Below are 230686 nucleotides of genomic sequence, written 5' to 3' on the forward strand. Positions count from 1 at the left end.
GTTCTACCACTTCCCCTGCTGCGATTTGATTCGCCGAATGGGAATCAAGGATATGAATTGCCGATGTCAACCTCAATCCTTCTTTCTCTGCCATACCTGATGTTGATTATGAAGCTGATTTTGCAGCAGGCCGCTGTGAATCTCTTGATGATGCTGCTGCACATATTCCCAGAGATCATAACCTGCCTGTTCACATTGGGGACAGGCCTCAAAAGGAATACGCACCAGTACTGACTTCGTCTTCGCATGTGATCGCTGACTTTCAATATATACCGTACCGGCACAATGGTTACACTTACGCACAAAATCCTGTCGTGTTTCTTGGAACCCTTCCGTATCATAGTAGACAGAACGAGGAATGTAAACCCATTCCCCTGGAGGGAAGAATTTTACATTGTGAATTGTAAAGTCAGGTTTTACCATTTGAGTTTGCTTTTTAAGGGTCTCTACGTAGGGTTTAAGGGTTGCTAAGGGTAAACTCGAACGCCCTATTTTCTGAGGTTCACGAACATGATGATAGTCTTCACCCGCCAAGGCCAATAAAATTGCCAAATTAACAAAGGGAAGCGCGCCTTCAATGGAATAGCCGCCTTCAAGAACAGCCAGGTCGGGCTGAAGAAGTTCGGTTATCCTGCCATACCCCGAAGCCGTAAGATTCATGGAAGCTAAAGGGTCCGTAAAATGATTATCCTGTCCTGCAGAATTAATGATCAATTCCGGTTTAAAGGCTTGAAGACGGGGCAAAACCCAGGTTTCCAAAACATAGTGATACCCTTCGTCCCCCGTTCCCGGAGGGAGCGGAATATTCAGAGTCTGACCCCAAGCGTTGGGACCGCCTTGTTCATCAATAAACCCGCTGCCTGGGTAAAGCGTTCGCCCATCTTGATGCAAAGATATAAAAAGAATATTGGGATCATGATAAAAGATATCTTGAGTCCCATCGCCATGGTGAACATCGGTATCGACGATGGCAATTTTCTTGATGCCATAACGTGCTCTCAACTGATTGATAAGAATTGCTTCATTATTTATTGTGCAAAATCCGCGATTTCCCCAAACCGTTGCTCCTGAATGATGTCCGGGGGGACGAACAAGAACAAAACCATTGGAGATCTCTCCCCGAATCCGTGCCTCTCCAAGTAAGATAGCACTTCCTGCAGCGATCAGATGAGGATCTAAGGTTTCCGGATACAATGATGGCGTAGGAAATAAGGCTTGAGCTTGAGCTACGTCTGCTAATGAGGCAACCCGAGGAGTAAATTGCTTCATTTGCGGCAAATCAAGAATTCCTTCTTCAAAGAGTTGTTCCTGAGTATAGAGTAGACGTTCCTCTCGCTCGGGATGGGAGTTGCCTAAAGACCAATCAAAAGCGGGGAAAAATAATATTCCTGTGCGCTTCATTTTACAACCCTCCCTATCACTCCAGGTCGAAGATGGGCAGCTCCACGAATAATTTGGCCTACCGTTTGATAGTTTTGAACGATAGGGAAGAAATCAAAAGGTTCTTTTTCGATCTCATGAATTTGAATTCCATACTGTTCTGCTTGTTTTTGGACAAGTTGATCTAAAAAGTCTTCAACTTCACGGTAAGGACGCGGGGAGCCCATCCATTTTCCTTGCTCACCCGTTTCCTGCACATGATAACGTTTCATGTAAGTATCCAGATGAAGAGTACAATCAAAGGTTGGCCGGGCCATTGCTGCCCCCAGAGCATTGGAGACTTCGGGATAAACGCCAAGTTGTACCGGTGTTCCCAGGCGTTTTCCCAAAGCCTTCGTAAGCCCTTGGGCTCCGCCTCCACTTAACAGCGTATTAAAGGTCTGAGCCTCATGAGGATGAAGAACTTCCCATACTTTGTAAGCAGGCTCGTCTTGCCATTCACGTTTTAAAGAATCAACAGCCTCTGCAATCCGGTTCACGACGGCCTCAATAATGTCACCAGCAAGCTGCTGATAATACTGAGGCGCCCTGAGATCAGGCGGGCAATGAGACGCCAAAGCTTCTTCGGCCAATTGGCGGTTGCCGTAATCGATCAGCCCAAGATAACGCATAGCATCCGTCGGGGTCAAAGCCTTACCGCCGAGGCAATAGGCCGAGCCGAGACGGTAGTTTTTTAACTCAAATCCCTGTTCACAGGTCTCGATGACTGAATCTCCGCCAACCGGGATTGAGCGAACAGCCAGGGAATGAACGAGAGTCGAATAAGGGCCAATTTGAGCCCCTCGCGAGCTGAGCAAAGGCGTTCCGGAAAGAATCAAACCTAGATCGGTGGTTGTTCCGCCGATATCGACAACGATTGTAGAAGCAGAGGTTTCACTCTGAGTCAGTGCTGCTAGAACGCTCGCTGCAGGTCCGGAATAAATTGACTCAATAGGCCTGAGTTTCCCGATTGGCAGGATGCCCCCATCTGCTTTTAAAATTGCAATTGGGGCCTGAATCTTAAGACCTGAGAGAGCCGTTTGTAATTGCTGAGCGAATAGCTGATAACATCCCGTAACACCCAAATTCAAATGGGTTGTGAGGCTGCGGCGATAAAAATTTGCTTGGCCCCATTCATGTCCCAAGGCTATCTGACATTTGGGGTAAGACTTCCTAAGATAATCCGCCAGCCGGTTCTCATGGGAATTATTTCTATGAGAAAATTTCCCCACAACTGCCACCAGTTCAGGACTCCCTGATCGTTCTTTCCAGCTCAGACGCTGCCATTCACTCGGATTAGAGGGGTTGACTTCCCGTCCCCGAAAGTCCATTTCCCCGCTGAGCACTTGATAGTCAACAGGCCAAGGGAGAGCATTCAGGCTCATACCATTTCCGGGAAATAATAAAAGGTTAACAGGCGGCAGACGTTTTTGCAGGATGGCATTGGTGACGAGTGTCGTACTTACTGTAATCTGATTTACTTGCCTGACATCAGGCAAGTTTAACGTTTCGAGAACATTCACGATAGTTTCGACTAAATTCTCTTCCTGAGTAGGAACTTTAGCTGTCCGTTGAATTTGGCCCTGTTCAAGATATACCGCGTCGGTATAAGTACCTCCAACATCAATACCCACGTGACAGGACAATATAATCCCCCCCAAAATCCATATTCGATAGTTTAACCACTGATTATTGTTATACAATTCTTATCATAGGCTATTTTCCTGAAATGCGCTCCATCGAAATTGGTAATTTGTGCATTAAAATCATTTGTCCTTCGGCACGATAAGATTTGTTATTGGCTAGGCGCTTTCGGGGAAACTGTCCACAGGACATTTTCGTCACCGAAGCATCGATGTTCAGCTTTAGCCGAACGAGTTCACTAAGAAGTTGATTGGATTCGATCTCTTAGATCATAGAGATACTGTAAGGCTTGACGTGAGGTCATATCTTCTAATGGCAGTTGAGCCAATTCCTCTAAAATTGGATGGGTCTGCGGAACATCAAAAAGGGAGAACTGGGTTACAGCTTGGGAAGAATCTATTGGACTAGGGACAGATTTGGACGCCTCTAGTTCCAACAGTAAGGTTTTAGCTCTCTTGAGGAGCTCATGGGGAAGACCGGCTAAACGGGCCACTTGAATACCATAACTTCGATCGGCACGGCCCGGTAATATCTTATGTAAAAAGACAATGTCGTCTCCGCGTTCTTTTACGCCGACATGAAGATTGAAAAGGCCATTAAAATTATCTTCAAGTTGGGTCAATTCATGATAATGCGTTGCAAAAAGGGTTTTAGGGTTGAAATCAGGATGTTGAACTAAGTATTCTGCGACAGCCCAAGCAATGCTTAAACCATCAAAGGTTGCCGTTCCTCGTCCAATCTCGTCCAAAATGATTAAGCTCTTCCTGGTAGCATATTTTAAAATATGTGCTACCTCATGCATTTCGACCATAAAGGTGCTTTGTCCTGCCGCTAAATCATCCGACGCCCCTACCCGGGTAAAAATTCGATCAACTAAACTAATTGTCGCTTGTTTGGCGGGCACAAAGGATCCAACGTGTGCCATCAAGACAATAAGCGCTACCTGTCTCATATAAGTAGACTTTCCTGCCATATTGGGCCCGGTAATGATCGCCAAATGTCGCTCCCTGGACAACTGCGTATCGTTCGGTACAAAGACACCCGCCTCTAACATATCTTCTACGACTGGATGCCGCCCCTCTGAAATTGAAAGCTCACCATCTATTGTTATTTGAGGACGAATGTAGCGTTTACGCACTGCAACTTCAGCCAAGCTTACGAAGACATCGATTTCTGCTAAATTATCGGCCGCCTTGAGGATAGCCTGAGTATAGGAACGAACATCTTCTCTAAGCTCCAGGAAAAGTTGAAACTCTAATTCCTTTAATCGTTCTTCAGCACCTAGGATTTTTTCTTCATACTCTTTTAGTTCCGGAGTTATGAATCGTTCCGCATTTGAAAGAGTCTGTTTCCTGATATAAGCCTCAGGTACAAGATGGGCATTGGAATGCGTGATTTCTATATAATAGCCAAAAACTTTGGTATAGCCAATTTTTAAGGATCGTATCCTAGTCCTTTCACGTTCGGCGTTTTCAAGCTTAGCGACCCACTCTTTTCCACCCGTTGCAATAGAGCGCAATTCATCCACCTCTTGGGAATATCCGGTTCTAATGATATTTCCATCCCGCAGAGATATAGGCGGAGAAGGATTGAGAGCATTAAGAAGTGTATTGACTAAAGGATCAAGTCCCTCCAATACAGGAATTTTCCTTTTCAAAATAGTTGCAGTGTTTGAGTTAAGAATCTCACGAATTGCCGGTAGAAGGGCCAAGGTTTGAGCCAGGGATAATAAGTCCTTAGCATTGGCCGTTCCGTAAGATACTCTTCCCATTAATCGTTCCAAATCATAGACTTTAGCCAAGATTTTCATCAAATCTTGACGTAAAAAGGAATCATGTGTTAACTCTTCAACAGTATTTAAACGCTGTTCAATATCAGCTTGCACGAGCAAAGGTTTATCGATCCAATGTCTCAGTAATCGTCCGCCTAAAGCAGTTTGAGTCAGATCGAGGACAGACAAGAGTGTCCCTTTTTTACCCTGATTTCTTAAGGATTCAGTAAGTTCAAGGTTTCGTCGAGTCCACTGGTCGAGAAACATCCATTGCTCTGAGCGATACGTTTTGATCTCGACAATATGCGAGGGATCAACGCCCGGCATCGTTTCCAGCAAATAGTCCCAGAGAGCGGATGCTGCTGAAGCCGCCACAGGGAATTCTTGAAGCAAAGGAGCCTGAGCAGAGAAGCGCAGTTTAAATACCGTACTCTCATAAGACTTAAGATCTCGAACACTGCAGTAGTATCCAGACCAAATTTTTGCTTTCTTTATAAGTTCAGGCGGCAGCAAAATTTCAGCAGGATTAATGCGGGAAAGCTCGGCGAGCAAGGCCTCAACTTCCGAGGTCTGAAAAATAGCAAACTCTCCTGTTGACAAATCTAAAAAGGACAAGCCCCACTGAACATTAAAAAAAACACTCGCCAAATAACGATTGCTGCGTTCAGAAATCGACTCAGTTAAAGTACCCGGAGAGACAATACGAATGATTTCTCGCTTAACAATACCCTTCGTAGCTTTCGGGTCTTCAACTTGCTCGCAAATGGCAACTTTATGCCCCGTACTTACGAGTTTTACCATATATGTCTCAACTGCGTGATAGGGAACACCGCACATAGGTATCCGTTTGCCTTCCCCCGCGTCTCGACTCGTTAGGGCAATTTGCAGGATCGGTGCTGCTAATTCAGCATCTTCACCAAACATTTCATAAAAATCACCAAGTCGATAAAAGAGTATCGCGTCAGGAACCGTTGCTTTTATTCCTTGATATTGTTTCATCATCGGGGTGGTCATCCCTAATATCTCCTCTTGAGTTCATTTTACGCCAGCAGCTAAATCTTAAAAGGGAAGAGCTATAGATTAGCTCTTCCCTTAGTGAATTTCATTCTTCCTCTTGAGGATTAGCCGCAACTGCAGCCTCCGCATCCAGAACTGGAACAGCCGCCGTCTCCACAGGAACAACTATCCGAAGAGTTAGCAATAGCGCCTGCCAAGATGGCATTTACACTGTCCAACATTTGGGTAAACTCATCCTGTGCTTTCATATAATCGGAAATAGCAGGATTAGCCTCTACCCGAGATTCAATTTCATCAACCGCTTTTTTATCCTCTTCAGAAAGCTCTTGATTATTTTGCTGCATCTCCATAAAACGTTCCTGAGCTTTCTGTAACTCAGCAATCAGTTTTTGTGCGGACTCATCAGCAGTCATAGCATCTTCTTTGCTATGTAATTCAGCAAGCTCCGGACTTCGAGCAATTGCATCTGCTAGAATCTGAGCCTTCTCAATTATTTCATTCGTCACTTATACACACCTCCATAATTGTTACATTCTACATCAAACAACTCAATTCCTGCTTAACTCCATCTGAGCAGTTAAAAAGTGTTTAATAATCACTTTGATTCAATCGTAAGACTCCCACTTCTATAAACGGGAGTGGGTCCTCCGTACTCTGCTTCAGTGGGGTAGAGTCCCCCACCGAAGTCTCGATGTTCAGCTTTAGATGAACGAGTTCACTCCACGAGTTCGCCTACGAGGGTCCATGACCCTGCCTCCAGAATTCGCAGAGATACTAAGGAACCGATGATTTCCTGAGGGCCATCAAAAACAACAAGAATATTTCCACGCGTCCGGCCAGTCAGGCGATCAGGATTGGTCTTACTTGGTCCTTCAACCAAAACCTCATAACATTTCCCGAGCATTCTTTGTCTTAGTTGATAACTTTCTTCGTTTTGCAGGCTCATCAATTTTTGCAATCGCTGCTTTTTGACAGGCAAAGGAATCTGCTCTTCCATACTCGCCGCCGGTGTGCCTGAGCGTTTTGAATACATAAAGGTAAAAGCCTGACTATAATGTCCTAAACCAATCATTAAAAGGGTTTGTTCGAAGTCTTCCTCAGTTTCGCCAGGAAAACCAACAATGATATCAGTTGTCAGTGTCGCCTGAGGAAGAAGCTCGCGAATTTTTTCGACGATACTCAAATAGTATTCCCGAGTATATTGCCGATTCATACAAGCTAAAATAGAATTACTGCCCGATTGAAGCGGCAGATGAAAGTGTTCGCATAGTTTACTTCCTTTGGCTATTGTCTGAATTAATTTATCCGACAAGTCTTTGGGGTGAGAGGTAATAAAACGCACACGCAAAAGCTCAGGTATTTGATCCACTTCCTGCAGTAAATCTGCGAAATCATAGGGAGGGTCGAAATCTTTTCCGTAGGAATTTACATTTTGCCCTAGTAAAGTAACTTCTTTACAACCACTGGCCACCAGATTCTTAATTTCTTGAATAATATCCTCCGGCTTGCGGCTTCTCTCTCTCCCCCGAACATGGGGAACAATACAATACGAACAAAAATTATCACAGCCGTACATAATATTCACATTGGCCTGAAGTTTTCCTTTTTCTGCCAAAGGTGTCGATTCTTTTGTTTCATGAGGTTCCTGCCAAACCTCAGCAACTTTTGCTCCAGTGTCAGAACGATGCAGCAGCTCAGAAAATTCGTGCAAGTTGTGAGTCCCCATCCAGATGTCTACGTGGGGAGCACGTTTTTGCAGCCGCTCTAAGGCACCAGGTTGTTGAACCATGCAACCGCTGATTGCAATTTTTAAGTTTGGATTCTTTTCCTTTAGTTTTTTAAGATCACCGATTTTGCCTAAGATTTTATTTTCAGCACTTTCTCTGACGCAGCATGTATTAACGATAATTAAGTCAGCATGTTCAAGGTCATCCGTTCTATTATATCCTTCTTGCCGTGTAATTTCTGTCAGAGTCTCAGCATCCCTTTCTGACATTTGACAGCCATATGTTAAAGTGACTACATTTTTTTCCTTACTCAAGTGGTTCAACTCCTAAATGGCTAATTCCTATACCTTATTTATTATTATAAATTATAAATCGATTTACCAAAATTAAAGATTGCGAAAAACGCCCGCCTTACTCAGTGCATGATAGGCAATGAGAATAAACGGTCCTAAAATCAAACCGACAATCCCCGTAGAAGCTAAACCGATGTACATGCTGATAAGAACAAAAAGGGGATCGAGTCCCACATTATCTCCCAAAATTTTAGGTTCGATAACGTGCCTGACAATAGTAATTATAATCGTGAGAAGAACAAGTTCCAGCGCCAACAAGTTATGCCCCCCAAGGAAAGCAATGAGGGCCCAAGGAACTAAAATGATTCCCACCCCTAACACGGGAAGTATACCAAAGATCCCTGTAATAGTTCCTAAAACGATAGCAAATTTAGTGTGAATAATCAGCAAGCCAACAATGGATAAAAAGAGGGTAACCAAAAAGACAATGAATTCTGCCCGCACAAATCCCGCAAAAGCACGTGAAAAATCATAGCCCAATTCTCGTAACTCTTCACGCCATTCCTGAGGAAAAATATTTACGAAGTCACTTAGATAGCGTTTGCTCCCCTTGGACATAAAAAATGTCGCCACCAAAGCAATGACTATGATAATAATAAATTCTGGAATTTTTGCAGCAAATGTCAAAACATTTGATAAAACGTTAGGCACTCTGCTTACAAATTCTTTAACAGTATTATTTATACTATCCTCAGTACCCGGGATATTTAGATAATACACTTCAAATTTCGTAAGCCAATGAGTTATAAAGTGTTGTAATAACCGATTATAGAATGGCCAATGAATATAAATTTCTTGAATTTCTCGAATCAGGCGGAGAACTAAAAGAGTAATTATGACGCCTACTCCCCCAATTTCCACAATCATAGCTGTCAGTACCGCTGGGACTTGGGGAAAACGGACTTTTCTGATAAGAAAATTCTTAAGCGGGCTTATGGCTGCAGTCATGATAAATGCCAAAATAAAAGGCAAAAAAAGATAACTAAAGTGACCTACTAAGTAAATTAAAATACCAATGGCTAACCAAAAAGCAATAAACTTCAAACTTCGAATAAAAAACGACTTGGTTACTTGGTTCACTAACTAGACTCCCTTCTTCTAGCAAGCAAAATTCGTTTCCGTGCCTGGCGTTTCGCCATGAGCTTATAACGATAGAGAAACAGCAAAAATACTCCTAGACTCATAATACCTAAAGGCCAAGGCAGACCATTAGGTTTTGGATCCTCTTGAGCTTTTGGGGGCAGGACAGTCCTCGAAGCATTAAGAGGAAGCGTATCTAAGAGGTTGCCGCCATCATAAACCTGCACTTGAGATACCGCCTGACCCTCCTCAACTGAGTTCAGGACCTTCGAAGGAGACAATATCTTTAAACTTAATACTGAAGAGGTTTGACCATTGACCCCTTGTGTTAAGTAGATTGGCTTCCCTAGCTTTAAATCAACCTTTTCATTGTTAACCGTTATTGCACCCAGCACCGAACCCGCAGGTTTATAAACCTGATCAGTATATTGGGTAAAACCATAATCGAGCATTGCCTGCATATCTGTATAAATTTCACGGCCTGGTGATTTAAGAATCACGCCAATTAATTGACGGCCATTTCTTGTCATCGAGGCGACAAGACAGTTTTCCGCTGCCGCCGTATAACCTGTTTTTATTCCATCGACGTCGGAATCTCGCCATAACAATTTGTTTTCATTCATCATTTGGGTTGGAACATCCGGCTTTGCTCTGGGAATAACATGAGATTTAGTACGTACATATTGAGCAAATACAGGGTTTTGATAAGCAACCCGAGCAATTAAGGCTAGATCATGAGCTGTGGTGACATGACCTTCTGCGGTTAAACCGCTGGGATTGACAAAATGCGTCCGAGTAGCACCGATCTCAAGAGCTCTTTGATTCATAAGAGCGACAAAATTACTGACATTTCCACCGATATATTCAGCTACAGTTACTGCAGCATCATTGGCGGAGTTTAACAACATTGCGTAAAGCAAATTCTGAAGTGACATTTGTTCACCAGGCCGTAAGTAAATCTGAGTCCCATAAACAAGCTTACTATTGAGTAAAGTAGAGGAGGCTGTCACAATATCATTCAAATTTCCCCGTTCGATTGCTAGAAGTCCGGTCATGATTTTTGTAGTACTGGCAGGTGCTAGTTGTTCGTCTGGATTTTTAGCAAACAGTGTCTGACCAGATTGAACATCAATCAAATAAGCACCCTCGCCGTGTATCTGAGGTAACGATTGATTAGTCGAAGGCATGTTCGAAGCATAAGTAACCGATATATTGCTTATTATCATCGATACCGTCAGTATTACAACCATTATAAATTTCAAAGAAGAGTAGCCTCCTATTCTTGCTATACTTTACGCTGATAAAAAAGTGCGAGAGTGCCTGGCCCTGTATGACTGCCGACAACACAGCCAATATCACTGATCCAAATATCTTTTACTACGACGCGCTCTTGGATTTCCCGTGCAAGAATCAATGCTTCTTCATAACACGCGGAATGAGAAATACCGATGATTTGTTCTTCCGGATGATCGATTTCCTCTTCTAACACCTCAGCTAACTTGCGGATTGCTGCTCGTCTGGAACGTACTTTGACAAAAGGTTCAATTTTCCCTTCCGAGGTCATTTGTAAAACGGGTTTGACATCGAGTAAACCGCCAAGGAATCCGGCAGTCTTACTCACTCTGCCCCCTTTAACCAAATACTCCAGGGTATCTAATGTAAAAATATATCGCATCTTGGCTCGAATATCAAGAATCTCCGCTTCCGCATCCTTCCAGGTCGTTGCCGAGGCAAGAACTTGCTGTGCCAAAATGGCCAGTAAACCGTAGCCAAAGGAAGCTCCCAGGCTATCAATAATATGAACTCGCTCAGGAGCCGATGTTGTTTCGGCAATCATTTGAGCCGTTGCAAAGGTAGAACTTAGACCTGATGAAAGATGAATCGCCACCACATCGCAGCCCTCAGATAGCCATCGTTCGTAATGCTCCAAAAGAGTATTGGGATTAGGCTGAGAAGTTTTCGGCAATTCTTTGTAGCGGCGATATTGAGTATAAAAATCCTGTATGTTAAGATTTACTCCTTCAAGATAAGTATTGCCATCAATAGTTACCGGCATCGGGACCGTTTCAATACCTGCTGCCTTAGCGCGATCTACAGGGATGTCTGAGGCACTATCGACGAGAATTTTAAAGGGCATAATGTTACCTCCCTAACGAAGACGATACATGTATTATAATTCGATGTGGGTCAATATTATCCCTGCAGGCCTAAAAAAATAAATGTCCATGCTTATAAGCAATGGACACTTAAGTCTATAATAATATATCAGTGAGTTATATCTTAACCGCAGACATACTTACTAAGATACCAATTTTTGAATAATTGCGTGCTGCCCGATAATGGCCATCAATTGCGGAAGTTCCTGCTTCTTAACCAACCGATAGTTTACTTCTTCGCCTTCAATCCATGTTACAAGAAACATAGAATCCCCTTCTCTCAATTGTATTATGGATTATGTATACATAATACCATAATACAAAATAGAAAACAAGTTTCTCGCGGGATCTGAGTCCATAAAAAATGTCAATTCATAACCTTAAGTCAGTTTTTGTTAACAAGCAATTAATCTGAGCCCATAAATCGGTATTTCGAATATCCGTATGGCGGCCCTCTTTATTGATGAAGAGGTGGGCTGTTTTTCCTTGGGCTAGAAGCGTATTATCACGATATATATCATATAAGAACGTTATTGAACGCGAAGTGATTTTCTCGATGGTCGTAATTATTTCTAGTTCATCATCATAATGAGCAGGTTTTCGGTATCGACAATTGGCCTCAATTACTGCTAACGAAAATCCTTGCTCCTCAAACTTTGTATACGGGAGTTCTAAATCTCGAAAAAATTCGGAACGGCCTACCTCAAACCAAATAAGATAGTTCGCGTGATAAACAATTCCCATTTGATCCGTTTCTGCGTAACGAACTCGCAGTCGACTTTTGCCTGATAACCCCATTTGTACGCCTCCTTAAACATATTCAAGCAAGTGAAATTCTTCTACATTTTTCACCTTCCTAATCTATAATAAACATAGTTTGATGAACAAAGGCAATTTTGGGTTTAATTATTAGCTCATTTGTGAATCTGTCATTATCCTATACAACATGTTATAATAAACTATTATAATGTCAGCAATCCTAACGGAAGGGGAACTATTTTTGAGCACTCCAATTAATATCCTAATTCAACGAATTAATGAACTTTCCAAGAAACAAAGGTCCGAAGGTCTTGAAGATTGGGAAAAAGCGGAACAGGAAGTCCTTCGGCAAGAATATTTGTCGTTTATCCGCGGTCAAGTTAAAGAGACATTAAGCAGAGTCAAGTTTGTCGATAACGAAACCCTCCAATAGTGGGCTAGGCGCTTTCGGCGAAAGCGTCCACAGGACACTTTCGTCACCGAGACCCCGATGTTCAGCTTTAGCTGAACGAGTTCACTTCAACGTTCTTTGAAGGTTATCCAGCCAATGACTCGACGCAGGAGTCGCCGGTCCATGTCCAGGGAGAATCCAGCGCAAGGGACGACTTGTTATTGTTCGGGCCGATTCTATTAATTTTTCTTTATCCCATGTAAAAAACTTCGGCGCCAAACGAAGTTCTCCTCCTTGAAAAAGGTCCCCGACAATTGCAACACCGTTCCGATAGAGAACGATATGTCCCGGAGTATGTCCAGGAGTTGGTATTATTTCCCATTCTCCAAATAGCTTTTGGTCCTTGAGGGAGCAAATGTTTTCCGGAATAGTTAATTTTCCGTAAATAGGACGAGTTAACAAGGGTAACCAACGTTTTATTCCATGACGTTTCAATTGTCCGTTAATAAAAGGTATCTCAAGGGAATGGGCATACAGCGGACATTTCATAGTTTTTTGCAGTATGACTGCACTTCCGACGTGATCGATATCATAATGCGTGAGAATTATTCCTTCCGCAGCCGTTGGATCAAGCCCAATAGAATTTAAATACTTAAGTATGCGATCTTCTTGTCCCGGCATACCTGAATCAACTAAAAAAGTATGTAAACCTGTCACGACGTAAACGTGGGCACCCTTAACTCCATCGATTAAATGAATGCCATCAGTTACTAACACTATGATTTTTCCTCCATCCAATGGTCAACGTGCTGTTTGTTCATTATAGGAACACAGCATGTTTTTTAATTTCTCCAGATTAGTTTGTTCGACGAAAAACTAAAAATACCTTTTTAGAAATAGAAGCAGGCAAAGATTCAAAGATGAAGAATAATAAACCTTTATGAACGTATTTTTAAAGTCATTCGGCAGATACTAATAGTGTTCAAACGTTTTAAAAAGGAGGAGGATCCTTTTGCCGGAACGAATTCTGAAATTTGGAGGCGTTAAAATCCGCAATCTCGTTCCCCCTGTAAAAATAAATCGTTTTGTCAATCAATTACCATTAGAAAAACGAGACTCCCTCTTCGAAATTGCCACTGAATTACAAAACGCGGGAATGATTGACGTATTAAATTCTCGTTCACAAAGTACGATGGATAAGGATACTATCGATGACCAAATGACCAATACAGGTAATTTTGCTCACGACTTATCAAGTTTTAAGCGACACATTAACGAGAAAGACTCTTTAAATCTTCCCAAGTGAACTCGTTCGGCTAATGCAAGTTCACAAAGGACCCACCCCCACTTCTAAAAGTGGGGGTCTTATTAATTATTTTTGGGGAAAAAATTGCATTTAAAATTCCGCACAAACTTAATGTTGTGCGGAATTTTTAGTGTTGGATTTTGCAACTTAGGCAAGAAGAACCTTAACTCCCATAGAATTCAATTTATCCCGAATTTCTTCCTCTAGACCGGAATCAGTTACTAACGTTTGGATACTGTCCCAGCGCGCAAAAGTATGAAAATAGATTTGGCCAATCTTGGCACTATGCGCAACAAGGATGACCTCTTTAGCAACTTTAAGCATTTCTTGTTTAACTTCCGATTCAAGCATATTAGCAGTTGATAAACCACGTTCAATAGCAACTCCGGTTGCTCCTAAAAATAGTTTATCGGCATTAAAGCCTTTCAGAACAGATCGTGTAAGTGGTCCAACAAGAGCAAAGTTTTTACCCTGAACTTCTCCTCCAGTTAGTAAAACGGTAATCTCATTTCGGTTTCCCAAAACACCTGCAATGGGTATTGAATTGGTAATCACGGTACATTTAGTCGTTAGAGCTTGAGCTACACCAAGCGTTGTAGTTCCTGCATCCAAGATAACCGAATCGCCTTCGGTGATAAGAGTTGCAGCTAAATGTCCGATCCTAGACTTCTCACGCTCTGCTTCTCCCATACTCATCATCAAAATTTCCGTTGGTAGAACTGGAGGATAGATCGCTCGTCCATGTTCGCGCTGAATCAGACCTAGAGCGGCTAAGTTCTTCAAGTCTCGTCGAATTGTCATTTCCGAAACATTAAACCGTTTGGCCAATTCAGTGACAGTTAAATTGCCATGCTCTTGGAGTAACCATTGAATTTCATCCTGCCTTTCAGAACTCACGATCTCCCTCCTTTCTGTTGTTAACGTTTTTAAAGAATGCTCATCGAACCTTCATATAAGATACCTGTAAGTGCATCAACGGTTACCAACTGCCCATTGGTTACTTTTGTAAAGGCCTCCCTTGCACCAACAATTGCGGGTATTCCATACTGCAAAGCAGCAATTGCCGCATGAGAAGTCAATCCTCCTTCTCCTACTACAAGTGCACCTGCACGAGCAATAAGAGGTACAAAGCTGGCATCAGTACTTTCGGCAATTAAAACGTCTCCCAGATTGAAATTATCCTGTTCAGGATTCTTGATTTTTTGCGCTAAACCGGAGAACGACTTACGTCCAATACCAGTTCCTTTGGAGAGAATATTTCCAATAATTTGGACTTTAATCATATTGGTCGAACCAACTTTACCGATTGGTACGCCCGCAGTAATAACAACTACATCTCCCGAAGAAATATAATTCATGGTTAAGGCACTATTCACAGCTACAGACAGCATTTCGTCAGTACCCGAACTTTCAGGAACGACAATAGGTTGAACTCCCCATTGGAGTGACAGCTTTCTTGCGGTAGTAGCAAGTGGTGCAGCCGCAACTATCAAAGCTTTAGGACGATATTTAGAAATCATTTTTGCCGTCAAACCAGAATGGGTTGGAGTTAGAATAGCTGCCGCATCAAGATCCTTGGCAATATTATATGTTGCATAACTAATCGCTTCAGCAACATTTAACTGCGGATGGCGATTAGCTTGACTTTCCAAAAATGTCCTTTCTGTTCGGCGTGCAATCTTATCCATCATTTGAACAGCTTGGATTGGAAACTGACCTGCAGCTGTTTCACCCGATAACATAATGGCATCAGTTCCGTCCCAAATAGCATTGGCAACATCACTTGCCTCTGCACGCGTTGGCCGAGGCTGCCGAATCATTGAGTCCAGCATTTGGGTTGCCACTATTACCGGTTTCCCCATGAAGTTACATTTAGAGATCATTTCTTTTTGATTAATAGGAACTTCCTCGACGGGGATTTCAACCCCTAAGTCTCCCCTGGCTACCATTAATCCATCTGCGACTTCTAGGATTGAATCCAAGTTAGCAATGCCTTCTTGGCTTTCAATTTTGGCAATAATATGAACTTCAGCACCCATATCTTCGACAATTCTGCGTACATCTAAAATATCCACAGCCTTTTGAGTGAACGATGCCGCGATGAAATCAATTCCTTGCGAAACACCAAAGCGAATGTCATCAATATCTTTTTCTGTTACTGCCGGCAAATCGACATGAATACCAGGGACATTAACGCCTTTTTGCGATTTTAGAATCCCACCGTTACGGACGACGGTCCGAATTATTCCTTGTTCTACAGTGCTTACTTCTAGATCGAGTTGACCGTCATCAATTAATACATGGGTCCCAGGATTAACACTTTGCCACAACGTTTTGTGAGTAATACCTACCCGTTCTTGATTCCCAAGGCTGAGATCCGTATCGAGGGTAAAGCTCATACCATTTTCTAATCTAATTCCCTCATTAGGAACCATTCCGGTACGAATTTCCGGGCCTTTTGTGTCGAGAAGAATTCCTAAATGCTTGCCGATTTTTGCTGCTTCTTCTTTTAAAACCGCAATTCGTCGTCCATGTTCCTCATGGGTTCCATGGGAGAAATTTAGTCGTGCAACATCCATTCCCGCAGCTAGAAGAGCTTGAACATTTTCTCTAGATTCACTTGCCGGGCCTATCGTGCAGACAATTTTAGTCCTTCTCATTATTAATTCCTCCTGATTACAAACCTTTCGCAACAATTAATTTTACCAAATCGACAACACGATTAGAATAGCCCCACTCATTGTCGTACCAAGATAACACTTTGACCATTCGATCCCCCATCATCATTGTCGATAAGCCATCAACAATCGAGCTTGCCGGGTTTCCATTAAAATCACGGGAGACGAGAGGAAGATCTGTGTAGTCAAGTATACCCTTCAACTCATTATTTGCGGCTTGGCGCAAAGCTGCATTGACATCTTCTTTCGTTGTCGGCCTGCTTAAATTAGCGACAAAATCTACTAAAGAAACATTTGGGGTTGGTACTCGAACAGCAAGTCCATTCATTTTACCTTCCAATTCAGGAAGAACAAGGGTTACCGCTTTAGCTGCCCCTGTTGTTGTCGGAATCATGGATTGATAGGCTGCTCTCGATCTACGCCAATCGGAATGTTCTAAATCTAAAATTCTTTGATCATTTGTTACTGAATGAGTAGTTGTCATCATTCCTTGCTCGATTCCAAAAGCGTTGAGTAATACTTTGGCTACCGGGGCAAGACAGTTAGTGGTGCATGATGCATTAGAGATAATATGATGATTTTTAGGATCGTATTTCTCCTCATTGACACCTAAAACAATTGTTATGTCTTCATTTTTTGCCGGCGCAGAGATGACGACTTTTTTAGCCCCTGCAGTAAGGTGTTGAGCTGCGGCATCACGTTTTGTAAAACGTCCTGTTGATTCAATGACAATATCAACACCGAGCTTCGCCCATGGCAAATCTAAAGGATTTCTTTCAGCTAAAATTTCAATGCGTTTTCCATCAATAATCATAGTATTTCCATCAAGGTCAACTGAATTAGGAATAATCCCGTGGTTAGAGTCATACTTGAATAAATGGGCTAATAAAGCCGGGCTTCCCAAGTCATTGATAGCGACTACCTCAAAAGGCAGTGATTGTTGTTTGAGTGCAGCGCGAAGTGTTAATCTGCCAATCCGACCAAACCCATTAATAGCTACTCTTAAACTCATTTGTTTTTACCTCCTCTTAATGCTCCAATGTTCATAGTTAGTAGAGTACTACTTTAACATATTAACATTAATTCTGTGCGAACAAACAAATTCCTGCTTAAATATATGTTTATTTAAACATTTTTTTATTTGTATATTTAGGGTTCCCTAAACACAATAAAAACTTGCAAACTATAGTTTACAAGTTTTTCAATCAAATAAGGAAATAAAAACGGCTTGTAACAATGGTAAGTTGTTAACAAGCCGTTTCATGTAATTTGATTAAGTTGTGGTAACCTCTGGCGTTAAATTCCTAATATAATTTACTCCTAACGTTCTACAATTAAAGCAATCCCTTGACCGCCGCCGATACAAAGGGTCGCTAAACCGCGTTTTGAATTTCTGCGTTTCATCTCATGAAGTAAGGTCACTAAAATTCTTGTCCCCGAAGCTCCCACAGGATGCCCCAAGGCTATGGCTCCACCATTGACATTGGTTTTATCCATATTGAGGTTTAATTCTTTTGCTACCTCTAAAGTTTGAGATGCAAAAGCCTCATTGGCCTCAACAAGGTCAATATCCTCTATCTTCAAGCCGCACTTTTCTAAGGCTTTCCGAGTCGCAGGAATCGGACCTGTGCCCATTATGCGCGGGTCTACCCCGGCCGAACCCCAAGATTTAATGGTTGCTATGGGTGTTAATCCCAGTTCTGAGGCCTTCTCCTTGGACATAACAACAACTGCTGCTGCACCATCATTGATGCCTGATGCGTTTGCAGCGGTTACAGTCCCTTCCTTTTTAAAGGCACCGCGCAATTTAGCTACAGACTCATAAGTTGCTCCGAAGCGAGGGAATTCATCCTGGGAAAATACAACCGGGTCTCCCTTACGCTGAGGAATACTTACAGGTACTATCTCTTCATTAAACTTCCCGGCTTTGATTGCCTCTTCCGCTCGGTTTTGACTCGATACAGCATAACGATCCTGTTCTTCACGTGAAATACCAAACTGCTCAGCAATATTTTCTGCCGTAATTCCCATGTGAATATTATGAAATGCATCAGTTAAACCATCATTAATCATAAGATCTACGACATTTGCATTTCCCATTCGATAACCTGTTCGTGCTTTTGGAAGAACATAGGGGGCCAGTGACATGCTCTCCATTCCGCCAGCAATAACTATATCTGCGTCTCCGGCAATAATTGCTTGGGCTGCACAAACGACAGATTTTATACCCGAACCACAAACTTTATTAAGAGTCCATGAAGGAACTTCTTGGGGAATTCCGGCATTCATTGCGGCTTGGCGAGCAGGATTTTGTCCTAATCCGCCTTGCAGAACGTTGCCTAAAATAACTTCGTCAACTTGATCAGGGGTGATTCCAGCCCTCTTGATGGCCTCTTTAATAACGATTGCCCCAAGTTCGGCGGCAGGAATTTGTCCTAAAGCCCCGCTAAAAGAACCCACTGGTGTACGGACTGCGCTAACGATAACAACGTCTTTCATTTAGTCATCTCCTACAACAATATTCGAATATTGAAGGACTAGTGTATTATCCTTTAAGGATATGGCTGCTGATAACTACACGTTGAATCTCATTCGTTCCTTCATAAATTTCCGTAATTTTGGCATCGCGCATCATACGCTCAGCAGGATACTCGCGTGTATAACCATATCCACCGTGGAGTTGAACACCCATGGTAGTTACAGCCATTGCAGTTTCAGAAGCAAACATTTTAGCCATTGCTGATAACTTGGAAACCGATACATGGGCATCAGCCATTTTGCATGCTTTGTAAACGAGCAAGCGAGCAGCTTCAATTTGGGTTGCCATATCAGCAAGTTTAAATTGGGTGTTTTGGAATTCTGAAATAGGTTTGCCGAATTGTACACGTTCTTTAACATACTTCATGCATTGTTCATAAGCTCCTTGAGCAATTCCTAAAGCTTGGGAAGCAATTCCGATTCGTCCGAAATCAAGGGTTTGCATCGCAATTTTAAATCCTTGGCCTTCTTCACCCAAGAGATTTTCAGCAGGTACATGAACATCTTCAAACACTAGCTCATAGGTTGCGGAAGAACGGATTCCCATCTTCTTCTCTTTTTTGCCAAAAGAGAAACCCGGCATTCCCTTTTCAAGAATGAAAGCAGCAATTCCGCGATTTCCTTTGCTCTTATCCATTTGAGCAGTGACAACATAAGTATCGGCATAATAGCCATTGGTAATAAAGATCTTGCTGCCATTTATGATGTACTCGTCACCTTGACGAACTGCTGTCGTTCTTGTTCCCGAAGCATCGGAACCAGCCATGGGTTCAGTTAAACCAAAGGCACCAAGTTTTTCACCTGTAGCCAATGGTACAAGATATTTTTTCTTTTGGGCTTCTGTACCAAATTTATAAATGGGGTTGGCACAAAGACTGGAGTGGGCAGAAATCGTAACACCTACTGAGGCATCAACCCGGGAAAGTTCCTCAACAGCAATAGCATAGGAAATATAGTCAGCACCTACACCGCCGTACTCTTCAGGGAAAGTGATACCGGCCAGGCCAAGCTCCCCTGCTTTTTTCCAAATTTCTACGGAAAATTCTTCAGTCTCATCACGATGTTCAGCCCCCGGAGCACATTCTTTCTCCGCAAAGTCACGAACCATTTTACGCATCATAACGTGGTCTTCAGTTAAATCGAAATTCATAATATTCAACCTCCAAATTTTTTGATTTTTAACGTCCTTCAAAGTTTGGTTTTCTTTTTTCCACAAATGCTGTACAACCCTCTGTTCGGTCCGAAGTACTCATGGTTAAACCGAAAACTTCTGCTTCATAAGCTTGGGCACTGTCTAAATCTAAATTAATTCCTCTTTGAATGGCGCTCTTTGTTAACTGAACGGCCACAGGAGCTCGTCCGGCAATCCGTTGGGCAAGTTTCAGCGCTTCTTCCATAAGAGACTCTAAAGGATAAACTTTATTGACGAGTCCTATTCGGTAAGCTTCCTGAGCATCAATAATATCGCCCGTAAATAATAATTCACTAGCAAGTCCTGTACCCACCAGACGCGGCAATCGTTGTGTACCTCCGAATCCGGCAGTCAGTCCTAAAGTCACTTCCGGCTGCCCAAATTTAGCATTTTCGCTGGCAATCCGGATGTCGCAGGCCATCGATAATTCGCATCCTCCGCCCAAGGCAAAACCATTAACGGCGGCAATTACCGGTTGAGGCAAAAGTTCAAGTTTGCGAAACGTTGCATGACCCAACTGAGCAAAACGGCGGCCTTCTAAAGGAGAAAAGTCTTTCATTTGCGAAATATCCGCTCCGGCGATAAATGCCTTTTCACCGCTGCCTGTGACAATGACTGCCTTGACACTGGAATCTCTCCCCAGTTCATCAAGCGCGGCGGACAGTTCCGACAAGGTGTCGCTGTTTAAGGCATTTAAAGCTTTTGGTCGATTGATCGTTAGAACGGCAATATTACCTTGATGTTGAAGTAATAGATTTGTGTACTCCACGCTTTGACCTCCTCGTTGTTACAAATCGAAAAATAGTCTTACTCATAAAGAGCAGATATCCCTCAAGACTTGTATTAGCCCGTTAGACGGCCCTATGATCACGACTCATATTGATAGAAGCCTCGGCCAGTCTTGCGTCCCAGCCAACCTGCTTTGACATATTTGCGGAGTAATGGGCATGGACGGTATTTATCTCCAAGTCCTTCATGAAGAACTTCCATGATTGACAAGACAGTATCCAAACCGATCAAATCAGCTAATGCCAAAGGACCCATAGGGTGGTTCATTCCTAGCTTCATAACGTTATCAATGGCTTCAACCGTTGCAATCCCTTCATTAAGTGTAAAAATAGCTTCATTGAGCATGGGAATTAAAATACGGTTAGCAACAAATCCTGGAGCGTCATTGACCTCTACCGGCGTTTTACCCATTTTTATACTAAGGTCTTCGATAGTACTATAAACCTCATTACTAGTTGCTAAACCACGAATAACCTCGACAAGTTTCATTACCGGAACAGGATTCATGAAGTGCATCCCTATCACTTTCTCTGGACGCTTGGTGCAGGCAGCGACTTCAGTGATTGGGAGAGATGATGTATTTGTCGCAAGAATCGTATGTTCAGGGCAAATAACATCAAGCTGAGAAAATATTTGTACCTTAATGGCCATATTTTCTACTGCAGCTTCAATAACCAAATCTGCTGAAACTGCATCTTGTAAAGATGTTGATTTTGTGATTCGGCTCAAAATCCCATCTTTTTCATCTGCCATTAGCTTACCTTTTTCAACAGATCGTTTTAAGTTTTTCTCTATGATTCCAAGACCGCGATTTACGAATTCTTCCTTAATGTCATTTAGAATAACTGAATAACCTGCTTGAGCTGCAACTTGGGCGATCCCGCCACCCATTTGTCCTGCCCCAATAACCATGATAGTTTTCACACATGCTCCTCCTTTTTTCTATTAAAATTTTTACGTTCCCGCAGAAATGGGTGATTCCCGAATCGTATGAATCTTATTGCAATTTCTGTGCCATTTTACTATTCAATAGATTCAGAATCTTAAACCTCAATGGTGACAAGCCTTCCAATTGTTAGCAATAAGATAATAATCGTAACCCGAAATTTTAACTGTATACTTTTGTTGACACATACTTAAGACGTTATAATGCTTTTGCGATTTATTGCGAAATAATTAACATGTTTATTTTAGTAGACATGTCTACATCTGTTTACATATATGTTTTGATTTTCTGATCTTTAAATCTAAAATAAGACATTAATGGAGAAAATATTTTGTCGATTCTAATTATTTATGAAGATTATGTTTAATTAATTTTTTGTACAAGCCTGCTCGCGATAGTCCTAAATTTTTTGCAGCTTGTACTTTATTCCCGTTCGCAGCATCTAAAGCATAAATTAAGGCTTCTTTTTCAACCGCATCTAAAATGCTCTCCAGTGATCCACCCGAAAAATGGCGAGTTTCATTGCCTGCTAAGATCTGCAAATAATTTGGTAAATGTTTTAATTGAATTTCCGAACCATCAAGCATATTAAAGGCCCTCTCAATAATGTTCTCAAGTTCTCGAACATTCCCAGGCCAGCGATAATTTATGAAGACATTTTTTGTTTCTTCAGAAATACCTGTAACGGACTGAGCAAACTGCAAATTAAACTTCTTTATAAATGTATCAATAAGAGCATCTAAATCTTCGATTCTATCTCTAAGGGGAGGAATAGTCAACGTCACCACATTTAAACGATAATATAAATCTTCACGAAACTGTTTCTCACGGATCATTGTTTCCAGATCGCGATTCGTCGCTGCTACTAGCCTAACATGTATTTTTCGAGGCTTATTGCTGCCTAGACGTTCGATTTCACGTTCTTGAAGAACACGCAGCAATTTTACCTGCATAGCCATTTCCATATCTCCGATCTCATCCAAGAACAGGGTACCGCCATCAGCTAGTTCAAATTTTCCAATTTTGCCTCCTTTGCGAGCACCCGTAAAAGCACCTTCTTCATAGCCGAATAATTCCGATTCAAGAAGGTTCCCTGGCACAGCCGCACAATTTACCTTTATAAAAGGGCCCTCTTTGTTTAGGCTTTCCATATGAAGCAATTGGGCAAACAATTCTTTTCCTGTGCCGCTTTCGCCCCTTAAAAGTACGGTTGACTCTGATTTTGCAACTCTGAGTGCTATCTGTACTAAGGAAACCATGCGGGGGTTTTTCCCCTTTAAAAGTTCCAAGGCAGAAAAGTTCTTTTCTAAAATAGTTTTCTTATAGTAATCAAGTTCCGAGCGTAAAGAATTTACTTTTTTAGTTAAAGCATAAAGTTCATTGACATCTTTAAATACAACTTTCCCCAAAGCACCTACTATCTTTCCTTCTTGATTGATAGGAATCCTGCTGGCAATAATTTCATGACCGTTTAAATCATGAATATATCCATGAACAGGTTGCCCCGTTACCAATACCTCCGTAAATTTTGGATTTTCATAAATGTCCTGAATATGCTTTCCAATCATTTCCTCAGGAGATTTATTAAAGAAATTGGTAAACGCTTGATTTGTCATGGTTACGATTCCCTTTTCATTCACAACAATTAAACCATCGTAAGCTGTATCCAGAACGACTTCAAGAGTCCGCTGAAGTTGTTTCGTTTTTTCATGTTCAATTACCATGTTGTCAATTAGATTTTGGAGGACTGTGATATCTTGAAAAACTGCAACAGCGCCTACCAATTCACCATGAATATAAATAGGAGTGCGATTGCTTAATAGAACCTTATTATTCATGGTCAGCTGCTGACCCAGCTCAGCGATTCCCTTCTCAAATACTCTCAATAGTCCTGTTCCAGGGAAATACGTAGTAATCGATTGCCCAACAAGGTCTCGATCCGGGGTTTGCAAAATATTATAGACAGCCCTATTAGCATATATTATTTGTCCTTCTAAATTAATTGCAATTATAGCATTATTCGTATTATCGAGTATCTTTTCTATTGGAATTGTGCCAGACAGTTCCTCCAGCATCGTTGAGAACCCCCCTGAGATTTCTGTATTATCAATTTTATTCGACAAAGAGCAAAGGAAATCCTTCCGCCATGATTTGAAGCCTAACTCAGAAGGAGCTTGATTTCTCCAACATCTTTAATGATCAAACCTGTAGATCCGAACTTAATCCCCTAAAAGAAGAATGAGGAGTGGCATTCACACACTCCTCATTCTTGTTAACCGTTATTGGGTATTGATCTTTGAATATTTCGTTCTTTTTGAGTATCATATTCGGTATAATGGGGATCAGATTTGGTAACAGGAGATTTCGGCCGTGAAACTTTTTTGTGCGTACCCATATCCATCCTCCCTTTTAATTAAAAATTATGGCCCTTTATAGTTTTTCCAAAAAACCAAGTCTTATCCTGACATCAAAAATTTCACTTACGAGTATTAAAAAGTTGACTTGCATAGGAATTCGATTTTAAATTATACTTCTTTTTAGGCTATAATGAAACTACTATTTTAGATTAATTCTAGGGGAGGTAAGACGTGTTAAACGAAACACAAATAAAAGAATTATTAACAAATACACCCTTTGCTGCCATGCCTGGCAACTTTGTCGATTTTTGCCTAACCCATGGGCGTACGCGGATTTATGGTCCAAAACAATATCTTTATTTTGCCGCTGACGAAGGAAATACTCTATATCTTCTTTTATCCGGAAGAATCAGGTTATATTTAATGGGAGAGTTCAATGAAAAAATCATTCGTGTCTTAAGCCCCCCAGTTTTCTTCCCTGAAATCGTTTTAGACGGAAGGCCATATCCTCATGCCGCACTCTCGATGGAAGAAACAGAAGTTTTAGCTTTGAATCGTGATACTTTAATACAATTCATTGAAAAGAACCCCGCTGCTCTTTGGGATTTTTACAAAATGTTAGCATTGGATTTACGTCGTTCCTACAGACAAATCAGAAATTTATCTATCGGCGATGCTCGCTTACGTTTAGGTGCCAAACTCTATGCCCTGGCCCATGTTCATGGTCAGCAGACTCCCAAGGGGGTATTAATTACAATTCCTTTATCTGCCACGGAACTCGCCGGAATGTGCAGCTTAGCCAGGGAATCCGTCAGTCGTATTTTAAGCGAATTAAAAGATTCGAATTTAATAGAAATTGATAAAAAGAGCATTACGGTTTCTGATCCTCAGAAATTAAGCCATTGGATACATGACCGCTCTGCACGTTCTCATTCTTCTTCAGAGTAAGATCAACAAATTCCAAGAAATGGGTCAATCGTTCTTGCTGCTGACCCTGAGTAATATATTGCTGCAATGCTTCTGAAATCCAAGACACTGCCTCGTCATCATTTTTGACTCGACCGGCCAATTTGGAAAATCGCGGGTGACGCCCAACCCGCCCGCCATAACGTATTGTCCATCCTTGTTCACCAGCGGACAGGGTACCAGTCGGACAAACTCTTAAACAATCTCCGCATGAAATGCAGCTTGACCAATCGATAATAATTTCTTGACTATTCCTTTGTAGTGCCTTCTCTAAACACGCATCGACACAAGCATTACACTCCGCACACTGCCTTTGAGTAATTTGGGGAACGACATACCCGGATATGCCAAAATCCTTTATATCCGGTTGGGAACACCCATTGGGGCAGCCAGCTATACTAATTTTCGGAAAGTGATGATAATGAATAGGATTTATTTTTTGAGAAAGCACTTGGAGAAGATTTAAGTCATTCAGTTTGTTAACCATTGTTTCATAAAGATTTTGCCAATTACAAGCAGATTTAGGACAATTTGACCGGCAATGTTCAACCTGAAACCCATTCTGCTGCACATTCTGTTCCATGAGATTTTCCTCCCAAGATAAGTAAGTCTTAAAGTTTATCTAAACCCGATATACAGATAGTTTAACAAATCAAGGTGTTTACTGATGTGGTTTTAATCACAATCCCGCATCATATTTAAAAATTTTTGCGATATCTTCGTAAGATTCCCCCATCTTGCAGGCTCTGGCGAAAGCGGCAGTTAAGCGGCATTCATGCTAGAAGAAAGTATGCAACTGAAGGTTATACTTTCTTCTAAATAAAATGGATGGAGATAAATCTCCATCCTAAAATTTTCTTCAAGTTGCTCAATTTGTGCGTATTTGTGCTCCCTTGTTCTGTTCTCTGATGTTAATCATTCAAATTTACGCGTTTTCCGGAGCAAAGATAGACAATTTCCTCTGAGACGTTTGTACAATAATCCCCCAGTCGTTCTAAAAACCTACAGGCAAAAAGAAGATAATTAGCTTGCTGTACCTGATGCGGTTTAGTCATCATAATAACTTTTAACTCTTCAAAAACTCGAGAATATATTTTATCCACATCGTCATCCATTATTGCCATAGAAGCTGCAGCGTCACAGTCTTCTTGGACATAGGCTTTAAGGCCAAGTTCAAGCATTTCTTTAACCGTATCACTCATTCGAGGAATATCTATTAACGGCTTGATCAATGATTCTTGACCTATTCTGTGGGTTAACTTTGCCAAATCAACAGACAAATCGCCCATTCTTTCAAGATACATAGAAATTTTTAAACCTGCCACAACCTTACGCAAATCGCGGGCAAACGGCTGTTGAGTCGCAATCAAGCGGATGCAGTTTTCTTCAATAATCGCTTGGAGATCATTAACTGCGGAATCGCCGGTTATTATAGTGTTAGCTAAATCTAAGTCTTGATTAATTAAAGACTTTATTGCTAAGCCAATTCGTTCATCCACCATCTTACCTAGATCAAGGATATTAAGGCGCAAATCTTCTAGATCTTGATCGAATTTTTGACGCGTCGGCATTTTCCAGCCCCCTCTCCCTCTAAAATTGCCTTACTATTATATGTCTAATCTCCAGATTTTAAAGTAGTTTAATGATATTTCTTTATCTTATCCAATCGTAAGACTCCCCGTTTGCCAAAACCTCCTTATGATTTTACGTTATTGAGATACTAAACTCTTTTCCAAGATTAGTTTATATACTAAGTTTAGCATCTCAATTTGTAATTGAAAAATCTGTCTTTCGGATTACAAACACTTTTCTTTTTTGTTTTTGTTCTATAATTTTTCACTAAATTTTCGGTTCTTCATTCTAAACCCAAGGCCTGAAGAAGCAAACGAAAAAATAATTCCAAGTGAAATAAAAAGCCACGATAGCCGTGGCCTTTCTCAGATATGCCGATGAACACATTTTAAATACCAGCTGTTAACCAGTCACTCCACTTTCCGTTGTAGCAATAATTTCGAACAATATTCAATCATCTCGCGTCGCCGCACGATTCCGATAAAGGTTTGTTGGTCATCAACAACAGGAACGAAATTTTGTACGACAGCTCGAGATATCAAATCCTCAATTTGGGCATCGATAGTGACAGGCAAATTTTGAACATGTTGCTCCACTTCACTTAAATGAATGTCTTCCGTATTATGAAAGGTTAAACCAGGAGTATTTTTAAGCTTCCAAAGCAAATCTCCTTCAGTAATGGTTCCGACATATTTTCCATCATTATCAATGAGAGGGACCGCCGAATAACTATGATATTCCATCCTTTCCAATGCTTGGCGCATTGTCGCATTTTCTTTCAAATAGACTATATCCTTTTTAGGTATAAGAAAAAAAGCTACATTCATACCTCTTCGCTCCGTTAATAAAATCATGGAAGGTTCACTTTATCCAATCGTAAGGTTCCCACTTCTTGTGGGAGTGGTTCACATTTCACGCGATAAGGAGTGAACTCGCTTACGCTAAAGCTGAACATCGGGGCTTCAGATACAATAATGTCCAGTGGACATTATTGCCGAGCCGCCTTCACCATAGGAAGGGACCCACCCCCACTATAGAAGTAGGGGGCATAAAAACTGGATAAAAATCCGTTTGTAAATCCTACATGATTATGAATCTACTTATTATTATAGATAAACCCTTTCCAAAAGAAAAGATAAACCCTGCAACTAATACATTATACTTCAAATGGTTCTAAATACAAAACTAAAAATGTTTACTGAAACGGTTTAATAAGTTCACCAAACCCTCCGGGGTAAATTGCAGAAGAGGTGGCTTACTGGAAGAGGATTCTTGCAAAGGTTTGGCTCCTGTAGTTTGGGGAGGCACTACAGCTCGAACAAAAATTGTTCCTAATAATTCTAAAATTAGCATCGGTAACGCTCCGCGCAATCCTGGAAAGGTAACGATCGGCAATATCAGAAAAACAGTAGGGCCATAAGGATTGGCTACAAAATCCCCCCAAACTGTCAAAGCGAAAATAACTGGGGCTTCAGGCGTTTCTAAAGTCCCGGAAGATACATCCCTTGGTAAGTTCATCGGTTGATTATTTAAGGGTTGACCCACTGAAGACTGAATAGAACTGCTAGTCACAGATGCCAGAAAATCTTGTAAATCACTGGTCGACATACGAACAGTTTGTTCTGGAGAGATAACCGTGCCAGGTTTAATTGTGCTTAATTCCAGTCCAAATAAACGATTAGCTAAAAACAGAAAAAGCTGAGCAGCAATTAAAATACCAAGTGATGCAAATACTTTTCCAGTTAATAATGGTTGAAGGAAAAAGAGAGAAGAAGTTCCCGGCAAGGAACTAACCGGAGAAAAAATAGAGATTCCAAAATTCAAGGGTTCTTTGGATGAATTTACAGCACTTACCAACGGATCACAAGCATTCGACATTGCTAAGGGTTTATCAAAGGTGGTCGCAATTGTTTTTTGAGTAATTTGATCTAAAGGAACCGTCGAATAATTGTCGCTCATAATCTTACTCCTCTCCTACCATAAATTATGAACGATCTATTAAAATGGTAACTTTATTGACTGAGAACTTTCAATCTCCAATTTATCAGGCATGAAATCAGTTAACGAAGGACCCACTCCCACTTATAGTCCTGACCCCTATATCCATCTTACAAGAAGTGAGGGCCTTAAAAACTAGATAAAACTGCCAATATAACTTAATTATGATGCAAGCCCAATCTTAATAGTGATATAGGTATTTGTTATGGATTAAAAGAATTATATTTACTGAATTTAAAGCAATAACCACCTCTAAACTCTTTAACTTCATTCTTCAAGAAAAATATCTGTTTTTCGGACTGTAAATCCTTTATTTAATTGTATGTAATAGTACAATTCGACATATAACATCCATATGTTAAATTAATATTCAGCATGTTGACATAATACGACCTCAATGATAGTCTTTGACTATAAGAAAAACGCGGGTGTATTATTAGTAATTTCTTAAATGAATTACTGAATAATTTCTAAACGTTTTTGAGGTATTTCACACGATTTAAGTGTAAAAATTCACAATAAAAGTGAATTATTTCACTTGATAGACTTTTCTAACTATTATTATTTTAAAGGAGTGGATAGCACAGGAGCATAGAAGAAGTTTGACACCAAATCCAGATCCTGGTCATCGGGCTACGAAAATTCTAAGTGTTGTAGTTTCCTAATCCTCGGCAATGCTGAGAGTATATTTGAAGTGGAGGGAGTTAAATGCGTTTAAGTTGGCTAATAGTTTTCTTAATCATGGCTGCCGTTGCAGTCGCAGCTTTTAGTACTGCCCTAAAGAAAAAGATTAATATTTTATCATTAGGGGCTAAAGTAAAGGAAGAAAGATTCGAGAACCCCCAAAAACGTTTTATGAATTTTGTATCCTTAGTCTTAGGTCAGAGTAAAATGATCAGTGAATCTTATGGATTTATTCATTTTTTCATTTTCTGGGGATTTATTTTTATTTGTTTAGGCGAATTACCATTAATATTTGAAGGAATTTTCCCTGCCTATTCTTTTCCCCTTCTAGGTACAAACCCATATTTTTATATGCTTAAAGATATCTTAACTTTGTTAGTGACCATCGGCTTAATCATTAGTTCTATTAGACGCTGGATCTTTAAGCCAGCTCAACTCTATCGTTCTAAAGAAGCAGCAATTATTGTTTTACTAGTTATCGGAGTCATAGTGACTGAATGGATTTCCAGCGGCGCTAAAGTTGCTCTTGAGCCCAAAAGCGCGTACGCTCTTGCTATTATGTATCATACCTTCGCCTACCTCTTTAAAGGCCTTAGTCCTGATACATTGGTCGGTATTCAAACATCATTTTGGTGGATTCATATGGTTGTCGTCTTTAGTTTTCTCGTTTATATTCCGAATTCCAAGCATATGCACCTATTAGCAGTTCATCCTAATGTTTATTTTTCATCCTTAAAGCCCCTTGGTGCTCAGATTGAGAAGATTGATCTTGAAGATGAAGAACTGACTGAGTTAGGCGTTGCCAGAATAGAAAGCTTTACTTGGAAACAACTATTGGATTGTTTTGCCTGCGGTGAATGCGGTCGCTGTATGGCCAACTGCCCTGCCAATATTTCCGGTAAACCTCTTAATCCAAAACATTTGTTAAGTCACCAGTTAAAAGAACATCTTATGGAAAAAGGTGCAATTCTGAGGGCTAACGGATTGACCTCCACTGGCGACGAAAATGCCGAAGCTTTGGCTGAGATCGCCGAAAAGGACCCGCAGGCTGCAGAAATTCTACAAAAGTCACTGATCGGTGACATTGTGACCGAAGAGGAAATCTGGGCTTGTACTACTTGCATGTCCTGCCAAGTCCAATGCCCTGTTGCCAATGAACATGTTAATAAGATCATTAATTTACGTCAATCCTTAGTTATGATGGATAGTAATTTTCCGCAGGAATTACAAACCGCTTTTCGTAATGTCGAAAATAATGCCAATCCTTGGGGCGTCGGCTATACTGAACGTGCTAATTGGGCCTCTGACTTAGACATCCCCCTGATTAGCGAAAAAGAAAATGTTGACTATCTCTTCTGGGTTGGATGTGCCGGTTCATTCGACAGTCGTGCTCAAAAAGTTACTGTTGCTATTGCTAAGATTCTGAAAGCTGCCGGAGTTAATTTCGCGATCTTGGGAACAGAAGAAAAATGCTGCGGCGACTTTGTTCGTCGATCCGGTAATGAATACCTGTTCCAAACAGCTGCTGCAGAAAATGTAGAGATCCTAAATAACTATAACGTTAAGAAAATCATCACAGCTTGCCCCCACTGCCTAAATACGTTAAAGAATGAGTATCCGGAGTTTGGCGGTAATTATGAGGTCATTCACCATACTCAATTCCTCAACCAATTAATTAAGGATGGGAAATTAGTACTGAACAAAAACGGCGCAGTCGAACCGCAAAAGATCGTTTACCATGATTCCTGCTATTTAGGCCGCTACCAACAAGAGTTTGATGCTCCTCGTTCTCTCTTCCGCATGGTTCCGGGGGTAGAGATCGTCGAGATGGATCGTAACCATAATAAGAGCTTCTGCTGCGGAGCCGGCGGTGGCCGTATGTGGCTGGAAGAAGAAAATCACCAACGAGTTAATAACTTAAGAGTTGAACAAGCCCTTGAGAAGAATGCGGAAGTCATCGGTGCCAACTGCCCCTTCTGTATTACGATGTTGGAAGACGGTATCAAAGATAAAGTCGATGCTGATAAGCAAACCGTACGAGTTGTTGATCCAGCAGAGCTTATCGCTAAGATGATTAGTTAAACTTTCCGAGACCTATTCGAATTCAAATTCAATTAAATAACAGGTTAAAATTAAATTTATATTAAACAGCCATGAACAGTAGCAGAATTAGTACAAGCAAATTATATCTTTAAGTTGTAACAATTTATGCACTATTTTTAAGCACTTGAGTAGATCTAATTTTAAGGAGGCTGCCCATGAAAGCGTGTGAAGGGACAATTCAAAGATTTACCTCAACAGGCCAAGATAGTGGTATAAAAGAACTTCAAGATCATGAGACCGCAGATTATAAATTAATCTACAATAATTTAATTGCTAAACACATTGAAGCTTGTGGAGAAATTCCAAAAGGAATGGACATTCAAGTCATTAACAAGATCTTTACCCCAAAGGACGAGAATATAACTCCACTCGGTCTTGTCAATGTAAGTTTAGAATATTTGGCAAGAATTCTGACCTTCGCAAAAAGGCAAGGGATACAATGGCAGATTGATAGCCGCGAACACACTGATACTCATTTTCAGAAACTGTCTCACTTCACGGTCAAGGTCGATTGTCCTCAAGAAGATTTTATGACAATGGCCAAAGGATGCGGATACAGGTATTAGATGATAACTTGAGACTATATGATCCCCTAAAATTCTGCGTATGACTAAAGGCGCCCTTTTGTGGCGCCTTTAGTTGCGCCACAAATAGGTGTATTGTCAATTCATAATTATCTCATTAGCAAATAGTCGCTGATTGACTCAATTGAGTATTCGCTTGTGCTTTTTCAAGCAATACTTGCAGAAGCTTCGAGATTGATCTTTTCGTTAAATTATCAACCAACTTTCCATCCTGATCAAATTTCTTTGCTGCATTCGTTATTAAAACTTTAGGAGTTCTTACTGTTTGCGAGTGAAGCTTAAAACAAACTTGCCGAAGATGATACTGGACACGCGCTCCCCCTAACATATCTAGAGAAGCGCTCATAATTGCCAATGGTTTATTGCTTAATGGCAGATCATTTCCTCTGGAAGCCCAATCCAAAGCATTTTTTAGAACCGGGGGAATGGAATAATTGTACTCAGGAGTTGATATTAGAATCGCATCTGCCTCAACAACTTTTCTTTTAAAATCCAATACTGCCTGAGGTACGCCTTCCGCTTCAAGGTCTTCATTAAAAAACGGGATTGGAGATAAATCCACTATTTCCAAAGTGGCCCATGCGGGAAGCAGCTCAGCTGCTGCATGTAAGGCTGCTAAATTATAGGACTTTTCTCGCAGGCTTCCAGTTAACCCAATAATCTTTAGCATTTTAGTCATTAAAAGCCCCCCTATTAGTATTACATAATATGTAGGCATTGTTTAAAAAGTCAGTATACTTTTAACATTCAACATTTTTAATATATTTCCTTCTTTTTCCCAAAATAATTTTGACAATTATAAATTTTAAAAATTAAAAAAAGTTAAGCCCAACTTAACCTGTCTGGCTTAACTTAGAAGAAACATCACCTATGTATTAAATAAGAATTAGATTGTTCTTGTTAAGAAGATATCCTTCTTTCCCAATCCACACCATGGTTATATTGTACAGATTGGGCTTTTATTTTGGATCTTGCTCGCTCTTCACCCACCCTCTCTCCTCTTTTATAGTTATAGCTGTGTCCCAGCCCCATTGTCTCCTGGGCTTTAAATGGAGCTTCCACTCTTAAAGTACTGAGATAAAAGACGAGAGATCCTATAACTGCTGAAAAGATCGTTAAAACATAATAAATCGTCGCAAGATATAAATTGAAACTATCATCATAGGTATAAATTTGTCCTGCATTAAACATCAAGTTTTTAGAATAGCCAAATCCATAGAACAATAAAGAAGCAATATAACAAACGACTGTAACTTTGGGCATTATTACACCTCCGCCTCAATAACTGGTCTTCGCTGATCAAGGAAGGAAATACAGCGACTACACTATTAAGAACCTTGTCATTTTTCAAGATAACCAAATTCCTTTTGGATTAGGATGCGTCTATGTATTAATTTAAGATATTAAGAAACTAAAAGAGACCTGCAATACATTACACCGTAACACAAAACACTAGTACATTTATTTGGTATTCGTTCGAACCTATGTTCCCATTATACCTCTATCTTATATGAATAGCAACAGTTTCTATCCATGTATCTCCATAAAACTATATTTATACAGCTATCCTCCTGCCTTTTTCTTGGAAAACGAAATGATTATACGGCACAATTATTCGGCGATAAAAAAACAAACGTCCAAAAAAACAAACGCTTGTTTTTAAACCTATGGGATTTCAAATGTGTAATCAGCACGGATTGGAAGGAACCGATCGAGTGAACTAAAAAAGATGCCCATGAAGAAACAATCCTCAGGGCACACTTTAACAATATGATAATTCATTGCAAAGAAAAAGCAGGTGTCTCAGTAATACCTGAAACACCTGCTCCATTTACTCTTGTAATTCAATTGGTGCGCCACCGCGGGATCGAACCGCGGACCTGCCGATTAAGAGTCGGATGCTCTACCAGCTGAGCTAGTGGCGCAATAACAACAATAATTAGTATACTCATGTTTCTAATGATAGTCAAGCTTTTTTTGTGAAATTAGTTTTTTTATTCTATGCCCACCATTTTTAATCCGCTTTTGCTTATTCTTAGCGATGCTCAGAATCACTTGCAATATTTAGGATTGCCTGGGCATAAACTTTTGTCGTTAACAGCACGTTATTGATAGAAATATATTCATCAGCACAATGTATCACTTCAGGTTCACCTGGAAAAACAGGGCCAAAAGCCACGCCCTGAGGGAGCGCTTTAGCATACGTTCCTCCGCCAATAGCAAAAGCGTAAGGTTCAAGGCCAGTTACATCTGCATAAGCTTTCAGCAGTGATTTCACCAGTTCGCTATCCTTGGGAACATGATGAGCTTTTTGGTGGTTAAGAACTTCTATACTAAATCCCTCATCCCGAATAATTTTTTCAATCGGCTGCAAAACATCTTCTTGCTTATAGGTTACTGGATAGCGAATATCAAGAACAAAGCGTAAGTGATCCGAAGACAATTCGAATATTCCTAGGTTAAGAGACAATTGACCAGAGGGTTCATCCTTGAGGGCAATACCAAATCCTTCTCCGAAGAAGCCTTTTCCCGGATACATTAAGATAAACTCAAGAATTTTTTGCTCCTCAGAAGTTAAAGGCAACTTCTGTAAATACTTTAAGGCAAAGAGAACTGCATTCTTTCCTTTCTGCGGAAGACTTCCATGGGCCCCTATCCCTTTAAAACTAATAATAACTTCCGAAGTTTCCTTTGGAGTCTTGATTTCTGCCCCTACTCCCTCAGGGAAAACGAAGGACCTTAAGGACCGAGCTATCAACTCTTGATCAAGCCCACGCAAAGTAACCTCACAAAGGTCGGGAACAACATTTGCTCGTTCCCCCCCACGGATACTGACAAGATGCGGTAAAGAAGCCTCAAATGCTTTTTTCAATTCCAGATGAAGTATTCCTTTTTCGGCGTGAATTAGAGGGAATTCAGCGTCCGGTGCAAAACCGAGATAGGGAACCTCTTCTTTTTTTAAATAGTAATCCATATCTGCCCAACCTGATTCCTCATCCGTACCTAAAATTAAACGAACTCGCTTATTCAAGGGGATATTAGCATCTTTAATGGCTTTCATAGCAAATAAAGCTGCTAAAGTCGGACCTTTATCATCCAGCGCACCACGACCGTAGATTTTTCCATCAACAATAGCTGCACTGTAAGGTGGAACCGACCAACCATCCCCTTCCGGTACAACGTCTAAATGCCCCAAAATTCCTAAGAGATCTCCACTACCCATTTCAATATGACCCGCATATCCATCAACATTTTTAACCTCAAAGCCAAGTTTCTTTCCCAATTTCAAAGTCCAATCCAAGGCTGCTTGAATTCCAGGTCCAAAGGGAGATCCTGGGGCCGCATGAGCTACATCCTTTACGCTCTTAATTTGAATACAATCCTGAATCGCTGAGATTATGTCTTCTTTCATTCCTTCGATTTGATGATCTAGACGCATGACTTACTATTCCTCCGTGTTCTTGTATATTTCTCAACTCTATCCTATTTTACCGAAGGATAGAGTCGAAATTACCATTAATAAGTAAAACTGCTCAATAACCGCAATGGATATGCACTCATTATCTAAAATAACATAAGCTATATAAAACTAAAAGGAGTTGTTATTATGAATAGCCCTCAAGAAATTGCAACTCGAATTACTGAGGCCTGGCTAAATGCCTTTGCCACAATTACTAAAGAATTAGGTCACGTCGAGCAACATATTCCTACTCCTCAAGAAGTGAGTGAATTCTTTACTGAGATTCATCGCACTGCACAAAAGACAAATACATAGGAATTAACTACATTGCCAACATTAAAGAGCTTACGCTGTCTTAACTAACGATGGCAATTAATTAAGCCACCTCGCTAAGAAACCGCAAGCTCTTGATTCTAGTTTGTCCTTAGATGGGTGGAAACTATGCTTGAAAGGTAAAGGTATTTTTATGAAAGTTTGGTACTCTTAGGCTTAGCAAAGGTTTTCCAGGAGAAAATGAGACCCATTAACATTCCAGTAAAAAGTCCACCTAAATGTGCAAAATTATCAATCCCCGGCTGCCAAAAGCCAAAGCCAAGGTTTACCAAAATTACGATCACAAGGTTCATTCCCAGACCGGTTTTCCAAAGATACGGCCGTTTGTAAATAAAAAGCAGCTGAGCTCCTAAGAGACCCATAATTGCTCCTGAAGCGCCCGCCGAAAGAGCCGGCGAAAACAAAAAGCTCGCTAACGATCCTCCCAGACCGCTTAACATATAAATTGCAAAATACTTTCCATGCCCATAACTTTGTTCCGTCACAGGTCCTAATGCCCATAAAGCATATAAATTGAAAGCTAGATGCAGAATACCAATATGAATAAACATAGATGTCAATAAGCGCCACACTTGACCCGCTTGAATTAGAGAATTAACTTTAGCGCCGAAGGTGATTAAGACATCTGGATTTGTTGACCCACCTGCTAAAGTCATAAGCAAAAAAACTATGACATTAATTCCTAGCAGAACATAAGTAAAATAAGGCGTCGATAGCTTTGGTAATTGAGGTTCAACATTCAGCGTAATTGGAGTTCCGCTGGCAATTTGCTGCAACATATTGGGAATATCCCGCTTTTTTGTCGGTGGAAAGGGAAATAAATTCCCCATTTCCAGGTCCCAGTACCATAATTGGATACCCGGAAAACGATGTTTCTTTAACTGCGCTGAATCAAACCCTGTAGGACAAAAAACAATTGCGTCCCAGATAGGAATATTAAATTCAGAGATCTTAGCCATTACATCATCGGACATCTCATTTAAATATCCAAAGATAAGACCTCGCGGCTGAGTGTCAGAGACAGCACAAAACCAGTTTCCCGCTAGGGTGCCGACATTCCAGCCTGAGCGTTTCAAACTATCAATAATTACTTCAACCATACTATCTCCTTAGGTTTTATACTTCTCCAATTACCCCCCGAAGCAGGCTTGGAATGCCATAATCATTTTTACCTGACCCATAACCCACGTTCTGAATAACCATTTCCGGGAAATTGCTCTGTTGAGCTAAAGCCTTCATAAGAGACGCTCCTGTTGGCGTAATAAGTTCACCCGTAATGCCGGACTCTCTGAATTTAAAGCCCCGCAGCAACATCAGAGTCGCGGGAGCCGGCAGGGGCAGCGTCCCATGAGCACATTGAACAAAGCCTTTTGACCAAGGAAGAGTAGAAACACGAATTTCCTCAATATCTAAAAGATCGAGAGCAATACAGGTCCCAACGATATCGACGAGAGAATCCACTGCTCCGACTTCATGAAAGTGAACTTTATCAAGAGTTGTCCCATGAACTTTAGCTTCTGCTTCAGCTAAGACATCAAACACCCGTAAAGCGTTTTTTTGAGAACGATCGGACAAGGATCCTGATAAGATCATCTTCTGAATATCAGGAAGAAACCGGTTATGATTATGACTATGATCATGCTTGTGACTATGATCGTGTTCATGACTATGTTCATGTTCATGCTTATGTTCATGCTCATGCTCGTGCTCATGTTCATGTTCATGTTCATGTTCATGTTCATGACTATGATCACTTTCAAGTTGGAGCTCATTTAGTAATACAACATCGATGTCTGTAGCCTGGATGCCTTGAACTTGACGCGAACGGACATCGAGTCGAAATTCGTTCAGACCAATAGAATGTAATTGTTCAATAATCTTCTCCGGGTCAGCACCCAAAGCTATTAAAGATCCCAAAGCCATATCTCCGCTAATACCAGCAAATGTATCCCAGTAGAGTATTTTCAAAATGAGGCTCCTCTCAATGATTTTTGTTTATTCTGCGAATAATTGTTGACGCTAATGAAGCTGCTCCAAAGCCATTATCAATATTTACAACGCCAACTCCCGAAGCACAGCTATTCAACATGCTGAGTAATGCTGCCAGCCCTTGAAAATGAGCACCATAACCAACACTTGTAGGCACCGCTATCACCGGCTGCTCGACTAAACCGCCGACGACACTCGCTAAAGCGCCTTCCATACCTGCCACAACAATCAAAACTTCTGCGCTATCCATAGTCTCTCGTTGAGCAAGAAGACGATGAAGCCCCGCAACACCAACATCAAAAATTGTTTCAACGTCATGACCCATATAGCGAGCTGTAATCCAAGCTTCCCGAGCAACAGGCAAATCAGCTGTTCCCGCAGTCATAATAAGAATTTTCCCAGGAATTGTTGGCTCCTCCAAGGGCAGCAACAGGAGGCAGCGTGCCAAAGGATCATACTGAGCATCGGGGAAATGATGAAGTATCATATCGGCATGTTCTGGGATAAGCCGAGTTGCCAGGACATTCCGAGATTTAGCGCCTAAATGTTTCAAGATGGATATGATTTGCTCCGGCTGCTTACCTTGGCAAAAAATAACTTCAGATTGTCCTGTCCTTAATGCTCGATGATGATCTAAGCGAGCAAACCCTAAATCCTCAAAGGGCAATTCCTTCAGTTGGCTTAAAGCCTGGTCTGGGGTACAATTTCCCGACTTAACGGCTTCAAGGAGACTTTTAAGTGTTTCTTCATCCATTTAAGCCCCCTCCTTCTGGTTATGATTTAAACTGCCCGAACGAAGTCCTTCTAAATCCAGCGTTACAAATTGAAAACCTAACTTTTTAATAGCCTCGGCAATTTCGGTATAATGTTGAAGAAATGGCGCAAATTCTTGGGTTGGAATCTCAATACGCCCTATGTCTTTATGGGCCCTTACGCGACATTCGTCAAAGCCAAAGCTGAACAGAACAGCCTCAGCCTGTGCAATTCTGGTTAATAATTCAACGGATATGGCATCACCGTAAGGAACTCTTGAAGCAAGACAGGCCATTGATGGCTTGTCCCAAGTCAGCAAATTTCGGCGACGAGATAGAGCCCGGATCTCTTCTTTTGTAAGGCCGACCTCCAGCAATGGGCTTTTTATCTTTAATTCTTTTAGAGCCTTTCTTCCCGGACGATAATCTTGGTCATCAGAAGCATTCGTTCCTTCAATTAAATTAGAATATCCTAATTTTTTGCTTAGCGATAGGAATGTCTCGAATAATTCCTTTTTACAAAAATAACACCGATCTGGTGGATTGTCTCGAAACGGTTGTAACTCCATAATGTCAATATCAATCACTTCGATGGGAAAGTGATATGTTTGAGCTAACAATAGAGCTGAGTTCTGCTCTTCGCTGGAAATCATCGGGCCACGTGCAAAAACTGCTTTACAGTTTTGCCCTAAAGCCTCCTGAGTTACAGCCATGAGATAGGTAGAATCGACGCCGCCCGAAAAGGCTGCAAGGACGCTATTATAGGATTTTATAAGGTTAATAAGCTTGGTCTCTTTGTTTAAAGTTTCTTCGCTGAGTGTTACTTCCATGGTTCTGCTCCCTTCCACTCTATTCTACTGATCGTTTAAATGACTGTCAAAGAAACTTTAAAGAAGCGAAATCTACGAAATTAAAGACATCTTTAGTAAAAATTCCTGGTAAAAAAGAACAGGGGGTAACCTCCCTGCTCTTGAAGCAACTATGTTTGAATTATTTAACCATTCTTCCAGGATACGCCAAAACCGCCTCTCGGATATTTCCAGATTATATTGCCATAAGGGCAGCCAATGAGACATGTCCCGCACTCAAGACATCCTTCATACCCCACAGAAATTCGCTTCTCCTCTTCGTCCCAATCATAAACATGAGCAGGGCAAAAGCGGGTACAAGGTTTATCTTGGCATTGGTTCAGGCAAACTTTTGGGTCGCTGATTTTAATATGATTTAATTTATCAGTATTAAATCGCACTAAATAAAGTTTATCATCTAGTTTCATAGTAATGCCCTCCATGCCCCATAGATATCTTTAATAATACCGCCTTTTGATCGTTGATTGAAGAGCATTTGCATTATTTCTTTCTGGCGTTGTTTCTTAGGTGTCCCGTCAGCCGTTAAATACATTTTGGCAGCTTTGGAAAACATTTTGGGATAAATCTTTAAAAGATGAGGGTTATTCTCAAAGAATTGACCCATATGGCGATAATGGTAAAGGTCTTTTAAAACGAAAGAATCACGCAATCGAGCTTCGTAAACCGCCATTGCTTGATCACTGACGTCCCCCGCTTTGATCGCTTGAGCTGCAACTTCGCCGGCGATTTTCCCTGATATCATGGCAAGATTTGACCCTTCACGGTTCAGCGAATTCATAAGCATAGCAGTGTCTCCTACCACCATAACTCCCTGACGATGAAGCCTTGGAACTTGAGTATAACCGCCCTCCGGGATTAGATGAGCGAGGTACTCCTTGGTTTCCCCGCCTTGTAAAAGACGCTTGACATAGGGCTTTGATTTGAGATTTTCCAAAAGGTCATTTGGTGTCCATTGTTCACGAATTACGGAGGCTAAAATTGCTCCAACTCCGATTGAGATGGAATCCTTATTCGTATAGATGAATCCCACACCCATCATACCTGCGGTTGAATCTCCGTAGAGTTCTATTGTAGCCCCTTGTCCTTCATCGAGACAGAATCGATCTTCAATCTTTTCTTTGGGCAGGGCAATTACTTCTTTAACAGTGACAGCTACTGAGGCCGGTTTCAAAGGTTTAGCCAGCCCAGTTTTAACTGCTAAAAAGTTATTTACTCCTTCAGCAATAATGACGACTTTTGCTCCCAAATCCCCCTCGGCTCGACCTGTCCGAACACCTACAACGTTTCCGTTTTGATATAATAGATCTTCGACTAATGTTTCTGTAATAATCATAACGCCGGCTTTTTCAGCTTGCTGAGCAAGCCACCGGTCAAATTTAACCCGTAATATCGAATGGGCGTTATAAGGTTCCTTCGCCCAATCCGGATCGCGATACCCTGCCAGGATCGATTCATCCCCACTTAACATAGCGATCCTCTGTTCTATAATGGGGCGTTCTAAGGGGGCCTCTTTCCAAAACTCCGACACTACCATATCCGTAGCCTTAGTATAAAGAATACCGCCCATTACATTTTTCGTGCCGGGATAATCCCCGCGTTCAATGACTAATGTTTTCATACCTCCATTAGCAGCACTAATTGCGGCAGATAGGCCAGCAGGACCGCCTCCGACGATAATTACATCAAAGTTTTCCATGGTTGCCCCTCCTTAATTAGCCACGCCATGCTGAAGGCGTTTTTTGAATTCTGCTGTCATTGCAGGCACGATCTGAAATAAATCTCCGACAATTCCGTAGTTTGCAACTTTTAATATGGGAGCTTCGGGATCATTATTGATGGCAATAATAAAATCTGATGTTTCCATTCCTACCAAATGCTGAATTGCACCAGAAATTCCAATGGCTATATATACTTTAGGGCGAACAGTAACGCCGGATTGCCCTACTTGTTGATCATGGCTGAGCCAACCCGCTTCCACAGCCCCGCGAGTTCCTGCCAAGGTAGCACCTAAAACCTCAGCCAATTCTTCTGCTAAAACTAAATTTCGCTTAGCAGCAATCCCCAAACCCACAGAAACAATAATTTCTGCCTTATCAAGAAAAGTGCTCTTGGCATCAGCTGGTATAAATTCCAGGACTTTTGTACGAATGTCGCTTTCAGTTAAAGTGAATTCTTCACGAATCAATTCTCCTTCGCGGCCAACAGCTCGCTCAGGCATTTCCATCACTCTCGGACGAACTGTAGCCATTTGCGGGCGTCTTGTGCGGCAAAGAATTGTCGCCATGATATTTCCTCCGAAAGCGGGCCGGGTTTGCTGCAGGAGTTTTGTCTCCGGATCGATTCCTAAGACAGTACAATCAGCAGTTAAACCGGTTTGCATCTTAGTAGCCACAGCCGGGAATACATCTCGTCCCATCGATGTCGCGCCCATCAAAATAATTTCTGGTTGGTATTTTCTTACGAGACTCGTAATTGCTTCGGCATAAGGTTCAGTTCTATAGTCTTTAAGAACTTCATGATCTATAACATAGAGTTTTTCAGCGCCATAGGCAAACGCTTCGGGGATAACATTGTCAACTTGATAACCGGTAATTACACCGCAAAGTTCAGACCCGAGGGAATCTGCGAGTTTTCGGCCCTCACCCAACAACTCCCAGGATACCGGAGCAACTCTCCCATTGTTATATTCAATGATAACCCAAACCCCGCTCCAGACCTCTCCCCCAGCAATTGGCGTCACTTGAGAACGAATAGTTTTCTTCTCATTTCCCTGAGCATAATCGCTGACCGATTCAGGCAAAGGCTCCTTTAGATTAAATTTCGAACCGATCTCAGAAGACAGTTCGCCTTTTGAGTCCTGGGGAATAGTAAGGGATAAAGCATTCGTAGGGCAAACTTTAACACAACTCCCCAAGTCCTTGCATTTATTAGGGTCCGGAGTAGCTAAACCATCAACTAAATCAATAGCTTCAAGGGAACATTCCATAACGCAGGCTCCGCAGCCGATACACTTTGTCTTATCAACAGCAACTGTCATTATCGTTTTCCTCCCTTCATAAGGGGATTAACCATGATGACATTTTGTTGGAAAAGTTTTTGAACAACCGAAGCAGCAGTACCCGCCGGATCGTTTAGCCCGTCAATGATCTCTCCGCCAGAACGTCCAGGGGGGGCAAAAATTCGTGAAACACTCGTAGGAGATCCCTTAAGACCCATTTGAGTCAGATCAAACGACAAAGCGTTTACGGTCCATATTTCGGGCTCATAGGCAGCGGCTTTCATCATGTGGGGTAATGTCGCATAGCGTATATCATTCAGTTCTTTTTCGACAGTAATTAAAGCAGGCAGCTGAGCTTGAACAATTTGTCGGCCACTTTCCGTTTTCCGTTCAACAGTTACGCTCGTGTCTGTCAGTTCCCTAATTCTGATGGCATAGGTCAACTGGGGAAAACCGAGGCGTTGGGCGATTCCGGGTCCGGTTTGAGCAGTATCGCCGTCAATTGCTTCTTTACCGGCAAACACCAGATCGACGGGTTCCGTCTCATGAATCTTTTTCAGAGCCGTTGATATGATATAAGCTGTTGCTAAGGAGTCTGAACCACCAAAAGCACGATCACTTAGAAGAATTGCTCGATCAGCACCAAAAGACATTGCTTTTTTCAAAGCTTCTTTCGCCTGAGGGGGACCCATACTGACGATAGTAACTTTCCCGCCAACTTTATCCTTTAAACGAATAGCTTCTTCTAGGCCATGGGCATCGTAGGGATTGATAATTGACGGTACTCCTTCACGCATGAGGGTATTAGTATGGGGATCTATTCGGACTTCTGAGGTATCTGGTACTTGTTTAAGGCAGACGACAAAGTGCACAGCGCATTCCACCCTTATTTTTAATAATTTTTAATTGATTAGAGTTATAAACTCTCGTCCAATTACAGCATATTACAACCCCCAAAAATTATCAAGTTTTGACACGTTCTTAATTAGCTATTAGAATCATAAATAATTAATATTAACTTTAATGTTCCGCGAGATATTTCTCAACTTCAACGGCAGCAAGAGCTCCGTCCCCGACGGCTGTTGCTACTTGACGTAATGGTGTATCGCGAATATCACCTACTGCATACACACCTTCAATATTTGTCTGCAGATATTGATTAGTATATATATACCCTCGTTCATTAGTTTTTATCTCACCGTTCAAAAATTGGTCATTGGGATCGGTTCCAACATAAATAAATACTCCATCAGCCTGGATTTCCTTCGTTGTTGAATCAAGGACATTACGTAGGCGTACTCCTGCGACCTGCTCCGAGCCAAGAATCTCCTCAACAACATAATTTAATTCAAAGCGCATTTTGGGGTTGCCTTTTGCCCGGCCAATGATGATTTGCGAAGCCCGAAAACCCTCACGCCGATGAATAAGAATAACTTCTTCCGCGAATTTTGTCAGGTAAACGCCTTCTTCAAGGGCTGCATCTCCTCCGCCTACAACGACAACTTTTTTACCTCGAAAAAAAGCACCGTCACATGTTGCACAATAAGACACACCTCTGCCTCTGAATAGGTCTTCCCCCGGAACATTCAACAATCTTGGTTTTGAACCTGCGGCGATAATTACCGACTTTGTTTCAAGAACAGAACTATCTGTATGGATTTTTTTCACCGTTTCTTTGAGGTCAAGAGTTTTGACTTCTTCATAAATAAACTCAACGCCGAAGGACAAGGCTTGCTGATGGAATGAATTCATCAACTCATAACCATTAACCCCCTCCGGAAATCCCGGATAGTTTTCAATTTTCTCTGTTGAAGCCGCTTGTCCGCCAGGCATTGCTAATTCAACGATGGCAGTCTTAAGACCTCCTCGGGAAGCATAAATTCCTGCGGTCAGTCCCGCAGGGCCGGCTCCAACGATTATTACGTCATACATTATTGAACAACTCCTCTTAATGCTCTCTAATATACCCCTTACGGGTATTATATGTTTAGTATACCATAACAAGACTAAATTTAGAAAGACTCTAATCGCAATTTATAAAAATTTTGGAAGGGATTTTTATTTCTTGGGAAGAATATATGAAATACTGGCTATAGATTTAAAACAATGATAGGTTTTAGCCATAGTATTAAAGGAGGAATCTTTGTTGCGACGTTTCATCAAAATCCTTGTGGGGATTATCTTTATTGCAGTTTTACTAAAGGCTTCAAGCGGCTTATATGAAGATTGGTTATGGTTTAAGGATCTCGGTTATTCACAGCTTTTTTGGACACCTCTCTTAAGCAAGATTATTTTCCAAGCTGTTAACGGAACGATTCTCTTCCTTTTTATAGCTGGGACATTATTCTCCATACGCCATGCCATCATGACATTTGTAAATGAACGTCTGCGTTTGCGTTTGCGTTTGGTACAAGATATGAATCGGCCGGTATTAAGCTTATCCCAACGCAGAGTAACAATTTGGCTTCTTATTATTTCAGCCGTTATAAGTTTCGGAGTAAGTTTTATTGCTGGGTTTACCGGATGGTTAGATGTTTTATCCTTTATCCATGCCACACCTTTTGGACAAACCGATCCTATATTTGGTAAGGATTTAGCATTTTATTTTTTTCAATTACCCTTTTTAAGAACCTTGTTCAATGCCTTCTTTGCTCCCCTATTTCTTCTGACCTTATTTACCACGCTATTCTATATTGTAACAAGAGTTCTCAAACTCCATTCCCTCAAATTTTGGCGTAAGGGAACAGTAGAAATTACGCCTGGAGCACGCAGACATCTTGCTTTATTAATATGTATTCTTTTCGCCTTAAAAGGCTTCGGTTATTATCTTGACATTTTTCAGCTGCTTTATTCTATCCACGGCCATGTTGTTGGTGCAGGCTATACAGATTTAACGGCTACTCTGCCTGCTCTTAAGATCCTAATTGTGATCAGCATAATAGGCTTTATTTTAGCCATTTTTGCCCAAAGAATCAAAGACACTCGCTTATTAACATTCCCGGTCGCAGGGGTCATTGCTGTTGGAATTCTAATTTACGGCATATTTCCGAATCTATTGCAGTCCTTTGTGGTAATTCCCAATGAGTTGACTAAAGAACAGCCTTACATCCAAAATGAAATTGCCATGACTCGATTTGGTTATGGATTAAATCATATTTCTGAGGTTAATTATCCTGGAAATACGCCTATTACTTTGAGCAGTTTAAAGGCCGATCAAGGCACTTTGAACAATATTAGACTAAATGATACCCGCCCCTTGCTGCAAACATTTACCCAAAAGCAAGGTATTCGCCTCTACTATAAATTTAACGATATTGATGTCGATCGCTACAACGTTAATGGTGAGTATCGCCAAGTTATGTTAGGCCCCAGGGAAATATCCACACCGGACTTAGATCCCAAGGCTCAAACCTTCGTTAACTTGCGCTTCAAATATACTCACGGTTACGGTGTTGCCGCTTCTTTTGCGAATGCCGTTGGGCCTGAGGGATTGCCGTCCTTTGCGGTTAGCGATATCCCCCCTGTTACTGATTTCCCTGAACTAAAAATAAAAGAACCTCGCATCTATTACGGTGAACTCACTAATGATTGGGTTGTTGCCGATACTTCAATTAAAGAGTTTGATTATCCTCAAGGAGATACAAACTCCGATACCTCTTATACCGGAAAAACAGGAATTCCCTTTACCCCAATTAATAAGTTTATGCTTTCTCTCAGCCATGGAACATTACGATTCTATCTAGCCAATGAGGTAACATCAAACAGCAAAATGCTGATTTACCGCAATATTAAAGAACGGGTTCAAAAATTAGCTCCCTTTTTAACTTATGATTCTGATCCCTATATGGTAATCGATAATGGCCGACTTAAGTGGATTATTGATGCTTATACCACCTCGGATGCCTTACCGTATTCAAATAAATACTCCGATCAAGGATTTAACTACATCCGTAACTCTGTAAAAGTCGTCATCGATGCCAACGATGGAACCGTAGATTTTTACGCTATTGATCCTCAAGATCCTATTCTAAAAACATACATGAGCATTTTCCCTGGAGTATTTAAAGATTTTGCCAGTTTTCCGGCATCGTTAAAAAGCCATCTGCGTTATCCTGAAACCTTATTCACAATTCAAAGCAATATGCTTAAAACATTTCATATGACCGATCCCTCTGTCTTCTATAATAAAGAAGATGCTTGGGATATTGCTAAAGAACTTTACCAAGGAAAGCCTCAAAATGTTGCTCCTTATTATACGATTATGACAATTCCAGGAGAAACGAAACCTGAGTTTGTACTTATGCTGCCCTTTACCCCGGCTTCCAGCGAATCCAATTCGCGTTATAACATGGTTTCTTGGATGGCTGCACGAATGGATGGCTCACATTATGGCCAGCTCTTGCTCTTTGATCTCCCCAAAAGTATCGAAATTGACGGACCTATGCAGATTGAATCACGCATCGATCAAGATCCTGATATATCAAAACAGTTGTCCCTTTGGGATCAAAAAGGATCCAGCGTCATCCGTGGAAACCTCTTAGCTCTTCCTATCGGCGGTAACTTCCTCTATGTTGAACCGATTTATCTCCAATCAGATAAAGGCGGAAGCATCCCTGAAATGAAACGAGTTGTGCTCGCTTACGGAGATCAGTTAGTAATGACTGATAATGTCGGTTCGGCGTTAACTCAAATCTTCGGAGATGGAGCACCTCAGCCAACCACTCCTGGGCAACAGACTACTCCTCCGCCGACTACACCGTCAGGGACAGAAACTCCAAACAGTCAATCTCAATCCATTTCCTCAATACTTGATCAAATGAACCAGATCCGTGACTTACTTGACAACTTAGAAACTCAACTTAAAGACTTACAAAGTTCATCAAGCCCTAAGCAGTGAGCTGGGCGTCTTACGATCGATAAAACATAGACCTAACATATAAAAACATCGTTTTAGAATTACTTAAAGAATTTAATAAAAAGGAGCGCTCACGGGCGCTCCTTTTATATGATTACTAAATTATGGACTTCCCAAAGAAAGTTTTCTTCGCCCATGAAAGTCGTTTCAGAGATATTTGCTCACTCTTTAGATTTTAGCGGCTGCAATTCGGCCTGGGTAGAATCTCCGTTCTTGGTAAGCTGGATTAATTCCGCCCCATCAACAGAAACGTAATTTTCGTCTCCTTGCAATTTAACTTGCGAGAGATTCCCTTTAGTAATAATATAGGCCGTTTGATTACTATATACAATAACCTGCCCGTCTGCTCCAATTAGTGTCCGTACAGAATCGTCATAAGGAATATTCCCTTCCCAAAGAGTATCAAGCGAAGGATTGCTCGTAACTTGGTTAAGGTCATCGGTAGTTTTGATTTTGACAAGTCGATTATTTTTTATTTCACTGATATAAACACTGCCATCTCTTATACCTAAAATTTGATCAGAATTATTATTGGAAATCACAACACGTTTTGAACCATTTAAGGCAATGACTTCATGTTTGGAACCAACTTTACTATCAAGGTATAGAGTTCCATATCGATCTGAAGCCGCCATATTATCAATAGTTTCACCTGATTTACTCAGTGTTCTAACATTTTTCATAACATCAATTTCCAGAAGCAATTCAGACTGTTCACTTTTTACTGTCAGATACATCAAATTTGTGAAGGTTGAAACGACGCATTCTTCAATCTTTCCACCTGCAGGAAAATTATTAATCGTTTGATTGAATCGATCGTCCGGTGCCGTCGAATCATCATCACTGTCCGGAAGATCAAGAGAATATAACTCCGTTAATTGGGGATTATTGTAATGTTTCACGACGTACGGCTTAGCGGGCTGCTCTTTTGTTGTTTCTTTTGTAGAGCTATTGGTATTAGTTTTATTATTACTTGTTTTGTCGCCTGACTTATCCGCAGTTTTGGAATTAGCTCTTTCATTGGGATCTTCAGTTTTAGGCTCTGTCGTCGATGGTGTCTGTACCTTTGATGACGAAGTCTTGGACTGAGTTTGAGTAGGATAAACAGTTTCTAGTGTATAGGGGTTCGGGTTTGCCTTAGCATAAAAATAGAGCAGCGTATTTCTATCCGGCAGCCACTGATAGCTTAAAACTCCAAATGATTTGCTGTTTCCGGAAGGGGGAGCCTTCTCGAACACAACCTTCTTCTTTTTAAGATTAAAAACTTTGAGAGTTCCATCTTCGGAATAAGCGATATAGTCCTTAGCGTAGGAAACCTGAACATCCTGGAGATTTGATCCAGGGATAGTAGCTTTAAGTTGAGTAGTAATAACTTTGGGACTTTGAACTGGAGCAATTACTTGCTGAACTTTATGATTTAAATAAGAATATCCCCCATATTGCACTAATAAGGAAATCAATGTCCAAACGGCAACAGTACGTAGCTTCTTCATGAAATTTCTCCTTTACACCAGGATTGCTTATTAAGGGGTTACAACAAAAGCTGTCGGAATATACCGTTCGCCAAAAATATCCCACAACTTGTTTTGGACTTTCCCATCATAGACGAGTTCAGAAGAAGAACCGCCATCCAAGTTAACAGCATTAACAGCATGATAATCATTAAAAACATTCATGAGATCCCGCAACGTTGCTCCAATACTCCAAGTTGGCTGTCGACCGTCAATTACTACGAAAATTACAGTTCCATCGGCCGTTTGGCCTATCCCTGTCCTAGGCGCTATCCCCCATCCTCCATCGCCTTGAATCACGGACTTGCCGTTGACAATCAGGTTCGGTCCAAAGGAAACAGCTTCTTGAATATGTTTTTCTTCCAATTGACTCGCAGTCATATCTCCAATGACTAATTTACCTTGATCATTGAAGCCTACAATATTTACTTTCTGATTACCGACATTATTATGGACTAATTTGCCATTTTGAACAGTCAGTCCATCAGGAAAAGCTCCATTACCTTTACCATTGGGATCATAAAATCCTCCCGCATTAATTCCGGCAATTGCTCCCATATCATGAACCAAGTCACTGACTCGTTCTCCCGTTGTGCCAATTTGCTTTGTCACTGCCAGCTTAATTCGCTTGGGATCTTTAATCAACATAACTTTCCCTTTAAAACTCGGGCCTTGAATATCTTCTATGGTAATTCCTGAGTTTGCATCATTAACCACGCTGCTGCGTGAAATATCTTGACTTGTTAAAACCCCTTTGCCATAGCCACTGTCCATGATTTTATTTATTTCATCTTGTGACAAAAAGGCTTTAACAAACTGTGGATGACGTGAGGTATAAACAGAACCTACTGCTACAGTCTTAAGGGCCTGAAATGGTCCCCAGAACAAAACAAAGGGCGCAAGAATTACAGCAAGAATAAGATTATAGACTAAAAAGGCTAAAATCTTCTTGATTCTAATTGTTCGCTTTTTCTTCATAAGAATTGTTTTCCCCTTCTCCGTTGATCTAAAATTAAAAGATTTTCTAAAAAACAAAGCCGCATTTTTTTGCGGCCTCGAAACCTTATTTGACCTTTATTACTTCATTTACCCCGCTTTTTCAATTCAGATATCAACTTCCATATAGAATAAAGAATTAATGCTAAATAAAAGTATGCACTGATCTGAATTGAAGACCATTGAGAAGTCCCTTGATAAACCTCTATGAACTGAATGAGTAACCCAGAAGACATACCAACAATGATAATCGTCCACAAATAGATTGTAACACCATATTTTTTGCGCTTTGAAAAATAGTACAAATAAAGCACTACGCAAAGAACAAATATACTTCTTAAAACCATCAATAATATTGACATTCTTCAGCCTCATTCGTCATTAAATTATACCCATAACGCCGACTTAAGTATAACAAATCATATTAATTCAATCAAGGATTGTCTCAAAGATATCTTAATCATTGTGATAACTCAAATCCTCAAACACTGTCTGACTTGCTCCATTGCGTGGCACACACAAAAAAGGAGCCGAATTAAACGACTCTTAAAAGTTTATCCCTGTATTTCTTACTCAGGATTCACTTCAATCCTGTACGTTAAATCTGCTGCTTTATCAATCATATTGGCAACACTGCAGTACTTTTCCATAGAAAGCTGAACAGCTCGACGAAGCTTATCCTCAGGAAGAGATTTACCCCAAAATTTATAAACAACTTCGATATCTTTAAATACTTTTGGATGATCGCTAGCCCTTTCTCCTTCTACCGTTAGCTCAAATCGCTGCGGCTTAACTTGCATTTTATCAAGGATAGATACGATATCCATTCCGCTGCAGCCTGCTATAGCCATTAAAAGGAGCTCCATCGGATTAGAACCAAGTCCTGAACCGCCGGCAGTAACAGCTGAATCAATATGGGTAATTGTTTTTGAACTTCCTTCACCTTGAAAGTGCGTACCCTTAATATGTTTGACGGTTACTTTCATAAAAAAACTCCTTTCGACTTTTATAATCCTAAGGCTCTCGTTTTTTCCCTAAGAGGGTATTATTTCTTCAGTTTTAGCCGAACGAGTTACTCGAAATTTAGAAATTCGAACGAGTTCTGTGATCTAAAACGTAGGTGACCAGACACCTTTAATAACTTCCTGGGCAACTTTCCTCAGAGACTTACGCGTTGTCATCGCATGATCACGAAGAGCTTTATAAGCATCTTGTTCGGAAATACCCTGCTGCTGAATGATCGATAACATAGCTTGGAATAATAGTTTCCGCGTCTTGAGATCTTCTTCCAAACGCTGCAGTTGTTGATAGTGTTCTGTTTCACGTTGATAACGATGTTCTGCCATTTGAATACCCGCAACTATTTCTAAAACACGCCAGGGATAAACAGCTACATGATGGGCATCAGCTTCAATGACTTCAGGAAGTACATAATGCTCTTCCTGAGTTAAGACAACCACTATAGGGCATAAATGCTGTAACACAAGATTTTGGAGAACTTCCGATGAACTTAAGCCGCGAAGATTCCATCCCATAATTACAAGATCAGGTTCAAAGCGATGTATAAAACGCAAGGCCTCCATACCGTTATCGGTTGTAGCTAAAAGTTGATAATTAGCTAAGGGCAGCATTGATTTTATTTCTTGATTTAAAGTAGACTTACCTGATACTAATATAGCCCTTTTCATTCGAATTTCACTCATTTCAATTCCGAAAATAATTACCAATAATACCGTGATATACAAAATATTCAAGACTGTTTAATGGTTCTTCGACATGAATATCTAATTACCTTCTAATGAAAAAACGCTCGAAGGGAGCGTTTTTTATTTTTATTTAGCTACAGCACCAATATGATCATCGGCAGCACAGAACTCTGGATCTTGCTGGGTTGCAGGCGAATTGTATTTAACGGAATTAATTCTCAGCGGGAATACAAGGACAAATAGAGCAATACCCCCAAAAGCAAAAGCCAAATGCTGTATAGTTAACAACGTAAAAACAAACGGAATCTTGTTAGGAGGAGTCCCTATAGCATAGCTAAAGGGCTGAATTAGTCTTAAATTAGCATTTTGAAGTTCATCCGGAGTTGCGTCGGAAATAGGTTTTTTATCCGCCGGAATCCAGACCGGCTTATCCGTATTTTTAACAGATTGAATAATTTTCTCTCCGACTCTATAAAAGGGATCAGCTGAGGAAAAATAAACAAATCCTTTTGTGGTATAAATTTTATCTAGTTCAACAGGCGTACCCGTAATGCTTGCTTTCGTATTAGTTGTTTCTATACGTAAAATATCGCTTTTATTAATATTTACAGGTCCTTGGTCGGTTATCACAGTATACAAATCACCGTCAACTAATTCAATATTGGATACTTTAACATTCAGGAGCCTTATGCCAACCATTGACAGGAAGATCACTAATAAGCTCACTATGATCATAGCTCCCGCAATGCGTTCGCGATCGAACTGTCTTTCTTTATTTAACAACTTTGACACGTCCTTTTCTTATCTTCTAGAAGCACTTCTAGTTTTACCACAAATCTCATTTTACTATAAATTATTTTCTGAAACAAACTTTTTATAAATTCATCCATAAGATCAATCTATGAAAAAAGAAGGCATACTAGCCTTCTTTTTGAAAATCCTATCATTATCACAGGCTCAGGAGCCCTAAGAAACAAATTAAACTTCCGGAACATAAACTTATTAAATGGTTGTAAAACGCCTTCTGCGTCGATCTTGTAAATAATCAAGCACCCGTTGAGGTGAAATATTGAGAATCTGATCTTCCAAGATCCCTGCATCTTCAACTAATTGCAGAGATCGATCGAAGACGCCCACCCTATCCCAAAAGTGAGCATCACTGCCTATGATAATGGGGCCCTTATATTTTGCCATATAACTTGCAAAGCGATGACAATTCTCCTGAGTCTCCTTTTTCCCGGCTGCAAGAGAGCTGTTATTAATTTCAACCGGAACTTGTAATTGAGCTGACATATAAGCGATCTTCTCTAAGTCTAATTCAAATTCCGGTCGGCCTGGATGAACCATCATATCGGTAAAAGGATTTTCCATGGCTTTAATATACGCTTGGGTGTTTTGTTCAATTGTTCCACCTGGATAACATTGAACATGAAGGCCGGCTAAAACTAGTTTCATTCGGGTTAAATAGTTTATGGGTAAATCTAGTTCGCCTTCATGGCTGATAATATTGGCCTCGACTCCCGGCAGGATCCTTACCCCGTAAAGTTCTTCAGGCATAATTGCTAAATTTCCGAAATGATATAAAGAAGGTGCCCCTAACATACTGGGGCCATGATCCGTCATCCCTAATAATTGTAATCCTTTCCGAGAAGCAGCTAAAGCGTTTTCAGAAATAGTGCTATAGGCATGTCCACTAGAAATTGTATGCGTATGTAAATCCACTAACATTTTCATCTGATTCACCTCGGGTTTATTATACCTCCCAAATTACTCTTAAGCAAAATTTGGGAAATGCAGAAAGAGGACTATATTCACGCATATAGCCCCCAACTTTTCTTGCTGAGTTGTAAGTTGTTAGTTCCAGATTGTTATAGATTTATCTAGTTTTTAACCCCCCACTTCTGTAAGTGGGGGTAGGTCCTTCGTTAACTTCAGGCAGGGTAGAGTCCTACTTCGCCGCTAAGTATTCCTATTGGGAAAGGCGGCTCGGCAATAATGTCCACCGGACATTATTGTATCTGAAGCTCCGATGTTCAGCTTTAGCGTAAGCGAGTTCACTGCTTGTTCCCTGCAGCTGGAGCTTTAACGGTTGAATCGACAATGAAACGAAAACTGGCTTCCGTAGCTTGATCTACCCCGCCGGCTGGATTGGGTTTAATTCTTACAATCATCAGATGCTGCCCGGAAGTCGCGCTTTTTCCAAGAGCATCACCTAAACATTTTATCTGGCGAAAAGCAATTCGAGCTTTAGCACCTGGTTCCAAAGAAGGCAATACACCGGGAGAAATTACTTTTTTAGTTTCATCGCCTGCCAGAGAGACTTGCAATTCTACGGGTATGTTTGTCATTTTTTTAGCAGTCGTATTCTGAACTGTTACAATTAGATCAAAAGTTTTACTAGCAATTACTTGCGCACCTTTTAAAGTTACATTGCCGTAATTTAGGTCTTTCACAACTGAGGCCGGTTCCACATTTACCCCCAACATTTGAATTTCAGGCGTGACGGTTACGCTAGATCCGCTCGTTTGTTTCGTCTGCCAGAATGAATACCCGGCAAGTCCAATTAAACAAATTAATAAGCCACTGGTTAGCATTACGAGATATTTACGATTAAGAGCTATAATTTTAGTCAAAGCTGACAACCTCCTATAATTCAGATTTATTCTATAAAAAAAGTATGCATGTCCTTTTAAAGACATGCATACTTTGAAAAAATTTTTATGAATATGCACGGTTACTTTTTAGCTTCACGTTCCTGATAGATCTGATGGCGAATATCTCTCTCCACAGTTAAGCGAAAGATGCGCGATGACTGAATAATTCTTGAAGTAGTACGTATCCCTAAATATTCTTCCATCTCCTCAAGGGTTAGGTTCGAAGTGAAGATCGTAGGAAGTTGATCGTTCATACGATAGTTAATTATGGAATAAAGCCGATTTCTTGTCCAATCAGTATAATTATGTGCACCTAAGTCGTCAAGAATTAAAATTGGTATCGTTCTCGCCGTATCAAGCAAATCCAATTCATTGACATCCGATTTGTACGTTGCTCTCAACTCATCTAAAAGATCAGGTACAACTAAAAATAAAACCTGTTTTTTTGCTTCCATAAGTTCATTGGCAATTGCAGCGGCTAGAAACGTTTTACCAGACCCTACCGGACCTGTAAACATTATCCCAAGTGCATGAGAGCCGGCCCTGCATTCTTCCACGAAACTTTGAGAAGCACGTAAGGCTTTTATAGCGCTTTCATGGTGACTTTGATCGCCAACATTTGAACGATAATAATCAAACTTAAAGTTTTCAAAACGGCATTTTTTTAATTCTCGAGATATGCGGGCGATTCGAAATTGATTATCCAATTTCTTTAATGTCATACAACTGCAAGGAAAGGCGACATCTCCTTCCAGCAAAATTCCTCTATCTTGGCAAAGAGGGCATTTATATGTTTCAGAAGGTTGATGACATTCCTCCGGCTCAATACTATGAGTTCCTAAAGAAGTGTGTTTGACCTGTGAGTTCTCAAATAAGTTTATTGCCGTATTAGTTTCTGTCGATAGTCCCTTATTGGCCAAGATATCACTGATACGTTTCATACAATTAATACCCTCCCAACTGGCCCTATTCTCTTAAAGATAAAAGTTGTCATATTTGTTCGAAGAAGTTTTAGGTCCCTGTTTTTTGGGCCTTGAAACCTTTTTCTCTTGCCGAGCTTGAAAATATGCATCCTCAGCTTCTACTTCCATCTTAGTTCGTAATCCTTTTTTCTCCCATTCTCGAAGTATCGAATCTAAATACCTAAAGTTTCGGATTCCTGCGCTAACTCCTCGTCTTAATGCCTCGATGATAAGTTCTTCAGAAAAATGAGTGGCTAGCCAACGATCTAAGTTCTCGCATTCAATACTTGTTAGAGGTCTTCCAAGTTCTTGTTCAAAAACACGAACTAAATTTTCCATTGGCGATTTTACAGGAGTCGGGGCAGACGTTGATTGAGTTTGCCGTAAAGTTCGTTCTTCTTCTAATTGTTGAGAACGTTCAATAGCCCACAATTCCGCAAGCTCATCAATTAAAGCAACAAAACAATAACTATTTAGCCACTTTTGTTCTGCAGAATTCCAGTATCGTTCGATTGCCAGTAAATTTCGCTCCACCAAATGGCCGACACTTTCTTCGATTTCCGTTAAAGTAGCACTCATACGAGCAGCTAAGGTAGCTAAGGAAGGATAAGGATTGGTCTCAGCTTCACAGAGAATCTGAATTAAGACCATTACTTCACGATCTGTTATACCCATCGTTTTATAGTGAGTTAATAGATATTTAGGAACTGAAACGACTCCAGAAAAGAAAAGAGCTTGTGTAAAGCTCCCATAAACACTTGTCTTATTGCTCATGTGCAAAATCACTCCCTGTTTACATCCATGAAAAACCATACAAAACCATTATAAATATTCCTAGATTATTCTCGCTTTTAAACAATATTCCTGCTCAAAAGCCAAAGACTTGACTCCATAATAATCGAATCAAAAGATATCTAAGAGTCATTAGTAATAAAGTATTTCCATATTTTAGGAGGATTTTTTCTTCCTATGGCGTATATAGTTTCAAAAGAAGCTAAGGAGGCCAACTATATGAAGTTCCGCCAAGAACTTATTCAGATCGTCGAAAAATCAGGTGCTCATCCTGCCTGGGGAATCAAACATTGTTTTAGGGTATACCATTTGGCAAAGGAACTATCCTCCCATCTAATGCTTGATGATGAGGTGTTATTTGCTGCAGCAATGCTTCATGATACGGGGAAATACCCTATTTATGCTATTAAAAATGTTGACCATGCATTACGCTCAAAAGGAGTGGCTGCTAACCTTTTACAACAAATGATGTTCTCTCCCGATAAGATACCTTTGATTTTAGACGCTGTTGAAAATCACATGTATTATTCCGAACCGGGTCGCAGTGACGAGGCTGTATATTTACGCGAGTCTGACATACTGGATAACCTGGGAAATATCGGTTTAATGAGATTATTTAGCTGCGTAGGGCAAGACGAATTAATTCAAACACCTGAGCAAGCTGTTGAACGGGCTCGACTTTTCGCTGACGCTTTGCCTGACAAAGTATCCACCAAATCCGGGAAACGATTGGCTATTAAGCGACGTGAAGAAACCCTCCGCTTCCTTGCCGGAATCAAACGCCAAACGGCAGAGTTTGCCTGGATCTAATAACAATTACCTTGGATAGCAGCGCATTAATTCATTCTATTTGCGCCGATTGACCTTCTCTTGATCTTCGAGCCATCGGGTCAAGCCGTCAAGCAGTTCAATAACCCGGTCATAATTGCGAGAGCGATTACCTTCATCAAGTATCTTTTTAAGACGATGTCGAAGTCTAATGTAAGCTCTGTTAACTTGGGCTCGTGAATGATGAGATTCAAGACGACTTGTCCGCTTCGTTGGCAAGGATACAGACTTTGGTCTTGATTCTTTAACAGGGGGCTCTGCAGAAAGAGCTTGATTCGCCTCTCCAGTCCTCGCTGCAGTATCCTCCAATATCCATGGCTTGTCAGGAGCATGCCGAACAAACTGATCAGATATATATTCAAATACTTCTCCTAATTGAGGGATAACTGGTGTCGTTCCGAATATATCCTTAATCTTTTCAGAAAACGTAGTTTGAGCCTCTAACTCTCCGTGAATAAGAACAATCTGCTCTGCCTTTTTCCCTAAAAGCGACAGCCACTGAAGAAGTTCGGCTTGATCAGCGTGAGCAGATAAGCCATCCATATGCTTTATACGGGCTTTGACTGCTACTTTTTCGCCGTGAATAGTTACTGTTTCAGCGCCTTCAGAAAGAAGTCTGCCTAGAGTTCCTTGGGCCTGGTAGCCAACAAACAACACAGTAGCATTACTGCGCCATAAATTATGCTTTAAATGATGTTTAATCCTACCGGCATCAGCCATTCCACTAGCAGCAATTATAATAGCGCCGCCTTCTATTTCATTAAGAGCCATGGATTCTTCAGCAGTTTGGCTGAAATGTACATTTGCCAGTGTAAGGGGACTGCTTCCCTGTTTAATGAGCTCACGAGTTTCTAAATCAAAGTGTTCTGTATTTTCCTGAAATATCTTAGTTGCAGCAATTGCTAAGGGGCTGTCTATATACACAGGCAGAATTGGTATTCGATGTTCGTCCTGTAGTTTACGAAGATAATAAAGAAGATCTTGCGTACGCTCTATAGCAAAAGCCGGAATAATTAAATTTCCTCCAGCTTCGTAGGCAGAGCGAATCGTTTCGGCAAGTTGTTCCGCACGATCCGTCATCTTGCCAAGTTCGTCATGAAGACGGTCCCCATAGGTCGTTTCCATAATCACGATTTCTGCATCACTTAAAATACTTGGGTCTTCAAGATAGGGTTGATTAACATTACCAATATCGCCAGAGAAAACTATGGATTTAATAAAGTCTGCTTCTTTGACATGAAGTACGACATGTGCAGAACCTAAAATATGTCCCGCATCATATAGTTCAAAAGATATGGTTGGAACCAAATTAACGAGTTCATGATAGGATATAGGCTGAAAATATGGCAGGGTGTCCAAAGCATCCTGAACGGTATAAATCGGATCTAACGGTTTAAGTCCGGCCCTTTCTCGTTTTCTGTTTTTTCGTTCGATCTCCATTTCTTGAATGTGACCGCTGTCAGGCAACATGATAGAACATAACTTAATCGTCTCAGGTGTTGCCCATATTTTGCCTTTAAATCCATGTTTCACCAGTTTTGGGAGCATACCTGAATGATCTGTATGAGCATGGGTCAAGATAACAGCATCCAGACTGGAAGGATTATAGGGAAAGTCTCCGTAATTCAACTCTTTAAGTGCCTTTGATCCCTGAAACATCCCACAATCAATTAAAATTCGCGCTTTATCGGATTCCACGAGATACGATGATCCAGTTACAACTTGAGCTGCACCAAAAAAACTAATCTTCATGAATAATCCTCCACTTATAAAAGTCTGAAAACCGAAACGGCCCTTAATTATTCGAGTTTATTTCATCTTACCTTCTAGAGGCTTATTTAGCAATAGATTATTATTTTATTACATTTTAATCCAGTTGAATCAGTTTAAGTTTAACAGCCTTCAGTGCTGCTTGAGTCCGATCTTCCACTTCCAATTTCCTGTAAATACTGGACAAATGATTTTTTACTGTCTTTTCACTTATAAACAAAGCAATACCAATTTCTCGATTTGAAGATCCTTGAACCACATAATGTAGGATCTCTAATTCTCGATCACTAAGGCCACATGTATTCTTAACCGGTGGTTGGGACAGTTGTCCCATTAATTTTCCGGTAACAGCCGGCGACAAAATCGGTTCACCGTTATATACCTTGTATATCGACTCTATCAGTGTCTTCGAGTCCACATCTTTGAGTAAATACCCGGCAACACCAATTTGCAGTACTTGAAAAACTTTATCGTCAGAATCATCAACTGTAAGAACTAAAATACCAATGTTAGGTTTTTCGCGACGAATAACCCGCCCCGCTTCCAGTCCATTAACCCCTGGCATATTTAGATCCATTAACAAAATATCGAATTCCAAAGTCCGTGCAATATTTATGGCACCTTGTCCATCTCCAACTTCTGCCACGACTTTAATGCCATCTTCAAATTCCAAAATACGCCGTAACCCCTCTCGCAAAAGAGGGTGATCATCGGCGATAACTATTTGTATCATGGTTTGTCCCCCCCCTCAAGCCTTGATGGAATTGAAAATTCGATAATTGTACCTTCCCCACAACAAGATTGAAGCGAAAAACGTCCATAAAACATTTCTACTCGTTCCCTCATACCTATAAGACCGAAATGCTCTCCCGGCGTCTGCATTGTTGAATCAATATCAAAGCCTTTTCCATAATCCTGAATTCGAGCTGAAGTCCAATCGTCTTGAAAATTAAGAACAATCTTAACTTTAGATGAATGTGCATGTTTGGCCACATTTGTGATGCCTTCTTGGATTAGTCGAAAAAGTGCCACTTCCATTGTTGGAAAAAGCCTTTTTTCAGATCCTTCAATAAGCAATTCACATTCAATCCCATAGGTTTCACTAAAATTATCCAGATATTTGGAAATTGCTGCAATCAGTCCCAAGTCGTCCAGCGCCATAGGACGTAAATCAAAAATAATTCGTCGGATGTCTTGAAGGTTTGCCCGAACCAAATTTTTCAGATCCATCAGTTCTGCCTTTACACGACTGGGATCATACTCTAACAACTTTCCAGCGATCTCTAAGCGTAAAACAATATTAGCGAGAGTTTGAGCCGGTCCATCATGTATTTCTCTGGCAACACGTCGTCTTTCGTCTTCCTGCGCCTTTATAACTCGCAACCCCAGCTCTTGACGTTGTTCATGGCATTGGAAATTAAGTGCTCCCTCAATCCCGCCTTGTAATAGACTAATCGCCATGCTTACCTGGGTCATTAAGTTTTGAGCTCGTTCAATAGTTGCTCGCATCTGATTTAAGGATCGTTCCAGCTCATCCCTTCGCTTACGTAATTGCGCTTCTCTTGATTGCAGAAGCTGCAATGTTACCTGGGCATCTTTTGCTTCTGCATAAGCTTCAATCATTTCCTTTTGAGTATATTTTTGAAAGGATCTATTAACTTCCATTAACATCATGCGTTTTTGTCTATCAACTTTTTCTTGAGCATCCACCTGAGATATAATCTCAGAAATATCTGACTTTAGCTGAGAGAGCTCGTTTGTTAATCGAAGGGTCTCATTGCGCGATGTTTCCGCTATAAAAAAAATCTCCTCTTTCCCCGATTCAATCGCGGCCAAAGTATTTTTTATAATTTCCCCCAACTTATCAGACAAAAAATAAACCTCTTTTCATCGTCTTTTCATCGTAATGTCGTATTACAAAATAATATATAAATTATTCGACAAAGAAATAGTATTTCCTACTACCAGGTAATAAAAAACCATTATTTCACGAGTGCTCTTCCTTTCTGACGTAAAATCTGTCGAATCCCTCTTTCCACTCTACGTGGGTATAATAGGTCTTCATAACTGCAAATCAACGCCTTCCATCCTTGTCGATTTAATAGTTTAGTATTGCAAAAATTAGAGGGATCATCCAAACAAATCAGCAAATCTTCTATTTTGGCGAAGACTGGCTGATTAGCGACTTTCATATTCCATTGAATTGATTTGCCAGGATAGATTGTTTTTAACACATACTCTAACCGCTCTTTTGCTTCGTCACTATGAGATTGGCAATCCAGACCCTTTTCATCATCATCCTTATGCTGTAAGTTCATAGGAACTTGTGCAAATTCTATGGCTTCTAGAGGCGGCTCCTGATAATCCTTAATTGTTTCATTTACTAAAGATAGAGCTGGTCCTATGTTTTCTGAGCATTCTTCAAAGTCCACATCCTTGTGAATAGATAATTCCTCTTCGCTTTCAAAATCTTGATTTAAAGATATTATTTTATCGAAATTATTATAAGCTTCTTCAATTGGAATCTTGGGCACCACCGGTTCAGAAATCTCCTCGTTCCTTGCAATATTTATCGCCTGAGAGACCCCTTCAGCTAGCATTCGACTCTTTATATCAGCAAAAGAAGGAAAGTTATTTATAATCTTCTTAGCTGGGAGCTGTTGTTCGATAAGTTGCTCAACACCCTCCTTAAGGTATTCCGGTGGAAATATTGCGATACTTTGCAGTAATATTGTAAGCTTGACAACAATTCGACATCCTTTGTTAAACTCCGTTTCAGCATCTACGCCTTTTAAGAGGCAAACTGTGAAAATCTTTTCGGTAATTTGCTCAATCCATTCATGAATTCGAGGATCATTATGGAAATACGTTTCCAAAAAATCCACCTCCAGATTTAGTTTCTGTAGATAGCTATGCTTGTATCTTCTTAAGTATGAATAGAAATTCGTTTAAGTAAATAAAAAACTCCTCAGATTTTCTGAGGAGTTTTATTTGAATAGCCAATTGTTTTTTCGCTGCTAAGTATTCCTATTGGGAAAGGCGGCTCGGCAATAATGTCCGCTGGACATTATTGGATCTGAAGCCCCGATGTTCTGCTTTAGCGTAAGCGAGTTCACTTTGTAACTTATTGAGAAGGAAAGTGTTATCGGGAGCGAAAAACTTTCAAATAAGAATCGGCATAAATACTCTTATTCAGCAGGATTTGAGCCGTTGCAGCCACATCAACCAAATCATCATCATTAGCGTCCATAATGGCTGCATCCAGTCCACAAGCAATAGCCATTGCAAGGTAGGTTCTATTGATCAAATTGCGATCTGGTGACTTTTGGGATACATTTGATAAGCCAAGAACAGTACGGGGAGCTGGATCGGCCAACATTTTAACTTGACGCAGACTCTCTAAAACCTCAGGAGCATGTTCCTGGGCAACATTAACCGGTAGAATCAAGGGGTCTATGAAAAGATCTTCCATTCTCAGTCCGTATTCATCAGCTGCTGCCACTAATTCCATGGCAAAAGCCACCCGGTTTTCCGAATCTTTGGGGATGCCCTTTTTATCCATGGTTAAGCCAATAACACCGGCATTATACTGAATAGCCATTGGAAATACACGTTCAATTTTGACTTGCTCAGCAGGGCATGAATTGATAATTGCAGGACGTTTACAGACCTTCAAGCCCGCTTCAATAGCATTATAATTCGTGGAATCAAGAACCAAGGGCAAATCTGATACTTCTTGGATAACATTGACCATCCACTCATAAGCTTCAACACGTTCCTCTGTCGGAATGGCGGGGCCGGAGTTAACGTCCAGATAATGAGCTCCGCCTTCTTGTTGTTTTACAGCCCAGTGCTGAATTGGTTTAGGGTCTTTACTACGAAGGGCATTTCCAATGTCAGTAAACATTCCATTGATACGTTCTCCAAAAATAAGCATTAAATCACGACCTTTCATTATTATCAAACTGATATTAGAGAAAGTCAAAATTATGAGCAAACGTTGAAAAAGGTTATTTACTCATCATATCTGCTATGTTTTTCTGGACTAAACGCACTGCAGCAGGATTACGCATAATAAGAATGCTGGCACCAGCTTGGAGCATAGCCGAAGCCGTCATGGCTTCCCAAAGAACGCCTCTGTCTTGGAGATCTCCCCATCCTGGAAACTCATCAGCTGAAGCGTTAGCTTCTTTGCATCGGTTTGACTCATAGCCAACAGTACAAATCATAGGCATCGAGAGCATTTTGTCGTTAGCCAAAGAACCTAAGCGAGCACGCTCCATAATTGAATAAGCATATTCGATTCCAAAGCCGAGTCCGCCAATCATTGGATCAATGACAATTTTGTTGAGTGCTAAACCCATTTCATTGATTAAAATATTAAGCTGTTTGCAGATATTAATATCGAGTGGAGAACGGGCAATAATCGTATGCTTATGAACCATTGCCGCAGCTGTAATCGATTTATAGTTATCTTGCTCCGCAAGTCCGATAAGAAGATTCTCTCCTGCAGCCGCTTCAGCAATTACAGCCATAATTTCATTATTCTTATCGTCATTATCACACCCGACAACAATAAGAGGAACTCCAACAGCCGCCAAAACCTCTTTAACAATCCGGGCACAATCTTCAGGAGATCGATTTTCCCCATCAGGATCAGCGCCGTTTAACTTTAAGTAAATTAAATCAGCTTTAAATTCTTCAACACATTTTTTAGCCCAGGCAGCCGGATTATTAAGAACATCCCCAAATTGGTTCATTATTGCCTCGTTCCACGTCGGTACTATGTCATTGACTTCCATAGCAATGACTGGACGGTTTTTCAGTTCTCCTTCAAAGTGAAGATACGGTAAAGCACTATCTCCACCCACAGTGACGGTTGAAGTTCGAGTTCCTCCTTGTTCAGAAGTTGCACCGAGAACAACCTCTCCGACTTTACTTGAATATCTCTCTTTTACTAATGCAACGGACATGAACTTCTCTCCTTTCTAGTTAAAGATTCCGGCACGATTCAAAATGCTTTGCACAGCCTTGACCGAGACGGCATCATCTGGTAAATCGAATAATGGCTTTCCTGCCAAGTCATATTCCGCAACCATTGGATCAAGCGGAATATCCCCTAATAAGGTGAGACCTGTTTGCGCAATTTCTTCTTTGAGCAATTCCAAACTGTCGGTATTTGTCTTAGTGACAATTAAATATAATGTCCCAACTGCAGATTTTAGGCCTTGAATAAGCTCATAGACCCTTCGAGCAGAACGGATTCCTCGTGCTGACGAATCACTAATGACAAACATGACATCAATATGAGGAATTGTTCGACGACTAATATGTTCAAGGCCCGCTTCGGAATCAACGACTACATAATTATAGCCTTCTCCGATAGTCTCAAGATGTTTGCGCAGGATATCATTTGGATAACAGTAGCATCCTGCTCCCTGTGGTCCACCCATGACAAGAAGGTCTATATCCTTAGTCTCCACCAGAGCCTGTTGAAGTTTATACTCGATAAAGATATTTTTAGGCATTCCTGTGGGAATGGCTTTAGGATCTTTACTTTGCTCAAGCACATCTGAAATTGTTCCAGTAACTTCTAAACCTAAAGCCTCATCCAGATTTGCATTAGGGTCGGCATCAACGGCAAGAATAGAAATTTCTTTTCTTTGTTGAACCATTTGTTTTAATAATAATGCAGTAAATGTCGTTTTCCCTACCCCGCCTTTACCTGCAACTGCTATATATTTTGCCATTTAAAAGACCTCCATTTTAACCTTAATGACAAGATGGAAATAGGGATAAGTCGGTATGCGGCAAAAACAGAGCGGATACATACTCGTCCATAAATGTTGCCCCAACCGATAGTTCAACATAAGTCATCTTACGTCCTAACTCTTCCGCTTCCCGCCAGGCAGCTTGGGATAATAAGGCTAGTCTTGCACCTTTTACGGAAGAATTCCCAATAAATTCAAACCGTTCCGGTTCAAGATCGGGCAGCAAACCTATTTGAATGGAATCATGAACATTGAGGTAATTACCAAAACCGCCGGCGATCACGATACGGCTGATCATTTCGATGTCTACGGCAACCATATTAAGCAAGGAACGAATCCCGGCATAAACAGCGCCTTTAGCACGAATAATATTTTTCACATCATTTTCAGTAATGACAACGTCTTTTTTGCCGCCTGCTTGGTGTGCCCAGGCTAAGACAAATTCTTTATCATCAGCGGTCGCACGTAAGCGCTCAGATCCTGAGGAATGGCCTAATTGAAAGTTCCCGGCCCGGTCGATTATGCCGACAATAAGTAATTTGGCCACACAATCAACGAGCCCTGAACCGCAGATTCCAACCGGCAAACATTTTCCAATTACTTTAAGGGATACATCCAGAGTATCCGGATCTATAACGACTCGCTCGATAGCCCCAGGCATGGCTCTCATGCCAAAGGTTATCCCGCCCCCTTCAAAGCTTGGACCTGCAGAACATGCACAAGATACAAGCCAATCTTGATTGCCGAGAACAATTTCACCGTTAGTGCCAATATCGATAAATAATGTAATGTCTTCTTCGTTGGCTAAATCTGTAACTAACGTTCCTGCAACAATGTCACCGCCAACATAACTTGCAACCGAAGGATAGCAATGAACCAATGCCTCGGGTAACATGTGCATACCGGCATCACGGGCCGTAACAAAAGGTACAGTCGACATAGTAGGAATATAGGGTTCCAATCGAATGTACTTTGGATCAACACCTAAAAACAACTGGGTCATCGTTGTGTTTCCGGCCACCACGGCACTAGCAATATCCTTTGGGCTGTTCGAATGACGACTTAGAAGTTTATCCAGAAGATCATTGATAGTTTCTAAAACAGCTTGACGTATTTCTTGTAAGTTTTCTGCATTTTCAACCGCAAAAACGATCCGAGAAATAACATCGTCTCCATAGCGTGCCTGCTTATTGTAGGATCCCTGCTGATCAACAATCTGACCACTGGAAAGTTCTATTAAATAAACTACGACAGTAGTTGTACCAATATCAATCGCCAGCCCAAAAAGAGGGTTATCATTACCTGCTTCAACATTTGTCACCATAAAACCAGATTCGAGATCTGTTAAAGTAACTGAGACATCCCAATTGGCTTTGCGCAGTATCTCAGGCAAATGCTGAAGAACTGATAAGGGAATGTGGATAGGTTTATCTCCAGCTTTGAGAACACGTCGAAGTTCCATATGAAGTCGAGCCCAATCATTGGTATTTTCCGTCAAAGTTGGAGCCGAAAGTACTATTCTTTGTTTTGTTGCCAGAGGGTGATGCCCAAACTTTTCAAGCAAATCATGTTCGCTTTCCCGTAAAAGTCCTTTTTGTGAATCTCCTAATAAGACCTGGTGTTCTTGGAGCCTGGATTCAGGAGGCACCTCGATGGTCAGGTCTCCTTGAACAATCGTTTGGCAGGCTAACCGAACTCCCTTGGCAAGTTGTTCGGGCGTGAGGTTTCCAGTCCCTATTACTTGAGGTTCCCCATTCAGAACGACTACTTTACAGGCACCGCATGTTCCTTTACCTCCGCACCCTGATTTAATGAATATTTCAGCTTGAGCTGCTGCGGTGAGCAACGATGTTCCTATTTCTACTTGAATAATGCGGTCATCGGGCATGAATTTGATTTCGGGCATCTTGTTCACATCCTTAATCTACTGAAAAATCACTTTTGCAAATCGAGTACAAACTCTAAAACAGTGCTCTCCAGATCAACTGAACTATTAATAATAAATTAGACTATTGTGCCAATTGTTTATAAGATTACATGAGTTGTGATTTGGCAAAAGAAATGATGCCGCTGGATTCACGAGGACCAACAACTACTTTCCAGCCGGTTAATTCTCCCAGTTTGCCGGATATCACGGCGACATAACCTGGAATAATTAAATTTCGATGCTTTACTTTATCGGCAATACCACTGGCTTCCATGGCCTGAGCAATTTTGTCAGGTTCAAACTTTCCTGCTGCATAAGCTGTAAGCACTGAAGTTCCATCCGTATCAATAGGAAGTATATAACTCGGAATCTTCGTTGCTTCGACCTCACCTTCTACGCTGTAATAAGTTAAGGAGAAGTTCGTCGTAACATAGAATGGAGAGTTTTCATTCACTTCTCCCACAGAATGAAGCTTTGGTTCAACCTGAATGGGTTTTTGGGGATCTGTGTAAAGGTTTTGCCGTAAAGTCATTAGTGGTAAAATATGAGCTTTGGCACTTGTATTTAAAACAATAGCGCTGGCATATTTAGCCACATAAACAGAAGCTTCCAATATTTCATCCAGGGGTTCTGGGTGACTGGTATAAGCAACCACCGGATAACCAAAGGGCCGAAATTTTTTCTTAATCGCTAAACGACGAAGATGGGTCAAATTCGCCAACGTTTCTACCGGTTTTCTCGAACCTGGATCTAAAACAAACTCTTTATAACCTAAAGCCTGAGCTTTCTCGACAAGGTCATTCAAAGCATCAAGACCATCAGCTTTTAATATGACAGGAACTGAATTCTCTTTAGCAAGATTAACCATAGCTTCGTAGTTTTCTGCTGTTGCCTCACCGACTAAAGGTTTGCGGGCAGCTAAAGGTACAAGAGCCGCTTTCAACGCTTCAGGATTGCTGCTTAACAAAAGCAACGATTTATCAGTACCTGCAGCCACCATACTGGCTACTTTTTCAAAACGTGCTGCATCTCCTGATTCATTGACAACAGCAACTCCATCGATAGAATAGTGAAGGCCGACACGATCGAACTCTAAAATGTTTATTTCTTGAACCTTCGCTTCTACGTCAGCATCACTTAATGCATCTGAGACTCGGATCAGCAACGTCGTGGGATGATAAAAGGTCTTGTCATGACGAAAAAGAACATTTTCGTCCCCAAGGACTGAATCTTTCCCAAATTTTATTGCTTTAATTGGAGGGGCAGAGGCAGAATCCAGGGCCTCTTTAGCTGCTGCCGTGACATACGGGCAGGTGTCTAATGCCGCTTTGCCAGAAGCTAAAGCCATGGCAAACGCCAGACAAGTTGGTACTCCACACTCTCCGCAGTTTTTCTTTGGTAATTGCTTATAAATTTCTAAACCTGTTAGTGCCATATTTAAACCCCTTTCTTATTGAGAATAGTAAAGAAGCAGACTCTAAGGCCCCTGAGTGATGACAACGGGGCCTTGAGTCGTTAGAGCTTTTTATTACATGAGTGGATCAAGACCGAAGCAGGGATGTCCGTTTTCCTCTAGGAAAGGTAATATTTCCTCAGCAGTAGTTCCGATGGACTCGTCCGCAATTTTATCGATAAAGTCTGCGCCTATTCCTTCATCAAGTGAACGCTGAACAAAATCTTCGCGTATGAATTCCTTCAGTTCTTTAGGCATCCAGATAATACGAGCAATTCCGCCGTCTGCGGGAATGAACTTTTTACTGAGAATATATGAGCGTCCAATACCCATAAAGCCGGGAGTCTGCATTCCTCCGCCGCAAGTTCCGGCTAATGTTGAAAATGTCATTCCGCAAGGAGTCATTCCGGAGTGTTCACGAGTTGTAATCATAAGACCATTTGCCTCCGGAACAATAGCCATAATGGCTTCAAAGCAACCACAGGAAGTCATTGGCCGATCCATTAAGGTATAAAGATTAACCTCTTCCAGAGTATTATTCGAAGCTTTATACAGGTAATCATTGCAGGACTGCCACATACCCTTTAAGTCGTCAATGGCCAGTCCCTTAGGAATTGGCTGATTAGGACCATTAGGAGCAATTTCATGAGAGGCTTTAGCATCCAGCCAACTCACAGCACCGCAGAGACCAACCCGTTCTGGGGTAACAATGCATACGTGATTGGGTGCAAAAGACTGGCAAAGCAAACATGAATAAAAGTCTTCGACAGATTCATCGGTCAGACTCCTCATGCGGTCATCGCGGGCCTTATAACGTTCGCGGGCAAGAACAATACCCTCATCAACGGCTGCTTGATCGAGCATGATGGTGACTTCGACCCGGTCAATAATAGCTGGGAATTCTTCTTTTAATTTAGCAATCAAAAGTTCTCCAAAGTGTTTCATCAAGAAACCTTTTGCCCGAGCATCTTTGGAAATACGTACCCAACACAAATCACGCTGTGCCACGTGCCAAACGCCTTCGCCATAATTTGCGAAATAGTGAATTCTGCGTTCAAAAACACCTTCGAAATCAGCTTGCATCTTACGTCCATAGATATCTACTTTTATTCCTAAAGGAAGTTTAGATCCCTCAGGAACAGTATCAATATCCGGACCTATCACAGTGACTCGTCCGTCTTCAATATTATCAGGACCTACCATTTGAACAAGTTCGAAAGCGGTTGTTCGTCCGCCGCCGAATTCAACGTAGGTATCTCCTTTGCGAATGGTCTCACCTTCAAAGGCCGGGCCAAAGTTAACCGGAATGGGCAGCTCGATATTCGTTAATTTTATGCCCCGAACTTCCAAGGCTAAAGGAACTAATTTCTCATAATCAGGCTCGGAAATATACCAATCAGGGATTTGCATATCTTCGCCCAGAGTCTGATCTGTCAGAACTGGGAAGCCCATAAAAATTGCGCCCATTTCTGCGGCCACTTTTACATCATCAAGTTCTCCAAGATGCAGAACGAAAGCCCGAACCCTGCGACGCTGGTAATCACGATGATTTTCTCGTTCCCCTGCAGGAATACCACCAAAAGCAAGACCTGCTCTGAAAGCGTAATTTACCGCATGAATTACCTGTGTAAAGTTTCCTAAAGGGAAAGCGATATAATCCTCACCAATTTTAACGTTCTCTTCAAGTAATTGCTCAATAACCTCATCGCAAAGGAAGATCATAAATCCTTTGCCCATTAAATTATCTATAATTTTCTTAGCAGCTTTTGAATCTTTAGCTCGCCCAAGAACAACCGCTACGCCCGGAATAGTCCAGTCAACCATCTTAATACCGTGTTTCCGAACAACAGGGTCACCTAAGAATCCTGTCCACGGTTTAACTTTAGGTTCATCACCTCTGAGATAATGAATCGTTTCAATAACTTCAGCGGCATAAAGAACTGACTCACCCCAAAGTCTGGCATTTTCAAATGTAAGTTCCGTACGAACCTGATTACGCAAGCGGTTAAGAATTGGAACTAATTCACCCAGCTTGGTCACCTTTTCACCGGAAAGACATGTGATGACTGGGAGATAATAAGCAGTATCAGGATAACCAATCGTCTGAGCTTCACCGTAATCTTTAATAGCACGATTAAGCAGAATTTCGGCATAGGTCATGGCAATTACGGTTCCATCATAAGCTTTGCGCAATAATTTTTTGGGTTGATTATTTGGGTCCTTAATAGCTTCTTCATATATTTGTTCCATTGACATCAGACATTCCTCCTTTCTTACCAGCCTTGAGCTATTGGGGTCTCATTTTTCTCTGCAGTTTTCTTATGGATATTAAGCTTCCACGTCCGATACTCCAAAGCATTAAGAAGTTTTTGGGCACCAATAAGCGGATCCACTTCAAAAATAAAGTTTCCTCCGAAAACATCATGAGCAATTTGAGTGGTAATACCGTAGACCAGATCGCTTCCTTCAACAGGCGGCAAACTTCCTACATGTGTCGGCAATCCTAAGGTGACACACCATGTCCCAATAGCAACCGCTTTTTCATGCATAGCTTCTGGAGCTGAGGCCACAAAGGGCACTTTTGGTATATCAACTCCGAGTTCATCGGCCATGGCAACCGCTAAATCTGAAGCTCTGCTATTGTCTACACACGAACCTACGTGGAAAACTAAAGGCAAGCCAGTCGTCAGCTGAGGATTGGCATTTTCCAGCATTTTCAGGAAAGATTTAAGTCCTTCTCCTGCATAGGCTTCTACTGCCAGGGGTGACATTAGACCGAACTTCGCGAAGGCTCCAGCCGAACAACCTGTTGCAATGACAAAAACATCATTTTTCACAAGCTCTTTTAAAATTGCAATGTGAGACTCGTCCTGTGATCGCTTCAAGTTGTTACATCCGGCCATTAAGGCAACTCCCTTAATTTGTCCGCTCAGAATTGCATCGGTGAGAACAGAGATCGGTCGTTCGGGACATACTTTTGAGAAAATATCTGTGAGAGCTTCAATGCTGAAACCGGCAACCAGTTTATGTCGTTCATTAGGAATGGAAATCTTATTTGGATCTCGCTGTTTATAAGCTTCAATAGCGATGGTTACAAGTTTCTGAGCATCTTCCATAGCTGTTTCTGGTTTAAAGGCAAGATGTTGAGCCCCTGGAGTTTTCATAATACCTTCTGTGGTAATAATTTTAGTATGGAAACATTCCGCAGCTGTTTGGACTGACGGATAAATACATTGGATATCAACCACCATGGCGTCTAAAGCACCGGTCATAATAGCCATTTCTTGCGAAGCGGAAGAAGTTGCTAAATAGACTCCTTCTCTCATGAGCAATTCATTTCCTGTACAGCAAATCCCGACAACGTTAATTCCTTCAGCACCAACTTTTTGTGCTTCTGCTTTCATTTTTCGAGCTGCTGCTACAACCATCTCACTGAGGACTGGATTATGGCCGTGAACTGCAATATTCACCATTTTAGGATCGATTACCCCGAGATTCGCTTCAGAAACAATAGGTTCGGGAATTCCAAACAAAACATCGCTGAGAGTAGTTCCCACATATTCTCCGGCTAAATCAGCCAGAGCAGTTTTAATTCCGCCGAAAATAATATTTACCGGGTCGTTATCAACACCCATTGCCGTTTGTGCAATTAATTCAGTAACGGTACCATCAATTGCTTTGGGCATAACATTGGTATGCTGAAATTTATTACGACGTCCCTGGGTCATGAAGGAATCGAGAAAAGCTAAAGGACGATCTTGGTAGCGGCCAAAATCTGCATATCCCAGTTCAACAACATCTTTCAAAATTTCCTTATCTTCACGGTCAAGAGTTGAAATTCCTAACCTTTGAGCTAATTTATGCAGTTTAGCTGTTGATTTTATTTCATAATCCGGGGCGTGACCTTCTACTAAAGCATGGGCGGTATGAAGAACATGACGTGCGTGCTCCGAGTGAGATGCTGCTCCTCCGGCAATCAGACGTACAAGATTACGAGAAACAATGGTATAGGCAGATGCCCCGCAAATTCCGCGGCTGCCAGGACCGTCTTCCTTTTTAACCCTACAAGGACCAGCGATACAAATTCGGCAGCATACACCTTTGTAACCAAATGTGCACTGCGGTTGTTGAGCTACTACGCGGTCAAAAACTGTTTCGATGTTTTTACCTTCCAGCATTTTTAACATTTGCAAGGCACCTGGATCTGACGTACGAACAGGATTTTTCGGATCTACAACTCTTGGTGCATCCGATGGCCGGGCAGTATGGGTTAAATCCCGATATCTAGGCATGTTACAACCTCCTCTTTAATAAGATCCTCTTCTCATACTCTTATTGCTGCTAATGAAAACTCCTGTCATCTCCCTTCATCGATAATTTTTTCATAAATTGTATTGAGCTGAACTCCCAGAGACCCTTCAGGCATTGGAATACTGCCTGTATTGATGGACATTTCCAACAGTTCGTCGCTGTAAGGGATGATGCCGATAAGTTGCTCTGTAGAAAAGTGGTCTCTAAGAAACTTTTCATCGTTCACATTACGAATTTTGTTGCCTATAACAACGATACGAGGAATACCTAGCTCATTGGCAAGTTGTTGAATTACATGAACAGTTTGTACACTCACCTTGGAAGGTTCTGTAACAATTACCAGAACATCAACACCTAAGGCTGTTCCTCGTGTTAATTGTTCTATTCCTGCACCCATATCAAGAATTACTGTATCTTTTTCTCCAAGAATAAGAGAATTGACCAAAGCTTGCAGAAAACTGTTTTCCTTACAATAGCAAGAAGTTCCGCCGCCTTTTATATTCCCCATTCGAAAAAAGCGAAGTTGTCCAAGAGAGACACTGTAATCATCTAGGATATCGTCAACATTAGGATTTAGCGGATAAAAGGCGCCAGTCCCCCCCATGCGCTCTTCTATAAGTTCCTTCATATCAACAATAGCTTTTAAATTTGCCAGTACCTCATCGGGAAATCCCAATACCGTCCCCAAGCTTGCATCGGGGTCTGCGTCAACTGCTAATACGGTAATACCCTTTTCCACTAACCAACGGGCAAAATTTGCAGTAAAGGTGGTTTTCCCAACTCCACCTTTACCGGAGATTGCGATTTTCATCTGTCTACCACTCCTTTAGCTGCTATATGCAACCATTTCCTGGAACAAGCTTTGGGTATATAGTTATATTCTTTTTTTCTTTGGTTAATCCTGCAAACATTCTGAATTTATTTTAATATTTTTACTTTTTTTATAGAGAAAATTATCGTTATTTATTATAATATTCTGTATATTGTATAAAATTATGTTAACGCCACCTGTTTATTATTTGTGAAATTAGTTTTATATTTCAGTTTGCATGTTCTTGAGTAATAGCGATCATTATTTACTGGTTGGAGTTCCTACTGTAATTATGATGACTTATGTTTAAAGCAAACATAATTTCCTTGAAATCTATGTGAGCTGGAATTTCCAGCTCATTCTATTGGCCAAGGATGAAATACCAAGCCAAAGGCACCTGTTCCGACATGAGTTGCAATGACAGCACCTGCTTCAAACAATCTTACTTCATGTTCAGGATAGCGCGATTTAAGTTCCTCCATAAGCTCCTCCCCTTCTTTTGGAATATTGACATGCATAACACATATTCGAAAGCGTCTTCCGCTCAACATCGCTCTCGTTAATTCATCGAGAACCCGCTGCCAAGCCCTTGACCGGGAACGAACTTTATCAAAAACATCGATCTGGCCCTGTTGATTGAAATAGAGAATAGGTTTGATCTGAAGCAAAGTACCGATCAAGGCAGCTGCACCCCCGATTCGTCCGCCTCGCCGCAGATTCTCCAGTGTATTAACAATAAAATAAAGCTCCGTTTGTTCTTTTAGTGACTTAAGGTTTTGCATAATTTCCGCAGCATCTAATCCATTCTCTGCCCATTCCGCTGCCGCCCATGCCAAAGCTCCGAGCCCTAAGGCCGAAGACTGGCAATCAAAAAGATATATTTTTTTGTTGGAAGCAAGCTCAATTGCCATTTGAGCAGATCTTAAAGTTCCGCTTATGGCACTCGAAAGATGAAGACTAATTATTTTTTCTACGCCTTGTGAATACAAGGATTCATAGGCTTCAAGAAAAGCTCCAACCGATGGTTGGGAAGTTGTTGATAAACTATTAATATGATTAAGCTTTTCGAAATATTGCTCATTCGATAATTCTGTTTCCGAAAAAGTCTCTGTGCCGATGATCACTGAAAGGGGAACGATTGTTATCTGGAATTGCTTCACTATATCATTCGTTAAATATCCTGTTGAATCCATCACAATTCCTGTTTTTCTCAAGTTTCTTCTCTCCCTATAATATCTTGATATTTTCTTTAGATATCTCGTATTTTCATAGAATTCCTAGCTAACCAAATTAGCTCACCACGGATAGAATTCGCATAAAATGTCTAATTCGGAGAAATTGGATATGGCAAAGCCAACGTCTACTATTTGTGGATATGTTGGCCGTTGTAAACCCATGATTCTCACGGTGGTAAACCTCCCATGTCTAACAGGGTCAAGATTATAAATCTGCCCTAAATTCCTTCGTTCCACCTATCCATGATTGGGTGTCAGTTATGCTCCTCTACCGAGTCCTTGCTCTAATGGAAAAATATGCGACTGACTACCAGCTCTTTTGTTTTGCTAGGTTACCTGGATTGCTCGCTTCTGTGGTGACGCTTTAACCCACAGATCGTTTGTTTCTTATGGTTTCGCTGCTATTCTAATTACGCTGCTAAATGCTCAACTGGACGATGAATGTCCTTAATTAGCTTTTCTGGATCGTATTCTGTACCTTTTGTTAATATTGCATAGAACACCCGAATTAGTTTACAGCTTAAGGCAATTAGTGATTGTTTCTTCTTCAGGGGATTCTTGATCCTTGTTGTGTAGTAGTTGTGTATCTCTGCAAACTCTGCGTTTTTTGCGACTAGCGGCATCACTGCTTGAAATAGGATTGCCCTCAGTCGTGCGCGGCCGCGCTTACTGATCGTGGTCTGTCCCTTGTGCTTACCTGAGCTGCTTTCTCGTAAGGCTAAGCCCGCAAGCTTTTGGATCTGCTTTGGAGAATTAAAGCGTCTAATATCTCCAACTTCGGAGAGAAAGCCTGCCACGGTAACAAGGCCAACACCTTTAATTTCAAGTAACTTCGCTACTTCTGGTATCTGACGGCACAACTCATCGATGGTTTCTATGACTGCCTGATATTGTGCTGTTTTAGTGTGATAGTCTTGGAGTAATAGCTGAATTTCCATTCGGGAACAAGACTCTCCTTCGGTGCAACCAATGCTCTTCTGAGCAGCTTCATACAGGCTCTTAGCCCTTTTCATTCCGACTGCTCTCAACTTGTTGTCTCTCCAAATTCGGTTTATTCCTTCTACTCCAAGTCTTTTGATATCCCTAGGTTGCGGGGCAACTTGCAGAACCAGCATGCTACTTGTCGCATCAAACTTTCCAAACACCGTTTCATGCTCGGGAAAGTAGATTTTCAGCCACCTCTGAATGCGATTTTTTATACTGCTCATTTCCTTTTGGATGCGCATTCTGCAAGCCATCGCTATTCGCAGTTCTGCATAGATCCCCTCCGGGATATAGGGCTCATTGTATCTCCCCTCGATGACCAGCTTAGCAATTGTTTTGGGGTCCTTAGCATCCGTTTTGCTGGGGTGGTTGTCATCAAGCTCCTTACTACGCTTTACATGGAATGGGTTTACGAGGACTAGCTTAATGCTTTGCTCTTTTAGATATGATGCCAGGCCGAACCAGTAATGGCCGGTTGGCTCTGCGCCTACCACTATGCAGTCCTTTTGTGCTTGACCTTTTAAACGTTCAATCCATGCATAGAAATCCCTGAATCCTTCAGCACTGTTTTCAAACTTGAATACTTTGCCCAGCTCTACTCCTCGCCAGTCGAAAGCCCTGGCGTAATGAAGCTCGCTGGCGATGTCCACTCCGATAACAATACTTCTTTCAGAAAGTTGCTTTAGTTTCTCGTTTTGTGTAAAATTCATTTGGGATGACCTCCGTTATTTTGATTGGATTCTGTTGGCCAACAGTCCTTTCAAATTGTAACGTGAGGTCTTCTTTTTGACAAAGCTCATTTTTTCCTACTACAGGAATGCTCCTCAAGATTTATGACCGGTTTATCCCATCAGAACTGACTTTTTATCTCCTTACGAAATTAATATTTCTAACTCTGTACAAATAATGTTGACAGGATCAAAAGGGTTTGTTATTATAGTATTCGTTCTGATAAACGAATTGCGGGGCGTAGCGCAGTTTGGTAGCGCGCTTGGTTCGGGACCAAGAGGCCGTGGGTTCGAATCCCGTCGCCCCGACCATCTAGTATTTGCGGATCTCCAGTTTTGGAGATCTTTTTATTTTTTGGTCATCTGATCCCATTTTGAACTCTTATTTTTTGAAGAGAAAAAATCCATATCTTTAGCAATTATTTTAATCCCTAATGGTTAATTATGTAAACACCAATTTCCTTTATTATGAAATAAAGGAAATTGGTCTATTACTATCTCGTCCAATAGTGAACTCGTTCAGCTAAAGCTGAACACTTAAATATTTTTTATTGTTTCGATTAGGTGCTACAATAGGTTATAAATCAGATGCACTATAATCTAAAGATAAAGCGCTGAGAAGGAGCCTAGCATGTTAGAAGGAAATAAAATAAAGATTCGCCCTATTGAAGAGGATGACATTGATATTATCTGCCAATGGTTAAACGATGAGGAAATTAATTATTGGTCAAGTGGAGCTTGGCCGCTAAATACTCTTTATTCCAAAGATCAAATCATGGAAAAGTATCTCGACGGCCCTTCTGACGTTTACCGGTACGCAATATTGAATGAGAAGAACTTGATAATTGGTACCATTGGTTTTAAAGAAGTCAATGTTCCAGGTCGTTCGGCAACCCTGTTTATTGTTATTGGTGATAAATCATATTGGGGTAAAGGCTACGGAACAGATGCTATTATAACCTTTGTTCGTTTTCTCTTTACTCAATGGAACTTTCATAGGATTTCATTGGATACCTGGGACGAAAACCTTCGGGCAATCAGAGCCTACGAAAAAGTTGGCTTTAAAATCGAAGGATGCCAGCGAGAGGCACGCTATGTACTGGGAACTTATCATGATGCTGTCCTTATGGGATTATTACGTGATGAATTTTTGATCCTTCACGGAAAATAATAGGTTGCCAAATTGCTGGACCTGGAGTACACTATAATCAAATTTAATAATAAACTATCCTCTGGGGTTGGGTGAAATTCCCTATCGGCGGTACAGCCCGCGAGCCTTTTTGGCAGATCCGGTTTAATTCCGGAGCCGACAGTAAAGTCTGGATGAGAAGAGGAATAGATTAAAATGCGTCTTTTTATACGCTTTTTTACTATGACTTTTAGCTCAACACTCGAGGATAGCGAGTGTTTTTTTATTTCCTAATTATTGGCTTTGCTCCTTTATGGTATTTACGATTTTTGGGGGAAACTATCTTAAAAAAGTTTCAGAAAGGAATTATATGCAGCGGGAAACTTTTCAAAAATCAACGGACGAAACTTTTATGTCTGAAGCCATTAAACTGGCGGGTCAGGCCTTGGGGAGAACTAGTCCGAACCCAATGGTCGGGTGTATTCTCGTCAAAAATAATCAAATCATCGGGCGCGGTTACCATCAAAAAGCCGGAACTCCTCATGCTGAAGTCCATGCCTTGTCAGAAGCTCAAGATCAAGCCAAGGATGCAACAGCTTATGTTACTTTAGAACCTTGCTCACATTTCGGCCGAACCCCGCCCTGCTCTGACGCTCTAATTAAGGCAGGCGTCAAACGTGTTGTTGTAGCTATGCAAGACCCCAATCCTCTCGTTGCAGGCCGCGGAATTCAACGATTACGTAAAGCCGGGATTCAAGTTGACGTGGGAGTATTGCAGCATGAGGCTGCATCCTTAAATGAAGCATTTTGCAAAGCAATAACCACAACTATGCCTTTCATCCTATACAAGACAGCCTTAACTCTAGACGGAAAAATTGCCACCGAAACCGGAGATTCTCGCTGGGTGAGCAGCGTGCTCTCTCGCCAATACGTCCATCAATTACGTAATCAATACGATGTTATTCTTGTTGGCAGTGAAACAATCCTTCATGACAACCCAGCACTAACCTGCCGCTTACCAGGCGGACGAGATCCTATTCGGCTTGTTGTTGACGGCCGATGCCGTTTAGCTGAAAACTCTCAGGTTCTCACCTCCTCCGCCGAAAGTCCTTGTATTATTGCTACAACAAAGGCAGCGCCGGTCGATAAGCTCAGTCGATTGCAAAAGCTTAAGAACGTTGAAATCTGGCAATACGATACGTCACGTTATGTCCCTCTTAAGCAAATGCTTAAAGATCTTGTTTGCCGAGGATGGATCAGTGTCTTACTTGAAGGCGGCGGTCGTTTAGCAGGTGCTCTTATTGAAAACGAGTGTGTCGACAAATTAGAATGTTTTATCGCTCCTAAATTAGTAGGAGGAAATGGGCCTTCTCCCCTTTCAGGCTTGAACATTCAATTGATGAAAGATGCCATAGAGCTCTATGACCTCCAGGCAGATATGAATTTTAGAGATATTCATGTAACAGGATATTTTAGGCCACATGAAATTATCCAGTAACGGCCTTTAAAGGAGGATACAAGTGTTTACCGGAATTGTTGAAGAACTTGGTATAGTACGTGATCTTCGCCTCTTACCAGACTCCGGAAAACTAACGCTGCAGGGAAAGAAAGTCCTTGAGAGAACCCAATTGGGAGACAGCATTGCTGTCAATGGGGTCTGCCTGACAGTGATTCAGCAAAACAGTGACGAATTTACCGTCGATGTAATGGCTGAAACTCTAGCGAAAACGAATCTTGGCGATTTGAAGAGCGGCAGCCGGGTAAATTTAGAGCGGGCCCTCCAACTCCAAACCCGCTTGGGAGGACATCTGGTGAGCGGGCATGTTGACGGCGTTGGTTCAATTCGTAAGATAACGCCCTGGGGTATTGCCAAACTTCTCGAAATCACTGCCCCTTCCACTCTTCTTTCCTTCGTTTTGCCCAAAGGATCCATTGCTATTGACGGAATTTCACTTACCGTTGTCGATGTAGAACATGATTACTTTTCAGTTTCTCTTATTCCTCACACTTTCCAAGAAACCACTTTAGGCTTAAAACAAATCGGCTCAAGGGTTAATTTAGAAACTGACCTGATAGGAAAATATGTTGCCCGTTTTATGGGGCTCAACCGAACTGCAGATTCCAAGGAAGATATTAGCATGACATTTTTGTCAGAAAATGGTTTTGCTTAGAGCCTGAGAATAATGGATAAAATTAAAAAGGAGTTGACCGTCATGCAATTTAATACCATTGAAGAAGCCATAGAAGATATCCTTCAAGGAAAAATGATCGTCATGGTCGACGATGAAGATCGGGAAAACGAAGGAGACTTAGTTATGGCCGCTGAGTTAGCAACTCCCGAAGCCATCAATTTTATGGCAACCTTCGGACGAGGTCTGATTTGTGTTCCTATGACAAAGACGCGTATTCAAGCCTTAAAGCTTGAACCCATGGTTACTCATAATACTGACCCTCATGGAACTGCTTTTACAGTCAGTGTGGACGCCTCGGATAGTTCAACGGGAATTTCCGCCTTTGAACGTGCTCATACGGTAAAAGTTCTTATGAATCCCGCCAGTACCCCAGAGGATTTGCATCGTCCCGGCCACATCTTCCCCCTTCAAGCTCAGGAAGGCGGAGTATTGGTACGGGCAGGCCATACCGAAGGTGCTGTAGATTTAGCTCGTCTTGCCGGATTAAAGCCTGCAGGGGTTATCTGTGAGATCATGAACGAAAATGGAACGATGGCTCGAATCCCTGATTTACAACTTTTTGTAGAGAAACACAACCTAAAAATTGTTACTCTTAAAGACCTTATCGCATATCGACGTCAATCCGAGAAACTTATTGAAAGAGGAGAAACTATCCACCTCCCCACAGACTTTGGTGACTTTCGTGCCGTCGGTTACTTGAGTGTCATCGATAAAAAAGAACATATAGCTCTCGTTAAAGGGAACGTTGATGACGGAAATCCTGTTCTTGTCAGGGTACATTCGGAATGTCTTACGGGTGATGTATTCCATTCCCGCCGTTGCGACTGCGGCGATCAACTTGCAGCGGCATTAGAAGAAATTGAACGCGAAGGCCGCGGCGTTTTGCTTTATATGAGGCAGGAAGGCCGTGGGATTGGTCTTCTTAACAAGCTCAAGGCCTATAAGCTTCAAGAGGAAGGCAAAGACACCGTTGAAGCAAATCTAGCTTTAGGATTCCCTGAAGACTTGCGCGATTATGGAGTAGGCGCCCAAATATTAGCAGATCTCGGTATTTCCAAGGTCCGTTTAATGACGAACAATCCAAGAAAAATAGTTGGCCTTGAAGGTTACGGTTTAAAGGTCGCCGAACGGGTTCCCGTTGAAATACCTTCCAAACCTGAAAATCTAAAGTATCTCTGTACTAAGAAAACAAAATTAGGTCATTATTTATCAGCCATTCACTAACATCTATGGTTCTAAAAACTGCTCAAAAAGAAAGGGTGTTTAATAACATTATGAAAACCTTCGAAGGAAAACTGCTAGCTCAAGAATTGAAAGTCGGAATTGTGGCAGCTCGATTTAATGAATTTATTACGAGCAAGCTGGTCAGCGGTGCCTTAGATGCTTTAAAACGTCACGGTGCTCTTGAAGAGAATATAGAATTAGCCTGGGTTCCGGGAGCCTTTGAAATTCCACTTGTCGCCCAAACAATGGCCAATTCTAAACAATACGATGCTGTTATCTGCCTTGGTGCAGTTATTCGCGGGGCTACTCCCCATTTTGATCTAGTCAGTAACGAAGTTAGCAAAGGAATTGCACAAGTCGGATTACAAAGCGGAATTCCGGTTATTTTTGGAGTTTTGTCAACAGACAGCATAGAACAAGCTATTGAACGTGCAGGAACAAAAGCCGGCAACAAAGGTTTTGATGCTGCGATGACAGCCATAGAAACTGCCAATCTTCTGAAGTCTTTTAAGTGAACCAGTTCAGCTAAAGCTGAACATCGGGGCTTCGTTGACGAAAGTGTCCTGTAGACACTTTCGCCGAAAGCGCCAAGTCCATAACAAATACTATCGCGCTGAAGGATGGAGAAGTAAGAGCCATCCGCATGGGAAAACGCCGGCAAGTTATCCTTAGTAAGATATGGATGATTGTCCACTAAAAATTCCTTGTCAAATATGTCATTCTTAATTAAACTCAAAAAGAAGCATCATGACTAGTTTTGACAAGGAGTTGAGTGCCATGTCTTTAAAAGACAACGCTATTATAGATGAAACGTCAATGCTTGAGGCAGCGCGCTCAGGAAATAAAGAAGCATTAAATCAAATCATTGAGTACTACGAACCGGAAGTTCGAATTATTGCCTGTAAATATTTTCTGCCCAGGGCAGATTATGATGATCTTATCCAAGAGGGACGGATAGCGATATACAGAGCGGTTTTATCATATGACGACCATTTAAATATTCCTTTCCTTCATTTCTTAAGGATGGTCATAAAGCGCAAATTAATTGATAGTATTCGAAAATATACTCGTAATAAACATGTCAATCTGAACAATGCTTATTCCCTCAACAACGCTATTTCTGAATCTGAGGAAACGAGTTTTATCTCCCTTCTGCCTAATGCCGAAGACCCAGCCACAACCGTTATTGCTAACGAAGAAGCTCGTTCAATTATTAACGATATAAATCGTGATCTCTCCAATCTTGAGCGAATTGTCTTTGAACATTACTTTCTTCAAGGATTTAAGCAGCGAGAATTGTCCGAACAGCTGGGGCTTCATCCCAAATCTTTGGACAATGCTATCCAACGTATTAGACGAAAAACAGTCCTCTATCGTTCTCGGCAAATAGCTGGTTAAATTTCAACCATGCGGAGGAGTTTCTTGATGCTTTCCTTTTCCAGTTTCGTTTTCTCCTGTCGAATGCGCCTTTCAAAATTTAAAGATCATAAATTAGCTGTTAGTTTAAGTATTTTAATCTTAATTTCAGCAGTTATCTTAGGGCCGCCTCTTTATGAGGAGAGTTGGCTCGACCCTTTTTCCACACTCGGTCTGTCTAATCGCGAGCTTCACCCACATGCAATCACAATGCTTGGCATGCTTTATGCAAACGATCCATATCATCCCTATTATTACACGAACCAAAAGGAGATAAGTGTTTTTATACACGAACTGCAACAAGCCACTCCCATTACCGTATCTCAGATTCCTAAGGATTTGAAGAAACAGCCGGTAGAGTTTTTCGCCTTACATCGTTCTTCTTCTAAATTTCATTCAGAAGAGGATTATGCACTGCAATACTACCCTCAAAAAGGAATTGTTCGTTTTGAGAATCAATTATTTAAAATTAATGATGCCGCAATCAATTTGCTAACGCAATTTGTCAAGGACAAGACTCCCGGCTGGTGGAAATCCTAAAGTGACATGACAAACAAACTCTTGAAATACTCTCTAATTCATAATAAAATTGGGCTGTAACAAACTGGTAAGTTTTGTTACAGCCCTTCTTATACTGTCAGAAAGTATAACTTCGTTGCATACTTTCCTCCTGCAAAAGTGCAACTAACCTGCTGCCTGCGCCAGAGGCTTGGCGCCAGCCAAGTTTTCTTTACATACGCTCGTTTAGGCAATGCCACCATTTTGATTAATTAATTTGCTCGCCTTACTATGTGCATTGGTGGCTTCGTTCGCTAAACGTAAGTAGATATTTCTTAGATCGCCGTGATGAGCCCGAGTTGCTAAGGTCATATAACCCATGGCAGCACTTGCGGCATCTTTTTCATAATCATAAAGCATATCTAAATCAGTAAAGTCGCTCATTCTAATTCCCCCTTTCTATTGAATTTCGTTAAGTCCCTTCTTAAAGTATCCTATAACGTCTTCCAAACCTTTGGCCTGCTCTTTAAAAAATCCTTTTACAGCAGGATCTTTGGCCATTTCATGGTACATTAGGCACTTTTTCATGGCTGTTTCGTTTTCGATGATACTTCGAGTCAGCATTCCTTGATCTAGAAGTTTTTTTGTTTCCATCTCATTGAGTTGCATTTTTGGTCCCTCCTTTTTGGAACTTAATCCATATAACAGTTTCATGATTTGTAAAATCGCTAAAAATTATTCACAAAATCAAAACTTCTTCTTTAAATAACTGGGTGAACACCCATGACGCTGTACTTTTTCTTGAAGAGATGTTTTAGTTCACTATCTAAATAGAAGGGTGGCTTCAAAATTTGGAAATGCCGGACTTTAAACGTGTAATCCGCGGCTATGAACCGGAAGCTGTCGATCAAGCCTGGGCCGAAACAGATCGTCAATTATCCGAAGCAAATGCCGCTAATAAAGAACTTCGTTTGCAAATTAATAACCTGCGGGAGCAAAATACAGAATGGGGAAATCGCCTTAAAAGCTACGAAACGATGGAAAGCGACTTAAGAGACGCTTTACTGAGTGCCCAAAGAGCAGCTAATCAGATTCGCGAAGAAGCCAATCAAAAGGCTGAAACTTTGAGTAAATCGGCACGAGATGAAAGTGACGCCATCATCGCCGAAGCGAACCGTCTTGCAGAAGAAAGGAAAACAGAAATAGAGGCAGACCTCATCGAAAAAAAACAAGAGATTTTTAAACTGCAAGAAGAAATTCAAGTATTAATCATTAAAAGAGATAAACTCCGAAATCTTGTTGAAAAAAGCCTTCAACATTTCGAAATTATTCAAAACTTATTAGGTGATCCTTCCAAAATTCAAACTTTATTGCAGCAGGAGAAAGGCTCTTGAACCAGTTCAAGAGCCTTTTCTCGTACTATCAGTATAATCCTATCCTTCGGTTAAATGCTTTCGATAGAATAAGTATAGTTGTTACAACCGTAATCCATACTTATTCCAACGCTCATCAACTAATTTGATTGTAGCCTCATTGGGAAGGACTTCACCAGGATAATCCGGCTTCATTCGAGCATCTACTAAAATGGGACCATGATAAATAAGACGATGTTGCCTTATTTCTGTTGCAGCATAAATATCGTGAGCCGGATCAAAACGAGTAAAAACTTGCCATAAAAATCCTGTAACGTCGAGAGCTAAATCAAGGTCATCAACTAAGACTATGAAGGGCCAGTTCTTAAAAGGTTCATCTTCGAGATGAGCCAAAACATCCTTAGCCAATTCTGGTGTATCTTTAAACGACAGCGACTCTAAAATTAAGCAACCGGCACAAAATGGTCTTATGCGGGACACTCCAGGCAGCTTTCCGGCGTCAAATTGTCGAGGCAAATCTCGTTTTGCATTCCCTACACCAAGCATAATTGCTTTACTGCCATGGTTTAGTCTACGCCCAGTATAATCTAGAGTATCCATGGAAGTTTCACTTAAAATCATAAGATCAGATTCCGGTTCAAAGCGAGCAAGGACGGTTTCAAATAAAAATTTAAAATTCTGCAGATCCAGTTGAACATCTGTTAAGATCAGGAATTTCGTTAAGGTTAACTGCCCTTCTCCAAGAATTCTAAAGGCGTGAGCCAACGCTTCACGGCGATAACTTTCTCGAACAATAGCAGCAGCCAAAGCATGGAAACCTGTCTCTGCATAAGTCCAAAGTGCCTTTACTCCAGTCATTACCATCGGAAACATTGGGGATAAGAGAGACTGTAGATATTCTCCAATGAAATAATCTTCTTGACGGGGTTTACCAACTACAGTTGCGGGATAAATGGCATCTCGTCTATGATAGATTGTCTGAACACTGAAAACGGGAAAATCGTGTGTTAACGAATAATATCCATAATGATCTCCGAAAGGTCCCTCAGGCCTGCGTACAAAGGGAGAAACCTTACCGCAAATGGCAAACTCTGCTTCTGCGATAAGCGGGTGAGGATGAGAAGGAATATTAACTCGAGAGAGTTTTTCTCCCATTAAAAAAGAGGCAAAAATTAACTCAGGCAGCATTTCAGGAAGCGGCGCTATAGCAGCAAGGATCAAAGCCGGCGGGCCTCCTAAAAAAAGAGTTGTAGGAAGGTCTTGTTCAAGCCGTTCTGCTTCATAGTAATGAAACCCTCCTCCTTTATGTATTTGCCAGTGGATCCCTGTCTCTTGATGATTGTATATCTGGATTCGATACATACCAAGATTATGTTCTTTCGTCACAGGATGCTCAGTATAAACCAAAGGCAAGGTCACAAAAGGACCGCCATCTTCGGGCCAGCTCGTCAATACAGGAAGACGAGTTAAATCAACGGACTTCTCCTGAATTTCAAGAACAGGTGCTTTCCCTGGGGTTATAGAACGCAGACCACTTTTGACCAGGGACATAATCCACTCTTTTTCCTGCCAAAGCAGCGACGGTTTTGGCGGAAGCAGGCGATCTAGAGCAGCCACCGCTCTCTGAACAGTTTCTTCCGGCTTTGGGCCAACAGCTAAATCAACTCTCTGACGTGTACCAAATAAATTAGTCACAACAGGAAATTGGCTGCCTTTAACTCGCTTGAATAATAAGGCTGGCCCTTCCGCTTGAATAACTCGGCGGTGAATTTCAGCGAGCTCGAGGTATGGGTCAACTTCAGCTTCAATTTCTATGATTTGCTTTTCCTGTTTAAGAGTCGTGATAAACTCACGCAAATTGGTATGCATAAAACACCTTCTTCAATAGTATCATTGGAGCTATGGTTTAGTTACAACGAGAAATCTCGGAAATTCTATTTATTTTCAGGAAATTTAAAACAGTTTGAGTGAGGTTGTTACAATTTTGTAAAATTTGGCCTAATTCTTGAGAATTTAAGTGATCCGAATGAATACCTGAAGTGATGGTCACAGGAAACAAAATTTCCTGTGCAAGTGCTTCTGCCATAGTTCGGGCAACTTCTACATCTTTATGCCCAGGTACCGGTATAATATAGACATCCGAACTCCACCCCTCTCCTTGCAAACTTGGACGAGGCAGAGCCAGTACAACCCCACCAACATGAGGTTTTTCTCCTCCTGTTAAAAGGCCTTGCAGACCGTTGCCTGTATCAATAAGAGTTAGCCGTACTTGACAGCGTCCCACTCCTTCTTGCCACTGATATGACATTAACTCTGAATGTTGATCGAGCATTATCGAACATCCCCACCTTTCTGTTTAACACCTATTCCGCTTTATTATACATTTTGGACTTAATTATAGACAAGTTTTTAAAAGTAAGTCCGAAGGCCATAAACATCAGTCGATTCTTTTTAGCCTCGCCTGAAAGGTATAAAGAAACCTTCAGCTTCCGCTTTTTTGACGAAGCGGAAACCAAAGGTTTATCGATATCTAAATAGAGTGGTTAAGGTTTAAGTTTATAAAACTCGAAAGATATAATCCCCTGAGCCATCAATATCAACTACTATTTTTTGTCCATCTTTAATCTCGGCTTGTAATAATTTAAGGGCCAGGGGATTCTGGAGACGTTGCTGAATCACTCGTTTTAGCGGCCTTGCTCCATATATAGGATCATAACCTTCGTTGGCTAGTTGCTGCAATGCCTGATCTGTTAATTCTAAGGATATATTACGTTCATACAAACGTTTGCGTAAAAGGCCCAGTTGAATCTCAATAATTTTCCCGATGTGTGATCGATCAAGAGGATGAAAAACGATGACTTCGTCAAGACGGTTGAGGAATTCAGGGCGAAAATGCTGCCGTAATTCTTCGTTGATGGCCGAACGGACTTCTTCCTGAGGAGCATTTCTGCGGGATAGTTCTTGAATTATAGGGCTGGCAATATTACTCGTTAAAATAACTACGGTATTTTTAAAATTGACACTTCTCCCTTGACCATCGGTAAGCCGTCCGTCATCCAAGAGTTGTAACAAAACATTGGTTACATCACTATGGGCCTTCTCCATTTCATCAAATAAAATGACACTATAAGGTTTACGACGTACGGCTTCCGTCAATTGACCGCCTTCCTCATAACCAACATAGCCGGGGGGAGCTCCGATCAGACGAGCTACCGTGTGCTTCTCCATATACTCCGACATGTCGATCCGCACTAAAGCTTGATCGTCATCAAAAAGGAACTCCGCGAGGGCTCGTGCCAGTTCTGTTTTACCCACGCCGGTAGGTCCTAAGAAAAGGAAAGAGCCTAAGGGGCGATTAGGATCCTGCAGACCGGCGCGGGCTCGCCGAACGGCATCTGAAACAGCGCGTACAGCCTCATCCTGTCCAATCACTCGTTGATGGATTCGTTCTTCCATCTGGACAAGTTTCTCCATCTCGCTTTCCATCAATTTGGAAACGGGAACATGGGTCCAAGTAGCTACAATTTCGGCAATATCCTGTTCCACTACTTCTTGCTTTAAGAGAGAATCTTGTTTACTCTGGAGCTTTTCTTCTTCATTCTTTAAGTTTTTCTCCAGGTTAGGAATTATCCCGTATTGTAATTCTGCGGCTTTATTATAGTCTAATTGTTGTTGAGCTTGTTCCATGAGATTTCGAGAACGATCCACTTCTTCTTTGAGCTGTTGAATCTTCGTCAAGATTTCCCGTTCACCCTGCAGTTGTGCTTCAAGAGCTGACCGTTCTTCTTTAAGATTTGCAAGTTCTTTTTCAATTTTGCCTAAACGCTCTTTGCTGGCTTCATCTTTCTCCTTCTTGAGGGCTTCACGTTCAATTTCCAGCTGCATAATTCGGCGTTTAATTTGGTCTAACTCGTAAGGATCACTCGTGATTTCCATCCGCATCCGCGCGGCAGCCTCATCAATTAAATCAATGGCCTTGTCAGGCAGAAAACGATCACTGATATAACGATCCGACAGTACTGCAGCAGCAATAATCGCCCCATCGGTTATGCGAACCCCGTGATGCGTTTCATAACGTTCTTTTAAACCTCTTAAAATAGAAATAGTATCTTCCACACTGGGAGCATCAACGATAATCGGCTGAAAACGACGCTCCAGAGCAGCATCTTTCTCGATATGCTTACGATATTCTGCGAGAGTAGTAGCGCCAAGCATGCTTAGTTCTCCGCGAGCTAACATAGGCTTCAGCATATTGCTGGCATCCATGGCTCCTTCAGCTGCCCCCGCTCCCACGACTGTGTGCAATTCATCAATAAATAAAATTACATCGTCACGATTCTGAATTTCTTTCAGGACCGCTTTTAGACGTTCTTCAAATTCCCCGCGATATTTAGCCCCAGCAATCATCGTTCCAAGATCAAGAGCGATGACTTGTTTATCCTTAATTGCCTTGGGGACGTCACCGCGAACAATTCTTTGAGCCAGCCCCTCAACAATCGCCGTCTTTCCGACTCCTGGCTCTCCAATCAACACCGGATTGTTTTTAGTTCGTCGAGATAGAGTCTGGATCACCCGACGAATTACCTCATCTCGTCCGATGACAGGATCTAAACGGCCGCGTTTAGCTTGCTCGACTAAATTCAAGCCGTATTGTTCCAAAGCCGCATAGGTCCCTTCTGGGTTTGGGCTTGTTACCCGCTGCGTTCCTCTCACTTCCCGCAACGCTTGAAGGAGATTTTCCCGGGTTAACCCAGCCTCTTTAAGAACCTTCTCAGCGGCTCCTCCGGCCTTTTCCAAAATGGATAAAAGGATATGCTCAGTGCTTACGTATTCATCGCCGAAGGTTGACATTTCGTCGTGAGCCGCAACCAATACTGTCCGTAAGCGCGGAGATATTGTAATTTGAAGGTTCCCGCCGCTTATGCGCGAAAATCGGTTTATTTCTTGACGCAGGGATTGAACAAGAACCCCAACTGCCAGATTCAGTTTTGCTAAGACTTGCGGAACAACACCGTCTCCCTGTTCCAGAAGTGAAAGCAGTAAATGTTCCGGTTCAATCTGACTGTTTCCGTTCCGCTCTGTCAATGCTTGCGCCTGAGCAATTGCTTCTTGGGATTTCTGAGTAAATCGATTTGTATCAAATGCCATAGTTACACTCTCCTCTCCAAATTAAAATTAAATAAGGATGTTTATCCACTAGGTTATACCCCGTTTTTGAGCTAATTCACGGAGGGCAGCAAGTTCTTGGGGATTCAAATTATCTGGAAGTACGATTGATAATTCCGCTAATAAGGCTCCGTATTGGCGGGGTTGTTCTAGTTTTGGCATTCCTTTTCCCTTCAAGCGAAACTTTTTCCCACTTTGAGATAAGGGTGGGATTTTAAGAAGGACTTCCCCGCCAAAGGTCGGAACGCGAACTTCTCCTCCAAGGATCGCCTTATAAAAATCGACGGACAACATAATTTTTAAGTCGTCTCCATCTCTGCTGAAACGCGAATCGTCGCTGACCTTAATATTCAGATAAAGGTTTCCTGCAGGACCCCCAGCAATCCCCGGACTGCCTTGGCCGGCCAAGCGAACCTTTGAACCCGTTCTTACACCTTTGGGAATCTTGGCTTCGATTTGCTTTTCACCAGTTCGTATTACTCTTTTAGTGCCATGATAAGCTTCTTCCAGGGTTACTTGGACATCAACGTCAAGATCTTGTCCGCCGCGAGATCTAACTCCAGTCGAACTGCCTCCAAAGCCAAAGGATTGTCCCCCTCCGAAAAGAGTCGAGAAGAAATCCGAAAAGCCATCGCTTCCATAAAAGCCCCCAGATCGGGCTGACCCACCGAACATTTCGGCAAACTCCTCAGGGGACATGGTATGAGTCTGATAACCGCCATCGCCGGGATGGGCCTGCCATCGGCCCCAATCGAAATCACCGCGCCCGCCGCGCTTCTGCCATTGTTGATAATCCTGCTTCAATTCGTCATACTTTCGCCGTTTCTCGGGATCACTAATTGCTTGATAAGCCTCACTGACCTCTTTAAATTTACCTTCTGCCGATTTATCTCCCGGATTTACGTCAGGATGATACTTCTTAGCGAGCTTTTGGTAGGCCTTTTTAATCGTTTTATCATCTGCATCAGGAGAAACCCCCAGAATCTCGTAATAATTTTTAAAATCCATAGTACCACCTCAAATAATTAAACTCTACATATTGTTGATTTATGAGAACTTCCCGTATACTGTCTAAACTTAAGCTGCAGGTCATGGGATATATTGGTTTTATTTTTCCTTGACACTTAGATTATATTCTCTTTTTTGGCGAAGGTCAATAATGGTCAGATATTATTATAATAATTATTCTTTAATAGCCAACATTATTAATAGAAAAAGGTATGCCTTGAGTAATTACTCAAATACATACCTATAATCGCTAAACTTCCTATCTTTAACTAACAATTCTTTGCTATTTAATTTAATCATCCCCAAAAGATCATAATTCAGATAAATTGAGAAATGATCCCAAACTATTTTGAGCGTATTAGAGCGATGCGGTTCATCACATCATCTTTGACCATACGCAGTGACTCCTCTGCAACCGATTGCGAATCTGCTTTTACAGAGAAATAGAACTTGATCTTAGGTTCTGTTCCGGATGGCCGAACCATAACAAACCCACCTCCTGAAAAGGAAAATCTTAAAACATTGGAACGCGGAAGTGTTAGGGAATAGGATTGCCCTGTTACAAGATTTTTACCAATTTGTTGCTCATAATCATCAATTTTTACGATCTGAATACCGCATAATTCACGAATTTCCTCCTGACGAAGTGAGTCCATAATACGAACCATCTCTTCTTGGCCCTGATGGCCTTCTAAGGTCAAAGATTCTTGAGAGTCAAGGTAATACCCAAACATTTGATAAATACTTTCTAAAACTTCAAAAAGACTGCGATGTTCCGTATTTCTATAATAGAGGGCAGCTTCTGCTAAAAGGATTGAAGCAATAATTCCATCCTTGTCTCGAACGAAGTCTCCCGCGAGATAACCATAGCTTTCTTCGAAACCGAATTGAAATTTACCCCAACCACCATCTTCCATCTCCTTTTCCTTCTCGGCAATGAATTTAAAGCCGGTGAGCACATTTTCCACTGCGACTTTAAAATATCGAGCAACCTCATCAGCCAAATCTGTCGAAGCAATTGTTTTGATAATGGCCGCCTTTTCAGGAAGAATGCCTAAATTCTTTTTCTGTGAAAGCACATAATAGGTTAATAAGACCCCGATCTGATTGCCAGAAAGCTGACGATAATCGCCATTTGGAGCCCTTAATACCACACCTAAACGATCAGAATCAGGATCAGTAGCTAACAACAATTCTGCCTCGACGTTCTTCCCGTACTCTCGAGCTAAATCAAAGGTCGAGGGAATTTCCGGATTAGGATAAGGAATCGTCGTAAAATTGGGATCGGGTTGTTCTTGCTCTTTAACAACAGTCACAGAGCTAAACCCCAGCTCGGCCAAAGCACTCCGCACAAGTTTATTTCCTGCTCCATGAAACGGTGTGTAGACAATTGAAAGCTCCTTCCCTTGCTGGGCATCCAGCTCAGGGTGAAGAGCGAGTTCCTTCACTCGAGAGAGGTAGACATGATCAATTTCTGAGCCGATCATCTGAAGAAGCCCCTCTCTTTTTGCTGCTTCTTTGGACATAGGCTCGATTCCCAGCCAGCTTTCACGGGCCTCGATGCGAGCAAGAATTTCATCCGCTTGTGCAGGCGGTACTTGCCCGCCATCTTCCCAATAGACTTTGTACCCATTATAGGCCTTGGGATTGTGGCTCGCCGTAACAACGATTCCGGCAATCGTTTTAAGTTCTCGAACGGCAAAGGATAATTCAGGCGTAGGACGCAACTCATCAAATAGATAAGCTTTAACACCGTTTTGAGCGAGAATCAAAGCAGCTTCAAGGGCAAAGTCCGCCGAAAACCATCGTGAATCATAAGCTATGACTACACCCCGTTTCATTCCCTCAGGTCCGTGATCACAGATGTATTCTGCCAAACCTTGGGTAACCTTCCTGATAACATACTTGTTCATTCGATTCGTTCCTGCGGCCATAATCCCTCTTAAACCACCCGTACCGAATTCTAAGTCCTTATAAAAACGATCCTCAATTTCTTGCTGATCGTTAAGCTGCTTTAATTCTTCTCGTATTTCTTCATCAAAATAGGAATTTTTCAACCACATTTGATATCGCTCTTGGAAGCTCATCTCGATAATTCCTCCTTACAATTGGCTTCTGACTTGGAATATGTTCCCTTTTAAGTGAGTATAGCATACTCTAATCCGTAAGAACAGCTTGAACGAAACAACCCAAGTTTAAAAGCGAGCTCCTTATATCAATTTGATAATATAAGAAACTCGCTTTTAGATTCGGATTTGAAATGATTCAAGGCTTTTTACGTTACAATTTAGGATTAGAATCCGGGTCAAAATACCGCTCCCTTTCGTAACTGCTTATCCCTCTTTGTAAACTGGCCTTCGAGTCTGACCGGACTTAAGGGATTCTAGTCCTACTGACTCTAAGATAGCATTGATCATTAACTGCTCTTTTTGCGTCATAAAAATCTCCTTCCTGATAGAATATTAAATATTTTCTAATTATATACCTATCTTTGTAATATTTCAAGAGACCATAGGTATAGCTTGACGGTAATTTTTGGCAATGACCCTAATTCGCAAAAGACCTTATTAATATATGCTTCAAGAGCCCATATTATTCCAGTTCCAAACACATTTCATATTGCCTGGCATGAGCATATACTCCATTGATTTGAAGAAAGGCAACTATCCAATCTTCCGGTTGATTTAATAAAATAAATCCCTGCTTACGTAAATTTACGATCATTGAGGTAATTCCCTCTGCTCCTGCTGTATTTGAACTCCAAACATCGAGAATAGGGCCACTATTCTGCCTAAGGGTTAAGATTCCTGCACTGCCATCAGCATTCATTAAAGCCTGAATATTCCGATAGCGTTCTAAATATCCTTGCCGGCGCTGCCAGGCAGGAATAAAATTGGCCTGTAGTCGTTTTGCAAAATATTGTGTCAAGGGAATTTCTTTAAAAGGCTTTGTAGTTAAGGCGGATAAAGGTACATTCTCCTGGGAAACGGTTCGATAAACATAAAGTTGACGAAGCACCGAAAAGCCGATAGAACGATAGACCTTTTGGGCATGATTTTGAACAAGAACTTCTAAATAGACTCTTTCTAGGCCAAGACGTTGGGCCAACTCTATCTGTGCTTTCATTAACGGTTTAAAAAGGCCCTTTCCTCGATATTTTGGATCAATGCTTGTTCCAGCAATCCAGCCATCCAAATCATTTACGGCTAACAAGGAAAACCCCACAATCTGATTATGTGCCCAAATGGCGATAGAGTTAGCTAACTCAACTTGCCCAAGTTCCAGCCAAAATTTCATATGTTCCGGAGTATAGGCCATATTATAATAATAACCCTGCCAGCAGCGATTCCATACTTCCACCATTTCAGGCAGTTGAATCCGTTCTAGTGTGGACATTCGCAAAGATTCCATAATTTTTAACTCACTTTGTTTTGTTAGTATAACAACTTTTATTCAGTTATCGCTAAATAGGTTCGATAAAAATTACAGGGCGGCGATTCATCTCACCGCCTATAGAGGATGGGAGTCTTCTCGCCGCATGGGATAAATAGTAAAATAAGAATGTATTATAATTGATAGTAATCGTTTTAGAGAAAAATATCAACGACAAATATTCACTCTTTGTGAAGTAAGAAAGGCGGTCCCAGAAATGCAAGTGTCAACGATTAGTGACGAAGAACTTAAATTCGCCAATGGTCTTCTTCAATTTATTGAGGAAAGTCCCTCTCCCTTTCATGCAGTGGAAAGTGTTAAACAGATGTTAATGCCTCATGGCTTTAGCAGTTTAAATCTCTCCGACAAATGGTCACTCGTACCTGGCGGTAAATATTTTGTCACACGTAACAATTCAGCAATTATTGCTTTTATAATTGGTGAAGGAGATCTGGAATCGACAGGTTTTCATTTAATCGGAACTCATACAGACAGCCCCAGTTTTCGTATTAAACCTATGCCTGAAATCCCCACTGAAGGATACCTTAAACTTAATGTTGAAACTTACGGCGGACCGATTCTAAATACGTGGTTAGACCGCCCTCTTTCTATAGCAGGACGAGTAATCCTGCGCGGAACCTCTAATTTCCACCCTCAAAGTAACCTGTTTCGCAGCACACAACCCTTTCTTGTTATTCCTAATGTTGCTATTCATTTAAATCGAAAAGTGAACGAAGGCTTTGAATTAAATAAGCAAAAAGATTTACTCCCACTGTTGGCTCAAATTAAAGAAAAGTTGCAGCAAGAAGGAATACTTGTTGAACATCTGGCAAATACTTTCCACTGCTCAAAAAACGATATCTTAGATTTTGATCTGTTCCTACATGATCATCAAAAGGGATGTTTTGTCGGTTTACAACAGGAGTTTATTTCCAGTGGACGACTGGACGATTTAGCAATGGTACATGCAGGCGTTTCGGCCCTAATCAAGGCTAAAACAGGTTTACCAACTCAGGTTTTAGCCTGTTTTGATCATGAGGAATGTGGAAGCACGTCAAAACAAGGCGCGGCTTCACCTTTTTTAGCACATGTTCTTGAGCGAATTCTCTTAGCACAGAAAAAAGACCGGGAGGCTTTTTTCCGAGCCTTGGAACATTCCTTTTATCTTTCAGCGGACATGACTCACGCACTTCACCCTAACGCTGGAGAACGACATGACCCTATACACCATCCCCTTCTCAATAACGGACCTGTGATAAAATATAGCGCTAACCAAAGCTACGCTACGGATGCTGAGTCGGCAGCGATCTTTTCTTCACTTTGCCATAGTATTAATGTCCCCGTCCAAAAATTCGTTAATAGGTCTGATGAACGAGGCGGATCAACGATTGGGCCTATTACCAGCACTCACCTTGACATTCGATCTGTAGATATTGGTAACCCAATCCTAGCCATGCATTCAGTGCGAGAGCTTGCAGGAACAAAGGACCACCTAGCAATCAGAAACGTCTTTATTCAATTTTATGAGACTTGTTAATTTCTTTCAACGCGAATGAAAGGTGACTCTGCAAAAACTCAACCGCATAGTCCTGATGAACAACCATCACTTGATCCTTCGTGGCACTCAGAGGAATAAAAACAGCAGCGACCTGCTCAAAATCGTATATTATAGTTCCAGTTGCTTGACAAATCAAATACCCTTTGTGATTAAATAAATCTTCCAATCGTTGAATCCCCAGAATGCGCTCCGGAACTATCTCGAGATCATGGTCTTCCACATAAATCCCTCCTCAGCACCTAATATCCGATAGACTAAATTTTATGCAGTGTCGTTAAATTTTAAGACATCTATACGAACTAAGATGGCCTTAAATTTTGGATTATGTTCTATATATATCCATTTTTTCCTAACTTGAATAATTTGCGGCTAATATTGGTTGATTATTGTAAGTCTTTTAGATATAATAGAAGTGCTCGAAGTACTTGTGGATTTACACAGACCTTCTCGATTGCCTCAGGCTATGGGAAGACCTTTCTGAACTTCCCATGTCGCGGGTAATAAAATTAATGGAGGTCTATTATGTTTAACGACAAAATCCTAACTTGTAAAGAATGTGGTCGTGATTTCGAATTTACTGCATCTGAACAAGAGTTCTATGCTGAGAAAGGATTTACGAATGAGCCTGGCCGTTGTCCGGAATGCCGTGCTGCTCGTAAAGCCCAAAATAGGAACAATGGAGGATTCTCTCGACAACCTCGCGAAATGTTTCCAGCTATCTGTTCTTCATGTGGTAAAGAAACTACGGTTCCTTTTCAGCCGTCAGGTGATAAACCAGTTTATTGCCGAGATTGCTACCAATCACGTTCACGTAACAATTGGTAATTATTAATCCTCAAAAAACCTTTCTAAGCAATGCTTAGAAAGGTTTTTTGATTTATTCATAAATATATATTTTAAAACTACAAATATTAACATCAAATCCTAACGGTTTCTCCGTCGATTTTGGAATCCAATTAGGTTACCGTTGAACGTCCAGTTCAAGAAGTTCATGATAAAGTTCTTTACGTCTGTCCGCAAGGAAAAAGCTATCCTTCATTGAAACTCGGTCAAAACGTCGAATTCTATTAATTCGTTCTGCAGAAAGTGTCGAGATAAATATACGTTCTTCTAATACTTCTGTGTGAAGAATTACTTCACCTTTAGGACCGATAGTTAAAGTACCACCGCTGAACTCTTTGCCTTTACCGTTACTCCCGATCAAATTACAGGCACCCAGATAAACTGAATTATCGTAGGCTCTCGTGCCTAGATAACGCAGCCAGATCTCTTTTCGATCCCCCGCTATGACAGGAGAAGCATGCGGAGCAAAAATGATCTCTGCGCCTTTCAAAGAATAGATAGCAGCCACCTCCGGAAAATGCCAATCCCAGCAGATCCCAACTGCAAAAGTTGTTCCATGTGAGGAGAATACCGGAAATTGATTACCAGGGGTAAAGTAGTCCTGCTCACTTCTCCCTAAATGAACTTTGCGATAAACCATACCCTCTTTTCCCGGAGACAAAATAACATGTGAAATATAGGGCTTTTCAGCCCTATTATCATGCTCAACTAGACCAACCAGCAAGGTAATTCCCAAATCTTCTGCGCATTCTTTCAAACGGCTTGTTGCTGAACTACGAATTGTATCACCAAGCTCTGAGGCATGCTGCGGTGAATATCCGTCCAAAGCACATTCAGGAAAACACAAGAAGGAAATTTTCTTCTTACTTGCTACTTCAGCAAGATGTGTGATTCTCCTAAAATTAGCTTCTCTTTCGCCAATATGAGATTCCATTTGAACTAAGCCTATTTGACAGTCATGTTGCATAGTTTCCCAGCACTTCCCACTCGTGACATTAGAATATAAAAAAACACTCAAACTTGTTCTCTTATTATTCTATGCTGTCCAATTCATTATAATCTTTACTAAGGATTTCCGATAACAATCTGTGATCGTGAAGCAAATCAATTAATAGACGCTCATCTTTTGACTGTGTCGCCTGGGAATTTTGATGTGCATTTGTAAGAATACTTAAAGGCCGATAGACCGGAGCATCCTGAATTTTTAAGGACTTAAAAATCTTTTGATCACATTCCCGGCGTACAGTAAGGGACGAAATAATTGTTATTCCCAAACCTGCTGCAACGACTTCTTTGATTGCCTGAGTGCTTCCTAACTCCATACTAATATTTAACTGTTCTGGTTCGAGGCCTCGCTCTTTAAGAGCCATTTCCATAACCTTACGTGTTCCTGAACCATCTTCACGCGTTACTAAGCGCTCATGCGGTAATTCCGCAAGAGTTATACTCTCTCTAGCCGCCCAGGGATGAAAATAAGGAAGTACGACAACTAATTCGTCTTCCCAAAACTTTTCGACGTTTAGATCCTTATGGCGAGGTACAGGCCCTTCGATTAAACCAATATGAATCTTTTTCTCCAGAACATCCTGCGATATAGAATCAGTATTCGCGATTTTCGCCTTAAAATCAACGTCAGGATGATTTCTATAATAAATAGGCCAAAATATTAGGTAGAATATACTCTCCTATTGTCAGCGTTGCCCCTAAATAAATAAGACCTCTCCGTCCTTTTGACAAGGCACTAATCTGTTCTTTGGCATTCATAAGAATATCGAGAACACTTCGAACATGAGTATAAAATATTTCCCCCTCTTTTGTCAGCGTTACTCCTTTATTCGTTCTATCGAAAAAACGAGCACCGTATTGATTCTCTAAGTTCTGAATCTGCAAACTAATACTAGGTTGGCTCATATGGAGTTTTTTCGCAGAGAGCGTAATGTTTTTAGTTTCTGCCACTTCTTTAAAAACAAGAAAGTGTTGTTCCATGATGGTAAATCTCCCTCCTAGATTTATATCCATAAAATATTTTGCCAATTGCTTTGGTTAGCGTCAGTCATAAAAAAATTAGGTTTGGTATCGTATATATTTATAATACCATTAGCAGAAAGATTATTCCAGATGAGCAAACGTTCTTTTTCTTAAATAATAGAAATTTAAGAACTCCGCATTAAATTATGGTCTTGCGGAGTTCTTTTTCATCATACCCGAGATTAAATCAATCAGGTGATAATGATTAATATTGCCTGCCAAAATGATTTATCCAGGTTCGAACATATATAATATAATATCATAATCTTAGAAATTATATTTAATTTTGGCCGGCAGCTTTCTCAAGCAACAGCCATTTTCTTCGTTTATTATGCTTATATTGTATAGCGAGATCGACCATACGTTCAGCCCAAACTGGGCATCCCACAGCATGAAGATGATTATAAGAAGCAAATACGTTCTTATAATAAATCCCATCATGCTGTCCGTCAATTCCATGTCCACGTTTAACTTCAAAACCGAATTTTACTTCAGAAGATAAATTAATGATACGAGAATTATGAAATTCGTGTCCTTTAACTTCTATATCATCATCAAACCAAGGTTGCCCCTGGTTAACTTTCATCAGTGTATACCCATGCCCTTGGGGTTTTCGTTCCATTTGAGTATCAAAGGGGAGCAATCCCACCATATTATAACTATTATTCGAAATAGATATGGATCGACCTAAAAACATTAATCCCCCACATTCAGCGTAGATTGGGAGACCTTTTTCGGCATAGAATTTAATATCTTCCCGGATTGATTTGTTCTTTTCAAGTTCGGCAGCGAAAATCTCCGGAAAGCCTCCCCCAATATATAAACCATCGAGGTCATCAGGAAGTTTACTATCACTTAGCGCTTTAATTGGAATAAGATTAGCACCAAGTCGTTGTAAGGCCTCGATATTTTCAGGATAATAAAAACTAAAAGCTGCATCCTTAATTATTCCAATATTAGGCGAACTATTCTTTGTTTTCAGATTATCATCTGAATTAATTAGAGTTTTCCCCTGGATATTGGGAACTTCCGGGGCAGTTCGGGCTAACTCTAACACAAGTTCCAAATTAACATGCTTAGAAATAATCTCTGCAAAATAATCCAATAATTGATTTGTTTCATTGAATTCATCACTCGTGACTAAGCCAAGGTGGCGATCAGGAATGGTTAAATTAAGATCTTTAGGAATTGCCCCAACGACAGGAATCTTGCAAAATTCCTCGATAGACTCACGTGCAACTTTCTCATGCCGATTACGAGCTACTTTGTTAAGAACAACACCAAGTATTTGTACTTCCGGGTCAAAATGCTGATACCCCATGACCATTGCTGCAATGCTTCGAGTCATACGGGTCGCATCAACAACCAAAAGTACTGGTGTTCGTGTTATCTTAGCTATTTCAGCTGTTGAACTGCTTCCTCGCAGGTCAGATCCATCATATAATCCCATAGCTCCTTCAATAATTGTAACATCTTTGTCGCTTGAATGATTATAAACGGACTCACAAAGTTCTTGATGTGTCATAAAATAAGCATCTAAATTGCGGCTTGTTGTACGAGCAGCTACAGTATGCCAACTGGTATCAATATAATCAGGGCCCTTTTTAAAAGGTTGAACCCTAACACCCTGCCGCACAAAAGCCCTTAATAATCCTAAGGTAAAGGTGGTTTTGCCACTTCTACCTTGAGGTGCTCCAATGACGATGCGTGGGACGCTTAGGTTACTTTGATCAAGATTCACAGTCATATTTTCTGATATAGGCAACACATCATCCACACCTTTCTTGGAGCTTTTGCTTTTGACTTACGCACCTCATAACAAAATTGACCACCCAACTTCCGATCCCGGGTAATGCTTGATCGAATAATCAGCAGAAACAGGATCAGAGAAGTCGGGATGGTCAACGATTTAAAACTGATGATTAAGAGTGATCGCGTCGATCAATAATTATGAATTTGGTGTTTTTACTTTACCTTTTAGGCAAATATAAGTTGTCGTAATATAGAGGTATTCAACAAGGTCCTCAGCAGTAAGTTCTTTTACGGCATCATCAACATCGCTTTTCTTCTCGCCGATGGCAACCGCAACGTCTCTACTTTTAGCTTTTTCAACCTTAGCCAAGTACTCAAGAACTTTCTTCTTGACTTCTGGGTTCGCTGGTCCTCTACCCATTTGTCTATACCCCCTAAATTTTTAATTAGTATTTAAATCCAGCAGCCGTACGGAAAGTCTCCCGTGCAAAGATATAATCGTCAATAAGCATTTCAGAGAACGGCAATCCACTTAGGCTAAAGAATTTTTCCCAGCCAATACGCTCAATCCATTCACCAAGACGCTCACCTTTGTGTGCATTGGCAATCCAGAGTTCAATAATACTGCGGATAGCTTCTGTAACTTCAGGCCAACGCGGCGGATTGTTCGGCAGGAACGGAATTACCATGCGAGAAAAGCTCGGTGCAGTACGGGCATTGGAAACTTTACCACCGATGAGAATAGCAATACCGTCATTTCTCGGATCATAAATTTCCATAGCCGGAGACATGGTGTAGCAGTTTCCGCAGTACATGCATTTATCTTCATTTACGACAACGCTCTTGTTCTTCGGATCTGGACGAATAGCACCAGTCGGGCAGCTTGCTACCAGCGTCGGGATTTCAGTTGTTTTACGGAGTTTTTCATGATCAATACGAGGAGGAGTACGGTGAACACCAACAATTCCGATGTCACTGCAGTGTGTTGATCCACACATATTTAAGCAGCAGGCTAAGCCCATTTTTAATTTAGCCGGGAGCTTCATGGATTCAAAATACTCATATAAGTCATCCATAACAGCCTTAACGACGCCTGAAGCATCTGTTGCAGGTGTATGGCAGTGAACCCAGCCTTGAGTGTGGATGATGTTACTAATGGATGCACCTGTTCCGCCAACAGCATAACCTTGAGCTGATAATGTCTCAAGAAGTTCTTTAAGTTTAGCTTCATCAGACACTAAGAATTCTACGTTGTTACGTGTTGTGAAACGCAGATGTCCATCGCAATATTGGTCAGCAAGGTTGCAAATATCACGAATGAAATCAATACTTACTAAACGAGGAGAACCTACACGCACACTATAAAGAGCTGCACCGCTCTCAGCAACGTGTTTGAGTACACCCGGTTGTGGGATCTCATGATATTGCCATTTGCCATAGTTTTCCTTAATTATTGGAGGAAGCATCTCCTTATAATTAGGAGGTCCTTGGTCTAATTTTGCCATGATTATCCACCTCTCGTTAAACTATCTATTTTATTAGAGTTTCGAACCATCAAGAGCAGTACCTGACTTGTCAAGGTCATCTTGCTGCCAGAATACATATGGGTTAGCACGCGGACGGAAGACTTGCTGTGGTACAGCAGGAATTTCACATTCACGGAGGAATTTACCCATTCCTACGCGATAAATTAATTCTCCAAGACGCTCACGAGACTTACCGTTCTCATCCCACCAATCCCAAATGCGTCTTACGAGATCTTTAAATTCTTCAAAGTCGCTTTCCACTTCCATCTTCATGAAAGGTACAACCACTGAAGACATAAACGCTGATTGAACGATTGTTGATTTACCACCGATCAAAATGGAAGCGCCTTTTTCTTTACCAGCTTTAATTGCTTTAGGCATCATGTTGATGCAGTGCATACAACGCGTGCAATCTTCAGCAACTACGGAAAGCTCTTGAGCTTGGCTATTATAAGTCAGGCACTTAGTCGGACATTTGTCACAAACCAGACCTTGAATATCAAAGTTCTTCGCTGCATATTCTTTAACAGCTGCTTGATCAAATTGGATGGAATCACGCCAAGTACCAATGACTGAGATATCTGAACGGGCAATTGCACCAGTGCAGTCGTTAGCACAGCCTGAGAACTTAATTTTGCTCTTATAAGGCCACATTGGACGATGAAGCTCATCCATAAATTCATTGGTAATGTTATAGCATGCTTCAAGAGTATCGTAGCAGGCAAACTCACAACGGCCAGGTCCTACGCAGCAGTTGGTTGTTCTAAGGCAGGATCCAGATCCGCCCAAGTCAAAACCAGCTTCGCTATACTCATCAAAGATAGGTTGGATATCCTCTGTTTTACAGCCTAGCAAAATGACGTCCCCAGTAGAGCCATGCATGTTTGTTAAGCGGCTGCCGTATTTCTCCCAAATATCACAAATTGTGCGAAGTGTTTTCGTGTTGTAGAAGAATCCTGATGGTTGATTGATACGGACTGTATGGAATTCAGCAACATTTGGATAGGTTTCAGGCTCATCAACATAACGACCGATAACTCCACCGCCGTAACCTCTAACCCCAACAATTCCACCATGTTTCCAGTGTCCTCTGTGCTCAACATAAGATCTCTCCAAAACTTGGAGCAACTCGCCGGCAGATTCACTCTTAACTGCAGCGCGTTTCATTTCCGTCACAAAACTGGGCCATTTTCCTTTTTCCAGTTCGTCCAGTAGCGGCGTTTTCTTTTCCGTCATTGCACACCCTCCATCTATTATTTTATGGGGTTTCTACATTTCAGTAATAGTGACTGCACCAGTCGGGCAAACAGAAATACAGCTTTCACAACCCATACATTCTGATTCGTCGCCGATTACATGTGCTTTGTCATCACTAAAGCCAAGCAGGTGAGCTGGGCATCCTTCAGTACATGAGTTGCAGCCAGAGCACTGATCCTCGTCAATTGATACGATAAACACTAATTACACCTCCTTAACCTTAAAAGAGAAGTATTAAAAAATGAACATTGTGAGAAATTAGGAGAAAATCTTCTTGTGTAAATTAACACTAGTTCATATTCTTAATTTAACACCTTGTATTCTCTACGTACAATATATAATTACGATTGTACAATATACAAAACTAATTATTATATTTATCGTTCAAATTTAACCCTTAATTACATTTTGGTTTAGTCTTAAACTTCTATAGTTCTTGATTTTAGAGTCTACCTTGAAGATGCTGCTCACCAAAAATAATTGCTAATATTGTTTATATCGTGAGTACAAAGGGCATTAGATAATGCTTTTGAGGGAAATTTATCCAGTTTAAGATCCTCACTTCTATAAGTGGGGGTGGTTCTCGAATAATTACAAGAACACATGTTCTTGTAATTTGCACAAATACGTACTAGTCGATATCAAAGTAAACTTTTCTTTGTATCTGCATTGATATGGACCATTTCAGATACTGAAATGGTCCATTAACAAATTCTATCACTCTAAACTATTCCAAGAATTCAAAGAAAGGCTTTTTCATGCTTACGAGGGCGTTAACCATAAGTTCAACGAGTCCGCCATATTGAAGGTTAAACTTCTCTGTAGCTTCATAATGCTCCAGAATTGCCCGCATAGCTCCCTTACAGTTCGAACAAGGGGCACAGATATATTTAACCTGAGAGGCATCTTCCATTTTACCTTGAAAGGCGCCCAGAATTTGGTTGAACTTCATCCGGGAAGCAACGTTATCTCTAAATGACGGGAAGTTTTGGGAATTCATAATAGCAAAGCCACTGCCACCACCACAGCAATAGTTATCAACACCATGGGGTGTCATTTCTCTAAACTGAGGGCATATTTCCCTTAAGACATTTCTCTGTGGCTCAACAATTCCCATCTGACGAACAACATTACACGGATCATGGAGAGTCACCGGGAAATTATTACGGCTGGGATCCATTTTTAAACGCTTACTCTGTACTAAATCCCAGAGAAGAGGCAAGCAGCTTTCGACATTAACTTTGGTATCGCCATAAGCCATACGATCACCTGCAACAATAGATGCCTTATGTGCATGGCCGCATTCACCGACAATAATACGATTAACGCCGAGTTCCTTGGCAGCTTTCATCTGTGCTAAAGCAATCTTCTTAGCTTGAACGTCATCATACCACAATCCGTAGTTAACACTATCATAACCCATCATTTCACTGCTTAGTGTCCAATTAAGTCCTGCTTCGTTCATTAAAATTGCAAAGGCAACTGGATTTTCCGGCCAGGCAATGAATTCACCTGCATTATGCAAAACGAGTATATCTGCACCTTTTTTGTCAATAGGGAACTTCAATTTGATGCCAAACTTCTCTTCTGTATCCTCTTCCAGAAATTCCAGGGTATCCAAGAAAGCGGGTTTAGTTAAACCGGTTGAGGAACCCGTTTTGAGTTGCAGCATAGTTCCTTTATTATGCAGAGGTGTCGGAGCAATTCCGATTTCCTGACTAAAGATTTTACGAATTTCTTTTGAGAGAATTGAATTATCTAAGCCCAACGGGCAAGTTTGTGCACATCGCCGGCAGAGATTACAACGGTAAGCCAACTCGCCTAAACGAGCAATTGTTTCCCAATTGACATCAATGTCTGCTCCGACAAAGCCGCCTAATAGTTTACCACTCTTCGTAAAATACTTTTTCACAATTTTGCGCAGGACTTCCGAGCGAAAAATTGGACGATACAGTTCATTGTCTCCAGCTGCTTTATAGATATGGCAAGCTTCAGAACAGGTGTTGCACTTGGCACAATATTCAAAAGACAATAATAAAGGTTCCAATATTCCATTATTGGCATCCGAGAAAATTTTCTCTAAGCCACTGAGAAACTTACGGACAAATTCGTCTTCTTCTTCTTTAGTTTGAGGACGAGTCAAAGTATCAAGCGCAATAAAACCATCTAAAGAAGCACAGTATTTTTCTCTCCACGCAGGCTTGGGCTCGGTAATGGGGGGCTGCATACCAGGTTTATCATAGGGAGGCAATAATGGCATTAGATTATAGGTTTCGAGTTTAATCAACTGTTCATCCTGACGCCCCAAATCCTTCGGGCGCAAATCTTTTTGATCTAACATTTAGTTCTCCTCTTTCCAAAAAGTTCACTTAGGAATTTCATGCTATTTCTTCGTGGAGCTAGGCGCCTGAATATGAGGAGCTGACCAAGTGGTAGTTGGACGATAAGAAGTAGCCGCCTTCACTTTTTGCTCAACAGCACTCCCTCTAAGATTAGGGCTATTGTCCCACAGAACCGTATGGAAGGTAAAGTACTTTCCTACATAGTGGCTCATTTTGCTCAGAGGGATATAGATTAACATAATTCCGACCAGAATAACATGTAAAACCAGGAGTCCATTAGCAGCAAAAGGTGTAAAGGTAATAATGCCCGCAGTAACTTCGCGAGCTGTACCAAATGTAAAGTCGCTGCTCCAGGTTATGATTCCAGTAACAACTGCTGCAAAGAGCAGCAAAAGGTTAAAGTATTCTTGAGGTGTCGTATATTTTTTAAGAGTAGAGTCAAACATACGACGAAGAACTAACAGCCCAGAACCTAACGCTACTAAAACAAGTCCAATAATCCCAGTGATATAAGTTAGATAAAATAATAAAAGTCCCCAAATGCTCGTTGTATTCGCTGCCACCACAATTCCATTAAGCATTGAAACGGCTCCGGCAACTAACAAGAATGTCCAAACAAAAATAAAATAAATTCCTAGATGAAGGGCATAAGAAAGCCACCAAAATGGGCGCTGATTTTCGAATAATGTTTTTATGAAGACTATTTCCTTAAACATTTCGACAATTTCCCGAACATGTGAAACTTCTCGAGGTTTTTTCCACCAAGAAATCTCCTCGTAGAATGAGCCTCCGTGCTCAAATCCTTTTTCTTTCGGTACGGGATATAGTTCCATTCGCCCGTGTAATGGTAATTTTGAAAACTGATAGGCCTTATAAGCGGACAAACCAAGAAAAAGGAGTATGGCCGCATAAGCAATTAAACTTAGAAACAAAACCCTCTACCTCCTTTGTTATTATTATCACGTTTAGTGTATTTGAGTTATTTAAGCTTGTAAAATTATCATTTTTTATCCTACCATATCATTATCTAATTGTATCTTTATGGTGTACATATCTATTTTTTTATTCAAAAAAGGCTTAATGGTCTGATATTTCTTAATTATAATTACTGTCCGAAAAAATATTGTCGTTTTTTTATAGACTCCAAATTAAAACACAATATTTTAGCTTTTATAAATTATTGTTTTCGTATAACATAATTACATCATTAATAAAAAACTGCAAGGAGGTTCTTGAATGAAAGCTTTAATAACGTTAACTGCCAGTGAATCTAAACGTCTAATTGCCAGAGGAGTTAGGGGATTGTCCTGTGTTCAGAATGCTTTAAACAAACATGCTGTAATTATTGCCGGAGGTACAACAAATGCTTTTGTGGCTGAAGAATTGCTGGGGGTAACCATTGAAGATAAGACAGGCTACACCATGGGCATTGTTTCTAAAGGAGAGTTAGGAATCAGCCGCTCTACGAAGAGAACTGCTCCTTATGTCATTGTTGAGGGAAAGGTTATTGAGACCCCATGGAAAGAATATCTTCCTAAGTTAAAATCCGGCGATATCTTTATCAAAGGAGGAAATGCCATCGATTACACCGGCTTAACCGCTGTGATGGTTTCAGATGCTTCAGGCGGAACTATTGGAGCTGCACAGGGAATACTCTATGCCCGCGGAGTAAAGCTAATCGTTCCTATCGGTCTTGAAAAAATGGTGCCTGATGTCCGTCAGGCCGTGGAATTTATGACCAAATCTACTGTAGATGATTCGATTGGGCAGAAAGTTGGTCTTATCCCAATGTTGGGGGCAATTCCTGTCACAGAGTTAACTGCACTGGAAACGTTATATGACGTGGAAGCTCGGTGCATTGCCGCCGGAGGTGTCGATGGTTCGGAAGGAGCCGTCATCATAGCCATTGAAGGCCTCGATGAGGAGGTTCAACGAGCTTTGCGAGATCTTCAAACCGTAAAAGGAGAGCCTCCAGTTTCTGCGAGTTAGATATCCGAAAAACCGTACATGATAAACTTAGGATATAATATTGAAAGAGGATTATTCGCCCGGCGACGGGGAATAATCCTCTTTTGCATTTCTTGTTTACGTTCGACTAGTTTCTCTCGGCGGACGTGGTCCAAAAAATTGATAATAATGACACTCTAGTCGTCCATTATAAAGTTTTCTGCTTTTGTCCCAGCGCCTCCCCATCAAGCGTTCGGGATATTGTTGATTCGTAATAACATGGAGAGACCAGTTTTCTAAACGGTTAAAGGTCTCACCAAGTTCAAGATAAAGCTGTTCAATTTCTTCCTTTTGACCTAGTCGCTCACCATAGGGTGGATTCGTAATAATATGACCATAATTAAATCTTGATCTAACCTCTGCCACCGGCAAACGCTGAAAATGAATTAGATCACTGACACCGGCCTCCTGAGCATGTGTCCTTGCTAAAGACAGAGCCTTAGGGTCAATATCTGAGCCATATATATGAAGGTCTTTACTATGTCCTTGAAGATCAAGGGCCTCTTGAAAAGCTTCCTGCCAAAACTCTTTAGGAATACATGGCCACTTTTCGGCATCAAAGCTTCGCCTGAGACCAGGCGCCCGATTAAGGGCAATCAAGGCTGCTTCAATTAGAATCGTTCCCGTCCCGCAGAAAGGGTCTAATAAAGCTCGTTCTTTATGCCAATGACTTAATTGAACCATTGCTGCAGCTAGAGTCTCTTTCAGAGGTGCTTGACCCGCAAGTTTACGGTAACCGCGTTTATGCAGACCAAGTCCGGAAGTATCGATTGTCAAAGTAGCCTCGTTATTCAGAAGGGCAACCTCAATTTGATAGCGGGGCCCTGTTTCTTCGAACCAACTACGGCCATATTTCTCCTTTAACCGTTCTACAATTGCCTTTTTAACAATAGCTTGACAATCGGAAACACTGAATAGCTTTGATTTAATTGATTTTCCTTGGACGGGAAAGTTCGCATCCTCAGGAAGCCATTCTTCCCAAGGTAATTTTTTCGTCTCTTGAAAAAGCTCTTCAAAGGTCATAGCCTTAAAAGAACCAATTTTTAAGAGGACGCGATCCGAACTGCGCAGCCAAATGTTTGAGCGGCAAATTCCCAGCTCATCAGCGACAAAAGTGACCTTTCCATTTTCAACAACTTGATCGAAATACCCCAGTTCCTTCAACTCTCGGGCGACAATAGATTCTAAACCAAAGGCAGCCGTTGCTATTAACTGTAATTTAGCCATTTTGGATTCAACCCCTTAAATATTTACGACTAACCTCTTCAACTCTGGAAAAGGTCCTTGTCAACTATACGTTTTAGAGATAATAATAGCAAGTAGAAATTCGTCGCAATTTTCTGCATCAAGCAGAATACGTCAGGAACATGCGTTCTTAATTTAGAAATATTAACCAATTAACCAAACTTTGCATTATTGAATCAATAGGTTCTAGGATAAGCTTTTCCAATTTTTAAGTGCTATCATTTTGCAGTATAAATCTCAACAATTTTTAAAATAACGTCTACTGCTTTTTCCATAGCAAAGATGGGAATAAATTCAAATTTTCCATGAAAGTTGTGTCCACCGGTAAAAATATTTGGCGTAGGCAGCCCCATAAATGATAGTCTAGCCCCATCAGTTCCGCCTCTGATCGGACGGATATCCGGGACCACGCCAACTGCCTCCATGGCCTTTTCCGCATTTTCAAGGATATGCTTTACAGGTTCAATCTTTTCTTTCATATTGAAATATTGATCCTTAATCTCTATGGAAAACCTTTCGGGTCCATATTTTTCATTAAGATCAATTATAATCTGCTGCAACTTTTCTTTTCGTTGTTGAAAAGAATTTATCTCAAAATCACGGACGATATAATTAAGAATTGTCTCTTCTACGTTTCCATGAATATCAGTCAAGTGATAAAATCCTTCATACCCTTCAGTATTGACAGGGGTTTCATCCTTTGGCAGCTTCATAATAAATTCTTGAGCCAGCAAAATGGCATTAATCATTTTACCCTTAGCCGATCCTGGATGAACGTTTCTTCCTTGAACTTTAACTTTTACCCCGGCCGCATTAAAATTTTCATATTCTAATTCACCAATTGCACCACCATCAACGGTATAAGCAAACTCCGCACCAAATCTCTGAACGTCGAAATGGTCCGCTCCCCTGCCCACTTCCTCGTTAGGGGTAAAAGCAATGCATATCTTCCCATGTGAAATATCCTTATGACACTGCAGGTAATCAATGGCCGTCATCACCTCAGCAATTCCTGCCTTGTCATCTGCGCCAAGTAAGGTTGTTCCATCGGTGGTAATTAGAGTTTTCCCACGGTAATTTAATAATTCCGGAAAGTCCTTAGGTGATAAAACAATATTTTTATCTCCATTGAGGACAATATCACTGCCATCATAATTTTCGATAAGCTGAGGTTTTACATCCTTGCCAAGCATATCGGGACTTGTATCCAGATGGGCGATAAAGCCAATTGGCGGAATGTGTTTGCTGGTATTTGCCGGTAAATGAGCAAGGACATATCCCTTTTCATCGACGGAAGCATCGTCTAAACCTAAAGCTTTAAGTTCTTCAACAAGAGCATTAGCCAATTCAAATTGCCCGGGAGTTGTAAGAACTACGGTTTCTTCACTCGATTGTGTATCAAATTTTACATAATGTAAGAATCGTTCAATTACAGTTGTCATCTTAAAACCTCCATCTTTAGCAAAACTATTTTTACAACACATAGGTTTTTAAGCTCGGTTAACGACTAATTATACCATCAACATACTATAAACCGCATTTACTGAATTCAAGCCTCAGCCTGGGGCTGAGGCTTGAAAACTAGAGCTCACTGTTAGGGTTCTCTTTAAGATCTTTACCTTTCTTTTGATGCTGTTTGAATTCTGCTCGCCGCGAATCATATTTGGCGCTGGCAAGACCTTTGGGGTGTTTTTGGATTTCACCTGACTTTTTCATAGTTACCTCCATACTTTCGCAAGTGAATTTCAACGTTAGTATGTTACACAGGAGAATATATCATGTAGTCAAATTCTTTAGTCACCTTTTGCTTAAACAATAATATGATGCTGAAGAAACATATTTTTAACTGAAAGAGATGATTACATGAACTATAAACTTTCAGAATCAATTTATAGGCATCTTGTTATGGGGACAGACATGAAAATTCCCTTATACAACGGCGAATGGGTAACGGGCATTAATTTTGATAATGCCGCGTCAACCCCCCCTTTAGTTTCTGTTATGGAGGAAATAAATCGTTTCGCACCAATGTATTCTTCAGTACATCGCGGAACTGGGTACAAATCTCAATATTCTTCCCAGATCTACGAAGAAGCGAGATCAATCGTTCTGAATTTCGTTAATGCTGACCCCAATAACGATACGGTGATTTTTGTTAAAAACACGACTGAAGCCATTAATAAATTGTCTTATCGCCTTTGCGAAGACAATAAGAAAGGTATCATTATATCTACATGGATGGAGCATCATTCCAACGATTTGCCATGGAGAAACAAATTTCAGGTGGATTATGTAGATATAAACTCCCAGGGAAAACTAAACCTCACGGATCTGGAAAACAAACTAATACGCCATAAGGGGAAAGTAAAATTAGTTACAGTTACCGGAGCATCAAACGTAACCGGCTACATTAATCCCATACATAAAATAGCCGAATTGGCACATCGTTATCGAGCTCAAATCCTTGTCGATGGTGCTCAAATGGTACCCCATACCATTGTCAACATGAGGCCGGAAAACCCACTTCAGCGTATCGATTATCTAGCATTTTCGGCTCACAAAATGTACGCACCCTTTGGCAGCGGAGTCCTGATTGGTCCTCAGGAAACCTTCCAAAAAGGTGTCTCAGAAATGGTGGGAGGAGGAACCGCCGAGATCGTAACCCATGATTGGGTTATTTGGAATGACCCTCCAATGAAAGATGAGGCCGGCTCTCCAAATGTCATAGGAGTTGTCGCTCTTGTCGCTGCGATAAAAACGTTGTCTGCTCTAAACATGAAGAAAATTGACCATTATGAATATCAGCTTGCCGAATATGCTTATACAGGACTAAGATCAATTCCGGGCATTACACTATATACTCAGTTAAGCCCGGGAGAACCCCATATAGGCGTCATCCCTTTCAATATTAAAGGTATGCACCACGAACGGGTTGGTTCAATTCTCTCTCAGGAAGCCGGGATCGCCGTTCGGACAGGATGCTTCTGTACTCAACCCTATATCCAGAAATTATTATCAATTTCTCCGAAACAAATGGAGTATTACAAAAAGAGCCGGAATTCTTCTCGCCCAGGTGTCGTCCGTATAAGTTTTGGCCTCTATAATAATTTTAACGAAATAAATATTCTCCTGCAAACCCTGGAGCAAATTGTCAGACACCCCACCATGAGCATCTCCTAAGTTATACTATTCTAATTTTTACTTATACTAGCTTTAGAAAACAAATTCTAAGGGGTGTAATAACTATTGGAGAAAAAGATGAATATTCTCATGTTCAGCGGTGACTATGATAAAGCCTTAGCAGCCCTCATACTCGCCAATACTGCAAAAGAATTAGGGGTTAATGTGAGCATGTTTTTTGCTTTTTGGGGATTATTTTTGGTAAGAGATCCAGCCAAGTTATCAGCAGACGACAAAACTGCTTTTGAAAAAATCTTCGGTTTAATGACACCCAAAGGGCCGGAAGAATTACCCCTTTCTCGCATGAATATGGCAGGTTTAGGAAAACAAATGCTCCTTGAGATGATGAATGATGACGAGACCCCCACACTCACCGATTTCCTTAATGGGGCCCGAAAAAAAGGAGTAACCTTTTTTGGCTGTAAGCTCTCTGTTGAGGTCATGGGCTTTAAGGAGGATGAATTACTGCCGGAAGTCCAAATTATTACGGCTAAAGAATACTTAAAAGATGCCTTAGAGTCCGATATGCAGCTCTTTATTTAATCACTTACTATTAATTCCCAACGCCTCCTTGGCAAGCCGGTCCACGTAATCGTTAAACCGATTACCACTGTGACCGGCTACTTTTTCAAAAGTGTAGAGGCCTTGGTACTCTTTCATAAATGTTACATAGGCTTGTGTAAATTTATTCTTTGCTTTCCAGGCACCAGTAACCCAGTGGGCAATTCCTGAATAGTCATGATAAATTCTTATCTTGGCATTCAGACTCTTAGCCTTTTTCACAGCATGTATTACCGCTGCGATTTCTCCGGCAACATTCCTCATTACGGCAGCTTCATGATTTTCTCCCGCTCCATTCGCTTCAAAAACAACTTGTCCCTCTTTGACAAAGACATAACCAAAAGAATACTTCCCATTTCGATAACTGCCATCTGTATAAACATCATAGTCATACTCCCAGTTTGCTTCACATACTTTATCTTCAGAGGAGTTTGTCTTGACCCCACCCTTTTGATCTTCTCCATCATCTTTCCAGGCAAGGGCTTCGGCTTTCGTTTCGAATCCTTTAAAAACTGCCCCCTTATACCCTTTAACTGCTGCCTGACAATCAGGCCAATTATCAAAAAGCCCCTTCTTGTAGCCCTCTTTCACAACATAAAAATTCTTTTTTCCCAAAGCTGCAAAACCCCTTTGACTAAAATTTGGAGCTTTTTTCCCACGTACTATTATAGTATAAGTCTTGTTATCTCGAAACAAAACCGAATAAGATATTATTATGTGCAGAATAGTCTAAATATTATTTATAGGTCGGGAGGATTTACCCAATTATTGGTCGAACTCATAAAGATACCTATGGTGTCTAACAGTATAACCTAAGTTCAAACCCAAAAAGACATGAACTACGAGGGGGAAAAACAATGGAAACTTACCGGGTAAAGATCGGAGCAGAAGGAGAAATCTCATTACCCTTAGAATTGAGAAATCTCTTTGGATTAGCTCCAGGAGACACTTTAGATTTATGTGTTGATTCTGAGGGCAAAGTTTTCGTAAGAACTGCCGAGCGTTCAGTCGAACCTCTTTCCGATTTTTTTGAAGACCTGATTATCGGCGATTTACATAGCGCCGGATTTACAGGCGACGAGCTTAAGAATAGATTGCTGGAACAAAAATTAAAGTTAAGCACAGTCCTTGACCGAATGGCTGAAGAAGGTTACCGGGCTCATAAAAATTTCCAATCCGTGAAATGGCGCGCCATCCAAAGCATAAAATCATTGGAGAGCATGAAATCATCTCCAACGCCTTATCAAGTTGTCGTAACCACCCGGGGAATTCATGATTTGGCTGTCCTCCAAGCGGCAGAGCTTAAGGAAATACCAGCAGTGTTAAGCCAACTCGAAGAAGATCCCTTAGGATTTAAAAGACTGAAAGGACCTTATTATGAAACATACCGGGTTTCTTTCCGCTGCGGCCACAAGGAATACCGAGTCGTTTACACCATATTTGCCCCTGAAAATTTAGTCGTCGTGTTAACCATCGGGAAAAGAAAAGCAATCTTTGAAAAGCTGAACGGCATTGCCTAAAGGAGCAAGTTAGGTGATCGAAGGTTACAACTCCAGCTATTTTAAAGACTCTCCCAAATACCGATGGTTTATTTTAGCAACGGTTTCCATTGGAACCTTTATGTCAACGTTGGACAGCAGTATTATCAGTGTAGCTTTACCGACAATCTCAGGACAATTACAGGCAAATCTATCGACACTGCAATGGGTAGTTACCGCCTATTTATTAACCATCTCCAGTTTACTCCCTGTTTTTGGCCGCTTAGCAGATCTTATTGGGAGAAAAAGAGTCTACTCTTCTGGATTTATTGTTTTTACTCTTGGTTCTGCACTTTGCGGCCTCGCGACAAATATCTGGTTTCTTATTGGAATGCGTGTCCTTCAGGCAATTGGGGCATCGATCCTCATGGCAAATAGCCCGGCCATTATTACTGCGAATTTTCCTCCAAAAGAACGCGGAAAGGCTTTAGGGCTAACCGGAACTGTTGTTGCTTTGGGAAGCCTTACCGGTCCCGCGCTCGGCGGCATATTAGTTGGGCTGTTAAACTGGCGTACCATATTTTACATCAATTTACCTATTGGAATTTTAGGATACATCGCCGCCCTCGTAATTCTTCCCTTAGACACACCCCTGCCAAACAGCGAAACTTTCGACTTTCTGGGCGCCTTTCTTTTTACCGGCGGCATGCTGTGCCTTTTATTTTCCCTCAGTAATGGCCAAGATTGGGGATGGAAATCCTATCTGATTATAGGCGGCTTAATCCTCGGCCTCATCTTATTAATAACATTTTTCTTAGCCGAAATTCGTGTTTCAAGCCCTATGATTGATCTGTCCCTGTTCCAAATCCGACCCTTTTTAGTGGGAAATATGACTGGGTTTCTTTCCTTTGTAGCGATGTTTGCCAATACCATGCTGATGCCTTTTTACTTACAGCATGTTTTAAATTATGATCCCACCCAAGTTGGGTTAATAATGACCTCTTTTCCCCTGACGTTGGCAATTTCTGCGCCAATCAGCGGACACATCTCTGATATAATCGGCCCACGCGTCCTGACCACAAGCGGATTGATCGTCTTCGCCTCAGGCTTTTTATATTTGTCCAGTCTAACGGCCTGCTCACTATCTTGGCAAATCGTACCTGGTCTTTTGCTGATAGGTTTAGGTTGTGGTCTTTTCCAATCTCCCAATAACAGCAGCGTCATGAGTTCAGTTCCAGCAATAAAATTAGGTATTGCCGGTGGAATTAACGCCCTGCTTCGAAATGTTGGCATGGTTATTGGAATCTCTTATTCCATATCCTTATTTGAAAACCGACAGGCAGTCCTGCTGGAAGGTGTCATCTCTCCAACAGCAGCACAAAAAGCAAATGCTTTTGCAGGGGCTTATCAGATTGTCATGTTAACCTCAATGGGAATTGCAATTGTCGCTGGTTTACTCTCTCTTTACCGCAAAGGCTATTATCAACCTGAAGCTTAAACTCTTAATACAAAATCCTAAAGATTAATTTCTTAACACTACCGTACCTGACCTTCAAGGAGAAAAAAAGCCTTCTGTCGTAGAATCATAACTACGAAAGAAGGCTTTTTGTGTCTGGAAGCTGCCCAAAATTATGTGGTATGGAGTCTCTCAAACCATTATTACTAAGATGAACTGTAAGGTTATTACATAGTTAAATGTACGGTGTGAACCTGACTGTCATCCTTGAGTAAAATGATCGGTTCCTCTAAAAGTACATCGTCACAGGTAATCTGTTCAGCTCCGGTCATCTTCCCTTGAGGGTTCTCAACGACGATTTCATACCGTGATGAACAGTACGTATAGGTTAAACGGAAGCCCTTCCAATGGCTGGGTATACACGGTTTCAGAATTAACCTGTCCCCTTGTCGTTTAAAACCTAATATCCCTTCCAACCCGGCCTGATATAACCACCCCGCCGCTCCAGTATACCAGCTCCAGCCGCCGCGGCCTACATGAGGGTGAATGGCATATACATCCGCAGCAACGACATACGGCTCGACTTTATAGCGATTGGCCTCATTCTCCGTTCGAGCATGATTGACAGGATTTAACATATGAAACAATTCCAGGGCTTTATCTCCTTCACCCAGGGTTGTGTAGGCCAATACGGCCCAAATTGCCCCGTGAGTATATTGTCCTCCATTTTCCCGAACCCCCGGAACATAGCCTTTAATATAACCCGGATCAGGCAGAGACTTGTCAAAAGGCGGTGTCAGCAGCAAAAGAATTCCTTCATCTTTGCGCCACAAATAGTGTTCCAAGGCCAACATCGCATCTAAAGCGCGACTAGGTTTAGCTGCACCGGAAATTACCGACCAAGACTGAGCAATAGCATCAATCTGACATTCTGTATTTCGGGTTGACCCTAAGGGAGTGCCGTCATCAAAATAAGCACGACGATACCAGCCGCCATCCCAACCATGCTTTTCTAAAGATTGTTGAAGCTCTTCGGCAATTCTGCGATAGTCCTCTCCCCGTTCCTTGTCTTGACGACCCAAGCAAATAGTGGAGAAACGCTGCAAGGTTAAATACAAAAACCATCCTAACCAAACACTTTCTCCGCGACCCTTGGGACCGATTTGACTAAATCCATCATTCCAGTCTCCGGAACCAATCAGCGGCAAGCCATGTTCACCAAAACGCATACCCCGTTCAAGAGCTCGCAGACAATGTTCGTAAACAGTCCCAGTCTCTGCGGAAATGTTAGGAACCGAATAACGTTCATCTTCCCCCTCTTTCAACGGTTCATCATCAAGGAAAGACGTGACTTCTTCCAGTACCCCTATATCCCCGGTACGTTCAATATAATGAGCAGTCACAAAAGGAAGCCACAGCAAATCATCCGCAAACCTTGTTCGTATACCTTTACTTTTTCCTTCATGCCACCAATGCTGCACATCGCCTTCTCTAAATTGGTGGGCACAATGAAGAATAATTTGCCTCCGAGTAATCTCAGGGGACGTGTAGACCAGCGCCATAACATCCTGAAGTTGATCTCTAAAGCCATAAGCTCCCCCGGACTGGTAAAATGCCGATCTTGCCCATACCCGACAAACTATAGTTTGATAGAGCAGCCAGCGATTTAAGAGCAAATTCATCGATGAATCAGGTGTTTCAACTTGAATTTTACCCAGCAAGCCATCCCAAAAGCTTTTGACATGTTCCAGTTCTTCGTTTACCTTCTTGGGGTCTCGATACTTCTCACGAATTCCTTCAGCCTCTTCTCGATTCAGAGTATCCCCTAATAAAAAGGTCACTGTCTTTTCTTCTCCCGGCGCAAGCGATACGTTTATTTGCATAGCCGTACAAGGGTCAAAACCTGCACCTACGGAATCCGAGAATTTTCCCGTCTTTAAGCCGGTGGGATCAGCCAGGCTTCCGTTTCGCCCGATAAATTCTGCTCGATCTCCGGTATAACTATCAATGTCCCCGCCGATTACTGTCAGAAACCCTTGCCTACCGGCAAATTCTTCTTGATAGGTGTTCCGCACTAAGAAAAGTTGATTCTCCTTATCAAATTCAGTCACCAAATAAGGAGCCGTCTGTTCCCGGGCCACTCCCAAGACCCACTCAGCGTAATAGACCAGACTTAAATGTATCGTCTGTTCCGACATGTTGCTAAGTATTAATTCGGTGACTTTGACAGGTTCCTCAACAGGCACGAAGAGTCTTAATGTTTGTTTTATGCCATGACTGCAGTGTTCAAAGACAGAATATCCCTGACCATGGCGTACTGTATAAGTTCCTTTCTCACGCCTAGGTCTGGCAGTCACAGACCAAAATTCGCCTGTATCTACATTTTTTAAGTAGAGCACTTCCCCAGGAGGATCAAGAACCGGGTCATTGGACCAAGGAGTCAGTTTATACTCTCGGCTGTTCATTGACCAAGAATAACCCGCACCTGCCTCGGAGACCTGAAAACCAAACCTTGGGTTGGCAATAACGTTAATCCAGGGAAGCGGGGTATTCCTGCCTTCCTGAAGTTGAATGATATATTCGTTGCCATCGTCACTAAAGCCTCCATAGCCATTTGGGAATGTTAATGAATTTAAGATCTCATCGATGGATTCAGGAGGTTTATATTCTGAGGAAGCTTCCAGGGAGACCTCATCTGCTTCGCGAGGACTATGAGTACCGGCATCGATCTCTTCCTCAGTAATTAATTTGCTCTTCTTACGAACTTGAAGTGTACAAGACCCACCTTCTCCAGTAAACATTATTCTTGCTACAGTATAAAGCAACCTTAAATCATCAGGATGAACATGGCCTTTTTGCAGGATAAAAACGCCACCCGGCTGATTTAAGCGATCCCGTGCGTGTCCCATCGAAACTAAATCCCGCAAATTATCCTGAAAAGCCTGGACATAACCGCTCTCGTCCTCGTTGAGAATTACTAAATCAGCATATAACCCTTTTAGACTCCAGTATTCATGGATCGTGAGCAAGCGGCGGACTAAATCCAGATGTTCTTCGCGATCAACGCGAACGAGTACAATTGGCAAATCACCTGAAATGGCATAGGGCCATAAAGCGGACTGCCCTTTACAATTCTTTGCGATGCATTCCGCCACATCTCTGCGGCACGGGCTGAGATAGAACAGGTGGCCTCCAAGACTGAGTGCTTCATTAGCCTGCCCGGCCGTCAAATTCAGATGACGAAGTTCCATATTGCAATGCGTCCAAGCCAATTCAAAAGCTCGATTGACCGAGAGCGGATCGCGGTATTTTTCAGAAATGCGAAGTATTTCCTCTTGATTATCTGCATAACCCACTGAAAAAGAAACCCTGGCTGTCTGCCCCGGACCTATTCTGACTCGCTGTCGCAGGCTCATAATCGGATCAAGAACTGCGCCTACCGTATTCGACAAGGGACGATTGGCATCAACGGCTTGCGGCTTGGCAAGGCTTCTCCCCCTTCCGACAAATCGTGCTCGGTCTGTCTCATATTGCAGGGTTCCCACCTTATCTCCTTCTGTCGCCACAGTATGCATCAGCCACAAACGCCGCTGATTTTCTTTACGAGGCCGCCGTGACGCAAAAAGCACTTCATTCCGATATTCCGTTTGGATAAATAGATTACCAAAGGCAGGATGGGCCAAATCATCATTTGCCCGTGCTAAAACGACCTCGAAATAACTGGTGATCTCTACAACACGCTCAAATTTGCTGTGATTCGTCAGGGAAATACGTCTTATTTCCGTTTGGTCCTCGGGCGAAACAACGATTTCTGTTTTAGTCGTAAGGTTACCGTCCTGGCGACGATATTCCACGCGATCCGGAGCGAAGGTTACTTTGTAGTCCTCCCCGCCGAAACCACAAGGCTGAAAAGCGGCTGACCAAACATCGCCGGAATTTAAATTTTGAATGTAAAAATACATGCCCCAAGCATCACGGGTTACATCTTCTCGCCAGCGTGAAATACTGATTTCGCGAAAGCGGCTGAATCCGGCCCCTGAATTTGTTAACATCACTGAATACTGTCCATTGGAAATACAGTGAGTAACCGGAATGGGGCTCATGGCAGTATTGATGAAAATAGAATGGTTTTTTTCCGGAAGAGTGTTTTTACTGTACCGTTCCGCAACAACCTGTTCGCTCTCCGGCTGAGATACAAGAGATACTGCTGAGGGCAGCCTTTCTTGAAGAAGAAGCTCCGAAGCTTGAATAAAAGGCTCCTTATGCAGTCGACTTTGCATCCTGTTATCAAACAAAACATTATCCAGTGCCAGAAAGCTCATTCCCTGATGATGAGCCATGAAACTCTTAATTAACTTATGAGATCGTCCTACAGGAATGCGATCCGCCGTATAATCGGCGGCTTCATAAAGGCCGTATCGGCCGCTGAAACCCTGTTGATCCATATGGGAGATATTGGCTAACCCTTCCTGCGGAGCAACCATAAGCGCCAAAAAACTGGCATAGGGTGCAATTACTAAATCTTGAATCAACCCTCGTTTCAGGCCCAATCCCGGAACCCCGAAGGCTTTATATTGATAGTTCAGCTGGGGATCGAAGGCGTAGAAGCCCGATTCGGATATTCCCCAAGGCAAATTATGTTCAGCAGCATACTTGCGTTGAACTTCAACGACTGAATTATAGGTTTCATCCAATAACGTCCCTTCATAATTCCTCATGACCAATAGAGGCATTAAAAACTCAAACATCGTTCCGCTCCAAGAAACGAGGCTGCGTTTTCTCATAGCCAAAGTTAAGGTCCGTCCAAGTCTAAACCAATGACTATGGGACACATCCCCTTTGGCGATGGCAATAAAACTTGCCTGACGGGCCTCAGAGGCCAATAAATCATAATAGGACTTATCAAGCATACTGTCCCCAACGCGATAACCGATGGAGAAAAGTTGACGTTTCTCATCAAATAAGGGCCGAAAATCCGTAACCAAAACCATCGCTTCGAGCTCATGCTGTAATTCTCTGGACTTAAGTAATACGTGCTGAGCTTTTTCTAAGGCAGGTTTGATCTTTTCTCCAACCTCTGCAGAAAACTTCCCATGTTCTAAGCCCTGAGAATAGTCCAATGCCAGGCGCTCTAGAGGTGCAAACTGAAGGTCATCGGCAACCTGTTGGTCAATTTGGTTTTTGAGTGCCGGATCATTAACCCAGGGGAAAAAGTCTTGAATCTCCTGCTCAAAGGAAGCAATCATTTTCTGTATTTGTCCAGCCCAATATCTTCCTTCTTCAGACCATTCTTGATTCGAGGAAACATCGGGCCAAAACGATAATAACTGTCGCCAGGTTTCAAGACTCCAGCTCTTGTCAGAGGTCTCTAGAAGTTTCTTAAGACTCCTTTCGAATTCGGAAAAATCGTTTGCTGCCTCTTCGCCGACAGCCTGTTTGAAGAGGATTAACGTATCTTGCAAGGCAGAGAGATAACCCAAATTGAGAAGTGGACTTTCCAGCAATTCGCTAAGTCCGGATTTCAACGTCACCAAATACATCACGAAATTACCGCTATCCACAGTGGATATATATCGTGGCTCTAAAGGTTCCAAACTAAGCGTATCATACCAATTGTAAAGATGCCCTTGCCAATGTTCTAGCTCCTTAATCGTCTGCAGTGTTCTTTCAATTCTGTTAACGGCCGTCCCTAAGGAAATATAACCAAAGTCTCTTGCTGCTAAATTTGCCAGTAAGGCTAAACCAATGTTTGTTGGCGACGTTCTATGGGCAACTCCATTGGGCGGATCAATTTGGACATTGTCAGGAGGCAGCCAATGCTCAGCATCACTCACAAACTCTTCAAAAAAGGCCCAAATTTTTCTGGCCCAGAGACGTAGAGACTGCTGTTCGGAAACAGAAAGCAATTCCTTCTTATGTTGTTTTGGCAGACTTACTCGATAGGAATACCAAATGGAAAAAAGCCATAGAACCGCTATAAGAGTAAACCCTATCAGCTTAGCCGGAAACAGAAGCCCGATCAGAAAAAATACAAGGATACAATAGACGATGACAGGCCGCATTGCTCCTAAAGTTGCTTTAAAACTCAGGTCGATTCGTTTTTCCGTATCCGCAGCCGTCTCCCATTCCAACATATTTCGGTGAGAAATAAACTGCCGATATAAGCTTCTGAAAATGGCGTCAAGCATAATGTACGATTGATAGGGAAGCAACGAGAATTGCAGAGCAAATTGTTCGGCAAGAGTTAAAAAATCCTGAACAGCGTTAGTTTCTTCTCGTCCTTGGCATAAAAGCATATTAAAGATGCTCAAGATCATGGGCCAGAGAATACCTAAAGCAGCCAGTCCGGTCCATACCCAAGGACTCCCAGGAAGAATCATGAATCCTAAAGTCAATAGCAATAATTGGGCTGGATTTTCCAAACTTCGTCTTAAGTTATCAAAGATCTTCCATTTGGATATAAATGGAATAGTCTTAAACAACCAGGGAATGAGCTGCCAGTCTCCTCTCACCCAGCGATGTTGGCGCCGCAGAAAAGCGCGGTAGGTCGAAGGATAACCATCGATCAATTCAATATCTGTGACAAGGCCCGCTCGGGCATAAATACCTTCGATGAGATCGTGACTGAGAATGGTGTTTTCCGGAAAGGTCTTGTGGGTTACTTGTTGAAATACTTCAACATCGTAAATCCCCTTTCCTGTAAATATCCCTTCGTCAAATAGATCCTGATAAAGATCCGAGATGGCGTTTGTATACGGATCTACTCCAACTCTGCCCGAATAGATCCAGGAAAATTCGGTGGCACCGGCGCTTAAAATAGAAACTCCTACCCGAGGCTGTAGTATCCCGTAACCTTGGACGACTCTGGTTTTATCCTCATTTAACTGCGGAGAGTGCAGCGGATGGGCAAGAGTTCCAATTAACTTTTTGGCTGTTCCCTGAGGTAATTGAGTATCGGCATCAAGAGTTATTACATAGCGGATACTCGGAAGGATAGCTAAGTTTCCAATTTGGATATCATAACTAGTCTCTCCGGCTTGACGCAACAGTGAATTAAACTCCAAAAGCTTTCCTCGTTTACGCTCCCAACCCATCCAGACTCCTTCAACAGAATTAAATATGCGGTGGCGATGAAAAAAGAAAAATAGGCCTTGCTGGTACTTTTGATTAAGATTTTCTATTCCTTCTTTCGCAGCGATGATAATTTCCTTATCACCCGGAACCGTCTGGGAGGGGGCATCTGCAAAATCCCCCAGCAAGGCAAAATATAGGTTATCATCTCTGTTTGCCAGAAAATATACTTCCATTTCAGCGATGAGCTCTTTGACTCGATCCACACTCGTTAGCAGAGTGGGAACAACAACCATTGTCTTATATGCTTCAGGAATCCCCTCTCTAAGCTCCAATTTCGGTAAAAAGGCAGGCGTAAACAGTTTGCAGACTAACCAGTTAAGGGTAGGTATTATTAAACCGCTGGCCCAGACAAGGAGTGTTAAAATTAAGATGACATAGCCAAGAGAGGGCGGCATGCTGCGGGCGTATGATAAAATCCAAAGCGTCAGCAAACATATCCCAAGCATTAGACTACCAAAGTAATATGTTAAAGGGTTTTTCCTTACGACTTGACGAAGTTTATAGAGAACACTGAAATTTGAACCAAAGTCCTGTTCCAGCTCCTGTTCCAAACTGCTTCGGCCCGGGCCCAATAAATCAAACCCTATATGGGAGACCAGTGTATTCCCTTCTTCTTCTGCCTTTTCTGCCCTAGCGAGTACCCTTCGTGCTACAACAAGTTCCGAGGTTTTAAAATTTTTAGCAATTATTTCTACCTCATGGCGATAGGCATCCCGTGAGTCGAAATCCATTTGTCCATAAATATGGCTGGGATCCTTAGCAAAAACACTCTCGACTAAACTTACTTCTTCGAAAAACCTGGGCCAATTTTCTGCGGCAATAAAATGCATGCTCGTAATGGCATGCCCCATTGATACTTGATACATTGTCTGTCGTTGACGTTCGAGTTTTGCTAATTCCTCAATGGTCGTATCCTGTTTGGCAACAGCGCGATCAATCCAGTGCAGTAAAGGGGCCCCTTCCACGCCATGTTCGCGCATCCGTCTTAAAATTTGTTCGGCGTAAGCTGACGAATATTCTTCCTCCATACTTAAGGTTTTTAACACGTTATCCCAGTTCGTTTTATCGTGTTCGCTTTCTAAAAGAGGCAGAAGCCATTGGTCTGCCCGTTCCCTTTCGGTTTGGGTGAAGATAATAAGCTCCGCTAATCTCCTAATATTCTCGAGGATTACAATTCTTAGCATTGTGGGGATTGCCCATAATTCACCGCTCGTTAAAGGAACTTGAACCTGATACGCATTGATAAACGCTTTTAAAGTATCGCGTTGTAATTGACTATCTGTATGCTCGATTAGTTCGACGAGCAAAGCGTATACTCTGGGATATCCCATAAAGTCCCCGCTGGAAATGCGGGGCAGCTGCCGTTCAAATTTCAAAGAAATGCTTTTGGGGATCTCCTCTTTCAATCCTCTGAGACTATAATAATTGTCTAATAACCATTCCGTTGCTGGGATGGAATCTTTTGTTCGAGCAGCATAATCCGTAATTTCATGATAAGCCCGTTCTAAGAACTTAATATTTTGTCTGACCCTTGGCAAGAGAGTTCGCTTCGGATGATGAGCGCTCTGATTCGCAGTGAAACGGGCAATTTCTTCCGCATGCTTCAGCAAATCTTCCCCATGAAGGGCAATGTCCTTATATGGCTCTTCTTTAATCATTGACCGTGCGAAAAACTTCATTGTTCGTCTCCGTTTGTCATTTTTTGAGCATCATTATTGCATTATTCCCAATCTCTCCCACTTCATTCATAAAAACAAACACCCTAGCCATTTTTCACAGCTAGGGTGCCGAAATTATTTATTAATTTAATTGTTAAGTATTAACCGAACCGCTCTTGAAATTCATCCATAGTAATAAGTACCTGTCTGGGTTTACTTCCTTCATAAGGTCCCACAACTCCTTGATCTTCAAGCATATCCATCAAGCGCGCAGCCCGGGTATATCCGAGTTTTAATCGTCGTTGTAAGAAAGAGGTCGATGCGATACCGCTTTTAAGACAAAGTTTTCCCGCTTCAAAAAACAGCGCATCATCCGGCCCGTTACCTTCATCGTTCTTTTCCGGAGTTTCTGCAAACAACCGTTCCGGATCAAGATATTCGGGTTTGCCAAGGCTCTTCCAATGGGCAATGATCTTTTGAACTTCTTCATCGGTCACTAAACAGCCTTGTACGCGTAACGCCTTATTAACTCCCAGGGGAGAATAAAGCATGTCGCCTTTGCCCAAAAGTTTTTCGGCTCCAGTAGCATCAAGTATCGTGCGTGAATCGATTTGAGACGATACCGCGAAGGAAATTCGGCTGGGAATATTGGCCTTAATGACCCCTGTTATCACGTCAACAGATGGACGCTGGGTTGCAATTACAAGATGAATGCCTGCTGCCCTCGCCATTTGCGCCAAACGGCAGATGGCCTCCTCAACTTCCCCGGGAGCTACAAGCATGAGATCTGCCAATTCATCGATGATAACTACGATGTAAGGCAGCTTCACGGACGAATCAGCTTCAGACTTAAGTTTATTATAGCGGACAACGTCTCGAACTCCAGCAGCGGCAAAAAGTTCATATCTATTTTCCATTTCTTTAACAATCCATTTAAGAGCACTGGCAGCCTTCTTAGGATCAACAACTACGGGAGCAAGAAGATGAGGAATTCCGTTATATTGACTCAGTTCAACCATTTTGGGATCCACGAGTAAGAATTTCACTTCTGCCGGCGTTGCATTAAATAAGATTGAATTTATGATTGAGGTAATACAAACACTCTTTCCGGAACCTGTAGCTCCGGCTACCAAAAGATGGGGCATTTTAATCAAATCTGCGACGATGGGCTGATCTGCTATATCTTTTCCTAATGCTACTTTAAGTTTCGAAGGATAGTCATGAAAACTGGGGGTCTCCAGTACTTCTCGAAAAGGTACCGAACGCGCCTGTTTATTGGGAACTTCGATGCCAATAGCCGCTTTTCCTGGAATAGGAGCCTCAATACGTACATCACGAGCCGCCAGACCTAAAGCAATATCATCCGCCAGATTGACAATCTTACTGATTTTCACTCCCGGTGCCGGTGCCAATTCGTAACGAGTGATCACAGGTCCACTGGTAACCCGAATTACCTTTGCTTTAACTCCGAAATCTAAGAGAACTTTTTCTAATAACCTGGAAGTCTCGGGATCTTGGACAGGGGAATGTTTTAAAATGGGGTCAAGTAAAGAAAAGTCAGGAGATTCCCAAAGAGTATAATCTTGAGCTTTATCTTCAGGAATATCTTCATGAATATTTTTTGAAACTTCTTCAGGAATATCTTCGAAAGTAATAGGAACATGAGTTTCGGGTGAAGGCTCCAAGGTAGATTCTAAGATCGGTTCTGTCTTTATTTCTGAATCTGATATTTGAGCCGATATGGGTTCTTGGATTGATTCGGCCTCTAATTCCATTTTAGATTCAGTGTTAAATTCCGGCTTCTTCTCCACTTCCGCAGAATCAACAATTGTGTGCGGTCCATTATGGGAAATCCCCGAATTAACGCCTGAAGGATCACTGGGCCTTTCGTCTTTTAAGATGCATTCCTTTACAGCCGTAACAGTATTAATCTCATGGTTGATCCGCAGATCAGGCTTATCCTCAGGTTTAAGGCCTTCATCCTGAGGATCTGTACAACATTGTTTATCTGATGATACCTTAAAGTTCTCTTCCAAATCCCTGTGAGTTGGATTGTTATCGAGTTTAAACTGTGCCAAAAACTCTGCTTGATCTGCTTGTGATTTAAAGATAGGTTTAACCAGAATAGGTTTCTCTTTCAAATCATCCTGTACCAATGGCTGGTTATTTTCCGACTTAGGAATTTCGTTCTCCATTGTCTCTTCTTGATCTACGTCCTCAAAATACGTTTCGATTCCCCTTAACAGAGTCAATTTCGGAGTCTTTTTCGGCAAAAACGACTCACCGGCTGCAAAATATGAAGGAAAATCTTCGCCCAGTTCGTTCATTTCCATCGCTTGTTCCTGATCAATATCTTTAATTTCTACCCAATCCGGCGAGGAAAAGTAATGATTAAAGCCTTGCAAATTAACAAGTTTTCCACCGGGCAAGGGTATTCCCTCTTCATTTAGTTTAGGACTTGTTAACCACGTTTTCGTGGGCTTCGCTTCAGTTTGTCTTCTGCTTTGAGCTTTAGCGATTGCTTTAGAATGAACACTCCTTGTGGTCGTTTGAACTTGAGTTTGAGACCGAGACCGAGATTGGAAAGACTGGACTTTATCCGAATAAATCCATAAAACGATAGCAATAATCATACATAAAAAAAACGCAATCCAAGCAAAAGAAGCCCCAAAAATCGCTGAAATCCCCGAAAAAATCTGTCTTCCCATAAAAAATCCCCGACCACCCATAAGGCTTATTAGAGAAAACAGGAACAATAAAATACTTATTATTTTTAATGGTATTATTTTTAAATCAAACATCTCTAAATTCTTTCTATTGCCTCGCACCTTTTCACCCCCATGCTATATTACTCATTATGGTTGATACGCTATGAGAATGTCAAAAGGTTTTTTAGTCTAATCTCCTTAGTAACTTAAAAGCACACCCTCTTGATTAGGGAAATGATTAAAAATTTCATAGGATATTTCACCGTTTTCGTTCAAGTAAACATTGCCGGTATAGAGAAAATCACCTTTCGTCCAATAACGCAGATCGACGAATTCCACCAAACATTCTCCTGAATCAGAGTTATGAGCCACCACATGATAATACGGGGTAAATTGACAAAACATTTCCGCCAGATTTCCCTCAAGAGCATTAGAAACTGAAGGATTGTCTTTATCGAATTTCGGCAAAACTCTGCAAATTGAAGGCATCTGATTACGGACAATACCAAACCGCACCGAATCTCCCTGGAAGAGAATAAAATTCCAGGCAAAAGGATGATACATGGCTGGAAGGACTTTAACCTCATCACGTGATTTAATTGAATACACTTTCATAAGTTTACTACGTGTTTTCAAACGGCCGATTTGACGGTACCCTAAATATAATAAACTAAAAAATATGGCAAACGAAGCAGAAGGCCTGGAAAAATCAGCAGAACGCAATGAGGCCATGAAAGATCCCAGAAACAAGCATGATATGATGGGATCAGTAAGCATTATCATATCAACTGTAATTTTTTTACGCGAAAACGGCCATAACAATTCCGCTCCAAAAGAATTTAATAAGTCCATAATACTATGGGATAATGTTCCAATAAGTGTCCATAATACCACAGTCCACCAAGATGTCGTGGGATAAATCAAATATAAGGCTGTTCCGAGTCCCAGAGACATTCCAGTTAGGGCAATCAAAGAATGGCTTGCTCCCCGGTGGTTCAACAAATAATTTAGCCGACCTTTGAGATGAGCTAAAATATCGAGATCAGGAAGCATAGCGCCCAGAGTACAACCCAAAAAAACGGGATCATTTAATTGCATCGTATGACCTGAGAAAGCACTTAAGGCAATTCCGACGAGTCCATGAGTTATGGGATCCATTATTGCCCTCCTTCACATAATTGTCACGACCCTAACAGTTTTTATTATAGCATAAAGTTGTTGAAGCAACCCGAATTTCATACTCAGAAATGCATTTCCTGATTTTTCATCTGCTAACATATAATTAGAAAACTCCGCATTACCATGCGGAGTAAAATTCAAGACACAGATAGCAAAGTATCTAAACCTAAGTCAATTACCCTTTGCTGGAATGTGCGGCAACTTTAATTGAATTATTAACAGTATGAATCTCAGGGATGCCTTTAATCATTTCTTCAGGCAGATCCCGTTCCTCTTCGGTGTAAACTTCTCCAGTCAGAAAAGCAATACCATTCTGTACAAAAGCGCGAATTTGGCCTGAATTTAAACCATGCTGTCCTAACTTTGACACAAGCTGCTCCGTCAGCCACAAGTCGTCACCTTGCGACCGATGGCGAGTCATGATCTCACTGACAACAGCCTTCACACCGGGAACTTGATATGCGGTTTCAACGGCCCATTCCATCTCTTCCTGAGTGTCGACAAGACCACTTAACGTTATCAAGCCATTACGCGCACCCGTCTGAATTTCATGTGCATTAACCCAAGGCGATGCAACCAAGGCATTTTCCACACGATTTACTATGGTCGCGTCATCAACAGCCTTTTCTAAAAATTGGATTTCGCTGCGGATTTCTTTTACACCGCGTACCTGAGAAGCAAGGCGCTTAGCTAACCGTTCAGTGCTTTGGGTTTCGACATGTCCAAGCAAGGTGGCAATTCCGCGGCTAACCCGACACCCCAAATGAGTAATATCCTCAAAATTAGACCTCTTAAACCGTTCAATAATCCCCTCTTCTATATCCTTATCCAGGATATTTCCGTCGTTAGCAACCGTCAGAGAGTTATCTAATTCACGAACACCATCGATGCGACCCACACGACTCCCGAAAAAATCCTTTTCCACCAAACTATCAACCGTTCCCCAGATTATTGCCCTGTCTCCTTTGACCTCCACGTGAATTCCCTGTCCGCTTTCTCCGAAATGTGTATGAATAAGTTTTTTGATATCACTAAGAATGTCTTTTTCGGATCGTGAATTATGCATAAAATCTCCCTCCAAAATGAAACTGTGTTTTCATACTCAGAGGGTATTTTATCCCAAGACTTCCTCTTTTAATCTATCCTATTTCAGCAGGCTTTAATTTTGTCAGATTCGCTGCCACTTCTTCCAAAAGATGCAATTGTTCTCTTAACCCCAACACTATGAGAAGATCACCTTCTATGATTTCCTCTTGAGCGCTAGGATTACTGATAACACGATCATTACGCAAAATTGCTAAAATCATAGCACCAGTTTGCTGCTTAATACCACTTGTGGACAAGGTTCTTCCGATCAGGCAAGACCCTTGATCAACTTTAAGTTCCATAATTTCCATTCCAATATTTTGATCGTGAATAACAGTTTCGAGATACTCAATACTAATAGGTTTTAAAATTGACATAGCCATTCTCCAGCCGCCTAATATGGCTGGAGAAATCACCTTGTCAGCCCCGGCACGCAACAGTTTATTCTCGGATTCCAACCGATCCATGCGGGCAACCACCTGAATATTCGGGTTTAGCCCTTTTGCTGTCAGGGTTACAAACACGTTTAGGGAATCTTCAGGAAGTGCCGTAATTAATCCCTTTGCTCGCTCAATTCCTGCCTTTTTTAATACCTCATCTTCAGTAGCATCATTATTAATGACCAGATATCCTTCCTCAACAAACTCATGGGCCAAGTCCTCTTCTTGTTCAATAACGACACAAGGATGGCCTTCTTTCCTCAGACGATAAATCACTTGTTTTCCAACGCGCCCTGCTCCGCAGACAATAATATGGTCTTGAAGTTCTTCGATCTTTTTATTCATCTTTCTTCTCCCATACGCCCCGGCCAGTTGGCCCTCAATTAAAAACGCCATCATTAATCCAACGAAATAGAGCATTACTCCAGCTCCGCCAATCATGAGAATGATGATAAAAACATGGCCGGAATCTGATTTAACTTCATAATCTCCGTAACCCACCGTCGTAATGGTCTCAACAGTAAAATAAAAGGCTTGGGCCAAAGTGAGGTGTTCCGTAGTCATTAACCCAACTGTTCCAAAAAACAGCGTAAACAAAAGGGCTGAAAAGGCTAGTCCAATGCGTCTGCCCAAAAAATCACTTCTTTCGTTAGAACAACCTTTGGCTTTAGGTCAGTAGGTTTCGCAGCTTATAAACTCCTTCAAGGGGAACATCCAACTGACCCATTTGGATCCGGCCAAATGGCCCATGATAATCACTTCCACCTGTAGCCAAAAGAGCAAATTGAGCAGCAACTTCAGCGTAATAAGAGATTAAACTCTGCTGTTGTTCCCAATATCCATAATACACTTCAAGCCCAATTGGCCGATAGGCTAGGAGATCAAAGACCATATCCGGTTCAGACAATAAACCGGGATGAGCCACAACAGGGAAACCTCCGGAATTAAAAATCAAATCAACAGCATCTTCAAATCTATGTTTTAGATAGGGAAGATAGGCGATTCCACCGGGGCGAAAATATGTGGCGATATCTTGCCAGCTTTTTGGATTTAAGCTGCTATATCGATGATGTATAGCCCTCATAATATGGCCCTTACTAACAGCTCCAATCGAACCGACCTCACGCTCAACATCCTTCCACTCAATGGAAAGTCCACCTTTCTGAAGACATTTAACCATATCGTAGGCCAGAGATGTACGCTGCTTTCGAATCTCACTTAAACGAGTTTGCAAAACTGAATTGTGAATATCTTTAAAGTAGCCTAGTAGATGAACTTCCTCTCCCTGAAAATTTGTTAATAATTCAACACCGGGGATAATTTCAATATTTAGATATTTGGCCAATTCTTCCGCCCTTGTGATACCCTCAGTACTTTCATGATCTGTGATAGCAAGTATTTTAACGTCATTTGAATGGGCGAGATTTAAGACCTCTTCGACAGTCTGCGAACCGTCAGATTCTTGAGTATGAACGTGTAAATCAATCCTCAAGGTACCCACTCCCTCCCACTGACTTATTTTATAATGCCTATTCTGGTTTTTCTTGAAAAATCCTGCCGCCTTTATTATATTTCATTTAAATTAGTTCCATAATCATAGTTGACACATATCTTATTTTAAGCTATAATTCAATTCGTCGCTAAAACTAAAGGGGATTAGTTTAATGGTAGAACAGCGGTCTCCAAAACCGTCAGTGCGAGTTCGACTCTTGCATCCCCTGCCAAGATCATAAACGCTGAAACGCGCATGAATAAAGGAAATGGAGGGTTTAATACCCTCCATTTTCAATTACTCCCTCTTTTCCTTGTACGGTTATCTATTGGCTAATTTTATCCGTATGCGGTTATTTTACAGGCACGTACTGGGCACACTAGGCACGTTTTAGGCACGTTCTTGGAGGGAAATTCTTATCATAATCGGACTCAAGACCTATGAAAACTTGCTCAAGCTTAATATGAAATAATCGTTTCATTTTTTTTGCTACAGTAAAAGGGATACATCTTGTATCCGATTCATATTTTTTAACATCTTCCTCTGTAATGGCACAATATACAGCAACCTCTTTTATTGAAAATCCTCTTAATTCCCTTGCTGATCTTAAAGTTATCGTAAACATTTTTATCTCCTTCGTTTTACCTCTTGCCGAAGAAGGGGGATTGAAAGTATAATTGAATAACAAATATTCCCTTCTTCGGAAGTGAGTATTTTATAAGGAAGTCCGGACTCTGTCAGGGGTGCACGGGCTTCCTACTTTTATTATTGTTTAGAAGTTTTCTTCCTATCTAACGGCTCAATAGTTAATCCAAAGTCTCCGGATATAACCTTGTATTTCTCTCCATTAAGTTGAAAAATCTCTCCTTCGCTTAACCCGGATTCGTCAATTTCGCCGCCAAGATCAATATCTCTTCTAGTCCATGTTTCTCCATCATCACTGCTGACTTTTACCTCCACAATTGATATTGGTTCCTCGGTACGCTCATAAACCTCTTTTCCGATGTAGTCTACGTATTGATCCGCAATTGATTCGTTTTCGCTCAAATCCTTAGCCCCCTTCTTACAGAATGTGTATTCTTTTATATTAGAACACCTGTTCTTTGTTTCTTCAAGGGGTAAATTGTCGAATGCTCAATATTTCACATTTCCTTAATTAATAATTCTAACTCAACGCCTAGACATTTTGCGATAAGTGCCAATGTTTTTATCTTAGGCCGAATTCTCCCCTCCTCTATTGCTGCAATGTATCCCCGGCTCAATCTGACCGCTTTGGCCAGATCATCTTGAGTCCATCTTTTTTCATGGCGAAGATACGCAATTTTTTCCCCTATCATGTCGTTCCTTGTTGCTATTAAAAGTTTATACCTTAAGTAGTGTCGAATTTAGTCGCAATAACTTGCTTATTAACTACATAGTTTACGATAAATTTTCTATAAATTCGACACAATTTTTTTACTTAAGTATAAACTTATCCATAAGCTTCCTTTTTCAAAGGAAGCTGGCTGTTTATGTTGAACATAAGCTCTCGGTGATAATTATGAAGCAACACAAGCATTGTAGGGCTTATGACGTTATGATTAAAAAAGGTATGAGATTAAAAGACTTAGAGGGAATAACAGGCTATTCCAAATCTCATTTATCTCAGATACTTAATGGAAAAGATTGTTATTTATCAACCGCCCAGGATATAGCTCTTGCCCTGGGTGAAAAAGTAGATTATCTTTGGCCTGATTACTTTCATAATGATAGACCTTGGCGACCAAGCTAGTGTCTATCATTATGATGGGTTGGACATTTTTCACACTCCTCCTTTTTGAAAAAACTAAAAAGCCAGCAAGAGCTCTCAATCATATAAGAGCTTTTTGCTGGCTTCCGTCTTCTGCGGTATTGCCTATTGTTATTTTAATTATGCTTAGTTTAATCTCTGATTGGTCCTTCGTCAAGTACAAGTGATTGAATTTTTGCTGAAAAGCAGGAAGATCATAAAAAGGACGGAAAATTAGATCAAAGGGAGTTGAGAATGATGTTTGATAAATTGGCCAAGCTTTTTATTGGCGACCGGCCTGCCGGAACTAGCGCGAAAAAGAAAGAAGAAATATTTCTAATAGACTTCATAAGTAAAAGGTCCTCTGGTGAAACTATCGAAAAAGCAATAGTAAATTTTCCTCTAGATAGCCTAGCCATAATAATAAATGGTGAAGAAAAGCCTTTTGATGCTTATTACGTCAGAAATGAAGGCTTAAGCAGCGACGAGCTTTATTTTCGTATAGCAACTCCCAAATATAAATTCTGGATTTTGCCAAAAGATCTGTCTAGATTTATGAAAATCGCCGAGAAGAAAAGAGCAATGCAAATCGAGAACAGAAAGAAACAGAACAAAGAATTTAATGCCAATCTTAATACTCCAGTTAATTATGATTCTATAACAGACGAAATATACAAATGCTTTATTACCGGCAAATCAGGAACAAATGAAATCTGCACTCCTGAAAAATTCGAGGAAATTGAAAGCCAAATATCAGCCATATGCAAATCAAAAAACGGAAGATATTATAAATCAAAATCCAAGTCTGCTAAATATGCAATAATTTTTAGCCCATATAGCAGACTAAACTCAAATATAGGGCGATTAAGGGAAGAAGGATATAAGGTGACAACACTTGAAAGAGCCCTTCAACATTTTGGCCTTTATCATTTGTTGGATTATGAGTTAATGGTTCAAAAAGAAAAGGAAGCTATAGATTATTTAAAATCAAGATACTGTTAAACGAAATATCTTTGCATGAAATGTCAATCATGGTGGATCGGGTAACAAAAAAGAGAGCTTAAGCTCTCTTTTTCATGTGGGGATATTACGGGAAGTAACCGCGGTATTCTATACAGTATTAGAAAATACGTTACATCTTCCACAACAACCACTTGCAAGTATTCAATTCGTATTTTAGCTCAAAGCGTTTCAGCTCTCTGTTAATCTCACTTTGGCACTTAAACAGCAACATCCAGTTCCCTGCGATCTTCTCTTCTTCCATGGAGATGACCTGCTCGATCTTGACCTCTTTGTCATCGAGTTTCATGCGGATTGGTTGAGGACGGCCGTTAAGTTCGAACCAAGCTAGGACAGAGATAGGCGTAGCATAAATTTTCATTTGTCTATCTCTATCTCATAATTACTTATGAATAATTCCTTGGCAAAGCTGCTTTTATCGGTTTTGCAAACTGAATATCTTACTTCTATCTCCTTAATGTTAAAGTCGGAATACAGCGCTCGAATCTCCGGATGGTCATTAATACTTAGCAAAAACTTTCCCTTTATTTTAGCCAGACATTCCTTCAATCTAATATGATCATCTTTAGAAAATGGTTTGCTCCCCTGACTTGTATAATCAGCCAATCCATAATATGGCGGATCACAATAGAAAAACGTTGAAGAACGATCGTAACTTAATATAATCTTCTCGACATCCCTGTTCTCTATAATGGTATTTATCAGCCTGTCCCTCACAGAGGTTATGCTTTCCCTTACTCGTTCAAGAGTCATCGGTGGCTTCCTTAAAGGACTAATCATAAAATCCTTCATTAAAGATCCAAAGCTAAAATGTAATAGGTAATAAAACCTGACTGCCCTTTTTACATCTGAGGTTCCGCTGAGACTTAGAGCCTTGTATTTCTGGAATATTTCTCTTGAAATAAGTAGATAATCCAACGCCTGTATGAATTCTTCGGGCTTTTCCTTTACTACTCGAAAAAAGTTAATTAGTTCAGAGTTTATATCGTTGTAGACTTCTACTTTAGAAGGAACCTTTTCAAAGAGGACCCAGCCAGCGCCTCCGAAGGGCTCACAGTAGCATACATGCTCTGGTATCATCTTTACGATGGTTTTCCTTAGTCTATATTTGCCACCCATCCATTTGATTGGACTATTCAAGTCTTCACCACCAAACATTTGTATTATTTTGTTAGATCATTTGTTCTAATTATATAACTATAGTTCATGGATGACTAGCCCCAAAAAGCAAAAAATCCCCTCATTAAGAGGGGACATCAAGAAAAGTAGTACATCCGTTGATTTCGAATCAGACAAGAACGGAGATGGGGGTGGCGATGATTTTTATATTACATTCCTTCCTAATGTAATTATCTCAAACTGCATTCAATCTGAAGCTCATTAAGTAAGGTTGGATAAAATAAGTTATTGTCCAGAATATTAAACAAATGATTAGAATTTCGCAAACCTCCACAAAAATCCGGTTCTAAGGCTATAGTCATACCCTTAAGTTTCGGTAAAATCAATTGCATTAGGGGCGAGTGAGGCGAAATCGTTTTTACCACCTCTTCATCATTGACTAACTTCACATCTACACCCCCACCACAAGCATCCTTACTTTCGGTAAAATAATCCAAATCGATATCAAAGTATATCGAGTTAATGTCATCTTTTTTTAGACAATCTATCAATTCATCAATTGTATAAAACACCTTTCCGTTATGTTTTTTGCCAAGATAATCTGTAAAAGGAAATATATCATCATACTCTCTCTGCTTGCACAACACGTAGATTTTTGACACTAGATTTAAATATGCCGCCGCTAATATTTGCCCATCATTACATGGATTGAGTTTATATGCAGTGAAAATACCTACTTCATTAAAATCATCTCGATTTAGTGCTGTTAAATCATCACATTCCATCTCACTCAATGGGGCCAAATCTTGATGCCAATCCAGCGATACTAACGTTGAGGGAACATTCTCTGCTTGTAAACTTGCCCATTTAGTCCAATAATAAAAGGCAAAACGGTGTTCATTTAGTACAGAAACGTTAACAACTTTATCATTATAATCATTATGAAGTATATAATTAAAGGTCCCGGGCATTGTTCTATCTTCATAATTCCAATTCACTTTATCCCCCCTAATAATGAATCAAATGATTTCTTCATTATTAATTAATTGACATCCAACAATTATTTATTAGCCTTTTATTTTTTCTAGCAAAACAAAAGTATTTAGAATCTCACACCTTCCCCGCAAGTAAGGGGAAACTTGTCTAATCAAATAAAAGGCTCCCATCATCTCCCATCATTTAGATGAAAGGTCTTAAGTACTTAAAACAAATACATTACAGTTTTTATAAGAGTAGCTTCTTTCTTATCCAAACTATTGCTTTCAAAAGATAGCTTTAATTCTAGTATCCAATTTGTCATATAGGTCATTTTCAGTTACCCAAACTATATGATTATACTGCCGAGTATCAAAGTGAAGATCTTTAACGTGATCCTCTCTACATGTCCAAATTACCGGTTTCCCTAAACCAATCGCAAAACCAGCCTCGTAATAAACACCACCACGATTAAAGGTGAAATCTGCTACAACATATTTACATCTCCTTATATCGGCAATGATACGATCAGAAATTTGTTCAATATGTTCCTCGTAATCTACTCGAATAGGATTATATCCATTGTCACTAATAGCCTTTGCAATACTATTCTCGTAGACAGTAATTAAAGAAGGATCAAAAGACATAGCTATAAAGACACTTTTATTATCTTTTTGATCTCCTAGTTCCAATTCTGCGACTTTGCCCCAACCTTTTGGCGTTAACCGAACCTCATTGGGCAACGATAGACCATTATCTTTTAGCTCAATGAGGTTTTCATCAATCAACTGTTTCATAATATAAAATTGCGCTGTTGTATTATTCTTATCAGCATAAAAAAGAGAATAGTCATTAGCCGTTACCTTGATAAAATCACCTGAATATGCAGACAATTTGGCAAGATTTAAAAGAACCAAATCCAGTCGATCAAAAATCAACCTCGGAAATTGTTCGATAATTTGATCAAGGCCTATACCAGATGGCACTGATAAAGCAGACGTTCTATTAAGACAGATGATGGGTAGAGATGAGCCTTGAATATATCTATTTCTTAAATATGCAGATATCTTTGCTGAATGTTCATTTCGAGTTGCGTTACCTTTAAAATTTAATAAAGATAAAGCTTCATGATGTATAGCGTATTCACCACAAACTGGACAAGAGAAACTAAGAATCGCACCATTAGTTAATGATTGCTGCGAAGCTGATGTATTATCACAAATTGCGCAAGCCATAATTATTACCTCCGTTGAGAAAATCTTTCTTATATGATTAACATCATCTCATAACTTTTTCGCGAAGTAAGGTGAAAATTGTCCTATAAACGCAAAAATTCCCTCCCACCATTTTCTGGCGAGGGCGGAGATGGGGGTGGCTAGGATTTTCATAGGGTTAGCTCGTAGTTATATAAGTAAGGTGCTTCCACCATGAATCAAAAAACTATCGCCTTTTTGGTCCTCTTCGTGCAACAAAGTTTACTACGACAGCCAAAACGAATAAGCCCCATAACCATAACGGAATATTTGTAACTAAGATTTTTATTGTCCATAGTGCGTAGTGTAATATCGCCAACTGATCAACTTTAAAACTAATAGTAAACACCCCTATTTCACTAGATTAGTATTTTTCTATAATCTCACAACCTTTTCGCGAAGTAAGGGGAAACTTGTCTAAAACGAAAAGACGCCAAAGAATTAACCTTCGGCGTCTTTTTATGCTCCAATATATCTTCCACATTGCAGTCGAGTAAATTGCAAAGCCGGTCAATTACTGACAATGCCACATATTCATCATCCCATAGCTTAGAAGCTAGGTATCATTTATGATTGCTCAATAGGGATAACCTGAAAGAATCTTTTTCTTATATTTGAAACCGTTTCGGAGAAAATTTCAGTGTTTATGCTGTATTTGAGGGCAGAACGATAACCGCAGTAATAGAAATTGATAAATAACCCCGCCTGACGAGGGCAGCCTGGGTAGCTGTCGAAACCTAACCGGGACAAGCTCCGGGGAGGTCGCGAGATCCCGCACCGAGGGAGTAGTACAGCTTCCCTTTACATCTATTTTGATCTTTGAGAAATAGAAAAGCCCCCATCGTTCAGTGAGGGCCTTAAGGAAAAACTTTATTGGACAATCCGACATAATATGTATTGCAGTAATGGACATTAGAGCTGTAGTCTTAGTCCTATAAATTCAGATTTAAATATACATTATCTATTATTTCCTGTCTTTTCTTTTTATCGTATATTTCTATTTTTTTTGTTCCAAAATCACCAAGTACTTCTACTCCTTTATTAAAGACGCTCTGGAATTCTTCCATATTTTCAATAATTAAGTATAAATACCTCTCGCTTGCGTCTATAGAATATATTCCATAATCCGCATTAATTATTTTTTTCATAATAACATCTAGATCCCATCCAAGACCCCGAAAATCGCGTGCTGTATTTAGATAGATTTCGTCCACAGAAATAGTCATTAAACCTCTCTCCTTTGATTTACTTATCCAATTTACATAATATTATTACATACCCTTATGCTAAAAAATGTCGAAATTAGACTAAAATCTTTGCGTTTAATAAAGTGTGTAAAACATAAAAATCCCTCCCCCGCACTAAGCGAGAGAGAAATTTGATATCGATGTCGGAGTTTACTCTCCGGCATCTTTTTATGCTCCAACAGCTCCCCCACACTCACATTGAGATAAGTGCAGAGCTTGTCAATCAGGTCTTGCGGGTAATGCTACATATCATTGTTATACATATGAGATATTTCATGTGTTTGGGTAGTGTATTGCTGTCTCATAGATGACATAATGTCTAAAGCAATCGGATAATTAACATACAAATAATATGCACCGGCAATTTCAGCTAGGATGGCACAAACAATTACATAAGCGACAATCGTTGGTTTAATCAATTCCCTCCACACGCTATATACAGTCATTTGCTTTCACCTCAGCGTATAGCCTGCCCCTAGCTCCTACCTCTTAAACAATTATCATACTCAGATAAAATCAATATTACTATTCTGCATAAATTGCAATTATTTGGCAAGATATCTTCCTTTACTCAGAACAATAGTTTTGGTAAAATCAGAACATATATTCTATGTGGGGTGAAGGAAATGGGCAAGAGAATCATTTTTCACGTCGATGTTAATTCAGCCTATCTCTCCTGGGAGGCTGTTTACAGGCTTCAGCATGGCGATTCACTTGATTTAAGAACCATTCCCTCAATTGTTGGCGGCAATCCTGAGACTCGACACGGCATTGTTTTAACGAAGTCAATTCCGGCCAAAAAATATGGCATTCAAACAGGTGAAACCCTTCATACTGCTTTGGCTAAATGCCCGGAGTTAGTGATTATTCCGCCAAACTATGGATTATATATGCAATGTAGTAAGGCTTTTGGTGATATACTCCGCGAGTATTCTCCCCTAGTTGAGCAGTATAGCATCGACGAGTATTTCATGGATTTTTCAAATATGGAACGTCTGTTTAAAGACCCTGTTGTGGCTGCCTACATGCTAAAGGATCGAATTAAAAGCGAGTTAGGATTCACCGTTAATATAGGAGTTTCTACTAATAAAATCCTTGCTAAAATGGCGTCTGAGCTTCAAAAGCCTGACAAGGTCCATACAATTTTCCCGGATGAAATCGCAGAGAAAATGTGGGTCCTTCCTATCGAAGAGCTATTTATGGTCGGTCGTGCTACTTCCAAAAAGTTAAGAAGCCGGGGAATCAGAACAATTGGAGATTTGGCACATTATGACCCTAAACTAATCAAACCCTTTCTACACAGCCATGGGCTACTCGTTTGGAATTATGCTAACGGGATCGAATGCAACCCAGTTAGAGAAAATAGGCGACCCATAATTAAAGGGATGGGTAACTCAACAACGATCGCATTTGACATTGACGATAGAAAAACCGCACACTTGGTTTTGTTGTCTTTGACCGAGACTGTGGCTACAAGGCTACGGCAATCCGGTTATTGCGCAAGGCTGGTATCTGTCTCGTTTAGGACAAATGAGTTTTTTGATTGTTCTCACCAAAGAAAGATTTTCTCGGCTATTGACTGCACAAATGCGATATACGAGGTGGCTCGTGAGCTGTTCGACGAGCTATGGAAGTGTGAACCAATCCGTCATTTAGGCATTAGAGTTTCCGAGCTATGTCAGAATGATTTTCAGCAGATGACCTTTTTTGAGAAGGATTATGCAAAGCAACGCGCCGTAGATCGGGCAATTGATTCCATACGAGAGAGGTTTGGAAATGGATCGGTATTTAGATCGGCTTTTTTAAATAGTGGGGTACGCTTTTCTAGTGGTGGAACGATGGATGATGAGGAGTACCCGATGATGTCGAGTCAATTATAGACATTAAAAAATCCCGACTTCGAAAGTTCGGGATTTTTTGTCCGGGCGAGGGCGGCCATTAGTTCAAACCAGACGAGGAAAGAGATGGGGGTAAAGCCAATTTTAAGACTCATTTCCATTTCAATTTAATTAATTCTAGAACAACAAACAATTTCTATTAGCCATATAAATTTTCGTATTCTTTGATTGCAAAGGAATCTGTCATACCAGCAATATAGTCGCAAATAACTCGCAAAAGTGATGCCTTAAAATCCATTGATCCTTGTTCTTCGTCAATGGCAAAATTATGTTTTTTCTTTGTCTCAAGTATATTTCTCAAATCGCTAATATTATGGGTATTATTCGTTTCCTTACATTCTCTAAATAAGGATTGTATTGTCTTATCGGGTAACTGTTGAGGATTTGCTAAATAAGCTTTATATAGTCTTCTAATAATATATTGAGCTTTTCCATCCATACGATGTACGTTATAAGAGTTCAATACAATATCTTTCAGTTGGTCTTGGAACTTCTTATGAGCTTTGTCCAAGTCATCATTAAGATTACTTAAATCCATAAGTCCTATAACCCTATTCGCATCATTTATATCTAAAGATAAATACTTTTTGTCAAAATCCTCCATAGTCTTTATGGAATTTTTTTGTGCAAAGTTAATAATATTTTGAGTACTTATTTCAAGTAATTTACTTACGAGAAAATTTACAATTAGCCGTGATAATTTGGGCAAAAAAAACTCAGTTTCTTTATTTATCCTGGCATCTTCAAAGTTTCTAAGATCTATCTTGGAAAAAAATTTTTCAAAATTACTTTGAACTAGATTTAAAGCTGCACTATGACTCAGCAATTTTCCTTCGATGGCATCTTCTATATCATGATGTCTCTGAGATATTTCATCTGCCCATGCAACAGAGAATGCCTCAAAAGACCAAGCTTCCCGATCACTATTTTTGGCAAGATAAAATTTTTTATATTTGTCAAAATAACCAAGCGAAAACTCAGAATCAAGGCATTCTGCGAACTTACTAAATTCAAAGCAGTATTTCTTATCGTCATCATTTTCTTTTGACCATTTCTTACACTCCGACCATTTTGTTTTACTATGGCTCTTTATTCCGTATAAAGTAAAATTAGTTAAATTCAAACCTCTATCATTTATTCCCGTGCTGGGAGATTCTAAATCCATCGCAATCCTAACACTTTGTAAATTATGCTTAAATCCCTTGTCAACATCCGTTAGAAGAATACATGCGCCAGGTAAGCTAAAGTAATCTCTAACTAATGGATCACATCCATTCATAATTAGATTAAGAGTCCTTTCACCAACATGTCCAAATGGAGTATGTCCAAGGTCGTGAGCAAGAGCAATGGCCTCAGTTAGGTCTTGATCCAATTTTAAATTCTGAGAAATTGTTCGTGCGATTTGCGAGACTTCGAGAGTATGTGTGAGCCGATTCCTCATATGATCATCAAATCCTGATACAAAGACTTGTGTTTTTGATGACAGACGCCTGAATGCCTTGCAATATAAAATTCTATCCCTATCACGAGTAAAATCACTTCTATATTTATGCCGAGTTTCATTTTCTTTTCGACTTACATATTTTCCAGGAGCTCTTAAGGAAAAATTCAGTTTAGTCATTTTTTTCACCTCAATTTTACTCTTTTATATCATTAATTCCACAATATCCAAGAAAACGTCACTAAAAAACAATTCGTATTAAATTATCGCATATCTCTCTCGCGAAGTAAGGGGAAACATGTCTTTGTTCTAAAAGCAAAAAGACCCTATGTGGGTCTTTTTGTTTGAAATTTTGTCGTAATACCATTATTCTTGTCGCGTGATAGGAATATGAATTAAACTATAGAAAGTCTAAATATTCTGTTTTGCTGAGAAGTTTTTGTTAAGGAGGTTATTCACAATGACTAAATTAGATCCCAAATGCTATGTACCGATCTTAAAATGGAAGAAAGGCGAACAAGAAGCCCTCAGGCATCTTGAACCTGTTAAAAAACAGTTAATTACACCTATTATTGAAGTCGTTGATCCAGTTGACCCGAGGAAAATTGTAGATGACCTTGACTATTGTTTTCAATATCCTATTTTTCTTGATACCTTCAATGTTGAACAGTACGACATAAGTCTCCTGAAACAGATAACTGACGAATTCACAAGCCGCGGAAGGAATAGTTACCCAATTTTATACTTTGATAACTTGAGTGATAATTTCTCCATAATTTCCAGCTGCGCAAATAGGATAGCTATAAGAATTCCCGTCCCTGAGTGCGTAGATGGCCCAACTTATCAAGAAATTATAAAGGAAATTAAAAGGGTAAAATTGAAAAATCAATCGACTTATATTGATTTAATTTTAGATTTAGGAGTAATCGATACCAGTACAGCTTCAATTTATCTTCACGCCACAATATCTCTCCTGGAGGACTATCTGATTAATGAGGACTTTTATGACAGGATCATCATTGCCGTAACTTCATTCCCTGAGGATTTACAATCAGTACCAAAGTCGGGATCTGAAGAATATAGCAGAATTGACTTCTCTCTCTTTGTTAAATTAATAAGTCTCAATAATCTGAAAAATATTCGTGAACGTATGATCTATTCAGACTATGGTGTTACAAAATTCTCCGATTCGGATATTGACTTCAGTAAATTGCGGTATGGTATTTTGCCCAAAGTAAGATATACTACCGATAAGACATATTGGGTCCTTAAAGGAGAAAAGGACATTGTTACTCGCGTAATGATTAAAAGTTATGTTGATTTAGCAAAGGAAATTTCTCTTTCTCCTAAATATTACGGAGAGACATTCTCATTCGGAGATTTGGATATTAAGGAAAGAGCTTTTGGTTTAAATAAAAAAGGTCCTGGTGGAAACAAAGATTGGGTTACGATATCGGCAAATCACCATATAGTTGTTTTAATTCAACAGCTTTCCACTCTTCTCGGGATTTAATGGATTTTCGGACAAAATCTTTGATAACTGTACAATCTATCTTTTCGACAGCAACTCTACCAAGTTGCTGTCGTGTTTTACTCTTTATTCCTTTACAAATACCATTTATCATCAAAAGACTAATCAATTCTTCCTTCCACAATAGCTGAGATACTGAGAAAATATCAACTGAAGGGTTTATTTTGGCCTGTCTTTTCCTTACAAGACGAGCTTCATTTTTGTTTTTCTCAACGGAATAAATTCCCCAGAACTCAGGGATCAATGTATTGACTTTTTCTAAATGGTCGTTTGCTGCAACTATAGAAACTGTGTCAAAAATCATATTATATGCCTTGATTTGATATGGAAGTCTTTCAAGTGAATCTCTTTCGCTCTTTATTTCGTATCCATGCATTTTTCCATTAACAACCGCAACATCCACCCTTGAAGATCCATAACAAATGTCCATTTCATAAATCAATTTGGTAGAAGGATCTGAGGTAAAATGTTTCATGTTAAGAAACTTTTCAACTAAAAGTTTTCGAATATCCTTATCATAAACTTTCACCGACATCACCTCCACTCCCATGCTAGTACTATTATTATCTTCAAGCTTGTTACTGTCAATGGTTACTGTATGCCCAGATTCTTAAACTATAGACATAATCCTATTTTATCCCTAGCGCTTCTTCAAACTAAGTAGGTTCAAAACCAGAAAAATTCCTCCCTCGCATAATCGAGAGAGGAATTCATTCACTTAGCGTCGGCCGGCACCGACGCTTCTATTATGCAGGTTGTTGGGCTTGGGCTTGCGAATCTGACTGAGCAACTTGAGTGTCAGAAGTGTCCTGAGCTGGTTGGGCAGCCTGCGGGGTCACGGCACCCGAGAAAGCTTGAGCCGTCTGATTAATCGCTTGTTGAACTGCATCATTCGCGGCTTGCGTCGCAATAGGAGTAACAACCTGCTTGACCTTAGTAGCAATGGCCTGGCTAACTGCTTGATCGGGTGCAGTTTGGCCTGCTTCTTCAGAAGATGCACTCGAATTCATATCAAAGACACCGGTTTCTATCATATCCTTAACGGCTTTTTGAATTTCAAGAGTTGGTTCGTATCCGGCAATCTTAAGCATATTCATAGCAGCATCATAGGCGTTTTGATTTCGTTGATCTTTCGTGATCTGGCTACTATTGTATTTCTGCTCAGCAGAATGAACGCATACCTGGGCAAATTGGATAATCTTATCGGCGGCAGACTCGACAGGGGCCGGAAGAACGAGTTTACCAATGTCATCATTAACGACCTTCGCTTCACTGATAACGGTTTCGGCAGTTGAAAGAATTGCCTGGGGATCTTTACCGGACTTCTTAAGGTATCCCAATCCTAAACCTACTCCAGCGCCAACGACTAAACTTCCGACAGAAATTAATAACATAATAAGTGTTGAATTCATAATGATAAAACCTCCTAAAATTTAATTATGGCAATAGGAAAGCAGGCCATCTCTGACCTGCTCGTTTTAAATCCTGCCTGCCGGGACAGGAAGAATTACTTTACTTTATAACGAAAATATAGATTTTGCTTGACTAAAAAAGTCAAGCATTTCCCATTAATCAAGGGTATAAGTCAAGTTCGCTTGATAAAATTAACTAAATATGCTGCTCTACTTGAAGGGTTAGCGTTATCAAGTGGACATATTTTTTGGCATATTTTACTTAATATCTGACAAGGTGCACTCCCAAGCTATTGATATAAGCCTAACCAAGCCTTTTTATTTCATTGAAAATTCCTGGCCAAATCGCAAGCGCTTGCGAATTTAGCCTAGATATTTTTTCACAGCAGCTGCCGTGCCAAACTTATCATCGCCGCTCAGCAGCGTTTCGTTCGGATGCCCTGTCGTTGCTCCGCCAACTGTGATCAGATGTTTAGCTTTCATGGCATCGGCAGGCGGTGTAGCATTATGTGACGGCCGCACGAATAAAGCACAGTTGCCATTACTCCGTGAAACGTCAATGGCTGACCAAAAATCTTCCTCGGTATCCATCAAAACTGCTACTTCTAAATTCATGTTCTCGCTCCCTTTCTCTACAGCTGTATTCGCTGTTGTTTCGACGATCCATAGCCCAGCATCGTCATTGACATAATCTTTGTCGCAGGCCACCCCGGCAACAGTTACATTGTTACTGTATTGGTAGATATGGTTAGGTGCCTGTTTACCATAGCTCCAAGCGTAAGTTTGAAAATATCGATCCGGCGGGTAATCTGCACTCTTAGCGGCTACCATGACCGCGTAAGAGCCATAAATCCCAACTAAGTATTTGCCGGTTAACACAGTATGGACACCACGTAAATACTCCTTAATGGCGGGCATGTCTTCCGGCTGGGCCTCATAATCGACGGTAAAATATATCGCTATGCCCTTAGGAGCACCGAGATATTCAGCTTCAGCCAGGGCAAACTGAGCGTCTGATATTCCTCTTAGGTAATTAAAGTAACTCGACTTCGTTGGCGATAACTCAAGGATTAGAAACAACGCCAAGCCAGCGTCTAAGATTGCCTTGGCTTCTGTTACGGTTAAGCCGTTCCAGAGGTTGCGGCCTAAGTAACGCCCGACCGCTTTTATTCCCGCGCTCTTTAGAGCTTGTACATTCGCTGGGGTTAACTTGGTCGCGCAATCTATACCATTCATTTTTCTTCTCCTTTCTCTTGTAGTTGCTGAAAAATACTTTTAAATTTTGGCGGCATTCTAAGACCAATCTTTCCAACGTTCTCAATCATTGAAATCCCTTCGCGCCCGGCATAGTAGTACATCGCCAGCGTTCTTAAGACCGGACCTGTGTTGCCAAAAAGCTTATCCAAAAGAACTGCTAAGGCGACAAGAGAAAGAATAACAATCTTTCTAATGCCGCCCCAAAACATGACTTCGGAATTTACTTTTTTCTGTCTTACCGCCCCCAAGAAGCCGGTAATATAGTCTAAGACCATAAGGTAAACAAGAACCTTTAACGCGATATCCCACCCACCGCACCAAGCCGTAATGGCCGTCCCTATCGCGGCAAACGTTGTTTTGAAAATGAATTCCTTTTCGTTCATATCTGCCTCCATGTATTGAAATTCTAGGGCATAAGAAAAACGCCCTTATTCAGAGCGTTTGCTGGGCATAATGAGTCTTTATCGAAGGTTTATTTGCATCTAAAATGCTCCCTTTCATAAATTAACGAATTTAAATAATTTGGATCCATTAATTTACTCCTAATAAAGGAAAAAATGTTTCTTTGTAGAAGAATTATTCCAGAACCTAGTGCGTGTCAAATAGGTCTATAAAATATTCATGGAGGGAGAAGCTGTATAATGATAATACAATGGATTGTAAAAAACCAAACAATAGCTTTTTTCGTTATTTTGTGTAGTATCGCTGGAATAATCTTTCCAATAATAAGCCATAAAAGGGAATGGTTAAAAAGAGTCATACTAGGTATGTTTGTTATCTTTATTATCATTATATCTATAGATAAAATAATAGACGTTAAGGCAGCTATAAATATTACGGAAGCAAATACGGTAGCGTCAACACAACCACAGGCACAAGCTCCGACTCCAACTCAGACCCAAACACAAGCTCCAACTCAGACCCAAACACAGTCCCCAACTCAGACCCAAACACAGTCCCCAACTCAGACTCAAACACAGTCCCCAACTCAGACTCAAACACAGTCCCCAACTCAGACTCAAACACAGTCCCCAACTCAAACTCAAACACAGTCCCCAACTCAAACTCAAACTCAGTCCCCAACTCAGACTCAAACACAGTCCCCAACTCAAACTCAAACACAGTCCCCAACTCAAACTCAAACTCAGTCCCCAACTCAGACTCAAACACAGTCCCCAACTCAAACTCAAACACAGTCCATAACGATTAGCCCTTCCAGAATAAATAAGCAAACAGATAACTATGATTCTATTGTAATCACAGGTTACAATACACACTTCTCACAAGACCGAACACATTTACAAATTTTATATTACGGAATAGAAGACGCTATTGGTGGATCAAAACTTAATGTTCTTAGCCCGACTAAAGCGGAATTACTCAATTTCGGGGGTGGTAGATCTACGGGGGAATACCAAATAACCTTGTCTACTGATGGAGAATCCCAGAATACAACGCTTTTAATAGTTACAAACCTCCCTACAGGTGCGATTAGAGGCACGGTCGTGGATGCGAACAACAAACCTGTTGCTAATGCTACTATTGAAGTTATACTTAATAATAGTACAATGCGGACATCAACCAATCAAAATGGCCAATTTGAAATGGGTGATTTGCCAGTGGGTAGTTTGACCATTTTTGCCCAAGGAAATAGTGCTCAGGGGGAAACTATTGTCCAAGTAAATGAAAATAGTTTAGGATCTTGCACCATTCAATTGCGATAATATCAATGTTTAAATTATATATTCCATAAAAAAACGAAAATTTTTAAAAGTTTTCTTTTATTACTATATATGTTTTTAACAACTGATACATGAAGATTATTGCGATTTCCGAAACAGCTACCGTTCATGTTCTAAATTCGATTTTCCTCAAAAGTAAAACTAAAAGTAGTAGTATTCTTCACAAGGTTTCCGTAATAACAGGAAGCCTTGTTTTGCAATGGTTTAGGCAACTCAAATGATATCGGTATAGCTAACTTTTCGGGAAACATAGTGATGCTAACTCTTGACTAATTTTTGAAATCCTTTTGTATCATAACTATATTAAAGGAAAGAAAAGCCGCTTTAATAGAGACTCTACAGGTTGTTACATGTATGCTACTTCTCATTAAAACCATAAGGAAACGGCTGACAGGGTAAAGACGCTCGTTGCAAGCCAAAAGGAACATTTTTGCTCAGCGGGCGAAATGGTGGGTACGTGAGTATTTCCAGATTCGCTAAACTCCCAACTATAGAACGCCTTAATCGAAGGACGCCCTTCGATTAAGGCGTTCTTTGCACATAATGCGTCTACTGCCTAGGAAAAGACCTACTTGGTTTTTATACCAAGTACAGGTCTTTCCACAAATAGGATCAGAAGTAAGTGTAATAAAGTTATGCTCAAACCCCTATCAAAGTTTTTCGCTATTATATAATAAATGAATACATTAACTCTCTTGCAATTTCTGATGTTTTCGGATATTGCCTTACCCCATCGTCCTTCACTAAGGTTAATCCAATTTTCCCCATAACTTTACATGAGGCAGCGTTCCTAAAATCGCAATGTGCCACTAAATTAGAAACTTTTAGTTCATTTACTGCAAAGTCCTTTACTGCCATAGCCGCCTCAGTTGCATAACCATTACCCCAATTATTTTTTATTAATTATCCAGCCTAATTCGGCATAAGTTCGCTGTTCATTCAAATAAACAGAAACAGCACCAATTTGTTTTTCTTCAATGGCAAATTCATAAAATTTTAACTGGTCTTTCTTCCACTCATTTGTGATACGCGTTAAAAAATGCGATGTTTCTTCTATTGTATCATTTGGCAAATGTATCATATATTTAGTGTTTTCAACATCTGATGCATATTCATGAACAGTGTCTAGATCTTCAATATCTAATGGTCGTAAAACTAACCTTTCAGTTTTTAGTACAAAAGACATTTCTATCTCCTTTGTTAGTAAAAAAGCCTTTATTACAGGACATAAAAATAGTTTATTTTTTCAATTTTCATGATATAATTTCTCCTATACATATACGTTTTTTTCAAGCTTCCGTTGACACGGGGGCTTCTTTTTTTTGTGTGATTATGAAGAAAATAGGCTGTCCAATGGTTGACGCAACAGGCAAAGCAGTTGAAGAAACCGCAAGTAATATTAAGATATAAAGAGAGGATGGTATATGATGGAGGACAATAAAAGATTTGTGATATCGATTTTACTTATCACTATGATTATCATTTTTGTCGTTATAGATAAGGGAATAGTAATCGCATCTACCACAGCAGTGGGTATATTAAATTATTGGTTCAAGTCCAACTACCGAAATCGTTGAACTTTTCGCATTTTACGTCTTGTACTAAACCGCTGCGCGGTGGCTTTTTAGGCCCAAATAATAAATGAGGCATGATATCATTCTTTTGCAAACCCAATTTACTTTGGAAAGGATGATAATCATGCCTCAAACTTCTCGTACTCTTTCACCACATTTTCAAAAAATGCAGATCGAAATGGAACTTCGTGGTTTATCCCCTCAAACCCTACAACAATATTTTATCCCTTTAAGGCTCCTAGAAAAACATTTTGATAAACCTGCCTTTGAAGTCTCACCTGATGAACTCAAACAATATCTTTATCATCGCATCAAATCTGGTATTAGTAACAGCAGTCTCAACATTTCCTGCAGTGCATTTAAGCTCTTTTTTAACAAGGTTCTCAACTACAACTGGTCAGATGATGTTATTATTCGCCCAAAACGCCCTAAAAAACTTCCTTATGTGCTTTCTCAAAACGAGATTCTAGCAATTATAGATCAATTGAGTAATATTAAACACAAAGCCATTCTCCTAACCACGTATTCTTCTGGCTTGAGAATTAGTGAAACTCTGAGTCTCCGGGTCTCCGATATTGATTCTGAGAACATGCTGATTAGAATCAATGATGGCAAAGGTAGTAAAGATCGTCTAACTGTTCTTTCTATTAAAAACCTTAAACTATTAAGGCGTTATTGGAAACTTTATCGACCAACTGATTTACTTTTTCCAGGTCCTATTGAGGGCAAACCTCTTTCCGCGCGCAATATTCAATATGTTTTTTCAAGTGCTAAACAAAAAGCAGGTATTTCGAAACCCGCTACAGTCCATACCCTTCGGCACAGTTTCGCGACTCATTTGCTTGAGAATCGTACTGATCTCAGAACCATTCAGATGCTGATGGGGCATAGTAATATTTCCACGACTTCTAAATATATTCACCTCTCTACTGCCCATATTGCCTCAGTTAGAAGCCCTCTTGATGGTCGTGATCCAAATGCCTGAACTTCAGGATATTTTTGCTCAGGTTTATCTGAATTCTATGTCATCTGATCAAGCGAAAGCATTCAATATGATTCGCCATTGCAGAACAGCTTCCCTTGGATCTCATTCTGACGTTTGTACTGAATGTGGTGCAGTTGACGTTTCTTATAATTCCTGTCGAAACAGACATTGTCCTAAATGCCAACATTCTGTCCAAGAGCATTGGGTTGAGGCTCAGATGCCCAAACTTTTGCCTGTCGGTTACTTTCACATTGTTTTTACGATTCCTCAAGAATTGAACACCCTTGTCTTGCAAAATCAGGAACTTCTATATTCCCTGCTTATTCGATCAGCTGGTCATACTTTAACCGAACTTGCTAAAGACCCAAAATACCTTGGAGCAACAACCGGAGTAACCTCCGTTCTCCATACATGGGGTCAGAACTTATCCTTTCATCCTCATGTTCACTGTATAGTTCCCGGTGGAGGGCTTTCCAATGATGGTCTCCGTTTTGTTCGTTCGAGTAAGAAATTTTTTATTCCGGTTAAGGTAATTTCAAAAAAATTTAAGGGTAAGTTCCTTTATCTTTTGAAACAGGTTTTTAATGAGGGGAAGATAAGCTTCTTTAACAATGCTGTCAGTCTTTCGTCCAGAAGCAATTTCCTTTCCTTAGTCGATAGTTTGTATCTTAAAGACTGGGTTGTTTTCTGTAAAAAACCATTTAAATCTCCAGCTCATGTTGTTAGATATCTTGGTCGTTATACCCACAGAGTCGCAATTAGCAACTCTAGGATTCAGGCATTTGACGGTAAATCGGTGAGTTTTTCGTGGAAGGATTATAGGGATGGTAATAAGTCTAAGGTGATGACTCTTGATGCTAAAGAATTTGCTAGAAGATTTCTTCTGCATGTACTTCCCACTCGTTTTGTAAAGATCCGACATTATGGCATAATGTGCAGCCGTAATATTAGTACTAAGCTTTCAAAATGTATGAAGCTTATTGGAAAGAAACCTTTAAAAATTATTACCCCGAAACCAAACCAAAACAAGATCTGTCGGTATTGTGGAAATCAAAATATCATTTTATTTTTCCCTAAACACTCGTGTGCAGGTCCATAATCATACAGAAATTTAATATTTTTAAAAAAGCGACCCATTTGGGGAGGGGGGACGTCTGTCCATTTTGAGAGTTTTAACAGATATTAATAGCAATAAAAGCAATAATCCCGTTCATTAATATCCCTGTAAATTGAACTTTAACCCTGATGAGAAAGATTGAATTCCCATATAGCCCAAGTGCCGTCGGCAGCGGTTCAGTACAAGAAGAGATTTATGATGTTCTATGCGCTTTTAACTCAAATAATATAATTTAAGCCATTGATTCTAATCACTGGCTTTTTCTTTGTCTACGAACATCATAAATCTCTAGTTACTTTAGCGAAGGTCAATCGGTGGCCATTTTTATTAGAGTCCGATAAGAGCGATGTAAATTGCAGCAGCGTTTAACGTTCCATGCATTCCCGACGCGTCACAACCACCTTCATCTTTGCCAGTGTTGAGAATGACGTGTTATTCGATGCCACGGCAGAAGCACGCTCGCAAATCTCTAAGATCATGTAAATCCTGAACCAAATTACATTCATACGTTCAAGCCCTGAGTGGATTATTTCGTGATGCGGCTATCCTTATTTTAATCTTCCGCCGTTAAATGAATTATCTCAACCCAAGGTGCTAGTAGAAACCAATCAAAATCTATACGATAATCCCGACCGAAAACTACCCGTTTTATCCCGGACGAAATAATTAACTTTGAGCATTCGGCACATGGACGATCGGAAATATATATTGTTGCGCCATTTCGTACGTCAGGAGTACATTCTAATAACGCATTTACCTCTGCATGTATTGTTCTGACACAATGATCGTTGACAATTAGACATCCCTCATCTATACAATGTGGTAGGCCAGCCGCGCTTCCGTTGTAGCCAGTTCCCTTAATTCTCCTATCTTTAACAATTACTGCACCTACACTGCGTCTCGGACAGGTGCTTCTGCTGGCTACCTGAGACGCAATATCTAAGAAATAAGAATCCCAATCTTTACGCAATCTTTTTCCTCCCTATAATATCTTGATATTTTCTTTAGATATCTCGTGTTTTCATAGAATTCCTAGCTAACCAAATTAGCTCACCACGGATAGAATTCGCATAAAATGTCTAATTCGGAGAAATTGGATATGGCAAAGCCAACGTCTACTATTTGTGGATATGTTGGCCGTTGTAAACCCATGATTCTCACGGTGGTAAACCTCCCATGTCTAACAGGGTCAAGATTATAAATCTGCCCTAAATTCCTTCGTTCCACCTATCCATGATTGGGTGTCAGTTATGCTCCTCTACCGAGTCCTTGCTCTAATGGAAAAATATGCGACTGACTACCAGCTCTTTTGTCTTGCTAGGTTACCTGGATTGCTCGCTTCTGTGGTGACGCTTTAACCCACAGATCGTTTGTTTCTTATGGTTTCGCTGCTATTCTAATTACGCTGCTAAATGCTCAACTGGACGATGAATGTCCTTAATTAGCTTTTCTGGATCGTATTCTGTACCTTTTGTTAATATTGCATAGAACACCCGAATTAGTTTACAGCTTAAGGCAATTAGTGATTGTTTCTTCTTCAGGGGATTCTTGATCCTTGTTGTGTAGTAGTTGTGTATCTCTGCAAACTCTGCGTTTTTTCGCGACTAGCGGTCATCACTGCTTGAAATAGGATTGCCCTCAGTCGTGCGCGGCCGCGCTTACTGATCGTGGTCTGTCCCTTGTGCTTACCTGAGCTGCTTTCTCGTAAGGCTAAGCCCGCAAGCTTTTGGATCTGCTTTGGAGAATTAAAGCGTCTAATATCTCCAACTTCGGAGAGAAAGCCTGCCACGGTAACAAGGCCAACACCTTTAATTTCAAGTAACTTCGCTACTTCTGGTATCTGACGGCACAACTCATCGATGGTTTCTATGACTGCCTGATATTGTGCTGTTTTAGTGTGATAGTCTTGGAGTAATAGCTGAATTTCCATTCGGGAACAAGACTCTCCTTCGGTGCAACCAATGCTCTTCTGAGCAGCTTCATACAGGCTCTTAGCCCTTTTCATTCCGACTGCTCTCAACTTGTTGTCTCTCCAAATTCGGTTTATTCCTTCTACTCCAAGTCTTTTGATATCCCTAGGTTGCGGGGCAACTTGCAGAACCAGCATGCTACTTGTCGCATCAAACTTTCCAAACACCGTTTCATGCTCGGGAAAGTAGATTTTCAGCCACCTCTGAATGCGATTTTTTATACTGCTCATTTCCTTTTGGATGCGCATTCTGCAAGCCATCGCTATTCGCAGTTCTGCATAGATCCCCTCCGGGATATAGGGCTCATTGTATCTCCCCTCGATGACCAGCTTAGCAATTGTTTTGGGGTCCTTAGCATCCGTTTTGCTGGGGTGGTTGTCATCAAGCTCCTTACTACGCTTTACATGGAATGGGTTTACGAGGACTAGCTTAATGCTTTGCTCTTTTAGATATGATGCCAGGCCGAACCAGTAATGGCCGGTTGGCTCTGCGCCTACCACTATGCAGTCCTTTTGTGCTTGACCTTTTAAACGTTCAATCCATGCATAGAAATCCCTGAATCCTTCAGCACTGTTTTCAAACTTGAATACTTTGCCCAGCTCTACTCCTCGCCAGTCGAAAGCCCTAGTGTAATGAAGCTCGCTGGCGATGTCCACTCCGATAACAATACTTCTTTCAGAAAGTTGCTTTAGTTTCTCGTTTTGTGTAAAATTCATTTGGGATGACCTCCGTTATTTTGATTGGATTCTGTTGGCCAACAGTCCTTTCAAATTGTAACGTGAGGTCTTCTTTTTGACAAAGCTCATTTTTTCCTACTACAGGAATGCTCCTCACAGATAAACCCCAGTAACTCTGTCATTAGACTTAGTGGTTTCGGATAACGTTATATTAACAAACGTAGTTCGTATAACCTCAAAATCAAGAGGTATTACCGAACTAGGTTCGTAATATTTTAACTCTATATGTCTTCGCCTTATTGGAATAAATATCCTTCTGCGCCTGATAAACAACATTTTGACAAGTTCATAGAAACCTAATTCATCGTTTTATGGTAAATTCCTCCCCCTTATTTTTACACTTTGAAATTCTATTCTATTTTATTTTTGCGCACGTAGCATTGTTCTTCCACACGTCTCGCTCTCCCAATAACGTCACAACCGAATATAAAAACCTTTACGATTCCTGCATGGTTAAACACTATCGCTGAGGAGAGTAATATTAATTTCTCGCAAGTCCTACAAAATGCCTTAAAGGACCAACTTGGTATTGCCAACAGCTGATTAGATATAATGAATTCGCAGCATGAACAAATAAATAATATATTAAGCAGCCTTAACCGGCTTATCGCGCTCATATGTTTTTCGCCTTGCTTCGTGAGTTATTTACAGGGTTTTAATCTTTTGTGTCGAAAATATGAGATTGACCATATCAACAGAATAGAAAAAGACAGGAGTTGTTTACTTGAAAGATTTTAAAGAATTCGTAGGGCAAGTAAGAGAAGAACATTATGCAAATGCTGTGGATGCCATTGACCAACTTGGAATTCAGATCCCATTTCCTTTGACTCAAGAGAATTCAAATGACTTGGCTGGCATAATAACAGTCATGAGCACTATTTGCGCTTTTGAACTTCTCGAGAAATATCACAATTGGTTAAATAGCCCTGAGTAGTTTAAGCAAACTCCTTAATCAGCACTAATTACCCACGCCGAACTGAAACTTGCTCTTTCAGCTCGGCTTTTTTGTGATCATTAACCGTCGCATCAACAGCTGCCCAAAAGCCAAGACTGCGTTTTACTTGACTAACACGAGGAGTAATGGCTTTCTTTTGCTCTGCCTCTATCATGAAGCGCAGACTTTTACTCAATGGTTTCACCTTCATTTCGCTAAATACTCACAGGAATATTCCTTTTTTGCGTCGAAGTTGATAGTTGATAATTGTTTAGACAAACCAATCCATACAGGAAGGAGATGAAATCAATGAGTTTGATAGGCAACAATCTGTCCGATCCAATTGAGCAAGATGAAAAAGGAAAACATGTTTATAAACAGGATTGTCATAATATCAATATCTGCAAGTCCTATGGGGAAATCAGCTTTGCATGTTTAGCAGGGGCTATCGCGAATACTAGGTGCTCATTAGGGGAAAAGATGCGGATAAGAGTATTGAATGACTCTAACCCAAACGCTACTTACAAACCCAAGAAACCGATACCCGAGAAACCAGATTAAGTTGTGAATCTAGACTGCTTGATAAGTTCAGCACTTTTCAATATCGAGATTGCTTCGTTAACTGTAAGTCTTTCTTTGCGGAGAACGCTCACAAAATCTGAAGCAATCTCTTTTTTTCTGTTTTATTTCCTGCAAAATCGTCATACACCTTTCGGGCGTATCCTTCGCAGTGAATTTTCCCATCTCTCCCACCTCCCCTCAACACCAACGTTTTCACAAACTATCAAGGAGTCCAACTTTCTTAAAAACTGGATAAACCGAAACGCCTTCGATAGATCGGACCATTTCAGATCCCGGTAGCTCGGAATAGCAAACTGCCGTTTGAAAGCAGAACCGTCTCGAGATATGAGCAACTGCTTCAACGTATCGATGATTTTCTTCAAGACGATTTTGTTGAGGACATAATGAATTGTAAGCATAAACAAGTGAACCGCCCCTACCTACACTTCATTAAGAACGAAAACACTGTTTTCGCCGTAGGATAGGGGCTTCCGGCAAACCCAGAATGCATGTCTCAGAGGATCTCGTTAGAGAGATACTTCACCCAATGGCTTGAGTACATCATTTCGGTATGGCCGGCAACTACATGCCTTTGCTTCATACGGGCCAGGTTCATGACTTCTACTACTTCTCACCTTAGACGATCCGCAGATGCTTTTGCTCTTCCAGATTGATTGTTTGAAATTTGCCATATTTGTATTGTAGGTAAGTGGTCATTTTGTGAAGGGCATCCGTTAACTGGGCATCGCTCTTGCGAGTCTCTATCTTTGTGAGGCGGAAAAATTGAATCAGCACCCAGCGTTGATACCAACGTCGCCGTCGTTGCTCCAAAAATTACATGGTCCAAATAGCTTAAAAGCGCAGCTATCGGTTTATTACTTTTTCGCACTTGAGCTTGAGTGCTTATACCGTATATTCCAAGCCATGCCATAGATGATATTCCTATGCCCTTTAGCATTGCATGATCTCGACCTGTTTTTGAAAGAACATATGCAGTAGTAATTCCATTTGCCGATGTCAATAAACCATTAGCTATTTTCCCGACGCCATTCCCCATAATCTTATGTGCATCTCTTCTGCTTACAAAAAGCATAGATGCCATTTCTTCATAACGAGAGTCTGTGATACCAAGCTTAAATTCCAGCTTATTTAATAGTCTACCAGGAATTGCTCCAATCATCCCTGCGATAAAGCCAAGAAAGATTCTGTCTTTTATTTTTTCCATCATCTACCCTCCTCTATGTAATGACCATTTAAATAAGGTCATCTATGGCCTTGATATAAGCCATAAAAAACCAAATTGCAAGATCGCTCTATTACTATTCCCATAAGTTCCTAAACACTTACTAGTATTTTTTTCTATAATAGGCTCAGAACGTCTTCAAACATGGAAGCTATTTTATTCTTTGCGAAGCCTCCGGATGTATGGGAACCATTTTCACTTGCGGAAGTGGGGTTCTTACGATTGGATAAAAAAAAAAGCCCCTCTCAAGGGAGGGGTATATAAAGGTATAATAGGTATTTGGGTATTTGGGTATTTGGGTATATAGGTAAATGGACATATAGGTAAATGGGCATATGGCTGTATTGACATACGTAATAATAATACTTACTGACCGAAAAGACAAATCACATCTTTTAAAGTTTAGTATAAGAAATACTTATGCAAGAAAATCCACCTCCAATCCAAGGAAGTGGGCTTTCGTCATGCCCAGCGTCCAGCAACGCTGCTTATTTTATCTGGCTCTTGGTCTCTGATTAATCGCTTGGGATTTTTTATGGTTTTTGCCAATACCCAATCTTTATTGTGTTATACTAACAAATGACTAATTTCACTTGGGGGGGTAATAACGTGTCTGGCATAACGTTTAAAAGAAATCTTTTAGCTGCAATCACTATCCTATTTTGGTTTGCGCAATATGTCTACATACCATTCCTTACACCCTACCTGCTATCTCTTTCGATATCGGCAACAGTTGTGGGAGTTATTGTTGGGGCATACGGAGTCACCCAACTGCTATTAAGGATTCCGTTGGGAATTATTACCGATATCGTCGGAAATCACAAAATTTTTATCATTATAGGTGCTTTCTTAGCCGGCACTTCTTCCATCATGATCATACTTTTTGGTTCACCTATTATGCTGTTTGTAGCTAATGCCCTATCGGGAGTTGCTTCTTCAACATGGATTTCTTTTACTTTGCTTTATTCTTCATACTATGACAAATCAGAAGGTACGAAAGCAATTGGCCTTATCACTTCCCTTATGAACCTCGGTATTTTAGCTGCATTTTTACTCGGTGGAGTTTTTGAACAATTAGGCATCCGCTCACTGTTCATTTTAAGTTTTATATTCGGTATGACCGGCTTCATTCTTTCATTCTTTATCAATTCTGAGACTGCAGGCCGAACAAATGTTACTACCGCTAGTCTTATAAAAGTTATGAAGAATAAGAAACTACTAATAGTCTCTCTTTTGGGTGGTTTTGTTTGGTTTTTAATGTTTGGAACTGTGTACTCCTTCACAACGAGTACTGCAAAAGAGCTTGGTGCAACAGGCCTCCAACTTGGTGTTATTTATGTTTTATTTAGCGTTATGAATATTATAGGCGCCTATTTCGTCAGTACAAAGGCTTCGAATAAACTTGGCGAAAAAAATATTATAACGTTAGGCTTTATCTTACTGGCGGCATATTGTGCAGGCATAGCCGTCGCCCCTAAGCCTATCTGGTTCTTCCCGCTCCAAATGATCGGCGGGTTTGGAGCAGGCATCCTCACAGCAATTCTTATGGCAATTGCAGTAAGAGGCTTTGATGCAGATAAAAAATCCACGGCTATGGGTTTTTATCAATCGATATATTCACTCGGTATAACCTTTGGACCAATAGTAATGGGGATCTTGATCGACCATTCGTCTAAAGTCTTTTCGTTTTCTGTCATGGCTGTAATTGCCTTAGCCTGTTCCGTTTTCGTGTTAGCAATGTATAAGCTTAGTCCTCTATTTAAACAAGCTTAACGGAGGAGTCAAGAATCTTATCGCCATGCATGGCGCACACCAAAGGGCGCTTATCAGTTTTCATGATAAGCGCCCTTTGGAATTCAGCTTGTAAGAATTTTACTGAATAATGGTGTCTGAATTAAACAGCTTGAAACTTAGTTCCGCATTTGGGACATTCCGTCATCCCACTGAAATAATCCCATATTGAGTGACACATTTTGCACTCTTTTATAAAAGGAACAAATGGAGCAATATTCTCCGTTATGTTATTCTCGATTTGATTTGGTTCTCCAGTATATTGTTCCCCAGAATTTTCAACCTCAGACTTGCTAACAGCAATAGACACAAGACAACGTCCTTTCCTCCATAATCGAATATTCTTATAGATAATTATAAGAAAATCTCGACAACTCCGTCAATTAAGAACCCCCATCGTAATTCGCACTATATTTCACTTATTTAAAGGAAATTATGCGTTTTCGGGAAAAAATTGCTTCCCTTCCTCCAAAGGTAGCTCAGACTCTTTTTCAGGGTACGATCTGTTAATTATTGTAAAATAAATAGTTTCTGTTCTTCGAGAACAGATTCTAATTCGAGCATATATATGCTTGTAACTTCTCTATTGTCCGAACTCATTTCTGCTAGTTCATTAAAGCTTATTTCATTCTGGCACTTTAATAACGTCCGCAGTATCCCTCGGCTGGCTAAGGGGATCATCCAAAAAGTATTGGGATGTTGCAGCGTTTCAAACCAAGATTCAATTTTAGTTCTATTGGCAAATATTTTAGCAAGAATTCCATTTTCTCTCGAATCAATCATTTCTTAAGCTTCCTCCCTGTTGACAAAATGCATATTGACAATATATTCAACACAAAAACACATAAACCTTCTAAACTTAAAAATTAGCTTCCCTTTAATTCACCTTAAGACAAATAGAATGAAAATTTTGTATTTGCAAAAAAGACTCTCATCATTTAATGACGAGAGTTGACGGAGGGTAAATCAAACGCCGCTAAACATTATGCCCAAAGGCTTGGGCAAATACCTTCAAATGTTTACCAAATACAACTCTGCCTTGGCCACTCTTACGAAATGAGGAAAATCGAAAGGAAGTCAAACAAAAACCTCCGCGTCCGGAGGTTCAAAGCGCAATGCCCCATTGTATATCCCGCTAAAAGATTCTGAGGGACACAGTTTTAAGAAATCTTCTTCATTTTAAAAAATCATGAGACTAAGAAAACTAAGTGGTCTAAATATTTTTCTTACGACATATTATACTATATATTTACATATTTGTGTTAAAAAAGTATCTTGGTAATTTATCACATTAGAACCTGTATAAATTAATAGCTAAATAGGTTAGGTTGGATACTCCTAAACTGCAAAGTTTGTTACGTAAGAAAAAGCCCTCTCTAGGAGGGCTAGTGAAGGAGTGTTAATTACTTTTTTGTTCCATTTTTAACAAATCTGTCATATTAAAGGAGTTTGCCGCGTTAACTTCCGGAATTTGAATTTCTATTGGAGAGTTTGTGCCGGAAATATCAGAATTATAATTAAGAATCATTTCCAAACTACCTTTTGGAGTATCTGAAGCAGATGATTTGTTGTCAATTGTACTCATGAATTGATTCAATTGATTTAAATCAATTTTAAGGTCAATGGTTCCACTCTCTTTTATTACATAACCATTATCGATATAATACTTTAGATCGATCCCCTTATCCCCTAAAAGAGTGACATTCTTCAGCTTATCCATTTGAGAATTAAATGTTGCCAAAAAAACAGTTTTACTAGCATCAAATTGTTCAAAAGCCTGATCAAAAGCTTGGATGCTTTTTTCCTTGTCCGGTGCTTGACTCATTTGCAGCGTGGAATGAACTAAATCTTTCACAAAATCCATAGCTTCTTTATCTTGGCTAAAATTATTAACGGTATACCGGATTAAATCTTTAAATTGCTGATCATTAAGTCTAATTTCATAGCATCGGACTAACTTATAGCCATCATCAGTTGATATTGATTCAGTTGAGTTAGCGACGGTGCTAAAATTCGGGTTAAATCGACTTGCATAACTTTTTAAGAAGTCAATTTCCTTTTCTTGAAATGTTTTGCTGAATTCTAGAAGCTGCTTTAGGCTTTCATTATCCAAACCAGAATCTTTCGTATCCAAAGGGTTCATGACTAAATAATCTTTGTTTGCAGCCAGTTGAGGCAAAGAGCTTTTGGCAATTAAAGGAAGTTTTACAATTTCCTTAATTGATGGAGTATCCCCTGTTAAATCCGAGTCTACCCAAACGGGGATATTAATTTTCATTCCTGGAGTAACTACGTCCACAATAGCTTTGCTCTTACCGACTGTTTTTTGATCATTATATGTAGATTCTACATCAAAATTGAGCGAAGCATTATTTAAGAGCGCAGCAACAGAATCGATTTGTTGTTGAACCTGCGGATCAAACCCCTGGCCACTAACGTGAAGATTCATCGTTGTTTGAATATGTGATGAATTAATCGTTTGCATGTTCAAAGCAGCGTTAAAAATTTCCTGCTCATTACTGCTGCAACCTGTTAAGACTAAAAGCAACATCATAGCTAAAGCAAACCAGATAACTATTTTTTTCCTTTTCATTCATTTCCTCCTTCTTAACTATCTTAAATTGACTCTGTTATATTATAATATACTTCCTACTACATTGTATATCGGCAAATTAGAAATAATTATCAGGTCAAATTATTATTCTTATTTAGGCAAAGTGAATTCGGACCCACCCCCACTTATAAAAGTGGGTGACTTAAAACTGATCAAACAGAGGGCTATTGCTCTACGAGTCCTAGGTTTATGTTTTTATTTTTTATTCTGTAACCGAAAAACTTCTCAAGATAGTAAATATAAAGCCACATGTAAGCAAGGTAATAATTAATTTCATAATCAGCATCTCTTTCAATTCGTTAATATGGGTAAGTTACCCTTGCTTTTAAGATTACACTAGAATTCTTATAATTCCATGAACATTATATTAATAATTTATTAAATTTTTTGCAGACATCTCCTTAATGCGTCACCCCTAAAAACAGAAGTCCCGGCGTTCAGCATAACTGTTCCGAGTGAACTCATTCAGCTAAAGCTGAACATCGGGGCTTCAGATTGGGACTCTACCCCACCTGAAATTTACGAAGGCCCCCCCACTTATAGAAGTGGGGGGCTTAAAAACTGAATAAATTAATAGCATTATGTTTAATTAAAACATCAGAGTTTTCCTTATTACTTAACCGTTTGCTGGACACTTTTAACATCAAGGGATATCCTCTAGAGAATATTAGTTCAGGATCAGATTAAACGATTGAAACTCAAAATACCCAACATTTATTATGCCAACTTAGGAAATACTGTATAGGGAATCAGTAAACTACAAGGAGGGTTCATAATGAGTAAAGATAAGGATAGAAGAGAAGAATTAGCCGCAAAATATCCTGAAGTAGAACAACATTTTCAAAATATCAAGCAAGAAATGTATGAGCCTCAAATCGAGAGATTAGGAGAAACGAAAAAGGAACAAAAGCAGCGTACAGAAGGTCATTAAGGTATTGTCTTTAAACAAAGCACCAAAAGAAGGACTGATATTCAGAGAGGTATCAGTCCTTCTTCTTCCCGTTCTATCTTACATCAAGTACTAATGATTATGGGCTACCTTAAGCTGATTTACGATGGTTCCGCTGATTCTATCCGGAACCTCTTCGTACTGAAGGAATTTAAGAGTAAATGACCCTCTTCCTTGAGTAAGAGCCCTTAAATCAATAGCATAACGCATCATTTCAGCCTGAGGCACGTGAGCCTTAATAACTTGATATTTTCCAATGGCCTCCATCCCTAATACTTTTCCCCGTTTAGTATTAAGATCCCCGATGACATCACCCATGAAGATTTCAGGTACTTTGACTTCAACTTCCACCACCGGCTCGAGCAACGTTGGTTTTGCCAATTCCACTCCCTTGCGAAAGGCAATCATAGCGGCTAGTTTGAACGCCATTTCCGACGAATCAACGGAGTGATAAGAACCATCACAGAGAGTGACCTTAATATCGGTCACAGGATATCCAACCATAGCCCCTTCTGCCATGGCTTCACGGATTCCTTTTTCCACAGCGGGAATATACTGTTTGGGGACTGACCCTCCGAAAATCTCCTCGGAAAATTCAAAGTCTTTGCCATCTAATGGTTCCAGATTAATCCAAACATGGCCATATTGTCCATGCCCGCCCGTTTGTTTTTTATGCTTGCCTTCAACTTTCACGGCTTTACGAATCGTCTCACGATATGGGACGCGCGGAACCTTGATAGCTACAGCAACTCCAAACTTACGAGCTAATTTTTCCTGAATAATATCGAGGTGCATTTCACCTAAGCCCATCAACAATAATTCTTTCGTTTCTATGTTTTTGCTAAGTTTAATAGTAGGGTCTTCTTCAGCTAATCTTGCTAAAGAGTTACCCAATTTATCTTCATCGCCCTTGCTCTTTGGTTCAATTGCCATCGATAAAGTTGGAATTGGAAAATCTATATCCTCTAATTGGAGCGGATGTTCTTTAGTGCATAAGGTATCCCCAGTTTTTACACTTTGCAATTTTGCAGCCACCGCTATATCTCCCGCTGGAACAGATGTAATGGGCTCCTGGGTTTTGCCTTTCAAGTAAAAGGGTTGGCCAATTTTTTCTTCGACGTCGCGATTAACATTATAGACCATGGTTTCTGAAAAAAAAGTCCCTCCATATACTCGAAAAAAAGACATTTTTCCAACATAAGGATCAGCAAGGGTTTTAAAAACTAATGCAGACTTTTGTGGTAAAACCTCAGGTGAAGGAACTATATCGACAATGAAATTAAGAAGGTTGTTAATGCCTATATTCTTATACGCTGAACCGCAAAGTACGGGGACCAGGAGATTTTGCTTCAATGCTAAACGTAAAGTAGTTTGCAAATCATGGCACGTTAAAGATTCGCCATCAAGATATTTCGTCAGGATTTCATCATCAGCTTCAGCAACCGCTTCTGTCAGTTGCTCTTGCAGAAGGTTTAATTCATCTTGATAGTCTTCAGGAACTTCTTGAATTACATACTTGCCGCTTCCATTTGTCTCATAAGCATACATTTTATTTTCGAGAATATCGATAACTCCATGAAAATCTGCTTCAAGTCCAACTGGAATTTGTAAGGGAGCAAAGCGGGCATCAGGATATACATCTTTCAACTGTTCAATAATCTTATTAAAATTAGCATTCTCACGATCTAGTTTGTTGATAAATACAACTCTCGGCAGCTTCTTTTCTTCCATAAGTTCCATAGTAATTTCAGCCTGCACTTCCAGACCTGATACACCATTGAGGACAATTATGCCGCACTCCGCAATCCTCAACGCACTTATGACTTCCCCAATGAAGTCTGAATATCCTGGAGTATCGAGAACATTGACCTTAACTCCTTGCCATTCAACAGGAATAAGACTCGTACTAATCGACACTTTGTGCTTAATTTCTTCTGGCAAAAAATCGGAGACTGTGTTTCCTTCAGTGATTTTGCCGATTCGGTTGATCACACCTGAATTGAAGAGAAAAGCTTCCGAAAGAGAAGTCTTTCCTACTCCACCATGGCCGACCAGACAGATATTACGAAGATTTTTCGTGTCATAGTTCTTCAAGACGATCCCTCCTAGTATGTTATTAAGAAAAGGTCTTAGCCTTTTACTTGCAACAGTAATTGGGAGCTTTCATTAAAGTCTGAAGATAATAGTTTTGATTAGTTTATTGAGCCGAGCAGGTCAAGTATTCTCATTATAAATTATTTCTTTTCGTAAGTACCCCTTATGAGGGGTGTTTTATTCCTCACCATATAGTTTCCTTTGGCCCAGACATCTCGAACCTGTAAAGACTCATCGAGAACTACCAGGTCAGCATCGTAACCTACTCGTATCATGCCTTTATTTTTAAGAGACAGTACTCTGGCCACATTAGATGTTATGGTACTCAAAGCCTTTTCTAAGGCTACTCCATGGTGATGAACAGCTTCTCTGACATCACGCCATAAAACTTCGACAGAGCCAACACCCATGCCAACTAAAACGCCCTCTTCGTTATATTGGGGCATACTTCCATTTCCATCCGAAGTTACGGTAATTCGTTCATTGAGAAGATTGCGTTGTTCTAACATTGAAAGGACGGCCGGTACCTGAAGTTCCGCGGAAAAATCGTCACACCCTGCCGTTAAATCAATGTGTCCTCCTGCTTGCAAGAATTGAATTCCCTGTTCTAACAAGGAATGTGTCCGATTAATATGTGTGGGCATAAATTGAGTAATAGGAATCTCAGTTTGTTCAAGAATCTTCCATATATAATCGAGCCCACGCTTACCCTCCCCAAGATGGAGATGAACAACACCTGCTTTGCTCCCGAGCATTCCGCCGACTCGGGCTTCTGAAGCTAAACGTTCAAGCTCGGCAATTTGAGGTTGAGCAGAACGGTGATCTGAAATTGCGATTTCTCCTGCACCGATTACTTTTTCAATCAGGGCCAAGTCTTGCTGCAGAGTTGGCAAAAGGGTCCTTACTGGTACTTGATAGGCCCCGCTGTAGATAAAGGTGCTTATTCCCTCATCTTCAAGGGCATGAGCTTTCGTAAGAAGTTCGGAAATTGAGCGAGAAACCGAATCTGTCCCTAAGCAGCCGACAACGGTGGTTGTTCCGCTTAAAGTGAGCTGAGACAGTTGAATTTCTGGAGTTCTGGAAGCCGGACCCGCTTCCCCGCCGCCGCCGCAGATATGTACATGAGCATCTATAAAACCGGGAGTCAAGATCATACCCTGAAGATCAATCTCTTCTCCCTCAACAAAGTCAGGCAGATGTAGATTCTTCCCGATTACTGCAATGCTTGAACCAACAATGAGGACATCTGTTTCCTCAATATAGTTCGGACTGTATATCTTTGCGTTCTTGAGCAGTTGCCACATTATGATTCCCCCCTTGAGGTAGAATGCCCCATTTTAAGAACCATATTCCTCCATGGAAAACTTTTCTCTATCCAACATTAAAATCCTTTTGTTTTTCGCAGCTCGGTAAAAAATTTCTTAAGCATTTCCTTATTTCCCTGTGCATATGGTTAGAAGTAACGATATTGCCATAGTTGTGGAGGAAAGAGATGCCAAGAAGGACCTTTGTCTACGGCGCAACAATTCTCTTAGGCGCTAATTTATTGAACCGTGTATTAGGCTTTACTTATCAATATTTAATCATGGCCCATATAGGCGGAGAAGCCTACGGACTCTTTAATATGGTCTTTCCCCTATACATGCTGGCCCTAGTTTTTACGACAGCAGGAATCCCCCTTGCCATTGCCAAAATGGTTGCCGAAGAGGTTTCCTTAGGAAGAGGTTATCAAGCTCGTTCCATCTTTCGCCTTGCCTTTTGGCTTCTTACAGTGTCGGGGGCCTTAGTTTCATCAGGCCTCTATTTCCTGACACCCTACATCGCCCACAGGCTTTTTCCTGACCCCAGAGTCCTGACGATTTTTCAGATTTGTACACCTGCTATCTTCATAGTCTCTATCTCCTCAGTCTTTCGAGGATATTTTCAAGGCTTACAAAATATGGTCCCTACAGCAGTAAGCCAAATTTGTGAGCAAATCGTCCGCGTTGCTGTAGGCTACACAACAGCCATTTACCTTCTCAAAACCGGTGTTGAATGGGCCGCGGCGGGATTAGCCTTCGGAATGCTGGCCGGTGAAGCCGTTGGCCTTTTGGTAATTATCATCCATTATCAAAGGTCGCGAATACCCTTAGAAAAAGATCCGGCCTCCCATACTTCTTCGGGCTATATTTTACGGCAATTATGGCATCTTGCTTCTCCTGTAACCGTCGGAAGATTATTTTCTACCGGATTGTCTGCTTTAGACGCTATGCTTATCCCCCAACGTCTGCACGCTGCAGGTTACAGTGCTCGGGAAGCAACTACCTTGTTCGGGCAATTAGGGGGATCTGCCTTTACCTTACTTACCTTTCCCAGTGTCTTTACCTTTGCCTTAGCCACATCACTAGTTCCATCTATTTCTGAAGCAGCAGCTCAACATCAGTTTCATATTGTCCGTGCTCGAAGCGTTGAAGCAATACGTTTAACGATCTTGATTGGTATTCCCTGTCTGATCACTCTCTTCTATTTTTCTCGTCCACTAACCATTTTTTTTAAAAGTCCTGAAATCTCACCTATTTTACGAATCTTAGCTTTAGGTGGTATTTTTTCGTACATTCAACAAACAACAACAGGAATTCTGCAAGGACTCGGAAAAGTTCAGCTTCCGGTTCTTCATTCTATTATTGCAGCCATGCTGCGGATCCCCATTTTGATCTACCTTACCGGTCTTCCCCAATGGGGTCTTAGGGGAACTGCCTGGGCTTATGTGATTGGTTTTATTATAATGGCTGCCTTGAACCTTCTAGCTATCACACGAAGCAGCGGCATGCCTATTGACCTTCAGCGGTTTCTCCTCCAACCCTTTAGCGGAGGTATCGCCATGATTCTTGCTTTTAGCCTCTTAGACCCTATCATAGGCGGACATTTAGTGGGGTATAGTTTAGAATTTTCCTGCGGAGTTTTGCTTTACGGCATAGTGCTAGTCTTCAATGGCGGCATTACTTTCTCAGATTTAAGACGGCTGCCTTGGCTCGGAAAATTTTTAAAGCCTTAAAAGAATTATCTCCACCAACGTCTAAACTGCCCCCCCCATTGCCAATAGGATAACAAAATCAGCACACTAATAAAAAGAATAATCAGAAACTTATATACAAAGTAGACTTTTATTATTTTTAATATCACGACTAAAGCCCCTAAGAAAATAGGGATAACTAATAGTTTAACTATTGAACTTGAACGCTTTTTATTTCTGAAACTCGGAAATGATAAAAGCAAAGAAAAAACAATAACGTATACTATAAAAGATGCAAATATCATGAAACTTCCTTCCTTAACAAAAAGAAATAAGATATCCATAATTTTAGTGCCATAAAGCTTTAAAAAATGTTAATACTATCATTGTACGGATAAAGATAAGAGGGAGGAGATTTATATATGAGTCGTCGAAATAGAAACGCCGGTATTTTACCACAACCAGTTTTAGAACAATTCAAATGGGAAGTCGCTGAAGAATTAGGTCTTAGTTCTAAGATCCAAACTCAGGGCTGGGAAAACATGACCTCCCGTGAATGTGGACATGTTGGCGGCAGAATCGGCGGAAGTATGGTAAAAACAATGATCCGACGAGCAAAAGAATCTCTTAATACCCCCGTCTAAACCGTATTCGACGATAAAAGGAGTACAGAAATTTCTGTACTCCTTTATTTTAACTTAGCCAGCTCTTCAGTCCAAAGCGACAAATTCGCATAATCCGTTAAGTTACTGTGAACCGGAGTCACAGAAACAAACCCCTCCTGAATTGCCCATAAATCCGTATCGCTTTCATTATCTGGAGTCATAGTGCCACTTTGCCAATAATAAAGCCTTCCTCTGGGATCAGTTCGCTGTTCAAAAATATTTTCATAAACTGCCTTACCTAATCTTGTTACTTTCAGTCCCCGCCACTCATTGCGAGGTTTTCCGGGAAGGTTCAAATTGATTAATCCCTTATAATCCAACTTGCGAAAAAGCTTCAAATTCTCAGCGACATAGGCTGCAGCAGGTTCAAACTCCTGATATTCAAAGCTGGCTAAAGACACAGCAATAGAGGGAACACCCAATAAAACTCCTTCCATCGCTGCTGAAACCGTTCCAGAATAAAAAATATCAGTCCCTAAATTAGGACCTTGATTAATCCCTGAAATCAAAAGATCAGGTCTAGGAACAAGTTCACCTTGAATTGCAAGTTTTACACAATCGGAAGGAGTTCCGCTTATGGCAAATCCTTTTAAGGATTCCTTCAACAAATGTTCGCTCACAAATAAAGGATTAAATAACGTAATGGAGTGGCCTGTTGCTGAGCGCTGACCTTCTGGGGCTACAATGCTGACATCATATCCGGTATTGCTAAGAACCTTGTAAAGCATTTGAATTCCTGGAGCAAAATAGCCGTCATCATTGGTCAATAAAATATGCATATTTTTCCTCCTATTTACTCTACTTCATAAATCGACACAACCATTTTATCCTCTTTTTTCGTTAACCCAAACATTAGTCGATAATCTTTCAAGTTTTTATTGAGAAAATCTACTACTTTATAAAGTTCTCGATTAGGGCTAACTTTCTGTGTCGCAATAAGTTCGAGTTTTCCCGACCGTTCCGGCATAGGAGAAGTAGGTCTCTCATCCATAGGATACCTCTTTCTTAGCTTTTATGACCTTGAATTAAGGAGAAAGCCTCCGATCTCGTTATAGGATTCGTTTTAAAAATTCCACGTACTGCAGAAGTGAGGGTTCTAGAACCTGCCTTTTTTACACCTCGCATGGTCATACACATATGCTCAGCTTCAATAACAACAAGCACTCCTAAAGGTGTAAGTTCAGCCATAATTGCATCAGCAATCTCAGATGTCAAGCGTTCCTGAAGCTGAGGTCTGCGGGCAAAGCCCTCCACTACACGGGCGAATTTCGATAAACCAGTGATTTTCCCCTTCCTGGGAATATAGGCGACATGAGCCTTACCATAAAAAGGAACAAGGTGATGTTCGCACATAGAATAGACTGGGATGTCCTTAACAATCACCATTTCTTCATGTTCCTCGGAAAACTGTACTTTTAAATGTCTACTGGGGTCTTCATGCAGACCTGCAAATACCTCTGCATACATCCTGGCAACACGTTTTGGTGTGTCCTGAAGTCCCTCTCTTTTAGGATCCTCCCCTATTGCTTCTAAAATCATATAGACTGCCTGCTCAATTTTTTCCAAATCCATCCCCATAATCATTTCTCCTTTACACGATGATCCCTCACCAGTTTTCTATAACTGCCCCATAAAGACATGTGTTTGAGGAATAACTCGGACATTCATAAGCTTTTCCAGAAAGAACCGCTGCCAATCTAAAAGTTGGCCGGGCTTGGGACTCTCGCAACCGTTGACTTTAGTAACAGGCTGCAAAATAGTTAGCAATGACGGGTTAATGCCCGCAATTAAATCCCGAGCCTTTTGAAGATCGTCTAATTTGCTTTTCTCAGTCACGACAATTTTGATAAATACTTCTTTAGCAAGACTTTTACGCAGAAAGTCTTCGTGAACATCCCAAAAGATCTCTTCTCCGAAAGGTAACTTGATATCCATACTGATAATATCAATAAGTGACAATATTTTGAGAAGTTGGGACGGGAGTGTTCCATTCGTTTCCAGATAAATCGGAAGATTCTTCTTCTTGATTAAGGGTAGAAACGACGAAAGTTCATCAGCCCAAAGAAGAGGTTCTCCGCCAGTGATGCTTAGGGAGTGATGGAGAGAAAAATCGTAAGACTGAAGCAACTCCACTAGTTCGAAAATATCAATAGGATTTTCGAATTCCCGAAAACTTCGCGAACCTGGGTTGATTTCTATGCGAAATTGTTTCGGAACTATAGTCTCTGTATCACAATATGGACATTTTAAATTGCAGCGAGGAAACCTTAAGAAAATTTGACGTGTGCCGACGTACGGGCCTTCCCCTTGAATCGATGAAAAAATTTCAGTTACCGGTAACTTAATCATCACATAACCCCTCGGACTTTACAACGAGCATGGCGCATCGACAAGACCTCGGCACAATAACGTTTGGCAACGTTCTCTCCGAATTCCAAAACATTACAGACTTGAAGATCATTTAAGCCAGTCGTCGGAATAGGAGTATTATGGCTAGAAACGTTTAAGCCGCAGTGGATAAGCGTGGAGACAGGCGAAAGAGTTGCAATACTTACAGAAAGCTTTCGGTCTCCATCATAAAGGTCGTCTCCAGTTCGTCTCAGAGAGGATGCTCCTAATTTTTCCAGTTCTTCTTTTATAGTTGCTATTAGCAAGCGCTGCCGAACAATCGTCTTCTCTAAATCCATTTCAAAATGTTCAACGATAAAATGCAGCATGTCCTCACTATAGATCCAATCCTGTGCTGCCACATCTTCCATGTCCACCATCTCATTTTGTTCAACGCGGCATGCTCCTCGAAACACACACATACTATCCCCCATTAAACCAAAGTTTTTGTAGGTAAACAGGGATTGAAGCTGACTCCCATCATAGTTGAGAGGATTTTGACAAATATGATATTTCAAGACTATTCCCTCTTTTCGCGGCCTTTGAGTCTTTTAACATTCAAATATTTAAGATACTATTAAGGAGTGTCGAACAGTTCACTTACCAAAGCTTCAGCCTCATTTACGATTAAAGCTCGTTTCATTCTCAAACAACTCTCGCAATGTCCACAAGGGCGCTGCCCATTTTCATAACAGCTCCATACCTTTTCAAATGGAATATTGAGTCTTAAGCCTTCTCGGACGATTTCAGATTTTGATAACGCTGCAGTAGGGCTATCAACCGTCACCGTATTTTGAGTCGAGTATTTGAAGCAATCATTCATTGCGGTCATGAATTCTAAAGAATTATCCGGAAATGTTGCGGCCTCTTCCCGATTGAAGCCCGTAATCAGAGTTACCGCTTCACCCATATTTTCGGCAAATACAGCGGCAATGTTCATAAACAAGCCATTGCGATTAGGCACCCAAACCTGATGAGCGCTTTTAAGAGCTTCTTCTTCAATATTATCAAGTTGTTTAAACTCTAATTGAGGTAAATCTGTTGAACGATTAACCAAGGCAGTACGAGTCTGCTCTTGAAGAAAAGGCAAAGCAATAATCGTATGGCGGATATTAAAATGGTCGGCAATCTGACGAGATGCAGATATTTCCTTCTCCTTTGCCCGTTGACCATAATCAAAGGTTATAGCTAAATCTAAGGTTGTTTTCTCGAGAAATAGGGCCATAGCCACAGTTGAATCTAAACCGCCTGATAGTAAAACAATACCAGCCAAAAGTCAGTCCTCCTTATAAATTGCCCAGGCATCTGGAGCTTCGAAAACTTTCACCCATACTAAGCGATTTTCACCTAATACTAAATTCTGCTTAAATTCACAGAATAAAAATTGGGCTATAAGCTCTGCTGTAGGATTGACTCCTGCGGGTCCAAACGCCGGCAAATCATTGAGCAGGCTGTGATCTAACAAATCAAGAGTCTTTCTAATCGCCTGTTTTACTTCACTAAAATCCACCAGCATTCCCAAATTATCTAATTGTTTACCTTCAATACAAACGACAACATTCCAACGATGCCCATGCAAATTGGAACACTTACCCTTGTAATTGCGGATAAAATGAGCGGCATCAAAATGCGCCTGAACACATACCTGATACATAGTTAACTCCTTATTTGAGATATTACTATTTATATTAACATTTTTAGATACAAAATAAAAATGAAATTTAAACAAAAGAAGAAGGGTTTTCCCTTCTTCTTAGGCTAATTTGAGTGCTTTATTATAGCAATCAATGGCCGTATCATACTGATTCATTTGATCGTAGACATTTCCAAGCAAAGCCCATCCCGCTGAATGATTGGGGTCTATTTCTATAAGTTTATTTAGAGATTCTATACACTCCTGCCAATTACCTTTACGAGTAAGACATACACTAAGGTTATAAAGAATCAACGGGTGATCGGGGCTTAGCTCTAAAGCCTTTTTATAGTATTCCACCGCCCTTCTTGATCTTCCTTGATGAACAAGGGTAAAGGCGAGGTTGTTCAGTAGAATTGGATCTTGGGGATAAATCTTTATAGCCCGATCCAAGAGGTTTAATGCTTCCTGAGTTCGTCCCTGATTTTGATAGACCGCGGCAAGATTACTTAAAGAATCGTAATGATCCGGCTCATATTTAAGGGTGAATTTGTAGTATTGGATTCCCTTTTTTATTTGACCGATTTGAATATAACAATAGGCTAATCTTGCCGCTAAATCAGGCGTTCCGCCATAACGAAGGGCCCGATCAAAACTCAGGCAGGCATCAGCCAATTGCTCCAACTTCAAGTGCATTTCTCCCTTTTCTTCCCAATATCGTGATTCACGCGGTGATAGTTGACAACACCCTTGAAAACAGCGCAAGGCTTCTTGATATTCTTCATGATAAGCATAAATAATCCCTAGCCGATAATAGGTTTCCGCATTTTTAGGTTCTGCTCGACAGGAATTGTCAAGAGCCTTAACTCCCTCCTGCCAATTTCCTTGTTCCAAATGACAATCTGCAAGAATCCCCCAGAACTTGGAACTTTGCGGTTTTAATTTAAGCGCATCTTCAATCATAGTTTTCGCTTGCAGAATGAGGCCTTGTCCAAGATAACATTGCGCTAAGAGACCACATATCATCCCCGATTCGTCATAGCCCTTTCGTTCCAGAGTTTCTAAATAATCCCTTGCTTCTTGAAATGCCTGAACTTCAATTAAATGTTCAACTTCATTTAGCCGAAGTTTACCTTTGCTTTGCTTCAATAAATCTACCCATTCCTGGATAGCTAAATCCGTTTTTCCCAGCCAAAAGTGCCATTTTGCTTGCAAAGAATTCCACAGATATGTTTTCCTGAGAGTCGGCCTTTTTTGTTTGACGTTTGAGGCCAAAGGTACAACCATTGTCTCAGCCCCTTTTTTACTTATTTTTCCATTATTTCATTCTCCTTTTTTTCTTTTAATCCTCCTGGGACACTCGAGAATCGAACGCCAAAAGCCTTGGATATACGCGATTATTCATTATACTTGAGCTGCTTTTCCTACACTCTCGTCAGATTATTATAATTACTACTTAATTTATGTCATAATAAGTTTTTATTCCTATAAATCAGCAGTGAACTCGTTCAGCTAAAGCTGAACATCGGGGCTTAACTGGATAAATGGTTTAACAGTGTCCTCGAAATTTCATTCTGACAGCAAAAAACTCAGCTAAATCGCCGAGTTTTTGTAAACAGAGGTTTTATTTCTCTAATGTTCCATCAAGAAAGAAGATTTGACCTATTATTTCTTCTTAAGGCGAATTAAGGCAAAGAGGCGCATTACTGCGCCCCTTCACATTTAGAACAATAGCCATAAAATTTTAAATCGTGGTCGGAAACTTTAAAATGATTTCGTTTCATAATGACGGCTTCTAAGGACTCTAATAAATCATCATCAAATTCCGAAACATTTCCACAGCGTAAACAAATAAGGTGATGGTGGTGATGATGTTCATCCTTACGACTAAATTCATAACGAGTGCGGCCATCTCCAAAATCGTTCTTAATAAGAACTCCAATTTCCGCCAATATATCTAAAGTTCGATAAACGGTAGCAAGACCTATCTCTGGGTTTTCATTTTTAACGAGCATATATACTTCTTCGGCACTTAAATGCCGATCCACATGCTCCACAAACATGTGGAGAATCGTCTGTCTTTGAGGAGTTACTTTATAGGAGTGATTACGCAGCAAGTTGCAGATATTCTCAAACGTTCTAAAGTTCTCCATCAATGCCCCTCCTCCATATATTTCCTATTATAAGACATTATTTTCACTTTGCAAAGTGATTTTAAGAAATATTAACGATTAAAGACTTCATAAATCGCGAACTTTAGATAATCTGTTTCTTCACTTCCTAAAAGAACTGGATGATCTTTACCGGCACGACGGAATTCTACTAGGCGCAAGATTTTATGAGCATCTGCTGCAGCTTCTTGCAGCATTTTTTGAAATCGTGCTGAACTTAAATGGTATGAGCATGATGCTGTTATTAAAACGCCACCATCTCGAACTAACTTCATTCCTTGAAGATTTATTTCCTTATAGCCTCGCAGCGCTCCTTCCAGAACCTGACGACTTTTAGCAAAGGCCGGAGGATCTAAAATGACTACATCCCAAGTCTTCTTCTCGTTTACTTGGTTTCTTAAAAAATCAAAAGCATTTTCCGCAACAAATTGAGTACGATGCAGAAATCCATTAAGCAATGCATTCCTCTTAGCCATTTCAATAGCTTTCTCTGAGATATCAACACAAGTAACCTTTTTAGCCCCATACAGACACGCGTGCAGCATAAACGATCCTGTATGGGAAAAGCAATCTAAGACCTCAGCACCATCCCAAAACGGATTTTTAATTTCTTTTCCCTTTTTATCTTGAGGACGTCCTTCAGGATCTCGGTAAATCCCATGACTCGCTCCCCATCCAGTCATAATGGGCTTTAAGGAAGCACGATTTTCACGTTGATCAAAGAAATACCCAGTCTTCTGTCCTTCAGCTACATCGACCATGATCTTTAACTCATTTTCCTGGAGGGTTATTTGAGTATCAAAAGGAGTATCCACGAAGCCGACTCTCTCTTCCAGACCTTCCAAGCGCCGAACAGAAACATCGCTTCGTTCATAAATTCCTCGTGGATTGAAGATTTTTTTTAAGGCCTGAAATATCCATTGTCGTCGGACTTCCATGCCAAGGGCAAGAATTTGAACCACAAGAACGTCTTCATATTTATCAATAATCAGGCCTGGCAAGAAATCCGCTTCACCGTGGACAACCCGACAGGAGGTTATATTAGATAATAGCCATTGTCGCCGCTTCCAAGCACTTTGAATTTTGTTTAAAAAAAACTCTTCATCAATGGGGTTTTCCGAATAGGATATCACTCGCAGAATCAGCTGCGATACAGGGTTATAAAATCCTTGGGCCAAGAAATGTCCATCGTGATTTAAAATATGTACAATATCTCCTCCTGAGGGATTCCCTTCGATTCTGCCAATTTCTCCGGGATAGATCCAGGGATGCCCCTGTTCAAGCCTTCTTTTGCGATTTCTTATAAGAAACACTCTTGGTATAGACATAACAGATCCTCGCTTTCAAAAACGTAAAGATTCATATCTTTAAAATATACCGTGAAATCAAAGGAAAGGAAAGCTTTCATTTTTCTTTGATTTCATAGTTACATCCATACAATCGTTTCTACCATCTGATAGACGATATGCTAAAAAACCATCCTTTTTCGGATGGTTTAAGAAGTGGGAGTGGCTCGAGTTCATTCTATTAGGAAAAACGATCCCTAAGAACCTCAACGACTTCTTCTGCACTACGACCGGAGGCATTAATAACTGGCAGCTTGACCGGCCAATCCGCCGATAAATTATGAGTTCCATCACCCTTAACGACAACTGCCCGAATATTATACAATGCCTTTCCTTCTAAAGGAGCGGTCTTAAATCCTGAAGCATGTAATGCTTGTACGACATTGCTGAGTCCATCTTCTACTGCTATCATTTTATACATTTATTTCACCCTCTCCTTGAATTATACTTAGTTTCCCACCAATAAATCATCTTATCCAGAGAGAAATTTCCTTAAAAAGAATAGTTTTCTTTAAATAAGCGTAGATAGTCTATCGATAATTGCTTGTTATGTATTTGCAGCTGAGGCTCCGAACAAGGAAATATTCCTTCGATTGAACATGTTAGCAATCCCTGAGTTTCTACGCTTAAATGAATGGTGTTCTTCTGAGGCGGGGTTCTTTGCAAGAGCAGCGAATACTTGCCCGTTGGCTGCCGAAATCCTATTAATTGTATTTGTTTAGGCAGTTTGGTCATTGGAAGGAACTCATCCGTTTTAGCTTCAAAAGGATGATCACTTTCCAATTCTAGTTGAACCAAATAGGGTTCTTGAAGATAATTCAATTTTATGGTTAGATCCAAAAGTCTTTGAGCATTTAAACTTTTCTCCTCAACTGTCGTCGCCACACTTAAAGGAGCTTTCTCATTCACTAGAGGTACCTCGACGCTTTTTCCTTCTTTGACGCCTAAATCCTTCACTAATTGACTCGGTAAACGTTCATCCGAATAAATATGAATTTTCCCCTCCTTGTTCCCGATCCATTCTTCTTGAACTGTAACTTGCTGTGGGTACTTCGCGTTGAAGGAGGGTACCAAACCTAAACAGAGTACCAGCAGACCAAGCCCAATCAAGGCCGGCATTTTTACATAGACCAAAATTTTTTTGGCAAGAGCGGATCTCTTCAGGGCGACATGACAGCAGGCAAGCAAAAAGGGAACTAAAAGTAAGGCATACGTCACGAGGAAAATGACAGGGTATTTATGGATAGCTTCATTAAAACTCAACCATTGTTCAGAAGTCAAAAGCTCATAATGGATCGAATATAAGAAATAGGGACCTATTAGCACGAACACGATATTAGGAAAAAAGAACTGAATATCTAGACAAAAGAGCCAGAAAACAAAAGGAAAGGCAAGATCAATGCGTATAAGAGCTAAGCTTAGACTCACAATCAAGAGCGGAAGTCCGGCAGCTAAACAGTAGAGATTCGCATCCCGGATCATCGGCAGCTTTTTTAACCAACCGGCAAGAAGTATAATAAGACCAACAGAAATCCCCACACGAGCAATAAGGTATACTTCAGGATGAGCATAATATACCTTTTGAGTATGTTTTAAGCTTTGCCAGAGGAGTTCTCCAATTCCACCAGTTCCTATAATAATTATACTCAGCAAGGTAATAATGCCAGTACTTACAAAGACATCCTTCCAGGGTATTTTATCTCTACGTTGTTTCAGGTAATTGAAGTAGATAATAACTGTTAAAAGCAAAATGAGAATAATAAGTCCTCTCAGGGCAAAACTAGGCAGTACAAAAACATTTCCGCCAATCTGAAACGAAAGATACAACTCATCCCAGTTCTGGGGTCCAAGTCTGTCTAGTTTTACGTTATTCACTAATAAATGAACAAGATTACCAACGTTTTGCAAAGTTTCCAATGATACATGGTCCAACTGATCTTCTGGTCTATGAAAATATCCTTCCGGCCTCCCGTAAATCCCTAAGCCCAAGGCAGGAATCCCCTGATCTAAAAAAGAGCTAAAATCACTTGAACCGCCCTGCGAATTATCCCGAGTCATAACGGTAAAATCTCGGCTGAGATGAAAAGGAATATGGCTCTCTTTAGCCAAAGCCGAAACTTGTTTAAGCAGATCCGGCGGGGCAGATTTATTGCCTGCAACATCAATTTCCAGAGGAGTTCCGACCATATCAACATTGATCATCCATTGTACAGCTGATAAATCGGCTTGTGAGATATAATAGTTTGAACCGACTAGTCCATTTTCTTCAGCGCCGAAGAAAACCAATTGATAAGTTTTTTCATGAGGTTCCTTGCTTAAGACTCGTGCAAGTTCAAGCAATACTCCTACCCCTGAACCATTATCTACAGCTCCAGGTACATTCATTGCTGCCGTATCATAATGGGCACCGAGTACAACAGTATCTGGAAGCGTTCCAGGCAGCTCAGCGATGATATTTTGACTATTTATCAATTCAACACGTTTTTGAGGATCATTGAGGGATGGATTGCGAAGGATCACTTTACTAAATGGCTGTTCACGAACTTTCCAGCCATTTTGACTTAAAACATAAGCAATATACTGGGCTGCCTTTAGCTCTCCTTTGCTCCCGGCCGGGCGAGGTCCAATCTTATCTGTAAGGTATTTTACATGGTCGAAGGCTAAGGCTGCAGAGAAATTTAAACCTGATCCCTGGGCAGGCAGTACAGCTTCGGCCTTGCTGTTCATATATCCGAGAATTACTAAAACGCTAAAAATAATCGATATAAAAATAGTCCAACGAGTTTTCATCACCCTCATAACCCCATGCCCTTTCAAAGCTTTAAACTCACCCTGCCCAATTCTTATGAAAAACTTCTTGATGTTATGCCTTTCCAATCTTTTAACCTTTTGGACACATATGTTATAATGTAGACAAATTTTGACCTTGGGAGAAGTAAGTATTATGCCTAAGCGACATATCCCCTTAGTTACAATAGTTATTCTTTTATTCTGCCTTCTGTTTTTAAGTGGATGTACCATGAAAGTTCCTAAAATTTTTGCTAAGAAGGCCCCAATTTCCAATCTTTCCGCCGAAGCACTTTTGATTGATCAAGAGGCTATCTATCAACGCACCATCAGTCTGATTCAATCAGCACAATCCTCAATTTATGTGGAACAAGCCGAGTTTGACGACCCTCAGCTCATTAATCTTTTGCTGTCTAAATCCCGTTCAGGTATTGAAGTCCATATTCTCTTAGACCAATGGCAGAAGCAAAATTGGGCTACTCTCGACCAGTTGAAAAATCAAAATGTATCGATTCAGTACTATCCTGCTCAGAAAGGACAAAATGACCATACCAAGTGGTTAATTGTTGACCAAAACAAAGCTTTAGTTTACGGACCATCATGGACAAGTAAAAGCTTCAAAGCTCATGATTTAGCCGTGGAACTTTCTGGAAGTTCTGCCTGGAAAATCGCAGCACTCTTCTCCAAGGATTGGGAATTCACCACAACTTTTCCCCTAGATGTACCCAAACCAACTACTCTTAATAACGATAATATTACATTGGCTGTCAACGCTAACGTCAAGGAACAACTGCTGGAGTATATATCCAGCAGTGCAAAATCCATCTGGATTGAAAACACAGAAATCACCGAGCCTGATATTGTTCAAGCCTTATTTGACGCTGCTGGAAAGGGCCGAAATATCCGCATTATATTAGACTCCAGTGCTGCCAGCAAGACACCGGTAACTCTGGAAAAACTAAAAGCCGCCGGCATCTCCATACGTTATTTTCCTAAGCAGTCACCTCTCGGACTTCACCTAGCAATTTTTGACCAGAACTCCTTTCTGGCAAGCGGCTCCGATTGGACACGTTATAACTTTGTTGCAGATCATGAGTTTTCTATTACTGTCCCCTCACCTGCTGCAACCTCAAAATTAGACCAGATGTTTCAAGAGGACTGGAAGAAAAGCTCACCCTAAGCAATAATCCCGGATTCACATAAAAACCACCCAAAGCATTTTGCCTTGGGTGGTTTTTATGTGAATCAAGAGTTTAGTTTCTTTGGTCAACTTTTTCTAAATGCTGACAATCCCCGACCAACTCAGGCTTCCATTCATCACCGTCAACTTCAAAAATATTTAGGGCAGTATTATTCTGCCAAGGCGTTTTAGTCCAATCATGAATCTCAAAGCCTAAAGCTTTGGTTACTAATAGTTTCAGAGTTAGCCCATGAGTTACCACACAAATAGTCTCTCCTGGATGGTTAACAAGAATCTTTTGTACAAAATCCCAGGAGCGTAATAGTACCATTGCCATATTTTCTCCGCCGGGAGCCGTAACCAAATGGGGGGAAGCATCCCATATTTTAAACAAATCCGGGTATGCTTTCCTTAATTCTCCCCAAATATGCCCTTCCCAATCACCAAAGGAAAATTCTCGCAAGGCGGGATTGATGATTAATTGATCCAATCCGATTTCTCGCCGAATCTCTTCAGCAGTTCCCCGAGCCCTAGGAGCGTCACTGGTATATATATATTGAATCCCCTCGTCCTTAAGTCTATTGGCCAAAGATCGAGCCTGAAGCAGCCCAGTTTCGGAAAGAGGGGAATCCAGACGACCCTGTACACGCCCCTCAATATTCCACAAGGTTTGGCCATGACGAGTTAAAATTATCCTTGTCATTAGTACACCTCTTAAAAAAACTTATCCAGCGAAAAAGCATCTGGAGTTAAAAGATCTCCCTTTTCGCGGACATAAAATACAACAAGGGTAGGAAATTCTCCCTACCCTCCCCAACTTGCCGTAAGATTTCAGGTTTCTGACCCCGCTTTCGCAGGTGGGCACCTAGTCCATGCTTTCCAACTTCCCTGTTTCCACAAAGAAAGGGCATGTTGTAATCACATGACATTTAGTTCCCGTGTCATTAATAGGATCAAAACCATGAAAATCTCTACGCACAAGTCAGGCTATGTTTTTATTATATCACCATAATTAAAAAAAATCTCTAGCAAATGCTTGGAAATTATCGTTTTCGCAGTTTATCCTCAATTTCCGCCATTCGATCCTGCAATAAGGCAATGGACATCTCTTGAGTACGTACGCGTCGACGAAGATGATCGACTAGCTGAAGAAGTTCTTGGAGATTTTCGTTAATGGTATCATTATTTTGTGGTTCGTCGGCCATAGAATTTTCATCGTTCTCTTTTTCACTAGACAAAGATTCCATAGCGTCAACTGATTGGGCTGCTAGTAAGTAACGAAACCGAGCGTATCTTGAATTTCTGCCAGGCTGAACATCAAGTACTCCATCTTCTGCCAATGCTTGAATGGCTCGTTTTAAGGTGACACTTGCTGCTCCTGTTTCACGTTGAATATCTGAATATGCTAATTCAAAATCTTGTCCTTGATACATATTAGAAATCTTCTCAAAAAAATCGACAAATTTCCGATGAGTTTTTTCCTTTAATCTCAAAGCTAGTCCATCCTTCCACAACACTAATTAAAACACTGAAGAATAATTAATATTATAGCAAATTTTAAGCAAAAATCCATACTAAGAATTACTTTTAATATGAAGTTTGAAATACAATTTTAAAATAACCTTTCTATCTCCATAAAGTTTTTGAATTACTCCATCTGATAAACTTAAAGTATGTTCTTCGGCTGGTTCTCCGGAAATATATTTTTATCTTTATAGCAAGGTGTTGTCATACTCTTTGAAAAAGAGGCATAGGTAGTTAACAATTAAAAGGAGGGATACCATGACAAAATCCTTTCAGTTAACGATGATTTTAAAAGGAATTCTTCTAGCAACCGTGTTAGCCTTATTGTTATCGGTAGTTTTCGGGATCGTACTTTCCTACACATCTGTTCCTGAATCAGACTTGTTCCTCAATATTATTTTTGGCTTTAGTGTTTTTGCAGCATCCTTTATTACCGCACATCAAGCAGGCACTAAAGGTTTATACTACGGACTTGCCATCGGATTGGGCTTTTCACTCATCGTTCTTATCTTATCCGCTGTTCTGTGGTCGGATGCGCCTTCATGGCTCAGAATGGGTGAAAAAGCCGTTATTGCTCTTGTGTCCGGTGGAATAGGCGGAATTATAGGAGTACTTTTTCCTAACACTTAGAACAATTGAGCTCAAACTCTTCAAATTAAGTTATTTATGAGAGGAAAATCCCCTAAGAGATTTTCCTCTCATTTCTATTTACATTAAAATATTACGATATCTATTAATGTGATCATAACTCTTTTCTTTTGATCCCCTAAGTTATACAATATCCTCAAAGCAAACGAAAGGGGAATAATCTATGTGTATTGAAAAAACTCCTTGGGAACAAGTGATTGATTTTCACGGTCATACTTGCCCGGAAATAGCTTTAGGTTACAGGGTTGCCCAAATAGCTATGCGCGAATTGGGTATTAAGCCAACGCCCAGCACTGAGCTTGTGGTGACAGCCCAAACCCATTCTTGTGCTTTAGACGCCTTTCAAATATTAAACCATGCAACCTTCGGCCGAGGAGCACTAAAGGTCGATGAGAATAAACAGCACAAATACCTCTTTGAATATTCGGACACCTCTGTCCGTGTGACCATTACGGTACTCCCGAAAATTCTCGAGCATTTGGTTATTCCTGAAAATTTAGCCACCCGCCGCGAAATCCAAAATGCAACTTTGGAAGCAATCCAGTTTATTCTTAGTTCTGAGGAGAACATGTTTTGCACAATTCAAAAAGACGATCACCAGTAATGCACGTTCAAAAGTACCGGGAACTATGAAGAATGATAGCTCTCCTTAAATAGAATCTTGAGGAGTATTGTCTAAATCCTTATGTTGACGATCTTTCCATATTCTCCATGCCAACAAACATAAGGCGATAATGACAGCTACTGAGCTGCTCCATTGTGCCGCTGTCCAATGGAACAAGAACCTTGGACTATCACCCCTCAGCCCTTCGAGAAAAAACCTTGAGGTGTTATAGAAGATCAAATAAAGAAGGAAAATCGTCCCTGAAGGCCATTTCTTCAGCTTAAGAATGACGAGAATTGCAAAGATAATAACGTCAGCTTGTCCTTCCCATACTTCAGCTGGCCAAAGGGGTTGGTTGCCAAAAGTATCCCGGGCAATTGTCCCTACCGGATAGAGGATGCCAAAGTTTCCTCCTGTTGGACCCCCAAAAGCATCGCCATTCATTAGATTAGCGTCTCTGCCTATTGATTGAGCAAGCATCAAGCCGGGAGCAATTAAATCGGCAAGCTCCCAGAAAGGAAGCTTTTTACGCCAGACATATAGTCCCCCTCCTAATAAAGCCCCGACGACTCCGCCTTGAATAGAAAGTCCCCCATGCCAGATAGCAATAATTTCACCAGGATATTTGCTATAGTAAGACCAATCGAAAAAAAACACCTGCCAAATCCTTGCACCCAGCAAACCACAAAGAAGTAATATAGGCGCTAAATCAAGCATGGTCTCCATATATTCTTCTCGTTTTTCAGCTTTCGCAAAGTATAAGGTGACTCCTACTCCCAGAACAAAGGCGAGCGCAAAAAGCGTGCCATAAGCACGTATTGGAAAACTCCCAATAAAAAACCAAAACTGATGCATTAATTTTTCCTCCACTCAAATATAGCTGCCCGTTTTTTTCAAGTTTCCAGTATTATAGCCAAACTTCCTATGATTATATCCAACTATATCCAAAATTGCAATTCAGACTACGCCTAAAACACATCTAAATATTGAGGATAAAGAAAACTTAGCTGGCGAAAGCGGCAGGTTAGCTGCACTTATACTATCAGACGAAGACACTGTCTGATAGTATAAAAAATAACGACAGATCCGATGCAATGTCCATCGGATCTGTTGTGTTTTATAGAGTATTCAGTTTAGAAAAGAAACGATTATGCCGGTCCGAATCAGGAATAGAAGCCTCTCGTTCTTTTTTTCCCAACGGTTTTTGAACTGTTTGGAAATAGGTAGAATGTTTCTTTTTACCAGTTAAAGCATCTGAATAAACAGTAACTACTAAAATAGCGACAGCAATAAGAGCTACTAACCATTGAAAGAGCATAATATTTTACACCTCCATCACCATTTTATGGCCTCTGGGAAGAATGTCAAGTGTTCTTTTGCTCAATCTTTTAGCAATGTCACTCGAAACTAGCCGACACACGATCTCCGGGATGCAGGACCGTCGTAAATTCAGCCTCCTGCCCGTTTACACGTAATTTTAAAGAAGCCCCTTTCGGCATCTCATCTGGGAACTTAACGAAAGGCAATAAGTCTGAAAGAATCGGCATCTCTTTATAACCGTTGACTCTTAAATCCATTCCATCTTCGAGTAATTCATCATCTGAGACGGGTTTTCCATGAAATATGATTTCAGCAACTTGGGGAGGGTATTCAAATTCTTGTCCGTTAATCGTAAAAATCAGCGGCTTTGGTTGGAGACTCAATTCACCAACCCTTTTCTGTTCCTGACGAACCTCTATAGAATCACCATCTTGGATCGGACAGTTTCCTTCAACAAGACAACCATTAACCAATAGCTGCCGTTCCAAAACAATTTTTCGCACTTCCCCATTAACTTTAATGGTTAAGGTTACTGGAGCTAAAATTGGCTCTTTAAACAGAGTTTTCTTTTGCTCTAATAAATTTTGCAGATTATCGTTAAAAATACAGGTTAACTTATAGCCATCTTGAATTTTATCGTTAATATTTAACACCTGATCATTATGAAAAACATGAGGTGAAAAGTCTTCTCGCCTCCCATTCCAGAAAATCCATTTCTTTTCATAGGGAGGCAGAATTTCGCCGATGGTCATCTCAGCATCTTTGCCGGGGAGACCGGGAATAAACTCAATCTGGTCTCCACTGTTCAACGTCTGATCAAATCGGCCCGGTCGTGAGTTAACCGTCAATTGGGCCGACCGCCCCATGGTACCCTTGATTATCTGCACTTCTTGATTCCATTCGAAGGTAAGAGCTGCCCCCGGTTTCCCGACAAAGGAACGAGGAGATATTCCCGCAGCAAGCAGAGCCTCTGCGACCGTTGTCAATTGCACCTCAAAAATTGGTATCGGTATATTGTTGACAGTTACTGTGTAGTATTGAAGTCCGGTTCCTTCAAGCGCGGATATACCAATTCCTATAGGAGTTATACTCTCCGGCCCTTTAAGATCATTTTCACCCTGAACGTCCTCTAAACGTTCTCGAATTTGAATACCAACGCGTTTCGGGGAAATTCCCAAAACTTCTGATAACATCTTGGGGAGCATGGGCGTTAGACTTCCTCCGCCAATGAGAATAATTCCTTGGGGAACATTTTCATTTAGTTTTGTGATTTCTTTGGCTACATCTTGAGCCAGTTTATTAACGACAGGTTCAATTACCGTTAGTACCTCTTCTTTAGAAACAGTTACCTTGTTACCGAGAAAATCTACGAATTTTAGTCGAGATTTAGTATTCACCTCTCGCTTTATCTTTTCACCCACTTTAAAATCAAGGAGATAATGTTCACAAATGGCTTCTGTGACCTCATCCCCGGCCATCGGCACCATCCCGTAAGCAAAAAAAGATCCTTCTCGAGTCAGGGCTATATCTGCTGTTCCCGCCCCCACATCAACAAGTGCCAGGTTTAGACGCCGCATATTCTGAGGTATCGCTGCCTGCCCTGCCGCAATAGGTTCTAAAGTTAAGCTCATCATTTCTAAACCAACTTGCCCCAGAACCGATACTAAACCATCGACAACGGTTCTGGGCAAAAACGTAGCAATCACTTTAACTTTGGCCTTTTTTCCCCGCTGCCCAATGAGGTTGGAAATCTCTTCGTCTTCGTTCCAGCAGGCAATAGTGCTGTATCCGACACAATGATATTGATTTGAGTTATGTTCGCCGGATGATATTAATTGGTGCAGAGCTTGATGGACTGCTTCTAACTCCAAAGCCAAGATCGTTTCTTGTTCCCACCGCACAGGCAACAATTCCCGACGTTCGGCGCTGGCTATTTCCGTTCGCAGGGCTCTGCCGGCTGCGGCAACAGCGACTTGTTTAAGACTTACATCTAACGTTTTCTCCAAAGTCTCTTTAACAGCGCTGACGGCTCGTGCCACTTCATTAACATCATGAACTTGCCCGTCATACATAGCACGCTGACGGTGTTCGATACAGGCACTTGCCAAAATTTCACACCCTTGATCTTGGGTTTTAGCCATCACTAATCCCATGACCATTCGAGTTCCAATATCCAAGGCAAAAATAGGTTCCATTGTTTCACCTCTTTTGGAATAAATTCGACTTTAATTGGTAAAATCCTTCTAAAAATAGACATAAAGAAACCCCCATATACCTTTTCCTCGACTAAGTACACGAGAGTTTAGCAGAGCGTTAAGATTTACGTTAAGATATGCCGTTCGCTGCCATAGGCCTCGATGGCTAACTTTTCAGCTTCATAGCCGGGGCGTCCCATTAAACCATAAGTACCATTTTTGCCTTCCTCTACGCCTGGCTGATCAAAGGCGTTGATATTGAGCAGTTCACCCATATAGGCAGTTTCCCATTCCAGAAGAAGAAGTAATTGTCCAATATTATAGGGAGTTAAAGCAGAAAGGATAATTTTCAGATGCTGCCGGCCTGCCTTGGTTAAGGCGTATTCGGTAGCTTTTTGCTCAGCAAATAAAAGCTCCTCTAAGGTTTTCCCTCCTAAAAATCGAATATCTTCCGGTAAGGTTAAATCCTCAGGAATTTCTTGAGTTACCCGGAATTCCTTCAAAGTTAGGAAGGTAATAACCTTATCGTCCGGTCCTTCCGTATATAATTGAATCTGAGAGTGTTGATCCGTCACTCCCAGAGCTTTTACCGGAGTCTGCCCTAAAGTAACCTCTTTCCCTAATCGATCATAACGTTTGCCCAAACTTTCCGCCCATAACTGAGCATACCAATCGGCCATTGTTTTCAAGCCGTCCACATAAGGCATAAATACTGAAATGTTTTTTCCTTTTTGCCAAGACAAATAAGATAAGGCAGTCTTCAATTGGGCAGGGTTACCAAAAACTCCCTTCGTTTCTCTAATTCGCCTGTCCATCTCTATAGCCCCTGCTAAGAGTTGTTCGACGTCAATTCCGCAGATTGCCGCCGCCAGAAGACCAACTGGGGTCAATTCGGAAAATCTTCCTCCAATACCTGAGGGAATTACAAAACGTTTGAATCCTTCCTTTAGGGCTATGGGCAAAAGGTTGCCTTTTTGTTGGTCTGTAGTAACAACCAGATGATCGGCATAGCTTTCTCCACAGAAATGACGCAAGTAATCGCGAACTATGAGGAATTGTGCCATGGTCTCTGACGTATTTCCAGATTTGGAAATAACATTGTAGAGAGTTTTTTGCGGATCAAGAATTTGACCCAGCTCTCGAAAACGAAGCGGATCAATATTATCCAGGACATAGAATCGAGATCGGCCAAACCTCTTCTCCGGTGCTAATTCGTTGTAGTAATAATGATTTAACGCTTGCTGAACCGCTAAAGGGCCAAGTGCTGACCCTCCTATGCCCAGGACAACAAAGTTCTCGAATCTTGAGGCGGCTTGATCAGCATATTCACACAATTCAGGAAGTTGACTGAGCATAGACGGCAAAAGCAGGGAAAAATCCAAATTTCCCGATTCCCTCCGAGCATGCAAGGAATTTTGAGCCTCGTCCAATTTCGCCTGCAATCCTTGTAAATCTTCCTTGGAAAAGCCTTTAGGATTTTGAGACGAACACATCATTCCTGTGTAATCGATGCAAAGTTTAGATATTTCATTAACCATTGCAAAACCTCTTCTCCACAAAAAATTCATCCAATCGTAAGACTCCGAACGTTCAGCTTTAGCTGAACGCATTCACTCCTTCCGTTAAATTGATAACTGATTAGCTAAATCATAAAGTTCGCGATTTAGAGGACGACGAGGACCATAAGCATCATCAAGAGGCCTGGAAACTACACCTTGATTAATGTAAGCTGTCATACGATTCGTTTCATTGGCCATAAGGATTTCAACGGCTTTCCCCCCCATAGCTGCAGCAATTACGACATCAAGAGCACTGGGATTACCTCCGCGCTGCAAGTGCCCAAGAACTGTGATACGAGTTTCAAAGCCTGAGCGGACATGCAATTCTTCTCCGATTTTGTAGGCGCTTCCAACACCCTCAGCAACAAGGATAATACTATGATTCTTACCCCGTTGATGACCTCTGAGTAATTTATTGCTGATTTCATCCAAATCATAGGGAATCTCCGGCACCAGAATCGATTCTGCGCCACAGGCCAAACCTGCCTGGAGGGCAATATTCCCACAGTTTCGTCCCATAACTTCAACAATAAATGTCCGGTCATGAGATGACGCCGTATCACGAATTTTGCTTACAGCATCAACAACCGTATTAACCGCAGTATCAAAGCCAATGGTTAGGTCTGTTCCGGCAATATCATTGTCAATGGTTCCGGGAATACCAGCGACCTTGACCCCTTGAGCCACAAGGGTTTGCGCGCCTCGAAAAGACCCATCCCCACCTATTACAACAAGGGCATCAATCTTTCGTTCCTGCAATTGAGCGAGAGCCTTTTGCTGTCCGGCAGGAGTCTTCATTTCTTCCGAACGGGCAGTTTTCAGGACTGTACCTCCCCGCAGAACGATATCCGCTACGGAACCGATACTCATTTCCTGGATTTCGCCGTGAATGAGTCCTTCATACCCTCGATGAACGCCAAAAATAGTCAGCCCGTGGAAAATACCTTTACGAACAACTGCTCGAACAGCAGCATTCATTCCGGGAGCATCTCCTCCGCTTGTGAGCACCCCTATTCTCTTAATCGAGTCTGACATCGGATCACTCCTTCGTAATATCTTTAAACTTATTTTTTATTTCTTGATAACGGTTAAGTAATTCCTGATTCTGAAACAACTTTTCTTCCATTTTTTTATAGGCGGTGATAATGGTAGAATGTCGGCGATTAAAATATGAGGCTATGGCCGGATATGAGAGATTGCAAAGGGTTCGAACCGCATAAATTGCTAATTGTCTGGCTTCGTTGACAGAAGGTTTTTGAGTAGAACCAACAATTTCCTCGAGAGTAAAACCCATAACTTGAGACGCAGCCTGAAGGATGTTCATTGGGCTTATCTCCTGACTCTGTTTTCTAACCTCCTCTTGCCAATAGGACAAAAAGCATTGCTTACTAAGTTCATCGTTATGAAGTTCCGCATATTTCAAAAAACCGTGAAGGATTTTTTGCGCCCCGGTGAGACTTTCTGTTCGCTGGGCAATCATTTCCGGAATTGCGAGATCCATTGAAAGTAATAAGCGATGTGAGTATTCTTCCACAAAGCCTTCTAACTCATAGCCCTGAGGCTTATTGATGGGGATGACAATTCCGCCTAGCAAACGCGACGTCAAACGGTCTCCTAAATAGTTCAGATTCAGAACATCGGTTTCCAGAATCGCTACCATTTTACCTCCTCTTTGCACGATATTTTCATAAGTAAAAAGAATTTCTTCAATCGTTTGCTTTTTTCCAGCTAAACATTGCAGATCATCCAGAAGCAGCAAGGATGCAGCGCGATAGTATTGGCGAAACCGGGGGAGATTATTTTCCTGTGCAGCAAAAGCATATTGACGGGAAAAGGATGGAGAATCGATTAAAATACTCCCCTCTTTTTTCCTCTGTTGATTAAGAAAGTTTAAAAGAGAAGACTTTCCAACACCCGGTGGTCCGTAAACAAGCGTCATGCTTGGCGCTGTTTCGAATTCGTAATGCTTCATGAAACGCCACGCCCTTATATTAAAATCGCTTAAAAACCAGTTCAAGCGATCCTCTCCTTTTTGTCATCGATATAAAAATGCATTGTTAGCCTATGCTGAAAATTCAATGTCCATTCCCAAGTTATTTAAGGTCTGATCTCTGAAGGGAAAGGTAACGATAACACTCTTCGGCGATATATGATAGGGATTTATTACGGCGAGTTAAAAGATAAAAACCTCGTTCCAGATTCAAATCTTTAACCGCCAATTCGGCCAAACCTGATTTTTCACCTTGTTCAATAGCATGTCTTGATAAAAATGAATAGCCCAATCCAGATCGAACAGAGTTTTTAACGCCTTCTGTGCTGCCAACTTCTAAAACGATATTGAAATCATGTAAATCAAAACTGTGTTTAGCGAGAGCCTCTTCAAAAGCACGTCGATGTCCTGATCCATTCTCTCGAATCACCATTGGATAAGACTTGAGCGTTTGAAGATCAACACTTTTCTTGGCCTGTAACGGATGATCCTCTTGAACAAGTATGACCAGTTCATCTTTAAGCCAATATTCAGACGTTAATTTTTCAGTATCGAAGACCGCACCTACAACAGCAAAGTCTACCTCATGGTTTAAAACTTTTTCAGCAACCTCCAAACTGTCTCCAATCGTCAATTTAAAGCTTATATCGGGAAAGGACTTACGAAAATTTGCTAAGTACATTGGCAATAAATACTCACCTGGGACATTGGAAGCTCCGATATGTATTTTCCCACTCATAACCCGATCCGAATTTCCAATTTGTTCTATTATTTCTGTCCAGGAATCCAGCATATGCTTTGAATGGCGATAAAATATTTCTCCCTCTTGAGTTAGGACAAAGCCTTTCCCTTTGCGATTAATGAGTTTGACACCGCCTAATTTCTCTTCTAGAGCACGCATTTGATTTGAAACTGCAGGCTGACTAATCTCTAATTTCCGAGCAACAACCGTGAAGCTCTCCTCTTCAACGACTTGAACAAATAAACGCATTAAATCGAACATAGCTATCTCCTCTTAGAGGGAAAAAGAGGGCATAGCCCTCCTATTCCGCGTTATTGGTCACTTTCTTCATCCGTTGGTCTTCAAGAGGTTTATCGGCACGGTCTCTCGGCACATTTACAATTCGGTCAACTTCCTCCATGCCCTCAATAACCTTTCCAAACGAAGCATATTGTCCGTCTAAGTGACTTGAGGGTTTAACGACAATAAAGAACTGAGAACTTGCTGAATTAGGATTAGCAGTTCGAGCCATGGATATAACACCACGTTCATGCTTTAGATCATTCCTAAAGCCATTGGCCGTAAACTCCCCTCGAATTGTCTGTTTACTTCCGCCCATACCTGTACCATTGGGGTCTCCGCCTTGAATCATAAAACCGGGAATAACTCTATGGAAAATAAGGCCATCGTAAAATCCTTGCTCTGCAAGAGTTATAAAGTTCTTGACCGTTTCCGGTGCTATTTCCGGATAAAGTTCAATCTTAATACTATTACCGTTTTCCATTTCAATTGTCACAATTGGATTTTTAGTCGTACTTTCATTTGCCACAAGTGCAGCCTCCTTTAAGTTTATCCTTTAAATTATACCACTTGAGTTAATTTTAGCCTAATCCTCAAAGAAATAACCTTAAGAGATCGATAATAATTGACATTTCTAAGATCTTATATTAAACTCCTTATTGAAACAATATTACATTAAGGAGTGTGTCCTATGTCTCACAAACCCATTTACGTTTTTTGGGCTATTGTACTTGTTTCCTTTCTACTAGTCAGTGGCTGCAGTACACAAGCTCCTGCGGTTTCGGTCCAGCCCAAAACCGTAGTTACTAGTATCTCTCCCATTGCAGATCTTATCAAGCAAGTGGCTGGCGACAAAGTTAAAGTGATTAATTTAGTGCCTGCCGGGAGCGATCCTCATGAATTCGAGCCTAAACCATCAGACGTGCGTCAAGTTGCTGCTTCCAGCATTTTCTTCGCTAATGGTGTCGGTGAAGAAGTGTATTTAAATAAAGTGATTTCCAATGCCGCCAATCCCAACCTCCGTACAGTTGTTCTGTCAGATGGTCTAACCATATTAGGCAAAGATCAGGGGGGAGAAGGCAATCCTCATCTCTGGCTCGATGTGCAAAATGCCAAACATTACGTTGAAACAATTCGTGATCAACTATCTCAGACATATCCGGAAGATAAACAGTATTTTAATCAAAACGCTGCTGCGTATCTTACAAAATTGACAGAGCTTGATCAATGGATTCGCTCCCAAATTTCCAGCCTTCCGCCAGAATCACGAAAGATGGTCGTCTTGCACGATGCCTGGAGTTATTATGCCAAACAATACGGTTTAACTTTCGTTCAGCCTTTGCTTCATACTGGTGAAGCCGAACCTTCGGCTAAAGAGTACGCTGATTTGATCCAACTTATCCATGAACAAAAGATTCATGCCGTATTCAGCGAAGCAGGTTTTAATCCGAAGTTAGCTCAGCAGTTGGCCTCGGAAACCGGTGTAAAATTTATCGACAATCTTCACGATGATACATTAGGCGATACACCGGACTCTAATTCCTACATTGCGATGATGAAAACGAATACCACTGTCATCGTTTCTGCTTTAAAATAACATAGAGAGTAGGACTAAAACCATGTCAGATAGTTTTGTCATAGAATTTGATCATTTTAGTCTCAAGTACGGCGACCGGCAGGTCCTTAAGGATATTCATCTGCGCATTCCTAAAGGATCCTGTATCGGAATCATTGGGCCTAACGGATCTGGAAAAACGTCTCTCATCCGCAGTATTGTAGGCCTCAACAAACCGTATCAGGGAATAGTCCGCGTCTTTGGCGAACAACCCCGGCGCTCCTGGCGCCGCCGGCACCAAATCGGCTATGTACCTCAGCTCAAATCTATCAACAAAGAATTTCCTATTTCCGTCTATGAAGTGGTCATGTTAGGCCGTGTCGGACGTCTCGGACCTTTACACTTTCCCAGAAAAGAAGACCATCAAGTTGTTCAGGAATCTCTCAAACGCGTTAAAATGTTGGACATTGCTGATCGTCCAATCGGTCAGCTCTCGGGAGGACAACAACAACGAGTATTTATAGCCCGTGCTCTGGCCCAAGAATCAAAACTTTTGTTATTGGACGAACCTGCAACAGGTCTGGATATTCCGACCCAGCAAAGTATTTACGAGCTGCTCGAACAGCTTCACGAGGATGGAATAACGACCTTAACTACCACCCATGATCTCTTAGCTTTGGATTTTCACCACTTCGGCCGAATTTTATGTTTAAACGAGCAAGTTATTGCCTTCGGGCCACCTGAGAAAGTCCTCACACCTGCGATATTAACCCAAACGTTTTCGGGACTTCCTTGGCCCCATCATCTCGTCGATGAGGATTCTCGTCTTTCGATTAAGGAGGATTCTATTTCATGCACTTGCTCTTAGACCCCCTTCATTATGCTTTTATGCAAAACGCTTTTATTGGAACTGTGGCAATTGGTATATTATGTGCAGTTATCGGAAGTTTTGTTGTCTTACTCCGCTTAGCATTTATTGGCGAAGGATTAGCTCACGGCTCTCTTGCGGGCTTGGCCATAGGTTACCTTTTGAATTGGGATCTCTACCTCACTGCCAATTTTTATACGATTGGCCTGGCGCTGCTCATCGGATTTGTCCATGAAAAAGCTAAAGTCACGTTAGATACAGCCATCGGTATTATTTTCTCAACCTCAATGGCTTTAGGAATTGCTTTAATAAGCAGTATGAAATTTTACACAACGGATCTTACAGGATATCTCTTTGGTTCTGTCTTGGCTATTACCCCTTTTGACTTGAGAATAATATTGGGGGCATCCATTCTTATCCTTTTAATTATTATTCTTTTCTTTAAGGAATTTGTCTTCTATGCCTTTGATCCCGAAATGGCAGAAGTAGCAGGCTTATCGCGAGGATTCCTTCATTATTCAATGCTCATTATGATCGCAATTACCGTCGTCGTTGCCTCACAGACAGTAGGGATTATTTTAGTTACTGCTCTCTTAATCATTCCTGCTGCCTCAGCTCAACAATGGACTCGTTCCTTAAAAAGCCTCCTCCTGCTTGCTATTTTCTTTGGCCTGGCCAGTGCTGTAATTGGCCTATATATTTCTTACTACTTCAATGTTGCCTCGGGTGCAAGTATTGCTATAACTGCTGCTGTAGTTTTCCTTCTTAGTCTTATTTTTTCAAGGGAACGCCAACCGCTTAGGCGAAGCTTTGGGCTCAAAGAAACTACAAAGAAACTATGAGAAAACTATGTAACCGAAGGTTATACTTTCCGACAGTAAAAAAAAAGCGGCCTTAACCGCCCAAAATAGGAGATAACGTTATGAACTATGGAGAAATTCTTGAATATATCCAGCAACAAGGATATCGCCTTACCTCAGCTCGGAAGCACATTGTTGAAGTTCTTTGTCACAATTCCGATTACCTAGGAGCCTATGACATTCACCACATTCTTGAAGAGAACAACAAACATATTGCAGTCGTTTCTATTTATCGTGTTTTGGAAATGTTGAACAGTATCGGTTTGCTGGAAAAGGAGGAATTCGGAAGCGGCGGAGAACGATATTGTTTGAAAAACGCCGCCGAACAACATGGCCATCAGCTTATTTGTACCAAATGCGGCCAAAGTAAAGAGTTAGGTGACTGTCCCATAAGGCATCTTGCTCAATCTATTGAGGCTCAAAGCGGTTATCGCATTCAAAATCATTGGCTGCGCTTTTTCGGTTTATGTCCTCACTGTCAATCAGAAGAAGATTTAAAGCCGCCGCAATCAATCCTCTAAACTCGCTTTTCCTCGTTTAATACTATAGAGATAGATTAAGAAGACTATCAGGGCAAGAACGATTCCCCCTCTAACAAGATAACGATGCAAGATGAAGGTAATCTTCTCCCAATGCGCGCCTAAGATTCGGCCTAGAGTAATAAAGGTAAGCGCCCAAAGAAAGGCCCCGGTTGCAGCTAACAAAGCATAGCGACCGTAATGCAGTTTGCTCATACCTGAGAAATATGCAGTAAAATGCCGAAATCCCGGGAAGAAGTATCCAATAACAATTAAACGATCACCAAAGCGCTGAAACCAATGTTCAGCGCTTTTAATCTTTTTTTCGTTAAAATGCAGAAAAGGTCCAACTTTCTCTAGAAAAGGAATTCCTAACCTTCGGCCAATCCAATAGCTTAAATTCATTCCCATAAAGCTGCCGAAAGCTGCAACCAAAAGCGTCTTGGCAAAGTTCATTCGGCCTAAGATCGTTTGAAAACCACTGAAGGTCATTAAAAACTCGTCAGGAACGGGGATGCCAATCATACCACCCATAAGCATGATAAACAAGCCGGCATAACGATAATGAAAAATTATGCTCATTACATAGTGTTCTAATTCGTGCATGCCTAGCTCCTTCCCCAGATTATCTTAATTCTTAAGTATTGATCAATAGCCTGCAGCAAGTATTTAAAGCTTACCGTTTTTTTAGGTGTTTCCAGACCAGCAAAATAAGGATAACGACGATTGCCCCTCCCACGACGACATCAGCACGATGAAAATAGGGCTTAAGGGCATTCCAATTTTCGCCTAATTTTTGGCCAATATATATCAATAACGTACACCAAAGAAACGCTCCAATTGTCGTATAGGTCGCCATTTTTAAAGGATTCATACGTGCAATTCCCGCCGGTAAGGAAATAAATGTCCGAACAATAGGCAATACACGACCAATAAAGACTGTAATTTCACCGTTGCGTTCAAAGATCCTCTCGGTCCAGGCTAATTCTTTAGCATTAATGAAGAAGTATTTGCCATACCGTTTTAAAAAGGGACGGCCACCCCATACACCAACATAATAGGCAGCTAAGGCTCCAAAAAGATTTCCCAGGGTAGCGGCAATAGTCGCTTGCCAAAAGCCAAAATGACCGCTAAAAACCATATATCCAGTGAAAGGAAGAATAATTTCGCTTGGCAAAGGTATACAGGCGCTTTCAATCGCCATTGCCAAAAACACTCCTAAATAGCCAAAGGAAGAAATGATATGTATGACGAACTGTCCCAGTTGAGTTATAATCGCTTCCAAATTATATCCTCCTCCTTTACTATTAAATAAACACACCGTGGGTATTTTATCACAGACTCGAAATCTTTACCAGTTTCCTTAGAAATCATTTCTAAAAATTGGCCAAAGCAGACTTACTTAGGTTTCATCTGCTTTGGCCAGAGTGTCATGATAATTGTCATTTTGCATTTCTAATTATTATCAGTTTTGATCCAGTTTTTAGACCCCCACTTCTATAAGTGGGGTAGAGTCCCCATCTGAAGCCCCGATGTTCAGCTTTAGCTGAACGAGTTCACTTTTTGCCGCCGGCTGACAAGCCCATCACTAAATTCGAAAATATGGGGTTTTCCATCAACAACTGTTTCCAGAGCAGCAGATTTTCCCCAAAGAGACTGAACTAAAGAAAGGGTCTTTTCAAGATAAACGATATCAAGATCCACGCCTTCATGGCAATGTTTGAGATAAAGTCCTCCTTTGCCCTCATAATCTCCTTCTTGCACGACTATGCGCGGATTGCCGCCATTAACAAGCTGTTGAACTAAATTGTCCCGTACTTTCTCCCAATCAATTTCCGTGACTTGCCAGTGGGCTCCTACTTTGCGGAAATTAAACAAATTTAGTTCTTCCACTAATTCTTTGCTCAGATGATTGCGAATAAAGGAAAGATCGTTTTCCGTCTCCCGCAGTTCGAAGAGTTCTTCCAGCGATTTCTTTTTAGCAAGGCTTTCCCATAGTTTCACTCCTAAATAATAGGGATTAAGCCCCATGCGTGAAGGCTGAACAACTTGACTATGCATCAAGGAAAATTCCAAAGCTTCATTCTCAGTAAGCTCGAGTTCGCGCATTATTTTGGCATGCCAAAAGGTTGCCCATCCTTCGTTGATAATTTTAGTTTCGATTTGAGGGAAAAAGTAGAGTGACTCTTCGCGGACAATGCTTACAATATCCCTTTGCCATTCTTCCAAACCCGGAGAAAATTCAATGAGATAATACAAAAGGTCCTCATAATCCTGTTTTGCCTGTGTCCCATGTTCTTTGTCAGATAAATCCTCCCACAAATCTTCATAGGGAGTAGAGTTCCGCGATTTTCTGCCCGCAGCCTTATTAGGCTCTCTCGTTGGAATTTTCGACTGTTGACAATTACCGCAACTTCCGCAAGTTCGCTTTGTCGAGCAGCCTTGACCTTGGCAGTTCGACCCCTGGCAAGAATTTTCTCCTCCTGTCTTCTTATTTTTCAGAGGATGTTTTGGGGTCTTGTCTGTTTTATAATCCGGCCCGATATGAGAGCGAAAGTCAACGTGTTCTTGGATCGCCAGAACTGCATCTAAAGTAGATTCCACCTTTTCCCGGCCATACAAACATTCATAATCACGAATTTTTTCCGCATGGGCAGCCATTCTTTCCACCATGTCTTTAGGTGTATGGGAAAAATAATGGTTATTTTTAAAAAAGTCTACATGAGCATAGACATGACCTATTACAAGCTTGTTCTGGGTTAAATGATTACCCTCCAGTAGGAATGCATAGGCGGGATTTGTATTAATTACCAGTTCATAAATCCTACTTAAGTTCAAATCATACTGAGTTTTCATACGATAAAATGCCTTACCAAAACTCCAGTGAGCAAAACGCACCGGCATGCCGTAAGCTCCGAAGGTATACAAGGCCTCGGCAGGAACAATTTCAAAATTTACCGGATAGAAATCAAGTCCCATGCCTCGTGCCACCTGAGCGATGTTCTGGGCTATGGTCGTTAACCTAACCATCTCTGTATCCATGCCTTCCCCCCTTATGGTAACTCTTCCGAGGCCTAAGAAAAAACGGTCTTTAAAGCATCATAAACTTCGTTGCGATCACGAATCGTTACTAATCTGAGCTTTGGATCAGTAATACGTTTTAATGTCGACATCAACGTACTGGAATAATGGGTTCTCAGAATTTCGCCATATCCAACCACCCGACTTACCTCGACGAGATTTTTCATCAAGGTTAAAGCCCGAGAATTATCCGACCCTATATTATCTCCGTCCGTAAAATGAACCGGATAGATATTAAAATGCGCTGGTGGATAGTCGCTTTCAATTAAATCCAACGCGTATTTATATACTGAAGAACAACGTGTTCCGCCGCTTTCTCCCCGAGTAAAGAATTCTTCTTCGGTAACTTCTTTGGCCTCCGTATGATGAGCTAGAAATCGGATTTCCACATTTTCATATTTTAGACGTAAAAACCTGACCATCCAAAAGAAGAAAGTTCGTGAAATATACTTTTCAAACTGTCCCATAGAACCTGACGTATCCATCATCGCTAAAATAACGGCATTCGTCTCGAAATTCGGCCGGGTCTCCCAGGTCTTAAACCGCAAATCCTCAGGAGTAATCTTAAGTCGTTTGTCTTTATCCTTGTTTTCTTGCAAGGCCTGTCTTTTAATGCTTTCCAGCAGCGTACGTTTTTTATCAACATTGGCCATAAGCCCTTTTTTGCGGACATCATTAAATTCAGGTCGATCATGAGCAATCAACGGGCGTTTCTTATCATCTAAATTTGGCAGTTTTAATTCAGCAAAAAGGATATTGGCTAAATCTTCATAAGTGACTTCAGCTTCATAAATATCTTCCCCAGGATTTTCCCCAGCTCCACTTCCCGAGGAACCTTTTCCTTTACCTAGTTCGCGACCCAGGATATCACCCGGGGACATTTTTTTATTTCCCTGACCCGTATGATTTTTTTTATTAAGATCATATTTAAAGCGAAATTCTTCTAAAGATCGCATAGGAATCTTTGTGCTTTTTTTACCATCAGATAAAATGATACTTTCATCAACAATTAAATCGCCAAGTTGTTGTTTGATGACTTCTTCAACTTTTTCTTTGTGTCGCCTTTGATCCAAATACCCTTTACGATGCAAACCCCAGTCATCATGGTTTACAATAATGTCCTCAGCCATGTTATCCCTCCTCTGATTTATTTCTAGCGGTTAAGGAGGGCCCCGACATATTTTACAATTTGATTAGCACAAATCGGACAGTATCCATGCTCATTGATAAGACGATCCATGACATTATTAATTCTTTTCAACTGTTCCTGATCAGGATGTTCTACTGAGGTTGTGATTTTTACAATATCCTTTAGATCAGCAAACAGTTTCTTTTCGATGGCCTCTTTTAAACGCTCATGAGACTCATAGTTAAAAGGTTTTCCTTTACGGGCGTACATGGAAATTCGAATTAAGATTTCTTCGCGGAAGGTCTTCTTCGCATTTTCTGTGACACCAATTTGCTCTTCAATGCTTCGCATTAACTGCTCATCAGGAGGTAATTCCTCACCTGTTATGGGATCCATCAATTTCGTAGAATTACAAAAGGCTTCTACATTATCAAGATAATTGTTGAGAAGGGATTTAGCCGATTCCTCATAGGCAAAGACGAAGGCTTTCTGAACCTCTTTCTTAGCCATTTCGTCATATTCACGTCGGGCTACAGAGATTAAGTTCAGGAGATTTTCTCTTTCTTCTTTCATAATTGACGTATGCTGGGATAACCCATCCTTTAATGCTCTGAGAATGTCCAAAGCATTGATACAGGCACGTTCATCTCGAATCAGGGCCGTTGAGATGCGATTAATGACATAACGTGGATCCACCCCGCTCATTCCTTCGCCTTGTTCCTCTCCTTCCAGCATGAGTTCCTTAATGTCCTTTTGATTGAATCCCTCAACATCTTCGCCATCATAGATTTTCATTTTTTTCACGAGATCCATTCCTTGTTTTTTCGATGGCTTCAGTCGGGAAAGAACTCCGAAGACAGAGGTGGCCCAGAGACTATGGGGGGCAATGTGAACATTTTTAATATCGCTCTGGCTAATTAATTTTTCATATATTTTGATTTCATCGCTTACTCGGAGGTTATAAGGAATTTGCATAACGATGATTCTCGATTGTAAGGCTTCATTTTTCTTATTAGCGACAAACGTTCGATACTCATTCTCATTAGTATGAGCAACTACCAGCTCATCAGCTGATATTAGGGCAAACCTCCCGGCTTTGAAATTCCCTTCCTGGGATAAACTCAAAAGATTCCAAAGAAACTTCTCGTCCGATTTCAGCATCTCCTGGAATTCCATTAAACCCCTGTTGGCTTTATTCAATTCTCCGTCAAAACGGTAGGCTCGAGGATCGGATTCCGATCCATATTCTGTAATCGAAGAAAAATCAATACTGCCGGTTAAATCAGCAATGTCTTGCGACTTGGGGTCTGAAGGAGTAAAAGTGCCAATTCCCACTCTCTGTTCTTCTGAAAAGAGAATCCGCTTGACAGGAAAACGTTCCACTTCTCCCTTAAATTCTTCATCCAAACGCAAACGACAAACGGGACAGAGATTTCCTTCAATCCGGATGCCATACTTCTCTTCAAATTGAGATCTTAATGATAAGGGCAACAAATGCAGAGGGTCTTCGTGCATAGGGCAGCCATCAATGGCGTAAACTGCACCCTCTTCACTTCTCGTGAATTCTTCAATGCCCCGTTTCAATAAACTTACAATCGTTGACTTGCCACCACTTACAGGGCCCATAAGCAATAAAATCCGTTTCCGTACGTCCAAACGTTTAGCAGCACTATGAAAATATTCCTCAATCAGGCGTTCCAATGTCTTATCTAACCCAAAGAGTTCTTTGTCAAAAAAATGATATTTCTTTAGATCACCCTTTGTTTCCACACCTGCGGCTTTGATCATCGCATATATTCGCGCATGCGCATGCATCGCTAAATTTGGATTTTTAACAACCATTTGCAAGTAATCCGCAAAGGTTCCCTTCCATTCCAATGAAGCCTCTATCTCTCGATATTCACGTAACCAGTTAATAACTTCCATTATTTGCCCTCCCTTCTCCAATCAATCAGTGACGGATATATATAAGTATATGCCTTGTCGCCCTAGATAAGGCATATACTTTTAAACTTCTTTTCTAAGGAAAAATTAAGAACACCCAAAAAGTGGTGTTCTCCATTCATCGGGCAAGTATAAACTATTAATTAATTTTCTCCAAATCCCAAGGATCATAAGCAAACTCACCCGGCAGAATATCTAACCGCGCTACTACATACTCTCCGATCTCATCACGATCAATCCGTACAACGGTCCCTAGGCAGCGATTACTTGTTGTAACTCTGTCCCCAACTTTAAACTTACGTTGAGTTCGAAAGGAAGAGCGGGATACCGAATCATTATTTATCGAAAACACATCATTGTCCTCCTTCTTAAATCGCACTATGTTACTTAATATTATCAAGTGAAGAGTGTAAATTCCAGATAATATTTAGAATATTTTAAATTGTACATTGTGATTTTTTTAATAAAGTATATGCTCATACGTTAAGTCATTTTCATGACACTAATATTTTATTTCTGAATTAAGAAGGCCTCTCTCAAGACGGAAGGTTAGCTGCGCTAAGAGGAAAGTATAACCGAAGGCAAACTTTGCGGATTGCATAAAAAGATCCGCAGCAAGTGCGGATCTTTTTATGCAATCATTTCTTAGTATAAGGCTAAATATCGATCTAATTCCCATTGTGAGACTGTTACTCGAAAACTGTCCCATTCTTCCATCTTCGCTTCGTAAAAACGGTGATAGATATGATTTCCTAAAGCTTCTTGCATAACCGGCGCTTGAGCTAATTCATCTAAAGCCTCTTTCAAACTGCCTGGCAAGGAACCAATATTCACATTGGCGCGTTCTTCATTAGTCATGGCAAAAATATTCATATCAACAGCCGGAGGTGGAGTAAGTTTATTTTTAATTCCGTCCAGTCCGGCTTTTAATTGAACAGCGAGTGCTAAGTAAGGGTTGCAGGAAGGGTCAGGACTTCTTAATTCAATGCGGGTCGAAGCCCCTCTTTTCGCCGGGATCCGTATCAAAGGACTTCTGTTTCGCCCGGACCAAGCTATGTAGCAAGGGGCTTCATAACCGGGAACAAGTCGCTTATACGAGTTAATAGTCGGGTTCGTAATGGCTGTAAAGGAACGAGCATGTTTCATTAGACCGGCAACATATTGATAGGCAATTTCGGAAAGTTCAAGGGGATCATTTGGATCATAAAAAGCATTTTTTCCGTCTTTGAATAAAGATTGATTACTGTGCATCCCCGAACCATTGATACCGAAAATGGGTTTGGGCATAAAGGTAGCATGTAGGCCATGGTGTTGGGCTATTGTACGAACTACAAAGCGAAAGGTCGCAATCTTGTCAGCAATATCCAAAGCATCCGCATACTTAAAGTCAATTTCATGTTGTCCGGGGGCGACTTCATGATGAGAAGCTTCAATTTCATAACCCATCTGTTCTAAGGTCAGAACCATATCCCGCCGAGCATTTTCTCCTAAATCGACAGGTGTTAAGTCAAAATATCCTGCCTTGTCATGGGTTACCGTTGTCGGCCGCCCTTCCGGATCTGTATGGAAAAGAAAAAACTCTAATTCCGGACCCACATTTAAGGTATAGCCAAGATCTGCCGCCTCTTTTAAAGCCTTTTTCAGAGCGCTTCTCGGGCAGCCTCCGAAAGAAGTTCCGTCCGGATTATAGACGTCGCAGATAAGACGAGCCACTGCTCCTTCTTTAGGGCGCCAAGGAAATACGACAAAGGTATTAGGATCCGGCCGTAAATACATATCAGATTCTTCAATCCGTGCAAAACCTTCAATCGAAGATCCATCAAACATCAGTTGACCATCCAGCGCTTTCTCCAATTGTTCTATGGTAATGGCCACATTTTTCAGGATTCCAAAGATATCCGTAAATTGTAAGCGAATAAACTTGACTCCTTTTTCCTGAGCTTCACGAAGGACATCATCATTAGTCATGATCACAGTGAATCTCTCCTTTCAAGTTTCCCAAACGATAAACGTCCATGCTCTAACCCTATTCGGTTTTGCATGGACGACTTTGTCCGACACTTATTTTCTAGTATACTCAGTGTTTCCTTTATTTACAATGCCCGGACAACTTTAATATTCAATCCCCTTGCGAGCCATTATTCCGTGGTCAAACGGATGCTTCTTTTGAACCATTTCAGTTACCAGGTCCGCCCTGGCAATTAAAGATTCTGAGGCATTACGGCCTGTCAATACTAACTCTACATGATCAGGTTTAGATTTTAAAACGTTGAAGACGTCCTGTTCCGCTAAAAGGTCAAACCAGATAGCATTAATGATCTCATCGAGAATAACAATATCCCACTCCCCTGAAGAAACAACTTCCTGGGCTCGCTTAAAAGCTCTTTGGGCTTCTTGTACATGTTCTTCCCCGGGAGTATCTTTGTATACCCACCCCTTTCCGCCAAAGTGTTCCAGTTTACATTCAGGATATAGACGACTTAGTCCTTGCAATTCTCCGTAGTCATCGTTTCCTTTCATAAACTGAATAATGTACACGTTGAAGCCGTGTCCCACTGCTCGGACTGCCAGTCCAAAAGCAGCTGTCGTTTTTCCCTTGCCGTTTCCAGTGTATATTTGAATTAATCCTTTTTCTATAGCTGGCATCATTATTGCACCTTCCGAATCCATTGTTCTAGTTGAGGATGTACGTAAACAACATTGGGCGACCTCAAGATTTCCGGAAATCTTTCCAAGGTTTGCTGGTTGAACGGGATAGAAAAAAACAGTTTAATCGCTGATTTTTCATCATTCGCCCTTAACTCTACTTTATCAGGGTAAAGATAGTACGAATAGTTCCCATCGCGCCATCGAACCTCAAGTTCCCCAAGCTTCAATCGAATTATACCAAACTCCTCAATTTTCACAGACTCTACGCTAGAAAAGGGCTGTCGTAAATATTCTGCTTCTAAAGCGACTTGTCCAACTTTAAATTGCAATTCCAAAAGTTGTTCAATGATCAATCGTGCTGGTATGGATATATCTTCAAAGGCCCTGCGCTCGCTAAGCAACTCCTCAAGAAGAAGCTCAAATTTTCGCACATGGACAGACCGTACTTTTTGTACTTTCTTTAACGCTCTTTCAAAGCTATGATAAACATCTTCAATACACTCAAGGAGCATTGTATCTTCCTCACGCATAGATTCCCCTCCTATCCATATCACTATACCAGAATGTGTCTATCTTTATTTTAGCTGAATTGGCTTAAATTATAAAGCTCTTTTGGAAATTTTGGAAGGCTTAAATCGTTCGTCTGCGACGAATTTTCTTTGATACTTTTTGAACTCTAGTTTCAATCCAGCCTGTGGCGATTTCAGCATTACGTCCCATTTCCAAGGCCTTCCAATAACATTCTAATGCTTCTCTGTAGCTGCGCCTCTCTTCATAAAATTCCGCTAGTCGAATCATTGCATCTAAGGGGAAACCTCCTTGCATTTTAGTCTTAGCATCAGGGGCCTCGAGTTTACCGCTATGCTCTTCTCCCTGTTGCAGAGTTTCTTTTAGAAGTGTCAGTGATTCACAAACCTCTCCGATATGTGATTGCTCTCCCAAAGTTTCGAAGAGGCTTAAAGATTTCAAATAGTATTGTTCTGCCATCGAATAATCCATGGTTAAATGGAGCAAATTGGCCAAATTTTGATAGCGAAGGGCCATCTCAAAGTCTTGCTCCGGATAATAGCGGATAGAAAGATCCAGATAATATTTTGCCTCCTCCACTAAATTTATGGATTGTTCAATTTTACTTAAGAAAAAACAGCTTTCACTAAAAATCTGTTTCGTATCAAATTTTAAGCATAGAGCAACAGCTCTTTGTTGACATTCAAAAGCGGAGCGCATTTCATTTTGTTCGAAATATAATAACGCTAAATATTGAAGGGCGTTCGTTAAAGCAACCACGTCGAGAATTTGAATAAAGACCCAACAAGCATGCTTTAAATTTTGAGTTGCTTCCTCCCGTTTCTTTTGGCGGAAACATAATTCTCCAATCAAAACATCTAATTCGCCTTCACCTTTAAGAAAGCCATTAGCACGACAAATCTCTTGAGCCTGCTCATAAGCCTTCTTCGCTTTATGCCAATCGGCAAGTGCAGCGTAAACTTGACCAAGGTCAGCGTACAGCATCCCAAGCCTCAAAGGCGGCGAAGTCGTTGGATAAACCGCTATAGCCTTTTCATAGTCTTGACAAGCAGCCTGAAACTTTCCCCTTTTAACAGCAACGCTGGCCAAACCGGCCCAAGCTTCAGAGATCCCCTTGGCATTTTGTATTTCTTGGCAAATACGGAGTGCAGATTGAAACCCTTCTTCGGCTAGTTCATAAAAGCCCAAACGAACTCTTGCCGTCGCTAAGAGTCGCAATGTGAAGGCAACAATCTCAGGAACTGACAATTGATCCGCCAGCATGAGCGCTTGGGAATAATAGTTTTCCGCTTTTGCATATTGTTCTTCACCTAAACACTGAGTACCATCCTCCATTAAGTTCCTCCAGACTGTTAATTCCACTTCGTACATATTATCCCCTCCATGTATGTTTCATAATATGCACGATTAAATTTATTGGGTATTATAAAATCATAAGATTTAAGAGAGCTAAGGAACATTAGAGAGAACAAGCATGCAACCTAGACATAAAAGTCGAAATATGATAATCTTTTTCTAGAAGGGGGGTTTAGACCTTGAATACTTATCACCCATCTCAATCCTCTAATATTTGGATGATTGCAATCAAACTACTTATACTCATTCTAGGTCTTTATGTTTCAGCTGTAGTATTGGGTAAAGTTTTTACCTGGCTATTCGCCATCACTTTCTTCCTGATACACCTTATAGTGATTGTAGCAGCCTCTTTTTTAGTTCTTCACTTATTACTAAAGTTATTATTTAAAGTTGATTTAATTAAACAGGTGTTTGGCCGACAAATTTTTAAACATTTTTAAGAAAATCAATTCTCAATAAATCAACGCCCTTAAAGGGCGTTTTTTTGTTTTCACCTCATGATCTGCTGTTTAAACGAATATCTTTATTCCAAAGGAGGAATGCCAAAGTGAGATTTATCATTTTTAAAAAACCATCCTGGCGTAACCTTGCTCTTTGGGGAATCTTATTGCTCGTTTTGATCACTTACCGAGAGAATGTGACTGCAGTTTTTTCCGGAAAACTGAAACCCATCTATTCGGCAACAGTCAATACCCCGTCTATAGGTCTAACCTTTGATATCAGTTGGGGAGAAAAAACCCCAGGGCCAATTCTTGATATTTTGAAACGGGAAGGAGTTCACGCTACATTTTTCCTTTCTAGTCCTTGGGCCGAAAAGCATCAAGCCTTAGTCCAGCGCATAGTTGCGGATGGCCACGAAATTGGGTCCCATGGAAACCGCCATATTGATCTTAACACCTTAGGATCTGGTGAAATTGAACAGGAGATATCCTCCGCTCAAGAAGTTCTAGAACGAATATCCGGTCAAAAAGTGCGGCTTATCCGCGCTCCGAATGGAGCTTATGATAATAAAGTAATTGCTGTCGCCCATAAGCTTGGCTACCGAGTTATTCAATGGAGCGTTGACTCACTTGACTGGAAACGACCCGGACCATCGGCAGTCGTTAACAACGTTCTTAATGGGATACGCTCAGGTGGAGGAGCTAAAGCAGGCGACATTATTTTATTTCATGCTTCAGACTCTGCGCCTGATACGATTCAAGCCTTGCCTACAGTCATAGAACAGCTGAAAAATAAAGGCTACACCCTTATGCCCGTGGGAAAACTATTGTCAGAAGCAAGTGGAACTTGGCCTCCTGAAAGTAAATTAGATAATGAATCATCCCCAAAGTAAGTGTCATTGCGATTCTCTGGTTAAAAATTTTAAGAGCGAATCAACCTCTTGCCGTTTAGATGCTTGATCTCTCCTCAATCGGTGGTGGATTATCAGTGTCCCTTCCATGATGAAAAGCCTTCGCCCACGACTTCAGGAACCTCAGAAATGGCCACAAAAGACATCGGATCTTGTTCGCGAACAATCTCTTTTAATTGAGACAACTCCGTACGATTAATAACACAATAGACAACCTGCTTAGATTCTCCCGAAAAAGCGCCTGTCGCTTGAAATAGGGTTACCCCGCGTTCCAGCTTGGACATTATTTCATTCGCAATCTCTTGGGGGCAAGAGGTTACCACCATTACTGACTTAGAATAACTGAGACCTTCCTGAACTAAGTCAACTACCCGGGTCGCAATGAACATATATATCATGGCATACATGGCCATTTCTGGTTTAAATAAAATAGCCGCCATCATAAAAATTACCGCATCAATTGCCAGTAAAATCTGACCTACACTGAAAGGCGTCGTTCTCGCAAATAAAACAGCCAAAATATCTGTCCCGCCCAGAGAACCTCGCGAACGAAAAATAATTCCCATGCCGATCCCTGAAACAACCCCGCCAGAAATTGCGGCCAACAGCGTATCATGAGTTAAAGGGGGTAATTGGGTCGTCATAGAGAGAGTCATTGACAAAACAGCAACACCCAACACACTTAAAAGTAAGAATCTGCGTCCAACTAATTTAAGCCCTACGATAAAAAGAGGTATATTTAAAGCCAATATAATCCAACTCACAGGCCATTTAAACAAATAATGCAAAATAATCGCAATCCCTGTAACCCCGCCATCCGCTATGCGGTTAGGAATGATCAAAGTATTAATACTTACACTCACTATTGTGGCACCGAGAATTATTCCTAAGAGGTGCTTTAATAATTGCCAAGAAAAGGTCTCTTTTATCTGCTTCCAGTGCAATGAAATTCCTCATTTCTTGAATCAGCTCAGTTATTTTCCTTGTAGCATTATACAGCAGACTCCTTTAGGAGACAACTTCCAGACCAAATCATGAGATTTCAATCTTGACAAATCGGGACAAATTGGGTAAAGTAAAGAAGTGTCCTCTTATGCGCTCGTAGCTCAGTGGATAGAGTGACGGTTTCCGAAGCCGGAGGTCGCAGGTTCAAATCCCGCCGGGCGCACCATAATGTATTTAAAGCCACAACCTGAGAGTTGTGGCTTTGTTTTTTTCTAATCTAGCAACTGTTTGACAGTTATGTATATATCGTTGTGAATTTCTTCAATACTTCTCAGTTTATCGTTTGAAACACAATCAATCCTCTTCCATTCGTAATCAGCACCTATTTCACAGGCAGTATTATATGAATGTACCAAATATTCGTAATTACTCTCATGGATATCCTTATTCTCATCGCCAAATTTATTTTGGCGATTATTCATTAAGGTTTGACTAAAATGAGGAGGCATGTCGAGGAAAATTACACAATCCGGAACAGGCAGTTTGAATTTTTGAAACTCCAAATCTTCTAACCAATCAAGATAAACTTTTCTTTCTCCTTTATCCAATAATTTAGAGGCCTGATGAACCATATTCGAGGTGGTATAGCGATCAGCTAATATAATGCCGCCTCCTAAGTAGAACTCTTCCCATTCTTTCTTATAGGATGCATACCTATCAACCGTATAAAAAGTAGAAGCAGCATAAGGATTCACGTCGTTAGGATTCCTACCGAACTCCCCTTTTAAATACATCTTAATTAGGGTCGAGGAATCACTCTTATAATTAGGAAATTCCACTTTTTTTATAGTATAATTTTCAGCTTTTAGCCGCTCAAATAATAATTTTGTTTGCGTTGCCTTACCTGAGCCATCACCAGCTTCTATAACGATTAGCTTTCCCTTCAAAAATAGCCCCTCCTTAGTGTTTCCATTTGGCTTTTTGCCAAAATTACATAATTATCACTTCATTATTACTTCTTGGACCCAATTGACATCCCTGTTGGCATCCTCCAATGAGATATCGCCCGAACGACGAAACAACAACTATTTCACCCGTCTGATAAATGGAATCAATGCTGGAATTTTCTTCTGATAGATCATGTACGATAAGCCAAATTGTTTAACTAGTTTCTTTTCCTCTAACCTAATACCTATTAGTATATAACCGGTTAGAATTGTATGAACCATAATGTCTATCCTTGTCGAATTCAGACTCCACATGAGTACAATCGTGGCTAGATACATCGGATGACGAACAATGCCCAATAGTCCCTTATCAGTAATGGTTTTAGGGAGAGTGTTTTTCTCCCGTATCTCCTTTATCTGACGAATACCAATAAACTCCAAGGGATCATAACTTAGAAAGGCCCATAAAATTATCAGGCATGAGAAAATAATCAAACCATATTGTAAAATCGTCCATGGAGGCACAAATTTTATGACGAATTTTTTATCTAAGGACTTGGTGTATTTTTGAAACGTCATAAATAAGAGTATAGAAAGCAGATTATAAAAAATTCGGTAAAACGCATAGTATCTTCCCAACAATCGACCCGTCCAAGCAGAAAATCGGAAATCAATTAATAGACTATGAATAAAGGCAAATCCAACCCACATCATAATAACAATAATATACATAAATTTAATCGATTCCTCCACTGATAGACAAAGTGCCAATGTACATTGTTAGTTCAAATGCATGCCGAATTCCTCGTTCCACTCTGAGGCTTCGCTAAACACAAGTTTCTTTCATAGTTTAGTGGTATGAATTAAATAGTAAATTAGTTTATTTCCATAAATTTTACGAGATATTTTAGGAAAAAGTCAACTTACTTTTTAAGAGCATGTGATTTTCTACAATGATGGATGAGGTTCAAAGAAAATATAAAATTGAGACCCCTTCTGACTGCTAGACACAATCCAGTTCCTTCGTCTTTTGTTGTAAAGAATGGAGTGCCTATTTTATCTAAGATTTCAGGTTCAATCCCCTTACCCTGGTCTTGAATTTCTAATACAACAGTCTCAGCCTTCTCCTTACAATAGGTTTTAATTGCTAAAGTTCCTCCGTTCGGCATAGCTTCAAATGCATTCTTAGTAAAATTCAATATGACTTGGCATATTTCTTTTTCATCTAACAATAAATTGGGAATAGTGTTTAAATCTGTAACTATATTTTGATCAATAGCAATTAAAACGAGGCTTCATGTGAATAAAACAAGCAACAATAAATCATCCCACCCCCTCTCTCCTGACCTCGACGCGCCCCTGTAAAATACTGGACATTCTGCAATTATAAAACCATCTTCGCCTTTGCGAAAAATAACAGGAAATTTCATAATGTTAATCTCCAACAAAAATAGTAAATTAGCCATGCTATCAAGCGTTACAAATATTCTGTCCTTCTATTGCAGAATCCTTCCTTGGTTTGTAAGATCCTTTGAGCGGCAAGATTTGTATCCCTATCATAAATGAAAATTAATCTTTATTGGATTTATTATTTATTTGCTGTACTATTAAAGTCACTTAATAAATATGGGGGGGTACTAGGAATGAGAGTGTTGGTCAGAGTGCCAATGAATCAGCCTTTGCAATTGAAGGACATTGAAGGCACATTTGAAGACTTTCAGGAGTTAGTTGGAGATTTGTTAGAGATTGTTCCGTTAACAGATGATATTGTGTGCTTATGTAATGATGAAGCGGAAATGCTAGGACTGAAAAAGAACTTTTATGATGATCGACATGGTTGGGTCTTTGGGTCTTGTGTATTCACGGCAACTAAGAACAGGGAGTTTGCTTCTCTTTCAGATAAGCAAATCGGATACATCTCAGAGTATATCGGTTTTCCAGTTGTCTAGGTATGCAATTGTTCTATTCAACCTGTAAAGAAGATAGGACAATATGACTCTGTCACACGATAATAAACTATAAATGCCCTCAGATAGAAATTATAGTCTATCTAAGGGCATTCGCTCTATTTTTAGGAATCCAAAATGGTCTATTTTTTTGCAACACTAATACTATATCAAATTTTGTAGAGAATCGACCATAACATAAAATAATGATTAACTATTTAATTTAAACAATTTAATAAAGGAATTAAAATTTTATGCAATTTTATTAACTTATTTGAATTTCAAGATACCGTCGAGAAACATTTTGATCATCTATTTGGAGATAAACTTTTGTGACTTCTAAGCTAGAATGACCCAATATTCGAGATGGAGTATATATATCTCCCCCATTTAGAAGATAATACATTGCAAAATTAGCTCGAAGGCGATGAGGGAATAACTCAATCCCTAAACTCTTGCCAATTTTATTTAATGTTCCTTCGTAATTGGTAGGCTTTAGCAAATTCCCTTTGTTTGAAGGGAAAAGTAATTCATTCGTCACATAACGATCCTTATATCGGATCCAATTTTTCAATTCCTTTTTTAACTTGACGGAAAAGAAAATAAGTCGTTCCTTTTTATTTTTTGTGTTTCGCAACACAATAGCTCGATTGTTTAAATCAACGTCATCAACTTTAATCCCCAAGCATTACGAAATTCGACATCCTGTACTAAGAAGAAGTAAAGTAATGACAAAATTTCTATAGTCATGAAATTTTATTTTACTCGTCCTCATCTGTAAGCCAATTAAAAAATACTTTAATATTCCGAACGTAATTATTAATGGTATTCACACTAATGGGTTTACCTCTGTCCCTGCGCACAAAGGAATTGTTGTTCCCCTCTTCAGCCGTAGTGTATTTTCCACGATCCTGAAGGCACTTAACATAATGCCGAATATGATTTTAGGTGAGGTTATGACTCGTACAATGGAGCATAAACTCCTCAATTCTTAGGTCAAAATTAGAATACTTCAAAATAATTTTCCTCCCCTATCATACAGATAAACGTATGATAGGAAAGCGCTTAGCGAACAAAAAGTTTATTGCCTTATCAAAATCCTTAAACCCTTGGTATCAGTGCCTTAGCTAACCTTACTCATTACTCTTAATTTGTCGGCTAAAAGGGCAATGAACTCTGAGTTTGTTGGTTTCTGACGTTCTATGTTCATCGAATAACCAAATATTCGTTTTAGGGTATCCGTATGTCCTCGTTCCCAAGCTAATTCAATCGCATGCCGAATTCCGCGTTCCACTCTGCTCGGTGCCGTATCAAACTTTTTAGCAATTCCTGGGTAGAGCTCTTTAGTAACTGCCCCTAAAAGAGAAACATCTTCAACCACCATAAGAATAGCATCACGTATATATTGATATCCTTTGACATGGGCAGGAATACCAATTTGATGCATCATTGTGGTTACTTCCACACTTAAATTTACTCCATTGCCAACTGTTGTGACCGATGGAGCGGATGTTGTAAACTGAGTTGGGGCAGTTGCCGGCAAATCTTGCGTTAAGGAACGAATTCGCTTATTTAATATTTCCAAGTCAAACGGCTTAAGAATGAAATAATCTACTCCCAGTAACATTGCCTGATGAGTGAGGGACTCCTGCCCAAAAGCAGTAAGCATTATTACCTTAGGACGCGGCATTGTAGTACGGCTATTTACACGTTCTAAGACCCCTAATCCATCTAAATTCGGCATAACCAAGTCAAGAATAATTAAATCCGGTTCTTGAGTTTGAATGAGTTCCCAAGCTTCCAAACCATTATTAGCGATGCCAACAATGATTACATCTTCTTGTCCTTGGAGGTAGTTCTGTAGCATTTGACATAAATTACGATTGTCATCCGCCACAATTATTTTGATTTTCTTACCCATTCGACCATCATCCCGCCTTAATCGTATTCCGGTAGACTATTTCTCACTTCGAAACTCCGGTGCCCTTATTATACGTTAAGGGCAATGTCGAAATCGCAAATAATAAGGAAACTAGGCAAAGCTGTTTAAAGAGCTGGAAGGCTGATGGGTTAAGGTTTTTGGATAATATTGGAAATATTTTTTGACGCAAAATATTCCTGTATTTTCCATTAGGGTGAGATAACTTTCTATTGAGAATGAAATAATGAGAACATAATCGAGATTAATCAAAAAAAATTATCCTAAATCCCGCCAATATTACAAATCATCTTTTGAACCGCGATAACATCGAGCCATTGACCAAATTTTATGCCAACTTCCCGATAATGTCCGACCTGGCAAAAGCCGTTTTTTTCTGCCAACCTTAAACTGGCTGTATTCGATCCTGTTATTAGACCAATTAACGAGTGATAATCTAAGGATTCAGCACGGTCACAAAGATGTTTAAGAAGCATATCTCCCACACTTTTTCCCTGATACTCTGGAGCAATATAAATCGAGAATTCTCCAGTCGGCCGATAAGCTGCTCTGGGATGAAAGGGAGATATACTCCCCCAGCCAATGACTCTATTTTGATCTACAGCAGCATATAATGGATACCTTCCCTGATGTTCTTTAAACCAGTGTTCATTCTGTTCAATTGAACGTTCCTCAATGTCAAAGGTCGCAACTGAGTTCAGTACTGCCCAGTTATAAATCTCCCGCATTCGTTCCATATCGTCCTTTTCTGCTTTACGTATAACAACGTTCATAGCCTTATCCGCCTCACTTACCAAAAACTTGTTTATTAGCTCAAAAAAATTCTATTTATATAACAGTAATATGAATAGACTACTTTGACAAGGGAAGAATATCATTAGATTTGGTGAAGGAGGGTACATAATGATTGCCGAAGTTGACAAAGATACGTGTATAGGGTGTGGAGCTTGCCCTGAATTTTGCCCTGAGGTCTTTAAGATGGACGACGATGGCTTAGCAACGGCTTATACCAACCCTGTTCCCAGCGATGTAGAAGACACTGCCAAAGAAGCAGAAGAAGGCTGCCCCGTTGATGCTATTACTGTAAACTAATACTGAATAACCCTTATATTTAATGGAACCTCTTTAGAAGCTGTTTAGAAGCTGAACAACTGAAGCCTTTTAGCAGCTTCAACCCTGGAAAAGGTAGCAGGCGCGGAAATAAACATCCGTGCCTGCTACCTTAATTTATTCACTGGATTTGCTTTTCCGCATAATCATGAAGACCTTCAAGACCTATACGATCAATAAGCCGACCTATTCGTTCCTGAGGTTTTGCATTTTCTTTATAGTAGGTAATGACCGCATCCACAACAGGCAGTACCTGATCCCTCTGGAGGTTTTCAAAAAGAATGTTTCCTTGTCTGGGCTTAACTCCGCCATTTCCTCCAACATAAAGATGATACCCTTTACTGGTTCCCATTAAGCCAAGATCCACCGAAGCAGCATCAGTGCATTTATTTGGGCAGCCGGCAACACCAATTTTAAATTTTGAAGGTAATTCTAAGCCGTGATACCGTTTGTCAATCTCCATACCTAACGCCAACGTTTCTTGAAGTCCGCGTTTACAGAAGGTATCGCCCGGACAGACCTTGACGCTTCGTACGCACAAACCAACGGCATGCCCTGGATCCATTCCTAACTCATCCCATATTTTGGGCACATCTTCCGGTTGTAAACCAACAATAGCAATACGTTGGGCCGAAGTTACTTTTAGAGCTTGGGCCTTATACTTCTCCGCAACATCAGCAATCTTGCGTAAGATCTCCGGAGTCACGACGCCAGCCGGAATATGGGGGGCAATAGAATAGGTTTTCTTATCCATTTGGAGTATAGAACCTGAAGGCTGTGCCTTTGCCGCTGCTTCGGGAGAGAGTTCACCCTGTTCAACCGCATTTACTTTTTCCAGTAAGAGATTGGGGTCTAAATGGTGCATTTGGGCCGCATTGGCTAAGGTTTCATTTACCGAAAAGGCGCACCCAAGACAATGTAATCCTAATTCCTGCATTGCCTCCGCTGTCTTCGGGTTTGCCGCCATAATATCTTTTAACTTCATATCAAGTGTAAAGTGCATATCAGTCTCCTATCCATGAATAAGCATTGGCAGACAATGCGTACAAACATGTTTTTCTTCACCTTGGTGAACATATGTCAAGATAGGTGTCAATTCGCTAGTCGTTCCACATTGGTCACACTCAAGTTCTGGGGCTTCTTTTTTAACATTTGCCATAGTAGTTTACCTCCTTCTTTATATTCGTTAGTCTAGCACGTTAACTTTTGGCAAAGTGTGACTTAACACACGTTTTTGTGTGCTTTTACGCACCCTGCTTAGATTGTCAATCTAAGTTTAAACGATTCATTAAGAAACTATACAACGCAGATTATTGCACTGCAGCGTACTTAAAGTCAAAGAAGTCCAAGGGGGAAACTATAACTCCTTTAATGTTATCTTTGAGGATATAGTTCTGAACATAATAATAAACAGGAATAATCGGCATCTCTTGCATAAGTATTTTTTCGGCTTCATGCATTGCTTCCATACGGACCCTTTGGTCGGGGTTTTTTTGAGCCGTTTCAATATTCTTGTCATATGCTCCGTTCGACCAACCAGTTTCGTTATTACCGCCGCTTGAAAGAAATATAGCCAAAAAGGTCATAGGATCAACATAATCACCAATCCAACAAGCTCGAGCAATGTCATAGCTCAATCCTTGTTGATTTTGTTGATAATTATCCCATACCTGGCCTTGCAGATTCACATTGATACCCAAGTTTCTTTTCCAGCAATTTTGAATTGCTTGAGCAGGCAGTCGTTGTTTACCATTGGTATTATAGAGTATCGTTAAAACAGGAAAATTTCTGCCCTCAGGATAACCGGCCTCGGCCAGAAGTTGTTTAGCTTTAGCAATGTCTTCAGTGATTAAATTCCCGCCCATTTTGCGGAAGTCCTTGTCTGGAACGGCATCCGGAATTGTTCCGGGAACGAAAGCATAGGCTGGAATTTCACCCCCTAATACATTCCCCATAAGATCTTGGCGATTTAAGGCAATGGATAAAGCTTGACGTACCCTTAGATCGTTGAGAGGTTTTTTTGTCGTATTAAAGCGATAAAAATCTGTCCCCAACATCGGAGCCGTCTTCAAATTGCCATCTTTTTTTAAACGAAAGATATCTTCCGGTACGAGGTTATTCAGTCCATCTAATTTTCCTGCTTCAAAGGCTGCAGTCGCTTTATTTCCATCTTGCGCAAGATAAAAGTCGAGTTCTTCCAATTTAACATTCGCAGCATCATAATAATTAGGGTTTTTTACGAGGATCATTTTATCTTTATGACTCCATTTCTTAATCATAAAGGGACCGTTGCCAACAAATACCGTACCATCTGCATACCAATCTTTATGTGCTTGAGCGTTCTGTTGATCCACGGGAAAATACGTGGGTAGAGCTAAGAGAGATTTGAAGAATGGGCAAGGAGTTTCTAAGGTTATTTCCAGAGTTCTGACGTTCACCACCTTAATGCCGACATCCTCTGCTTTAACACCGCGTGAGTAGTAGGCTTCAGCATTCTTAATATAGAATAATTGGTAAGCATACGCTGCTTTGTCCTCGGATTTAAGGGCATGCATCCAGGATGCTTTAAAATCGTAAGCAGTCAGTGGGTCTCCATTGCTAAATTTAGTATTTTTTAATGTAATCCTATAGATCAACCCGTCAGGAGAAACTTCAACGTTGTTAGCAACTGCCAGCTGCGGGACGTTGTTCTTGTCTAGACGCGTAATACCTTCAAACAAAGCCATCTCAATTATAGCTTCGGGAATACCGCTATACAGCTGTGGATCAAGAGTCTCTGGTTCACCGCCCGGGGCAAAACGTATTTTCATTTCGATTGAAGTACTACAGACTATTAGAAAGAATCCAAAGATAAGAATAACGGCAATGACTGCCAAAAGACGTTTATTTCTCTTCACGTTTCATTGCCCTCCTTTGTTATGCTCAATGACGATACATTTGTAAAGCATATTTTTAAATTTAACAGTATGTAAAAAAAAAGAATGCAGTTTTTGTGGTTTCATAAGCTGCATTCTAATATTCAATTTTGATCCAATCGTAAGACTCCCACTTCAAGTGGGAGCGATTCCCAAAAATAAGGTCTATTGTGCAAGAGCTTTCATCCGCTTAAATTGTTGGATTCGCCAACCACTTGCAGTTTGTCGTAAGCCCATTGAAAAGGTAGCACTTTCAACGTTTTGAATAGGTGATAACCAGGAAACTCGAACAACGACTCCCTGAGTATTGTTGGGCTCAGAATTTAAAAACTCAATCTTTTGCAGCGATAATAGTGGATCTTTATTGAGTAATGCCACCCATGCTTTAAAGTCCAGTTCATCCATAGATCCTTCCGGCAAAAGTAAAAGTTCTTGGGCCAAGTCAGTTTGGCGTTTATCCATAAGAGACCAGAAATGTTGAACAGTTGTTTTGGGATCACTTTGATAATGAGGATCTGCTATTGTTGAAATTACTGTTTGAGGTGTCTGAATCATAATAATAGTTACTAAACAAACGATTGATAAACCTAAAATCCATACATAACGACTCTGCCGCATTGTTTTCCCCCCTTGCTTGTCTCTATTACCATTTTAGGAGGGAAATGTGATTTTATTCCACTAGCCAAAAACTTTTCTTAAAACATTAAGTACGAACTCAGGTAATCGTACATAATAGATACGCATCAAAATTCCTCCTTTGCCTCGGATTAATTAACCACCTAGAGGTAATGTATGCTTGCAAGGTTCTGAATTCCAAATTAAACAGCTTGGTAATTTTTAACTGCTTCTTCAAGCTGGGCAACAAGCTGACGTTCCTCTTCTGTATTGGCGGTAAAATATAGACGACCGATAATGCCTGTAATTATTTTAATAACGTCTTCCAAAACCAATGACTCTTTCATCGCTAATTGAGCACTTGTTTCGATAAGGGCAATCCCAAACTGATGACCTACTCCCTCTTTAACCATACGTGTACAGCTTTTTCCTAACAATCTCATAACCAGAGAAGCTTCTTGAACATCAAGTTGGCGTACGACATCAATCGTTGTCGTCAGACCTTGAACCATCCTTAATCCTACGCTATTCCAACTAACTTGCTGATTATCCATAAAATGCTTCCTCCTTAGTGTTCACAGTCTTGTGCCATACTATATGCCGGAACTCCTTCAAGGGTGAGAAAACGAGCAGGAATCTATTATTCCTGCTCGTTATAAAAGACAAATTAAGATAAATCATAAAATAATTCCGATCAGCATTATATTATTTTCCAAGCTTCGGAACCTTAAAGGTTGAAACCATTAAAAATGCGAGGATAACCATACTGAAGGGATAAACATACCAAGGCAGCATGTGTCGGATAAACATTAATAAAGCCATAAGACCACCAGCGAAAGTAATGGGAACTCCTACAAAATAAGTTTTGATATTGAGCATATTAAAACGTGCCAAGCGTACTGCACCACACAAGGCAAAAACCACAGCGATCCCTAATCCAATATACCTAATATAGCCAGATTGAAGGGGTTGGAGAATACCCTGATAGGTCAATATAGCAGGTGCAACACCAAAGGACACTAAGTCACTCAGTGAATCAAGCTCTTTCCCAAAATCCGAACTAACCGAAAGTCGGCGAGCCACTTTGCCGTCCAAACTATCCATAAGCACTGAGAGCAAAATCATTGTCGATGCTAAATCAAAATTCGCTTCTAATACCCACACCAAGGCAAGGAAACCAAATAGAAGATTTGCAAGAGTAAATATGCTCGGAATCATTCGAGCCGGGATTGGTCTTCCACTCATTCTTTATTCACTCTCCCTATTCCATTGATTCCGACTCACCATATCTTCTTTACGAACGAGTACATGGAAATTTACGGGCAAAAAGAGTTCTTCTCCTGCAAGATGAACCCAATCATTACACGATAGGGGATATTGTTTCACCTAAAAAGTAACCTCCTCTCGATTTTCTCTAGTTTACCATTTTTGTGATGATTATTAAAGCTCCTCTCGGTTAAATACCCAAAAGCCATTCGTCAATTTTCTCGTAAAGCAGATTGCCATCTCCTCTAAAATGAGTCTTAACGGGTAAAGAGTTCAAAAAATATTTACCATAATATTTATTTATCACACGATCATCTAGCAATATTACGAAACCTCGATCTTCTTTGGATCGTATTAAACGCCCAAACCCTTGCTTGAAGCGAATCACCGCCTCTGGGAGAAGTAGTTCGCGAAAAGGATCCCGGCCCTGGGCTTTTAAGAATTCCGACCGTGCTTCGATTAAGGGCAGCGAAGGAGGCCAGAAAGGCAATTTAACTAAAATTACGCAGGATAAAGTCTCTCCCGGAATATCAATTCCCTCCCAGAAACTATTAGCACCCAATAAGACACTTTTAGAGTTTCTCTTAAACGTTTCCAGTAAAGTTGTCCGTTCACCGTGAACTCCCTGTGCTAAAGTGTCAATTTCAATTCTTTTTAATCGCGGTTGTAGCACTTCATACGTTTCTTGGAGCAATTTATGAGCTGTGAACAAGACTAAGGTACGGCCCTGCATTCGTTTAACAACTTCAAGAATTATCTCCGAGAGATTTGCAAGTTTTTCTTGATCAGAAACCTGGGACGTCGAAGAATTTTTGAGTATATAAAAATTCATTTGTTTATCGAAATCGAAAGGGGAATCGACTACAGCGGTTTTTGTCCTTAATGATAAGCCAATATCTTGTAAAAAATGATTAAAAGAATTGGCAATGCTTAAGGTAGCTGATGTTAAAATGACTGTCTCAAGACGATCAAATATTTTTTCCTTGAGAATTTCATCCACTCTAATAGGGGAGGTTTTTAAATAAAGCCTTGAACTGCGTTCTAGCCAGGTCACTTGTTCCGGATTATGGACATTTATTGCCAAAGCCAGGGTTTCTTGAATTTCTTGCAGCTCCCTTAAATGAGTGGCGATTACGTATCTCAATTCTTCAATTTCATCGGACTCTTCACCGCTTAAGATACTCGTAAGATTTTGAAATACGGTCGCCAATGATTTAATTCGTCCTGACAAATTTTCAATTTGAATTAAAAGCAGTTTCCACCACGAAAGGTTTGTATGGTTAGGGACAAACCGGAAAGTGCGGTTGGGTCCTAAAATATCTTCAAACAATTGGAATAATTCTTGGGCTTGTTCTGTGATTCTAAGGCTTAACTCGGGGATATTATCCAAATGTTTTTCAAAGCTGTCCCAAGCCACAATAGGTACTCTTTCGGTGAGTGACAACCAACGTTGTTTCATAGATCCGTAAAAACTTGGACCTGGCTTACGGAAGATAGCCTCCGTCGTCCGAAAAATCGACTCCTGACTTAGCTCAGAACCCAAGTTTTGCAGGGCAGTTTGATAAATTTGATGAGCCTCGTCAATAACTAATTGATGATATTCCGGTAAAACATTATAGTCAGTCTTTAGATCGGAAAATAACAAAGAATGGTTGACGATCAATACATCAGCTTCTTCGGCCTTTTTGCGTGCCCGAAGCAAAAAACAAACTCCCGCTTTAGAACATTTGCTTGGGTTGCACATTTCATGATCCGCATTTAAAGTCGGCCAGAGGGCAATCAGCCCTGGTACCTTAGCAAGTTCCTGAATATCCCCTGTCAGCGTTTCTCGCAGCCATACCAGCGTACTCAATATTGCTAATTTTTGATCCCGCCCTTTGATTTCACTTGAATTGCTCAGACAACTAAGCCATTTCTTAAGGCAGCAATAATTTCCTTTTCCTTTTAATACCGAGCTTCGAAAGGAAAAAGGCAGAACTTTTTCTAACACGGGAATATCCTTTTTCTGAAGCTGTTCCTGCAGAGGTATTGTATGAGTCGCTATGACAACTTTACGGCCTGTTTTTCTTGCAAACCATAAACTGGGAAGCAAATAAGCGAAGGACTTTCCCGTTCCGGTACCAGCTTCAACAACGACATGATGAGCTGAAGAGAACCCTTCCGCAATAAGTCTTGCCATTTTCATTTGACCAAGGCGACATTCATAACCGGGCAAGGATTGTTCAAGTATTCCATTCTGGGAGAAGCACTCTATAACCCAATTCATTGAATCCGGTATCTTCTGATTATGACCTTGATTTTGGGAAAATAATCCTTCAGATATGGGAGCCAGAACCAGATCAGTCTGAATCCGGCGATCAGAGAATCGAGTTGTAATCTCTCGCCTTAAATCATCGAAAAAGCCCTTCCCTGACCATCCTTCTATAAAATATTGTGCTTGATCAAAGAAACTCAGATCATATTCCCGACCTTTTTCCCTGCATGCCTCGAAAAGTTTCCACGTTAAAAAAGCCTTCCTCTCAGCCGAAAAAGAGTTCAGTTCCTCTTCTTGGGCAAGCCGAAGTATTTCCGCCAAATAGAGCAACCGATAATCCTGCAGGGTCGGGAAAAAAATCCGGGCCAAATCGAGGGTGTCCCAGTAAACTTGTTCAAAATATACGTTTAAGGTCCTTTCTAAATTCCGCAAGCCAAGTGTTCCCTGATGACCTATTAAAACCGTATCTGCAAAGAATTCTATAATTTCTTGGCGGCGCTTAGACAATGAAGCTATACCAAAGGGACCTTCTTCAACCGATTGTCCAAATAACAACGATTTCTGAACACGTCCATCATGAATTCGAAGGGCTGCAAACTCGAGAATTTCTTCGTTCTTGTCCTCCTGAAACGCCGTCTCTATATGAAAAACAACGATGTCGTAATGCACCATTCTTGACCCCTCTCTTGAGCCATTGTACCCAATCTTTCCCTAGGAAGCAATGAAAAAGCAGGATTTGAAGTTTAGGCATCGAATATACACTATTGAAAAATTGAAAAAGACGATGAATGTAAACAATCTTGTTTAAGGAAGAAGGCTAACCCATTGTTGTGGAGACGAAAATTTTCGGCATTGGCACTGAGCATAATTGTTTTATTCTCAATACTATTCCTGGGCGGTTGCTCTGAAAAACCTTATTTGACCCAAGACGGCTCCTACGTTATTCTGACAGTTTCTCCCTCTGGAATGACACAATCAGAAGTCATTCAATTACCTTGGAACGCAAATATGGCAGTTATGCAAAAATTACTTGAAGAATGCTCTTTTGTTTTAAGTGATTTACATACCCCTAGTTCCCAAGAATTGGCAAATTCAGATCCGACGACAACAGTTAGTTTACAAGCCACTTATCCCAAACCAAAGCGAATGTCTTTTGTCGTGGATAAGCGCCCTGTTAGCTTAGATGTCGAATCTCTCCAGATTGAGGTTGAGGGAGCGAATGTAGGCCGTGTAACCATTAATCGTACACTTGTCCTCCAAGGAATTAATAATCCTAACCTCCAGCCGGCCTTTGAAGACCTAGAAAAAATGCTCCATAATCAGAACAGTTAAGTATCTTCATAGATATTCCGGAACCACGCTAAGGCAAATCTTTAAGGGGAATATGCCATGATATTTATGCTGGACAACTTCGATTCTTTCACCTACAACCTTTATCAATACTTTGGTGAGCTAGGAGAAGAGATTGTAGTTAAGCGCCAAGATACCTGCACTTTAGCAGAAATTGAAGTTTTAAAACCAGACCTTATTGTTATCTCTCCCGGTCCTTGTACTCCCTCTGAATCCCCATTTTCCTTAACCCTTATTGATTATTTCAAAGAAAAAATCCCCATTTTAGGTGTGTGCCTTGGGCATCAAGCTATTGGGCAGTTTTTTGGCGGGAAAGTAGTAAGGGCTAAACAGCCAATTCATGGTAAAACAGATTATATTCATCATGACGGCAGAGGCTTATTTACTGGCTTGCCTAATCCTTTAGAGGTAACCCGTTACCATTCCTTGATTATTGAACGATCTTCACTTCCGGAAGAATTGACCATTAGTGCGGAAACTAAAGATGGGGAAATTATGGGACTCCGTCATATATCTTTTCCTATCGAAGGAATTCAATTTCATCCTGAAGCGATCCTTACCCAAGCAGGCCGTCAACTTTTGCGAAATGCCCTGGAAAACGCTTTGAGGTGGAAACCCTTACATCAACCTTCGGAATGGACGATTAAACCTTTTGCTTGTCAGTTCCCTCCTCATATCATGTTTCAAGCACTCAGAAACGAGCCCTTTCCCTTTTTTCTTGACAGCGGTGACGATTACCAAAAACTTGGCTGCTATTCTTTTCTGGGTGCAGCCCCTTTTTTAGAAGCAACTGCCTATCCTGAAAAACTCGAAATTACCTGGCCCAACGGATTGCCAAAAACAAAAACAATAACCCCGGCATTATCGCCTGGCAGTTTTGACTTTCTCAACAATACCATCCGTAAATATCATGTTTCAAATTCACCCTTTCCCTTTTCCGGAGGCGCAGTAGGCTTTATCAGCTATGACCTGAAAGACGAAATCGAACATCTTCCGCATCTCTCAATCAATGACTTGGAGCTGCCCCTTTGGCGATTCGCCTGGTACGATGGAATTATCGTCTACGATCATTCCCAAAAAAACTATTGGTTGGTCGCCTGCGGGATTGATAAGGATGGAATTTGCCAGCATGACTTAGCAGAGGCTCGTATTCAGTATTTAGAACACCTTTTAAATTCTTATACCCCTTCAATATCGGGGCCTCTGGAATCTCTAGGGATGAACCCTAAAAATTTATCTAAAATAAAGCCAACAGTCACTAAAGAAAACTATCTCCGGGATTTGAAACACGTTATTGAATATATTTATGCTGGAGATATCTACCAAGCCAACCTGACCCAGCGTTTTTCTCTGCCTTGGTCCGGGGATCCTTGGTCATTATATTCCGAACTACATCTGCAAAACCCTGCACCATTTGCAGCTTTTCTATACTACTCTGACTTTCAAATCCTTTGCAGTTCCCCTGAGCGCTTTATACGCATTACAAAGAACGGCCAAATCGAAACTCGCCCCATTAAGGGAACACGGCCGCGAAGCGAATCACCTCTTGAGGATGAAGCTCAGGCCCAATCCCTGATGTCAAGTCAGAAAGACCGTGCCGAATTGACCATGATCATTGATCTGGAACGTAACGACTTGGGACGAATCTGCCAATTCGGGAGTGTGAAAGTAACTGACCTTATAACTCTGGAAAAATATCCGACCGTTTGGCATCTCGTTTCGGCCATAACAGGACAACTCCAAAAAGGCCTCCAGCCTAGTGAGATTCTTCAAGCAATTTTCCCCGGCGGCTCGATTACTGGAGCTCCGAAAATACGAGCTATGGAAATTATCGATGAACTAGAACCCAATCAGCGAGGGATTTACACTGGAAGTATTGGATATATTGGTTTTGATGGCGCTTGGGACCTGAATATCGTTATTCGCACAATCCTTTTGAAAAACGGAAAGGCCTATATTCATGCCGGCGGCGGGATTGTTGCCGATTCTATACCTGCCGATGAATACCAAGAGACCCTTGATAAAGCAAAAGCCCTGTTCAGGGTTTTGAAAGGACAACTACATGATTCCCACTAATGTTATTTCTTCTCAAGATCGGTTATTCTTATTTGGTTATGGGCTATTCGAAACCCTTCTCATCACGGAATCAGGCCCTCTTTTTTCAGACCTGCACTGGAATCGTATGCAAGAAGGGGCTTCATTTCTTAACCTTAAGTTTCTTGATCAAAGCGAATGGACAAAATCAATACAGGAATTTATCCGTCATAATCCCGCCTCTTTCCCTTTTGCCCTGCGCATAACCCTTAGCGGCGGATCACCCGGGACTGATCTTCCAGCACAACTTTTCTTTAATGTAAGACCCCTGCCCTATAGACCAGAACAATATCTTAGAGGAATAAAGCTCCACCTTTTATCTGCTCCGCGTAACGAACATTCTCCTTTAGCAGCTATAAAATCGACGAACTATTTAGAAAACTTGCTGGCTAAAGAAACCGCTCTGCGCTTTGGTGCTGATGAGGGCATATGGCTCAACACCAAGGGATACCTTACTGAAGGAACCATGAGCAATTTGTTCTTTATCAAAAAGAATAAACTTTTCACCCCATCTCTGGCAAGCGGATGTTTACCTGGTACACGGCGTCATATAATTATAAAGTTGGCTGAAATCCTCAATATCCCAACAGAAGAAGGTTTATTTACAGTTGAAGAACTCTTAGCGTCTGACGAAATATTCGTAACAAATGCTCTGATGGGGCTGATGCCTGTCTGCTGCGTGGATGATGTATCATTTACTGTATCACCGCCAGTTGCTGCAAATTCCCTTCTACGACGACTGGAATTAGCTTATAACAAAAAGATGTCAGGTTATCCCTGACATCTTTTTTAATATTTCTCTTCGATAACTTCAAATATTTGCGGCGTTGAGGACTTAAAAGCATTGTTTTCTCCAACTGTGCCGGACCAATTTTCGAAGGCGCGGCGGTCTTCCCATTTAGAGAAGAGCATAATTTCCGAGGTGTCTTGCTGTTGATTTACTGAAGCAAATTTGAAACCATCGACGTTTTCGCAAGTACGTATTCCGGTTCTAACTTGTCCTAACAAACGATCAAGATCTGGACCATCAAAGGTATGAATTACAGTAAGCATTTACTATACCTCCAATATTAAACTTCTATTTCCCGGATTAGCTTACCCGGAACTAACGTCCTGCATACTTAATTCCATGAACCTTCAAGCCGGCATTAGCATACTTTGTAATGCATAGTCTTAAATCAACGAGAAGAATTTCTTAGTTTTGAGCTTTGACGTGTAAATATTTCGAATTTCATGCTATACTTAATTTAGTAAAAGGCTCAACTGGAAGTGCACAAAGGGGGATTAAATAGATGAAGCTTACTTATGTACGTACAGATTTCCCTAATGGCCGTTCACACATATTAATGCGTGATTCCGAATCGCCAAATCCTGAACTTGTACATTTTTTGCTTGTTCTAAGTAACAAAGGTACTGTATGGGTCGATGTTTTCTGGCCTTTTGATGAAGAATCTGAAGGATTTACTCGAAGAATTTCGGAACAGCAGTTTTGGCAAACTTTCCGCGAATGGAGATTACAGGGAATTAAACTTGGCGACAATGGCAGGGTCGCGGATATGTTAGCTCGTAAACAGCTATTAACTAAAAAAAGTCGGGAAAAAGACGCCTAAAAATCTAAAAAGCGGTTGCAACCGCTTTTTTTATTGCTCTGTTTTACTGATAGAAAAAGCCTTCTTTAAGCTTTTGCAATTGTTTTAAATGATCATGCTCGTCAGCAAATATTGGTTCTAGTAATTCTTTATCGGCGCCGCTTAAATTTCGTTCTGAATATTGAACTGCTCGGGCTAGTCCTTTGTCCTCACCGGAATAAAGGTGGTCCAGCATTTGTTCAGACTTTACCTTTCCCAAGTTACGTATTCGATTTTTCCAGGTTTCGATATTCCCTGCCAGTCCCGCACCTTCTCGGACTTTTCCCCCGTTCATTTGAATATAATAGGCCAGCCTTGTAGCGTGATTTTTATGATCCGTAAGAATACTTGTTAGATGGTTTCTGAGCGGTCCATCAGAAAGCACATCGACACATGATTGATATTCTTCGATTGCCATATGTTCGCCCGCCAAAATTGAATTTAATACTTCGAAGGATCTATCCATAATTCAAACCTCCTATCTTTACAATAGTTTGTTTCATAGCCTTCAAAATATGTGATATCAGGATGAAATCCTCGACTGTTTAGCCTTTTCCAGGCGATAAACTAAGGCCAATAACTCAGCAACAGCACGATAAAGCTGCGGCGGTATTTCTTTAGTTAGTTCAATTTGAATTAATGCCTCAACTAGGGCTTCGTTTTTCTGGATTAATATCCCTTCTGCCTCAGCGACTTCAATCATTCTACGTGCTAGCTCACCTCGTCCCTTGGCCACGACACGCGGCGCTCCCGTCTGATCGTACCGTAAGGCAGCAGCGATTTCCGATTTTTTATTCTTTATAGTCATCCTGCAACATCAACTCCACGTCTTCTATGCCCGAGAAGAAAGTCTTTAAACTCCGAATTATGTTCCAAATCCTCTGTGTCAACCTTCGAAAGCAGAAATCCCAGCTTTGTAAACCGGGCTTTTGTTTCCGGCAAAACCTCTTCAACTAATTCTGGAAGTTCCGGATCACTTGATAGAATATCGAGAGTCAAAGAATCTTGACTAAAATAGGCATCGACACCTATAAGACCCAACGTTTCGGTTTCCATTTGAATTGCGATACGACAATGATTTTCATCCATTTTCGTTCCTTTTCGAGCACTTTCGATTCCAATTTTTACGGGTATACAGCGCTCCTGGTTCATTAAAGGAAGATGAAGCAATACATACCCATTATTCAATGTACCCGTTTTAAGCCATAATTGCTGTCCGGTTATTGCATCTAAAAGGTCAGTAAGGGACTTCTCGGAATGGCCTTCCTCCATTTGGTCATTAATCTCCTTAAGAAGGGCATACTTCAAAGTATCTTTTAACTGTTCTTTTTCCTGTTCTCTAGCTCTGAGATCTAGTTTAAGCATTTGCCAAAATCGTTGTTCATAATCGATTCCCAACTTTCGCAGGCAATCAATAATTTTCTCTGCACCATTATCTTCTATGAGAGTTTCCCATTTAGGGAAAGATTTTTTAATTATATCCAGAAATTCTTGGGAAAAAAGCCCCTGCAGGTTATCCAATAAAGGAACTCCGCTGTTAAAAGTCGTGAAATTTCTTATAAGGTTAACAAGATCTTGCCTCAACGGCATTCCCCTTTCTGTCAACTCCATAAATTCCTGGGAATTGACAGGAATGTCCTGGGGATTTTCCAGGTAAGGCTCTCTTAGTAAAAGGCAGACTCCATCTTCCTCATCTCCGACATTCACCCAAAATTTATCCCCTGCCTCAGCAGAAGTCTCAAGTATTGCCCGCAGGGCTTGCCCTTTAACCCGGATTATTCCATAATTCTCTCCGTCTTTCTGAAGAACTTCCACCAAAATGCGTTCCCCAGGCTGCCCTACCTTTAATTTCTGTTTCTCAATCGACTGTATGGCAGACAAAGGATTTATTTCCATCTTCTCCACCCCTTAAGGTCAATATGGTTTCCTTTTTCTACTTATTAAAACAGCTTAGGATAATTCCTAAGCTGTTTGTTAATTCCCAAACATATAATCTCTTGCTAACGTCTTGCAGCATCTTAAGTTCTACTGTAGAAACGCTTAGACCCACGATCTTAAAAATCGTTAAATTTTTATCCAGTTTTTAAGACCCCCACTTCTTGTAAGTGGGGGTGGGTCCCTCGTTAACTTCAGGTGGGGTAGATTCCTCCTTCGCCGCTAAGTATTCCTATTGGGAAAGGCGGCTCGGCAATAATGTCCACTGGACATTATTGTATCTGAAGCCCCGATGTTCAGCTTTAGCGTAAGCGAGTCCACTGAACTAAGATACTTGATTTTAAAAATAAATATGTTTCGCATTAATACTACCCTCTTGTAATACCATCCAGCCAAAAGAATATTGAGGTTCACGACGTTTATCCGTTGGTGAACCGGGATTAAACATAAGTACCCCCTGATGCCACATCAGAGCGGGTGTATGGCTATGCCCAAAAACGACAATATCAACGGGATTTGACACAAAAGCATTATAAGCACGTTCCATGGTTGTTTGGCCCTTACCTTGGTGTCCATGTATTATGCCAATTTTCAAAGAACCACACTCAACCCATTCTTGACTAGGAAGATTTACATCCCAATCATCACAATTCCCGCATACTGCTTTAACAGGAGCTAGGAGAGAGAGTTCGTCAAGGATTTCCTTGTGAACTAAATCTCCGGCATGAATAATAAGATCCGCCTCCTCTAAATGCTCCCAAACAAAACGTGGTAATGTTTTCCCTAATCTTAAATGGGTGTCAGATAAAACAGCGATTTTCATCGAATTTACCTCATTTATCCAGTTTTCAAGACCCCCACTTCTTTAAGTGGGGGTGGGTCCCTCACTATTTTCGCATTTATATATAAACCTTGAATTCACTTTATAAGAGATAAATCTTACTTTATGTTGATACATTATAACATAATTCTTGAATTTGGAGAAAAGCTAAGAGTAAGAAAGGATTGCAAGGTTTTCCCTGCAACCCTTCAGGAATCAATGAAAATAGTTTAAAGAATGACGTTGTCTTTTAATGGCTTTCCTAACTTCATTGGCAACGCGCCAGGTCTCTGGCAGGTGAGGCGTGATTAACTCTAATTTTCCGGATCGTTTGTCTATTAAAATATCGACAGTTGGTTTTCGTCCTTGTTCTTTCTCTCCTGGGTGCAAAATATCAATTCCTATTTTATGTTCATCATATTGAGGAGGAACAAGATAATTCAAAACCTCTTCAGTTGCATCCATTAACTCGACAACTTGATCTTGTGGGTATCCTTCTCGCAAGAGAATATCCCGTACTTGAGTTAGAGGATGGTCAAGGGTCAATAACATCTGGGCGCGTTGAATCAAATTATAATCGATATCCATGACGCACCTCCACTTTATTTTGATATCTTCATTTTTCCCTTAACCCATGTAATGAATACTGATTAGATGTTTACGAATCTGGCGATATCTTACAGTCATATTAAGGAGGTAACAATGTTAAAATTTCTGTCATTGCCTTTTGTTATAGCCGGAATTTCAGGAATTACTATGGCTGTCCAAGGCACATTAAATTCGTTATTAAGCGAAAAAACCTCTTTATTATCTGCGACCTTTATCGTTCATATTATTGGAACAGTTATTGCGCTGTTAGCTCTTTTGGTCTGCAAAATACCAATCTATAAACATAATTGGGGATCAATTCCTTGGTTTCTTTACCTTGGAGGCTTATTAAGTGTCCTTATAGTTGGACTTGTTGCGGTCAGCATTCCTAAAATCGGTGTCTGCAATGCTACGACAGCTATTATTATTGGACAGGTGAGCACAGCAGTTCTGATCGATCATTTTGGATGGTTTGGCATTCAGCGATTTCCCTGGAATCCGTGGCAGTTTCTAGGCATTGTTTTATTTGCGGCAGGTGCAAAACTTCTTTTCAGATGATCAGCTTAAGTATTAGTACGTGCACCAATGATACCCAAGTTCTTGATTATGGAATAGATTTCATCGCTTATGACAAATTTTCGAATTTGCCCGTTAGAAGCAAGAATAACCGAGGTTTTTCCCGTTGTTTTTTGATCACTTTCAATTAGTCTAGACAAAAAAGCATAGGCATCACTGCTTACAGGAAGTTGATTAAATTCTCCATCAGCAACAAATATTATCCAATACCCCGAGGTAATCTCACTTCTGCCATTATGAAGGTCATTCGCAAGATTAGAAAATTCTTGACCTAATACGTTTTGCGAATTCGCAGCAGAACTATAACTTTTATTTGCAGTGCTATTTAAGGTGTAATTGTCATTAAGAGTACTGGTTTGAGTGACGGGGTCTGATAAACGAGTATAAATATCTTTGAAAAAATTAGGAAAGAGTACATACCCTACTACTCCTATGATAAGAACCCAAAGGGCCAAGGCCTGTAAATCCTGCCATAACTCACTGCGTGGCGGTCTTCCCCAGGTATTTGGCATAACCTCTCCCCCATTTATCATAATTGTATATACTTACAGCATATATACGTTTGAAAATGTGCAGATATGAACGGAGCACTTGCATCTTGCTTACCCGAGCCCTAAAATAGGAACAGAGGTGGTAAAAGTGGATCTGCTTCGACAAAAACTGAGCTTGTTGCCTCCCAAACCGGGTGTCTACCTTATGAAAGACTATCGGGGACAAATTATTTATGTCGGTAAAGCAAAGCAATTAAAAAATAGAGTTAAATCTTACTTTACTGGGTCTCATGATGGGAAAACAGCTCGTCTAGTGAGCCATATCATAGATTTTGAATATATACTAACGGATTCAGAAGTCGAAGCCCTCGTGTTGGAATGCAATTTGATAAAAAAATATAATCCCAAGTACAATATCCTTTTACGTGACGATAAAACTTACCCTTATTTAATGATCACCCATGAAAGACACCCGCGTATTATGGTCACACGTCAAATTAAAAAGGGCACTGGGAAATATTTTGGGCCTTATCCTAATGCCACAGCGGCACAAGAAGCCGCCCGACTGCTAAACCGGCTTTTTCCGTTTCGAAAATGCCGTCAAATTCCAACGCGTTCTTGTCTGTACTTTCACCTGGATCAATGCCTAGCACCTTGTATTCGCGATGTTTCGCCCAATGACTATGAAGAAATTTCCAAGAATGCATCAACATTTCTTAATGGCGACCAAAGTGAAGTTTTGAATCTCCTAGGCGCTAAAATGCAAACAGCAGCAGAATCTCTCCAATTCGAAAGGGCAAAAGAATATCGAGATCTCATCGAGGATTTAAAGCGACTTGGAGAGAAACAAAATATAACCCTCAATGATTTTGTTGACAGGGATGTTATCGGCTATGCCAAAACCACAGATCAATTATGTATACAGGTCTTTTATCTGCGACAAGGCAAGTTGCTGGCAAGGGATAATTTTATTTTCCCTTATTATGATGATCCTGAAGAAGCATTTATTTCTTTTATTGCTCAATTCTACCTGGAGCGTAAAATCTGGCCTAAGGAAATTTTAATTCCTTCTTTAGAATCGCAGGCCTTATTGAGTTTGTTTCCTATTACTATTCCCCAAAAAGGGAAAAAACGAGATTTAGTTCTGATGGCCATGTCAAATGCTCAAACAACGCTCCACGATCAAATTACTCTTGAAATACGCCAACAGTCGGACAATACCCAAGCTCTAACAACTCTTGGAGAACTTTTAAAGATACCCTGTCCTCACAGAATTGAGGCATTTGATATATCCAATACAGCTGGAACCCATTCTGTTGCCGGTATGGTTCAATTTATTGACGGTAAACCTCAACGTAAGGGGTATCGCAAATATAAAATACAACCTATGGAGATATCAGATGATACAGCCTCTATGAGTCAGGTTATACGCCGCCGCTACCATCGTCTTGTTTCCGAAAATGAACCTTTGCCTGACTTAATACTTGTTGACGGAGGCAAAGGCCAAATTAATGCAGCCTTAAAAGAATTAGAGGACCTTGGACTCACGATTCCTGTGGCAGGTATGGTAAAAAATGATCGTCATCAAACGAATGAACTTATGGATTGGGAGGGAAACCCCATCGCTTTGGCGAGAAATCATCCAACGTTTTTATTATTGGGGCGAATTCAAAATGAAGTTCATCGATTTGCGATTACGTTTCATCGTCAACAGCGCACAAAGAATATGACATTGTCTGCTCTTGACGGAATAACAGGAATAGGCCCTAAACGCAAACAGCATCTTTTGCAGCATTTTTCTTCCCTTGCTGAAATTCAACAGGCATCTGTGGAAGAACTTCAGTCTACAGGACTCCCCGAAAGTATTGCCCTCTCTATTTTTGATTACTTCCACCCAGCAGATGAACACAACCCTTTACAGGAGGAGAAATCTATTCCATGATTTTAAATTACAGAGTAGAGTTATGCCGAAAATGTTACTACAAGCGCACACATCAATGTAACATATCTGATTACTATA

The 230686-nt window shown here is 40.7% G+C and carries 217 protein-coding genes, 4 tRNA genes, 1 other RNA gene, 4 pseudogenes and 1 riboswitch (1 of these 227 only partly in view); of the genes and pseudogenes, 56 read left to right on the plus strand and 170 right to left on the minus strand.

Annotated elements, in window-relative coordinates:
* From mutL to DEAC_RS00590, 11 genes are all read right to left on the minus strand, one after another.
* Positions 1–70 carry the start of a DNA mismatch repair endonuclease MutL gene (gene mutL, locus DEAC_RS00545; RefSeq protein ID WP_047808090.1) on the minus strand. 1934 nt of this gene lie to the left of the window's left edge, so only the first 70 of its 2004 coding nucleotides appear in the window; its start codon is at positions 68–70; the stop codon falls past the left edge of the window.
* A 2-nt stretch (positions 71–72) separates the two neighbouring features.
* On the minus strand, positions 73–1401 hold the full coding sequence (locus tag DEAC_RS00550) for a histone deacetylase family protein (RefSeq protein ID WP_047808091.1): 1329 nt from the start codon (positions 1399–1401) through the stop codon (positions 73–75).
* Positions 1398–3065, minus strand: a complete 1668-nt coding sequence (locus DEAC_RS00555) for a hydantoinase/oxoprolinase family protein (RefSeq protein WP_047808092.1) — start codon at positions 3063–3065, stop codon at positions 1398–1400. The genes DEAC_RS00550 and DEAC_RS00555 overlap by 4 nt, the downstream gene beginning before the upstream one ends.
* A gap of 236 nt (positions 3066–3301) precedes the next feature.
* Positions 3302–5848 (minus strand): DNA mismatch repair protein MutS, encoded by a 2547-nt coding sequence (gene mutS / locus DEAC_RS00560; protein ID WP_047808093.1) that lies wholly within the window; start codon positions 5846–5848, stop codon positions 3302–3304.
* Between the two features lie 107 nt (positions 5849–5955).
* Positions 5956–6357: a YlbF/YmcA family competence regulator gene (locus DEAC_RS00565; RefSeq protein WP_047808094.1), complete on the minus strand. Its 402-nt coding sequence runs from the start codon at positions 6355–6357 to the stop codon at positions 5956–5958.
* A gap of 209 nt (positions 6358–6566) precedes the next feature.
* Entirely contained in the window at positions 6567–7892 is a 1326-nt protein-coding gene (gene miaB, locus DEAC_RS00570) for a tRNA (N6-isopentenyl adenosine(37)-C2)-methylthiotransferase MiaB (protein ID WP_047808095.1), read from the minus strand.
* A gap of 72 nt (positions 7893–7964) precedes the next feature.
* Positions 7965–9011 (minus strand): sporulation integral membrane protein YtvI, encoded by a 1047-nt coding sequence (gene ytvI, locus DEAC_RS00575; protein WP_047808096.1) that lies wholly within the window; start codon positions 9009–9011, stop codon positions 7965–7967.
* Complete coding sequence (locus tag DEAC_RS00580; RefSeq protein ID WP_053006235.1) at positions 9011–10273, minus strand: D-alanyl-D-alanine carboxypeptidase family protein; 1263 nt, start codon at positions 10271–10273, stop codon at positions 9011–9013. Before DEAC_RS00580 ends, ytvI begins: the two co-directional genes overlap by 1 nt.
* Positions 10274–10296: 23 nt before the next feature.
* Positions 10297–11148, minus strand: a complete 852-nt coding sequence (locus DEAC_RS00585; protein WP_047808097.1) for a DegV family protein — start codon at positions 11146–11148, stop codon at positions 10297–10299.
* Between the two features lie 162 nt (positions 11149–11310).
* The gene (locus DEAC_RS24450) at positions 11311–11433 is read right to left on the minus strand and encodes a hypothetical protein (protein ID WP_282434430.1); all 123 of its coding nucleotides are present in this window, start codon (positions 11431–11433) and stop codon (positions 11311–11313) included.
* 106 nt (positions 11434–11539) lie between these two features.
* Positions 11540–11965: an acyl-CoA thioesterase gene (locus DEAC_RS00590; RefSeq protein WP_047808098.1), complete on the minus strand. Its 426-nt coding sequence runs from the start codon at positions 11963–11965 to the stop codon at positions 11540–11542.
* 202 nt (positions 11966–12167) lie between these two features.
* On the opposite strand from DEAC_RS00590, the gene DEAC_RS00595 reads away from it, so the two are divergent.
* Positions 12168–12359: a DUF896 domain-containing protein gene (locus tag DEAC_RS00595; protein WP_242847039.1), complete on the plus strand. Its 192-nt coding sequence runs from the start codon at positions 12168–12170 to the stop codon at positions 12357–12359.
* 81 nt (positions 12360–12440) lie between these two features.
* On the opposite strand, the gene DEAC_RS00600 is transcribed toward DEAC_RS00595, so the two are convergent.
* Positions 12441–13094, minus strand: a complete 654-nt coding sequence (locus tag DEAC_RS00600) for an MBL fold metallo-hydrolase (RefSeq protein ID WP_047808100.1) — start codon at positions 13092–13094, stop codon at positions 12441–12443.
* Between the two features lie 235 nt (positions 13095–13329).
* Between DEAC_RS00600 and DEAC_RS00605 the strand changes: the two genes are divergently transcribed.
* Positions 13330–13623 (plus strand): hypothetical protein, encoded by a 294-nt coding sequence (locus DEAC_RS00605; RefSeq protein ID WP_047808101.1) that lies wholly within the window; start codon positions 13330–13332, stop codon positions 13621–13623.
* A gap of 147 nt (positions 13624–13770) precedes the next feature.
* Here the strand turns inward: DEAC_RS00605 and DEAC_RS00610 are convergent, their stop codons facing one another.
* The 9 genes from DEAC_RS00610 to DEAC_RS24455 form a co-directional block, all read right to left on the minus strand.
* Positions 13771–14520 carry a DeoR/GlpR family DNA-binding transcription regulator gene (locus DEAC_RS00610; protein WP_047808102.1) on the minus strand — a complete coding sequence of 250 codons (750 nt, stop codon included), beginning with the start codon at positions 14518–14520 and terminating at the stop codon, positions 13771–13773.
* A gap of 29 nt (positions 14521–14549) precedes the next feature.
* A complete protein-coding gene (pyk, locus tag DEAC_RS00615; protein WP_047808103.1) occupies positions 14550–16283 on the minus strand; it encodes a pyruvate kinase in 1734 nt (577 codons plus the stop codon).
* A gap of 16 nt (positions 16284–16299) precedes the next feature.
* Positions 16300–17313, minus strand: a complete 1014-nt coding sequence (gap, locus tag DEAC_RS00620) for a type I glyceraldehyde-3-phosphate dehydrogenase (protein WP_047808104.1) — start codon at positions 17311–17313, stop codon at positions 16300–16302.
* 308 nt (positions 17314–17621) lie between these two features.
* Entirely contained in the window at positions 17622–18800 is a 1179-nt protein-coding gene (locus tag DEAC_RS00625; RefSeq protein ID WP_047808105.1) for an acetyl-CoA C-acetyltransferase, read from the minus strand.
* A 46-nt stretch (positions 18801–18846) separates the two neighbouring features.
* Complete coding sequence (locus DEAC_RS00630; RefSeq protein WP_047808106.1) at positions 18847–19989, minus strand: acyl-CoA dehydrogenase; 1143 nt, start codon at positions 19987–19989, stop codon at positions 18847–18849.
* Positions 19990–20017: 28 nt separating this feature from the next.
* Positions 20018–20800 (minus strand): short-chain-enoyl-CoA hydratase, encoded by a 783-nt coding sequence (locus tag DEAC_RS00635; protein WP_047808107.1) that lies wholly within the window; start codon positions 20798–20800, stop codon positions 20018–20020.
* A 98-nt stretch (positions 20801–20898) separates the two neighbouring features.
* On the minus strand, positions 20899–21744 hold the full coding sequence (locus DEAC_RS00640; RefSeq protein WP_047808108.1) for a 3-hydroxybutyryl-CoA dehydrogenase: 846 nt from the start codon (positions 21742–21744) through the stop codon (positions 20899–20901).
* A 366-nt stretch (positions 21745–22110) separates the two neighbouring features.
* Positions 22111–23841 (minus strand): sigma-54 interaction domain-containing protein, encoded by a 1731-nt coding sequence (locus tag DEAC_RS00645; RefSeq protein ID WP_047808109.1) that lies wholly within the window; start codon positions 23839–23841, stop codon positions 22111–22113.
* A gap of 197 nt (positions 23842–24038) precedes the next feature.
* Complete coding sequence (locus DEAC_RS24455; RefSeq protein WP_282433363.1) at positions 24039–24161, minus strand: hypothetical protein; 123 nt, start codon at positions 24159–24161, stop codon at positions 24039–24041.
* A gap of 193 nt (positions 24162–24354) precedes the next feature.
* Between DEAC_RS24455 and DEAC_RS00650 the strand changes: the two genes are divergently transcribed.
* Positions 24355–25071, plus strand: coding sequence for a Crp/Fnr family transcriptional regulator (locus DEAC_RS00650; protein ID WP_242847040.1), 717 nt, complete (start codon positions 24355–24357; stop codon positions 25069–25071).
* On the opposite strand, the gene DEAC_RS22515 is transcribed toward DEAC_RS00650, so the two are convergent.
* From DEAC_RS22515 to DEAC_RS00665, 4 genes are all read right to left on the minus strand, one after another.
* Positions 24995–25672 carry a 4Fe-4S dicluster domain-containing protein gene (locus DEAC_RS22515; protein ID WP_242847041.1) on the minus strand — a complete coding sequence of 226 codons (678 nt, stop codon included), beginning with the start codon at positions 25670–25672 and terminating at the stop codon, positions 24995–24997. The two genes, DEAC_RS00650 and DEAC_RS22515, sit on opposite strands and share 77 nt — an antisense overlap.
* Before the next feature lie 328 nt (positions 25673–26000).
* The gene (gene phoU, locus DEAC_RS00655; RefSeq protein WP_047808110.1) at positions 26001–26660 is read right to left on the minus strand and encodes a phosphate signaling complex protein PhoU; all 660 of its coding nucleotides are present in this window, start codon (positions 26658–26660) and stop codon (positions 26001–26003) included.
* Positions 26661–27071: 411 nt separating this feature from the next.
* Positions 27072–27488 carry a CBS domain-containing protein gene (locus DEAC_RS00660; RefSeq protein ID WP_047808356.1) on the minus strand — a complete coding sequence of 139 codons (417 nt, stop codon included), beginning with the start codon at positions 27486–27488 and terminating at the stop codon, positions 27072–27074.
* Between the two features lie 358 nt (positions 27489–27846).
* Positions 27847–28620 (minus strand): hypothetical protein, encoded by a 774-nt coding sequence (locus DEAC_RS00665; RefSeq protein WP_242847042.1) that lies wholly within the window; start codon positions 28618–28620, stop codon positions 27847–27849.
* Positions 28621–29367: 747 nt separating this feature from the next.
* Between DEAC_RS00665 and DEAC_RS00670 the strand changes: the two genes are divergently transcribed.
* Positions 29368–31425: a (Fe-S)-binding protein gene (locus tag DEAC_RS00670; RefSeq protein WP_047808111.1), complete on the plus strand. Its 2058-nt coding sequence runs from the start codon at positions 29368–29370 to the stop codon at positions 31423–31425.
* Between the two features lie 176 nt (positions 31426–31601).
* Positions 31602–32012 (plus strand): hypothetical protein, encoded by a 411-nt coding sequence (locus DEAC_RS00675; protein ID WP_047808112.1) that lies wholly within the window; start codon positions 31602–31604, stop codon positions 32010–32012.
* 115 nt (positions 32013–32127) lie between these two features.
* Here the strand turns inward: DEAC_RS00675 and DEAC_RS00680 are convergent, their stop codons facing one another.
* From DEAC_RS00680 to pepV, 4 genes are all read right to left on the minus strand, one after another.
* Complete coding sequence (locus DEAC_RS00680) at positions 32128–32709, minus strand: NADPH-dependent FMN reductase (protein WP_047808113.1); 582 nt, start codon at positions 32707–32709, stop codon at positions 32128–32130.
* 221 nt (positions 32710–32930) lie between these two features.
* Complete coding sequence (locus tag DEAC_RS22025; RefSeq protein WP_053006236.1) at positions 32931–33293, minus strand: hypothetical protein; 363 nt, start codon at positions 33291–33293, stop codon at positions 32931–32933.
* 586 nt (positions 33294–33879) lie between these two features.
* Positions 33880–33955: transfer RNA gene (locus tag DEAC_RS00690), tRNA-Lys, on the minus strand.
* Between the two features lie 110 nt (positions 33956–34065).
* Positions 34066–35469 carry a dipeptidase PepV gene (gene pepV / locus DEAC_RS00695; RefSeq protein WP_047808114.1) on the minus strand — a complete coding sequence of 468 codons (1404 nt, stop codon included), beginning with the start codon at positions 35467–35469 and terminating at the stop codon, positions 34066–34068.
* 168 nt (positions 35470–35637) lie between these two features.
* Here pepV and DEAC_RS23790 point away from each other — a divergent pair, with 168 nt between their 5' ends.
* Positions 35638–35805 (plus strand): hypothetical protein, encoded by a 168-nt coding sequence (locus DEAC_RS23790; RefSeq protein ID WP_170932730.1) that lies wholly within the window; start codon positions 35638–35640, stop codon positions 35803–35805.
* A 149-nt stretch (positions 35806–35954) separates the two neighbouring features.
* On the opposite strand, the gene DEAC_RS00700 is transcribed toward DEAC_RS23790, so the two are convergent.
* The 9 genes from DEAC_RS00700 to trxB form a co-directional block, all read right to left on the minus strand.
* Positions 35955–36923, minus strand: a complete 969-nt coding sequence (locus DEAC_RS00700) for a rhomboid family intramembrane serine protease (protein ID WP_083995787.1) — start codon at positions 36921–36923, stop codon at positions 35955–35957.
* A 16-nt stretch (positions 36924–36939) separates the two neighbouring features.
* Entirely contained in the window at positions 36940–37791 is an 852-nt protein-coding gene (gene larC, locus DEAC_RS00705; RefSeq protein ID WP_047808115.1) for a nickel pincer cofactor biosynthesis protein LarC, read from the minus strand.
* Positions 37792–37804: 13 nt separating this feature from the next.
* Positions 37805–38566 (minus strand): nickel pincer cofactor biosynthesis protein LarB, encoded by a 762-nt coding sequence (larB, locus tag DEAC_RS00710; protein ID WP_047808116.1) that lies wholly within the window; start codon positions 38564–38566, stop codon positions 37805–37807.
* Positions 38567–39394, minus strand: coding sequence for an ATP-dependent sacrificial sulfur transferase LarE (larE, locus tag DEAC_RS00715; protein ID WP_047808117.1), 828 nt, complete (start codon positions 39392–39394; stop codon positions 38567–38569). It abuts the gene before it with no gap.
* A 164-nt stretch (positions 39395–39558) separates the two neighbouring features.
* Positions 39559–39840, minus strand: a complete 282-nt coding sequence (locus tag DEAC_RS00720) for a ferredoxin family protein (protein ID WP_047808118.1) — start codon at positions 39838–39840, stop codon at positions 39559–39561.
* A complete protein-coding gene (locus DEAC_RS00725) occupies positions 39837–41129 on the minus strand; it encodes an FAD-dependent oxidoreductase (protein ID WP_047808119.1) in 1293 nt (430 codons plus the stop codon). The genes DEAC_RS00720 and DEAC_RS00725 overlap by 4 nt, the downstream gene beginning before the upstream one ends.
* Positions 41130–41141: 12 nt before the next feature.
* Complete coding sequence (locus DEAC_RS00730; RefSeq protein WP_047808120.1) at positions 41142–42470, minus strand: electron transfer flavoprotein subunit alpha; 1329 nt, start codon at positions 42468–42470, stop codon at positions 41142–41144.
* Entirely contained in the window at positions 42470–43303 is an 834-nt protein-coding gene (locus DEAC_RS00735) for an electron transfer flavoprotein subunit beta/FixA family protein (protein ID WP_047808121.1), read from the minus strand. The genes DEAC_RS00730 and DEAC_RS00735 overlap by 1 nt, the downstream gene beginning before the upstream one ends.
* Before the next feature lie 148 nt (positions 43304–43451).
* Entirely contained in the window at positions 43452–44363 is a 912-nt protein-coding gene (gene trxB / locus DEAC_RS00740; protein WP_047808122.1) for a thioredoxin-disulfide reductase, read from the minus strand.
* 214 nt (positions 44364–44577) lie between these two features.
* Here trxB and DEAC_RS00745 point away from each other — a divergent pair, with 214 nt between their 5' ends.
* Positions 44578–47328, plus strand: coding sequence for a UPF0182 family membrane protein (locus DEAC_RS00745; RefSeq protein WP_047808123.1), 2751 nt, complete (start codon positions 44578–44580; stop codon positions 47326–47328).
* Positions 47329–47507: 179 nt separating this feature from the next.
* On the opposite strand, the gene DEAC_RS00750 is transcribed toward DEAC_RS00745, so the two are convergent.
* The 9 genes from DEAC_RS00750 to DEAC_RS00795 form a co-directional block, all read right to left on the minus strand.
* Entirely contained in the window at positions 47508–48839 is a 1332-nt protein-coding gene (locus DEAC_RS00750) for a hypothetical protein (RefSeq protein ID WP_047808124.1), read from the minus strand.
* A 30-nt stretch (positions 48840–48869) separates the two neighbouring features.
* Positions 48870–49835, minus strand: coding sequence for a phosphodiester glycosidase family protein (locus DEAC_RS00755; RefSeq protein ID WP_047808125.1), 966 nt, complete (start codon positions 49833–49835; stop codon positions 48870–48872).
* Between the two features lie 587 nt (positions 49836–50422).
* On the minus strand, positions 50423–50839 hold the full coding sequence (locus DEAC_RS00765) for an OsmC family protein (RefSeq protein ID WP_047808127.1): 417 nt from the start codon (positions 50837–50839) through the stop codon (positions 50423–50425).
* A gap of 123 nt (positions 50840–50962) precedes the next feature.
* Positions 50963–51556, minus strand: a complete 594-nt coding sequence (locus DEAC_RS00770) for an ANTAR domain-containing response regulator (RefSeq protein ID WP_242847043.1) — start codon at positions 51554–51556, stop codon at positions 50963–50965.
* A 129-nt stretch (positions 51557–51685) separates the two neighbouring features.
* Positions 51686–52342, minus strand: a complete 657-nt coding sequence (locus tag DEAC_RS00775; protein ID WP_053006237.1) for a hypothetical protein — start codon at positions 52340–52342, stop codon at positions 51686–51688.
* Between the two features lie 219 nt (positions 52343–52561).
* Entirely contained in the window at positions 52562–53293 is a 732-nt protein-coding gene (locus tag DEAC_RS00780; protein WP_047808361.1) for a phosphatase, read from the minus strand.
* Between the two features lie 320 nt (positions 53294–53613).
* Positions 53614–54192, minus strand: coding sequence for a hypothetical protein (locus tag DEAC_RS00785; RefSeq protein ID WP_053006238.1), 579 nt, complete (start codon positions 54190–54192; stop codon positions 53614–53616).
* Positions 54193–54293: 101 nt separating this feature from the next.
* Positions 54294–55154 carry an ATP-binding protein gene (locus DEAC_RS00790; protein ID WP_047808129.1) on the minus strand — a complete coding sequence of 287 codons (861 nt, stop codon included), beginning with the start codon at positions 55152–55154 and terminating at the stop codon, positions 54294–54296.
* 33 nt (positions 55155–55187) lie between these two features.
* A complete protein-coding gene (locus DEAC_RS00795) occupies positions 55188–55949 on the minus strand; it encodes a DnaD domain protein (protein WP_047808130.1) in 762 nt (253 codons plus the stop codon).
* Between the two features lie 237 nt (positions 55950–56186).
* Here DEAC_RS00795 and DEAC_RS00800 point away from each other — a divergent pair, with 237 nt between their 5' ends.
* On the plus strand, positions 56187–56777 hold the full coding sequence (locus DEAC_RS00800) for an HD domain-containing protein (protein ID WP_047808363.1): 591 nt from the start codon (positions 56187–56189) through the stop codon (positions 56775–56777).
* Between the two features lie 36 nt (positions 56778–56813).
* Here the strand turns inward: DEAC_RS00800 and DEAC_RS00805 are convergent, their stop codons facing one another.
* The 14 genes from DEAC_RS00805 to DEAC_RS00870 form a co-directional block, all read right to left on the minus strand.
* Entirely contained in the window at positions 56814–58547 is a 1734-nt protein-coding gene (locus DEAC_RS00805) for an MBL fold metallo-hydrolase (protein ID WP_047808131.1), read from the minus strand.
* Positions 58548–58662: 115 nt separating this feature from the next.
* Positions 58663–59298 carry a response regulator gene (locus DEAC_RS00810; RefSeq protein WP_047808132.1) on the minus strand — a complete coding sequence of 212 codons (636 nt, stop codon included), beginning with the start codon at positions 59296–59298 and terminating at the stop codon, positions 58663–58665.
* Positions 59295–60437, minus strand: coding sequence for a sensor histidine kinase (locus DEAC_RS00815; protein WP_047808133.1), 1143 nt, complete (start codon positions 60435–60437; stop codon positions 59295–59297). The genes DEAC_RS00810 and DEAC_RS00815 overlap by 4 nt, the downstream gene beginning before the upstream one ends.
* Positions 60438–60547: 110 nt before the next feature.
* Positions 60548–61441 (minus strand): hypothetical protein, encoded by an 894-nt coding sequence (locus tag DEAC_RS00820; protein ID WP_047808134.1) that lies wholly within the window; start codon positions 61439–61441, stop codon positions 60548–60550.
* Between the two features lie 266 nt (positions 61442–61707).
* The gene (locus DEAC_RS00825; protein ID WP_047808135.1) at positions 61708–62502 is read right to left on the minus strand and encodes a methyltetrahydrofolate cobalamin methyltransferase; all 795 of its coding nucleotides are present in this window, start codon (positions 62500–62502) and stop codon (positions 61708–61710) included.
* A gap of 73 nt (positions 62503–62575) precedes the next feature.
* Positions 62576–63538: an acetyl-CoA decarbonylase/synthase complex subunit delta gene (locus DEAC_RS00830; RefSeq protein ID WP_047808136.1), complete on the minus strand. Its 963-nt coding sequence runs from the start codon at positions 63536–63538 to the stop codon at positions 62576–62578.
* Positions 63539–63553: 15 nt separating this feature from the next.
* Entirely contained in the window at positions 63554–64315 is a 762-nt protein-coding gene (locus tag DEAC_RS00835) for an ATP-binding protein (protein ID WP_047808137.1), read from the minus strand.
* A 22-nt stretch (positions 64316–64337) separates the two neighbouring features.
* On the minus strand, positions 64338–66242 hold the full coding sequence (locus tag DEAC_RS00840) for an ASKHA domain-containing protein (protein WP_047808138.1): 1905 nt from the start codon (positions 66240–66242) through the stop codon (positions 64338–64340).
* 127 nt (positions 66243–66369) lie between these two features.
* Complete coding sequence (gene acsC / locus DEAC_RS00845) at positions 66370–67698, minus strand: acetyl-CoA decarbonylase/synthase complex subunit gamma (protein ID WP_047808139.1); 1329 nt, start codon at positions 67696–67698, stop codon at positions 66370–66372.
* A 93-nt stretch (positions 67699–67791) separates the two neighbouring features.
* Positions 67792–69972: an acetyl-CoA decarbonylase/synthase complex subunit alpha/beta gene (gene acsB / locus DEAC_RS00850; protein ID WP_047808140.1), complete on the minus strand. Its 2181-nt coding sequence runs from the start codon at positions 69970–69972 to the stop codon at positions 67792–67794.
* Between the two features lie 17 nt (positions 69973–69989).
* Positions 69990–72008, minus strand: coding sequence for an anaerobic carbon-monoxide dehydrogenase catalytic subunit (gene cooS, locus DEAC_RS00855; RefSeq protein WP_047808141.1), 2019 nt, complete (start codon positions 72006–72008; stop codon positions 69990–69992).
* A 65-nt stretch (positions 72009–72073) separates the two neighbouring features.
* The gene (locus tag DEAC_RS00860; RefSeq protein WP_047808142.1) at positions 72074–72838 is read right to left on the minus strand and encodes an ATP-binding protein; all 765 of its coding nucleotides are present in this window, start codon (positions 72836–72838) and stop codon (positions 72074–72076) included.
* Positions 72839–73194: 356 nt separating this feature from the next.
* The gene (locus DEAC_RS00865) at positions 73195–74052 is read right to left on the minus strand and encodes a DegV family protein (RefSeq protein WP_047808143.1); all 858 of its coding nucleotides are present in this window, start codon (positions 74050–74052) and stop codon (positions 73195–73197) included.
* Positions 74053–74483: 431 nt separating this feature from the next.
* Positions 74484–75767 (minus strand): IS110 family RNA-guided transposase, encoded by a 1284-nt coding sequence (locus tag DEAC_RS00870; protein WP_047808144.1) that lies wholly within the window; start codon positions 75765–75767, stop codon positions 74484–74486.
* A 253-nt stretch (positions 75768–76020) separates the two neighbouring features.
* Here DEAC_RS00870 and DEAC_RS00875 point away from each other — a divergent pair.
* The 8 genes from DEAC_RS00875 to DEAC_RS00910 all read left to right on the plus strand — a co-directional run bounded on the left by DEAC_RS00875 (position 76021) and on the right by DEAC_RS00910 (position 82286).
* Positions 76021–76097, plus strand: a tRNA-Pro gene (locus DEAC_RS00875).
* 319 nt (positions 76098–76416) lie between these two features.
* Positions 76417–76956, plus strand: coding sequence for a GNAT family N-acetyltransferase (locus tag DEAC_RS00880; RefSeq protein ID WP_047808145.1), 540 nt, complete (start codon positions 76417–76419; stop codon positions 76954–76956).
* A 53-nt stretch (positions 76957–77009) separates the two neighbouring features.
* Positions 77010–77124: riboswitch (FMN riboswitch) on the plus strand.
* A 202-nt stretch (positions 77125–77326) separates the two neighbouring features.
* Positions 77327–78412, plus strand: coding sequence for a bifunctional diaminohydroxyphosphoribosylaminopyrimidine deaminase/5-amino-6-(5-phosphoribosylamino)uracil reductase RibD (ribD, locus tag DEAC_RS00885; protein ID WP_242847044.1), 1086 nt, complete (start codon positions 77327–77329; stop codon positions 78410–78412).
* A 22-nt stretch (positions 78413–78434) separates the two neighbouring features.
* A complete protein-coding gene (locus DEAC_RS00890; protein WP_047808147.1) occupies positions 78435–79085 on the plus strand; it encodes a riboflavin synthase in 651 nt (216 codons plus the stop codon).
* 42 nt (positions 79086–79127) lie between these two features.
* Positions 79128–80330 carry a bifunctional 3,4-dihydroxy-2-butanone-4-phosphate synthase/GTP cyclohydrolase II gene (locus DEAC_RS00895; protein ID WP_047808148.1) on the plus strand — a complete coding sequence of 401 codons (1203 nt, stop codon included), beginning with the start codon at positions 79128–79130 and terminating at the stop codon, positions 80328–80330.
* Positions 80331–80380: 50 nt separating this feature from the next.
* The gene (gene ribH / locus DEAC_RS00900; RefSeq protein WP_047808149.1) at positions 80381–80845 is read left to right on the plus strand and encodes a 6,7-dimethyl-8-ribityllumazine synthase; all 465 of its coding nucleotides are present in this window, start codon (positions 80381–80383) and stop codon (positions 80843–80845) included.
* Between the two features lie 262 nt (positions 80846–81107).
* A complete protein-coding gene (locus tag DEAC_RS00905; protein WP_047808150.1) occupies positions 81108–81728 on the plus strand; it encodes a sigma-70 family RNA polymerase sigma factor in 621 nt (206 codons plus the stop codon).
* Between the two features lie 27 nt (positions 81729–81755).
* Positions 81756–82286 carry a hypothetical protein gene (locus DEAC_RS00910; RefSeq protein WP_047808151.1) on the plus strand — a complete coding sequence of 177 codons (531 nt, stop codon included), beginning with the start codon at positions 81756–81758 and terminating at the stop codon, positions 82284–82286.
* A gap of 204 nt (positions 82287–82490) precedes the next feature.
* On the opposite strand, the gene DEAC_RS00915 is transcribed toward DEAC_RS00910, so the two are convergent.
* Positions 82491–82688, minus strand: a complete 198-nt coding sequence (locus tag DEAC_RS00915; RefSeq protein WP_047808152.1) for a spore coat protein — start codon at positions 82686–82688, stop codon at positions 82491–82493.
* Positions 82689–82703: 15 nt separating this feature from the next.
* On the minus strand, positions 82704–82913 hold the full coding sequence (locus tag DEAC_RS00920) for a hypothetical protein (RefSeq protein ID WP_047808153.1): 210 nt from the start codon (positions 82911–82913) through the stop codon (positions 82704–82706).
* A 188-nt stretch (positions 82914–83101) separates the two neighbouring features.
* Here DEAC_RS00920 and DEAC_RS00925 point away from each other — a divergent pair, with 188 nt between their 5' ends.
* Entirely contained in the window at positions 83102–83638 is a 537-nt protein-coding gene (locus DEAC_RS00925) for a DivIVA domain-containing protein (protein WP_242847052.1), read from the plus strand.
* 81 nt (positions 83639–83719) lie between these two features.
* Here the strand turns inward: DEAC_RS00925 and DEAC_RS00930 are convergent, their stop codons facing one another.
* The 6 genes from DEAC_RS00930 to DEAC_RS00955 form a co-directional block, all read right to left on the minus strand.
* Positions 83720–85486, minus strand: coding sequence for a UbiD family decarboxylase (locus DEAC_RS00930; protein ID WP_047808155.1), 1767 nt, complete (start codon positions 85484–85486; stop codon positions 83720–83722).
* A gap of 37 nt (positions 85487–85523) precedes the next feature.
* Positions 85524–85949, minus strand: coding sequence for a prenylated flavin chaperone LpdD (gene lpdD, locus DEAC_RS00935; RefSeq protein ID WP_047808156.1), 426 nt, complete (start codon positions 85947–85949; stop codon positions 85524–85526).
* 224 nt (positions 85950–86173) lie between these two features.
* Positions 86174–88765, minus strand: a complete 2592-nt coding sequence (gene clpB / locus DEAC_RS00940) for an ATP-dependent chaperone ClpB (RefSeq protein WP_047808157.1) — start codon at positions 88763–88765, stop codon at positions 86174–86176.
* A gap of 48 nt (positions 88766–88813) precedes the next feature.
* Positions 88814–89791: a DnaJ C-terminal domain-containing protein gene (locus tag DEAC_RS00945; protein ID WP_047808158.1), complete on the minus strand. Its 978-nt coding sequence runs from the start codon at positions 89789–89791 to the stop codon at positions 88814–88816.
* Between the two features lie 344 nt (positions 89792–90135).
* Positions 90136–91878, minus strand: coding sequence for a phospho-sugar mutase (locus DEAC_RS00950; RefSeq protein WP_047808159.1), 1743 nt, complete (start codon positions 91876–91878; stop codon positions 90136–90138).
* A gap of 505 nt (positions 91879–92383) precedes the next feature.
* A complete protein-coding gene (locus DEAC_RS00955) occupies positions 92384–93202 on the minus strand; it encodes a GNAT family N-acetyltransferase (RefSeq protein WP_053006239.1) in 819 nt (272 codons plus the stop codon).
* Between the two features lie 238 nt (positions 93203–93440).
* On the opposite strand from DEAC_RS00955, the gene DEAC_RS00960 reads away from it, so the two are divergent.
* Complete coding sequence (locus DEAC_RS00960; RefSeq protein WP_047808160.1) at positions 93441–94760, plus strand: M18 family aminopeptidase; 1320 nt, start codon at positions 93441–93443, stop codon at positions 94758–94760.
* Here the strand turns inward: DEAC_RS00960 and DEAC_RS00965 are convergent.
* A complete protein-coding gene (locus DEAC_RS00965) occupies positions 94735–95001 on the minus strand; it encodes a hypothetical protein (protein ID WP_047808161.1) in 267 nt (88 codons plus the stop codon). The two genes, DEAC_RS00960 and DEAC_RS00965, sit on opposite strands and share 26 nt — an antisense overlap.
* Before the next feature lie 302 nt (positions 95002–95303).
* On the opposite strand from DEAC_RS00965, the gene DEAC_RS00970 reads away from it, so the two are divergent.
* Positions 95304–95606 carry a zinc-ribbon domain containing protein gene (locus DEAC_RS00970; RefSeq protein ID WP_047808162.1) on the plus strand — a complete coding sequence of 101 codons (303 nt, stop codon included), beginning with the start codon at positions 95304–95306 and terminating at the stop codon, positions 95604–95606.
* 136 nt (positions 95607–95742) lie between these two features.
* Here DEAC_RS00970 and DEAC_RS00975 read toward each other — a convergent pair whose 3' ends face one another.
* The 9 genes and pseudogenes from DEAC_RS00975 to DEAC_RS01015 form a co-directional block, all read right to left on the minus strand.
* Positions 95743–96591: a nitrilase-related carbon-nitrogen hydrolase gene (locus DEAC_RS00975; RefSeq protein ID WP_047808163.1), complete on the minus strand. Its 849-nt coding sequence runs from the start codon at positions 96589–96591 to the stop codon at positions 95743–95745.
* A 64-nt stretch (positions 96592–96655) separates the two neighbouring features.
* Positions 96656–97610: pseudogene (locus DEAC_RS00980) on the minus strand (LysR family transcriptional regulator).
* A 322-nt stretch (positions 97611–97932) separates the two neighbouring features.
* Positions 97933–99399 (minus strand): cobyrinic acid a,c-diamide synthase CobB, encoded by a 1467-nt coding sequence (locus tag DEAC_RS00985; protein ID WP_047808365.1) that lies wholly within the window; start codon positions 99397–99399, stop codon positions 97933–97935.
* A gap of 201 nt (positions 99400–99600) precedes the next feature.
* Positions 99601–99825: a hypothetical protein gene (locus DEAC_RS00990; RefSeq protein ID WP_047808164.1), complete on the minus strand. Its 225-nt coding sequence runs from the start codon at positions 99823–99825 to the stop codon at positions 99601–99603.
* A gap of 25 nt (positions 99826–99850) precedes the next feature.
* A complete protein-coding gene (dsrB, locus tag DEAC_RS00995) occupies positions 99851–100909 on the minus strand; it encodes a dissimilatory-type sulfite reductase subunit beta (protein WP_047808165.1) in 1059 nt (352 codons plus the stop codon).
* Positions 100910–100942: 33 nt separating this feature from the next.
* Entirely contained in the window at positions 100943–102166 is a 1224-nt protein-coding gene (gene dsrA / locus DEAC_RS01000) for a dissimilatory-type sulfite reductase subunit alpha (protein ID WP_047808166.1), read from the minus strand.
* 33 nt (positions 102167–102199) lie between these two features.
* The gene (locus tag DEAC_RS01005) at positions 102200–102388 is read right to left on the minus strand and encodes an ATP-binding protein (RefSeq protein ID WP_047808167.1); all 189 of its coding nucleotides are present in this window, start codon (positions 102386–102388) and stop codon (positions 102200–102202) included.
* Positions 102389–102914: 526 nt separating this feature from the next.
* Complete coding sequence (locus tag DEAC_RS01010) at positions 102915–104528, minus strand: (Fe-S)-binding protein (RefSeq protein ID WP_047808168.1); 1614 nt, start codon at positions 104526–104528, stop codon at positions 102915–102917.
* 42 nt (positions 104529–104570) lie between these two features.
* A complete protein-coding gene (locus DEAC_RS01015; protein ID WP_047808169.1) occupies positions 104571–105461 on the minus strand; it encodes a respiratory nitrate reductase subunit gamma in 891 nt (296 codons plus the stop codon).
* A gap of 304 nt (positions 105462–105765) precedes the next feature.
* Here DEAC_RS01015 and DEAC_RS01020 point away from each other — a divergent pair, with 304 nt between their 5' ends.
* On the plus strand, positions 105766–106518 hold the full coding sequence (locus DEAC_RS01020) for a hypothetical protein (RefSeq protein WP_047808170.1): 753 nt from the start codon (positions 105766–105768) through the stop codon (positions 106516–106518).
* 96 nt (positions 106519–106614) lie between these two features.
* Here DEAC_RS01020 and DEAC_RS01025 read toward each other — a convergent pair whose 3' ends face one another.
* From DEAC_RS01025 to DEAC_RS24460, 3 genes are all read right to left on the minus strand, one after another.
* A complete protein-coding gene (locus tag DEAC_RS01025; protein WP_047808171.1) occupies positions 106615–107763 on the minus strand; it encodes a THUMP domain-containing class I SAM-dependent RNA methyltransferase in 1149 nt (382 codons plus the stop codon).
* Between the two features lie 236 nt (positions 107764–107999).
* The gene (gene pepT / locus DEAC_RS01030; RefSeq protein WP_047808172.1) at positions 108000–109223 is read right to left on the minus strand and encodes a peptidase T; all 1224 of its coding nucleotides are present in this window, start codon (positions 109221–109223) and stop codon (positions 108000–108002) included.
* 139 nt (positions 109224–109362) lie between these two features.
* Entirely contained in the window at positions 109363–109497 is a 135-nt protein-coding gene (locus tag DEAC_RS24460; protein ID WP_282433362.1) for a hypothetical protein, read from the minus strand.
* A gap of 147 nt (positions 109498–109644) precedes the next feature.
* On the opposite strand from DEAC_RS24460, the gene DEAC_RS01035 reads away from it, so the two are divergent.
* Entirely contained in the window at positions 109645–110961 is a 1317-nt protein-coding gene (locus DEAC_RS01035) for an aminotransferase class V-fold PLP-dependent enzyme (protein WP_047808173.1), read from the plus strand.
* Between the two features lie 66 nt (positions 110962–111027).
* Positions 111028–111504 carry a DsrE/DsrF/DrsH-like family protein gene (locus DEAC_RS01040; RefSeq protein WP_047808174.1) on the plus strand — a complete coding sequence of 159 codons (477 nt, stop codon included), beginning with the start codon at positions 111028–111030 and terminating at the stop codon, positions 111502–111504.
* On the opposite strand, the gene DEAC_RS01045 is transcribed toward DEAC_RS01040, so the two are convergent.
* Positions 111505–112137, minus strand: coding sequence for a ribonuclease H1 domain-containing protein (locus tag DEAC_RS01045; protein WP_047808175.1), 633 nt, complete (start codon positions 112135–112137; stop codon positions 111505–111507).
* Positions 112138–112379: 242 nt separating this feature from the next.
* Here DEAC_RS01045 and DEAC_RS01050 point away from each other — a divergent pair, with 242 nt between their 5' ends.
* Positions 112380–113042 (plus strand): type II toxin-antitoxin system RelE/ParE family toxin, encoded by a 663-nt coding sequence (locus DEAC_RS01050; protein ID WP_047808176.1) that lies wholly within the window; start codon positions 112380–112382, stop codon positions 113040–113042.
* A 13-nt stretch (positions 113043–113055) separates the two neighbouring features.
* Positions 113056–114498: an MFS transporter gene (locus tag DEAC_RS01055; protein ID WP_242847045.1), complete on the plus strand. Its 1443-nt coding sequence runs from the start codon at positions 113056–113058 to the stop codon at positions 114496–114498.
* A gap of 185 nt (positions 114499–114683) precedes the next feature.
* Here the strand turns inward: DEAC_RS01055 and DEAC_RS01060 are convergent, their stop codons facing one another.
* The 6 genes from DEAC_RS01060 to DEAC_RS01085 form a co-directional block, all read right to left on the minus strand.
* Positions 114684–123269 carry a GH36-type glycosyl hydrolase domain-containing protein gene (locus tag DEAC_RS01060; protein WP_053006240.1) on the minus strand — a complete coding sequence of 2862 codons (8586 nt, stop codon included), beginning with the start codon at positions 123267–123269 and terminating at the stop codon, positions 114684–114686.
* A gap of 140 nt (positions 123270–123409) precedes the next feature.
* Complete coding sequence (locus DEAC_RS01065; protein ID WP_345788144.1) at positions 123410–125956, minus strand: DNA translocase FtsK; 2547 nt, start codon at positions 125954–125956, stop codon at positions 123410–123412.
* Between the two features lie 198 nt (positions 125957–126154).
* Positions 126155–127114, minus strand: coding sequence for a metal-dependent hydrolase (locus DEAC_RS01070; protein WP_047808177.1), 960 nt, complete (start codon positions 127112–127114; stop codon positions 126155–126157).
* Between the two features lie 196 nt (positions 127115–127310).
* The gene (locus DEAC_RS01075) at positions 127311–128201 is read right to left on the minus strand and encodes a BON domain-containing protein (protein WP_047808178.1); all 891 of its coding nucleotides are present in this window, start codon (positions 128199–128201) and stop codon (positions 127311–127313) included.
* A 73-nt stretch (positions 128202–128274) separates the two neighbouring features.
* The gene (locus tag DEAC_RS01080) at positions 128275–129294 is read right to left on the minus strand and encodes a potassium channel family protein (RefSeq protein ID WP_047808179.1); all 1020 of its coding nucleotides are present in this window, start codon (positions 129292–129294) and stop codon (positions 128275–128277) included.
* Between the two features lie 34 nt (positions 129295–129328).
* Positions 129329–130153: a PHP domain-containing protein gene (locus tag DEAC_RS01085; RefSeq protein WP_047808180.1), complete on the minus strand. Its 825-nt coding sequence runs from the start codon at positions 130151–130153 to the stop codon at positions 129329–129331.
* A gap of 158 nt (positions 130154–130311) precedes the next feature.
* Here DEAC_RS01085 and DEAC_RS01090 point away from each other — a divergent pair.
* A tRNA-Trp gene (locus DEAC_RS01090) sits at positions 130312–130385 on the plus strand.
* A 147-nt stretch (positions 130386–130532) separates the two neighbouring features.
* Here DEAC_RS01090 and DEAC_RS01095 read toward each other — a convergent pair.
* The 3 genes from DEAC_RS01095 to DEAC_RS01105 all read right to left on the minus strand — a co-directional run bounded on the left by DEAC_RS01095 (position 130533) and on the right by DEAC_RS01105 (position 131490).
* Complete coding sequence (locus DEAC_RS01095; protein WP_152671331.1) at positions 130533–130778, minus strand: helix-turn-helix domain-containing protein; 246 nt, start codon at positions 130776–130778, stop codon at positions 130533–130535.
* Between the two features lie 140 nt (positions 130779–130918).
* Positions 130919–131200 (minus strand): hypothetical protein, encoded by a 282-nt coding sequence (locus DEAC_RS01100; protein WP_053006241.1) that lies wholly within the window; start codon positions 131198–131200, stop codon positions 130919–130921.
* Positions 131201–131295: 95 nt separating this feature from the next.
* Entirely contained in the window at positions 131296–131490 is a 195-nt protein-coding gene (locus DEAC_RS01105) for a helix-turn-helix domain-containing protein (RefSeq protein WP_047808182.1), read from the minus strand.
* A 203-nt stretch (positions 131491–131693) separates the two neighbouring features.
* On the opposite strand from DEAC_RS01105, the gene DEAC_RS01110 reads away from it, so the two are divergent.
* Together DEAC_RS01110 and DEAC_RS01115 are read left to right on the plus strand one after the other, a co-directional pair.
* Positions 131694–131924 (plus strand): helix-turn-helix domain-containing protein, encoded by a 231-nt coding sequence (locus DEAC_RS01110; RefSeq protein ID WP_152671332.1) that lies wholly within the window; start codon positions 131694–131696, stop codon positions 131922–131924.
* A gap of 255 nt (positions 131925–132179) precedes the next feature.
* Positions 132180–132923 carry a hypothetical protein gene (locus DEAC_RS01115; protein ID WP_053006242.1) on the plus strand — a complete coding sequence of 248 codons (744 nt, stop codon included), beginning with the start codon at positions 132180–132182 and terminating at the stop codon, positions 132921–132923.
* Positions 132924–133053: 130 nt separating this feature from the next.
* Here DEAC_RS01115 and DEAC_RS01120 read toward each other — a convergent pair whose 3' ends face one another.
* The 7 genes and pseudogenes from DEAC_RS01120 to DEAC_RS23725 all read right to left on the minus strand — a co-directional run bounded on the left by DEAC_RS01120 (position 133054) and on the right by DEAC_RS23725 (position 137981).
* Positions 133054–133302: a hypothetical protein gene (locus DEAC_RS01120; protein ID WP_047808184.1), complete on the minus strand. Its 249-nt coding sequence runs from the start codon at positions 133300–133302 to the stop codon at positions 133054–133056.
* On the minus strand, positions 133299–134099 hold the full coding sequence (locus DEAC_RS01125; protein WP_047808185.1) for a DNA adenine methylase: 801 nt from the start codon (positions 134097–134099) through the stop codon (positions 133299–133301). Before DEAC_RS01125 ends, DEAC_RS01120 begins: the two co-directional genes overlap by 4 nt.
* Before the next feature lie 191 nt (positions 134100–134290).
* On the minus strand, positions 134291–135058 hold the full coding sequence (locus DEAC_RS01130) for a hypothetical protein (protein ID WP_047808186.1): 768 nt from the start codon (positions 135056–135058) through the stop codon (positions 134291–134293).
* Between the two features lie 264 nt (positions 135059–135322).
* A complete protein-coding gene (locus DEAC_RS01135) occupies positions 135323–136270 on the minus strand; it encodes a TIR domain-containing protein (RefSeq protein ID WP_053006244.1) in 948 nt (315 codons plus the stop codon).
* 401 nt (positions 136271–136671) lie between these two features.
* Positions 136672–136830, minus strand: a pseudogene (locus DEAC_RS24755) (helix-turn-helix domain-containing protein); the annotation flags it as partial.
* A gap of 390 nt (positions 136831–137220) precedes the next feature.
* Positions 137221–137514 (minus strand): hypothetical protein, encoded by a 294-nt coding sequence (locus DEAC_RS01140; protein WP_047808187.1) that lies wholly within the window; start codon positions 137512–137514, stop codon positions 137221–137223.
* A gap of 263 nt (positions 137515–137777) precedes the next feature.
* Complete coding sequence (locus DEAC_RS23725) at positions 137778–137981, minus strand: hypothetical protein (RefSeq protein ID WP_047808188.1); 204 nt, start codon at positions 137979–137981, stop codon at positions 137778–137780.
* A 180-nt stretch (positions 137982–138161) separates the two neighbouring features.
* Between DEAC_RS23725 and DEAC_RS01150 the strand changes: the two genes are divergently transcribed.
* On the plus strand, positions 138162–139415 hold the full coding sequence (locus DEAC_RS01150) for a DNA polymerase Y family protein (protein WP_047808189.1): 1254 nt from the start codon (positions 138162–138164) through the stop codon (positions 139413–139415).
* A gap of 157 nt (positions 139416–139572) precedes the next feature.
* Here the strand turns inward: DEAC_RS01150 and DEAC_RS01155 are convergent, their stop codons facing one another.
* Positions 139573–141054 (minus strand): deoxyguanosinetriphosphate triphosphohydrolase family protein, encoded by a 1482-nt coding sequence (locus DEAC_RS01155; RefSeq protein WP_047808190.1) that lies wholly within the window; start codon positions 141052–141054, stop codon positions 139573–139575.
* Positions 141055–141334: 280 nt separating this feature from the next.
* On the opposite strand from DEAC_RS01155, the gene DEAC_RS01160 reads away from it, so the two are divergent.
* Positions 141335–142387, plus strand: coding sequence for a beta family protein (locus DEAC_RS01160; protein WP_047808191.1), 1053 nt, complete (start codon positions 141335–141337; stop codon positions 142385–142387).
* On the opposite strand, the gene DEAC_RS01165 is transcribed toward DEAC_RS01160, so the two are convergent.
* The 4 genes from DEAC_RS01165 to DEAC_RS01180 all read right to left on the minus strand — a co-directional run bounded on the left by DEAC_RS01165 (position 142320) and on the right by DEAC_RS01180 (position 145457).
* Complete coding sequence (locus DEAC_RS01165) at positions 142320–142934, minus strand: sce7726 family protein (RefSeq protein WP_053006245.1); 615 nt, start codon at positions 142932–142934, stop codon at positions 142320–142322. The two genes, DEAC_RS01160 and DEAC_RS01165, sit on opposite strands and share 68 nt — an antisense overlap.
* 217 nt (positions 142935–143151) lie before the next feature.
* Complete coding sequence (locus DEAC_RS01170; protein WP_047808193.1) at positions 143152–143817, minus strand: hypothetical protein; 666 nt, start codon at positions 143815–143817, stop codon at positions 143152–143154.
* 363 nt (positions 143818–144180) lie between these two features.
* Complete coding sequence (locus DEAC_RS01175; RefSeq protein WP_053006246.1) at positions 144181–145053, minus strand: DUF1906 domain-containing protein; 873 nt, start codon at positions 145051–145053, stop codon at positions 144181–144183.
* Positions 145050–145457: a phage holin family protein gene (locus tag DEAC_RS01180; protein ID WP_047808194.1), complete on the minus strand. Its 408-nt coding sequence runs from the start codon at positions 145455–145457 to the stop codon at positions 145050–145052. Before DEAC_RS01180 ends, DEAC_RS01175 begins: the two co-directional genes overlap by 4 nt.
* A gap of 384 nt (positions 145458–145841) precedes the next feature.
* Here DEAC_RS01180 and DEAC_RS01185 point away from each other — a divergent pair, with 384 nt between their 5' ends.
* Complete coding sequence (locus DEAC_RS01185; RefSeq protein WP_152671333.1) at positions 145842–146798, plus strand: carboxypeptidase-like regulatory domain-containing protein; 957 nt, start codon at positions 145842–145844, stop codon at positions 146796–146798.
* 684 nt (positions 146799–147482) lie between these two features.
* Here DEAC_RS01185 and DEAC_RS24465 read toward each other — a convergent pair.
* On the minus strand, positions 147483–147674 hold the full coding sequence (locus DEAC_RS24465) for a GNAT family N-acetyltransferase (protein ID WP_282434431.1): 192 nt from the start codon (positions 147672–147674) through the stop codon (positions 147483–147485).
* Positions 147675–147705: 31 nt separating this feature from the next.
* The gene (locus DEAC_RS24470) at positions 147706–148002 is read right to left on the minus strand and encodes a GNAT family N-acetyltransferase (protein WP_282434432.1); all 297 of its coding nucleotides are present in this window, start codon (positions 148000–148002) and stop codon (positions 147706–147708) included.
* Positions 148003–148514: 512 nt separating this feature from the next.
* On the opposite strand from DEAC_RS24470, the gene DEAC_RS01195 reads away from it, so the two are divergent.
* Both DEAC_RS01195 and DEAC_RS01200 read left to right on the plus strand, forming a co-directional pair.
* A complete protein-coding gene (locus DEAC_RS01195) occupies positions 148515–149375 on the plus strand; it encodes a tyrosine-type recombinase/integrase (RefSeq protein ID WP_053006247.1) in 861 nt (286 codons plus the stop codon).
* Positions 149368–150474: an IS91 family transposase gene (locus DEAC_RS01200; RefSeq protein ID WP_047808374.1), complete on the plus strand. Its 1107-nt coding sequence runs from the start codon at positions 149368–149370 to the stop codon at positions 150472–150474. Before DEAC_RS01195 ends, DEAC_RS01200 begins: the two co-directional genes overlap by 8 nt.
* 571 nt (positions 150475–151045) lie before the next feature.
* Here DEAC_RS01200 and DEAC_RS01205 read toward each other — a convergent pair.
* Positions 151046–151462, minus strand: a complete 417-nt coding sequence (locus DEAC_RS01205) for a deoxycytidylate deaminase (protein WP_047808196.1) — start codon at positions 151460–151462, stop codon at positions 151046–151048.
* Between the two features lie 430 nt (positions 151463–151892).
* A pseudogene (locus tag DEAC_RS01210) lies at positions 151893–153178 on the minus strand (IS110 family RNA-guided transposase).
* A 450-nt stretch (positions 153179–153628) separates the two neighbouring features.
* On the opposite strand from DEAC_RS01210, the pseudogene DEAC_RS24075 reads away from it, so the two are divergent.
* Positions 153629–153742, plus strand: a pseudogene (locus DEAC_RS24075) (HicB family protein); the annotation flags it as partial.
* 181 nt (positions 153743–153923) lie between these two features.
* Positions 153924–154133, plus strand: a complete 210-nt coding sequence (locus DEAC_RS01215) for a hypothetical protein (RefSeq protein ID WP_047808197.1) — start codon at positions 153924–153926, stop codon at positions 154131–154133.
* A 28-nt stretch (positions 154134–154161) separates the two neighbouring features.
* On the opposite strand, the gene DEAC_RS23440 is transcribed toward DEAC_RS01215, so the two are convergent.
* Positions 154162–154329 carry a hypothetical protein gene (locus DEAC_RS23440; protein WP_161796404.1) on the minus strand — a complete coding sequence of 56 codons (168 nt, stop codon included), beginning with the start codon at positions 154327–154329 and terminating at the stop codon, positions 154162–154164.
* 113 nt (positions 154330–154442) lie between these two features.
* Here DEAC_RS23440 and DEAC_RS01220 point away from each other — a divergent pair, with 113 nt between their 5' ends.
* Positions 154443–154694, plus strand: a complete 252-nt coding sequence (locus DEAC_RS01220) for a hypothetical protein (RefSeq protein ID WP_047808198.1) — start codon at positions 154443–154445, stop codon at positions 154692–154694.
* A 140-nt stretch (positions 154695–154834) separates the two neighbouring features.
* On the opposite strand, the gene DEAC_RS01225 is transcribed toward DEAC_RS01220, so the two are convergent.
* Both DEAC_RS01225 and DEAC_RS01230 read right to left on the minus strand, forming a co-directional pair.
* Complete coding sequence (locus DEAC_RS01225; protein ID WP_047808199.1) at positions 154835–155119, minus strand: hypothetical protein; 285 nt, start codon at positions 155117–155119, stop codon at positions 154835–154837.
* Between the two features lie 206 nt (positions 155120–155325).
* Positions 155326–155919, minus strand: coding sequence for a hypothetical protein (locus DEAC_RS01230; RefSeq protein ID WP_200903069.1), 594 nt, complete (start codon positions 155917–155919; stop codon positions 155326–155328).
* 627 nt (positions 155920–156546) lie between these two features.
* On the opposite strand from DEAC_RS01230, the gene DEAC_RS01235 reads away from it, so the two are divergent.
* Positions 156547–157710 carry an MFS transporter gene (locus DEAC_RS01235; RefSeq protein ID WP_047808200.1) on the plus strand — a complete coding sequence of 388 codons (1164 nt, stop codon included), beginning with the start codon at positions 156547–156549 and terminating at the stop codon, positions 157708–157710.
* A 528-nt stretch (positions 157711–158238) separates the two neighbouring features.
* Here DEAC_RS01235 and DEAC_RS01245 read toward each other — a convergent pair.
* Together DEAC_RS01245 and DEAC_RS01250 are read right to left on the minus strand one after the other, a co-directional pair.
* Positions 158239–158511 (minus strand): hypothetical protein, encoded by a 273-nt coding sequence (locus DEAC_RS01245; RefSeq protein WP_047808202.1) that lies wholly within the window; start codon positions 158509–158511, stop codon positions 158239–158241.
* Between the two features lie 616 nt (positions 158512–159127).
* Positions 159128–160321 (minus strand): hypothetical protein, encoded by a 1194-nt coding sequence (locus DEAC_RS01250; protein ID WP_053006248.1) that lies wholly within the window; start codon positions 160319–160321, stop codon positions 159128–159130.
* A 796-nt stretch (positions 160322–161117) separates the two neighbouring features.
* On the opposite strand from DEAC_RS01250, the gene DEAC_RS23795 reads away from it, so the two are divergent.
* On the plus strand, positions 161118–161273 hold the full coding sequence (locus tag DEAC_RS23795) for a hypothetical protein (RefSeq protein WP_172408121.1): 156 nt from the start codon (positions 161118–161120) through the stop codon (positions 161271–161273).
* A 90-nt stretch (positions 161274–161363) separates the two neighbouring features.
* Here the strand turns inward: DEAC_RS23795 and fusA are convergent, their stop codons facing one another.
* Positions 161364–163385 (minus strand): elongation factor G, encoded by a 2022-nt coding sequence (gene fusA / locus DEAC_RS01255; RefSeq protein WP_047808203.1) that lies wholly within the window; start codon positions 163383–163385, stop codon positions 161364–161366.
* 140 nt (positions 163386–163525) lie between these two features.
* Entirely contained in the window at positions 163526–164689 is a 1164-nt protein-coding gene (gene iadA / locus DEAC_RS01260; protein ID WP_047808204.1) for a beta-aspartyl-peptidase, read from the minus strand.
* Between the two features lie 188 nt (positions 164690–164877).
* Between iadA and DEAC_RS01265 the strand changes: the two genes are divergently transcribed.
* Both DEAC_RS01265 and DEAC_RS01275 read left to right on the plus strand, forming a co-directional pair.
* Positions 164878–166419: a putative polysaccharide biosynthesis protein gene (locus tag DEAC_RS01265; RefSeq protein WP_047808205.1), complete on the plus strand. Its 1542-nt coding sequence runs from the start codon at positions 164878–164880 to the stop codon at positions 166417–166419.
* A gap of 380 nt (positions 166420–166799) precedes the next feature.
* A complete protein-coding gene (locus DEAC_RS01275) occupies positions 166800–167021 on the plus strand; it encodes an alpha/beta-type small acid-soluble spore protein (protein ID WP_047808207.1) in 222 nt (73 codons plus the stop codon).
* A gap of 44 nt (positions 167022–167065) precedes the next feature.
* Here the strand turns inward: DEAC_RS01275 and surE are convergent, their stop codons facing one another.
* The 12 genes from surE to DEAC_RS01335 all read right to left on the minus strand — a co-directional run bounded on the left by surE (position 167066) and on the right by DEAC_RS01335 (position 177379).
* Complete coding sequence (gene surE / locus DEAC_RS01280) at positions 167066–167821, minus strand: 5'/3'-nucleotidase SurE (protein WP_047808208.1); 756 nt, start codon at positions 167819–167821, stop codon at positions 167066–167068.
* Positions 167822–167835: 14 nt separating this feature from the next.
* The gene (locus DEAC_RS01285; RefSeq protein ID WP_088186042.1) at positions 167836–168009 is read right to left on the minus strand and encodes a YpmA family protein; all 174 of its coding nucleotides are present in this window, start codon (positions 168007–168009) and stop codon (positions 167836–167838) included.
* Between the two features lie 38 nt (positions 168010–168047).
* On the minus strand, positions 168048–168620 hold the full coding sequence (folE, locus tag DEAC_RS01290) for a GTP cyclohydrolase I FolE (RefSeq protein WP_200903070.1): 573 nt from the start codon (positions 168618–168620) through the stop codon (positions 168048–168050).
* 39 nt (positions 168621–168659) lie between these two features.
* On the minus strand, positions 168660–169391 hold the full coding sequence (locus DEAC_RS01295) for a 7-carboxy-7-deazaguanine synthase QueE (RefSeq protein WP_053006249.1): 732 nt from the start codon (positions 169389–169391) through the stop codon (positions 168660–168662).
* Positions 169391–169948, minus strand: coding sequence for a DUF366 family protein (locus DEAC_RS01300; protein WP_047808210.1), 558 nt, complete (start codon positions 169946–169948; stop codon positions 169391–169393). The genes DEAC_RS01295 and DEAC_RS01300 overlap by 1 nt, the downstream gene beginning before the upstream one ends.
* A gap of 59 nt (positions 169949–170007) precedes the next feature.
* Positions 170008–170703: a 7-cyano-7-deazaguanine synthase QueC gene (queC, locus tag DEAC_RS01305; RefSeq protein ID WP_083995796.1), complete on the minus strand. Its 696-nt coding sequence runs from the start codon at positions 170701–170703 to the stop codon at positions 170008–170010.
* Positions 170704–170706: 3 nt separating this feature from the next.
* Positions 170707–171084 (minus strand): 6-carboxytetrahydropterin synthase QueD, encoded by a 378-nt coding sequence (gene queD, locus DEAC_RS01310; protein ID WP_047808211.1) that lies wholly within the window; start codon positions 171082–171084, stop codon positions 170707–170709.
* 99 nt (positions 171085–171183) lie between these two features.
* Entirely contained in the window at positions 171184–172350 is a 1167-nt protein-coding gene (locus DEAC_RS01315; protein ID WP_047808212.1) for a tetratricopeptide repeat protein, read from the minus strand.
* A gap of 416 nt (positions 172351–172766) precedes the next feature.
* Positions 172767–173216 (minus strand): Fur family transcriptional regulator, encoded by a 450-nt coding sequence (locus DEAC_RS01320; protein WP_047808213.1) that lies wholly within the window; start codon positions 173214–173216, stop codon positions 172767–172769.
* Between the two features lie 71 nt (positions 173217–173287).
* Positions 173288–174562 (minus strand): class I SAM-dependent rRNA methyltransferase, encoded by a 1275-nt coding sequence (locus tag DEAC_RS01325; RefSeq protein ID WP_083995798.1) that lies wholly within the window; start codon positions 174560–174562, stop codon positions 173288–173290.
* A 199-nt stretch (positions 174563–174761) separates the two neighbouring features.
* A complete protein-coding gene (locus DEAC_RS01330) occupies positions 174762–175001 on the minus strand; it encodes a YkuS family protein (RefSeq protein ID WP_047808214.1) in 240 nt (79 codons plus the stop codon).
* Between the two features lie 71 nt (positions 175002–175072).
* Positions 175073–177379: a M28 family metallopeptidase gene (locus DEAC_RS01335; protein WP_047808381.1), complete on the minus strand. Its 2307-nt coding sequence runs from the start codon at positions 177377–177379 to the stop codon at positions 175073–175075.
* 220 nt (positions 177380–177599) lie between these two features.
* Here DEAC_RS01335 and DEAC_RS01340 point away from each other — a divergent pair, with 220 nt between their 5' ends.
* Positions 177600–178547 (plus strand): phospholipase D-like domain-containing protein, encoded by a 948-nt coding sequence (locus DEAC_RS01340; RefSeq protein ID WP_345788145.1) that lies wholly within the window; start codon positions 177600–177602, stop codon positions 178545–178547.
* A 73-nt stretch (positions 178548–178620) separates the two neighbouring features.
* Here the strand turns inward: DEAC_RS01340 and DEAC_RS01345 are convergent, their stop codons facing one another.
* The 3 genes from DEAC_RS01345 to DEAC_RS01350 form a co-directional block, all read right to left on the minus strand.
* Positions 178621–179250, minus strand: a complete 630-nt coding sequence (locus DEAC_RS01345; RefSeq protein WP_047808216.1) for a histidine phosphatase family protein — start codon at positions 179248–179250, stop codon at positions 178621–178623.
* Between the two features lie 103 nt (positions 179251–179353).
* A non-coding RNA gene (gene ssrS / locus DEAC_RS22525) (6S RNA) lies at positions 179354–179539 on the minus strand.
* Positions 179540–179590: 51 nt separating this feature from the next.
* Positions 179591–180040, minus strand: coding sequence for a hypothetical protein (locus DEAC_RS01350; RefSeq protein WP_047808217.1), 450 nt, complete (start codon positions 180038–180040; stop codon positions 179591–179593).
* Between the two features lie 289 nt (positions 180041–180329).
* On the opposite strand from DEAC_RS01350, the gene DEAC_RS01355 reads away from it, so the two are divergent.
* The gene (locus DEAC_RS01355; protein ID WP_047808218.1) at positions 180330–180701 is read left to right on the plus strand and encodes a TIGR04086 family membrane protein; all 372 of its coding nucleotides are present in this window, start codon (positions 180330–180332) and stop codon (positions 180699–180701) included.
* A 181-nt stretch (positions 180702–180882) separates the two neighbouring features.
* On the plus strand, positions 180883–181323 hold the full coding sequence (locus tag DEAC_RS01360) for a formylmethanofuran dehydrogenase subunit E family protein (protein ID WP_047808219.1): 441 nt from the start codon (positions 180883–180885) through the stop codon (positions 181321–181323).
* Positions 181324–181368: 45 nt separating this feature from the next.
* On the opposite strand, the gene lgt is transcribed toward DEAC_RS01360, so the two are convergent.
* The 8 genes from lgt to DEAC_RS01400 form a co-directional block, all read right to left on the minus strand.
* Positions 181369–182178 (minus strand): prolipoprotein diacylglyceryl transferase, encoded by an 810-nt coding sequence (gene lgt / locus DEAC_RS01365; RefSeq protein WP_047808220.1) that lies wholly within the window; start codon positions 182176–182178, stop codon positions 181369–181371.
* A gap of 262 nt (positions 182179–182440) precedes the next feature.
* Complete coding sequence (locus tag DEAC_RS01370) at positions 182441–182641, minus strand: hypothetical protein (RefSeq protein WP_047808221.1); 201 nt, start codon at positions 182639–182641, stop codon at positions 182441–182443.
* 79 nt (positions 182642–182720) lie between these two features.
* Positions 182721–184838 (minus strand): cell division protein FtsA, encoded by a 2118-nt coding sequence (locus DEAC_RS01375; protein ID WP_047808222.1) that lies wholly within the window; start codon positions 184836–184838, stop codon positions 182721–182723.
* Positions 184839–184963: 125 nt separating this feature from the next.
* A complete protein-coding gene (locus DEAC_RS01380; protein ID WP_047808382.1) occupies positions 184964–186376 on the minus strand; it encodes a glucose-6-phosphate isomerase in 1413 nt (470 codons plus the stop codon).
* A gap of 84 nt (positions 186377–186460) precedes the next feature.
* Positions 186461–187432: a 6-phosphofructokinase gene (gene pfkA, locus DEAC_RS01385; protein WP_047808223.1), complete on the minus strand. Its 972-nt coding sequence runs from the start codon at positions 187430–187432 to the stop codon at positions 186461–186463.
* 4 nt (positions 187433–187436) lie between these two features.
* Positions 187437–188414 (minus strand): helix-turn-helix domain-containing protein, encoded by a 978-nt coding sequence (locus DEAC_RS01390; protein ID WP_047808224.1) that lies wholly within the window; start codon positions 188412–188414, stop codon positions 187437–187439.
* Positions 188415–188490: 76 nt separating this feature from the next.
* Positions 188491–189390, minus strand: a complete 900-nt coding sequence (locus tag DEAC_RS01395; RefSeq protein WP_047808225.1) for a selenium metabolism-associated LysR family transcriptional regulator — start codon at positions 189388–189390, stop codon at positions 188491–188493.
* Positions 189391–189430: 40 nt separating this feature from the next.
* Positions 189431–189892, minus strand: coding sequence for a peptidylprolyl isomerase (locus DEAC_RS01400; protein WP_047808383.1), 462 nt, complete (start codon positions 189890–189892; stop codon positions 189431–189433).
* 207 nt (positions 189893–190099) lie between these two features.
* On the opposite strand from DEAC_RS01400, the gene DEAC_RS01405 reads away from it, so the two are divergent.
* From DEAC_RS01405 to DEAC_RS01420, 4 genes are all read left to right on the plus strand, one after another.
* The gene (locus tag DEAC_RS01405) at positions 190100–191005 is read left to right on the plus strand and encodes a metal ABC transporter substrate-binding protein (RefSeq protein WP_047808226.1); all 906 of its coding nucleotides are present in this window, start codon (positions 190100–190102) and stop codon (positions 191003–191005) included.
* A gap of 22 nt (positions 191006–191027) precedes the next feature.
* On the plus strand, positions 191028–191831 hold the full coding sequence (locus DEAC_RS01410) for a metal ABC transporter ATP-binding protein (protein WP_047808227.1): 804 nt from the start codon (positions 191028–191030) through the stop codon (positions 191829–191831).
* The gene (locus DEAC_RS01415) at positions 191816–192673 is read left to right on the plus strand and encodes a metal ABC transporter permease (protein ID WP_047808228.1); all 858 of its coding nucleotides are present in this window, start codon (positions 191816–191818) and stop codon (positions 192671–192673) included. The genes DEAC_RS01410 and DEAC_RS01415 overlap by 16 nt, the downstream gene beginning before the upstream one ends.
* An 80-nt stretch (positions 192674–192753) precedes the next feature.
* Positions 192754–193212, plus strand: coding sequence for a Fur family transcriptional regulator (locus DEAC_RS01420; RefSeq protein WP_047808229.1), 459 nt, complete (start codon positions 192754–192756; stop codon positions 193210–193212).
* Here the strand turns inward: DEAC_RS01420 and DEAC_RS01425 are convergent.
* From DEAC_RS01425 to DEAC_RS01470, 10 genes are all read right to left on the minus strand, one after another.
* A complete protein-coding gene (locus tag DEAC_RS01425) occupies positions 193201–193815 on the minus strand; it encodes a DedA family protein (protein ID WP_047808230.1) in 615 nt (204 codons plus the stop codon). The two genes, DEAC_RS01420 and DEAC_RS01425, sit on opposite strands and share 12 nt — an antisense overlap.
* Before the next feature lie 70 nt (positions 193816–193885).
* Positions 193886–194494, minus strand: coding sequence for a DedA family protein (locus DEAC_RS01430; RefSeq protein ID WP_047808231.1), 609 nt, complete (start codon positions 194492–194494; stop codon positions 193886–193888).
* 257 nt (positions 194495–194751) lie between these two features.
* Positions 194752–196251 (minus strand): SpoVR family protein, encoded by a 1500-nt coding sequence (locus tag DEAC_RS01435; RefSeq protein ID WP_047808232.1) that lies wholly within the window; start codon positions 196249–196251, stop codon positions 194752–194754.
* Positions 196252–196283: 32 nt separating this feature from the next.
* Positions 196284–197420, minus strand: coding sequence for a sporulation protein YhbH (gene yhbH, locus DEAC_RS01440; protein WP_047808233.1), 1137 nt, complete (start codon positions 197418–197420; stop codon positions 196284–196286).
* A 23-nt stretch (positions 197421–197443) separates the two neighbouring features.
* Positions 197444–199345, minus strand: a complete 1902-nt coding sequence (locus tag DEAC_RS01445; protein ID WP_047808234.1) for a PrkA family serine protein kinase — start codon at positions 199343–199345, stop codon at positions 197444–197446.
* 157 nt (positions 199346–199502) lie between these two features.
* On the minus strand, positions 199503–199706 hold the full coding sequence (locus DEAC_RS01450; RefSeq protein WP_242847054.1) for a hypothetical protein: 204 nt from the start codon (positions 199704–199706) through the stop codon (positions 199503–199505).
* A gap of 302 nt (positions 199707–200008) precedes the next feature.
* A complete protein-coding gene (gene glnA / locus DEAC_RS01455) occupies positions 200009–201331 on the minus strand; it encodes a type I glutamate--ammonia ligase (protein WP_047808384.1) in 1323 nt (440 codons plus the stop codon).
* A gap of 144 nt (positions 201332–201475) precedes the next feature.
* Entirely contained in the window at positions 201476–202009 is a 534-nt protein-coding gene (cobO, locus tag DEAC_RS01460) for a cob(I)yrinic acid a,c-diamide adenosyltransferase (RefSeq protein ID WP_047808385.1), read from the minus strand.
* Positions 202010–202011: 2 nt separating this feature from the next.
* Positions 202012–202542: a hypothetical protein gene (locus DEAC_RS01465; RefSeq protein WP_047808236.1), complete on the minus strand. Its 531-nt coding sequence runs from the start codon at positions 202540–202542 to the stop codon at positions 202012–202014.
* A gap of 100 nt (positions 202543–202642) precedes the next feature.
* Positions 202643–203911 carry a tetratricopeptide repeat protein gene (locus DEAC_RS01470; protein ID WP_047808237.1) on the minus strand — a complete coding sequence of 423 codons (1269 nt, stop codon included), beginning with the start codon at positions 203909–203911 and terminating at the stop codon, positions 202643–202645.
* A 532-nt stretch (positions 203912–204443) separates the two neighbouring features.
* Here DEAC_RS01470 and DEAC_RS01480 point away from each other — a divergent pair.
* Positions 204444–205229, plus strand: a complete 786-nt coding sequence (locus DEAC_RS01480; protein ID WP_047808239.1) for a polysaccharide deacetylase family protein — start codon at positions 204444–204446, stop codon at positions 205227–205229.
* A 92-nt stretch (positions 205230–205321) separates the two neighbouring features.
* On the opposite strand, the gene DEAC_RS01485 is transcribed toward DEAC_RS01480, so the two are convergent.
* Positions 205322–206191 carry a YitT family protein gene (locus tag DEAC_RS01485; protein WP_047808240.1) on the minus strand — a complete coding sequence of 290 codons (870 nt, stop codon included), beginning with the start codon at positions 206189–206191 and terminating at the stop codon, positions 205322–205324.
* 151 nt (positions 206192–206342) lie between these two features.
* Here DEAC_RS01485 and DEAC_RS01490 point away from each other — a divergent pair.
* Positions 206343–206418, plus strand: a tRNA-Arg gene (locus DEAC_RS01490).
* Positions 206419–206464: 46 nt separating this feature from the next.
* Here DEAC_RS01490 and DEAC_RS01495 read toward each other — a convergent pair.
* The 3 genes from DEAC_RS01495 to DEAC_RS01505 form a co-directional block, all read right to left on the minus strand.
* On the minus strand, positions 206465–207139 hold the full coding sequence (locus DEAC_RS01495) for a dTMP kinase (RefSeq protein WP_047808241.1): 675 nt from the start codon (positions 207137–207139) through the stop codon (positions 206465–206467).
* Between the two features lie 138 nt (positions 207140–207277).
* Complete coding sequence (locus DEAC_RS01500) at positions 207278–207871, minus strand: methyltransferase family protein (RefSeq protein WP_047808242.1); 594 nt, start codon at positions 207869–207871, stop codon at positions 207278–207280.
* A 191-nt stretch (positions 207872–208062) separates the two neighbouring features.
* Positions 208063–208371: an ATP-binding protein gene (locus DEAC_RS01505; protein WP_242847048.1), complete on the minus strand. Its 309-nt coding sequence runs from the start codon at positions 208369–208371 to the stop codon at positions 208063–208065.
* A 411-nt stretch (positions 208372–208782) separates the two neighbouring features.
* Between DEAC_RS01505 and DEAC_RS01510 the strand changes: the two genes are divergently transcribed.
* Positions 208783–209088 (plus strand): DUF3846 domain-containing protein, encoded by a 306-nt coding sequence (locus DEAC_RS01510; RefSeq protein ID WP_047808243.1) that lies wholly within the window; start codon positions 208783–208785, stop codon positions 209086–209088.
* A 262-nt stretch (positions 209089–209350) separates the two neighbouring features.
* Here DEAC_RS01510 and DEAC_RS24080 read toward each other — a convergent pair whose 3' ends face one another.
* From DEAC_RS24080 to DEAC_RS01525, 3 genes are all read right to left on the minus strand, one after another.
* Positions 209351–209770 (minus strand): tyrosine-type recombinase/integrase, encoded by a 420-nt coding sequence (locus DEAC_RS24080; RefSeq protein ID WP_053006252.1) that lies wholly within the window; start codon positions 209768–209770, stop codon positions 209351–209353.
* 438 nt (positions 209771–210208) lie between these two features.
* Complete coding sequence (gene spo0A / locus DEAC_RS01520; protein ID WP_047808244.1) at positions 210209–211006, minus strand: sporulation transcription factor Spo0A; 798 nt, start codon at positions 211004–211006, stop codon at positions 210209–210211.
* Between the two features lie 281 nt (positions 211007–211287).
* Complete coding sequence (locus DEAC_RS01525; RefSeq protein WP_047808245.1) at positions 211288–211797, minus strand: GNAT family N-acetyltransferase; 510 nt, start codon at positions 211795–211797, stop codon at positions 211288–211290.
* Between the two features lie 130 nt (positions 211798–211927).
* Here DEAC_RS01525 and DEAC_RS01530 point away from each other — a divergent pair, with 130 nt between their 5' ends.
* Entirely contained in the window at positions 211928–212116 is a 189-nt protein-coding gene (locus tag DEAC_RS01530) for a ferredoxin (protein ID WP_047808246.1), read from the plus strand.
* 139 nt (positions 212117–212255) lie between these two features.
* On the opposite strand, the gene DEAC_RS01535 is transcribed toward DEAC_RS01530, so the two are convergent.
* The 8 genes from DEAC_RS01535 to DEAC_RS01560 form a co-directional block, all read right to left on the minus strand.
* Positions 212256–213137: a DUF1858 domain-containing protein gene (locus DEAC_RS01535; protein WP_047808247.1), complete on the minus strand. Its 882-nt coding sequence runs from the start codon at positions 213135–213137 to the stop codon at positions 212256–212258.
* 9 nt (positions 213138–213146) lie between these two features.
* Positions 213147–213293 (minus strand): hypothetical protein, encoded by a 147-nt coding sequence (locus DEAC_RS23800; protein ID WP_170932579.1) that lies wholly within the window; start codon positions 213291–213293, stop codon positions 213147–213149.
* 151 nt (positions 213294–213444) lie between these two features.
* Positions 213445–215031 carry a peptide ABC transporter substrate-binding protein gene (locus DEAC_RS01540; protein WP_047808248.1) on the minus strand — a complete coding sequence of 529 codons (1587 nt, stop codon included), beginning with the start codon at positions 215029–215031 and terminating at the stop codon, positions 213445–213447.
* A 183-nt stretch (positions 215032–215214) separates the two neighbouring features.
* Positions 215215–215667 (minus strand): hypothetical protein, encoded by a 453-nt coding sequence (locus DEAC_RS01545; RefSeq protein ID WP_047808249.1) that lies wholly within the window; start codon positions 215665–215667, stop codon positions 215215–215217.
* 200 nt (positions 215668–215867) lie between these two features.
* Positions 215868–216218 (minus strand): hypothetical protein, encoded by a 351-nt coding sequence (locus tag DEAC_RS01550; RefSeq protein ID WP_047808250.1) that lies wholly within the window; start codon positions 216216–216218, stop codon positions 215868–215870.
* 151 nt (positions 216219–216369) lie between these two features.
* Positions 216370–216909 carry a CDP-diacylglycerol--serine O-phosphatidyltransferase gene (gene pssA, locus DEAC_RS01555; RefSeq protein WP_047808251.1) on the minus strand — a complete coding sequence of 180 codons (540 nt, stop codon included), beginning with the start codon at positions 216907–216909 and terminating at the stop codon, positions 216370–216372.
* Positions 216910–216912: 3 nt separating this feature from the next.
* Positions 216913–217050, minus strand: a complete 138-nt coding sequence (locus DEAC_RS23445; protein ID WP_161796405.1) for a hypothetical protein — start codon at positions 217048–217050, stop codon at positions 216913–216915.
* Positions 217051–217120: 70 nt separating this feature from the next.
* Positions 217121–219856 carry a helicase C-terminal domain-containing protein gene (locus DEAC_RS01560; protein ID WP_047808252.1) on the minus strand — a complete coding sequence of 912 codons (2736 nt, stop codon included), beginning with the start codon at positions 219854–219856 and terminating at the stop codon, positions 217121–217123.
* 153 nt (positions 219857–220009) lie between these two features.
* Here DEAC_RS01560 and DEAC_RS01565 point away from each other — a divergent pair, with 153 nt between their 5' ends.
* Genes DEAC_RS01565 through DEAC_RS01575 form a run of 3 tightly spaced genes read left to right on the plus strand, consistent with a single transcriptional unit; the run spans position 220010 to position 223409 of the window.
* Entirely contained in the window at positions 220010–220516 is a 507-nt protein-coding gene (locus DEAC_RS01565) for a hypothetical protein (protein ID WP_083995804.1), read from the plus strand.
* 57 nt (positions 220517–220573) lie between these two features.
* Positions 220574–222610, plus strand: a complete 2037-nt coding sequence (pabB, locus tag DEAC_RS01570; protein ID WP_047808253.1) for an aminodeoxychorismate synthase component I — start codon at positions 220574–220576, stop codon at positions 222608–222610.
* The gene (locus DEAC_RS01575; protein ID WP_047808254.1) at positions 222597–223409 is read left to right on the plus strand and encodes an aminotransferase class IV; all 813 of its coding nucleotides are present in this window, start codon (positions 222597–222599) and stop codon (positions 223407–223409) included. The genes pabB and DEAC_RS01575 overlap by 14 nt, the downstream gene beginning before the upstream one ends.
* Positions 223410–223417: 8 nt before the next feature.
* Here the strand turns inward: DEAC_RS01575 and DEAC_RS01580 are convergent, their stop codons facing one another.
* Positions 223418–223681: an antibiotic biosynthesis monooxygenase gene (locus DEAC_RS01580; RefSeq protein ID WP_047808255.1), complete on the minus strand. Its 264-nt coding sequence runs from the start codon at positions 223679–223681 to the stop codon at positions 223418–223420.
* Between the two features lie 239 nt (positions 223682–223920).
* Between DEAC_RS01580 and DEAC_RS01585 the strand changes: the two genes are divergently transcribed.
* Positions 223921–224238, plus strand: a complete 318-nt coding sequence (locus DEAC_RS01585; RefSeq protein WP_047808256.1) for a hypothetical protein — start codon at positions 223921–223923, stop codon at positions 224236–224238.
* A gap of 43 nt (positions 224239–224281) precedes the next feature.
* Here DEAC_RS01585 and DEAC_RS01590 read toward each other — a convergent pair whose 3' ends face one another.
* The 5 genes from DEAC_RS01590 to DEAC_RS01610 form a co-directional block, all read right to left on the minus strand.
* The gene (locus DEAC_RS01590) at positions 224282–224722 is read right to left on the minus strand and encodes a DUF2383 domain-containing protein (RefSeq protein WP_047808257.1); all 441 of its coding nucleotides are present in this window, start codon (positions 224720–224722) and stop codon (positions 224282–224284) included.
* Between the two features lie 57 nt (positions 224723–224779).
* Positions 224780–225064 carry an EscU/YscU/HrcU family type III secretion system export apparatus switch protein gene (locus tag DEAC_RS01595; RefSeq protein ID WP_047808258.1) on the minus strand — a complete coding sequence of 95 codons (285 nt, stop codon included), beginning with the start codon at positions 225062–225064 and terminating at the stop codon, positions 224780–224782.
* Entirely contained in the window at positions 225061–226152 is a 1092-nt protein-coding gene (locus DEAC_RS01600) for a hypothetical protein (RefSeq protein ID WP_047808259.1), read from the minus strand. The genes DEAC_RS01595 and DEAC_RS01600 overlap by 4 nt, the downstream gene beginning before the upstream one ends.
* Before the next feature lie 379 nt (positions 226153–226531).
* Complete coding sequence (locus DEAC_RS01605) at positions 226532–227014, minus strand: metallophosphoesterase family protein (RefSeq protein WP_047808260.1); 483 nt, start codon at positions 227012–227014, stop codon at positions 226532–226534.
* A gap of 213 nt (positions 227015–227227) precedes the next feature.
* Complete coding sequence (locus DEAC_RS01610) at positions 227228–227599, minus strand: hypothetical protein (RefSeq protein ID WP_047808261.1); 372 nt, start codon at positions 227597–227599, stop codon at positions 227228–227230.
* Positions 227600–227713: 114 nt separating this feature from the next.
* Between DEAC_RS01610 and DEAC_RS01615 the strand changes: the two genes are divergently transcribed.
* On the plus strand, positions 227714–228157 hold the full coding sequence (locus DEAC_RS01615; RefSeq protein WP_047808262.1) for a DMT family transporter: 444 nt from the start codon (positions 227714–227716) through the stop codon (positions 228155–228157).
* Between the two features lie 5 nt (positions 228158–228162).
* On the opposite strand, the gene DEAC_RS01620 is transcribed toward DEAC_RS01615, so the two are convergent.
* On the minus strand, positions 228163–228687 hold the full coding sequence (locus DEAC_RS01620; protein ID WP_047808263.1) for a hypothetical protein: 525 nt from the start codon (positions 228685–228687) through the stop codon (positions 228163–228165).
* Between the two features lie 127 nt (positions 228688–228814).
* Between DEAC_RS01620 and uvrC the strand changes: the two genes are divergently transcribed.
* The gene (uvrC, locus tag DEAC_RS01625; RefSeq protein WP_047808264.1) at positions 228815–230608 is read left to right on the plus strand and encodes an excinuclease ABC subunit UvrC; all 1794 of its coding nucleotides are present in this window, start codon (positions 228815–228817) and stop codon (positions 230606–230608) included.
* The last annotated feature ends 78 nt before the right edge of the window (positions 230609–230686 follow it).

Source organism: Desulfosporosinus acididurans (assembly GCF_001029285.1).
Classification (GTDB): Bacteria; Bacillota; Desulfitobacteriia; order Desulfitobacteriales; family Desulfitobacteriaceae; genus Desulfosporosinus; species Desulfosporosinus acididurans.

Excerpts from the sequence above, each read along its gene's own strand:
- DEAC_RS00550 (WP_047808091.1), bottom strand. The coding sequence starts at position 1,401 with ATGAAGCGCACAGGAATATTATTTTTCCCCGCTTTTGATTGGTCTTTA.
- mutS (WP_047808093.1), bottom strand. The coding sequence starts at position 5,848 with ATGACCACCCCGATGATGAAACAATATCAAGGAATAAAAGCAACGGTT.
- DEAC_RS00585 (WP_047808097.1), bottom strand. The coding sequence starts at position 11,148 with ATGCCCTTTAAAATTCTCGTCGATAGTGCCTCAGACATCCCTGTAGAT.
- DEAC_RS24450 (WP_282434430.1), bottom strand. The coding sequence starts at position 11,433 with ATGTTTCTTGTAACATGGATTGAAGGCGAAGAAGTAAACTATCGGTTG.
- DEAC_RS00590 (WP_047808098.1), bottom strand. The coding sequence starts at position 11,965 with ATGGGGTTATCAGGCAAAAGTCGACTGCGAGTTCGTTACGCAGAAACG.
- pyk (WP_047808103.1), bottom strand. The coding sequence starts at position 16,283 with ATGAGAAGGACTAAAATTGTCTGCACGATAGGCCCGGCAAGTGAATCT.
- gap (WP_047808104.1), bottom strand. The coding sequence starts at position 17,313 with ATGAGTTTAAGAGTAGCTATTAATGGGTTTGGTCGGATTGGCAGATTA.
- DEAC_RS00625 (WP_047808105.1), bottom strand. The coding sequence starts at position 18,800 with ATGAAAGACGTTGTTATCGTTAGCGCAGTCCGTACACCAGTGGGTTCT.
- DEAC_RS00630 (WP_047808106.1), bottom strand. The coding sequence starts at position 19,989 with ATGAATTTCGATTTAACTGAAGACCACGTTATGATGCGTAAAATGGTT.
- DEAC_RS00645 (WP_047808109.1), bottom strand. The coding sequence starts at position 23,841 with ATGCTGGAGGAACTGTCTGGCACAATTCCAATAGAAAAGATACTCGAT.
- DEAC_RS24455 (WP_282433363.1), bottom strand. The coding sequence starts at position 24,161 with ATGGGTACGCACAAAAAAGTTTCACGGCCGAAATCTCCTGTTACCAAA.
- DEAC_RS22515 (WP_242847041.1), bottom strand. The coding sequence starts at position 25,672 with ATGGAACAGAATGTGCAGCAGAATGGGTTTCAGGTTGAACATTGCCGG.
- phoU (WP_047808110.1), bottom strand. The coding sequence starts at position 26,660 with ATGCCGACGCGTCAAAAATTCGATCAAGATCTAGAAGATTTGCGCCTT.
- DEAC_RS00660 (WP_047808356.1), bottom strand. The coding sequence starts at position 27,488 with ATGAATGTAGCTTTTTTTCTTATACCTAAAAAGGATATAGTCTATTTG.
- DEAC_RS00665 (WP_242847042.1), bottom strand. The coding sequence starts at position 28,620 with ATGAGCGACAATTATTCGACGGTTCCTTTAGATCAAATTACTCAAAAA.
- DEAC_RS00670 (WP_047808111.1), top strand. The coding sequence starts at position 29,368 with ATGCGTTTAAGTTGGCTAATAGTTTTCTTAATCATGGCTGCCGTTGCA.
- DEAC_RS00675 (WP_047808112.1), top strand. The coding sequence starts at position 31,602 with ATGAAAGCGTGTGAAGGGACAATTCAAAGATTTACCTCAACAGGCCAA.
- DEAC_RS00680 (WP_047808113.1), bottom strand. The coding sequence starts at position 32,709 with ATGACTAAAATGCTAAAGATTATTGGGTTAACTGGAAGCCTGCGAGAA.
- DEAC_RS22025 (WP_053006236.1), bottom strand. The coding sequence starts at position 33,293 with ATGCCCAAAGTTACAGTCGTTTGTTATATTGCTTCTTTATTGTTCTAT.
- pepV (WP_047808114.1), bottom strand. The coding sequence starts at position 35,469 with ATGCGTCTAGATCATCAAATCGAAGGAATGAAAGAAGACATAATCTCA.
- DEAC_RS23790 (WP_170932730.1), top strand. The coding sequence starts at position 35,638 with ATGAATAGCCCTCAAGAAATTGCAACTCGAATTACTGAGGCCTGGCTA.
- DEAC_RS00700 (WP_083995787.1), bottom strand. The coding sequence starts at position 36,923 with ATGGTTGAAGTAATTATTGATAGTTTGAAACGCTCAGGCTGGAATGTC.
- larB (WP_047808116.1), bottom strand. The coding sequence starts at position 38,566 with ATGGATGAAGAAACACTTAAAAGTCTCCTTGAAGCCGTTAAGTCGGGA.
- larE (WP_047808117.1), bottom strand. The coding sequence starts at position 39,394 with ATGGAAGTAACACTCAGCGAAGAAACTTTAAACAAAGAGACCAAGCTT.
- DEAC_RS00720 (WP_047808118.1), bottom strand. The coding sequence starts at position 39,840 with ATGAAACTAGATGATAAACTTTATTTAGTGCGATTTAATACTGATAAA.
- DEAC_RS00725 (WP_047808119.1), bottom strand. The coding sequence starts at position 41,129 with ATGGAAAACTTTGATGTAATTATCGTCGGAGGCGGTCCTGCTGGCCTA.
- DEAC_RS00730 (WP_047808120.1), bottom strand. The coding sequence starts at position 42,470 with ATGACAGTTGCTGTTGATAAGACAAAGTGTATCGGCTGCGGAGCCTGC.
- trxB (WP_047808122.1), bottom strand. The coding sequence starts at position 44,363 with ATGTATGACGTAATAATCGTTGGAGCCGGCCCTGCGGGACTGACCGCA.
- DEAC_RS00750 (WP_047808124.1), bottom strand. The coding sequence starts at position 48,839 with ATGAAGAAGCTACGTACTGTTGCCGTTTGGACATTGATTTCCTTATTA.
- DEAC_RS00755 (WP_047808125.1), bottom strand. The coding sequence starts at position 49,835 with ATGAAGAAAAAGCGAACAATTAGAATCAAGAAGATTTTAGCCTTTTTA.
- DEAC_RS00765 (WP_047808127.1), bottom strand. The coding sequence starts at position 50,839 with ATGAAAGTAACCGTCAAACATATTAAGGGTACGCACTTTCAAGGTGAA.
- DEAC_RS00770 (WP_242847043.1), bottom strand. The coding sequence starts at position 51,556 with ATGAGTGAAATTCGAATGAAAAGGGCTATATTAGTATCAGGTAAGTCT.
- DEAC_RS00780 (WP_047808361.1), bottom strand. The coding sequence starts at position 53,293 with ATGAAAATGTTAGTGGATTTACATACGCATACAATTTCTAGTGGACAT.
- DEAC_RS00790 (WP_047808129.1), bottom strand. The coding sequence starts at position 55,154 with ATGAAACGTATCAGTGATATCTTGGCCAATAAGGGACTATCGACAGAA.
- DEAC_RS00795 (WP_047808130.1), bottom strand. The coding sequence starts at position 55,949 with ATGAGCAATAAGACAAGTGTTTATGGGAGCTTTACACAAGCTCTTTTC.
- DEAC_RS00800 (WP_047808363.1), top strand. The coding sequence starts at position 56,187 with ATGAAGTTCCGCCAAGAACTTATTCAGATCGTCGAAAAATCAGGTGCT.
- DEAC_RS00805 (WP_047808131.1), bottom strand. The coding sequence starts at position 58,547 with ATGAAGATTAGTTTTTTTGGTGCAGCTCAAGTTGTAACTGGATCATCG.
- DEAC_RS00810 (WP_047808132.1), bottom strand. The coding sequence starts at position 59,298 with ATGATACAAATAGTTATCGCCGATGATCACCCTCTTTTGCGAGAGGGG.
- DEAC_RS00825 (WP_047808135.1), bottom strand. The coding sequence starts at position 62,502 with ATGCTTATTTTTGGAGAACGTATCAATGGAATGTTTACTGACATTGGA.
- DEAC_RS00830 (WP_047808136.1), bottom strand. The coding sequence starts at position 63,538 with ATGTCCGTTGCATTAGTAAAAGAGAGATATTCAAGTAAAGTCGGAGAG.
- DEAC_RS00835 (WP_047808137.1), bottom strand. The coding sequence starts at position 64,315 with ATGGCAAAATATATAGCAGTTGCAGGTAAAGGCGGGGTAGGGAAAACG.
- DEAC_RS00840 (WP_047808138.1), bottom strand. The coding sequence starts at position 66,242 with ATGCCCGAAATCAAATTCATGCCCGATGACCGCATTATTCAAGTAGAA.
- acsC (WP_047808139.1), bottom strand. The coding sequence starts at position 67,698 with ATGGCACTAACAGGTTTAGAAATTTATAAGCAATTACCAAAGAAAAAC.
- acsB (WP_047808140.1), bottom strand. The coding sequence starts at position 69,972 with ATGTCAATGGAACAAATATATGAAGAAGCTATTAAGGACCCAAATAAT.
- cooS (WP_047808141.1), bottom strand. The coding sequence starts at position 72,008 with ATGCCTAGATATCGGGATTTAACCCATACTGCCCGGCCATCGGATGCA.
- DEAC_RS00860 (WP_047808142.1), bottom strand. The coding sequence starts at position 72,838 with ATGAAAATCGCAATCTCCGGTAAAGGTGGAGTTGGGAAAACCACCTTT.
- DEAC_RS00870 (WP_047808144.1), bottom strand. The coding sequence starts at position 75,767 with ATGAATTTTACACAAAACGAGAAACTAAAGCAACTTTCTGAAAGAAGT.
- DEAC_RS00880 (WP_047808145.1), top strand. The coding sequence starts at position 76,417 with ATGTTAGAAGGAAATAAAATAAAGATTCGCCCTATTGAAGAGGATGAC.
- ribD (WP_242847044.1), top strand. The coding sequence starts at position 77,327 with ATGTCTGAAGCCATTAAACTGGCGGGTCAGGCCTTGGGGAGAACTAGT.
- DEAC_RS00895 (WP_047808148.1), top strand. The coding sequence starts at position 79,128 with ATGCAATTTAATACCATTGAAGAAGCCATAGAAGATATCCTTCAAGGA.
- ribH (WP_047808149.1), top strand. The coding sequence starts at position 80,381 with ATGAAAACCTTCGAAGGAAAACTGCTAGCTCAAGAATTGAAAGTCGGA.
- DEAC_RS00905 (WP_047808150.1), top strand. The coding sequence starts at position 81,108 with ATGTCTTTAAAAGACAACGCTATTATAGATGAAACGTCAATGCTTGAG.
- DEAC_RS00910 (WP_047808151.1), top strand. The coding sequence starts at position 81,756 with ATGCTTTCCTTTTCCAGTTTCGTTTTCTCCTGTCGAATGCGCCTTTCA.
- DEAC_RS00915 (WP_047808152.1), bottom strand. The coding sequence starts at position 82,688 with ATGAGCGACTTTACTGATTTAGATATGCTTTATGATTATGAAAAAGAT.
- DEAC_RS00920 (WP_047808153.1), bottom strand. The coding sequence starts at position 82,913 with ATGCAACTCAATGAGATGGAAACAAAAAAACTTCTAGATCAAGGAATG.
- DEAC_RS00925 (WP_242847052.1), top strand. The coding sequence starts at position 83,102 with ATGCCGGACTTTAAACGTGTAATCCGCGGCTATGAACCGGAAGCTGTC.
- DEAC_RS00930 (WP_047808155.1), bottom strand. The coding sequence starts at position 85,486 with ATGCATACCAATTTGCGTGAGTTTATCACGACTCTTAAACAGGAAAAG.
- lpdD (WP_047808156.1), bottom strand. The coding sequence starts at position 85,949 with ATGCTCGATCAACATTCAGAGTTAATGTCATATCAGTGGCAAGAAGGA.
- clpB (WP_047808157.1), bottom strand. The coding sequence starts at position 88,765 with ATGGCATTTGATACAAATCGATTTACTCAGAAATCCCAAGAAGCAATT.
- DEAC_RS00945 (WP_047808158.1), bottom strand. The coding sequence starts at position 89,791 with ATGGATTTTAAAAATTATTACGAGATTCTGGGGGTTTCTCCTGATGCA.
- DEAC_RS00950 (WP_047808159.1), bottom strand. The coding sequence starts at position 91,878 with ATGAGCTTCCAAGAGCGATATCAAATGTGGTTGAAAAATTCCTATTTT.
- DEAC_RS00955 (WP_053006239.1), bottom strand. The coding sequence starts at position 93,202 with ATGGAATCTTTGCGAATGTCCACACTAGAACGGATTCAACTGCCTGAA.
- DEAC_RS00960 (WP_047808160.1), top strand. The coding sequence starts at position 93,441 with ATGCAAGTGTCAACGATTAGTGACGAAGAACTTAAATTCGCCAATGGT.
- DEAC_RS00970 (WP_047808162.1), top strand. The coding sequence starts at position 95,304 with ATGTTTAACGACAAAATCCTAACTTGTAAAGAATGTGGTCGTGATTTC.
- DEAC_RS00975 (WP_047808163.1), bottom strand. The coding sequence starts at position 96,591 with ATGCAACATGACTGTCAAATAGGCTTAGTTCAAATGGAATCTCATATT.
- DEAC_RS00985 (WP_047808365.1), bottom strand. The coding sequence starts at position 99,399 with ATGACTGTGAATCTTGATCAAAGTAACCTAAGCGTCCCACGCATCGTC.
- DEAC_RS00990 (WP_047808164.1), bottom strand. The coding sequence starts at position 99,825 with ATGGGTAGAGGACCAGCGAACCCAGAAGTCAAGAAGAAAGTTCTTGAG.
- dsrB (WP_047808165.1), bottom strand. The coding sequence starts at position 100,909 with ATGGCAAAATTAGACCAAGGACCTCCTAATTATAAGGAGATGCTTCCT.
- dsrA (WP_047808166.1), bottom strand. The coding sequence starts at position 102,166 with ATGACGGAAAAGAAAACGCCGCTACTGGACGAACTGGAAAAAGGAAAA.
- DEAC_RS01010 (WP_047808168.1), bottom strand. The coding sequence starts at position 104,528 with ATGTTAGATCAAAAAGATTTGCGCCCGAAGGATTTGGGGCGTCAGGAT.
- DEAC_RS01020 (WP_047808170.1), top strand. The coding sequence starts at position 105,766 with ATGAAAGCTTTAATAACGTTAACTGCCAGTGAATCTAAACGTCTAATT.
- DEAC_RS01025 (WP_047808171.1), bottom strand. The coding sequence starts at position 107,763 with ATGGCTAAATTACAGTTAATAGCAACGGCTGCCTTTGGTTTAGAATCT.
- pepT (WP_047808172.1), bottom strand. The coding sequence starts at position 109,223 with ATGACAACTGTAATTGAACGATTCTTACATTATGTAAAATTTGATACA.
- DEAC_RS24460 (WP_282433362.1), bottom strand. The coding sequence starts at position 109,497 with ATGAAAAAGTCAGGTGAAATCCAAAAACACCCCAAAGGTCTTGCCAGC.
- DEAC_RS01035 (WP_047808173.1), top strand. The coding sequence starts at position 109,645 with ATGAACTATAAACTTTCAGAATCAATTTATAGGCATCTTGTTATGGGG.
- DEAC_RS01050 (WP_047808176.1), top strand. The coding sequence starts at position 112,380 with ATGGAAACTTACCGGGTAAAGATCGGAGCAGAAGGAGAAATCTCATTA.
- DEAC_RS01060 (WP_053006240.1), bottom strand. The coding sequence starts at position 123,269 with ATGAAGTTTTTCGCACGGTCAATGATTAAAGAAGAGCCATATAAGGAC.
- DEAC_RS01065 (WP_345788144.1), bottom strand. The coding sequence starts at position 125,956 with ATGGGAAGACAGATTTTTTCGGGGATTTCAGCGATTTTTGGGGCTTCT.
- DEAC_RS01070 (WP_047808177.1), bottom strand. The coding sequence starts at position 127,114 with ATGGATCCCATAACTCATGGACTCGTCGGAATTGCCTTAAGTGCTTTC.
- DEAC_RS01075 (WP_047808178.1), bottom strand. The coding sequence starts at position 128,201 with ATGCATAATTCACGATCCGAAAAAGACATTCTTAGTGATATCAAAAAA.
- DEAC_RS01095 (WP_152671331.1), bottom strand. The coding sequence starts at position 130,778 with ATGTTTACGATAACTTTAAGATCAGCAAGGGAATTAAGAGGATTTTCA.
- DEAC_RS01105 (WP_047808182.1), bottom strand. The coding sequence starts at position 131,490 with ATGATAGGGGAAAAAATTGCGTATCTTCGCCATGAAAAAAGATGGACT.
- DEAC_RS01110 (WP_152671332.1), top strand. The coding sequence starts at position 131,694 with ATGAAGCAACACAAGCATTGTAGGGCTTATGACGTTATGATTAAAAAA.
- DEAC_RS01115 (WP_053006242.1), top strand. The coding sequence starts at position 132,180 with ATGTTTGATAAATTGGCCAAGCTTTTTATTGGCGACCGGCCTGCCGGA.
- DEAC_RS01120 (WP_047808184.1), bottom strand. The coding sequence starts at position 133,302 with ATGAAAATTTATGCTACGCCTATCTCTGTCCTAGCTTGGTTCGAACTT.
- DEAC_RS01125 (WP_047808185.1), bottom strand. The coding sequence starts at position 134,099 with ATGTTTGGTGGTGAAGACTTGAATAGTCCAATCAAATGGATGGGTGGC.
- DEAC_RS01135 (WP_053006244.1), bottom strand. The coding sequence starts at position 136,270 with ATGGCTTGCGCAATTTGTGATAATACATCAGCTTCGCAGCAATCATTA.
- DEAC_RS01140 (WP_047808187.1), bottom strand. The coding sequence starts at position 137,514 with ATGACTATTTCTGTGGACGAAATCTATCTAAATACAGCACGCGATTTT.
- DEAC_RS23725 (WP_047808188.1), bottom strand. The coding sequence starts at position 137,981 with ATGACTGTATATAGCGTGTGGAGGGAATTGATTAAACCAACGATTGTC.
- DEAC_RS01150 (WP_047808189.1), top strand. The coding sequence starts at position 138,162 with ATGGGCAAGAGAATCATTTTTCACGTCGATGTTAATTCAGCCTATCTC.
- DEAC_RS01155 (WP_047808190.1), bottom strand. The coding sequence starts at position 141,054 with ATGACTAAACTGAATTTTTCCTTAAGAGCTCCTGGAAAATATGTAAGT.
- DEAC_RS01160 (WP_047808191.1), top strand. The coding sequence starts at position 141,335 with ATGACTAAATTAGATCCCAAATGCTATGTACCGATCTTAAAATGGAAG.
- DEAC_RS01170 (WP_047808193.1), bottom strand. The coding sequence starts at position 143,817 with ATGAATTCAACACTTATTATGTTATTAATTTCTGTCGGAAGTTTAGTC.
- DEAC_RS01175 (WP_053006246.1), bottom strand. The coding sequence starts at position 145,053 with ATGAATGGTATAGATTGCGCGACCAAGTTAACCCCAGCGAATGTACAA.
- DEAC_RS01180 (WP_047808194.1), bottom strand. The coding sequence starts at position 145,457 with ATGAACGAAAAGGAATTCATTTTCAAAACAACGTTTGCCGCGATAGGG.
- DEAC_RS01185 (WP_152671333.1), top strand. The coding sequence starts at position 145,842 with ATGTTTGTTATCTTTATTATCATTATATCTATAGATAAAATAATAGAC.
- DEAC_RS24465 (WP_282434431.1), bottom strand. The coding sequence starts at position 147,674 with ATGGCAGTAAAGGACTTTGCAGTAAATGAACTAAAAGTTTCTAATTTA.
- DEAC_RS24470 (WP_282434432.1), bottom strand. The coding sequence starts at position 148,002 with ATGTCTTTTGTACTAAAAACTGAAAGGTTAGTTTTACGACCATTAGAT.
- DEAC_RS01195 (WP_053006247.1), top strand. The coding sequence starts at position 148,515 with ATGCCTCAAACTTCTCGTACTCTTTCACCACATTTTCAAAAAATGCAG.
- DEAC_RS01200 (WP_047808374.1), top strand. The coding sequence starts at position 149,368 with ATGCCTGAACTTCAGGATATTTTTGCTCAGGTTTATCTGAATTCTATG.
- DEAC_RS01220 (WP_047808198.1), top strand. The coding sequence starts at position 154,443 with ATGAGTTTGATAGGCAACAATCTGTCCGATCCAATTGAGCAAGATGAA.
- DEAC_RS01230 (WP_200903069.1), bottom strand. The coding sequence starts at position 155,919 with ATGGAAAAAATAAAAGACAGAATCTTTCTTGGCTTTATCGCAGGGATG.
- DEAC_RS01245 (WP_047808202.1), bottom strand. The coding sequence starts at position 158,511 with ATGATTGATTCGAGAGAAAATGGAATTCTTGCTAAAATATTTGCCAAT.
- DEAC_RS01250 (WP_053006248.1), bottom strand. The coding sequence starts at position 160,321 with ATGAAAAGGAAAAAAATAGTTATCTGGTTTGCTTTAGCTATGATGTTG.
- DEAC_RS23795 (WP_172408121.1), top strand. The coding sequence starts at position 161,118 with ATGAGTAAAGATAAGGATAGAAGAGAAGAATTAGCCGCAAAATATCCT.
- iadA (WP_047808204.1), bottom strand. The coding sequence starts at position 164,689 with ATGTGGCAACTGCTCAAGAACGCAAAGATATACAGTCCGAACTATATT.
- DEAC_RS01265 (WP_047808205.1), top strand. The coding sequence starts at position 164,878 with ATGCCAAGAAGGACCTTTGTCTACGGCGCAACAATTCTCTTAGGCGCT.
- DEAC_RS01275 (WP_047808207.1), top strand. The coding sequence starts at position 166,800 with ATGAGTCGTCGAAATAGAAACGCCGGTATTTTACCACAACCAGTTTTA.
- surE (WP_047808208.1), bottom strand. The coding sequence starts at position 167,821 with ATGCATATTTTATTGACCAATGATGACGGCTATTTTGCTCCAGGAATT.
- DEAC_RS01285 (WP_088186042.1), bottom strand. The coding sequence starts at position 168,009 with ATGCCGGAACGGTCGGGAAAACTCGAACTTATTGCGACACAGAAAGTT.
- folE (WP_200903070.1), bottom strand. The coding sequence starts at position 168,620 with ATGGGGATGGATTTGGAAAAAATTGAGCAGGCAGTCTATATGATTTTA.
- DEAC_RS01295 (WP_053006249.1), bottom strand. The coding sequence starts at position 169,391 with ATGATTAAGTTACCGGTAACTGAAATTTTTTCATCGATTCAAGGGGAA.
- queD (WP_047808211.1), bottom strand. The coding sequence starts at position 171,084 with ATGTATCAGGTATGTGTTCAGGCGCATTTTGATGCCGCTCATTTTATC.
- DEAC_RS01315 (WP_047808212.1), bottom strand. The coding sequence starts at position 172,350 with ATGGTTGTACCTTTGGCCTCAAACGTCAAACAAAAAAGGCCGACTCTC.
- DEAC_RS01320 (WP_047808213.1), bottom strand. The coding sequence starts at position 173,216 with ATGGAGAACTTTAGAACGTTTGAGAATATCTGCAACTTGCTGCGTAAT.
- DEAC_RS01325 (WP_083995798.1), bottom strand. The coding sequence starts at position 174,562 with ATGTCTATACCAAGAGTGTTTCTTATAAGAAATCGCAAAAGAAGGCTT.
- DEAC_RS01330 (WP_047808214.1), bottom strand. The coding sequence starts at position 175,001 with ATGTATAAAATGATAGCAGTAGAAGATGGACTCAGCAATGTCGTACAA.
- DEAC_RS01335 (WP_047808381.1), bottom strand. The coding sequence starts at position 177,379 with ATGAGGGTGATGAAAACTCGTTGGACTATTTTTATATCGATTATTTTT.
- DEAC_RS01340 (WP_345788145.1), top strand. The coding sequence starts at position 177,600 with ATGAAAGTTCCTAAAATTTTTGCTAAGAAGGCCCCAATTTCCAATCTT.
- DEAC_RS01345 (WP_047808216.1), bottom strand. The coding sequence starts at position 179,250 with ATGACAAGGATAATTTTAACTCGTCATGGCCAAACCTTGTGGAATATT.
- DEAC_RS01355 (WP_047808218.1), top strand. The coding sequence starts at position 180,330 with ATGACAAAATCCTTTCAGTTAACGATGATTTTAAAAGGAATTCTTCTA.
- DEAC_RS01360 (WP_047808219.1), top strand. The coding sequence starts at position 180,883 with ATGTGTATTGAAAAAACTCCTTGGGAACAAGTGATTGATTTTCACGGT.
- lgt (WP_047808220.1), bottom strand. The coding sequence starts at position 182,178 with ATGCATCAGTTTTGGTTTTTTATTGGGAGTTTTCCAATACGTGCTTAT.
- DEAC_RS01370 (WP_047808221.1), bottom strand. The coding sequence starts at position 182,641 with ATGCTCTTTCAATGGTTAGTAGCTCTTATTGCTGTCGCTATTTTAGTA.
- DEAC_RS01375 (WP_047808222.1), bottom strand. The coding sequence starts at position 184,838 with ATGGAACCTATTTTTGCCTTGGATATTGGAACTCGAATGGTCATGGGA.
- DEAC_RS01380 (WP_047808382.1), bottom strand. The coding sequence starts at position 186,376 with ATGGTTAATGAAATATCTAAACTTTGCATCGATTACACAGGAATGATG.
- pfkA (WP_047808223.1), bottom strand. The coding sequence starts at position 187,432 with ATGTCAGACTCGATTAAGAGAATAGGGGTGCTCACAAGCGGAGGAGAT.
- DEAC_RS01395 (WP_047808225.1), bottom strand. The coding sequence starts at position 189,390 with ATGTTCGATTTAATGCGTTTATTTGTTCAAGTCGTTGAAGAGGAGAGC.
- DEAC_RS01400 (WP_047808383.1), bottom strand. The coding sequence starts at position 189,892 with ATGGAAAACGGTAATAGTATTAAGATTGAACTTTATCCGGAAATAGCA.
- DEAC_RS01405 (WP_047808226.1), top strand. The coding sequence starts at position 190,100 with ATGTCTCACAAACCCATTTACGTTTTTTGGGCTATTGTACTTGTTTCC.
- DEAC_RS01410 (WP_047808227.1), top strand. The coding sequence starts at position 191,028 with ATGTCAGATAGTTTTGTCATAGAATTTGATCATTTTAGTCTCAAGTAC.
- DEAC_RS01415 (WP_047808228.1), top strand. The coding sequence starts at position 191,816 with ATGCACTTGCTCTTAGACCCCCTTCATTATGCTTTTATGCAAAACGCT.
- DEAC_RS01420 (WP_047808229.1), top strand. The coding sequence starts at position 192,754 with ATGAACTATGGAGAAATTCTTGAATATATCCAGCAACAAGGATATCGC.
- DEAC_RS01425 (WP_047808230.1), bottom strand. The coding sequence starts at position 193,815 with ATGCACGAATTAGAACACTATGTAATGAGCATAATTTTTCATTATCGT.
- DEAC_RS01435 (WP_047808232.1), bottom strand. The coding sequence starts at position 196,251 with ATGGATACAGAGATGGTTAGGTTAACGACCATAGCCCAGAACATCGCT.
- yhbH (WP_047808233.1), bottom strand. The coding sequence starts at position 197,420 with ATGGCTGAGGACATTATTGTAAACCATGATGACTGGGGTTTGCATCGT.
- DEAC_RS01445 (WP_047808234.1), bottom strand. The coding sequence starts at position 199,345 with ATGGAAGTTATTAACTGGTTACGTGAATATCGAGAGATAGAGGCTTCA.
- glnA (WP_047808384.1), bottom strand. The coding sequence starts at position 201,331 with ATGACTAATGATGATGTCCTTCGTGAAGCTCAGGAAAAAGGAGTCAAG.
- cobO (WP_047808385.1), bottom strand. The coding sequence starts at position 202,009 with ATGCCAGCTATAGAAAAAGGATTAATTCAAATATACACTGGAAACGGC.
- DEAC_RS01465 (WP_047808236.1), bottom strand. The coding sequence starts at position 202,542 with ATGCGTGAGGAAGATACAATGCTCCTTGAGTGTATTGAAGATGTTTAT.
- DEAC_RS01470 (WP_047808237.1), bottom strand. The coding sequence starts at position 203,911 with ATGTACGAAGTGGAATTAACAGTCTGGAGGAACTTAATGGAGGATGGT.
- DEAC_RS01500 (WP_047808242.1), bottom strand. The coding sequence starts at position 207,871 with ATGTATATTATTGTTATTATGATGTGGGTTGGATTTGCCTTTATTCAT.
- DEAC_RS01510 (WP_047808243.1), top strand. The coding sequence starts at position 208,783 with ATGAGAGTGTTGGTCAGAGTGCCAATGAATCAGCCTTTGCAATTGAAG.
- spo0A (WP_047808244.1), bottom strand. The coding sequence starts at position 211,006 with ATGGGTAAGAAAATCAAAATAATTGTGGCGGATGACAATCGTAATTTA.
- DEAC_RS01525 (WP_047808245.1), bottom strand. The coding sequence starts at position 211,797 with ATGAACGTTGTTATACGTAAAGCAGAAAAGGACGATATGGAACGAATG.
- DEAC_RS01530 (WP_047808246.1), top strand. The coding sequence starts at position 211,928 with ATGATTGCCGAAGTTGACAAAGATACGTGTATAGGGTGTGGAGCTTGC.
- DEAC_RS01535 (WP_047808247.1), bottom strand. The coding sequence starts at position 213,137 with ATGCACTTTACACTTGATATGAAGTTAAAAGATATTATGGCGGCAAAC.
- DEAC_RS23800 (WP_170932579.1), bottom strand. The coding sequence starts at position 213,293 with ATGGCAAATGTTAAAAAAGAAGCCCCAGAACTTGAGTGTGACCAATGT.
- DEAC_RS01545 (WP_047808249.1), bottom strand. The coding sequence starts at position 215,667 with ATGCGGCAGAGTCGTTATGTATGGATTTTAGGTTTATCAATCGTTTGT.
- DEAC_RS01550 (WP_047808250.1), bottom strand. The coding sequence starts at position 216,218 with ATGGATAATCAGCAAGTTAGTTGGAATAGCGTAGGATTAAGGATGGTT.
- pssA (WP_047808251.1), bottom strand. The coding sequence starts at position 216,909 with ATGAGTGGAAGACCAATCCCGGCTCGAATGATTCCGAGCATATTTACT.
- DEAC_RS01560 (WP_047808252.1), bottom strand. The coding sequence starts at position 219,856 with ATGGTGCATTACGACATCGTTGTTTTTCATATAGAGACGGCGTTTCAG.
- pabB (WP_047808253.1), top strand. The coding sequence starts at position 220,574 with ATGATATTTATGCTGGACAACTTCGATTCTTTCACCTACAACCTTTAT.
- DEAC_RS01575 (WP_047808254.1), top strand. The coding sequence starts at position 222,597 with ATGATTCCCACTAATGTTATTTCTTCTCAAGATCGGTTATTCTTATTT.
- DEAC_RS01580 (WP_047808255.1), bottom strand. The coding sequence starts at position 223,681 with ATGCTTACTGTAATTCATACCTTTGATGGTCCAGATCTTGATCGTTTG.
- DEAC_RS01585 (WP_047808256.1), top strand. The coding sequence starts at position 223,921 with ATGAAGCTTACTTATGTACGTACAGATTTCCCTAATGGCCGTTCACAC.
- DEAC_RS01590 (WP_047808257.1), bottom strand. The coding sequence starts at position 224,722 with ATGGATAGATCCTTCGAAGTATTAAATTCAATTTTGGCGGGCGAACAT.
- DEAC_RS01595 (WP_047808258.1), bottom strand. The coding sequence starts at position 225,064 with ATGACTATAAAGAATAAAAAATCGGAAATCGCTGCTGCCTTACGGTAC.
- DEAC_RS01600 (WP_047808259.1), bottom strand. The coding sequence starts at position 226,152 with ATGGAAATAAATCCTTTGTCTGCCATACAGTCGATTGAGAAACAGAAA.
- DEAC_RS01605 (WP_047808260.1), bottom strand. The coding sequence starts at position 227,014 with ATGAAAATCGCTGTTTTATCTGACACCCATTTAAGATTAGGGAAAACA.
- DEAC_RS01610 (WP_047808261.1), bottom strand. The coding sequence starts at position 227,599 with ATGGATATCGATTATAATTTGATTCAACGCGCCCAGATGTTATTGACC.
- DEAC_RS01615 (WP_047808262.1), top strand. The coding sequence starts at position 227,714 with ATGTTAAAATTTCTGTCATTGCCTTTTGTTATAGCCGGAATTTCAGGA.
- DEAC_RS01620 (WP_047808263.1), bottom strand. The coding sequence starts at position 228,687 with ATGCCAAATACCTGGGGAAGACCGCCACGCAGTGAGTTATGGCAGGAT.